Origin of the sequence: Thermodesulfovibrio yellowstonii DSM 11347 (genome assembly GCF_000020985.1) — a bacterium.
Taxonomy (GTDB): Bacteria; Nitrospirota; Thermodesulfovibrionia; order Thermodesulfovibrionales; family Thermodesulfovibrionaceae; genus Thermodesulfovibrio; species Thermodesulfovibrio yellowstonii.
In genome coordinates, this window is the sequence record NC_011296.1 from 57,672 (window position 1) to 288,357 (window position 230,686).

The window sequence follows — 230,686 nt, forward strand, 5'->3', positions numbered from 1 at the left end:
TATTCCTTTTCTTAAAAAAGAGTTTCCCAATTTACAAATTGAGCATATTCCGCATTTTGACCTTTTTTTTGCGGGAAAACGGCTTGGAATTCAGGGAGGACTTAAAAAACTTGAAACTATGTTTCTAATTGAAAGGCAAGAAGAACTTAAAGGACTTAATGGATATGATGCCATAAAACTATGGAAAGCTTATTTAAATGGAAGCACTGACAGTCTTGAACTTTTAATTTCTTATAACAGGGCAGATACAGAGAATCTATTTCATCTCGGAAGGATTTTTTATGAAATGTTGCGTTCACAGGTAGGAATTGAAGAGTTTACAGGTAATGGAACAAAAAGAGATTCTCAAAAAGTTTCTTAATTATCTTCTCACTGAAAAAGCTCTTTCTATAAATACAGTTAAATCCTATGAAAATGACTTAAAAAATTTTTTAAAATGGCTTACTGAACAAAATATTTTAGTTTTGAACTGTAAAAAAGATGATATTGTGCAGTATCTTTTAAATCTAAAAGAGAAAGCCTACAGTTCAACATCTATTGCAAGAATTCTTTCGTCTCTAAAGCAGTTTTTTAGATTTATGATTTTTGACAGCATAATAAACCATGACCCAACAGAAGGGCTCAAATCACCAAAACTCTGGCTCAGACTTCCAAAGGCTCTTGAGATTGATGAGGTAAAAAGGCTGCTTTCAGTGATGCTTGAAAGCAAGTATTACTTAAGAGATATTGCCATGCTTGAATTAATGTATGCTTCAGGATTAAGAGTTAGTGAGCTTGTAAGATTAAAATTAAGTGATATAAATTTTGAAGCAGGATTTATAAGGGTTAAAGGCAAAGGAGACAAAGAGAGAGTTGTTCCGATAGCTCAGCGTTCTATAGATAAAATTAAGAATTATTTAGTTAAGTTAAGACCTGTCCTTCTTAAAAAAAAGGCTTCAGAGTATGTTTTTTTAAACAATCGTGGACAACCAATGACCCGACAAAGATTCTGGCAGAACATAAAAGCAATTGGTAGAATCGCCGGAGTAAATGTGACACCTCACATGATAAGGCATAGTTTTGCAACTCATTTGCTTGAAGGTGGAGCAGATTTGAGGTCTTTGCAAAAAATGCTTGGTCACAGCGATATATCTACAACACAAATATATACAAAAGTTTCAATGGATAGACTTCGTAAAGAGTATCTTAAACATCATCCAAGAGCCAAATAAACCTGTTTTGTAGAACTTTTTCTTGCCAATATTTCCAAAATGTTTCCAAAATGTTTCCAAAATAGTCTTTCATGTTCAGATTAATGTTAATTTAGAAAATATAAAAAATAAAGGGATTGGAGAATATTTCTTGCCTGCTTGAGCAGGTTAAATAGGCTTGCAGTTTCTTGATTTTCAGGGAATTGCAAGTTTTTTAAAATTCATAATTTAAAAGGGAGGATTGCTTATGAGAGAATGGACAAATCCAAAAAAGAAAGTTTTTATTTTACTCATTCTTACTTTATTTCTTCTTCAAACCACAGGCTGCGGGCAGATGATTAACGCTATTGAACACAGTGACATGCAAGTAAAACTTAAAATGACAGACACAATATTTCTTGATCCTGTAGTAAAAGCCAAAAACAGAACAATCTACGTAGCAGTAAACAACACATCAGACATGCAGGAAGTAGATACAACGATGCTACAGAATCTTATTACAAGCAGACTTGCAGCAAAGGGATATCAAGTTGTAAATGACCCAACTCAGGCTGGCTACATTATTCAAACTAATATTTTGTATATGGATTATTATCGCCAAACAGGAACAAAAGAGGGGGCTCTGGAAGGAGCACTTGTTGGTGGCGGAAGCGGTGCTTTAATTGGACAGAGTAGAGATACTTCAATAGCCCTTGGATTAATTGGAGCTTTAGTTGGTGGAATTGGTGGAGCAATTCTTGGCAAAGCATTAAAAGTTGAAACCTATGCAGGAGTTGTTGATGTGCAGATACAGGAGAAAACTGATAAACCAGTTACAGGACAGATTGTAACCAATGCTCAGCAAGGGAGTTCAACTACGATACAGACAAAGCAGGAAATAAGCTCAAACTACCAGATTTACAGAACCAAAATTGCCTGCACTGCTCAGCAGACAAACATTGACAAAGTAGAAGCAGCAAGAGCAATTGCCGAAAAAATTGCCAATCAAATTGGCGGAATGTTTTAAGAAAGGAGGATATTCATATGAAAAAGTTACTTATTTTGATTTATGTGTTTTTGGGTGTAATATTGTTTGCTAATTCTTTTTGTTTAGCCAGTGAAGATAAAAAATCTTTTGAACTGGAAACAGAAAATTTATGGAATTATTATCAAAAAATAACTCAAACATATTCAGACTGGAAAACGAACAAGAAATTGAACTGGATGAGATTCATAAAAAATGGGTGCAAAGCGGAATAAATCAGATTACTTCATCCATAGAAAATTCAGACAAACAAGATTTTATGAAATTTCTTTTTCCAGAGAATGGTAAATATAGTTTAATGCTTATTACAAATCCTGTAGTTGACCCTATTAGAAATATTGTTGGACAAGCAACATTTACAGCGGTAGCAATAAAAAAGTTTTTTGATTCAAAGGTAGAGCTTGTTGACATGTATTCAGAGAGAATCAGTGGAGGATTATTCAATATGGATTCAAAGAGAATTGATTCACTAAAATCGTTTTTCAAAAAGAATTCAGAAAAGGAAAACACTTGTTCTTTTGCTACTTTTATCCTGTATGTAAAAAAACCTGATTTAGTCAAAAGGCAGGATGGCAGGTGGCAGATAAAACTAAGTAATAAATTAATTGGAAGTTGTCCTTTTATTCAAAGAGAAAAAACATTTGAAAAAACTATATATCTTATCATGCCATACAGTTTTCAGCCAGACCTTTCAAAAATAGATGATAATAAATACATTAATATAACGCCATCAATACAACCTACCAATGTAATACTTGATATACAACTTTTAAATGAATTTTTTGAATGGCTCAGAAAAGAAATGAAATTTCACAATATTCAAATATAGAAAAACGAACATGAAGCCAATATTAACAGTTTTAGCTAATCCTCCCTGACAATCTTTAATTTATCAAGAAAAATACCATACTTTTTACTGCCATGACTACCCACAGAATTAATTAAGAAAAAGTTTATATTGTCCTTTCCATAATAGGCAATGAGAGAGTTCTTTATTATAGAGTTTATTTTTGAGATTTTCATTCTTATATTTTCCTCTCTTTGATTGAATAAAGTTAATAGAGATGTATTGCCTTTCATTGGTAGGAAACAGTCTGTGCAGTTCATACAGAAAAGTTTCTGAGGGTGTTTGCAGGCTCTTTTTTTCTGAAGCGCTAATTTAGTATAAAATTCCCACAAATTGTAACTGAGTTTTATCTTCCTGTCGCCTATTTTTAGTATATTTTCAGCGGGGATGAAACCCAAATAAGGTATTTTTTTGAAATTATCAAATTTAATTTGGGTGCTATCAATTAGCTCTCTGAATGTTTTCCCACTAAAATCAATTAATTCTTTGAGCCTCAGAAAAGGCAATTCAGCTAATTCTATTTTTACCTCAGATGTAGATTTTTTCAAGAATTGTCCATCTTTTGTTTTTATTATAATCTCCTTTGATTTTGCAGGTGGATAAAAGAATTCGGGAAGATTTTCAAACTCTTCATTAACCAAAACATGATAGAGTTTGTCATCTTTTCTTCCGTACATCTGAAGAGCTGCTCCAAGATAAAAACCCATTGTTTTTCTACCACCTGCAAGGCTACAGTGAAGAATGGTGTTTTTTCTTGCAGTTAGTTTATGAACTACTTTGCAGATTATTTCTCCAGCGGATTCGTTATCAACGGGTGTCCTTATATCTGAAAGGGGCTTATTTTTAAAATTTTTAATTAAGTAAATTGATTTCTCAGAAAAATTTATAGATGGTAAGTTATACTCGTGTATAAGTTGTGAGAGAATGCCTTTATTGATAAGGGTTTCAGTTAATTTTCTTTTACCATCTAAGGTAGTAATTACATGAAGTTCTTCAATATTAATTTTTTTCTTAGCAAGTGCATAAATTGTTTCTGTTATTATCTGTGGAGTCATACCAATTACGCATAGAAGAATATGCTTTTTCATCTTGATTTTTCTATAATCCTAAGTATTTTTAAAAAAGGAGTTCAACATCAAAAAACATATAAAAATATAACACTTTTTAGGGAGAAATTAAAATATTCCTAATATCATTCCAAAAATTAAGTCCTGAAGTCTCAAATTTCTTGTTCTAACTTGGAAGGAGACTCTTTCTCATGATTCTGAAGGTATAAATGTCCCTTTTAAATGAGGTCTTGTTTTCCAACATAAAGAACCCTTTGAGCCGAAATGGCTCAGAGATCTCTCGCAATCCCTTTTAAATGAGGTCTTGTTTTCCAACAGAAAAAAAATTAGTAGTTCTATCTTAGAATCATTTAAGTCGCAATCCCTTTTAAATGAGGTCTTGTTTTCCAACTGATCTGGATAGAGAATTGGAGATAAAGGGAATAAAGGAAGTCGCAATCCCTTTTAAATGAGGTCTTGTTTTCCAACGGTAGCCTTTGTAACTTACTGATTTTTATGGCTTTTTAGTGCCTTTTTCCGTAACCTCTCTCAGAGAGGGCTAAAATGTAAGTGAATACTTTCAAATTTTTACCACTTTTTAAAGTCTAAAACTTGTCAAAGATCGTTGATACTGTAGCGAAAGCTAATTTAGCCTCTAACCTCTCACGAGATTGTAATTTTATACCACAATATATCCCTCTTCGTCAAGAGTAGAGAATAAGTATCTTACATTTTGTTTCGGATTTTTATCTGGCTGAATGTAAAATGCTTTAAAAACTCTTGTAATGAAATTAATAATTTATTAAAATTAATGGAAATATTTCTTAAACATTTTTTATGATTCCTGTTTAATTATTAAATTAAGTAAGTAGTATTTAGAGAGGAATTTCATGATTACAGAACTTGAGGTTGTCGCAAAAGGAGGACTTCTTTACAATATTGGTAGGGTTGCTTTGAGAGCAGAAGGTAATTTTAATGAAGAAAATTTTGTTGAAAAAGGAAGGGAATGGATAGAAAAACATCTTAAAAACGATGACTCTGCTCTCAAGATTGCGAAGTCTTTACAGGAAAAAGATGAATTGTTTTTCTTATGGAAGGAAGCCCACAGTCTTGCCTGCAAAAATGAGGATATTAAATATTTTACCCCCAATCCTATTATTTCGCCTTTTTATAAAATAAGAAACCCAAATAATTTAAATGAAACCCTGAATAAAATTCCTTATTATCAGCTACAATCTGAAAAACCTCAGATTGCTATATATAATAAACCTATTATAAATCATGAAAATTACAGGAGATTGATAGAGAAATTTAAAAAAGACTTACAATCAACAAAGCCACCGTATGGTATTAATCTTTTAACTATGCTTATGGAAAAACATTTAAGTAACATACCTCTGGGAAGTCCTTTTGATGACGTATCCATGTTTAGGCATTGTGTTCTTGTTTCCGCTATTTCAGGATGTTTGTATCTGTATCTAAAAGAAAAACGCAGAGATAAAGATTTTTCAGTAGCAAGTATTGTAGATTGTCTTTCGTCAGAGAAACCTTTTCTTCTTGTGGGGGGAGATTTATCAGGGATACAGAAGTTTATATATACTATAACTTCAAAGGGAGCTCTGAGAGCCTTAAAAGGACGCTCTTTTTATATTGAACTTTTAATAGAGCATATAGTTAATGAAATCATTGATAACTTAAACCTTACGAGATGTAATATTGTTTTTTCTGCCGGAGGTAATTTCTGTATAGTTTCACCAAATACAGATAATGCAGTAAGTGAGTTAGATAAACTAAAGAGCAGGATTGAAACTTTTTTATTTAATGAATTTAAAGGAGAACTTCAGCTTCATCTGGAATATATTGCTTTTGGAGAGGAGAGTTTTAAAAATTCAGCCTCTGTTTCTGATGGATTAGGAGAAAAACTTGAAAAATCAAAGAAAACAGGGTGGCAAAAGAGGCTTAAAGATATTTTAAAACCTGAGTCTCCTCATGAAAACTGCCTTACTACTCAATGCGATGTGTGTTTTAGAGAAGACGTTTCGCTTGTTAGTTTACAAAGAGGAGATGAAGCATTGCAGGTGTGTGAACCTTGTTATTTCCAATATAAGCTTGGTGAGGAATTACTTGAGATTTCAGAAGGTATTTCACCTGTTATATATAGGCTTAGTGAGCAACCTCAAGGAGATTATGTAAAAATTGAAAAATTCTATTACTGTTTTAGACGCAGTAGGGACGAAAAATTAGAAAATTTAGCTGATAAAATTTATCGCATCAATAATTTTAATGCTGAAAACTACAATAAACCCAACAATATCTTTCTGCCCTTAGGTATTTATAAAAAAAGGGGGTTAAAAGAACTAACAGATGCAGTGAGTGATTTTGGCATAAATAGACTTGCTGTATTGAGAATGGATGTAGATAACCTCGGAAAAATTTTTGGTTCAGCTATTGCGGAACAGGAAAGAACTTTTGCAAGAATATCTGAAATATCCAATCGTTTAAATCAATTTTTTAAGTATCATCTTAATTATATTGCAGAAGGCAAGGAGATTGACTCTTTGGATATTGCTGAAAGAGGAGTGAAAAATAAAGGTAGAAACCTTATGATTATTTATTCTGGTGGAGATGATGTTTTTATTTTAGGACATTGGCTTGATGTTATAGAAACAGCCTTTGACATAAGAAGATATTTTGAACTTTTTACAGGAAACCGTTTTCTTACAATCTCAGGGGGTATTGCCATAAATCAAGACAGTTATCCTGTCTATCAATATGCAAGAGATGCTGAAGAACTTGAAAGATTGGCAAAGAGAGATAATAAGAAAGATTCTCTGGCTTTGCTTGATGATAGAAAAGTCGGTTGGAACAGTTTTGATGAGGTGATTGAAAGGATAAGGCTTTTCAAAAAATTCCTTAAAACTGAATCCAATGGTTTTGTAATAGATGAGCAAAAACTTCCAAAAACATTTTTCTATGGGCTTTTTTCTCTTGCCAAAGTATTTCGCAAAGAAGGTATTTTGGTGCTTCCTAAGGCTGCCTATTTAATATCAAGGGCAAAATTTAATAATTGTGCTGATGAAGATGTTTTATCCATCAAGGAGGTTATTATGAATTCCAATGAAAAGGAATGGGAGATAACAGAGTTAGCAACCCTGGTAACTCTTATGCTTATGAGGAAAGGAGGAAGAGACCATGAATGATTTCAGAAAACAGCAGGGACAACAAAAATATCATGGACAGAACCAGCAGACTCAAATTAACTTGAGGGAACTAAAAAGAGATATTTCAGGATATTCAAAACTTGAAGATTTACCAGCAGAGAAAGTTATAGATATTTCCGAAAAATTAGGTGCCCATCTCAAGATTATAGGATTAAAAACTTCACAGATACGAAAATTTTTGGATGGAGTAAGAAAACTTGATAATCTTTTTGTAAGAGGAAAAAATTTTGATAAGGAACAGGTGATTCTCCTTAAACCAAAACTCGCTTATGCAGCAGGTAGGCAAAAAGAGATTAAACCTCTTATGGAGATTTTAGGACCTGCCATTGATTCAGGAGCAAAATCTTACAAGAGTTTTAAAAAGTTAATTGCCTTGATTGAGGGCATCATAGCCTATCACAGATATTATGGAGGTGAGTGATGAATAGAAATCTTATAGGTAAAATTCAGATGAAAGGCAAGATAAAATGTCTTACTGGTTTGCATATAGGAGCAGCAAAAGAAAATATTGAAATTGGAGCAATTGATGCCTCGGTAGTAAGAGATCCTGTAACACGTGAGCCATATATTCCTGGAAGTTCTCTTAAAGGTAAACTCAGGGCATTGCTTGAGAAATCTCTATCCATTAAGCTGGGCATTATAGGAACTGAAAATAGAATAAACATCGGAACAAAAACAAATCCAGTTTATATTCATGTATGCACAGATGCTGATAAAGCTTATAAATGTCCTATATGCAGAATATTTGGCTCTACAGGGCAAGGGGGTGGTAAAAACTATCCTTCAAGGCTTATTGTAAGGGATGCTTATTTAACAACCGAGAGCGTAGAAGAACTTTCTCAGATTGATACAGGACTACAGTTTACAGAGTGGAAGTTTGAGAATGCCATAGATCGTGTTACGTCTGCTGCTAATCCCCGTCAGCTTGAAAGAGTGCCAAGAGGAGCTGAGTTTGAATTTGAGTTCATTTATAATGTTGAAGATAAAGAAACAGTTTTAGAGGATTTAGAAAGTATAACGCTTGCAATTGAACTTCTTAAACTTGACTCCTTAGGAGGACATGGTTCAAGAGGATATGGAAAGATTCAGATAAACTTTGAAGACATAAAATGTTTCTCTTTAGAGTATTTAAAATCTGGGCAGGGAGAGGTAAAAAGCATTACAGACTTAAGTAAAAAAGAAGAGTTGCTTTCTGTTTTTAAATAAAGAGGCAGATAAATGGTGATATATTCATATAAACTTCATTTTAAAACACCTGTCCATTTTGGAGAGACGGGAATATATCTGGAAAATGTAGAAGAAAGATTTAGCTCTGACTCACTATTTTCTGCTTTAATAAACACAGTATCAAACTATTATGGAGAGAAAGAATCTGAAAAATGGATTGATAAATTTGAAAATAATCCGCCTTTTCTATTAAGTTCCCTTTTTATATACAACTCGGACAAATATTTCCTGCCAAAGCCTCTTGATGACTCTTTTATATCAAGAGAAATAAGAAAGAAAATAGGAAAGGAACTTAAAAAAATTAGATGGCTTGAAGCTAAGGATTTTCTCCTTTGGCAGAAAAGGCAGATAACAAAGGTAGAGGATATTGAAAAAATAAAAATAAATTCAGAGCGTTACAGTGATGCTTTTAAAAGAGAGATACGCCCCAGAGTTACAATTGATAGAATAACTTCTCAAAGCAGTATTTATTTTTGTGGTAGCATAAAGTTTCAAAGAGAGGCTGGACTTTATGGAATGGTGGCTTTCAGAGATACAGATTTTATTGAAAGATTCAGAATTGTTATGAAACTTCTTGGACAGACAGGAATTGGAGGAGAAAGAACATATGGTTACGGAATGTTTGAGCTTAAAGATTTTAAACCAATTGATGGAGTGTTGAAAAAGTTAATGGAGTCTGATACTGAAGGCTTTACTTTACTGTCCCTTTATACTCCTTCAAACACTGAGATAGATGATTTAGTCCAAAAAATAGTTGCTTATGAGATAAAAATAAAAAAGGGATGGATAACATCTGGCAGGACTGCTTTACCACTTAAAAGAAAATCTCTTGGATTTATTAAAGAAGGAAGTGTATTCAGTAAGCCATTGAGAGGTTGTTTAGTGGATGTTACACCAGAAAATGCTCCTCCAGATATACTGAAACATAAAGTTTACCGCTATGGTTATGCCTTTACAGTTCCCTTAAAGGAGTAAAACTATGGCTTTATTTGAAAAGGCAGAGGTTAAAATTGTTACAAAATCTCCTGTCCATATTGGTGGAGTAGAGCAGAAAAAAACAAGGTTTGAGTTTATAATACATGGCAATTATCTCTATCCCATTTCAGAAGATCGCCTTGCTGAGTTTCTAAGCAAAGAAAATCTCATATTTGATTACTGTGCACAGTTAGAAAATAAAGCTAATCTCTTTAATCTGGCAGATTTTTTAAGAAGTAAAGCTTTTATTCTCAATGAAAGTTTACTGCTCAAACTTTCCTCAGGTAAAAGAATTTACCTTAATCATAATGCTTCACTTATACAGGATTACAGACCTTATATCAGGGACGGCTTTGGCATGCCATATATTCCAGGCACATCTATAAAGGGAGTAATAAGAACAGCAATTTTATATAATCTGCTTAAGGAGTTAAAAGAAAGTTCCTATGAGGATTTTGAAGTCAATTTTGAAAGAAGAATCGTAGAAGATATTGAACAAAAAAAGAATAAGAGAGATTTTTCTGCTTGGCTAAATAAAGAATACTTTGAGGGTTTTAAACTTCTTGGAAAAGAGAAAAGTCCATATACAGACTGGCTTAAAATGCTTAAAATTTCTGATGCCTATCCAGATGGAGAAATACAGACTTCTATTATTCCCATAAATATACTTAAAAGAGAAGAAAACTGGAAATATAAAGAAGAATACTCTGGAAAGAAAACAACTATATGGACTGAATGTATTCCTGAAAATGTAACTTTTAGATTTGAAGTTTTATGGGAAAGAAGCTTTCTTTCTGAGTTTAAAAAGCAACATTACAGATTTAAAATGCCAGAAAATTTAAACGCTACTTTTGAGTGCATAAACAGATGGGCACAGGATTTAATTAATTTTGAAAAGGAATTTTTAGCTACAAATGCAATGAAAAAATGGTATGAAAACAATGTATGTAACTTCAGAATTGGTTTTGGTTCTGGTATGATTAGCACAACAATTCTGATGCTTCTAAGTGAGTCTTTAAGAAAGAAAATCAGGAACTATGCTGGATTAGACAGAGGAGAAACTATAGCGCCAAAATCAAGAAGAGTATTTCAGAGAGATTCCCTGTTAACTCCTCTTGGCTGGTGTCTGATTACTGTAGATGGGACAAGACATTAGAAAATGACATCACATTTTAAACCCACAAAGAAAAATATTTTAGCTTTCATGGGAATATTCATTTTAGTCTTTTCTATTTTGCTTTTTTTGTCAGAATGCTTCCATGATGTAATATATGGATTCAGCGAAAAAATTCACAGTCTAACAATATTAGTTGAATACTTAAAGACTTCCATTGAGTTAACATTTATATTTATTGCAGTAAAAAACTGGAAGCCTATTTATAGATGGATTTCAGGGAAAAGAGAGTTCAGAGGCACAGGAGATGAATTTACTTTTCCAAAGGATAAAGTAAAAGCCATAATAATACCTGTAAGTAGAACAGAACAGCCTGAGTGGATAATCAGACATCTTGAGCCTAAATATGTAGCTTTTCTCTATACAGGAGAAAGGAAAAATCATGTAATTGAGCTCATAAATCTTTTTTCTAAGAAGATTCACTTTGCTCATACTTTAAAAGAGATTGAACAGGGAAAAGATATGCTGTCAGACCCTGATAATCCAAATGAGGCTAAGGAAATAGTAAAAAAATTTATAGAAGGGTTTATTGCACAGGGAATTAAAGAAGAAAACATTTTTGTTGATACAACAGGTGGTAAAGTGCCTATGTCAATTGGAGCATTTCAGGCAGCAGAAGAAATGGGTGTGTCATCAATATACATTGTTGGGAAAGGAAATAATGGTAATATTAAAGAACCCACTCTAAGAGAACAGGGTTATCCTATTTTTTTAAGTAGAAAGAATGAATAAATCTGATAGTTAAAGCAAGGGGGAAAGAAATGAAGCATATACATGTTTGCTTAATTTCTGAACAAACAATTCCTAACATTCTTGGAATATTTTATTTTAAGCCTGAGGAAGTTCTTTTTATTACAACTGAGCAGATGCTGAAAAGGGAAAAAACAGAGGCAATAGTAAATACTTTGAAAAGACTTGGACTAAATATACCATTTTTTGAAATTGTTGTCAGAGAAGACTCTATATATGACTGTCACAGGAAAATTGCTCAATGGATGGAAAAACATGAAGAGGATAACTTTACAGTTAATCTTACCTGTGGAACAAAGATAATGTCCATAGCAACCTATGAAATTTTCAAAGACTATGGAAGTAAGATGATTTATATTCCAATCCCTAAAAATGAATTTTTTGAAGTTTATCCTCTTAAAAAGCTTTCAGAACCCCAACCTCTGCCTTTAAGGCTTGGTGTTATAGAGTATCTTACAGCTTATTCTCTCAGAGTAATAAATGAAGCAAAGCTGAATAGATACAAGGAAGAATCAGAAAAGAGAAAAGCACTTACAAACTGGATTGTAACAAATTATAACAGCATTGAGGGGCTGTTAAGTGAGTTTTATAAAGTTCTACAAAAAAGTAGAAATGTAAGTTCCTTTGATTTAACCATAGAGTTTCCTATATCCAATGAGTTGCAAAGAGATTTTCTCAAGGCAGTAGGCTTTAACATCAGTGGCAGAACTATATCAAAAAGACTTTCTCGTTCTGAAATAAGATATTTAACAGGAGGATGGCTTGAGGAGTATGTTTTTAACTCTTTAAATTCAATCAAGGGCAGAGGAATTGATGATGTTGTCATGAATGTAGAGATAGAAAATATTCAGGGCAATAAAAATGAGTTTGATGTTATGTTTACAAAGGATAATGCTCTTTATTTTGTTGAGTGTAAATCTTTAAGTCCTGAGGATGAGATCACAAAGAGTAGTTTATATAAAATTGGTGCTTTACAAAAGGAATTCGGCTTAAGGGTGCAGAGTTTCTTTGTAACAACATCGCCTCATATTATTAAAGATGGACAGATCAGGCAGTCTGTTCGTGCAAGAGCAGAACAGTTTAAGACAGAAATAATCAAGCCCGATGAAATTGTAAATTTTGAAACAATAATAAGAAAAAAACTTAAAATTATGGAGGAATAAGGATGTCTGAGATAGTAATTGACATGAGGCAGATTTATGAGGGGGACCAGGCAAAGATAAAGGATATCCCTGATTATATAAAAAAAGCCTTAGAATTAGCAGGTGAGGGAAATGAAATAATACTTACAGGACAGGGACCAATCTGGCTTTACTTAAAGATTGCCCATGCTTTGCATGGTAAAGCAGTAAAGCTTATTTATCGCAGTCCTGTAACAGGAGATATTGTTATTTTTGACCATTCTCCTTACTGAAGATGAAAATCCATTATCAGAAGTATATTTTTTACATAAAAGCCATTGAACCCCTGTATTTGCCTTACTACAAGGGATCAACTTTTAGAGGAGGTTTTGGTAATGCTTTCAGAAAAGTTGCCTGTCCTCTCAGAGTTATAAATTGTGATAAATGCTTACTAAAACAAAAATGTATTTATGCCTATGTTTTTGAGACACCACCCCCTGAAGGTTCAACTATACTGAATATGAACAAATATGAAAAAATTCCTCATCCCTTTGTAATTGAGCCTCCTGAATGGAGACAGCAGTATTTCCCTGAGGGACAAACTCTTTCTTTTAATCTCATTCTTATAGGTTCTGCAATTGATTATATTCCATACTTTATATATACTTTTGAACAACTCGGGGGAATTGGCATTGGTAAGGGAAGAGGTAAATATATTCTCAGTGAAGTTAAAATTGACGGGATTACAGTTTATAAAAAAGGGATACTAAAAAAGAGTATTTCAAAAATTATGGAAATTCCTTCAAAATTTGAGACTACAGATTCAGTAGAAAATTTGACTTTGAAAATAATCACGCCTTTGCGAATAAGGTATCAGAGAAAATTTGTAACAGAGCTTGATTTTCATATTTTAGTAAGGAATTTAATAAGAAGAATTAGTTTGCTTGGATATTTCCACTGCGGAGAACAGTTGCCTGATTTTACTGTTCAAGAAGTTATAAGACATGCAGAAACAATAAATACTGTCAATTCAAATCTTAGATGGCATGACTGGGAAAGATACTCATCAAGACAGGAAATAAAAATGAAACTTGGAGGAGTGGTTGGTGAGATAGTATATAGGGGTAATATTGCTCCCTTTATTCCATATTTGAAAGCAGGAGAAATTTTGCATGTAGGCAAAAACACAAGTTTTGGATTGGGTAAGTATGAAATTATTTTAGATGAAGCTTAACAAAAAGTTTAACCACCTTTATTGAGTAAAGGTCAGATAAGGATTAATTTTTATGCCATATATACTCTCTTCTGTTTTTGGGATTTTATCTGGAGTGATTTTCATTTATTTCCCTATACTTTCCATTTTTTTGGCTTCATTACCTATAGCAGTCTGCTTATTAAAGAAAAAATACTCTGTAGCTTTTGTATGCCTTATACTTTCCTTAGTTGGAGTTTTCTATGGGAATCTAAGGGAGGGGAAAAACTTTGATAACAAAGAGACAACCCTAAGTTTTAAAGGATATGTTGTTTCAACTAAAGATAATACTCATCTTGTTAAAACCATTGAAGGGAAAAGATTAAGAGTATACTCCAGAGAAAAACTTGAAGAAAATAGGCTTTACACAGTTGAATGTAAAAGTGTAAATGAACATAAAAATCCCTATGTTTTTAGCAAACAGGACTTTTGTTATGCCACTAAGCTATTTGATGAAGGAAAGCTAAATCAGGGCATATTTGAAAGAGTCCAAAATAATATTAATAAGAAACTCAAACAAAAACTTAATGAGCCTGCTGCCTCAGTCATGATTGCTATGACAACAGGGCAAAGGAATGAGATTCCAGAGGAAATAAAGGATGACTTCCAAAAAACAGGACTTATTCATCTGTTAAGTATTTCTGGAGCTCATTTTAGTCTGCTTTTTACTGTGTTCTTTATAGTTTTTAGAATTCTTACCCGATTTATACCCTATAAATGGCTTGTCCTAATGACTCTTTATATTAAGCCTTCTCAGTTAAGCATCATTCTCTGTTTTCCATTTCTTTTATTTTATTATCTCTTGATTGAACCAAACTATCCTTCAACAAGAGCATTTATAATGGCATTGTTTTTCATGCTTGGCGTTCTTACAGAGAGAAAATCTATATGGATAATCACAGTATCACTTGCCTGTCTTTTTATTCTTGTAATAGACCCTTCTTCAACAAAAGACCTTTCCTTTCAGCTGAGTTTTCTTGCAACTGTAGCCATAGGCTTTGCAACAGATATTTATAAAAACTTTAAAAACAAAATTCAAAACAAAGTTTTATCTTACTTATTGCTTAGTTTGCTTATCAGTTTCTCAGCCTCTTTAATTACCGCGCCTATTGTAATTTATAAGTTTCATTATTTGTCTCTAATCAGTCCTGTTGCTAACCTAACAGCAGGATTTGTTATTGGGATGTTTCTTTTTCCATTAAATGTAATATTTGTTTTTATCTATCTTATTACAGGAATTTATCCTCTGCCAGAGATTGTCAATACAATTGCTAATTTTTCCTTTAAATTGATGCATTTACTTGCTTCCTTTAGCTTCTCTTCTTTATCAATTCCACCTATTCCTTTAGGCTCTGTTATACTCTTTTATTTTGGGATTTTTTTATCAATTTTTGCTTGCTATGGGTTAAAGGGATGGTTTAAAAAATTATCTTTTATGGTCTCTTGTTTATTGATTTTTAGTTCAGTTTTAACCAGTTTGGTTTTAGATAATTTACAGAGAAACTTTATAAAAATAACCTTTCTTGATGTTGGACAGGCAGAATCTGCTGTTGTTGAAACACCAGAGGCTGTTTTCCTTGTTGATACAGGTAAAACAGGATTTGAAGCAGTGCAGTATCTTAAAGCTAAAGGATACAGACAGTTGCAGGCTCTTATTATTACTCATGAACAGAAAGACCATGCAGGAGGGTTTTTAAACATCATAGAAAAATTTAATGTAAAAGAGATATGGGATAATGGATATATAAAATACAAAATTCCAATGAATGTGAAACATCTTGAAAGAGGCGATATTCTTAAAGCTGGAAATTGCATTTTTACATTATTACATCCTTACAAGGGATTTTATACTTCTTCCCTTTCAAATGACAGTAATGAGTTAAGCCTTGTTTTTAGTTTAAAATGTAAAACTAAAACTTTTTTATTTACCTCTGATACAGGCATAGAAGTATTAAAAAGTATTCCTGCTACGTATCTCAAAGCAGATATATTAAAAATACCCCATCATGGTAGTAAACGCTCTTTTTATAAAGAATTTTATGAAACAGTTTTACCTCAAATTTGTATAATTTCTGTTGGTAAAAATAATACTTACGGACATCCACATACAGAGGTCTTGGAATACCTTAAGGATAAATGTAAAATTTACAGAACAGACATTCATGGAGCTATTCAAATAAGAGAAAAAGCCAACGGTGAAATTGAAGTAAAAACTTTTGAAGAGACAAAGTTTAAGCCTTACAGGGAATTGGAAAATTTAAAAAAACTCTTTATTTTATGGTAGAATTAACCCATGATTGCACTTGTTGATTATGGAATGGGAAACATACGCAGTGTTTCAAAGGCAATTGAAGCAGTAGGTGGTGAGGTTTCTATTACTCAAAGCCCTGAAGAAATAAGAAAGGCAAAGGCTATTGTTTTACCAGGTGTTGGTGCTTTTCGTGACTGTATGAGCAATCTCACAGAACTTGGACTTCTTGAGGCTGTTAGAGAAGAAATTCTTAAAGGAAAGCCATATCTTGGAATCTGTCTTGGTATGCAAATTTTATTTACAGAGTCTGAGGAATTTGGAATGTGCAAAGGTCTTGATCTAATTAAAGGAAAAGTGACACGATTCAAACTACCACAGGATTACAAAATTCCTCACATGGGTTGGAATACGGTAATTTTTAAGAAAAAAAGTAAACTTTTGTCAGAGATTTCTGATAATTCCTATTTCTATTTTGTCCATTCTTACTATGTAGTGCCTGAGGAAAGTAATTTTGTTGGTGGAGTTACAGAATATGGGATAGAATTTACTTCAATGATTATTTATGAAAATATTTTCGCAACTCAGTTTCATCCTGAAAAATCTCAAAAAATGGGGTTAAAACTTCTCAGTAATTTTATTCAGTTTATCCAATGAAAAAGGTAATATTGGGAACAGCAGGACATATTGACCATGGGAAAAGTTCTGTGGTAAAGGCACTTACTGGTATAGACCCTGACAGATTAAAGGAGGAAAAAGAAAGAGGCATAACAATAGACCTTGGTTTTGCTAATATTGTTTATCCTGATGTAGTTGTTGGTATTGTTGATGTTCCAGGACATGAGAGATTGATAAAAAACATGCTTGCCGGTGTAGGCGGAATGGACATGGTAATGCTTGTTGTTGCTGCTGATGAAGGTGTCATGCCTCAGACAAAGGAGCATCTTGCCATATGTAACCTTTTAAAAATAAAGTCTGGTATAATAGCTCTTAATAAAGCTGACCTTGTTGATGAAGAAACATTGGAACTTGCTAAGGAAGATGTGAAAGAAGCTGTAAAAGGAACTTTCCTTGAAAATGCTGAGATTGTTGCTGTGTCTGCAAAAACAGGCTTGAATATTGAGGTATTAAAGGGAAAAATTAGAGAACTTGCTCTAAAGGTCAGTGAAAAATCAACTGGTGGAATATTTAGAATGCCTATTGATAGAGTTTTTACTCTTAAGGGTTTTGGAACAGTTGTAACAGGAACAGTCCTTAGCGGTGCAATAACCATTGACTCTCCTGTTGAAATTCTTCCCGCAGGAATTACTTCAAAAGTGAGAGGACTTCAGAGTCATGGCCAGGCTTTAAAAGAGGTCTATGCAGGACAGAGAGTAGGAATAAATCTTCAGGGAGTATCAAAAGAAGACATTAAAAGAGGAGATATTGTTACGGTCCCTGGAAAACTGAAACCTTCTTCTTTTATTGAAGTAAAACTGGAACTTTTAAAAGATGTAAAACCTTTAAAACACGGAATACCTGTTCATTTTTACCTTACAACATCTGAAACAGTAGGTAAACTAAAACTTTTTAACAAAACTGAAGTTTTACCTGATGAAGAAGCATATGCTCATATAAAGTTGCAGGACCCTATAGTTGCAATGGCTGGAGATAGATTTATTCTGAGAAGATTTTCTCCCCTTGAAACTCTTGGAGGAGGGATTGTTATTGACCCTGAACCACCAAGAAAAAAGAAGGATATAACACCTGAGCATCTTGAAATTCTTTTTAGTGGAGCATTGTATGAGAAATTAGAGGTTAAAATTAAAAGAAGAGCATTTAACGGTATTTCTATTTCTGAACTTGAAGGATGGATAAATAGTGATATAATTCAAATTAAAACAGCTGTAGATGAGCTCATAAAAAAAAGAAGAATTATAAATGCGGAAAATCATCTTTTTCATATAGATATTTTCAACGAGTTTAAATCTTCTCTTTTAAATTTACTTAAAGAATTTCATGCGACCAATCCGTTTAAGGAAGGATTGCCAAAAGAAGAACTAAAGGTAAAACTTTCTCTTGACAGATTTCCAAAAGTTTTAATGTTATTGCCCTATATTGAAGATGTTTCAATACAAGGTAATACAGTAAAGTTAAAATCAGTAAGTAAAGAAAAAATTGATCCGCTATTGGAAGAAAAAATAATAAAAGAGCTTCAAAAAGAATTCCAGCCACCTTTTAAAGATGAACTTGCTCAAACTCTTTCAATTTCTGAGTCAAAATTAACTGACATTTTAAAAATAATTGCTAAACAGGGGAAGATAGTCAGAATCAATGATTCCTTATATCTTACGATTGAGAATTATAACAAAATGATTAATTTGCTTAAAGATTTCTTTTCAAAAAAGAATGAAATGACAGTTTCTGAATTCAGAACACTTCTTAATACAACAAGAAAATATGCTATAGCATATCTTGAGCATCTTGATTCCCAGAAAATAACTCTTCGTGTAGGAGAAATTAGAAAAATGGTCAAACGAGGATAAAATGAATAGGAAAAAACTCAGTTTAATTATTTTAATTTTTGCTATTGGATGTCTAACAGGAGCAATAATCTTTTATTTGATAACTGCACCAAGACAGTCTATTCCTATTTATAGAGATATTACAGAACCTGTCAAAAGCTTTGCTGAAATTGTAAAAGCGGTTTCTCCTTCAGTTGTAAATATCTCCACAACCAGAACTGTACAGACTCCTCCGACACTTGAAGATCTTTTTGAGTTTCTACCACCTTTTGGTAATTCTCATAGCAAGAAATGGAAAGAAATGAGCATGGGTTCTGGAGTGATTGTTTCAAATGATGGATACCTGCTAACTAACTATCATGTTGTTGAGCAAGCAGAAGACATAAAAGTAACTCTTTATGATAGAAGAACATTTAAGGCTACAATAATAGGTGCTGATCCCAAAACAGATTTAGCTGTAATTAAAATAAATGCAAAAGATTTACCTGTTGCACCATGGGGCGATTCTGATAAGCTTCAAGTTGGAGACTTTGTTCTTGCTATAGGTAATCCTTATGGATTAACTCATACTGTAACAATGGGGATAATAAGTGCAACTGGTAGAGCTGATGTGGGAATTGCTGACTATGAGGATTTTATTCAGACAGATGCAGCAATTAATCCAGGAAACTCAGGTGGACCTCTGGTAAACATAAAGGGAGAAATCATAGGAATAAATACAGCAATATTTTCAAGAACAGGAGGATATCAGGGAATTGGCTTTGCTGTTCCAAGCAACATGGCACGAGTTATAAAGGATAGTTTAATAAAGGAAGGGAAGGTTATAAGAGGATGGATAGGAATAATGGTTCAGGATTTAACAGCTGAACTGGCTGAAAAATTTGGACTAAAAGAACCTTACGGAGTTATTGTTACAGATGTGACCAAACAATCACCAGCTTACAGAGCTGGACTTCGTAGGGGTGATATTATTATTGAATATGATGGGAAACAGATAACAGAAAGTGCTATTTTAAAAAATCTTGTAGCTCAAAGTAAGGTCGGTTCAATTGTAAATTTGAAAATTTTCAGAGAAGGACAAAATTATACAACTTCAGTTACAATTGCTCAACTTCCTTCTGAACAGTTTCAAGAAACTAAAATTTTCAAAAAAACAACAGGAAAATTTGAAAATCCATTCAAAGGAATTTCAGTAATTGACCTTGAATCATCAATGGCAAAACAGATTGGAGCAGACCCTGAAGACAGAGGAGTGGTTGTTTATAAGATTGAACCAGGTTCACCTGCGGAGACAGCAGGACTTAGGAAAGGAGACCTGATAATGGAAATTGAAAGGCAAAAAATACTATCCGCTTCTGATTTTCAAAGAGCTATACAGAAAATTTCAAAGCCTGATGTTCTGGTTTTGATAAACAGAGGCGGTAAAAAATTTTATATGATTTTAGGCTCATGAGTTTTTTAATTTTTCTTTTTGCTATAACTCTGTTTGCTATTGTTTCGGTTAATTTACAGGCTCAAGGGTTTATCCTGCATCCCTTCGTGACAGGTTTAATTATTTTAGCAGGTAGTATTTTTTTAACTATTTTTATCTACTTAAAACTGAAAAAAATGACTAGTTCACAAATTTTATTTTGCTTTTTAGGACTTTTTTTAGGAATTTTCACAGGGATTCTTCTAAGTTTGCCTTTATTAATCTTATCCTCAAACCTTAATTCTGTCGCTTTCAGTTTTATAACAGCTTTTGGATATGCTGGTGCGATTTTTGGTTTTAAAAAGGCTGAAACAATCAAACTTGCTGATATTTTATGGATAATTAAAAAAGAAGCTATATGGGAAGAACCAAAAATTCTTGATACCAATGTTCTTATAGATGGTAGAATTGCAGACCTTATAGAACTCGGCTTTGTAAAGGGGACAATATTAATTCCAAGATTTGTTTTAAGAGAAATTCAATATATTGCAGATTCTCCAGACCCCCTAAGAAGAGCAAAAGGCAGAAGAGCTCTGGATATTCTACAGAGGATTAAAAGAGCAGAAAAAATAAGATTTGAGATTGTTGAAAAAGATATTCCAGAAATAAAAGAAGTTGATACAAAACTTATTGAACTTTCAAGAATTTTGAAAGGAACACTAATTACAAATGACCAGAATCTTATAAAAATTGCTCAATTAAGGGGAGTGCCTGTTTTAAATCTAAATGAGCTTGCTCAGGCAATGAGACCTCCTGTGCTTCCAGGTGAAGTTTTAAGGCTTTTCATAGTTAAAGAAGGCAAAGAACCTGATCAAGGAGTTGCTTACTTGGATGATGGAACAATGGTAGTTGTTGAAGAAGGAAGGTCAAGCATTGGTAGAACCATTGATGTTGTAATTCACAGTGTTTTACAGACAGGGACAGGAAGAATGATATTTGGAAAGCCGAAAACTGACGATCCTTTTGGTGAAAAAGAACAATAGAATGAAACGCAGTGTTATAGTAGTTGCAGCTGGTGCAGGAAAAAGGTTCGGTTCTCCAGATAAAGTACTTGTTGAAATCAATAATAAACCTCTTTTTATGTTCCCTCTTCAAACCTTTGAAAATACGCAATTTATTGATGATATATGGATTGTAACACGAAAAGAAGCGATTGAAAGAATAAAAGAAATCATTCAGAGCTTTAAAATTCAAAAGGTAAAAGGAATTATAGAAGGAGGAACTGAGAGACAGGATTCTGTTTATAATGCTTTAAAAGTATTACATAAAGATACTGATGTTGTATTGATTCATGATGCGGCAAGACCTTTAATTAGCAAAGAACTAATAGAAAGAATTATTGACGCTATGAATCCTGAGATTGATGGTGTAATCCCTGTAGTTGAATTAACTGATACGATTAAATGGATTAAACAGAAAAATATTATTGGTGGTACTCTTAATAGAAACATTTTGAGAGCAGTTCAAACACCTCAGGCATTCTGGTTTAAGAGACTTTTTCAAGCATATGAAAAGGCATATGAAGAAGGAATTTATGGAACAGATGATGCTTTTTTAGTAGAAAGATATGGTGGTAAAGTGATTGCTGTAAAAGGTGATGAAAAAAATATTAAAATAACAATAAAACAAGATTTAGAAAAAATGAAGTCATTTTTACAATATGATGAAATGAGTTCCTTAAGGATAGGGATAGGATATGATAGCCACAGACTTGTTTTTGGCAAGAAACTTATCATTGGTGGAGTTGAAATTCCTTATGAAAAAGGACTTGAAGGATATTCTGATGCAGATGTTCTTATACATGCAATAATTGACGCTATATTAGGTTCTGCAGGACTTGATGATATAGGTAGGCATTTCCCTGATACAGATTCTCAATATAAAGATATTTCAAGCTTTATTTTACTTAAAAGAACCCTTGAACTTGTAAAAAAGCAAAAAATTAAACCTGTATGGGTTGACTGCACGATTTTTGCTGAAAAGCCTAAGCTGTCTCCTTATATTTCAGCTATGAAAGAAAATTTGCACAAAATTGGGCTAAATGTAAATATTAAAGCAAAAACTAATGAAGGAATGGGTTTTATTGGAAGAGGTGAGGGGATTGCTGCTCAAGCAATATGCCTGAGCAGCATTACATTAGACCCTTAAGATATTTTGAGGTACATTTTTTACAGATGCAACTCCTGTAAGAAGCATTGCCTGTTTTAGTTCATTTTTTATATTTTCAAAATAAAGTTTAAGTCCTTCTTTCCCTCCACCAAAAACAGCGACCACAACAGGTCTTCCTATAAGCACAGCATCTGCCCCAAGTGCCAAAAGTTTGAGCACATCAACTCCTGAGCGGACTCCGCCATCTGCAATGATTGTTATTTTGCCTTTAAGTTTTTCTGTAATTTCAGGCAAAACTTCTGCAACCCCTGGTGTATGGTCAAGAATTCTTCCACCATGATTTGAGACAACAATGGCTGCTACTCCCATATTGTATGCTATTTCTGCTTCTCTTAGTGTCATTATTCCCTTTAAAATAAAAGGAAGTTTTGTTGCTTTAACAAGCTCTTCAATCTCTTTCGGAGATTTCGGACTTACTGGTTGTCCCTTAAGTGCCATTGTAATAAGTCCAGCTCCATCAATATCAACTCCCACGGCAATAGCTCCTGCCTCTTCAGCAATACGAATTCTTTTAATTATTTCGTCCTGAGTTCTTGGTTTAATTATCGGAATTCCTTTTCCATTATTTTGTTTGATTGCATTAATTCCACTTCCATACATTAATGGGTCTGCTCCGTCACCTATCCATCCAAGAGTGCCTGCCATAAGAGAGCCTGCAATTACTTCCTGTGTATAAACATCCTCAGTAACAGCTCCTCCCATGTTATATGTTGTACCAGTTATTGGTGCTGCCATAACAGGAAGGGAAAGCATTTGCCCGAAGATTTCAACTGATGTATTAGGTTCTTTTACATCATGAATAGTGGAAAGGTTGAGTTTAATCTTATTTAAAGCCTCAATATTAGCCTTAAAAGAAGAGCCTGTGCCAACACCTCCCATTCCTGGAACTTCTCCTGCACAGACAATCCCATTACATACAGGGCATACACGACAATATGGTTTAAGCTTTTCTTTAGCTGCTTTCTTTACTTCTTGCCAGTTCATCTTCCCTCCTAATAAAATTTTTATTTAATATGATATTATAAAACATAAAGGGCGGTTAGCTCAGCTGGGAGAGCGCCAGAATCGCACTCTGGAGGCCAGGGGTTCAAATCCCCTACCGTCCATTAGATTTTTCAAGGGGTTACATAGGGATACACTCCTAAAAGATACTGACTGTGCCAGTTTTTGTACCCTTTGATTTGTTAAGTGAGGGAGGAATTTATTTAGACAGGCACAGCTTTTATTTTGTGTTCTGGTAAAAAAAAGATGAGAATGTCCCAGAGTTATTTTAATGTTCTTATGCCTTTAAAATATTCATAACAAGGAAATTTGCAAAGGCGTATTTCAAGCCATGAAATCTGAGAGAAGTCAGAATCAAGATGAAAATTATGTAAATAGATTGTGCTATAATTTGAATCAAAAAATAACTATAAATTCGCTTTGAATGAATTGATTTTTAAGAAGAATTTAATGCCGAAGGCGGGACTCGAACCCGCACGGGTTTCCCCACACGCCCCTCAAACGTGCGTGTCTACCAGTTCCACCACTTCGGCTAATTATAATAATACCAAGAACTGTAAGTTTGTTTCAACCTTTTTACCTATCCTTAAATTTATCTTGCAATCTAAGATGACTTTTGTTCATGAGAGATTTTTGTTTTTTTAGATTTATCCCAAAGAAAAATATGAAATTATTAAAAAATCATGATAACATATGATATGTATAGAAAAAATCTTGAATTGAAGTTAATTGACTAAACTCTTTCAAATATATTAGAAAAAACTATGATGAATCGCTATTATTCATTTGGAGAATATTTAAAAGAAATATTCGGGAAAAAAGTCTATAAAGTAAACGTAGACGCAGGCTTTACATGTCCAAACAGGGATGGAACACTTGGAACAACTGGCTGTATTTACTGTAACAACGATTCCTTTAGGCCATCAAGTTGCGCACCTTCAAAGCCGCTTATTGACCAAATTAAAAATGGAATAGGATATTTAAAAGCAAGATATAAAGCAAAAGCATTTCTTGTTTATTTTCAACCTTATACAAATACTTATGCACCTATAGACCATCTTGAAAAACTTTATAAAGAAGCTCTTTCTCATCCAGAAGTAGTTGGACTTGCAATTGGAACACGTCCGGACTGTGTTGATGATGAAAAACTTGAGTTACTTCAAATGCTATCAAAAACTCATATGATAATTGTTGAATATGGAATGCAGTCAATTTATGAAAAATCTCTTGCGTATATTATGCGAGGGCATGATTATTCTACATTTCTTAAAGCTGTTTATAATACTCATGAAAGAGGTATTTTAGTCGGAGCACATATAATTGTTGGAATTCCCACAGAAACAAGAGAAGAATCGCTTGCCATGGCAGATGAAATAAATCTTCATCCAATAAAATTTCTAAAAATTCATCAACTTCAAGTTGTTAAGGATACTCTTCTGGCATATATCTATGAGAGAGATCCCTTTCCTGTTTTTGAGTATGAAAACTATCTTGATTTTATAGTTGATTTTATTGAAAGACTTCGTCAGGATATTGTTATACAGAGACTTTTTGCAACTTCACCAGAAGATATTTTAATTGCTCCTAAGTGGAATAAGACCAAACAAGAAATTTTAAATGATATAAATAGAAGATTTGAGGAGAGAAATGCTCGCCAAGGTTCAAAGTGCTCATTTGATAGGAATAGAGCCATATGCTGTTGATGTAGAAGTGGACATAGCACAGAGAGGACTTCCCCATTTCAACATTGTTGGTCTTCCTGATACAGCAGTCAAAGAATCTCGTGATAGAATCAAAGCTGCTTTTAAAAATACAGGATTTCCTTTTCCTATAAAACAGATTACAGTTAACTTAGCACCGGCAGACCTTAAAAAAGAAGGTTCATCTTTTGACCTTCCAATAGCCATAGGAATACTTTCTGCGGAAGGACACATTCCAAAGGATATTTTAAAGGACTTTTTAATTGTGGGAGAACTCTCTTTAGAAGGCAAAGTAAAGCCTATTAAGGGGAGTTTATGTATAGCTTCAAAAATGAAAAATGGCGCTATTAGAAAGATAATAATTCCTCCTGAGAATGCACAAGAAGCCTCAGTTGTAGAGGAAGTTGAGGTTTATCCTGTAAAAGATTTGGCAGAAACTGTCAATTTTTTAAGGGGTGAAAAACTTATTAAACCATTTAAATCAGAAGTTGCTTATTTAGAAGAGGTTGAACTTTATGAAGATCTTTCAGATGTTAAAGGGCAATTTCAGGCAAAAAGAGCACTTGAAATTGCGGCAGCAGGAGGACATAATATTTTGATGATAGGCCCACCAGGAAGTGGGAAAAGCATGCTTGCAAGAAGACTTCCAGGAATACTTCCACCAATGACCATTAATGAGGCAGTTGAGACAACAAAAATTCACAGTGTAGCTGGATTATTACCTGATGGAAAAGGTATTGTCAATTCACGTCCTTTCAGAGCACCCCATCATTCATCCAGTGACGTTGCTTTGATTGGCGGTGGGCAAATTCCAAAACCTGGCGAGGTTTCTCTTGCCCACAATGGAGTGCTTTTTCTTGATGAACTTCCAGAGTTTAAGAGGAATGTTTTAGAAGTACTTAGGCAACCTCTTGAAGATGGCTTTGTGACAGTTGCACGTAGCTACGCTACTGTTCAGTTTCCTTCAAGATTTTTATTGGTGGGATCTATGAATTCATGTCCTTGTGGTAACTACGGAGATAAATTTAAACCATGCACTTGCACTCCTCAAATGATAATTCGTTATCGTTCAAGGGTTTCAGGTCCTCTTCTTGATAGAATTGATATTCACATTGAAGTTCCAAGAGTAAACTATCAAGAACTGAAAGATGATACCCCTTCAGAAACTTCAAAAACTGTCAGAGAAAGAGTAATCAGAGCAAGACAGATTCAACTTAAAAGATTTACAAACGAAGGAATATATTGTAATGCGCATATGAAAGCAAAGCATTTAAAGAAATTTTGCCGACTTGATGAAGACTGTCATAAACTTCTTCAGTCTGCTATGGAAAAACTTGGGCTAAGTGCAAGAGCTCATTCAAAGATAATCAAAGTTGCAAGGACAATAGCTGATCTTGAAGGTTTAGAACATATAAAATCTCAACATATAGCAGAGGCAATACACTACCGCAGCCTTGAAAGGCAGAGTTTTTAAATGCTTGAACTGCTTTTTATTGGAGTATCCTCTTTCATAATAGCTCTATCTGGAGCAATGATGCCAGGTCCTCTTTTTGCAGTAACGGTTTCAGAGACACCACGCAGAGGTATACTCACAGGACCTATTTTGGTAACTGGACATGGTGTGCTTGAGTTAGTTCTTTTATTTTTAATTATCTCCGGTGTAGGGAATTTTTTACAGATGAAAGAGACATTTATTGCTGTTGCTTTTATAGGAGCTGTGTTTCTTTTTTTTACAGGATTATCAATGTTTCGTTCCATACCAAAACTTAGTTTAAACAACAACATAAACATGCAGACAAAGGGATCCCTCTTTTTATCAGGTATTTTACTGAGCCTTGCCAATCCATACTGGTCATTCTGGTGGGCAACAATAGGAATTGGCTATCTTGTTCAGGCAATGGAAATCGGAGCTTTTGGTATAGCTATATTTTTTTTAGGGCATATAATGGGAGACCTTGCTTGGTATTCAAGTGTATCCTTTGGCATTTATAAAGGGAAAAAATTTTTAAGTGACAGCCTCTACAAAAAAATGGTTTTTATTTGTTCTCTTATCCTTATAGGTTTTTCATTTTATTTCGTCTATACAGGGATTAGAAAGCTAAAAGATTTTTTGTAATACCATATTTCGTTAGATTTTAAGGCGTTTGTGGTTCAAGGAGGAATTGAAATGGTAAGATATGACATAACTTTTTTTAGTGATTTTGATATTTATCTTTTTAAAGAAGGAAATCACTTCAATGCTTACGAAAAGCTCGGTTCTCATATCATAGAGGTTGATGGGAAAAAAGGAACTTACTTTGCTGTATGGGCTCCTAATGCAGAAAGAGTCTATGTCATAGGTGATTTCAATGGATGGGAACTTTCGCATCCTCTTTCAGTAAGATGGGATAACTCTGGTATATGGGAAGGTTTTATTCCAGAAATTGATAAAGGAACAAAATATAAATATTACATAATATCAAAATATGGTTATCACTTGGAAAAAGGAGACCCCTATGCTTTCTTCTGGGAAATACCTCCTGCCACTGCCTCAATTGTTTGGGATTTAGAATATAAATGGAATGATGAAGAATGGATGAAAAACAGGGTTAAAAGAAATGGGCTTAACTGTCCAATATCAATTTATGAGGTTCATCTTGGTTCATGGAGAAGAGTTCCTGAACAGGGAAATAGGTTTTTAACATACAGAGAGCTTGCTGAATGGTTACCAAAATATGTAAAAGATATGGGATTTACACATGTTGAATTTTTACCAGTTATGGAGCATCCTTTTTATGGTTCATGGGGATATCAAACAATCGGATATTTTGCACCAACTTCAAGATATGGCACTCCTCAGGATTTTATGTATCTGATTGATAAGCTTCATCAAAATGAAATAGGAGTAATTCTGGATTGGGTTCCTTCACATTTTCCTGATGATGGGCACGGACTTAGTTTTTTTGACGGAACATATCTTTATGAACATCAGGATCCGAAAAAAGGATATCATCCTCACTGGCATAGTTATATTTTCAATCACGGAAGAAATGAGATTAGAAATTTTCTTATAAGTTCTGCTGTCTTCTGGCTGGATAAATATCATATTGATGGATTAAGAGTTGATGCTGTTGCTTCAATGCTTTATCTTGACTACGGAAGAGCAGAAGGAGAATGGATTCCAAATAAATACGGAGGTAAGGAGAATTTAGAAGCAATAGAATTTATAAAAAGACTTAATGAAACAGTGTATGAAAAATATCCTGATACACAAACTATTGCTGAAGAGTCTACTGCATGGCCTCTTGTTACGCATCCTACATATATTGGCGGACTTGGATTTGGTATGAAGTGGAATATGGGCTGGATGCATGATACACTTTATTATTTCTCAAAAGATCCTATATACAGAAAATATCATCATGGAGAGCTTACTTTTAGTATCTGGTATGCCTTTTCTGAAAACTTTGTGCTACCACTTTCCCATGATGAGGTTGTTTATGGAAAAAGTTCTCTTTTGAATAAAATGCCAGGAGATCAATGGCAAAAGTTTGCAAATCTGAGACTTCTTTTTGGTTATATGTATGCTCATCCCGGGAAAAAACTTCTTTTCATGGGAGGAGAGTTCGGGCAATGGGATGAATGGTATCATGAGGGAAGTTTACACTGGCATCTTCTTGATTATCCAGAACATCAGGGCATTCAAAAATTGGTAAGGGATTTAAATAATCTTTATAAAACTGAGCCAGCTCTTCATGAACTTGATTTTTCACCAGCAGGTTTTGAATGGATTGATTGTAGTGATGCAGACCAGAGTGTTGTAAGCTTTCTAAGAAAAGCAAAAGATCCGAAAAATGTTATTATAGTTGTGTGTAATTTTACTCCTGTTCCGAGATTTAATTACAGAATTGGAGTTCCCTTTAAAGGTTACTGGAGAGAGATTTTAAATAGTGATTCCTGGATTTATGGAGGAACTAATCATGGAAACACTGGAGGAGTTGAGGCAGACCAGATACCTTGTCATGGAAGACCTTATTCTTTGTGTCTGACCCTTCCTCCATTGGGAATTCTGTTTCTTAAATGTCAGGGCATAGTGTAATCAAGAAACTTTTAATTCCCTTTAGGTTTCCTCCTTTGGACATTCCGAGTGTCCTCAATGGGTAAGAGGAATCTCTCTTTGATGCAATAGAAAAAAGGAGGAGATTCCTCGGCTGCTTCCGCAGCCTCGGAATGGCAAAAAGAAGTAAGAGGTGATATATGAAAATAGATAGAGATTATATTCACGGATATACTGACAAAGAAACTATTCGTCTTGAAAATCAGGCTAATTGTTTGAATGATCTTCTTCACTATGATTCTGTTTTTCCAGAGAATTCGCTAATTCTTGAAGCTGGATGTGGCGTAGGTGCACAAACTAAGATTGTTGCTTCAAAAAATCCGAATTCAAAATTCATATCCATTGATATTTCTGAAGATTCATTAAATAAAGCAAGAGCATTAATTCAATCACTTAATATTGATAATGTTGAGTTTCAAGTCGGAGATATTTTTGATTTACAATTTCCAGATGAGTATTTTGATCACATTTTTATTTGTTTTGTTTTAGAACATCTTGCAACTCCCATTGAGGCTTTAAAGTCATTAAAAAGAGTATTAAAAAAGGGCGGAAGCATTACTATAATTGAAGGAGATCATGGTTCTGCCTATTTTTATCCTTATAGTCATTACGCGCAGTTAGCAATAAATGCTCAGATAACATTACAACTAAACATTGGAGGTAATGCTTTAATTGGGAGACAACTTTATCCTCTTTTGACAGAATCTGGTTACAAAAATTGTAAAGTGTCTCCAAGAATGGTTTATGTTGATTCAAGTAAACCAAAATTTGTTGAAGGCTTCATAAAAAACACTTTTATAGCTATGATTGAAGGAATCGGAGAAAAAGCTATAAATAGCTTAATTATTGATGAAGATTCTTTTGATAAAGGAGTTCAAGATTTATATAGAACAACCCAAGCAGATGGAACATTTTGCTATACGTTTTTTAAAGGCACTGGATATAATATTTGACACTACTGAGAAATTTTGATTTGAGTCTGTTTGGGTTATAATAGAATATAAAACAAAACTACCACGTAGAGATTTTGGGGATTATTCTGAGATAGAACAAAAAGCGGAAGCACTTTCAAGTGAAGATTCTAAGGAAATGGATTCAATGAAAAATAAAAAAGATATTTAATCATGGAAATTCATCTTATTTTCCTTTATCTTGCCATCTTGCTCTTTTTTGCAAGGCTAACAGGAGACATTTTTGCTAAATTTGGAATTCCTTCAGTAATTGGTGAAATATTTGTAGGAATCATGCTTGGGCAGAGTGTTTTAGGTATTATTCCTCTAAGTGACGTAATGAAGCTTCTTGCTGAACTTGGGATAATACTTCTTCTTTTTCATATAGGACTTGAAGCAGACCTTAAACAACTAAAAGAAGTGGGTTTCTCTGCCGCTACTGTGGCGATAACAGGGGCACTTGCTCCTATGGTTATTGGTTTTCTTGTATCTTACTATGTTTTTAATTTTCCCACTATCACTTCTTTGTTTATTGGTGGAACTCTCACTGCCACAAGCATTGGCATTACTGTAAGGGTTCTTGAAGATCTGGACAAGATGAAAGAACGTTTTGCTCAAGTTGTGCTTGGTGCAGCAGTGCTTGATGATATATTTGGAGTTGTGGTGCTTGCTGCATTATATGAATTTTCAAAAACTCAGGAAATAAATGTAAATGCAACCATTCTTTTGGTGTTTTATATCGGAACATTCTTTCTCTTTGCACCAATTATCGGCAAGATTTTTGCCTATTTTGTAAGCAGTCTTGCAAAAAGACTTAATACTCTTGATTTTGTTCCACCTGTGGTTGTGGCAATAATTCTGCTTTTTGCTTTTGCTGCCCATGAGATAGGCTTGCCTGAGATACTTGGTGCTTTCACTGCAGGAATTGCCTTTTCAAGAAGATTTACCATTCCCTTTGCAGCAGCCTTTCAAGCAGATAAAGCAATAATTCATAAGATTGAAGAGTCTTTGAAGCCACTTATCTGGCTTTTTACTCCTATATTTTTTGTCTACGTGGGACTACAACTTAATCTAAAGGCAATAGATTTCACTTCAGGACATTTCTGGCTCTTAAGTGCTGTTTTGTTCATAGTTGCCCTTATAACCAAGTTAGTTGCAGGATTATTTGTAAAAGGAACGATGAGAGAAAAATTAAGTGTAGGCTTTTCCATGCTTCCAAGAGGTGAAGTAGGGCTCATCTTTGCAGAATTTGGAAGATTAAGCGGCATTTATGATCATACCCTTTATGCTGTTATTATTTTTGTAGTTGCTCTTACAACTTTACTCGCTCCGATTGTGCTTAAAAGTTTATGGAAAACAGAACAAACTACAACTTAATCTCTGGCAATTGAGATAGAGATTCTTTTATTTTTTCATCAGGATATTCAAAATCAGTAAGCTTACCAGATAAATATGCTTCATAAGAGGGCAGGTCAAGAAAGCCTATGCCACTTAAATTAAAGAGTATTACTTTTCTTTTGCCCTCTTCTTTTGCTTTCAGAGCTTCATCTATTGCAACTTTTATGGCATGAGCACTTTCAGGTGCAGGAATTATTCCTTCGCTTCTTGCAAAAAGTATAGCAGATTCAAAAACAGCAGTTTGTCCTACTGCTACTGCTTCAATTAATCCATCATGGCAGAGTTGACTCACAAGAGGTGAGTCTCCATGATATCTCAATCCTCCTGCATGAATTCCCGGAGGTACAAAGTCATGCCCAAGTGTATACATCATAAGAAAAGGCGTAAGTCCAGCTGTGTCACCATAGTCATATCTGAACTCTCCCTTTGTAAGTGTTGGACAGCTTGAGGGTTCAACTGCTATAACTCTTACTTCCTTTCCATGAATTTTATCATAAAGAAATGGGAAACTGACTCCGCCAAGATTGCTTCCTCCTCCACAGCAACCGATTACAATATCAGGATAATCTCCTGCAATTTCAAGTTGTTTTTTGCATTCAAGCCCAATAATTGTCTGATGAAGTAAAACATGATTTAGCACCGAACCAAGTGCGTAATTTGTATCTTTATGGGTTGCTGCATCTTCAACCGCCTCAGATATTGCTATACCAAGTGTTCCAGGGTGGTCTGGATTTTCTCTGAGAATTCTTCTACCTGATTCAGTTTTATCAGAAGGAGATGGATAAACCTTTCCTCCCCATGTTTCCATCATTATTCTTCTGTAAGGCTTCTGGTCATAACTAACTCTTACCATATAAACTGTTATCTCTATGCCCATCAATGCTCCTGCCAAGGAAAGTGCTGAACCCCATTGTCCTGCACCTGTTTCTGTAGCAATTCTTTTTATTCCTTCAATCTTGTTGTAATAAGCCTGAGGTATAGAGGTATTTGTTTTATGGCTTCCTGCAGGACCAAGTCCTTCATGTTTGAAATAAATCTTTGCAGGAGTCTGAAGAGCTTTTTCAAGTCCAATAGCTCTGTAAAGAGGTGTTGGTCTAAAGCTTGCGTAAATATTTAAAACTTCTTCAGGAATGTTTATCCATCTTTGAGTGCTTATTTCTTGTTCAATAAGAGATATGGGAAATATTACTTTTAAATCATCTGCAGATATAGGCTTTTTAGTTTGAGGATTAAGGGGTGGTGGCGGTAACTTAGGCATATCAGCCTGTATATTATACCATTGCATTGGTAAATCTTTTTCTGAAAGTAAAATTCTTCTCATTCTGCCCTCCTGTTAAGATTAATTTTTAATTATGAAAGCAATCCCCAAATTTTTGCAACACTTACAGTTTGACATTTATTTATCAAAGTTTGTAGTATTTACAATATGCTAAAAATTGCAGTAATTGATGGACAGGGTGGAGGAATTGGTAGTTACATTATTAAATCTCTCAGAGAAGCATTTGGAGATAAAATAGAAATTTTGGCACTTGGAACAAATGCTGCAGCCACAGCAAATATGATGAAATGTAAGGCAAATAAAGGAGCTTCTGGAGAAAATGCAATTATCTGGAATGTTAAGAAAGTTGATCTCATACTGGGGCCATTAAGTATTCTTGTGTCAAATGGAATGATGGGAGAGTTGACTTCAAAAATGGCTGAGGCAATAGGAAGCAGTCCAGCAAGAAAAATTCTGTTACCAATTAATCAGGAAGGGATTGATATTATAGGTTTTATTAAAGAGCCTCTTCCACATCTTGTGGAAAAATTAATCCTTCATATAAAGGAGGAATTCAATGTGTGAAGCAAATGCATATGTAATTAAAAATGGTGAGGAGGAGATTTATTTAGAATCTGTGGATATATTAAAACCTGAAGGAAACCAAATATATCTTAGAAACATATTTGGAGAACAGAAGGTTTTTAAAGGTAAAATTAAAGAAATGTCACTGCTAAATCATAAAATTATTCTTGAAGAAGATCGGTAGTATATAAAATTCAACATAATCATGCTCATTCGTTTTATTGAGTTCCAGAAGTTTGATCCATATTTAAATATGGCAATTGACGAATCTATTAGTTTTTTTGTGCGACAGAGTAGAGTTTTACCAACTTTCAGGCTATATGGATGGAATAAAAAAGCGATAACTATCGGAGAGTTTCAGAAAATTGAAGAAATCAATCAGGATTTTTGCCTTAATCATGAAATTCCAATTGTAAGAAGACCAACAGGAGGCAAAGGTATTCTGCACTATGATGACTTCACATACAGTTTTTGTTGTAAAAAAGAAGGAAAGTTTCGTGGTAATCTTTTTAAAACTTATGAAATTATAAGTCGTATATTTTTAAAGGCATTTAGTTTAGTAGGAATCTCTGCTGAAATAAGAAAAGAAAAGAAAAGCTATAACAAAAGTTCTCTCTGTTTTGCTCGCTCATCATTTGGAGAAATTTCTTTTCAAAATATAAAAATTATCGGCTCTGCCCAGAAAAGATGGGTTGATGGTTTTTTACAGCAGGGGACAATTCCTGTGACAGTAGATAGAGATTTATTAAGAAGAGTTTTTTTATGTAACCCTGATGAAGCTGATAGAGTTTTTGGTATAAAAGAATTATTTAAGGATTTTGATATTGAAATTTTTCAGGAACAGATTAAGAAAGCTCTGAAGGAGGAGGGTTTTGAGATTGTTGTTGAGCCTCTTCAAGAGGAAGAGTTTGTTCTGGCTCAGTCCTTGCAACAGAAGCATCAAGTCTTATGTAGTAGGATAGAAATGCAGCAAATACAACCATACTGATATAAACATGGGCAAATTGAGTAATAAATTGATAGGCTGCTACCAGTATAGTTCCTATATGAGGAATTATTGCCAGCAGAGAACCAAATGAGAGAATTAACCCACCTGTTAAGATATATATTACAAATAACAGTGCTGCTCTTCCAATAGATTGAGGATACAAAATTATTAATTTTCTGGTTTCTCTTATTGTTTCTCCTACAGTTAAATTTTTTATAAAAATTCCGAAAAATCCAAATAGTGTATATGTTATCCATAGAATAAATGCGATAATACCTGTAAGAAGTATGCTTAAATAAATAAATACATTGAAAAATACTGATAAGGTATGGCTATAGTGGTTCAAAAAATTTACTATTTTAGAGCTTATTTCACTTATAAATCCAAAAATAAACGTTAAGCAAATGAAAATAAGAACTGAAAACAGTGCAAAAAAACCAGTTTTCCAGAAGAATCTTTTGCCATATTTATGGAAACTCTTTAAATTAAAAACCTTTCCTTCCTGTAAATATTGACACATTACACCTATTGTGCCTGAAAAGATATATATCCAAAGACTGACGATGAGAATAACATAAATAACAAGACTGATAATGAAAATAATAGCAAATATTAAAAACTTTTTCATGATATTTATAGACGACAATAATATTTCAATAAAACTGCCTTTTAGTATATCTGTCAGGTCAATTCCAAATATTACAAAAAGGATTCCAAGTGGAATGCTCAGGATAAAAAATAGTCCAAAAAAACTAATGAATAAAAATGAAAAATGTATAAATAATAACTGATAGTTTTTATGAACTGTTTTTAAACCATCATTTATGCACGTAAAAAAGTTCAAGGTTGTTTGACACCTACTACAATTATATTAATTTCATTAGCTTTTTCAATAAGTTTATCTCGTTCTATTAAAAAAGTTTTGCCTGCTTCAAGTGCTAAAATTTTAGCATTGGCTTTTCCCATAATTACTATTGTATCTACTCCAGCAGCAGGAGGGTCAAGCCTTAAATCCTGCTGAGGTTTGCTGACTTTTACTACAATGGAGTTTTTTACAAATCTTCCAGCTCTTAAAATTGTTTCATCTGTTCCTTCTATTGCTTCCACAGCAATTACTGACCTTTCTTTTACCACCACTGTCTGTCCTATATCAAGTTCTCCGATTTTTTTTGCAATTTTAAAACCATATTCAATATCTTTCCATTCCTCTTTTGTAGGTTTTTTTCTTGTAAGAACTCCTTCAGGAGTTATAAGTTCAGGACAAAATTCAGATATTTCTGCTATTTTTATTCCCTCTGTTAATAATTCTTTTTCAACAAGTTTAAGAAGTTCATTGTCTCCTCTAATTTTAGCTGAAAAAAGCATCTTTAATGCTCTCATGTCAGGCTTGATTGTTTTTCTTTCAAAAATAAGTTTTTTAGGTACCTTGCCTGTTAAAATCACCTCTTTAACATTATTATTTTTTAAAAAATCTATAATCTGTCCTGCTTTGCCAATATTTATTGATTCAAATACATCGCTATGATTTGATAGTGCATCATCGGCAAGTCCTTCTAATGCAACAGTTATGACTTTATAACCTCTTTTTTTGAGTTCATTTGTAACTATAAGAGGGAGACAACCTCCTCCTGCAATTACTCCTATCTGCATATTCCTCTTTTATTTGCTTCTATGAATTCTAATAGGTGTATAATTTCAGGAATCTGAGGAAGTTCTTTTTTGACTTTATCAATTGCTTCTTTTAACTGAAGTTTATCTCTGAATAAAATTTTATAAGCTTTTTTTAATATATTAATAGTTTCATCACTAAATCCTCTTCTTTTAAGTCCTACAGAGTTTAATCCATAAAGCTTGGCTCTTGGTCCAGAAGCCATGGTAAATGGAGGCACATCCTGTCCAACTCCACTAAAACCTCCTATCATAGCATAAGCACCTATTCTTGTAAACTGATGGATAGCTACTAATCCACCAATAAATGCAAAATCTTCAACCTGAACATGACCTGCCAGAGTTGCAAGATTTGCCATAATCACAGAGTTTCCTATTTTACAGTCATGTGCAATATGCACATAAGCCATTATAAAGTTACTATCTCCAATTACTGTCCAGCCATCTCCTGCAACTGATGCTCTATGAATTGTTACATATTCTCTGATTGTGTTGTTATTACCAATTTTAACTCCTGTTGGTTCTCCTTTATATTTAATATCTTGTGGGGGAAATCCAATTGTTGTAAATGGGAATATAGTGCAGTTCTGTCCTATTTCTGTTATACCTTCAATCTGCACATGATTTATGAGGCGTGTGCCTCTGCCTATCTTAACATTGTCTCCAATTATGCAGTAAGGGCCTATAACTACTTCTTTATCTATTTCTGCTTTTGGGCTAATAATTGCAGTTTTATGTATCTCATTCATTAACTTTTTACCTCACTTTGTAACCATTGCTGTGAATTCTGCCTCTGTTGCCACTTTTTCATCAATTTTTGCAATACCTGCAAACTTCCAGACTCCTCCTCTTCTGTGAATCACACTGACTTCAAAAATGATTCGGTCACCTGGTATAATTGGTTTACGAAATTTAACTTTTTCAATGCTTAAAAAGAGAACCCCTGTCCCTTCCATGCCTGATTTAAATGCAAGAACACCTGCTACCTGAGCCATTGCCTCTACTATTAGTACTCCAGGCATAACAGGATTTCCTGGAAAGTGTCCTTGAAAAAACGGTTCATTCATAGTAACGTTTTTTACTCCTACTGCTTTTTCATTGGGGATAAGTTCTAAAACTCTGTCTACTAAGAGGAATGGATATCTGTGAGGAAGAATATCCATTATTTCTTTGATATCAATCATTGACACCTCCTATCAATTTATTCAATAGTTTTTTGTTTTTCAAGTTGTTTAATTCTTTCTTCAAGTTCTCTTATCTTTTTATAAAGTTCTGGAAGTTTCTGAAAAATTGCATTTGTTCTAAGCCATTCCCTATGAGGCATGATAGGTGAGCCAGAAAATACACCTTTTTGAACTTTTCCAGGCATAACTCCTGATTGAGCTGTGATTATTGTTCCTGCTTCAATTTCTACATGATCCGAAATACCAACCTGTCCTGCAAGTATACATCCATCTCCTACTTGAGAACTTCCTGCAATTCCAACCTGAGCTACGATTATCACATTTTGACCAATTTTTACATTATGAGCAATCTGAACAAGATTATCAATCTTTGTTCCTTTTCCAATAAAAGTATTTCCAGTTGTAGCCCTATCTATGGTTACACAAGCTCCTATTTCAACATCATCCTCAATAATTACACCTCCCACCTGGGGAATCTTATGATGCTTACCTTCGTGAAAAATGTATCCAAAACCGTCAGAACCAATCTGAGTTCCTGCATGAATTATTACTCTATTGCCGATTTTAACTCTTTCTCTTACTGTTACATTGGGATAAATCACACAGTCAGAACCTATTAATGTTTCTTTGCCAATAAATGTGAAAGGGTAAATTATAGTATTGTCTCCTATTGTTACATTCTCATCAATATAAACAAAAGGATAGACTGTTACATTTTTACCTATCTGAGCAGTAGAAGCGACAATTGATTTTTCGCTTATTCCTTTACATGGCTGTGGTTTTACATAAAACATTTCAAGAAGTTTTGCAAAAACAAATTGAGGATTTTCAGTAATAAGCTGAGGTTTGTTCAGATTTGGAATTTTTTCTTTTACAATAAATGCAGAAGCTTTACTATTTTTGGCAAGCTCAGCATATTTTGAACTTGCTATATATGTAATATCGCCTTCTTGAGCATCTTCAAAGCCTTTTATCCCTGATATTTCAATTTCAGAATCTCCCTCAATTTTTGCATTAAAAAAATGTGCTATTTCAGAAAGCTTCATTTCTTTCCTTTTTGTTGCGAAGTTTTTTGATTAAAAAGTGAAATGATTTTATCTGTAATATCTACTTCAGGAGTTGCAAAAAGAATAATCTGCTCAGCTTTCTCAAATATTAGATTATAACCTTCTTTCTGAGCAAAATCATTTATTAATTGTCTTATTTCTTTAAGCATGCTTTGAGTAATTTCATTTTGTTTTTTCTGAAGTTCTACTTGATAATCTGCTGCAGTTCTTTGAAAATCTCTTCCTAAACGTTCAATCTCTTCTTCCTTTGCTTTTCTTGCATCCTCACTTAAAACAGAGCGTTTTTTTTCAAGTTCTTCTTTTAAACTCTGAATTTTTTTCTGTTTTTCTTCAAGAGTTTTTTGCCTTGACTCAAGCATACTCTGCAGTTCATTTACAGATTTCTTTCCTTCTTCTGATTCATTCAGAACTCTGTAAAGATCAACTACTCCAATTTTTAAGTCTGCATGGGCAAGTGAAACAAAGGATAGTGCAAAAACCATAATAAATACTACAAATAGAATTCTTTTCATTTCCTCCTCCTAATTTAGAAAAATGAACCAAATCCAAATTCAATCTTGGATTTGGACTCTCCTTCCTTTTTATTGAGATTTATTCCATAGTCTATTTTGACAGGTCCGAGCGGTGAAAACCATCTAAAACCGAATCCAGATGTATATTTTATATCAGAACCAAATTTTTCTGCCTCATTATATCCCTTACCCATATCAACAAATATAAGTCCTTTAAGCTTCATTTCAGCCACTATAGGAAAAAGATATTCAATATTGAATATCATTGCTCTTTTTGCTCCAATTGGTTCATTTTTGCTGTCTTTTGGTCCTGCCTCTCCATATCCCACACCTCTTATTGTATCAAGACCACCAATATAAAACCTTTCATAGAGCGGATATTTCTTGCCAAAAAGAGTATCAGACATTCCGAGTCTTCCTCTTAAATGTAAGGTTGATTCCTCAAATATTGGTATATACCAGCCAAGGTCAAGCAAGCTTTTCCAGAAACCCGTGTCTCCTCCCAGTCCTGCAGTAGTTAAGCTCAAAGAATACCTTCTTCCTTTGCTTGGGTCAATATAACTATCTCGGGTATCATTTATAATCTGAAACGTGACAGCACTTGTAAGAAGATTACCCTGCATATCTTTTATTACTGCATCAGCATCTTCATCAACATCTGTAACATTTGATTTTTCAATATCATAGGTGATTGAAGCAGACCAGTCCTCTCCATATCTTTTGCCAAATGTGAGAGAAAGCCCTGTTGCATCTCTTGTATAGTTAACGTACTCTCTTTTCTGCCTATAAAGATTTATTCCGAAAAGAAGAGGTTTATCCAAAAACCATGGGTCTCTAAAAGCAAGAGTATAGTAAGAACTTCTTCCTCCAAGCTCTCCTCTAAGAGTTAAAGAGTAACCCTTACCAAAAAGATTGTTTTGGGTTACATCAACCATACCTATAAGGTTATCAATTGAGCTATATCCACCACCTATTGTCAAAAATCCTGTTGCTTTTTCTTTTACATTCACATCAAGGTCAACAGTTTTTTTATCAGGATCAGGTTTCTGATTTATATCAACTGTCTCAAAGTACTGAAGGTCTTCAAGTCTTTTTTTGCTTTTTTGTATTTTTGATGCAGAATACTCATCACCTTCATCAACTCTGACTTCTCTTCTTATTACTTTGTCAATTGTTTTAACGTTTCCTGAAATATTTACTCTTCCAATAGTAAACTTATCACCTGGCTTAACATTATATGTCACATCAACTGTTAATTTTTCTTCATTTGGAATAACATCAGGAGAAACACTTACAAGAGCATATCCCTTGTCTGAATAAAACGAAGTTATTGCTTCAACATCTTTACGCATTTTTGCTTTACTGAATATTTCTCCTGCTTTTAGCTTTATGAGTTCCTTAAGCTCTGTTCCTTCTTTATTGTCTCTGTATCCTGTGATATTTACTGAAGAGATTTTAAATTGAGGTCCTTCAGAAATCGGAATCATTATTGTCATCCATTTTTTATCTTGGGAAAACTCTATTTTAGGTTCTCCAACTGAGATTTTAAGGTATCCATTGTCGTAGTATAGGTCCTTTATTTTTTCAAGATCCTGTAACATTTCGTACTTTTTATAAAAGCCACTTCCTGTAATAAATGAATAAAACTTTCTTTCAGATGTTGCCATTACTTTTTTAATTTTTCTTGACGAGATTGCTTTATTTCCTTCAAACTTTATCTCTTTTATTTTGACTTTGTTACCTTCATCTATTACATATGTAAGCTCAACTTCTTCCTCTGTTTTTTTCTTTAATACAGGAACAATCTTTGCGAAATAATAACCCTCAGATTCATAAAATGCTTTAAGTCTGAGAGCATTGTCATTTATAAGAGTTACATCTGCTATAGCACCTGCGGTAATTGTAACAACCTCTTTCAATTTATCTTCATCGTACTCTTTATTTCCTTCAAAGCTTACCTTTATAATTGTTGGTTTTTCTTTAACAGAATATATTACTTTTACTCCACCCTCAAAGGGTTCAATATCAACTTTGACATCTTCAAAATAGCCCATTTTATAAATTGATTTTATATCTTCAGAGATTTTTTCTTGAGAAATAACCTCTCCAAGTTTAAGAGAAATCTTATTTTTTACCGCAGCTTCTTCAATTCTTTTAAGTCCTTTTATATCAATGGCTGTAACTACAGGAAGTTCCTGTGCAAAAGATTGCAATGAAAATAAAAAAATGAAAAAAAATATAAGCACTGCTGGTCTTTTCATGAAAACCTCTTTGTCAAAAAGTTTTTAAGTATATCATAATATTTTAAAAAATTGAAACACTTCAAAAAGCTTCTGATGAACAATAGATTTAATCTCTTCAAGGTCATCTTCTGTTTCAGCTTCAAATCTTAAAACTAAGGCAGGCTGAGTATTAGACGCTCTTATTAATGCCCAGCCTTTTTTGAAATTTATTCTTACTCCATCTATAAAATTACATTCAAATTTCTGGAAATAATCCTTAATTTTTTCTACAATCATAAACTTTTTTTCATCTATACAATCAATTCTTATTTCTGGAGTGCTTTGCATTGTTTTTACTCCACATAGAAGTTTTTTTATGCCATATGGTTTACCAGCTTTTTTTACTATTTCTACTAATCTTAATGATGCATATATTGCGTCATCAAATCCAAAATACTTATCACTGAAAAATATATGCCCGCTCATCTCGCCTGCAAGGAGTGCTCCTTCTTCCTTCATTTTTTTCTTTATAAGAGAATGTCCTGTTTTCCACATAACTGGAATGCCACCTGCTTTAGCAATTTCTTCATACATTACTTTTGAGCATTTTACTTCGCCAATTATTTTTGCTCCTTTATTTTCTTCTAAAATATCTTTGGCAAATATAATCATTAACCTATCTCCCCATACAACATCACCTGATTCATCAATAACTCCTATACGGTCTGCATCACCATCAAATCCTATACCAAGATGGGCTTTTTTATTTATAACAGTTTGTATTAAATCTTCCATGTTTTCAAGAACCACAGGATCAGGATGATGATTTGGAAATCTGCCATCAGGCTCACTATAGAGTTCATATACTTCAGCGCCAAGTTTTTTTAGAATCACAGGAGCAACCAATCCAGCTGTGCCATTTCCTGAGTCAACAACAACTTTTATCCCCTCAAAAGAAGTAAAACCGCTTAACATGTAATTAATATAATCATCTGTTATGTTGTATTTTTCAATTTTTCCTGTTTTATTAAAATTAATAAAATCCTTTTTTTCTATAATTTTTTTTAATCTTCTGATTTTTTCACCATAAATGGTCTCTTTGCCTATACTGAGTTTAAATCCGTTAAATTCAGGTGGGTTGTGGCTTCCAGTTATCATTATTCCTGCATCCACAGGAAGTGTAAAAAGCGAAAAATACTGAAGTGGAGTAGGACATAACCCTATATCAATAACATCTACGCCGCATTCTGTAATTCCTTTGAGTAATTCTTTTTTGAGAGTTTCAGACGAAAATCTTGCATCCATTCCAACTGAGATTTTTCGGGGCATTCTTTTTAGTTCTTTGAATACCAGTGAAACAAAGGCTTTTCCAATTAGATAAGAAATTTCCTCTGTAAGGTCTTCTCCATAAATGCCTCTTATGTCATATTCTCTAAATATCCTGTCTTCCATAAACATCCTCAACTCTTTTTATATCATCTTCTTCCACATACTCTCCTACCTGAACTTCAATTATTTCAAGAGGAATTTTCCCTGGGTTTTCAAGCCTATGAAGCGTGCTTTTGGGAACATATACTGATTCATTTTCATGAACAAACTGTTCTCTGTCGCCAATTTTTACTTTTGCAGTTCCCTTTACAACAACCCAGTGTTCAGAACGATGATGATGCATTTGAAGAGATAGTGTTTCTCCTGGTTTTACTGATATTCTCTTTATTTTATATCTTAACCCTTTCTCAAGTAGAGTATAGCTTCCCCACGGCCTGTAAACTGTTACATGCTCTTCAACCTGTGGAAGCGCTTTTTCAGAAAGAATTTTTACGATATCTTTGACTTTCTGGCATTCTCCTTTTTTTGCAATTAGCAAAGCATCTTCTGTTTCAACAACTACCATATCCTGAATACCTAAGGTAGTAATAAATCTTTTGTTACCTATAATAAGGCTTCCATTTGTCTCTATATTTACGCAATCACCTACTATTGCATTACCAGTTGGGTCTTTATCTAAAACATCATATAAACTTTCCCATGAACCTATATCAGACCAGAATATATCAAGTGGAAGGAGCATTCCTTTTTCAGTTTTTTCCATAATTGCATAATCAATAGAGATGTCTGACAGATTTTGAAACTCTTTCAAAGCTTCATCATATGATTTTTCAAATAATTCTCCCAATTGGGGTGTATACTTCTTAAAATCCTCAATTATTGTATTAACTTTAAATGTAAACATTCCTGAATTCCAGTAGTAGTTTCCTTCTTTAATATATCTTTTTGCATTATCAAAATCGGGTTTTTCCACAAATTTTTCAACCTTATAGAAATTTCCGAATTCTGCAGGCTGACTTTTTACTTTTATGTATCCATAGCCTGTTTCAGGACGAGTTGGTTTTATGCCGAATGTTACAATAGTTTCTTTTTTAGCACATTCTTCCGAAGCTTTAATGAATTCAATAAATTTTTCATCTGGTTTAATTAAGTGGTCCGAGGGACAAACAAAGAATATCTCATCTTGAGAGATTCCTTTTTCTATTGCATATCTTATTGCAAGAGCAATTGCAGGTGCTGTATTTTTTGACACAGGTTCAATTACAATCTCAATTTTTGGCTTATTTGTTAGTTTATTTGCTAACTCTTCTAATTGATTAATAACATAAAACTTATGTTTCTCATTTGTTACAATGAAAATATCTGCATCTGGATAGCAACATATTCTTTTTATAGTCTTCTGAAAGAAACTTTCATGTTCATCATGTTTTGAAATTGAAAACTTTAGAAACTGTTTTGGAAAGTTTTTCCTTGACATAGGCCATAGCCTTGTTCCAGAGCCTCCTGCGAGAACTATAAATTTCATCTTTGCTCCTTAAATATATCCATAGTCCCTTAGTTTCCCAAGAAGTCGCTCTTCTTTAACATTAACTGACTGATTTACAAATTTTTCTACATATTTAGCAATTATATCAGATTCAAGGTTAACTTTGTCTCCAACTTTTTTAAGTCCTATTGTTGTCATATTAGCAGTATGAGGTATAACTACAACTGTAAATGAGTCTGATAAAATATCCACAATTGTAAGACTTATGCCATCTACAGTAATTGAACCTTTTTTAATGCAATATCTAAGAATTTCTTCTGGAGCTTCAATCTCTATTTTTAAATCATTACCTATTTTTTCAATTTTTCTTATTTTACCAATTCCCTCAACATGTCCGCTTACAAGATGTCCTCCAAGTCTTGTATTAAGAGTTAGTGCAGGCTCTAAATTAACATATTCGTCTTTTTTAAGTTCTCCAAGTGTGGTTTTTTGTAGTGTTTCATGTGATACATCAAAAGAAATTATATTTTTTGATGTATCCATCTCACAAATTGTAAGGCAGACTCCGTTTACAGATATGCTGTCACCTATATTTGAATTATCTATCAGTTTTTTTGAAAATACCTTCAGCCTTGCTCCCTGAGCAAGTTTTCGAACTTCATGAATTTTTCCAAGTTCAACAATAATTCCAGTAAACATTACTTTATAAGTTTACCAATCCTTTGAAGTCTTGGTTTATGATTATCATTGTCCCATGACCAGTATATAATAAATGCTTTGCCTTTTACATCTTTTAAATCAACAAAACCCCAAAAACGGCTATCATAGCTCTGATCCCTGTTGTCTCCCATTACAAAAAGTTTATGAGGAGGGACCTTAATTGGTCCAAAATTATCCCTCGGATCAAGCTCTCTTGGATGAATATATGAATCCGTATGTCTTGCATAGGGCTCTTTAAGTTCAATTCCATTAACGAAGACTTTTTTATTTTTTATCTCCACAGTGTCTCCTTCAACTCCTATTACTCTTTTTATAAAATCTCTACTCGGGTCTTCAGGATACTTGAACACTATTATATCTCCTCTCTTAGGAGTTTCAAAAACTAAAATTTTTTCATCTGATAGCGGCGGATTGACTCCATATATGAATTTATTTACAAGAAGATGATCCCCTATCAACAGCGTTGGAATCATTGACCCAGAAGGTATTTTAAAGGCTTGAACAATGTACGCTCTTATAAATAAAGCAATTAATATGGCAATTCCGATACTTTTTACATATTCAAGAATTTTTTTACCTGTCATTTTTTTCTCCTTATTCAACTTTTAGAACTGAAAGAAATGCTTCTTGTGGTATTTCAACTCGTCCAATTTGTTTCATTCTTTTTTTCCCTTCCTTCTGTTTTTCAAGAAGTTTTTTCTTTCTTGTCACGTCACCTCCATAACATTTTGCAAGAACATTTTTCTTAAGCGGTGCTATGCTCTCTCTTGCTATAATTTTGCCACCAATTGCAGCCTGAATTACAACTTCAAAAAGCTGTCTTGGAATTACAGTTCTCAGTTTTTGGGCTATTGCACGACCTTTATAATAAGCCTTATCTTTATGGACAATAATTGATAAGGCATCTACTTGTTCTCCATTAATAAGAATATCAAGCCTTACAAGTTCGGAAGGTCTATATCCAATAAATTCATAATCCATTGATGCATAACCTTTGGAAAGAGATTTAAGCTTATCATAAAAATCCCATAAAATTTCATTCAGTGGCATTTCATAAATAAGAAGAATTCTGTCCTTTGTTATATAGGAAAATTCTTTTTGAATTCCTCTTTTTTCTTGACAGAGTTTTAAAATCTCTCCTACAAATTGTTCTGGTACGATTATGGAGACTTTCATAAAAGGCTCTTCAATTTTTTCATATATTTTAGGCATTTTACTTGGATTGTCAATAAGATATTCTCCCTTTTTATCAACAATTTTATATCTTACAGTGGGTGCTGTACTTATAAGAGAAAGATTAAACTCTCTTTCAAGGCGTTCTTTTATGATTTCCATATGTAGTAAGCCCAAAAAACCGCATCTAAATCCAAATCCAAGTGCTGCTGATGTTTCGGGTTCAAAGAAAAAAGAAGAATCATTTAATCTGAGTTTTTCAAGAGCAGTTTTTAACTCTTCATATTGATGAGTTTCAGTTGGATAAAGTCCGCAAAATACCATTGGTTTAACTTCTCTGAAACCTGCAAGGGGGGTTTTTGCAGGATTTTCTGCAAGGGTAATTGTATCTCCTATTTTTGTGTCAGCAATGTTTTTAATTCCAGCTATAATAAATCCTACTTCACCTGCTTCAAGTTTTTCTATATCCTTAGGAAAAGGAGTGAGAATGCCAAGTCTCTGAACTTCATATTCTTTCCCTGTTGCAAATAGTTTTATTCTCATTCCTGGTTTTATTATTCCATCAAAAACCCTGACAAGAACAATAACACCTAAGTAGTTATCAAACCAGGAGTCAAATATCATTGCACGGAGTGGTGATTGAAGATCACCCTTTGGTGGAGGGATTCTTTTTACAACTGCTTCAAGAATTTCTTTGGTCCCTGTTCCTTCTTTTGCAGAAGCCAAGATTGCTTCAGAAGAACTAATACCTAAAATATCTTCTATTTGCTTTTTTACCTTGTCAGGATCAGCTTGGGGAAGGTCTATTTTGTTTATCACTGGAATTATTTCATGATTATGTTCAATTGCAAGATAAGCATTTGCAACAGTTTGAGCCTCTACTCCCTGCGTTGCATCAACTACAAGAAGGCTTCCTTCACAGCATGCCAAAGAACGAGATACTTCATAGGAAAAATCTACATGCCCAGGAGTATCAATAAGATTCAGGATATATGTTTGTCCATCCTCACTTTTATAGTTAAGTCTCACTGCATGAGCTTTGATTGTAATGCCCCTTTCCCTTTCAAGATCCATTGAATCAAGAATCTGTCCCATCTTGCCACCGAGATTAACAGCACCTGTAAACTCAAGGAGCCTGTCTGCAAGGGTAGATTTTCCATGATCTATATGAGCAATTATTGAGAAATTTCTGATTTTTTTCATAGAAACTTAGTTTTTTGGCTCTTTTAATTTTCTATCAGGAAACTGCTTCAGATTTTCATTTATTAAAATTGCGACAGCACCCAGAACTCCACCTTTATCTACCAGAGAAGATTGAGTTATGCTAACTGATTCCGCAATTCCTATCATTGCTCTTTTTTTGGCTTCCTGAATGGCTGTTTCAAGATAGATATTTATTGCTTTAGAAAGTCCACCCGTTAAAATAATTTTTTCAGGTCCGAAAATATTTATTAAATTTGCTATTCCTGCACCAAGAGCCTTACCTGCTTCCTTAAGAACACTTCTACACAAATGATCGCCTTCCATTGCTGCTTTATATATATCTTCTGAAGTTGCTCTATATATATTGCCTTCATAAAGTTTTTTAATATAACTTTCCTCACCATTTTCAACTCGTTCTATAAGATTATCTTTTATAGCCCGAGCTGAAGCATATACTTCAAGGCATCCTGTGTTACCACAATTACAGAATTTTCCCTGATAATTAATGCTCATGTGTCCAACCTCCAATGGAAACTGGGCTATTTCTCCATCAAACCAGAACCCACCACCGATTCCTGTTCCAAGAGTAAGAAGAATAAAACTAAATGAGCCCTTACCTTGTCCAAATAAGGCTTCCGCAACTGTTGCAACAGTTGCATCATTTTCTATTTTTACATTCATGTTATATCTATTTTCTAATTCCTTTTTTAAAGGGAATTTATTTAAAAAAGGTATGTTAGCGGCTTTAATTACGTTACCTTCCTTATCCACTAAACCAGCAATGCCGACTCCTATTCCTTTAATTTTAAATTCATTACAAATGCTGTCTATTTCTTCAATAATTTTTTCCATAGGATTGTTGCCTGTTGGGAATTTGCATATTTTGATGGTTTCCCAGTCTGTTGAAATTATACCGATTTTAATATAAGTGCCACCTATGTCTATTCCAATGTAATACATAAAAAAATATTATATCATAATATTTAAGTTCCTATCCTTTTAAATTCCAAATTTATTTATAACTATGGGGTGGAATTTTTAGATAGATTTTTTTTATAATTTGATTTTCAGATAATATTCAAGGAGGTTTTTTATGAAAGGACAAACAGCTGTAATAACTGGCTCTTCAAGAGGAATTGGAAGAACCGCAGCTGAAGAACTTGCTAAGAAAGGTGTGCAAATTGTAATTGTTGATATAAATGGGGGTAATGCTGAAAAAGTTGCTGAAGAGATTAAATCACAGTATGGTGTTGAAACCTTAGGAATTAAAGCTGATATCTCTAACTCAGAAGATGTAAAAAGGCTATTTGAGGAAGCAGTAAAAAAATTTTCTAAAATTGAAATTCTTGTAAACAATGCGGGTATAACAAGGGATAATCTTCTTATAAGAATGAAAGATGAAGAATGGGATGCTGTTTTAAATATAAATCTTAAAGGAGCATTTCTTTGTTCAAGAGAAGCTATTAAGATTATGTCAAAAAATAAATATGGAAGAATTATAAATATTGCTTCTGTTGTAGCTTTTATCGGAAATCCCGGTCAAGTTAATTATTCAGCATCAAAGGCAGGCTTGGTGGCTCTAACCAAGACATTAGCAAAAGAGTATGCTTCAAGAGGAATAACTGTTAACGCAGTTGCTCCAGGTTTTATCCAAACAGCTATGACAGAACAACTACCAGAAAAGGTTAAAGAGGAAATGTTGAGAATGATTCCTTTATCAAGATTTGGGACAACTCAGGACGTTGCAAATGCTATAACATTTCTGGCTTTGCCAGAATCTGGATATATAACCGGGCAGGTTATTCATGTAAATGGCGGAATGTACATGTAAAAAAGAAAAAAAGGAGGTAAATAATGGTAGAGGAAAAAGTAAAAGAAATCATAGCAAAGCAGCTTGGTGTTGAAGTATCACAGGTGACACCAGAGGCGTCTTTTGTTGAAGACCTTGGAGCAGACTCTCTTGATACTGTTGAGCTTGTTATGGCTTTTGAGGAAGCTTTTGGAATTGAGATTCCTGATGAAGATGCGGAAAAGATTGGTAAAGTAAAAGACGCTATAGAGTATATAAAAAACAAAATAAATCAGGCATAGTTATTTATGAGCAAAAGAAGAGTTGTTGTGACCGGGTTGGGAATGATTTCCCCTCTCGGTCTTGATGTTCAATCCTCTTGGCAGGCAATTATTCAAGGCAAATCAGGAGTTGGTTACATTACTCATTTTGATGCTAAGGACTATCCTGTAAGAATAGCCGCTGAAGTTAAAGGATTTGATCCGACAAAATATATTGAACTAAAAGAAGTAAAAAAAATGGACAGATTTATTCATTTTGCAATTGCTGCTACTGAGATGGCAATTGCAGATTCGGAGTTAGAAATCACTCCTGAAAACTCAGAAAGGATAGGAATTGTTATTGGCTCTGGAATGGGTGGACTCCCAGCAATTGAGTATTATCATCAGATATTACTTGAAAAAGGCTGGAAAAGAGTGAGCCCCTTCTTCATTCCTATGGTTATCATTAATCTTGCAGCAGGACAGATATCAATAAGATATGGAATAAAAGGTCCTAATCTTGCTGTAACAACTGCCTGTGCTACAGGAAACCATTCAATTGGCGAAGCTTTCAGAATGATTCAGTATGGTGACGCAGATGTAATGATTGCAGGTGGTGCAGAAGCTGTGATTACACCAATGGCTGTTGCAGGATTTGCAATAATGAGGGCTTTGTCAACAAGAAATGAGGAACCAGAAAAAGCAAGCAGACCTTTTGATGCTGATAGAGACGGATTTGTAATGGGAGAAGGTTCTGGAATCCTTATTCTTGAGGAGCTTGAACATGCCTTAAAAAGAGGTGCTAAAATTTATGCAGAACTTGTGGGATATGGGATGACTTCAGATGCTTATCATATTACAGCTCCTGCTCCTGAAGGTGAAGGAGGTGCAAGATGCATGAAAATGGCATTGAATGATGCAGGAATATCTCCAGAAGAGATAGATTACATAAATGCTCATGGAACAGCTACAAAACAAGGAGATGAACTTGAGACGCAGGCTATAAAAACAATATTTGGTGAACATGCCTATAAACTTTGTGTAAGTTCTACAAAATCAATGACAGGACATCTACTTGGTGCTGCTGGAGGTGTTGAGGCTATATTTACAATATTGAGTATATATGAAGATATTGTGCCTCCTACCATTAATCTTGATAATCCTGATCCAGAATGTGATCTTGACTATGTTCCTTATAATGCAAAGAAAAAAGAAATTAAATACGCTATGACAAACTCATTTGGTTTTGGCGGAACTAATGCCTCTCTCATCTTTAAGAAATTTACAGATAATTAAATTAATGTTCTAATAAAGCCTTTCTTCAGTGTTTGTCTTATTCTTTCTGCGGAAACATTTTTGTTTAATGCTTCTTTCATCATTCTCATAAATAGAGATAATAAAAAATAAACTACCAGATGATTTATTATACTTTTCTCTGTATAATATTTTGACAATTTTTGTTTCTCTAAGGAACTGAAGAATTTTGAAAAAGCTGATATTAAAGGTTATTCTGAAGAAACTGTAAAAAAGTGTTTACAATCATCTAAAATTTTCATTGATTTTTTCAAAGTTTCTTTTTCAAAATAGTTCCATGCTTTTGAAATTTTTCTGAGGAGGAGGTGAAGATTGAACAGAAAGCTATTTATTCTAAGTATTTTGTGCCTTTGTTTTAGTTTCAGCGCATTAGATATCAGTGCACAGCTCCCGTTAAGTGTGACACCACCAAAAGTTAATGAAAAAATTCAAAAACAAAAACAGCAAACATTGCAGCCACCAAAGGTTAATGAGAATATCCAGAAACAACAACCACTACCTACAGTAAAGAGTAGAGAATTCCGAAACATTGACTTTATCGCCATTCCTTATGTCCAAAGCAGAGAGTTTCCTAACATTGATTTTGAAGTAATCAAGCTTACAAAGAGTAGAGAGTTTGCTAATATTGATTTTACTGCTACGCCCCTAATGAAAAGCAGGGAGTTTTCTAACATTGACTTTGAAGCAATTAAGGTTACAAAGAGCAGAGAATTTACCAATATTGATTTTATTGGCGTAAAAATTCTTGACTCACAGAAAAAATAGTAAATTGTAAAAAAAGCTTAAGAGGAGGAAAAATGAAAGTAAATTTTAACAACGCTTTAGTAATCTCTTTAGTAATAACAGTTTTATTATCCTCAGCAAGTTTTGCCTTAGCCCATGACCCTTCAACTACAAATTATCCTCAACTTAGTCACATTCATGTTAAAGGAAAAATAACCGCCCCTGATGGTTCTGTTATTCGCCTTCCTGAAGGAGCAATGGTAAAAGCTATGTCAAGTGAAGCATTTCGTTTTATACCAAGTGAGTGTCACGCGAATCAAAGCCCTGTTACTTCACCTATAAATCCAAATACAGGTGAGTATGAGTTGATATTTTATTTCAAGGCTGATTCCGAGAAATGTAGGGACGAATTTCAAAGAAGACCCTTAGATACATCAAAAATACAAATTATTAACGCTCCTGGATATGAATTTAAAAGAAAAACAAATTAGGAGAATAAAATGAAAAAATTATTTACTTATCTCAGCATTTTAAGTTTAATTTTATTTGTCTTCTCTTTAGCCTATGCAGAAACTCCGCCTCAACCAAAAGACCAGCTTAAATCTCCTGTAGACAAAGATAAACTAAAACAGATTAAACCAATTCCTCCACCAAAATGTCCTGACCCAGCAGTTCAGAGAATTGATTTTACCGTTGTTTCAAAAACGAGTCAGTTCTCAGGAAAAGTTAGAATAACAGGTGTGGTAAAAAATATGGGAGTTGAGCCATACATTTCAGGACCAAATCAGCAGGCTGTTTATCTCTATGAAATTCCTATGGGTGGAAAAGCTAACCTTGTAGCTACAAAAAAATTCCAGAATTTAAATCCCGGGCAGGAAATAACAGTTAGCTATGAACGTAACTGGAATGCCTCCTCACCTTCTGAGGGCGAATTTCCACCATCTTACAGGGTAGTTATTGCCTATGACCCTGATATAAGAATGGATAGCAATCCTAAAAACGATGACTGCAACATGAATAACAATCAAAAAGAAAGAAGCGGGACAGAGATAAACGCCTTATTTAGATAGGAAAACTTGCCTGCAGGAAATGGTGCTAAGAAAATGAGCCTGCAGGCATTAATTTTCTAAAACTGCATTTTCCCTATTAGTTTGACTATTATTTTTTTCTTCAAACCTATCCGCCTGCGATAGGAGGGAAAAGACTTATTTCATCACCATCTTTTATTTGAATAGAAAGGTTGGTAAGAATAACTCCATTAAGAACAACTATGAAGGGTTTTTTATTTAGGCTTAAAAAATCAATTAATTCATAAATAGTTAGAGGTTTCTCAGTTTCCACAATAAGGTCTTTTTCTTCATTTCTGGGGAAGTCTTTTTCTGATTTTATACCACCAAAAAGTTTAACAACTACTTTCATTTTTAAAATTTGCTCAGGGATGGCAGTCACCAACCCTGAGCAGTAGAAATTTTACCAGTTAAATAGTTGGTCAAGCTCTTCATCTTTTACCTGAAATACTGTATTGTGTGGTGGAAGAGGCTCTTTATAGAAAAATCTTGGAAGTCTGTCATGCTCTTTTGTAAATCCTGCACGAAGATTGAAATCTCTTTCAAATTTGAGAACCTTTTTCCCGTATTCAACTACATCTTTATCAGTCATATTCCAACCATAAAAGGCATTGAGCATATCAAGCAAAGCCTGATTAGTTTCTGGCTGGTCAAGTAGTGCAAAAGCTATAAAAAGACACATGCCTGTTGAATCTACAAAAGCTGTTGCAATCTGAAGATTACGTGAGAGCTCAACTTGTCCTTCAGGCTTAAGAGGATCAACAAATCCACCTGTTTTTAAAACATTAAGCGCAATTGAATATCCTGCAGTGTGATCTGCGCCCATAGGGCTTGTTGCATATGTGACTCCGATTCCCTGAACTGCTCTTGGATCATAAGCTGGAAGTGCTTGCCCTTTCACAACAGGCACTCTTTCAACTCCGAAAGCTTTGCCAGTGAATGCTGCTCCATTTCCTATAATTCTTCCAAGATGTGTTCCTTTACCCACCTCATGTAGGAGATTTATTGCAGCATCAGCATCTCCCCACTTAAGCAATCCAGCTTCCATTGCAACTGCAATTGTTGCGCCCATCTCAATGGTGTCAACTCCATAGTTGTCACATAGAAAATCCATCATAGCTATTTTATCTATGTCATCAACCCCGCAGTTTCCACCCAATGCCCATACTGTTTCGTATTCAGGTTGTTTAGTGAGATAATGTCCATCTTTGTCATGATAAATTCCTGAACAACGTATAACACATCCCCTGTGGCATCCATGTGTAGGGTTTCCACCTCTTTGTTTTTCAAGCTCTGCTTCCACTTCACCACTGATTTTTCTTGCTCCAGCAAAACGTCCTTCTTTGAAGTTATAGGTAGGATATGCTCCAACTTCATTTATTATGTTTGTTAATACATTTGTTCCATAAGCAGGAAGTCCTTGTCCTGTTACAGGATGTTTCTGAAGTCCTGCAACAAATTTTTTATTTGCTTCTTTAAATGCTTCTACATTTTTTGGCTGTCTTGGTGTTGTTTCAGTATCATCAAGAACAATAACTTTTACTCCTTTTGAACCCATCACCGCACCAACCCCGCCTCTTCCTGCATGTCTTGTTGGTCTAAGTTCCATATCAGTCAATGCAACAGATGCACCTGACATTTTCATTTCACCTGCAGGACCAATACTTACACAGGCAATTTTTTCTCCGAACTCTTTTTTCATTTTTTCAATAAGATCATAGTTTGGAAGCATTTTAAGAGAATTGTCTTTTTCAACCTTAACACCATTTTTGTTAATATAAATTTTATATGTATCATCTCCCTTAGGCTTTCCTTCAAGGACAATTGCTGCAATTCCGAGTCTTCCAAGAACCTGTCCTGCCTGTCCTCCTGAATTTGCTTCTTTAATCCCTCCTGTAAGAGGACTTTTGCATCCTACAGAAGTTCTTCCAGACATTGCTGCAGCGCTTCCACCAAGAAGTCCGCAGGCTATTACAAGTTTATTGTCAGCACTCAATGGATGACAAAGGGGGTCAACTTCTTTTGATATTATTGCTGAAGTAAGTGCTCTTCCACCAAGTCCTTCATATTGACCTAAATCCTCAAATTTTACTTCAGGTGCATCTTCACTCATGTTAATTCTTAAAATTTTCATAAAGCACCTCCTTTGATTGGACTAATAATTATTTAGTCAATTATATCATACAGTAAAATAAACCGCCACACCATAGACATGCTCCACATGGAACATCATTGGTATAGCAGTCATAGAGAAAATCTTCAAGTTCCATAAGGTCACAAAGGGCAAAGTTACAGTCATAGCAATAAGGAAAGTCATACTTTAAAACTGAATTGATGAAATTTGTGTATTCAGATGAATTGAGTATATAACCAGGGTCTTTGTCCTTAATATTCCCAAATGTCCAGCGTTTAACTGATTTTTTAAGTCCAGCAATATAGCATGTAAAACTGTGCCATAAAAAATAACATGGTGAAACTTCTCCATCAACTCCAATAAATAAACATTTTTCTTCAAGAAAATCACATTTTCTACGAGGTGCAGGATTGGTTTTTGGAATTTGAATTGATATATCCAGTTTTTTTGATAGTCTTTTTACCTCTTTCAAAACTAAATTTACTTCTTTTATGAGTTTTTCATCTCTGTTTATTAAATTTTGCATATGAAGTGTAAGTCCTTTTTCAGTTGCTTCGTCATACATTCCCTTAAAAAGTCTCATAGCTTCATTTTCTTCAGGAAAAAACTCTGGTAGGGCTTTCTTTTTCATAAGCTCAAGCCATTCATTTATTGTATAGCCTGCTTTTTCAAGTAATGTAAGCCATTTCTTGAATATTTTTACTGATTCTTCATTGTTTGTTTCATATGCAACTTTATTTAAAACTAAAGGCGAATAGGGAATTAAATGAGAAAGAATTATAAAATCTATACCATATTTTGAAGCTTCTTTAATGGTGGGAACAATTTGATCAAGGTTATCCCTGGTTATAACAGTTTCTATGCCGCTTTGGAGTTTTCCATTGTTGTTTAGTTTTATACGATAGATAGTTTCAAGAGCCTTTTCACCATACTCAGGTTCATGAAGTCCATTTACAGGAGTAAGGCTATCAATTGAAACACAGATTTTATTTAAGCCAGCCTTTACAAGTTCTTTTAATTTTTCATCTGTTAGAAGCACGCCATTTGTTTGAAATCCGATTAAAGCTCCCTCAGGCATGTAAGCACTTGCTAAAGCAATGAAGTTTTCAATATTTGGATGCAGAAGTGGTTCACCAATTCCATTAAGAATCAGGCTTTTAATATAGGGGAAAAGAGGTTTAAGCCTGCTGAATGTTTCAAAATCCATCTCTGAATCAGGATGATGATAATTAGGACTCTGTTTAGGACAGATCTCGCAATGAAGATTGCATTTTGTAGTTATCTCTACAGAAAGTTTCTCAGGCAGTCCAATCATGTCCCCATCTGCCAGCTATGGAGATATTTATCCTGTTCTTTTGTTAGTTTGTCAATTTTTATTCCCATGCTTTCAAGTTTTAGTCGGGCAATTTCTCTGTCAATTTCTTCAGGTACAGAATACACCTTTTTTTCTAATTTTTTAGCATTTTTAAATATATATTCAGCAGAAAGTGCCTGATTGGCAAAACTCATATCCATAACTGCCGCAGGATGCCCTTCTGCTGCACTCAAATTTACAAGTCTGCCTTCTGCAAGCAGATAAATTCTTCTACCGTCCTTCAGGGTGTATTCTTCAACAAACTCTCTAATGACTCTCTTTGACTTTGAAAGTTTATTTAAACCTTCAATGTCTATTTCTACATTAAAATGTCCTGTATTTGCTACAATTGCACCATTTTTCATCTTTGAAAATACGTTTTCAGAGATTACATTTATGTTTCCTGTAACCGTGACAAAAATGTCACCAATCTTTGCAGCATCAATTATGGGCATTACATCAAATCCATCCATTACTGCTTCAAGAGCTTTTAAAGGGTCTACTTCTGTGACAACTACCCTTGCACCCATGCCTTTTGCTCTCATTGCAACTCCTCTTCCACACCATCCATAACCACAAACAACAAAAATAGAACCAGCAAGCAGTCTGTTGGTGGCTCTAAGAATTCCATCTATTGTGCTCTGTCCTGTTCCATAACGATTATCAAAAAGATGCTTTGTGTAAGCATCATTAACAGCTATTACAGGATACTTAAGTGCACCATCATCTGCCATTGCTCTTAGCCTTATTACACCTGTTGTTGTTTCTTCTGTCCCGCCAAGAACATGGGAAAGAAGTTTTCTTTTTTCTTTATGAAGTGTTGATACCAAATCAGCTCCGTCATCCATTGTTATATGCGGCTTTATTTCAAGAGCCTGATAGATATGTTTATAATATGTATCTCTATCTTCTCCTTTAATTGCAAACACAGGAATTTTGTAATATTTAACCAATGCAGATGCTACATCATCCTGAGTGCTTAAAGGATTTGATGCACAAAGCGCAAGCTCAGCTCCACCTTCTTTAAGGGTTATCATTAAATTAGCTGTTTCTGTTGTTACATGAAGGCAGGCAGCAAGCTTTACTCCCTTAAGAGGTTTTTCTTTTTTGAATCTATCCCGAATCATTCTTAAAACAGGCATATCCATCTCAGCCCATTCTATACGGAGTTTGCCTTTTTCAGCTAATTTAATGTCTTTGATGTCGTATTTTAGCAAAGTTCAGCCTCCTTTCTTAATGTTTCTGCCATGTCTGTTTGCTCCCATGTGAAATCAGGGTCAGGTCTTCCAAAATGACCATAGGCAGCGGTTTTCTTAAAAATTGGTCTTCTAAGTTGAAGTTTCTCAATTATGCCTTTCGGCGTTAAATTAAAGACTTTCTTAACAATTTCCTCCATCTTTCTATCTTCAATTTTACCTGTGCCAAAGCTGTTGATATAAACAGAAACTGGCTCTGGGACACCTATTACATAGGCAATCTGAATCTCTACTCTATCACAAAGTCCTGCTGCAACAAGATTTTTAGCAATATATCTTGCCATGTATGAGCCAGAACGGTCTACCTTTGTAGCATCCTTTCCTGAAAAACAGCCACCTCCATGTCTTGCTACGCCACCATAAGTATCAACAATGATTTTTCTTCCTGTAAGCCCTGTATCTCCCATAGGACCGCCAATCACAAATCTTCCTGTGGGATTTATAAAGTATTGGACAGTTTCTTCATCAAGAAGTTCTTTTGGAACAACAGGTTTTATTACCTTTTCAACAATATCCTCCCTCATTTCTCTTAAAGTGATGTCAGGTGCATGCTGCGCTGAAACAACTATACTTTTAACCTGATAGGGTTTTCCATCTCTATATTCTATAGTAACCTGAGTTTTTCCATCAGGTCTCAGATAAGTAAGAATGTCTTTTTTCCTTACCTCTGCAAGCTTCATTGCAAGTTTGTGAGCAAGCATTATAGGCATTGGCATAAGTTCTTCTGTTTCATTGCAGGCAAATCCAAACATAAGCCCTTGGTCCCCTGCACCTCCTGGATCAACTCCCATAGCAATATCAGGAGATTGTTCATGAATTGATGTAATAACTGCACAGGTCTCATAATCAAACCCATACTTTGCTCTTGTATATCCAATTTCTTTAACTGTCTCTCTTATAACAGAGGGAATATCTACGTAACAGTTGGTTGTAATCTCTCCTGCGACCATAACAAGTCCTGTAGTTACTAAAGTTTCACAGGCTACTCTTGAATAGGGGTCTTTTGAAATCATAGCATCAAGTATTGCATCAGAAATCTGATCAGCCACTTTATCTGGATGTCCCTCTGTAACTGATTCAGAGGTGAAAATATAGTCCTTTCTGTCTCCTAACATTATATTGCCTCCTTTGTTTTATGTCTGAATACAGCCTAAGCTGTCATTTTTATAAGTTCTTCTGCAATCTGGACAGCATTCAATGCTGCACCTTTACGAAGATTGTCTGAAACAACCCACATATTTATTCCATTTTCAATGGATTCATCTTCACGGATTCTACCTACAAAAACTTCATCTTTACCCGAAGCATAAATTGGAAGCGGATATTCATTCTTTTCAGGATTATCTATAACCACAATCCCTGGCGATTTGCTTAATAATTCTCTTACTTCCTGTGCAGTAATTTTCTTTTCAGTCTCAATATTCACACTTTCAGAATGGCCTCTGAATACAGGCACTCTTACTGTAGTGGCAGTTACTCTTATTGAAGGGTCACCCATTATCTTTTTTGTTTCATTTACCATTTTCATCTCTTCTTTTGTATAGCCGTTTTCAAGAAATTTGTCTATATGTGGTAAGACATTAAAAGCAATCTGATGGGGATAAACTTTTATCTCAATATCTTTGAAATTAAGTAAAGCCACTGTTTGCTGGAGAAGCTCATCCATTGCTTTTTTACCTGTTCCTGAGACTGCCTGAAAGGTTGTAACAACCACTCTTTTTATTTTTGCCACATCATGAATTGGCTTAAGCGCCACTACCATCTGAATAGTAGAACAGTTAGGATTGGCAATAATTCCCTTATGCCATTTTAGGTCATGAGGATTAACCTCAGGGACTACAAGGGGAACTTCTGGATCCATTCTCCACTGACTTGAGTTATCAACAACAACGCAACCAGACTTTGCTGCCACAGGCGCCCATATCTTAGACCTTTCTGCACCAGCGGAAAAAAGTGCTATATCTATGCCATTAAAACAGTCTTCTTTGAGGGTTTCAACTGGAATGTCTTGCCCTTTAAATTTTAGCAGTACGCCTTCGCTTCTTTCTGAAGCAAAAAGCCTGAGTGTTTCCACAGGAAAATCCCTTTCTTCTAAGACAGCAATCATTTCATTTCCCACTGCTCCTGTTGCACCAACTACAGCTACAACATATTTTTCTTTCTTTTTAAGCATCTTTATCCCTCCAGAGGTAAATCTGTCACATATTTTGCTACCAAATCACCTACTTCTGTAGTTGTATATCCCATTTTTCCTGCAGCAAGGCTTTTTAGATGTTTTCCTGTTACTTCTATTACAGCTCTTTCAATAAGTTTACCAGCTGTTTCCTCTCCGAGATTTTCAAGCATCATTCCGGCTGCACATATTGCTGCGAGGGGATTTATGACATTTTTACCTGTGTATTTTGGAGCAGAGCCTCCAATTGGTTCAAACATTGATACCCCTTGAGGATTTATATTTCCACCGGCAGCTATTCCCATTCCACCCTGAATCATTGCACCCAAGTCAGTAATTATATCTCCAAACATGTTATCTGTTACAATAACATCAAACCATTCAGGATTTTTTACAAACCACATTGTAGTTGCATCCACATGGGCATAATCAGTTGTAATATCAGGATAATCTTTTGCAACCTCGTAAAATGTTCTTTCCCAAAGGTCAAAGGCAAAGGTGAGAACATTTGTTTTTCCACATAAAGTAAGTTTTTTTCTTTTATTTCGTTTTTTGCAGTATTCAAAGGCGTATCTAATGCATCTTTCAACACCTTTACGGGTGTTAATTGAAACCTGTATTGCCACTTCATCAGGAGTTCCTTTTTTAAGAAATCCTCCTGAGCCTGTATATAAGCCTTCTGTGTTTTCCCTTACAACAACAAAGTCTATGTCTTCAGGACCTTTATTTTTAAGGGGACAGTCAACTCCAGGATAAAGCTTCACTGGGCGAAGATTAACATACTGGTCAAGTTCAAAACGAAGTCTAAGAAGTATGCCTTTTTCAAGTATTCCAGGTTTTACATCAGGGTGTCCAATAGCACCAAGATATATAGCATCAAACTTTTTAAGTTCTTCAATTGCACTGTCTGGAAGAGTTTCTCCTGTGCGAAGATATCTTTCTCCTCCAAAGTCAAAATAGGTGTAATCAAGTTTAAAGCCTATTCTGTTGCTTACTGCATTTAGAACTTTAACTCCCTCGCGGATAACCTCAGGACCTGTGCCATCTCCTGGAATTACAGCGATTTTGTAAGTTTTGCTCTGTGAACTGGCTTTTTTTGTTTTGCAAACTCTTTTATTCATTTTATGTCCTCCATGCTTAATCTCTTTTTTGTCCATTCAACAAGCCCGCCTGCTTTTATCAGTTCTTGCATAAAGGGTGGAATCGGCTTTGTGTTGTATTTTTTACCTTTAGTCAGGTTTATAATCTGCCCTGAGTTCATGTCTATTTCTACTTCATCACCCTCATTGGTTTCATCAATTAGTTCTGGAACTTCAAAAATCGGTAACCCTATGTTGAAAGCATTTCGGAAGAATATTCTTGCATAGCTTTTTGCTATAACTGCCCGTATTCCAGACGCTTTAATTGCAATTGGTGCATGTTCTCTGGATGAACCACATCCAAAGTTTCTTCCTGCAATTATTATATCTCCAGGTTTTACTTTTGAAGGGAAACTGCTATCTGCATCTTCCATAACATGCTTTGCGAGTTCCTTGGGGTCAGAAGTATTGAGATATCTGGCAGGAATTATAGCATCTGTGTCAATATTGTCACCAAATTTCCAAACTTTTCCCTTGATTTTCATCAAACTTCTCCTTATTAAAATAATTTATAATTTTACTGCATAAATGGAAAGGTAATCAACTACTATTTTTTCTGAAATTGGCAATAGGGCTATGTTCAGAAGTTTTTGCTTTAAGAAAAGAAAGAAATTTTTTGCTTACTAAGGTAGATTTAGAATTACAATTGTATTTTTATCTTTAAAATTCATCTCTTGACATTGTTTTTTTTTATGGTGTATGTTAGTAGTTACTACCATGACTGATACGAAAGAAAAAATCCTTAAATCAGCACTCAAGCTTTTTTCACAAAAAGGCTATCTGGGCACAACTACAAAAGAGATAGCAAAGGAAGCACAGGTAGCTGAGGTAACTCTTTTCAGATATTTTACTTCAAAGGAAAATCTTTTCATTGATGTTCTTAAAAGTCAATCATTTTTGCCAACTCTTAAAGATCTCATCCCGAAATTAAAAAAAAAGGATTATAAAGACTCTCTAAAAACTATCGCTAAATACTATTTTGATTTGCTGAAAAAAAAGAGGGATTTAATATGTATAATGCATACAGAAATTTTTCAATATCCTGCTGAGATAAGAGCAATCCACAGTAAAATGATTCATGAAGTTTATCTTGTTTTTGCTTCATATCTTGAAGAACTTAAAAAAGATGGGGTCTTAAAAAAAGATTTAGATTCTAATTACGCTTCTTTAGCATATTTTGGAATGCTTTTTAATCTCTTCATAAAGAAAGAACTCCTCAGAAGAAAGATAGATTTCAAGAAAGCTTTACAGACTTATATTGAGATATTTTATGAGGGAACCAGGAGGATTGAATGAAAATTAAGATATTATTTGTTTTATTGCTTTTTATTTTTACTGAGCAAGCAATTGCCCAGGAAAATTTAACAATTTCAGATGTTTTTTCGCTTGCTTTAAAAAAGGCTGAGAAAGTTAGAATTGCTGAGGAAAATATAGTAATATCAAAAGAAGGTCAATATAAAGCATTGGCAGGACTTCTTCCAACTATCACTGCCTCTGGTAAATATACTGACTACACCAAAGAAAAACTTGTAAATACATCTATTGTTCAGCCTGACAGAAGTATGCTCTGGGGACTGACCATTGAGGAAAAACTTTCTCTTGGTGGTAGAGAATTTACAAACTATGCAATATCAAGGGATACTCTTACAAAAACAGAGTTTGATGTTGCCTCATTTAAAGAGCAATATTTGATAAGAGTTGCTCAAGACCTTTATGGTTATCTAAAAGCAAAAAGAGCTGTAGAGATCGCTGAAAGTAATGTTCAAAGATTAAAGAAACATAGAGATGCAGCAAAAATAAGGCTTAAAGTCGGAGAGGTCACAAAAACAGACCTTTTAAGGGCAGAAGCTGAGCTAAGTGGTGCAGAAGCTGATTTAATATCTGCAAAAAATTCTTTGAAAGTTGCGAAGGTTATTTTAGCAAGAGATGCAGGAATTGAGGGAGATTTTGAAATATTAGAAACAAAATTAAATGATCCCTATTTTAGCCTTACTGTTGACCATGTTAAGGCTCTTGCAAAGGAACTAAGACCAGAGATTAAGGTTGCTCTGCTTTCAAAAGAAATAGCGAGGAAAAATGTAAACTACGCAATTGGTTCTTATTTCCCTACTCTGACCATGTCAGCAAACTATCAGAAGCTTGATCAAAATCCTTCAAACCAGTTAACAAATAAAGAATCAACATATGCTATTGCATCAATTAACTTTCCGATTTTTGAAGGTGGACTAAGAAGGGCAGAAGTCGGTGAAGCCAAAGCAAAGCTCAGACAAGCTGAACTTCAATATGAGGATACAGTTAAAGAAGTATTTATTGATGTAGAATCTGCGTATCATAACTATATAACTTTCAGAGACACAATCAAATCTCTTGAAGATGAAGTAGCCTATGCAAGAGATAATTTTAATTCTGTAATGAAACAGTATCAATACGGACTTGCTAACAGTATTGATGTTACAGATGCCAATACATTTCTTGTAACTGCTGAAAGGAAGCTTATGGAAGCTCAATACAACTATCAACTTGCAATACTCAGACTCAGGCAGGCAACAGGGACATTGCTTAAGGCATTTACAGGCAATGAAATTGTTGCTCAAGGAGCGAACAGGTGAGTCTTAAAAGCATAGGTGAAAGATTTAAAAACTCAAAGAAAATTAAGATTGCCATATTAATTGTTGTCGCAGTAGGAGCTTTAATCTTTATGTCTAAGGAGATTTATTATTACATTGTTTATGAAAGAACAGATGATGCTTACATTGAAGGAACAATAGTTCCTATATCTCCGCAAGTTTCAGGAAAAGTATCTAAAGTTTATGTTGATTATAACCAGAGAGTAAAAAAGGGTGAACCGCTTGTTGAGATAGAAACAGATGATTATCTTGCAGATGTAAAAGCAAAGAGAGAAAATGTAAATACATTGTATAATCAGCTTCAAGAAATATCATCATCATTAAATGAAGCAATGGCAAAGCTTAAAACCGCAGAAGCTAATCTTCAAGCTGCTCATGCTCAGAGAGTGCTTGCTGAAAAAGAGTATCAAAGGATAAAAGGGCTTTATGAAGAAGACCTTGTTTCAAAAAGCAGATTTGACTCTGCAGAAGCATCTCTTAAGGTAGCAATAGCCCAAGAAAGAGCTGCAGAAAGCCAAATAAAAGAAGTTAAATCAACGATAAATACCTTTACAGTGAAACTCAAAACTCAGCAACATCTGATAGGAAAAGCACAGGAAGAACTCAAGATTTCTGAGATAAATTTAAAAAGAACTTTGATTTTTTCTCCAAGAGATGGAAGAATTGCCAAAAAATCAGTTGAGGTTGGACAGTATGTTCGCCCTGGGCAGCTTATTATGGCTGTTGTGGATGAACAGGATATATGGGTAGGTGCTAATTTTAAGGAAACTCAGATAGAAAAAATGCGAGTTGGACAACCTGTCAGAATTAAGGTTGATGCCTATCCCGGCAAAATTTTCAAAGGTCATGTTGCAAGTTTTCAACCAGGGACAGGTGCTGTTTTCAGTCTCTTCCCGCCTGAAAATGCAACAGGAAATTTTGTTAAAGTTGTTCAGCGTATTCCTGTAAGAATAATAGTTGATTCTCCCTTTGAGCCTGATTATCCTCTCTGGCCAGGGATGTCTGTCATCCCCTATGTTGATGTAACAGTAAATACAGGAGCAAAGTTAAAGGATGTTATAGGCAAACAATGAAAAAAAGAATTGCTTTAATTTTCCTGATAATTTTTTCCTTTTTGAATCCTTTATATGCTCAGGAACTTAAAACATTGTCTCTTCAGGAATGCATTGACATAGCACTGAAGAAAAATCCAGATATCCTTGCTTCAAAGTCTACTGTTGAGAAAAGCTTTTTCAAAATCGGAGAGGCTCGTTCTGGTTATTTTCCTGAAATAGATTTGTCTTTAGGATATCAGAGAACATACCAGGAAAGTAAAACTGGCGAGGAATACTCAAAACAGTATTCAGGACAAATCAATCTTACACAGACTCTTTTTGATTTTGGAAAGACATCAAAACAGGTGCAGGTCCAAGAAGAACTTTACAAATCAACACAGTGGCAGGATAAAGACACGCTTTTACAAACAATTTACAATGTTAAAGAAGCATATTTCAGTGCTCTGAAAGCAAAGAAGCAAAAAGAAACCGCTCTGGAGGTTATTAGACAATCTAAGAGACATCTTGACCTTGCAAAAGGATTTTATGAAGTTGGGCTTAAACCAAAAATTGAGGTAACTAAGGCAGAGGTTGAGCTAAGCAATGCAACCCTCAATTTAATAACTGCTGAAAAACAACTTTCTCAGGCTCTTTTGAATTTAAAAGTGGCAATGGGAGCGGTTGATATGCAAGATTTTGATATAAGGCAAGAAGAATATGCTGTAAGAAAACTTGATGAAAAAGAGTTATTAGACATTGCTATTGAAAGAAATCCTCAACTTCAAGCAATAAAATTTAATAAACAGGCATCAATCTCTACTGAAGAACTGGTAAAAAAAGAGTATATGCCTAAATTTACAGGTTCAGCAAGCTATGGATATCTTAATGAAGATTTTCCTCTTGATAAGAAGTGGACACTGTTTTTGCAAATGAGCCTTCCTCTGTTTAGTGGATGGTCTACAACATATAAACTTAAACAGGCAAAGGCAGATACAACATATTATTCTTACAAGGAAGACTCTATTAGGCAACAGATAACATCTCAGATAAAAAATCTTTTTGTCCAGCTTAAAGAAGCTTCTCAAAAAATAGAAACACTCAAAATAGCTTTAAAACAGGCGAAGGAAAATCTTGACCTTGCAATGGGAAGATATGAAGTCGGAATAGGAAGTTCAATAGAGGTTGTAGATGCTATAGTTCTTTATGAACAAACAAATACTCAGTATTGGCAGGCAATTTATGACTATAATGTAACTTATGCACAAATACAGAAAACAGTAGGATGGGCAGAATGAAAAATAGGAAAAAAATAGTATTAATTTCAGGAGCACTATTAGTTACTGTTGTGCTACTTTTAATAATTATTTTTTCGGGCTCAAAGAAAATGGAGTTTAAAACTGTTAAAGTTCAAAGAGGAGATATTATTCAGACAGTTACTGCCACAGGAAATGTAAATCCTGTGACAACAATTCTTGTTGGAACCAGAGTTTCTGGAACAATTGTAGCTTTGTATGCGGACTATAACTCTTTGGTTAAAAAGGGACAGCTTATTGCTCAGATTGACCCAACTCCTTTTGAAAATGAACTTAAACAGTCTGAGGCAGACCTTTACAATGCAAAGTCAAACCTTTTCAAATCTGAAGTTAGTTTAAAAGATGCTGAAAGGACATTGAAAAGAAAACAGGAACTTTTCAACCGAGACTTTATTGCTCGTAGCGAACTTGATGATGCAGAGACAGCATACAATACTGCTAAGGCTCAATACGAGATAGCTATTGCGCAGTTAAAAAAAGCAGAAGCAGGACTTAGACAAGCAAAAACAAATCTTGGATACACGAGAATAGTGTCTCCTGTTAATGGTGTTGTTATCGCAAAAAATGTTGAAGTTGGACAGACTGTAGCAGCGAGTTTTCAAACTCCGACACTGTTTACAATAGCTCCTGACCTTACAAAAATGCAGGTTGACACAAATGTGGATGAAGCAGATATCTCCAAAATCAAAAATGGAATGGAGGCAACTTTTACAGTTGATGCCTATTCTGATAGGAAGTTTAAAGGAGTTGTGGCTCAGATAAGACTTTCTCCAACAGTTACTCAAAATGTAGTAACCTATGATGTTGTAATAGCAGTTGATAACACTCATTTACTTCTCAAACCAGGTATGACTGCAAATGTTACTTTTGTTGCACAGGAAAAGAAAAATGTTATCAAGATTCCAAATGCTGCTTTGAGATTCAGGATGCCCAATGCTGTACCTTCAAAAGAACAGGGAGTATGGATTTTAAGAGGAGGAAAACCTGTTAGAGTCAAGGTAAAAACAGGAGTAAGTGATGGTGAATGGATTGAGGTAGTTGAAGGAGATATAAAAGAAGGTGAAGATGTTATTGTTGAGATTCAGACTGGCAAAAAAACATCTGGCTCATCTACCAGTCATCCTCCACCAAGATTTTAAAAATGTTGATTATAAAACTTGAAAATGTAACAAAAATCTACAAGATTGGCGAACAGGAATTAGTGGTGCTTAATGGGGTTTCTGTTAGTATTGAAAAGGGAGAATTTGTCTGTATCATGGGTCCTTCAGGTTCAGGAAAATCAACATTTATGAATATTGTTGGATGTCTTGATACTCCAACAACAGGAAAATACTATCTTGAAGGCATAGATGTTTCAACAATGGATATAGATGAGCTTGCTGAGATAAGAAATAAAAAAATAGGGTTTGTTTTTCAACAATTTAATCTTCTTTCAAGAGCTACTGCTGTTGAGAATGTTGAACTTCCTCTTATTTATGCAGGAATTCCTTTACGACAGAGAAAAGAAAAAGCTCTTGAGACTCTTTCATGGGTTGGACTTAAAGAGAGAGCAAATCATTATCCAAGACAATTAAGTGGTGGGCAACAACAAAAAGTAGCAATTGCCCGTGCTTTGGTTAATGGACCATCAATAATACTTGCTGATGAACCAACTGGAAATCTTGATTCTAAGGCAAGTATGGAAATAATGGAAATTTTTAAAAAACTTAATGAACAACAGGGATTAACAACAATTATTGTTACCCATGAACCAGATATAGCAGCTTTTGGTAAAAGACAGATAAGATTTCTTGATGGTAAAATTATAAGCGATACAACATCATGATAGAGATTACATCCATAATTAATATTGCCTTGAGATCACTTATAGCTAATGCCATGAGGTCTTTTCTTGCTACACTTGGAATTATTATAGGAGTTGGTGCTGTAGTAACAATGGTTGCAATCGGAACAGGTGCAAGTGAAAAAATTTCTGCTCAGATATCAAGTATGGGAAGCAATTTAATTCTTATTCTTCCGGGAGCTACCACACAGGGTGGTATAAGAATGGGAGCAGGAACACAACAAACTCTTAAAATTGTAGATGCCGAGGCAATCTCAAAGGAGTGTTCTCAAGTTTCCGCAGTAGCTCCTGTAATATCAGGCACAGCACAGGTTGTTTTTGGGAATCAGAACTGGTCAACTGCTGTGCTTGGAACAACTCCTGATATGGCTATTGTTCGTGAGTGGGAAATTGTATCAGGAAGATTTTTAACAGAGCAGGATGTAAGAAGTGGAACAAAGGTTGCTGTAATTGGACAGACTGTTAGTGAAAAGCTTTTCGGAGACCTTGATCCTACCGGAAAATTGATAAGAATAAAGAAAATACCTTTTGAGGTTGTGGGCGTTCTTGGCAAAAAAGGACAGTCTCCTACAGGACAGGATCAGGATGATATAATATATGTTCCTATTACAACAGCTCAGAGAACACTTTTTGGCAATGTTTTGCCTGGTAGAGTAAGATTAATTTATGCTAAGGCTGTATCTCTTGAGGCAATTCCTTTGGCAACAGAGCAAATACGAACGCTTCTAAGACAGAGACATAGAATTGGACAGGGACAGGAAGATGATTTTACAGTCATGGACTTAACACAGATGTTAAAAACTGCTGAAGAGTCCACAAAAACCATGTCCGTCCTTCTTGGTGCAATTGCTTCTGTTTCTTTAATAGTAGGTGGAATAGGTATTATGAATATAATGCTTGTTTCGGTTACAGAAAGAACAAGAGAAATTGGAATAAGAATGGCAGTTGGAGCAAAACCAAAGGATATCAGAATGCAATTTCTTATAGAATCAGTTTTTTTAACCATGATAGGTGGAGTTGTCGGACTTCTTTTTGGAATTGGTGCTTCGTTAGTTGTATCTTCTATAATGCAATGGCCCGTAAGTATTTCATTGTTTTCAGCTTTGATAGCCTTTAGTTTTTCAGCTTTTGTAGGGATTTTTTTTGGTTTTTATCCTGCATATAAAGCATCTTCGCTTAATCCAATTGATGCATTAAGGTATGAATAATCTGGTATAATAAAAAAATTGGAGGGGTGGCCGAGTGGTTTAAGGCGGCGGTCTTGAAAACCGCTGTAGGGGTAACTCTACCGGGGGTTCGAATCCCTCCCCCTCCGTTTAAAAATAATTTGCCATAAATCTTCTGAAGCAGTAAATCTCCAATTGTTGTGGAAAAGGATATTTTCTATCAGGGGTTTGGTTCAATTCCGTAAAATTTAATTTTTTCCCACAAAGCCTTTCGGCTTATGCCAAGTTTTTTTGCAGCTTCTGTTTTTTTCCATCCGCATTCCTGAAGAGCTTTTATTATCAGATTTTTTTCAAAGTTTTCAATGCATTCTTTAAGTGAAAAGTTACTTATAAAACATTTTTTTTGAAATGATGAAAGCGGGGAAAATTCTTCAGGAAGATGTTTAATATCAATCACTCCATCTTTTGAAAGAAGTAACGCTCTTTCAATTGCATGTTTTAACTCTCTTACATTTCCAGGATAGTCGTAGGATAGCAATGCCTCATAAGCTGAAGGAGAAATAGTGATATTTTGTTTGCCATATTTTTCTGAAAAAATTTTTAAAAATTTTTCAATTAATACAGGAATATCTTCTTTTCTTTCTTTTAAAGGAGGAATTGCTATGGGCATTACATTTATTCTGTAAAAGAGGTCTTCTCTGAATTTTTCAGCTTTTATTAACTCTTTAAGATTTTTACTTGTAGCATAAATACATCTTACATTAATTTTAATAGGCTCTTTACCTCCAAGACGATACACAATTCCATCCTCAATAACTCTTAGAAGTTTTGCCTGAAGACTGAGTGGCATATCTCCGATCTCATCAAAAAATATAGTTCCTCCGTTTGCAAGCTCAAATTTACCCTTTTTGGTTTCAGTTGCACCTGTAAAAGCACCTTTTTCATATCCAAAAAGTTCAGATTCAAAAAGAGTCTCAGGTATTGCAGCACAGTTTATTTTGATATATGGCTTTTCTTTCCTTAAGCTCTGTTTCTGAATTGCATTTGCAATGAGTTCTTTGCCAGTGCCGCTTTCACCCTGAATTAAAACAGGCACATCTGTCTTAGCTACGGCATCAATTTTATCAAAAATTTCTTTCATAACAGAACTTGTAGAAACTATTCCCTCAAATTCATCTTTCTTCTTAACAAGCTCACTCAGATATTTTACTTCTTTTTCAAGAGTGCGGAATTTTAAGAATCTTTCTATTACCAAAAGAAGTTCCTCATTTGTAAATGGTTTGGCAATGTAGTCAAAAGCGCCATCTTTTATTGCCTGAACAGCAGTTTTTACTTCGGCAAATGCTGTTATAATTATTACTCCAGTTTGTGGAGATATTGTTTTTATATGTTTGAGTAAAGTAAGTCCATCAACTCCGGGAAGTTTAAGGTCAACAATTGCTATGTCAAATATTTCTGAATCAAGGATTGATAAAGCCTTTGCTCCATCATCGCAGGATGTTGCTTCATAGCCGTATGCTCTGAGAAAATGATTCATACCGAGTCTCATTGCAGGGTCATCTTCAACTATAATAATTTTTTCTTTCATTTTACTGGCAATTCCACAGTAAAAGTAGTACCTGATGAAGAAGTTTTAACAAGAATTCTTCCACTATGTTGTTCTATAATAGATTTACTCACAGATAGTCCAAGACCTGTTCCCTGTCCAACTGGTTTTGTTGTAAAAAATGGGTCAAAAATTTTTGGTAATATATCATCAGGAATACCATTGCCTGTGTCAGTAAATGCAATATAACATTTTCCATTTTTCAGAAAACTCTCTATAGTTAGAACTCCTTCTTTTCCATCCATTGCCTGGATAGCATTAAGCACGATATTTAAAAATACTTGTTCTATTTTATTTGAGTCAATCATGATTTCAGGAATCTCGTTAGATAGCTTTTTTATGACTTTAATCCCTTTTTTAGAGATAAGATAGTCAGTTAATTTTAAAACATTTTCTACAAGATTATTAACAGAGACAGCTGAAATTATAAGCTCTGTTTGTTTTGAAAAATCAAGAAGTTGTTTTATTATTTCCTGAATTTTTGTAAGTCCGTGATTTATAACCTCAACATGCATATTTTTTGTTTTTTCATCCATCTCAGTGTTAATCAAATTATTAAAACAAAGCCTTATTCCACCAAGCGGATTATTGATTTCGTGAGCTAAACCTGCTGAAAGCTGTCCGATTGCTGCAAGTTTTTCTGTAATCCGCATCTGTTCTTCAATTTTTCTTTTCTCTGTAATATCTTTGACATAGTGAACTACTTTTATTACATTTTCTCTGTCATCAAAAATTGGATAAAGATGAATAAAATAGTGTCTTTGGTCTTCACCTTCCCAGTATTCTGAAAACGGTTTTTTCGTGTCTATTACTTTCTTGAGAAAGTAGACAGGACATAGTTTGTCTGCATCAAGCTTTTCAATATCGCATTGTTCATTAAATACAGCAGCTCTGCCTTCTATCATCCATGTTCTATAGGCATGATTTGTCATCTCAACAGTACAATCAGGATTCACAAGTGCAAGAGGGTCTGTTATTCCTTCAAATATTGTCTGTAGAGTATCTGCATATTTTTTCGTAGCTTCCTGAGCATCATATAAATACTTTGCCATTTGATTAAATGAAAGAATTAAATCACCAATTTCATCTTTTGTTTTTACTTCAATGGTTTGATTTAGAGGTTCTGTTCCATTTACTATTCCTCTGAATAAAGAACTCAATCTTTTGAGTGGTTTAATGACAAAGCTCCAGAAAGCACCATGGAGAGTGACAAAAAGAAATAAAAGAGAGACAGCTCCAAAAAGAAATGTTGAAATAGCAACACCTTTTATCTCTCCTAAGGTAGAAGCAATTGGAAGAGAGACTGATTCAATTCCCATGATATCGCCTTCTTTCCATGTAAAGTCCTTGGAACGAGGAAACATTTTAAGTAAAGCCTTAGGAGCGTTGTTAATCTTTCCATGACATATTAAACATCCTTTTTCAACAATAACAGGTTTTGCCATCACGAGTATTTCTTGCCCATTATATGTAATAATTCCACTCCATGATTCTTGAGTTTTATTTCTCTTAAAATACTCTATTAATTTGACATATAATGCATCAGCTTTATGTTCTGGATTAATAGGGTCTAAAGAAACTCTTTTATACATGTAATTTCCTATTTTATTGTTGAATCTTTTCATTACACTTAGCCTTACATGAGTTGTTGACATCCCTTCAACGATAAATTCATCTTTTTTGCCAGTTTCATAAAGAAGTTTGAAAATCGCGGGTCTTAGTTCTTCTTTAACATAATTACCAAGTGCATCAATCTGTGTAATAATAATTCTTGTTTTTTCGTTTGCATCTTCTATTACTTTTTGTTTAAGGTGATAGTAAAGTAAAAAAGAAAACAATATACAGAAAGCCAAAATTATCAAAATGATTGAAAGCGTGAACTTTGTGCTTATTGAAAGATTTTTGGGTTTCATTATAATTTAAATTTTAAAAGAGTTTAAACATTATCTGCAAATTTTTATAAAAATTTTTTAGTTTTTTAAAAAAACAGAAATATACCTTCATATGTAGTCAAAATTTTTTATTACGAGTATAATTTAGTTAAGATGGCAAAATTTATATTGAGTATTAAATGGCTTTTTGTAATGGTAATATTTGTTCTTGTGACAGGCATATTAACAAGCAACTATCTATTTTCATACCACTTTTATAAAAAATTTTTTGACCACCATATTGATACAGTATCTGCTCTTTTTCAGAAGGGAACTGAAAATATAACAAAGCCTGTTGAAGTATTTTTATACAATGTTGAGGCTCTTGTATGTTGCAGAGTTTTAGATTTTAATGAAGTTGAAAAGACTAACAGATTTTTAATGGAGTTTATGAAAAAATATCCTTATGTTACTTCAATAAACTATGGAGACGGAAATGGGAATGGTTATCTTATCTTAAATGACAGGGGCAAATGGTTAAATAGAATTAAAAGAGTTGGAGATACAGAACATGTAGTTTGGAATACCTTGAATAATGACGGCAAAATAATAAAAAAAATAAGAGTCAAAGATAACTATGATCCGAGAAAAACAGTTTGGTATAACCAGGCATTACACTCTAAGGATATTCAGTGGAGTAAAGAATATATATTCAGGACAACAAAAGACCCAGGAGTAACAGCTTCTTTAAAACTCTGTAGAAACTCAAAGCAAATTGTCGGTATTGATATAATGATTAAAGATTTATCTGTTCTTCTTAATAAAATAAAAGAAAATGTTCATCCTGAGACAAAGCTTTATCTACTTTCAAACGGAGACCATGTAATAGCTTATACTGATGAAGTCCAGCCTGAACAAAGTAAAATTTATACTCTTGATGAGAAAAAATTTCCGTTACTTTTCAAAGCATTAAATTCAGGAGTAAACGCTTCCAATATCACTTTCAATAATCAAAAATGGTTTGTAAATATTAAAAAATGGGAAAACAAAAATAGACAATATTCCCTTGTAGTATTGATTCCCCATGTTGCTATAACAAAAAGTCTCAGGCTTCATCTTTTCTATCAGTCCTTTTTTTCTTTATTGCTTACATTTTTTGTATTCCTGTATATTTCCCGAAGATATATAGAGCCTTTAATAGATATCTCAAAACAAATGCCAGAAATTGGATTTAAGAAAATATATCTTGAAAAACATTCTCAAAGAACAGATGAGATAGGATATTTAAGTAGAGCAATTTCAGATGTTTCAGTGCAAATATTGAAAGCAAAGGAGATTGAAAGAAAAATTCAGGAATCCAATCATTTTGAATCTGTCAGGCGTTCTCTTGGTGAAGCAGTGCACAGATTTAAAGATATTATTAATATTATTCAAGGATTTGCAACTCTTGCTCAACCAAAAGTTTCAAACGAGTTTGCAAAAAATGCTTTAGACCAGATAATCAATGCATCAAAAAGAGCAATATATCTTACAAAAGAAATTTTAAATGTTACAGGTGAAAGAAAATATGAAATGAAAATTACTGATTTAAATTCAATTATTCTTTCCATGAAGACAAAAATAGAAGTGTCTACAGAAGATTCCATAAAAATAGTTTATGAAATATTAAACACACCACTTCCTGTGAAGCTTGATATTGAAGCTTTTGATGAAGTTTTAATGAACTTAGTACTGAATGCTAAAGATGCGATGCCAGAAGGTGGAACATTGACAATAAAAACAAAAATAGCTTCTTTTTTGGATAAACAATTTGCTGTTTTATCTGTATCAGACACAGGAGTTGGTATGGATGAAGAAACAATAAAAAGAATATTTGAGCCATTTTTTACAACAAAAGGAGCTAAAGGAACAGGTCTTGGGCTTTCAATTGTTTATAAAATTATCAAAGACCACTCTGGATTTATTGAAGTGCAGAGTGAGATAGGGAAAGGAACAACCTTTAAAATTTATTTGCCCTTGATTAAAGATGTTGCGATGCTTACTGCTTCCTCTACTGAGTGAGACTCTATTATACCAGGGATATTCCATGTTTTTAATCCAATTACTTTTTTACCAGTTTTTAATGCTAAAGCTATTTCACTGAGTGTTCCGTATCCTCCTCCTATGGCAATAAGAATATCAGATGCTCTAACTATCAAACTATTTCTCATCTCTCCCATACCTGTTGGGATAGGAATTTTTACATATGGATTAGCATCTTTTTTTCTATCTGTTGGTAGTATTCCTACTGTAATTCCTCCATTTATATAAGCTCCTCGGCACACAGCCTCCATTACTCCTCCTAACCCACCTGTAACAATAATAACGCCCTCTATCGCAAGAAGACGTCCTACCTCTTCTGCTGATTTTAAAAGTTCTTTATTTGCCTTACCTGCTCCGACAATACCAATGATTTTCATTTCATCTCAATCACTGTTACAGCATCTCCACCTTCATCAGGATTGCCTTTGCGGAAGCTTTTCACAGCAGGGTGGTCTTTTATATAGTCTCTTATAGCATCTCTCAAAATGCCCTTTCCTATGCCATGTAATATTATTCCTCTATTAGACTCACTAAATGACAGTTCATTTAAAAATCTTTCAACCAAGGGAAGAGCTTCATCAACTCTCATTCCTCTAATCTCAAGTTTTTTAGAAGGATATTCTTCTTTATAGTTTTCAATAGCTTTTTTATTTGTAACGCTGAAAATATCCAATCTTTTATTACTCTCTTGCTCCTCATGAAAAGACACTTTCTCAAGTTCTCTTAATTCTGCCTCAATCTGCGCGGTATCTGTCTGAATCTTTGCTCTACCATCTTCAATTATTAATATTTTACCTGAAAGATTTAAATTCCTGATTTTCACAATATCCCCAGGGTTTAATTCTTCCTGTTTTTTGGGTTCTTCAGAAATAAACTTTTTTGAGATATCAGATATTTTCTGGGATATCTCTCTAAGTTTTTTTCTGTCTGCTTTTTTGGCTTCTTCATAAAGAAAGTTAATCTCTTTTTTAAGTTTTGTTAGCATGGATTGAGCTTCTATTTTTGCCTGTTCAATGATTTTTTTCTTATTTTCAGATGCGAAAACTAATTCTTTTTCCAGTCTGTTTTTCTCTGAATCCATAATATTTTTAATTTTTTCAATCTCTGCAAGTTTCGTTTCATATTCCTGTTTGTTTTTTTCAAGTTCTTTAATAAGTTCGTATATTTCTCTATCCTGAGTTCCTTTGAGTTCATATGCTCGTCTGATAAGATTTTCAGGAAACCCATACTTCTGAGCAACTTCAAGGGCATAGGAAGGAGTGAGACTACCAATGCTTAATTTATATAGCGGTGTCATGGTTTTTTCATCAAAAAGCATTGAGGCTATTTCTATATTCTGCTGAGTGGCGGCAAAAATTTTAACTTTACTTAAATGAGTTGTTGCAAATGTAAGGGCTTCCCTATTTTTTAATTCTTCAAGTATTGCACAGGCTAAAGCAGAGCCTTCCTCAGGGTCTGTGTTTGTTCCTATTTCATCAAGTAGAATAAGGCTTTCTGAGTCAGCCTGCTCTATTATTTTTTTAAGAGTTATTATGTGTAATGCAAAGCTTGAAAGATGTTCTTCAATTGAGCCTTCATGATATAGGTCAACATATATGTTTTTTACAAAAGGAATTATAGAAGATGGACTTGCTGGAATTGGAAGTCCTGAAATCGCCATTGCTGTTAGAAGTCCTATGGTTTTTATTGTTACAGTTTTACCCCCTGCGTTTGGACCTGTGATAACAAGAACTTTTTTATTCTTGAGTTCAAGATTGAGAGGAACCACCTGTTTTGAAAGCAGAAGAAGAGGATGTTTTGCATTAATCAAACTTATATTGATTTCTCTTGTTAGTTGTGGTGCCTCTGCATTAAATTTTTGAGAAAACTTATATATAGAGAGCATTTTATCAAGATACACAAGCAAATTAAATTCCCTATGAAGTGTTTCACTGATTTGATGAATTTCAAAGGATAATTCTTTTAAAATTTTGATTTCTTCCAGTCTCTGTTCAATTAAAAGTTCCTCAAGTTTTTTAGAAAAAGCTGTTATTTCAGCAGGTTCAATAAATGCTGTTTCTCCTGAACGGGAAACATCATGAACAACTCCTGGAATCTGTCCTTTTGAGTCCATTCTGACAGGAATGACCCATCGGTTATTTCTTTTTGTAATAAATCTATCCTGAAGAAAAACCAGAACATTTGAACGATTAATTATTTCTTCAAGTTTTTGTTTTATTTTCTCTTCAGTTAATTTAATCTGCTTTCTGATATATTTTAGAGTTGAAGAAGCTGTATCAAGAATATTACCTTCTTCATCAACTGTATTTTCAAGTCTTTCAAGAATATAGGGCTGTCCAATTGATAGATTAGTTTTGAGAATATTTTTTATTTTCTGGCTTAAAAAAGGAAAATTGAAAAACTCATCAATATATGAAGAAATTTTATCTAAAACTCTTAAAACCTTTAAAAACTGAGTTAATTCCGAGGGTTCAAAAAATGCTCCTTCTTTTTTAGCTTTTTCAATTAAATTAGCAATATCAGGAAAAGAAGATATTTGAAGTTGTCCCCCTGTGTCAAAATATCTTTTTATTTCTTCAAATTCTTTAAGAGAATTCTCGGCCGATGTAAACTCATCAAAAGGAAAAATTTGTTGAATAGCCTTTTTAGTAGCTTCTGAACCTGCAAACTCCTCTATCAATCCTAATATTTTGTAAAAATCTAACTCCTGAAGAGCTTTTTTTTCAATCAATCAAACTTCTCCAGAAGTCTTTTCTTTTTTTCATCAATTGTTTTTGAAAGTTTTTCAATCTGATTTAAAATTTCTTTTTTAGCATCTGAGCTTAATTCCTGACCACGTTCTTTAATATCTTTAACTTTCTCTTTTAGCATTTCTGAAAGCTCTTCAATTTCTTCGTAAAGTTCTTCTGCAGCTTTTACTGTCTTTTTCTTAAGCTCCTTTGCTTTCTTTTTAATATCTTTTCTTGTTTCTTCTCCTGATTTTGGTGCATAAAGAAGTGATACTGCCGCGCCAATTATTCCACCTATAAGAAATGCTACTAAAATTTTTCCTTCTTCTCTCATTTTAAACCTCCTATTGATGAAATTTTTCGTTAAACTCTTTCTAATTTTACCACATTTTACTGGGACAGGTTTTTAAAAATTAGGTATAATTAAAGAAAAAAGAGGAGGTATTCTATGCTTTCCCAGATTCCTTTTTCTATGGACAAATTAGAACAAGAAGATATTAACAGACAGATTTTACGAATAGGACTTATTGCTGAGCTTGATGCTATTAATCTTTATGAGCAACTTGCTTCATTGACAAATGACGAAAAAATTAAAACAATTTTTCTTGATATTGCAAGAGAAGAAAAAACCCATGTTGGAGAGTTTCTCACCCTGCTTCTAATGAATGATGAAGAACAAGAAGATGAACTGGAAGAAGGAAAAGAAGAAGTAGAAGAATTATTAGAGGAAGAGGAGGAGTGATTAAAAAGGTTTAATTATCAAAATGGCATAGAGCAAATAAAAAGAGCCAGACAAAATTAAAGTAAGAGGGGAGATTCGCTTTCTAAAGTGGATCTCCCCTAAAATTATCAAACCTGCAAGAATTGCCAGGCAGGCACTCAATAAGGCATATCCTGTTATATTCCAGTCTGTAAAAATAATTCCCACAGAAACAGGGAAAGTTGACTGAAAGACCATTGCTCCTGTTACATTTCCCATTGCCAAGGTATCTCTTCCTTTAAATGTCCATGTTACTGAATTAAACTTTTCAGGAAGTTCAGTTGCAACAGGTGCTATTAATAGAGCAAAAAGAAGAGGGTCAAACCCAAGCATTAAAGAGACATGCTGAAGAGCAGAAACAAATCCATGAGCACCTTCTATCATTATAAAAAGAGCTAACAGAACCTGAACAAAGGAAAAGAAGCCTTTGAATCTTTCTACAGGAAGAATTTTCCCAAAAAATTTTTCAAGATAAAGTTTTTCTTCATGTATCAAAGCATCACTTTCACTTTTAAAGGTAAGATAAAGATATACAGTGTAGCCGATTACAAGTAAAAAGGCAACTATTATATGCGGGATTATTAACATTGGTAAAAAAATTCCGCAAGAATACATGCAGAGAAAAAATATTAAATCTCTTTTTACTGTTGGAATTTCTGCATCAAAAACAAAGGTTCTTTTTTTTGAGATATAGGCAATTAAAACAGTTAAGCCTATAAGCAAAAAAGCCAATGTTGCAAGCATAAATGGAGCACCCAAGATTGCACCGATTCCAATACTATGTCCTGCTTCTCCTTTATGTAAGAAAATAGCTACCAATGGAAGGATTGTTTCAGGAAGTGCGGTTCCCACAGCTGCAAGAATGCTTCCTACAACTGCCTGACTGAGTGAAAGTTTTTTCCCGAAGACTTCAATCCCATTTGTAAATACTTCTGCGCTAAGCAATATCAACAAAAGATTAAAAAGGAGTAGAAAAATATCTGCAGTCATGCTTAAAATTATAATCTAAAGTTTTATTTATTAACAACTAATTTACTCTAAAAGAGGGAGGGAAAATGGAAAAAATTAAACAAACATTTGAATTGACAGACAATGCTATAGAAGTTTTAAAAAGACGATATCTTAAAAAGAACGAAGACGGTATATTGATAGAAACCCCTGAAGAACTTTTTACAAGAGTTGCAACTGCAATTGCTCAAATAGATACAATATATGGTAAATCAGAAAAAGAAGTGTATAGAACAAAAGAAGAATTTTTTGAACTTATGACTTCTTTAAGATTTTTACCAAACTCACCAACTCTTATGAATGCTGGAACTCCACTTGGTCAGTTGAGTGCTTGTTTTGTTTTACCTGTTGAGGATTCTATGGAAGGAATCTTTGATGCAGTAAAATATGCAGCAATAATACATAAATCTGGAGGAGGAACAGGATTCAGTTTTTCCCGTCTTAGACCAAAAGGCGATGTTGTAGGTTCAACCAAAGGCATAAGCTCAGGTCCTGTATCTTTTATGAGTGTTTTTGATTCCGCTACAGAAGCTGTAAAGCAGGGTGGCAGGCGCAGAGGTGCAAATATGGGACTTTTAAGAGTAGACCATCCTGATATTTTAGAGTTTATAACCTGCAAGGATGACCTCACAAAATTCACAAATTTTAATATTTCAGTAGGACTGACAGAAGAATTTATGAAAGCTGTTATAAACGATGAAGAATATGAGCTTATTAATCCTCGTTCAGGAAAGATTGTAAAACGCCTTAAAGCTAAAGAAGTTTTTGACCTGATTGTTCATCAGGCATGGAAAAATGGTGAACCCGGGATTGTTTTTCTTGATAGAATAAATGCGGCTAACCCAACACCGTCACTTGGTGAGATTGAGGCAACTAATCCATGCGGAGAACAACCACTTTTACCCTATGAATCCTGTAATCTTGGCTCAATAAATCTTGCAAAAATGGTTAAAGATAACTCTGTTGACTGGGAACTTCTTAAAGATACAGTATGGAAGGCTGTCCATTTTCTTGATAATGTTATTGATGCAAACAAATATCCTTTGTCGCTTATTGAACAGAACACAAAGGCAAACAGAAAAATAGGACTTGGAGTAATGGGATGGGCTGATATGCTGATTCAATTGAAAATTCCTTATAATTCAAAGGAAGCATTAAATTTAGCAGAAGAATTAATGAAGTTCATACTTCATGAAGGACGACTTGCTTCTAAAGAACTTGCAAAGGAAAGAGGGACATTTCCAAACTATGCAAAGAGCATTTACTATGACAAAATGCCTTTAAGGAATGCGACGATAACAACAATTGCACCGACAGGAACTCTTTCAATTATTGCAGGTTGCTCATCTGGGATAGAACCTCTTTTTGCTCTATGTTTTGCAAGAAATGTAATGGATGGAACAAGGCTTGTAGAAGTTAATCCTTACTTTAAAAAAGAAATGGAAAAAATAGGGATATGGTCTGATAGTTTGGCAGATAAAATAGCTGAAACTGGTTCAATTCAGGGAATAAAAGAAATACCTGAGGAAATAAAGAAAATTTTTGTAACAGCTCATGAAGTTTCTCCATCTGAACATATAAGGATGCAGGCAGCATTTCAACAGTATGTTGACAATGCAGTCAGTAAAACTGTAAATCTTCCAAATCAGGCAACAGAAGAGGATGTAAGAGAAGTTTATCTCCTTGCATATCGTCTTGGATGTAAAGGTGTTACTGTTTATAGAGATGGTTCAAGACATGGACAGGTTATTCAAAAAGGTAAAACAGAATCCCCAGCTTTACAGATAAGCCTTAAACCAAGAAAGAGACCTGAAACTCTTAAAGGTGTTACAAGATTAATGAAGACAGGCTGCGGAAATCTTTATGTGACAATAAATAAAGATAAAGATGGAAAACCTTTTGAAGTTTTTACAAATATAGGAAAAGCAGGAGGATGTGCTGCTTCTCAGGCAGAAGCGATTGGAAGGCTAATTTCTCTTGCATTAAGAAGCGGAATTGAGCCACAAGAAATAGTAAAGCAACTTAAAGGTATTTCTTGTCATGCTCCTGTTTGGTCAGGTAATGGCAAGATTACAAGCTGTTCAGATGCTATTGCTAAGGCAATAGAGGCAGAATTAAGAGAAACAAAAGGAAATAGTCTGGAAAATAAAGAGGAGATAAAAAACAATTCAGAGGCAGCTCACTATGGAGCCTGTCCTGAATGTGGAAGTTCTCTTTCTTATGAAGAAGGTTGTGTGATATGTCATAGTTGTGGGTTTACCAGATGCAGCTAAGATAGAGTGAAGTTATGAAAACTAAAAGAGAGTTTATAATAGTTGGAGACAGAGTTCTTATTGAGCCAGATGAGCGAATGGATAAAACTTCAGCAGGTCTTTTTTTACCACCAACTGTTAAGGAAAAAGACAAGGTTCTTGGTGGTAGAATTGTTAAGGTTGGTCCTGGTTATCCAGTCAATGATCCTTCTGCTGTGCTTGAAGAGCCATGGAAACAGTCAAACACCGAATCAATAAGATATATTCCTCTGCAAGCAAAAGAAGGTGACTATGCACTTTTCCTTAAAGATGCAGGAATTGAAATAGAATTTGAAGAAAAAAAGTATTTAATTGTACCACATTCGGCGATACTTGCACTTATAAGAACAACAATAATAGAGGATGAAGATGATAGAGGATTTTAAATCTACTGATACATGGCGAGTCTTCAGAATACAATCTGAACTTGTTGAAGGATTTGAAACACTTCATGGAATAGGTCCTGCTGTTTCAATATTTGGCAGTTCAAGACTAACAGAGGAAAGTTTTTATTATCAAGAAGCCTTTAAAGTTGCAAGACTTCTAAGTCAGGCGGGTTTTTCAATTATCACAGGAGGCGGGCCTGGTATAATGGAAGCAGCAAATAAAGGTGCAAAAATAGGCAGGGGTAAATCTATTGGATTGAATATAGAAATTCCTCATGAGCAACGTCCCAATAAATATCTTGATATTTCATTAAATTTTAGATACTTTTTTGTAAGAAAACTTATGTTTATAAAATATTCCATAGGTTTTGTTATTTTCCCAGGCGGATTTGGAACTCTTGATGAACTTTTTGAAGCATTAACGCTTGTTCAAACAGGTAAAATTATTTCGTTTCCTGTTGTTCTTTACGGTTCTGAATACTGGAAAGGACTTCTTGATTGGTTTAAAAATTCTCCAAAGAATTTGGGCGCAATAAGCCTTGATGATTTTAAATATTTTGAAATAATTGACAATCCTGAAGCAGTTTGCGGTTATCTTAGAAATTATCTTACCCGTCTTGGAGTTCCCTTGCCTGATTTTTATTGCGAATAATGTATAAACAGAATCTGAAAGAGCTTACCACAAAACAGATAGAAAAAATAATATTAGATGAATCTCTTCCATTATATCGTAGTAAACAAATAGTTCAATGGATTTATAAGAAATTTGTAGACTCAATAAACGATATCACTGAATGGTCTAAATCATTGAGAGAGAGATTTTCAGAAAAATATTATATCGGGAGAATAAATCTTTTTGATAAAAGAATAAGCATTGATGGGACTATAAAATTTCTCTGGGAGCTTGAAGATGGTGAAAAAATAGAAAGTGTTTTAATCTCAGATAAAGATAGATTAACCCTATGTGTATCAAGTCAGGTTGGCTGTATGCTTAAATGTAAATTTTGTCTTACAGGGAAAATTGGATTAAAAAGAAATCTGAAAGCATGGGAAATAGTTGACCAGTATATTCAGGTAAGCAAAATAATACAAAAAGAAAATAGAAAGATTACTAATATTGTTTTTATGGGCATGGGGGAGCCTCTGTTAAATTTTGAAAATGTGGTTGAGGCATTATGGAGACTTAAAGACTTAATATTATTTTCTCCAAGCAGAATTACTCTTTCAACTGCTGGAATAATTCCTGCAATAAAGGAATTACCATACAAAGCTCCAGCCATTAAATTAGCTATCTCATTAAATGCAACAGACAATAAGACAAGAAGTTATTTAATGCCGATAAATAAAAAGTATCCTCTTCATGAACTTATTAAAACTTTAAGAGATTATCCATTAAAGCCAAGACATAGAATAACCTTTGAGTATATATTGATAAAGGGGATAAATTGTTCTGAAAAGGATGCTTATAGGCTTTCTGAACTACTTAAAGGCATTCCTTCAAAGATAAATTTAATTCCTTTTAATCCTTGGGAAGGATGCGAATTTGAAAGACCTGAGGATAATGAAATACTTAATTTTCAGGAAATATTGGCAGCAAGAGGTTATTCAGTCTTTATAAGAAAAAGCAAAGGCACAGATATACTTGCTGCCTGTGGGCAGTTGAAGGCTTTATACCCTTAGTTATTTCCTTTTCAGCTTCAGTGTTTCCTTTATCATAAGAAGAAACTTAACGTAATCAAAACCGAAATTCATAAGTTCTGTTTCGTCTTTTTTTATTTTATTTATTTTTTCTTCTGAGACATCAAAGACATCAAGAAACTTGCTTTCAAAGACAAATCTTTTAAATGCATCAATATCATAGCAGGCTGTATAAAATGCTTTTTGTTTTTTCTCATCAAGTTTTTCTGCTTTAAGATTTCTTATAAAGAAAAGTTCACGCCATCCTCTATTCATGTCATCATATACGTCAACTCCTTGGTCTTTTCTCCACTCTTGAACTGTCCACTCTTTTTCCTCTTCAAATCCCTTGCAGTGAGGCTCTTTAACAAAAAAGTAGTGTTCTTCTGTTATTCCATCTGTTAAGTCAAACTTTTTAAGGGATGCTTGTCCTATAGGATAATATCTACAGGTAGCTGGTCTGTCTTCATAAACAGAACATCCTGCTTCGCAAAGAAAAGGACATGTTTTCTCTTCATCATCATTTTTGTTCAAAAATACAAAGGGATATCCGCTCTTAGGTTCAACAAAAACATAGGTATATTTCATCAAAAACTCACCTGAAGATATACCAAATCTATTTCTAAGCCTCATTATGTCATAGGGAGTAAGCATTATATCAATATTTTTACAGCAGCTTTTGTAACAGGATATTCCTGGATAACAGCGAAACTTAAAATTTGATTCAAGTGTTAGCTCCTCTGGAGCTATTGCATTAATGTTTAACATTATTCCTCCTCTTTAAGTATTTTTAGATAAATTTTTCTTGTTCTTGGTCCGTCAAATTCGCAGAAAAATATGCTCTGCCATTGCCCCAAAATAAGATTTCCATTTTCAATAAAAATATTGACAGATGACCCTACAAGAGTTGTTTTTATATGACTGTCTGCATTCCCTTCCATATGAAGATACCCTGCCCCATAGGGTGCTATTTTTTTTAATGCATTGATTATATCCTTTTTTACTGAAGGGTCTGCTCCTTCATTTATTGTTATGCCTGCGGTTGTGTGAGGAACATAGAGATAACAAACTCCATTTTTAATTCCTGAATCTCTTACAGCTTTTTCTACCTCATCAGTGATATCAATTAGTTCCTCTCTTGAAGAAGTCTTTACTGTCAATGTTTTCATTACAGTTTAAGCCTCCTTATTCTTTCTACAGCTTCTTTTATTTTTTCCTTAGACTGCGTAAGAGCAAATCTGATATATCCTTCTCCATGTTCACCAAAACCTACTCCAGGTGTACATAAAACTTCAGCTTCTTTTAAAAGTTTAGCAACAAAATCAATGGATTTTCCATTAGGAACTTTTACCCATAGATAAAAAGTTGCTGCAGGTTTTTTAAGAGCAAATCCTGCATTTTTAAGTCCTTCATATAAAATATCTCTTCTTTCTCTGTATACATTTCTAATTTGTTTTAAAACAGTATCTTCAGTTTTCAGAGCTACAATACTTGCCTCCTGAATTGCTTGAAAAACTCCAGAATCAAGATTTGTTTTAACCTTGCCAAGTCCTGCAAGAATATCTTTATTACCAACAGCAAATCCTATTCTCCATCCTGTCATATTATATGTTTTTGAAAGAGAATGAAATTCTATTCCAACATCTTTTGCTCCATCTATTTGCATAAAGCTAATAGGTTTTTCTTCATAGTAAACCTCTGAGTAAGCAGCATCATGACATACGATTATATTGTATTTATTTGCAAATTCTATGATTTTTTTATAAAAATCCGTACCTGCACAGGCTGATGTAGGATTATTTGGATAATTTATGAACATAAGTTTTGCTTTTTTACATACATCTTCTGGAATTGAGTCAATATCAGGAAGGAATCCATTGTCTTCTTTAAGAGGCATAAAATAAGGAATACCTCCTGCAAACTTTGTTCCAACAGGATATACAGGGTAACCAGGAGATGGCACAAGAACAATGTCTCCAGGGTCAATAAATGCAAGAGGAATGTGCCCAATCCCTTCTTTTGAACCAATAAGACTGATAACTTCCTTTTCAGGATCAAGCTCAACATTGAATCTTTCTTTGTACCAATCAGCCACAGCCTTTCTGTATGAAAGCATTCCTTCATAGCTTGGATATCTGTGGTGCTCTGACTTTTCAACAGCTTTTTTCATTGCATCTACAATGTGAGAAAGAGTTGGAATATCAGGATCTCCAATGCTTAAATCAATTAAATCCGCTCCTTTTAAGAGAGCTTCTCTTTTCATTTGGTCAATTGCTGCAAAAAGATATGGTGGTAAAGTTCTAATTCTTTCAGCATACTGAATCTGCATTCTCGTCCTCCTCGTGGTGTTTGTTTATTTAGTTTACAAAAAAAATAGTAATATTTCAAAAAATTTGAATTATTTTCAGTTTTTAAGAATAAATCTTACTGGAAGGATTGCCCGACAGGCTACTGGTTTACCATCTTTAATTGCAGGTGAAAATTTTGATTTTTTTACTGCTTCTATGGCTGATTCAGTGAAACCATAAGGAGCTCCTTCTATTATTTCAATATGCATGAGTTCTCCTTTTTCATTAAGGGTAAGCCTTAGAGTAACTTTTCCCTCTTTTCCCAGTCTTCTTGCAATTTGTGGATATATAGGAATTTCTCTATGAATAAACTTAGGTCCATAAGCAGTACCAAACTCTGTGTCAATAATTCCATCTTTGTCTGATTTTAAGTTTGATGCAATTTTATTTGAAGATATTTTCTGTGAGGTTTCAACATTGGAAGAAGAATAATTTGTGATAGTTTCAGTTTTTTGATTCTCAATTTTTATATTCTCATCAGATTTAACAGTAAAAGGGATTTTTTCTACAGTTTTTTTTGTTAAAGGAACTGAAGTCTTAACATCTCCTTTAAATGATTTAGTTACGTCATTTATTATAAAAATTTCCAGCTTCTGGTAGTCTTTATTTAATTTTACAAAGCTTGAAACTGTCACAAAAATTAAAAGATGGAAAAAAACAGAAATTACTACAAAATACTGAATTTTATTTATATAAACTATTCTCATTTTTCCATAAAAAAGCCATGAAAGCTTCTTGAGCCTTCATGGCTTTGATTCACCCTTCAGGATGAGTTTGAAAAAATTTTAAAATATTTCATAATTCCCAGTCAACTTTTCGCTGTTCGTTTGTGGTTACAACAATAAAATGTCACATATTATGACTCAATAGCCATAAAAGCTTTCTATGATAACAAAACACTCAAAGGGATTGCCCATAGCTTATCACCAAGTCTTACTATATTTGTTCCATTGTATGCAACCACTCCTGCAATGCAGTTTTCTGTATTATTTACAAAAGCCTTAAGCCCTGAAAGCTCTCTGTCTTCCCATTTTTCTCCTGCCTTTACCTCAATAGCTATACATTTGTTTTGAGCTTCAACTACAAAGTCAACTTCATATCTTCCCTGTATATGCCAGAAATAAAGATTTGCCCCTTGCCATCTTGACTCTATTATTAACAGTAGATTTTGGGCAACATAGATTTCAAAAAGTGCTCTCATCAGGGGTTCTCTATCAAGTGAGTCAATGCCAGCGAGATAACAAGCAAGTCCTGAGTCACTCATGTATATCTTTGGTGATTTGATGAGTCTTGCTGCCTTGCTTTTTAAATAAGGATGAATTCTTCTTATGATAAAGGATGCTTCAAGCAAGGAAAGATATCTTGAGGTAGTTGAAACATTAAGCTTTGCATTTCTTGCAAGGTCGCTTAAACTTAAGATACTCCCTGTTCTTAAAGCAACAAGGCTCAGTAGATGCCTGAAGGAGATTAAATTTACTATTTGACTGAACTGTCTTATGTCTCTTTCAAGATAGGTTTGTTCATAACCTTTAAACCAGAGGGTTCTCTCTGATAGTCCAAGAGCAACAGGTGGTAGCCGTCCTTTAATTATGTCTTCATCTTTTATTTTTTCTGGGGTGGTTGAGCTTTCAATTTTCTGTGTTCTGAAAAATTTCATTAAAAATGGCTCTTCCTCTGTTTTAAAAAATAACTCTCTTCGGGACATGGGAGACATGTTCAGATAAATTGCTCTTCCTGCAAGGCTTTCGCTAAGATTTTTAAGTAGTGCAAAATTTGCAGAACCAGAAAGTAGAAATTTTCCAGGCACTCTTGCTTTATCCACAATCTTTTTTATTACTGTAAATATATAGGGAAAAATTGAAAAAGGTAGTTCAAGTCTTAATCTGGAAATTTCTTGTGTATGCTCATTGATATATTTTATCAAAAGTTTTTTTTATCCAAAGACAACTTAATTAAAAATCATTCTATAAGTAACCTCTGTCAATGATAAAATATGGATATGCTTAAATGGATATTTAGAGGTCTAATCATTGTATTTGTATCTTATATTATTTACATAGTTGGTTATCCATTTATGGTAGATGTTTCCTCTCTAAAAAAGAAAAATCCAGAGTTAACAGCAATGATGAAGTATCGCATTAAACAATGGGAGAGGGATGGTAAAAAAATAAAAATAAAAAAAATGTGGATACCTGTTAATAGAGTTTCCCCCTATCTTGTTAAGGCAGTTCTTATTGGAGAAGATGACAAATTTTATAGCCACTCAGGATTTGATATTGAAGGAATAAAAAAAGCAATTGAGAAAGACATAAAGGAGAAAAAATTAAAATATGGTGGCAGTACAATAACACAGCAATTGGCAAAAAATCTTTATCTTACTCCATCTAAAAATCCTGTAAGAAAGATTCAGGAAGCAATAATTACATGGAGACTTGAAAAAACTCTGTCTAAAAAGAGAATTCTTGAACTCTATCTCAATGTTGCTGAGTGGGGGGAGGGAATTTTTGGTGCAGAGGCGGCATCAAGGCATTATTTTGGAAAATCAGCTTCAGAGCTTAATGCAATAGAAGCTGCAAGGCTGGCTGCGTCTTTACCAAATCCTATAAAATACAGTCCTGTAGGAAATTCAAGATTCATTGAAAAGAGGACAAATCTTATATATTTCATAATGCAGAAAAGAGGCATAATTAAAGAAGAGTATACAGAACCAGAGGAAAAAGATTCCGTGCCTGTATTAGAGGAAAAACAAGAGGAGAAAGAACTTCCTTCTATCCAGAAGGATGAGTCCGTCCAGCCTCAGTTAAAATAGTTGTAATTTCTTTAAAAATAGGCAATTTCATAATTTCATCAAAAGACAAAGGAAGTTTTCTCTGCCAGTTAGGATATTCTGTGACTGTGCCAGGAAAGTTTGTTTGCTCTTCCATAAGCAGCATATCTTCAGGATATAGCAGTAGATATTTTGATTGAGTTTTTGCAAGGAATTTTATTATTGCAACAAGTAGCTTGTCAATTGGAGCTTCTTCTTCAAGCAGTCCTTCTTCTTTTAAAAGGGTAATAATTTTTCCCTTATCTTGCTGCCTCTCTGCAAATGCGTTTTCAAATTGTTGCTCATCAAAAATTGAAAACTGTTTTCGTAATTGTATATCCTTTCCTTCCCAGAATCCCTTGAGAGTGGGTAAATCATGGGTTGTTATACTGCATAAAGCATCTTCAGGATAAAAACTGGATGGTTTATATCCGTATGGACCTTTTTCAAAATAAAATACTTTCCATGAGCAGATTTTTCTTTTAATAAGTTCTTCTTTCATCCATTCCTCTGCGGTTCCAAGATCTTCTCCAATAACCCCTGTTTTGTTTATCTGACTTTCAAGGGTAATTATACCAAGCAAATCTTTCCAATGATATTTTATATATGCGCCTTCATAGGGAGTTGTTCCTTCAGGTATCCAGAAAGCTCTAAAAAGTCCAAGTGCATGGTCAATTCTGAGCAATTTTGTCTTCATATTGGCTTTTAAAAGTTTTATAAATGGCATATAGGCTTTTTCTCTTAATCTGAAAGGAATTAAAGGAGGAAATCCCCATTTTTGTCCCTTAGGATTAAAGTCATCTGGTGGTGCACCATATTCTGCCTTAATTGCATAAAGTTCCTGATTGACCCAAACATCAAAGCTTGACCTAATTGAACCAAAACCAAGATCAAGAGAGATTGGATAGGTTTTCATTTCTGCGATTTCATCTTCAATAAGCCATTGGAGATACTCATAAAAAACTACATCTTTATTGTATTCAGAATAAATCATGGAAAGATTATTTTTATCAGGCTTTCTAAATTTTTCTTCCCAATTTTGCCAGTTTTTCCCGAATTTTTCTCTTAGGAAACAAAAAACTGAAAAGTACTGTAAATCTTCTCTTACAGCAGGACATAGCTTATTTTTATAATCAAGGAATCTCTTTGCTTCATCTTCTTTGTTAATGTAAGCTTTATAAAACTTTGCAAACTCCATCCTGAGAGCTTCTATTTTTTCTTTCCAGACAGAAGCATAATCAAAAAACTCTTCATTTTTTTCTTTTACAGGACTTTTAGATAGATAAAGAGGCGTATTAAACTGTCTTGATATGGCAGAATAGGGGCTTATACCATACAAATCTTCAGGATCATTTAAATGAAGAGGATTTATACTTATAAAACCTCCAAGAGAATTTATATATTCGGCAATTTTTTTTAGATGTGAAAAATCTCCTTCTTTTTTATTTCCTCTTAAACTCCAGAGATTAAGATGTAAACCCCAGGTTTTCTTTTTAAAAGGAACAAAACAATTTTCAGGCACAACTATCAGAGTGCTTTTATGAATTGATTTTTCAAAAAAAACGGTTATGTTATAGTAGCCAATAGGAAGCGAAGGAACAGGGATATTGTATTTAAAATATATTCCGTCATCAAGAACTCTCTGCTCCTCTTTTTTCATAATATCAAAATTTAAAAATAAACTCAGAGTTTCACCTTCTTGTCCTAAATCTTTGAATGGAGAAATTTCAATGTGACTGGGCTTTTGATTTTCTTTTAGATAAATGAATATTGAATGGTCCTGTTTAACTACATAGACAGGTTCTAAGCAATTTTTCCAAGAATTGTTTTCAAAATAATTAATCCAGCTAATGATGTTTTTTCCATCAGGAGTAATTCCAATTGCTGAAATCAGTTTGATTTTTGTGTCATAAGAGATATCAATACGTTCGCCTTTGTAATTATAATAAAAAGGAAATATTCCGAGTAAATCTGAAAGCTTACATATCAATTGTTGAAGGTTCTTCAAGGTAGAGTTCTCCAGCGTCATAATCATAGGCAAACAGTTCTGCGTATCTTCCCCAGTCTATGGCTGTTTCAAGCTGATTCCATGCTTCTTCTGGTGTGAAATGATTTTTAAGAATATCAATAAAGAATTCCTCTGATACTCTGTGCTTTGAAATTGTTGATAAAACCTGCATAATTTGTTTAATAAGTTGAACATTCTGCAGAGCAGAGTCTTTGAATATTTCTTTTTTCTCAAGAGTATCCGCTTCTGCCCAGTTTTTCCCCTTTTCTGTGAGAATAAAATCACCTTCTCGCACTTCTCCGAAGTCAAGTATTACAGATGCTTCTATCAATGGAAAGATATCATCAACTTCCATGCTTAATTCAGAACTTAAAGCATAGATATCAACCCTTCCACCTTTATCATGAACAAGCTCAATAAGTCCTGCAATTGCACCAACTTTTGCATGGGGAAGAAACTGATATCTACCAGCCGCAAGAAGGAATGGAATTTCCTCAGGTGATTTTATAAGAATAGTGTATATTTTATCTAACAAAAATTTGAAATCCCTTGAATTTCTATCTCTTGGGTATGGAAGTTCAAGAGGAATCTCAGCTTTGATTTTTCCAGGATTATGAGTAAGAACAACAGCCCGAGATGACATACTTAAAGCTTCTTCAATATTATGAGTAACAAGAACAATGGCTTTTGCCGGCATTTTACCCTCTTTCCATAAATCAATAATATCTCCACGAAGATTGTCTGCTGTAAGAACATCCAGTGCTGAGAAAGGCTCATCCATAAGTAAAAGCTCAGGTTCCACAGCAAGTGCTCTCGCAATTCCTACTCTCTGTCGCATCCCGCCGCTTAATTCTCTTGGATAGGCATCTTCAAATCCATCAAGCCCTACAAGGTCAATTGCTTTAATTGCTTTTTCATGTATTTCTTCTTCATTCAATCCAATGCCTACAAGTCCAACTTTAACATTTTCCAAAACAGTAAACCATGGGAAAAGAGCAAAACTCTGAAAAACCACTGCTATTTTAGCATTTGCTTTTTTGAGAGGTACTCCTTTGTATAAAACCTGCCCTTCAGTTGGTTCAACAAGTCCTGCAATTATTCTTAAAAGTGTTGATTTACCTGCACCAGACTGTCCAAGAATTGAAACAAACTCATCAGAGTATATTTTCAGGTTAATATCTTCCAAAACAGTAATTTCTCTTCCCTTACCAACCATAAACGATTTTTTAATACCTATGGTTTCAAGAATAATCTCTTTTTCCATAACTACTCCAGAACATATTTTGTCTTAGCCAAAATAAAAAGTCTTTTCCATAGCAATCTATTTATTCCAACAACAGTTAGAGACATAAAACATGTTGAAAGCAATAAAAGTCCAAAATTTCCGGAAGCAGATGACTGACTTATTAAAGCACCAAGTCCTGCTGTATGCATTATTTCTCCTCCAAAAGAAACATACTCACTTACAATTGTAGCATTCCATGCTCCTCCGCTGGCAGTAATCAATCCAGTAACAAGATAGGGAAATATCCCAGGAAGTATTAGAGTTTTCCATTTTCTGATACCTTTTACACCATAAGCTCTGGAGATTTCAATTAAATCCTTAGGAATTGCACTTGCTCCAGCAATTATATTAAAAAGCAAATACCATTGTGTACCAAGAAGCATTAAAAATATGGCACCTATATCCAGTCCTCCTCCAAGTTTAATAAGAAAAAGAAGAATAACAGGAAACACCGCAGTAGCGGGAACACTTGCTGCTATCTGAACAATGCTTTGTAATATCTTGGCAGCTCTGGGATTTAGCCCAATATAAACTCCAACAGGAAGAGTCCAGACAAGTGCGATCAATAAAGCCACAAAGACTCTTAGTAGTGAATAAAAGGCAGCTTTTATTATTGTAATGATATCGTTGAAACTAATATTTGAAACCAGTCCAGCAGCTTTTAAAATAGCCCATATAATTACCAACAAAATAATTATTAGAGAAATAATTCCCATGATTTTACTCAGTCTATTTACAACAGGATTGCCTGACAATGAAAATTTTCTGTAACTGAGTTTTTCTACTTTGTTAATCGTATTGTTCAATAAATCTACTACTTTTTTAATGAAAATAGAACCTGAAAAAAGATTTAATACAAAAGATTCTCTTTCTTCTTCTGGTGGAATTGTTTCTATTCTGAATTTTTGTGACCACACAATAAGAGGTCTCCATATAAAAAGATCAAGAATAATTATTAAAAGAATCATAGTTCCCAGTCCGTAAATTACATATTCAATATTTCCCTCATTTGCAGCTGTTTGAATATAAGAACCAATCCCAGGAAGTCTAAAATCTTTATCTTCAAGAATAAACATCTCACATGCCATGAGAAAAAACCATCCTCCTGCTACGCTCATCATACTGTTCCAGATGAGTCCTATAGCACTGAAGGGAAGGTCAAGCCTTAAAAACTTAGAAAATTTATTGAATTTAAAAACTTTTACCACTTCTCTCATTTCTTTTGGAATTGTGCTTATGGAGTGGTAAAAGCTGAATGTCATATTCCATACCTGCCCTGTAAAAATCAGAAGAATACATGCAAGTTCAAGCCCTATTCTTTTTCCAGGGAAAAGAGCTATCATTGCTAAAACAACACCAGGCAAAAAGGAAAGTACAGGAATTGACTGAAGAATGTCAAGCAAAGGAATCATTATTTTCTCATGAATTTTGCTTCTTGAGGCAGTATATCCATACCATATGGAGAAAGTTAAAGACAATATATAGGCAAAAAAAATTCTTGCAAGAGACTGAATAGCATATTGTGGGATATTTGAAGGATTTAAATTTATTTCCACTGTTCTCTCATAAGGAGTACCCCATTCAGAAGCTATGTATATAATAAAAGAAAGAATCCCTAAAACAATAAAAAATACCGCTATATCAATTGCTCTTACTTTAAATGTTTCAGCAGGAATAGAGATGGGTATTTTCATTTTTACTCTCCCTTAGGAAAAATCTTAAAATTATAAAACAATTCAAATGACATTTGCCATAATTTCTTTAAAAGCAGGCAATGTTTTCATGTTATTTTTTCTATTACCACAATTTATCATTCCAAGCGAGGAGTTTAGAATCTGCTGAAAAATATTAAAAAAGTGTATGTAATATTGAAATAACAATTTTGAAATACAAGGAAGTTTTGATAAAATATGGCATGAGAAGTTTTTTAAAAATTTCTGTCATTATCTTTGCGTTTTTTATTCTCTTTGGATGCTCGGAACAAAAAACTGTAGTTATTCTTTCAAGTTATGATGCTAAAGATGTATGCGGTCAGCCCCAGGTTGAGGGAGTTACTGATGCGTTAAAAAAGAATATATCAGATTTAAAGATTGAACAGATTTATTTTGATTCAAGAAGAATCTCTAAACAGGAATTTGAAAAGAGATGTGATGGTTTCACAAAACGCTTTAAATCTCAAAAACCTTCTTTGATTCTTACTACTGATGATGCAGCATTTCAATGCGTAGCAAAGCATTTTATGGGAGATAAAATTCCTGTTGTATTTTCAGGCATAAATCTTACTCCAGAGCATTACAATACAAAATACCATTTTATAGAAGGAAGAAAGCCAATTAAAAATTTTACAGGTGTTTATGAAAGAATTTTTGTATTAAGGCAAATGGAAATGCTTGAAGTTTTTGTTGGCAAGATTGATAAAATTGCTATTCTTTATTCAACCGACTCTATGGGTAATATACTTAAAGAACAAATTATCTATGAACTTAAAAATAAGGATTTTAAAGATAGAATAGTTTTATACCCTGTAGGTTCAATTCAGGAACTTATAAAAGCTTCAGAGGAAATAAATAAAAGAAAGGATATCGTAGCTTATTTCCCTTTTGTGATGTCAATAAAAAATGAGAAAATATTAACTATATCAGATATTGCATCAATAATGACGGATAAAATTAAAAAAATTGACCTTGCAATTAACAGAGAGTTTGTTCAACTTGGATTTTTTGGTGGTATATCTGTTGATTTTTATCAGATGGGATACAGAGCAGGTGAGATGGCTTCTTATATTTTAAAAACAGGTAGAATATCAGATTTGGAAGTAGAAGATGCAGAAAAATTTTTAAGAATTATAAACTTAAAAAGAGCAAGAGATATAAATCTCAAAATTTCTGAAGAAAATCTTTCTTTATTTGACGAAGTGATAGGATGAATACTCAAATTTTTGATGATTTATTTAATTTTTTAAGAGTATCATTTCTCTTATTCCATTCTATTGTTTTTTATTATCTTATTTTCTGGCGTAAAATTATAGAGCCAAATTTTAATAAAAGAGTTGTTGGATATTTTTTTATTATCATTTTTTTACATACTATTCTTAATTCAATAATTTTATTCAAAAACTTTATTGGCGGATATTATTTATATTTAATTGCTGCAAATATTGCAGTAATTGCTGCAATTCTTTTTTATGCCTACAAAACTATTATCAATCTCAAACTATATTATCTTTTATTGGCGATTATTTTTGTTATTCTTTTTATATTCAAACAGGATAAGACTTTAATATTTTTAGGACTTTTTCTGATAGGTATTTCTTATTTTCATATTTGGTATAAGGAGGAGTTTTCCCAATACAAACCATCAAGAGTTATACCTTCTTTAATAAAAAAAGGAGCTCTTTTGCCTTTTATTTTTTTTGGCTTATATATTATTTGCCTTTCATGTTATATAGTTTCTCAGTCACTATTTCTTAATATTTTTGCTACCTTTTTAGTTTTTTTAAGTCTCTCATTCAGAACAATGTCCTTGTATGAAGAAAGATTTAAAGCCTATGTTCTGTATATTTTTATGTTTGTTTTAATCTTTTCTATTCTGATTTACTTATCTGGAAAATATATTGAAGATATGAAAGATATGGATGCATACCATAAAAAACTAAACATGCAGAGAATCTCTCTTGAAGTTAAAGATAAAATAGCCTTTTACAGCGATTTAGTTAAATTTGAAGCATCTTCAAATGAATTAAAAAAAAGAATAAAAAAGGGGCAAGAAGAGTTAAATAAATACCTTTCCTATTTAAATCAAATTTTTGATACGGATTTGGTTTGGCTTACTGATAAAAATGGAAATATAATAGCCTGCTCTACTGAGTATAGAAAAGAGATGATTAATCAAAATGTGAGTTTCAGGAAGTATTTTAAAGATTCAATTCAAGGAAAACTTTCAATTTTTATTGCAAGAGGAATTTATACAAAAAGGGATGATATAAGAATTTCTTACCCTGTTTATGATAGGGGTAATATAATCGGAGTGCTTGTTTTGCAGTTTGATATAAGCAAAAATTTTAAGAAAGAGATTGATATTGAAAATGCCTTTATGATGCATTCTTCTGGAGGTATTCTTATAGGTAAACAGGAACTCAAAAATAGGATGCTTTTTAGTGTTTCACCTGAAGAGCTTAAAAAGGTTTACGAAGAAAAAATATTCGGAAATGATAGACTCCTGCCTGCAGGTTTTAAAAAGATTGATAATGACATATTTGAAGATTTTAAGGGACGTAGATGGCAGATTGTTAAGTATGAGATTACTAATGATTGGTGGCTTGCAAGTTTTCTAAATCTTTCTTTGTATGAAAAATTTAAGGGTATTTCCTATATTGTTTTAATCATCTTTGCTTTTATTTCTCATTCTTTTGCCATAAGAAGCCTTGATAGATTAAGAACTATTTTTCTTAATCTCGCTGAGGAAGTGGAAGAAAAAAGAACAGCTTTTGATTCAGTTGATACAGGATTTATTTATACTGATTCTTCAGGAAATATCAAGTATATGAACAAAGAAGCAAGAAGGCTTCTTGATGTTTCAGACGACTCTTTTGGAAAACAGCTAAATGAGTTATTAACCTTTAAAGAACACAATGGCTCTGAATATAAGATTTTACAGATAAAAGAAAAAGAGGTTCCTGTGATTTATACAGAAAATCCGATATTGGTAAAGGGTATAAAATTTGGTGATGTAATAACCATTAAGGACGCTACAGAAATAATTCAAAGGCAGGAGCTTTCAAAAAGATTGGAAAGAATGGATATACTCACAAAGATATCAGCAGGAATTGTTCATGATTTTAGTAATTATTTAATGGTTCTTACTGGGAATCTTTCCTTGCTTAAGGAGCTTGAAAAATCAGAGGATAAAAAAGAAAATATAGAGATAATGCTTGAAGTTACAAAAATAATGAATACAATTATTGAACAAATGAAGGATTTAAGTCCTGATTTTATATTAAAGAAAGAAAAATTAAATGTTGAAGACATTGTTAAAAGTTCTACTGAATTTGTTTTAAATGGAACGGCAATAGAGTTTACTATTGAATCAGAACCTTCAATATTGCCTGTTTATGCCGATGCTGCGCAGCTTTATAGAGTATTTCAAAACATTATAATGAATTCAAGACAGGCTATGGAGGATAAAGGAAATATAAAAATAAAGATACAAAATTATATCAATGATGGCGAACTTAAAGATTTAAAGAAAGGAAACTATGTTTGCCTGACAATTACAGATTCAGGTCCGGGTATTCCTAAGGAATATATAGATAAAATTTTTGACCCATTTTTTACAATGAAAAAAGAAGGAAAAGGTCTTGGATTGAGCATTGTAAAAAACGTTATAGAAAAATCTGGGGGTAAAATAGAGGTTGAAAGCATATCAGAGATTGGAACAACTTTCAGAATATATATTCCAGCATCAGATAAGATTTAATTTCTTCAGAACTTCTTTAAGTTCTTCAAGTGTATAGGGTTTGTTAAGGACACCCTTAAAGCCTAATTTTTCATACTCAACAATTGATGAATCATTAAAGTATCCGCTTGATATTAAAGCATTTACATTAGGGTCATATTTCTTTAGTTCCTGTATGACTTCTTTACCTGACATCCCTGGCATAACAAGGTCAACTAATATAACATCAAAAAAATTGTTTGAATTAAGTTGAGAGACGAATTTTTCTAATGCTATTTCTCCATTCTCAGCAGTAATTACTTCAAAATTTAGAAATTCAAGCAGTGCCTTTAAAGTTTCTCTAACTAATTCATTATCTTCTATAACAAGCGCTCTTTTAGACATGAAAAATTATAACATAATTTGCGATTTTGTTGTTTTTTCTGGTATTTTTATTGAAATAAACGATACTTGGAGGTAAAAATGAAGACAACAAAATCCAAGAAACTTTATAAACAAGCTTTAAAGCTCATGCCAGGAGGAGTCAATAGTCCTGTAAGAGCTTTTAAGGCAGTAGGTGGAAATCCTTTATTTATAGCAAAAGCAAAGGGTTCAAAAATTTATGATGTTGATGGGAATGAATACATAGACTATGTTCTTTCATGGGGACCTCTGATTCTTGGACACGCTTATCCATCTGTTGTTAAAGCATTAAAGAAAGCCATAGAAAAAGGAACAAGCTATGGCGCACCAACTGAACTTGAGATAAAGCTTGCTACTCTTGTAAAAAAAGCATTTCCTTCTATAGAAAAGCTTCGTTTTGTTAATTCAGGCACAGAGGCAACAATGTCAGCAATAAGAGTAGCGAGAGGATTTACAAAAAGGAACAAAGTTATAAAGTTTGAAGGATGCTATCATGGTCATGTTGATGGACTTCTGGTTTCAGCAGGCTCGGGAGGTGCTACATTTAGTATTCCTGACAGTCTCGGCGTGCCTCAATCATATACTTCAGAAACAATTGTCCTACCCTTTAATGATATAAACACATTCAAAAATACATTAAAAGAACATTGGAAAGATATTGCCTGTGTGATAGTTGAACCAGTTGTGGGAAATATGGGATGTATTCTTCCTAAGGATGAGTTTTTGAAAGTTTTAAGGAATGAGACTCAAAAATATGGGATTGTTCTTATTTTTGATGAAGTAATGACAGGATTTAGAGTTTCTTTTGGTGGAGCACAACAATACTATGGAGTTAAGCCTGATCTTACATGTCTTGGTAAAGTTATTGGAGGAGGACTTCCTGTAGGTGCATATGGAGGCAAAAAGGAAATAATGGCACTTGTTGCACCAGATGGCGGAGTTTATCAGGCAGGTACACTTTCAGGGAATCCTATTGCAATGACTGCTGGAATTGAGACTTTAAAGGTGCTTTCAAAAGCTTCTGTATATAAAAGACTTGAAAAAACAATGCAATATCTTGAAGAGGGACTGAAAGATTCAGCCAAGCAAGCAGGAATAAATGTGAAATTTTATAGAGCAGGAACAATGTTCTGCACATATTTTACAGAAAATGAAGTTATAGATGCAAAAACAGCGAAGACTTCAGATACAGAAAAATTTAAACAGTTTTTCTTAGGGATGCTACAAAAAGGAGTTTATATTGCTCCATCTCAGTTTGAGGCAGGATTTATAAGTCTTGCACATAGTGAAAAGGATATAGAAAAAACTGTGCAGGCAGCTTACAAAATATTTAAAAAGCTATGAATTTTTTAGACTATATTGATGAAGAAAGAGCAGAAGCTTATAGGCTTTTTGCCTATCTTTTTATGAATATTCCCCATATTGAGCATATTGAGCAATTTGAAGAGTTTGCTCAAGTAGAAATTAAAGATACATATGAAGAAATATGCGAGGATTTTATACATTTATTTATCAATGATAATCTACCAAACTATGAAGCCTATTACAAAGCTGAACTTTATAAAGATATTCCAATAAATCGTAGTCTTGATGATGTCCAACATTTTTACTGGACAGCAGGAGTTGCAATAGATGAAGAAATAGACCTCCCCCCAGATCACATTTCAATGGAGTTGCTTTTTATGAGTTATTTAATTGAACAAAATTTAAAAGATTTACAAATAGAGTTTGCAAGAAGACTCTGTGAGTGGATACCTCTTTTCTGTGATGCTTTATATGAAAAGGCGAATACAGATTTTTACAAAGAAGTTGCATATTCTCTCAAAGAGTTTGTATTATCAGAATGTGAGGATGTCAGTGAGTGAAGAAAGTCCTAAAAAATCTATTTTTAAAGTAATTCTTGAGGCTTCGGCTTTAGGAATTAATTTTGTTCTCTGTGTAATTATAGGAGCAATACTTGGATATCTAATAGATAAATTTGTCTTTCATAAAACTTTTCCATTGTTTTCTCTTATTTTTTTAGCTGCTGGATTTGTAGCAGGTGTAAAAGAAATTTTTAGATTTATAAGGAAGGTGAACAGGGCAGATGGACAGGGAAGTAATAAAGAGGGTCAATAAGCAAACTTTCATTTTAGTGCCAGTTCTTGCCATAGCAGCTTATCTTCTATGGCAGAATGAGATAGTTGCTTTTAACGTCATTCTTGGAGGGTTTATTAGTTGGCTTAGCTTGAGAGAACTTGCATGGGCTGTAAAGAAATTTTTTGGAAAACCTATGTTTCAGCTTACTGTAATTGGGTTAAGCTACCTCAAACTGGGGGCTATTTTTTTATTTCTCTGGTTTATTGCAATTAAGGGCTGGTTCAACATTAAAGGATTATTGATAGGTTTTATAGCTATTTTGATTATTTCTACAAAAGAAGCTTACTTGTATATTCGGAGGCAAAGATCTTGAGCTGGAAGCTTTATCTTCTTCTTGCGCTTGCGCTCCTTGTAATGATGGCATTCAAGCTTACAAAGGTTTTAGCCATGATTGTTATTTTATCAGTGGTTATAGTCTTTGTTGTTGCCTATTTTTCAAAGAAAGGAGGCAAACGTGATAAGACTTGATTTTTCAAATATTCTAACAGAAGAAATAGGTCATAATGGTCTTTCTCTTATTGAAATAGAGAATGAAGCAAAAAAATCTATATCGCTTTTGTCTAAAAAACCATATAAAGAGCTTGATTTTATAAATTTACCATTTCAAGATACTTCCCAAATTAAAGAGCTTGCAAAAAAAGCAAGAGATTATGAATATTTTATTGTTCTTGGAATTGGTGGAAGTGCTCTTGGTCCCAGAGTCTTGCTTGAAGCATTAAGTCCTTTTAACAATCTTAGAAAAAAAAATAGAGTTTTTATTTATGATAATGTTGATCCTGCTACATTCAAATACATTATAGAGATTATTGATTTAAAGAAAACTCTCATAAATGTAATCTCAAAGTCTGGAAGCACTGCGGAAACATTGGCTTCATTTTTACTTTTCTGGAGAATGATAAGGGACAGGAAACTTGATGTAAGACAACATTTTATTTTTACCACAGACTCTGAAAAAGGGAATTTAAAAATGATTGCAGATGAGTATGAAATTCCTTCTTTGGAAATTCCAAAAAATGTTGTGGGCAGATACTCGGTTTTAACACCTGTTGGACTTCTTCTATCAGAGGTCATAGGAATAAAAAGTGAAGAATTATTAGAAGGAGCAAAGGAGATATCAGAAAGAGCTTATAGAGAAAATTTGAATGAAAATCCAATGGCATATCTTGCATCCTGTCTTTATCTTATGGATAAATTAAAAAACAGAAAAGTTTTAGTTTTTCTTCCTTACTCTGATAGACTTAAGACAATGTCTGAATGGTTCTGCCAGCTTTGGGCAGAAAGCCTTGGTAAAGAAGGAAAAGGAACTACTCCGTACCCATCTTTGGGAACAACTGACCAGCATTCTCAGCTTCAGTTGTGGATGGAAGGACCTGAAGATAAAGTTATTTTATTTGTTTCTATTGATAATCATGGATTTCAGGAAGAGATTCCTCAGGAATTTCATGATATTGAAGGATTAAGATATCTTGGCGGACATACTCTTGAAGAGTTGATTAATACAGAACAACTTGCTACAGAAATGGCTTTAAGGATGAACAAAAAACCTAACATGAAAATCATAATACCCAAAATTGATTCCTTTATAATTGGTCAACTTTTCCAATTTCTTCAGATAACAACTGCCATGGCTGGTTTACTTTATGGTGTAAATCCTTTCAATCAGCCAGGGGTGGAACTTGGCAAAAGACTTACCTATGGTGCAATGGGAAAGAGAGGATTTGAAACAGAAGGAGAGGAGGTTAAAAACTACCTTAAAAGACAGAGATATATGATTTAGTTTCTTGGATGCTGTTTTCTCCAATCTGAAGGCTTCTCAGTTAGTCCGTCTTTGCCCCAAATGCCTTTTTTCTCTTGTCTGGCAAGTCGCTGAGCCTCTACAAATAACTCTACATATTTTACATTCGGTGGAATAGTATACACCATAGCATATCCATTTCTTATCATCATATAGTTAATCATATTTCCATTTTTATCCCACAAATATGCCAGAATCCTTCCATATTTATCTCTGTGTTGGACATCAAGCTCAATTTTTACCCGCATGTCACTTTCTTTGACGAGTTTTTTTAAATAGTTTTTAGCTTTTCTGCCCCACGGCTCTTGAGCAAGTTCTGGCGCATCTATTCCAATTAACCTGACTTTTTCAGTTCTAACAAATATTCCTAAGACAGAGTTTGTAACAATAGTTAAAGTATCACCATCATTGACTTCTGTAACTATACAATAATCACTTTCCTTTTTTGCACAAGCAGAGGTAAAAATAAAGAACAGTAAAAATACCAAAAGCCCTGCAACTATAATATTTTTAGTATAATAATATTGCATAGTTTAATTTTAACATGAAAAACATAGTTCTTATAGGATTTATGGGTACAGGGAAAACCTCTGTTGGTAAACTCGTAGCAAAAAAGCTCGGCTTTGACTTTGTTGATGTTGATGAAGTTATTGAAAAAGCTACAGGAATGGAAATCTCTGAAATTTTTTCAAAATTTGGAGAGTCCCGTTTCAGAGACATAGAAGAAGAAATGATAAAACTGATAACCCCAAAAAAAAGGCAAGTTATTGCTACAGGAGGAGGTGTTGTTTTAAGAGATGAAAATATGAAGAGGCTTAAAAAAGATGGAGTAATTTTTTGCCTTAGAGCTTCGGAAAATGTTATTTTTGAAAGATTGAAACAGACAACAAATAGACCCCTTCTTCAGGTTGAAAATCCAGAAGAAAGAATAAAAGAACTTCTTCAGAAGAGAATGCCTCTTTATGAAAAAGCTGACTTTTGTATTGATACTGAAGGACTAACTCCTGAGGAAGTGGCTGAGAAAATAATTAAAGAATATGAGAGGTTAAGTAATGGAAAAACTTAGAGTTGAACTTGGGGAGCGTAGTTATGAAATTCTCATTGACAGAGGAAATCTCTCTCTTATTGGGGAAAGATTGCTCAGATTTTCAATAAGCAAGAAAATCGGTATCATAAGCAATCCTAAGGTTTCAGAGCTTTATGGGCAAAAAGTTATTTCTTCTTTACAAAAAGAAGGATTTGAACCTTTTGTAATTTTAATCCCTGATGGAGAGCATTACAAAGACTATTTCTGGGCGTATCATATTCTTACGCAACTTCTTGAATTTGGATTTGACAGGGGTTCTTTTCTTATTGCTCTTGGCGGAGGCGTAATTGGAGACATTACAGGCTTTGTTGCATCAATTTATATGCGCGGTATTTCATATATTCAGATTCCAACAACACTACTTGCTCAGGTTGACAGCTCTGTAGGCGGTAAAACAGCTGTTAATCATCCTCTCGGTAAAAACATGATTGGAACATTTTGGCAGCCATCCTTAGTATGGATTGATGTTGATACGTTGGAGAGTCTTCCTGAGAGAGAGTTTATTTCAGGACTCGCAGAAGTTATAAAATACGGAGTTATATGGGATAAAGAATTTTTTGAATTTCTTGAAATAAACAGGACAAAAATTTTAAAGAAAGATAAAGACATACTTATTTCAATAATTAAAAGAGCTTGTGAAATAAAGGCAGAGGTGGTCTCAAAAGATGAAAGGGAAAGCGCATTAAGAGCTATTCTGAATTATGGACATACAATTGGTCATGCAATTGAAACTTTGACAGGTTACAGTTCATATCTTCATGGAGAAGCAATATCAATTGGAATGGTTCATGAGGCGAAGTTATCCAGTATGCTTGGTTTTCTTGATAAGGAAGATTTTGAAAAAATTAGAAATATTTTGAAAGAGTTTGGACTTCCTGTAAATTTACCCATTAATATGGATTCATCAGCGATGTTGAAAACTATTTTGCTTGACAAAAAGAACATTGAAGGAAAAATCAGAATGGTTATCCCAGACAGTATTGGAAAAATGAAAATAAACTTTGAAATTTCAGGAGAAGATTTAAAAAAGGTTCTTAATGAGTAAGAAAATTCTAATTGTAGAAGATGAAAAGGAAATTGCAGAGTTAATAGCTTATAGCCTGAAAAAAGAAAAATATGATATCTCAATAGCATTAGACGGAGAAACAGCATTAAAAAAATTGAGAGAAACTGTTTATGACCTTGTTATTCTTGACCTGATGTTACCAGGAATTCAAGGGCTTGAGATATGTAAAATCATACGGAACAATTCAAATATGCAGAAGACAGGAATAATAATCGTGACTGCAAAGAGTGAAGAATTTGACAAAATCACAGGTCTTGAGACAGGAGCTGATGATTATATTACCAAGCCTTTCAGCCCAAGAGAGTTAATAGCAAGAGTTAAAGCTGTTATGAGAAGAACATTGCCGGCTGTTTCTAATAATCAGATTATCAAAATAAAAGATTTAATTATAGATAAGGAAAAATATTTAGTAACAGTAAAAGGACAACCCAAGAGACTTTCAGCAACTGAGTTTAAGCTTCTTTTGTATCTTGCAGAACGACCTAACAAAATTTTTAGCAGAGACCATCTTCTTGATGCTGTTTGGGGGCAGGATATTTATGTAGATCCAAGAACCGTGGATGTTCATATAAGAAGACTTCGTTTAAAAATTGAAGATTATCCAGATAATCCAGAGTATATAAAAACACTTCGCGGAATTGGATATTACATAGAGGGTTAATCTCAATGGAAATATCTATATTTATAATTCTTGTTTTAATTCTTGTAATTTTCATACTTATAGGCAAGATAAAAACTCTTTCCTTAAAAATACAGGATTTAAAAGCCCAGAAGCATTCTTATGATTTTTCAATAGTAAAGTCTCCTCAAAGTTTTGAAACAATTCTAAAATCAATAACAGAGGGACTTCTTATTATTGATCCCAAAGGATATATAATGCTTGCCAATCAAAGCTTTAAAGATATTTTAAAAATAGATGAACCTCCCGAAGGAAGACTGGTAATTGAGGTTATAAGGAACATAGATTTAATCAATCTTATAAGTTCATCTATAAGTAAAAAAGAGGATTTAGCAGAGGAGATTACACTCAAGAAAGCAGGAAAGGATATTTATCTTCTTGCTAAAGCAATGCCTGTAGTTGACTCAGAAGGAACAATTTCTTTTTTGATAATTCTTCTTCATGATATAACCCGTCTTAAACAACTTGAAAATGTAAGAAGAGATTTTGTTGCGAATGTTTCGCACGAACTTAAAACTCCTGTTACTGCTATAAAAGGTTATGCAGAAACTCTTCTTGATGGAGCTATTAATGACAAAGAAAATTCTAAAAAATTTATAGAAATTATTAAGAATCAAGCAGATAGGCTAAATGCGCTTGTAGAAGACCTTTTAACTCTTTCTCGGATAGAATTTGGCGATATAAAAATTGAAAAAGAAAATATTGTTCTGGATGAGCTTATAAGCTCTGTATTTCAAATACTAAAAGATAAAGCTCAAAAAAAAGGAGTTTTACTTCAAAAAGAGATTCCTCCAGAAACAGCTATCTATGCAGATCAATACAGAATGTCGCAGATAATGATAAATCTTGTAGATAACGCAATAAAGTTTACTGAGAAAGGTTTTGTAAAAGTCAGATTTTTCAAGGAAAACTCAAAAGGAGTTATTTCAGTTGAGGATACAGGAATTGGTATTCCAAAAGAGCATATTCATAGAATAGGAGAAAGATTTTACAGAGTTGATAAAGCTCGTTCAAGACAGCTTGGTGGAACAGGGCTTGGATTGGCTATAGTTAAACACCTTGTTTTAGCTCATGGCTGGCAACTTCAAATTGAGAGTGAAGTTGAGAAGGGAACAAAGGTAAAAATTGTCATTCCTGAAAAAGAGTTTGATTTGACAAATAAATAATTTTTTGTTTAAAATTATTCTAATGAAAATTAAATGGACACCTCAAAGACTTGCAATTTTGAAATATCTTGATGGAAATAAAGAACATCCATCAGCAGAAGATATTTATGCTGCTCTTTCTAAAGACTTTCCTACTATGTCTGTTGCAACAGTTTATAATGTTCTTGAATTTCTTAAGAAAACAGGAAAAATTAAAGAAATACATATTGATCCTGAAAAAAGAAGATTTGATCCAGACATTACTACCCATCATCATGCTATATGTGTAAAGTGTAAGAAAGTTTTTGATATTTTTTCTGATATTAAACTTCCAGAATTAAGCACCTATATACCAGATTTTCAAATTCTTGATGCTCGTTTAAAAATTTATGTTTTATGCCCTCAGTGCAAAAATAAGGAAGATTTAAGGCTTGGTTTTAAAGAATACAAATGCACAAATTGTGGCGCAATAAGAACAGCTAAACATAAACCCCAAAAATGTCCTTCCTGTGGAAGCAGAGGCTCCTTAGAAGAATTTAAACATTAAAAAATAGTAAACGTTTAAATAAACTAAAGCAGGAGGTGCCTCATGATAAGCAATGAGCTTATGAGTAAACTACAGAAAGCTGTAGCAAGAGAACTTCAGGTAAGCATTCAGTATATGTGGCAGCACGTTTTAGCAAAAGGAATTAAAGCAGAGCCAGTTGGTGCTTTATTGAAACAGTTTGCAATCAATGAGATGTTACATGCTGAAAAAATTGCTGAAAGAATATCCTTTTATGGAGGAATTCCCACTACACAGCCAGATCCAATCACTATTGGAAAAAATCTAACAGAAATGCTTAATCTTGATAAAAAAGCTGAGGAAGAAGCTGTTGCTCTTTATAAAGAAATTATAAAGCTTGCTGAGAAAGAGGAAGACTATGTAACAAGAAAGCTTTTTGAGCAGATTCTTGAAGAAGAGGAACTCCATCTTGATAAATTTAGTTCCCTTCTTGAGGAGTAACAATGAAGCCTGTAGAGTTAAAGAATGGAATTTACTGGGTAGGTGCTGTTGACTGGGCAATAAGGGATTTTCATGGTTATGAAACTCCTCGTGGTACAAGCTATAACAACTATCTTATAGTTGATGAAGAGCCAACTCTGCTTGATGCGGTCCATCTTGACTTTGTTCATATATCCATAGAAAACATTACAAGAATACTTGAGCCTCAAAAAATAAAAAATATTATCATAAACCACATTGAAAATGACCATGCCACAGGACTTGAAAAAATTCTTGAATATACTCCACAAGCCAATATTTATATAACAGAGAAAGGCAAAAAAGGACTGAGCAAGTTTATTGATCTTTCTAAATATAAAGTCAATACAGTCAAAACAGGAGACCATATAAAAATCGGTAAAAGAACCCTTCATTTTATTGAAACTCCGATGATGCACTGGCCAGATTCAATGTTTACCTATATCAAAGAAGAAAAAATTCTCATCAGTCAGGATGCTTTTGGACAGCACATTGCCTCTGTTGAGAGATTTGATGATGAATTTATAAATAATCGCTCAATGGATGAGCTTGAGGATTCGGTTATTGACTACTATGCCAATATCTTAATGCTCTATGGAAATGTTATTAAAGCAAAGATTGAAGAGATTAAAAAGTCCGGAGTTGAAATTGAAATGATTGCTCCTGACCATGGAGTTATTTGGCGCTCCCATATAGATAAAGTTATAAGTTTATATTCCGATATGGTGGAAGCAAAAGCAAAACTTGGCGCAGTAATTGTCTATGACACCATGTGGCACAGTACTGAACAGATGGTTTTCCCTATTGCAAAGGGACTTGAGGCTGAAGGTATCCCTGTTAAAATTATTAAACTTCGTAGTACTCCAAAAAGCGTAGCTATAAAAGAAATCTGGAAATACAGAGGAGTGATTGTAGGTTCACCTACTTTGAATAATAATATTTTCCCATCAGTAGCTGATTTTCTTACCTATCTTAAGGGGCTTAGACCAAAAAACAGACTCTTTTCTGCTTTTGGAAGCTATGGATGGTCAGGTGAGGCAGTAAAAGATATATTTGAATATGCAAAGGCAATGAAACTTGAGTTGTTTGAACCAGGCATAAGGGTTTTATACAAACCTTCAGAGGAGGAGCTAAATAAATGCTATGAATTTGGCATAGCCTTTGGCAAGGCTTTAAAGGAGTATCATGCAAAATTTTAAAAGGAGGCGCAATAATGGAAAAAACACTTAAAAATTTAATGGAAGCTTTTGCAGGAGAGTCTCAGGCAAACAGAAAATATCTTGCCTTTGCAAAGAAAGCTGAGGAAGAAGGTTATATAGGAATAGCAAAATTATTCAAAGCAGCTGCTGATGCAGAAACAGTTCACGCAATGAATCACTTTAAAGCAGCTGGTGGGATAAAGAGCACGAAGGAAAATCTTCAAGAAGCTATAAAAGGTGAGACATATGAATTTGAAAGCATGTATCCACCAATGCTTAAAGAAGCTGAAGCAGAAGGTCAGACACAGGCAAAAAGAAGCTTTTACTATGCCAATGAAGTGGAAAAGATACACGCCGAACTTTTTAAAAAAGCTCTTGAAAACATTGATAAAAAACTGGATACTGACTACTATGTCTGTCAGGTATGTGGGCATACAGTTGAAGGAGAACCTCCAGATAAGTGTCCTGTTTGCGGTTCTCCAAAGAAAATGTATAAAAAAATTGAATAAAAACCTTTACTCCCTCCTATTTGGAGGGAGCTTTTCCTAAAAAATGAAAATTCTTGCCATACTCGGCTCACCAAGAAAGGGAAATTCGGAAATTTTGCTTGAGGAAGCAATAAAACTCTGTAATGGAAAAAAACATGAACTGACCATTATAAAACCTTGCGAATTAAACATCTCTGGATGCACTGCCTGTGATGGATGCAGGGACACTGGACAATGTATACTCCGTGATGATATGGATAAAGTTTATCCTCTTTTGAGAGAAGCTCAAAGAATTATTATTGCCTCTCCCATATTTTTTTTTGGAGTCCCTGCCCAGCTTAAACTCCTTATTGATAGGTGTCAGAGCCTTTGGTATGAAAAATATATTTTAAAAAAAATCTTTCCGCAGCCTATTAAAAAAAAGGCACTTTTAATGCTTGTGGGAGGCATGAAAAAAGGAGAAATTGGTATAACCTGTGCTGAGGCAACTTTAAAGGCTTTTTTACGGACAATAGATGTTAGAGAGCATAAGACTCTGTCATATTTGGGTTATGATGAACCTGGAGCAATATTAAAGGATTTAGTAGCTTTAGAAAAAGTTAAATATGCTACAAAAGAACTTTTAAAAAATGATTGAATATGTCCAATTTTTCCCGACATTGAGATGTAATAAAAGTTGTGCATTCTGTTTTAGCCAGGGACTTTTCTATCATGATTTTCCTGAAGAAAGAATTGGAAGATTTATAGCTATTTTAAGGGAAAATAAAATAAATAGCCTTGATATTTTAGGTGGTGAACCCTTTCTATATAAATCTCTGAATAAGTTAGTAAAAAAGGCTATAGAAAAAGATATAGAGGTTACAATAAGCACAAACGGAACATTTATAAATGAGCTAAAAAATTTTCTCAAAACTTTTGACAAAGGAAGTGTCAAAGTAGGTGTATCAATCAATGAATCACCAGCGGAGGATTTACTGCAAATCATAAAAGATTGTAAACTTTGGATAAAGAGCGTAATAAGCAAAGAAAGCTTGCCTGATGTGAACCTTTTAGAATTTGCAAAAACATCTGGAATTAAATATTATTTTATCTACATGGATGCTCTGAAAGAAAGGGACTTAAAGAATTCCATGCCATTCTATGAATTCATGAATAAGATAAAGGAATATGAGAATTTATTTCCTCAAATTAAACCTGTATTTTGTAAAGGTTTTATTGGAGGTAACTCAAATTACCGATGTCCTGCAGGCACAGAGAAAATTACCATAATGTCTGATGGTTCTGTTTATCCCTGTTATCTTCTTGCAAGATTTGAAGAATATAAAATTGGAAACATCTTCAAAGATTCTCTTTCAGAGATTTTGTCATCACCCAAACTTGAAATTTTCAAAACTTACGATGGTAATATATGCCATAATAAAATATGTAATTATTATGAAGAATGCAGGAGTGGATGCATTGCCCATAGCATTATTCACTATGGAACACATAGAAAACCTGACCCAAGGTGTAATTTAAAAAAGGAGGAAAAAAGATGATACAAACCTTAAAAACCGATGGAGGAGTAAAAATGGGAGAGATGTTAAAAGTTAAAAACCTCCATGTATCTGTAGAAGGAAGAAAGGTTCTTGAGGATATTAATTTCTCTATGGATTATGGAGAGATAGCTGTGCTTTTTGGACCAAATGGAGCTGGAAAAACAACTTTTATAATGACTTTGATGGGTTTCCCAAAATATAAAATAGAAAAGGGTAAGATAATCTTTAAAGGTGTTGATGTAACACATATGGATGTATCTGAAAGAGCAAAACTCGGAATGGGCATATCCTTTCAAAGACCACCTGTGGTAAGAGGAGTGAGTCTGAAGAAACTTCTTAATATAGTTGGTAATGGTATAAAAGAAGAAGAAATTCTTCAGTATGCAGAAAAACTTAACCTTATCAGTCACTTAGACAGAGATGTAAATGATGGTTTTTCAGGTGGTGAGGTAAAAAGAGCAGAGTTGCTTCAACTTCTTATGCAAAAGCCTGAACTGGTTTTTATTGATGAACCTGAATCAGGCGTTGACCTTGAAAATATAGTATTAATCGGAGAGATAACAAATCAACTTCTTGGCAGAGGTCAGAGAATAAAGGACCCAAAGAAAAGTGCTATTATAATCACTCATACAGGCTATATACTTGATTATATAAATGCAGACAAAGGCTATATACTCTTAAATGGTAAACTTCAGTGTAGAGGTAATCCAAGAGATATTCTCTCAGAGATAAAGAAAAATGGTTACAGGAGGTGTTTCACATGCCAGTAAGCAAAAAATATATAAAACAAATTCAGGATAGAGCAAAAAAAGCATTAAATAAAACAGCTCTATATGGTGAAGATATTGATTTAAATCAGTTTCAAAAACATATTGAAAGAGGTAAAATTGAAAGCCTTGAACTTTTACCAGAACTTGCCAAAGAAGCAGCTTTAATGGCTGGAGTTGATGTAGAGGAAAAGGAACGCTCTGGAAGTTACGTGCAGATGGATCACTCAGTGGTTTATAAGAGATTAAGTAAGCTTTATGAAGGGAAAGTGGAACTTATGAGCACCAATGAAGCGGTAGAGGTCTATGATTGGCTTGAGGATTACTTCTGGAGGATTGTTCAGCCTGACACTGACAAATACACTGCTCAGGTAGCTCTAAATCCTACACATGGTTATTTTATAAGAATACTACCAGGGCAGAAGCTTGATTATCCTCTTCAGACTTGTTTAATGATTGCTGAAGGATATATAAGTCAGAATGTTCATAATATTGTAATAGTTGAAGAAGGAGCAGAGTTACACATAATCACAGGGTGTACGCTTTCAAAGGCAGATGCAGTAGGAATACATCTGGGCATATCAGAGTTTTATGTTAAAAAAGGTGGAAAGCTTTTCTTTACTATGATTCACAACTGGGCAGAAAACTTTTATGTCCGTCCAAGAACCTCAGTTATGGTTGAAGAAGATGGTGTATATGTAAATAACTATGCACTTCTTAAACCTGTTAAATCAATTCAATCTTTCCCCACTGTTTACCTTAAAGGTGATAGAGCCTCTGCAAGATTTAATACTGTTATTTATGGACTCAAAGATTCATACATAGACCTTGGTTCAAAAATAATTTTTGAGGGAAAGGACACAAAAGGTGAATCCTTAGCAAGAACCATAGCAGACCATAAAAGTGTAATTTATTCAAGGGGTGACTTAATAGCAAAAACACAGAATTACTGTATGGGAAGACTTGACTGTAGAGGAATTATATTTTCTAATGATGCTTCAATTTATGCAATTCCTCAACTTATTTCTCACGGAGCTGATAGAGCAGACCTTTCTCATGAAGCCTCTATTGGACCAATATCAGAAGAACAGGTTGAGTATCTTATGTCAAGGGGCATGACAAAGGATGAGGCAACAAGCCTTATTACAAGTGGATTTTTAAACCTTGACATACCTTTCTTGCCAGAAATCATAGATAAACATATTAAAGAGGTGGTGCAGATAACCTCAAAGGAGTCTCTGTAACTTTTTATGGAGGAAAAGAGTAGCCGAACGTCTTTTCCTCCATAAATCTTTACATATTCAATTATTGTCCGATATTAATCGTAATATATGATACTCTTCCCTGTCTATAAAACCAGACAATAGCCTCTGTTTTAGCTTTTTTGGCTACTCTTGCAAAATCTTTAGTATTATTAATTTTTTCATTGTTGATTTCTATAATTACATCGCCTCTTGTTAATAGTCCCTCAACAGGTGAACCTGGGTCAATGGATGTTATAACAACTCCATTAATTTTTTTAGGAATCTTTAACTGACTTCTTAGATTATTTGTTAAATTCTCAACATAAATACCTGACAGAACTGATTCTGACGCAGAAACCTTTTGTTCTGCTGGAAGTTCACCGATAGTAACAGGTATTGTATAATATTTGCCTGCTCTTATTATCTCAATATTTACTGTTTTTCCTGGAGGAGTGCTTACCACAAGATTTCTAAGATGAGCAGCGTCCTCAACTTCTTTTCCATCAAAGTTTATGATAATATCCTTCATCATAATTTTCGCTTTTTCTGCGGGGCTACCTTCCTGAACATCAGTTACAACCGCACCCTTTATTTCTTTAAGTTTTAATGCTTTTGCCATTTCAGTATCCAGGTCCTGAACTGTTACTCCAAGCCATCCGCGAATTACTTTCTTGTTTTTTATCAGGCTATCCATGACCACTTTTGCCATGTTACTTGGTATGGCAAATCCAATTCCTTGATATCCTCCAGTGGTGCTGAATATTGCAGTATTTATACCAACAAGCTCGCCCCTAACATTAACTAAGGGTCCACCAGAGTTTCCAGGATTAATTGCTGCATCTGTTTGAATAAAGTCTTCATAGTCGGATATTCCTACATTTGCTCTGCCTGTAGCACTTACAATTCCGCTTGTTACTGTAAGACTAAGTCCATAGGGATTTCCAATTGCTATTACTGTTTCACCAACTTTTAGCTTATCAGAGTCTCCCCATTTAATGGGACGTAATCCATTTGCTTTTATTTTTATTACTGCTATATCAGTTTTAGCATCATAACCAATTACTGTTCCATCAAAAACTTTTTTGTCATAAAGTTTTACTTTGATTTCATCCGCACCTTTTATCACATGATAGTTTGTGAGAATATAACCTGAAGAATCAACAATTACTCCTGAGCCAAGTGATGTTTGAGTATACTCTCTTTGTCTGTCAAATAGTTCGCCGAATTCATCATCAAAAAATCTTCTGAAAAAAGGGTCATTGAAAGGAAAAGGAATTCCGGGTCTTTTAATTTTTTTTGTAGTGTAAATATTCACTACAGATGGTCTCACAGCCTGAATAACTTCTGCCATAGCATTACCGATTTTTGATAAAATTTCCTGGGAGTCTTTAGAAATTTGATAATCCTCTGAAAATCCTTTGTTCTGAATATCAAACTTTGAGGCAATCACCAGTCCAATAGTAATACCTATAAGGAGAAAGAGAATAGCTGATAAAAAAACTTTTTTATTCTTTTTCATTTGCTTCTCCCTCCTGTTTGTTTGAATATATTATTTTTTCAATTTTTCCCAGTCTTTAAGAAATCTTTCAATGCCTATGTCTGTCAATGGATGTTTAATAAGCTGTTTTATTACAGAATAAGGAATGGTTGCAATGTCTGCACCGATTCTTGCTGCTTCAAGAACATGCAAAGGATTGCGGATACTTGCAACAATCACCTCTGTATCAAATCCATAGTTTTCAAAAATTATTTGAATATCCCTTACGAGTTCCATTCCAAAGTGGCTTATGTCATCAAGTCTACCAACAAAGGGACTTACATAGGTTGCACCTGCTTTTGCTGCAAGCAATGCCTGAGTTGGTGAAAATACAAGGGTTACATTTGTTTTTATTCCTTCCTGAGAAAGTTTTCTAACTGTTTTGAGTCCATCTTCAGTCATTGGAATTTTAATTACAATGTTTGAATGAATTTTGCTTAACTCAATAGACTCTTTTAACATATCTTCATATTTGAGAGATACTGCTTCAGCACTTACAGGACCATCAACTATCTGGCAGATTTCTTTAAGCAAGCTCACTGGCTCTTTACCTTCTTTTGCAAGCAAAGAAGGATTAGTTGTTACGCCATCAATTACTCCTACTTCCCATGCTTTCTTAATCTCATCAACATTGGCTGTGTCAATGAAAAATTTCATTCCTCTTCCTCCTGCATCACTTTGATTATAAAATTTTCGCCTTCTTTTTCAATTATTAATCCATAAAATGGAGTTATCTCAAATAGTGTCCTTCCAAAAAGCAAGGGTAAAACTTCCTCTGACAGGGATAATTTTTCTTTCATCCAATCTCTTAAAGATGAATCATATAAAATCATTTCTGCAATTTTATCAACGTTTTCTTCTTTTCCTTTTTTTAATTCATCAATTAAATCATTAAATTTGATGAGGGAGCAGTTTTCTTCATGTTTTTTTATTGCTTCCTTTATAAGCTCAATCCCGTCAAACAAATCAGTCCTTGTAAGTCTTCTTCTTTCAAGTCCAGTAATCGTAATATTCTGAGACCAGCATTCATATTGTCTACATACAGTAGGTCTATGCTCATAGATTGTGCATCCTTCTTGTGGGTCATAAAAAAGGCATGTAAAGCTTCCAAAAATTGGTCTTATCTTAATTAGTTCCATAGAAGAGTAATAAGTATCTCCGTCTATAGAAGAACGCATTTTTTCTCCTTCTCTTATTGTGTAGATCTCCTTTTCAGAAATAATTCCTTTTGTAAGAAGTCCAATATCATCTTTAAGAATTACTGGGGTGTCTCTTCTGCAACATTCTCCACATCGTTCGCATGCTGTTTTTGTTGAAAATTTCATTTTTTTAGGTTTTCCATCAGGTGTATAACCCTGAATGGTATGAGTATCTTTTGTTTCTGTTTTATTTGGTTTATAAACTGTTCCATCAGGTAAAACTATTTCAAAATTTGAAGAATTTTCTTCCATTTTTTTCTCCTTCCAATAAAATTTTATGGATTACTTCAGTATAATGGAGTATTTTTTTATCTCTCATTGCAATTTTAAACTGAATTATGCAATTTGGACAGGAACTAACTATCATGTCCGCTTTTTCATATTCTAAAACTTTTTTTTGTAGAATATCCATAGATTGTTTTTCAAATAAAAAAGAAAAAAGTCCTCCAAATCCGCAACATCCAGTTTTTTTCTGAATATCCGAGATGCCAAACTTCTGTAATAATTCCATTATTTTATCTGCATCTTTAGTATAGTTAGATGAGTGGCATGAAACATGAAAAAATATTTTATGTTCAAGAGAATTTTTAATAAACTCATTCAAGTTTCTTTGTGATTTATCAAATAAATCTGAAAGTTTTAAAAGAGAAATTCCTTCTCCTATAATTTCCTTGTAAACATCTTCAATAAAATGAGAGCAGGTAGGACATGGAGCGATTACTCCATCAATATTGAAGGATTTATAGATTTCAATGTTTTTTTGGGCGAGCTTTGCTGTTTCTTTTTTAAATCCTGCTGAAAGAAGAGGAGCTCCGCAACAGTGCTGTTTTGGAACAATAACTTCGTAGTTTAACCAATTTAGAATATAAATTAAAGAATTAGTTATTGATGGCAACAAATAGTTTGTTGAACACCCGGAGAAAATTGCTATTCTTCCTATGGGTTTTAATTTGCTATAAACCTGTAAACCTCCAGTCTGTTTTGGTTTAATATTTAAAGTTGAAAATTTATTTAAAAATGAAAATTTTTCATAATTTAAAAAAAGCTTTGAACGACTGAGATTCTGTAAGATTGAAAAGAATACTCCTGGATAAAATGAAAAATATTTGAATAAATACAGTGATAGGTTTTTCTTCATTTTCGCTCTTGTTTTATATATAAGAGTGCTTACATTTACATCCAGAGGGCATAAGCTTTCGCATGTTCCGCAGAGAAGGCAACTAAAAATCCTTTGTTTTAAAGGTTCTCCAGATATAATTTCCTTTTGTTTTTCAAGAGTTTTAATGAGCATTATTCTTCCTCTTGGAGAAAATGATTCATTAAGAAAAATCTGATAACTTGGACAAAGTTGTTTACATTTTCCACATTTATTGCATTCTGTAAAGAAATCCATTTCTATGAAATGTTTTTGTGAAGAGAGTAGTTTTCTTGATGTAGCATAGAATCTTTTTTTATTGTGATTCTTATTTTTTTTATATTTTCAATCTCTTCTATTGAGTCTCTTTCTTCATCTGTTAAAAGGTCAGCTACAGAAGGATTTGCAACTACAGTCAATTCTGCTCCCTGAGGAACTGTCATAAATTTAAGTTTTCTCAAAATTTCATAGGCTACACTTCTTATGCTTTTTACTCTTCCTTTACCTTCACAGTATGGACAGCTATCACATAAAATGTGTTCAAGACTTTCTCGGGTTCTTTTTCTTGTCATCTGAACTATTCCGAGTTCTGTGATATTATAAATTGTTGTTTTTGCTCGGTCTTTTTTCATTACCTCGGTCATGGCATTTATAATTTTTTGTTTGTTTTCTTCTTTTTCCATATCTATAAAATCAATTAATATAATTCCTCCAAGATTTCTGAGTCTGATTTGATAGGCTATTTCTTTAACTGCTTCAAGGTTTGTTCTCAAGATAGTATCTTCAAGATTTTCTTTGCCAACAAATTTGCCTGTATTTACATCTATAACAGTCATTGCTTCTGTTTGGTCAATTACAATATATCCTCCAGATTTTAACCATACTTTACGCTCCAGAGCTCTATCAAGGTCAACTTCTATACCGAAAGCATCAAAAATTGGCTCTTCACCTTCATAGAGTTCTATTTTATCAGCAATTCTGGGAAAATAAACCTGTGCAAATTCTTTGAGTCTTTGCCATTCAATGTAACTGTCAATTATCATCCTGTCTACATTTTGACTCATAAAATCTCTCAGGCTTCTTAAAACAAGGTCAAACTCACTATGAATAAGAGAAGGTGCGTGGGTTTTATCTTTCTTTTTTTGAATATTGTCCCATAAAAGAAAAAGGAAATCAATATCTTTCTGAATTTCCTCCTCTGTAGCATCCTCACTCACTGTTCTCATAATTAAACCAAATCCTGGTGGCTTAATTTTTGCTGCAAGTTCTTTTAATTCTTTTCTCTTTTCTTCATCTTCTATTTTTCTTGACACACCAATATGTTCCATGCCTGGCATAAGAACAACATATCTTCCAGGTAGAGTTATTCTTGATGTAACCCTTGCTCCTTTTGTTCCCATTGGATCTTTTGCAACCTGAACAAGTATTTCCTGCCCTTCCTGAACAAGCTCTTCTATAGAAATATCTTTAAAGTCAAGTTTAATTTCTTCAGGTTTGCGACTTTTTGAAAGTTCCTCAAATTTTGGGATAATCTCTGTTTCTTCGTCTCCTTCCAGAAATGGATAAAGTTCTTTAATTCCACCCTTTATATCATCTACATAAAGAAAAGCAGCTTTATCCAGTCCTATGTCAACAAAACAAGCCTGCATACCTTTTAAAACCTTAACGACTTTTCCTTTATAGATATTTCCTACATAGCTTGAATCTCCTTTTCTTTCAATATAAAATTCAACAACCTGTCCTCCCTCAAGTAGGGCAACACGGCACTCCTGTCTTGTTACATTAATTAAAAGTTCATTGCTCAAGGTTCTACTAAGCCTCCTTTATAGCCATACATTTGTATTCTTTTAATATTCAACTCCTTTGCTGAGATGCCTGTAAGAGCTTCAACAATCTCAGTTATTCTTGCCTTAGCTTCACTATCTTTAACTATTATACATAGTTCATCATCATAAATCTGAATTTCCTCAATGAAATCTTTAAGCATATAAGTCTTTTCATTTCTTCTTATTTCTTTATTTTCCATATCCTTAATTTCAATCTTTAATGTCTTTGGATAATTTATTAGATATTTATATCTTTGCACAAAGGCATTCAAAGAAGGAGTTTGAGGGTCTATTACCTTAGCAGATATTATTCTTAAGCCCTCAGGAAAAACTTTGTTTAATCTCTCTAAGTATTCAGATTTGAAGTCTCCATAAATTTTTAGATCAAAATATTCTGCCTCACTTTCAATTCCAACAGGCAGAGAAGGGCAGAAAGATATTTCTGGCTTTGGATGAAATCCTTTTGAAAGCACAAAAGGAATTTTTGCCATTCTTAAGGCTCTTGTAAGGAGATTGCTCAGTTCAAGCTGAGAAAGATATTTCATTGCTCCCAACTTAGTGTGGCAGAATCGGACTATCGTGATTTTGTTTTCAGGAGAAATTTTTTGCTCAGATTCTGAATAATTAAAACTCTTTTCATATTTAATCTGAGGTTTTCCTTCTTTTAATTGGCAACTTAGTCCACAGGCTTCGCATGTAATTGTGCATTCATTGCTTTTTTGAGTTTTAAAAGCCCTTTCAAACTCTCTTACAAGAAACTCTCTTTTAACTCCTGTATCTATAAAATCCCACGGAAGAGACTGAAAAATTGGGTAATTTTTTGTTGCATAAGAAAACAGGTCAACTCCTGTCTGCTCCATTGCAGAGAGCCATCTCTGAAAATCAAAAAGATCTGTCCATGATGATAAAGCTTCTCCCTTTTGCCATGCCTCATATATGACTTCACCAACCTTTTCATCTCCTCGTGCAATTGCAGCTTCAAGAAGGCTCATATTTGGATTGTGCCCTTTATAGTGAATTCTACTTTTATGAAAAGCATTTCTTATGAAGTCAAGCTTTTTCTTTATTTCATCAAAGGGAATCTGTGCAAGCCACTGAAATGGAGTATGAGGCTTTGGAATAAATGGAGAGACAGTAACATTTATATCAACGAATTTTTTAGTATAAACTCTGGCTAATTTTATGATTTTTCTTGCTAAGGTAACAATTTCCTCAATATCTTCATCAGTCTCGGTGGGCAGCCCTATCATAAAATATAGTTTTATACCAAGCCAGCCCTCTTCAAAAAGGAGTGCGCAGGCTTTTTCAATGTCTTCATTGGAGATATTTTTGTTTATTACACATCTAAGCCTTTCTGTTGCAGCTTCTGGAGCAATAGTAAAGCCTGTTTTTCTTGTAAGTTTTATTTTCTGAAGCAGTTCTTTACTAACTTTGTCTGCCCTTATTGAAGGGAGCGAAATTGCAACTCCCTGATTGGAAAAATTTTTATTTAGAATATCTATTAACTCCATAAGATAGGGATAATGTCCGATGCTAAAAGAAAGAAGAGAAATCTCTTCATAGCCTGTGCATTCAACTGATTTTTTTGCGATTTCTAAAATTTTTTCAGGAGTTCTTATACGAAGGGGTCTGTAAATCATGCCAGCTTGGCAGAACCTGCATCCAGAGGGACATCCGCGGGAGACTTCAATGGATACTCTGTCATGGACTATCTTCATATAGGGCAGTATGGGCGATGTTGGGAATTCAGCATTATTTATATTTTTTATAAATCTTCTCCTTACAGTTTTTTTACCCATGTAGGGGACATAAAAACCTTCAATCTGACTTATTCTGTTGAGCAACTCTTCTTTTCTACCCTGAGAAATCTTCCATTCCCGATATAGATTAATTAGTTCAATAACTGCTTCTTCTCCTTCCCCAATTAAAAAAGCATCTATGAATTTAGACATAGGAAGCGGATTGGAAACACATGGACCTCCTGCAATTATAAGTGGCTGTTTTTCATTTAATCTTTCCTGCCAAAGTAAAGGAATTTGGGCAAGGCTGAGCATATTAAGCACAGATGGATAGGAAAGCTCATACTGAAGGCTAAATCCAACTATATCAAAATCTTTAAGAGGAGTTTTTGTCTCAAGGGAATAGAGAGGCAATCTTTTATTTTTCATATATTCCTGTAAATCAATCCAAGGCGAAAATACTCTTTCTGCATAAACATCGTGAATTTTATTGAGAATATGATAAAGAATTTTAAGACCAAGATGGGACATTCCTATTTCATAAATATCAGGAAAGCAGAGGGCAAATTTTATAAGATTTTTGTCTTCTTTTATTACAGAATTAATTTCTTTGTTAATGTATCTTGTTGGTTTTTCAAAATAGAGAAGATTCATACCTTAATTAAAACAAAGGGAAACTCTTTTATGCAATCAAACTGCAATCTTTTTTTCTGGAAGAGGCTTTGAAAATAAAAATCCTTGAACAAAGTCGCAGTCCATTGTTTTTAAAATCGTAAACTCTTTTTCTGTTTCAACTCCCTCTGCTAAAGTCATTTTTTCAAGTTTTTTAGCAAGACCTATTATTGTTTCAACAATTGCAAGACTTTTTTTATCCTCAACCATATCTTTGATAAAACTTTTGTCTATTTTTACAATATCAATGGGTAAATCTCTAAGATAACTCATTGATGAATAACCTGTTCCAAAATCATCTATAGCAATTTTGGGTGGATTTTTCATTCGTTTTATATCAGAAAGAATTTGCATTGTATACTCGGGATTATTAATAAAAATTCTTTCTGTAATTTCTATTGTAAGTTTATTTCTTATTTCCGATGTAATTTCTGACAGAATAGGTATAAGAATTGGATTACTAAAAGTTTTTCCTGAAATATTAAGAGAAATATTTGTACCCCACTTTTTTATTTTTTCAGTGACTTCATTGATTGCCCAATTTTCAAAACTGCTTAGATATTGACTATTTTCTAAATAGTCAATAAAGAAATCAGGAGTATACAGTTTTCCATCTCTATCAATAATCCTCACAAGAGCTTCAAATCCTGCAATTTTTAAAGTTTTGGTATAAAAGTATGGTTGATAATAAAAGGTAAACAGTTTTTCTTCTGAGGCTTTTTTAATTAAATTAAAAACTTCCCATAGTTTTTCAGCTTCTTTTTCAATCGCAGCATCAAAAAACTGAATTATCCCAGACCCTGCTTTTTTAGTTTGCTGTAAGGTAATATCAGCTCTTTCATAAAGGGTTTTAAAACTTTTTCCATCCTTTGGGAAAATAGAGATCGCTGCATTAATATTTATGGAGATAATTTTAAGATCGCTGCATTAATATTTATGGAGATAATTTTATTATCTATATTAAAAACAGAGTTATTTAATTCATATAATTTAGAGTAAGCTTTGTATATATCATCAGTGGTTTCTGCAATTAGATAAATTCCAAAGCTATCAGCAGCTATCCTTGCTATAGAATCAGTATTTTCAAAAGATTTTTTTATTTTCTCTGCAAACTGTATTAAAATCTGGTCACCGGCATGAATGCCGTGAATTTTGTTTATATAAGTCATATCATAGATATCTATAAGAATAAGCAATCCAAAAACATCAGTTTCATTTAATTTTTGAGATACATTTACTGTAAATCCATTCATATTAAGAAGACCTGTAAGAGCATCATAGTTTTGAAGTCTTTGCACTCTTTCAGAAAGTCTGATTTTTTCAGTTACGTCTCTTGCAACAGCAACAAATCTAAGAATATTACCAGGAAGTTTTACTGGAATAATTTTTAAATCTACATGGAAAATTTCTCCATCTTTTTTTCTGTTCGGTGTAATTGCATTAAAAATTTTACCAGAAAGAATAGTATCCCACAGTTCTTTATAAAACTCTGGAGGATTAAGTCCTGATTTAAATATTCTCGGATTTTTTCCGATGAGTTCCTCTTTGCTGTATCCACTAATTCTTTCAACAGCTTCATTGACATAGATAATATTCCCATTTTCATCTGTAACAAGTATCCATGTATCAGAATTTTTAAGTGCTTCTGCAATGATGGTGTTATGTCTTATCCTTTCAACTCTTTCAAGAGCAAAAGCAATATCATGTTGAATCTCTTTCAGTATATCCAGGTTTATTTCATTAAAAAATTGTGGAAACTCTGAATAAATATTTAGAAATGAAACTACTTTGCCATATTTAAAGAAAGGAATTATACATGATGACCTGAAGCCTGTTTTAGTATATTCTTCTGATTCCGAGTTTATAACAATTTCACCTTTGACTGATGCACTATCAAGTAAACTATTTAGCATTCCGTAATCAAAATTATCTAAAATGCTTCTATCATCAGCATAAGAATATTCAGGAATAATTCTGTTGTTTTGCTTATCTAATATACCTATCCATGCAAGTTTTAAATTCAATTTTTCCACAAGAGTTTTACAGATTCTGCTATATATCTCTTCTTCAGTTAGTGATTGGGTGATTATTTTATTTATTTCCATCAGAATTTCTTTGAATTTTTCCGCATATTTTTTTGAAGTAATGTCATAAAAAACTAAGAACCCTGAGTAAAGACCTCTAAAAAGTATGGTATTGGCAAGACATTCAACAAATATTACAGAGCCATCTTTTTTCTGAAAACGGATATCATATATTCTTGAGAATTTTTCACCTTTCAGTCTTTTTTTGATACTATCAATAACTTTTTCTCTATCTTCGGAATAAACTATATCAGTAATGCTCATATTATAAAGTTCATTCTCTGAATATCCCAGCAAAGTTCTCATATAGTCATTGCAAAATGCTATTTTTTCATGATAAATAAGGACACCAATATTTGGTGAAGAGATTAAAGCTTCTGAAATATCATGATGAGCCCAATCCTGAAGCATTATATCAAGCTGATTATACAGACTTTTTAAATTTTCAATTTCTTCAGAAGACACTTTTTCAAAATCTTCAATAGAAAGCAGTTCATTTCTAAAATTTTCCATAGAAGAATTCATAAGTATAAAATGAGAAATAGGAAAGCAAAAATCATTTGAAAAAATTAATGCTCTGTCGTCCTTTAGTCTTTCTGAAATTTGAGTATAAATAAAACCTATGTCAGCTTGCTGTTGTCTGACAAGATTAATAACTTCATCATAGCTTTTTACAAAAAGAATATGAAATTTCTTATATTCTTTCTTATGGAACAATAGAGGAAGAAAAAAATATTTCTGATTTATTAAAGCTACCCTGATTATATCTTTTTCAGAAAAGTAAGATTGTGAAAATATACTACATAAACTTTCATTTTTATTTTTGAGTTTACTTAGTACTGCATAGCCTTTTTCAATAAGGGTAATGGTAGTATCTGGATTAGCATAGTAAAAATCATAACTTTGCTCATTAAAACATATTTCTGAAAAATCACTAAATCTTTTAAGTCTGATTTCTTTTTTTATAATCTTTGAGATTTTATTAGCAATTTCACCCCATTTAACTAATTCTTCTTCTGTACAGTGAGGACATAGAGCAAAATATAAAACATTTTCTGACATATTAAAACTTTGTCAGCTTGGAAATTTCATCATTAACTTTAATCACTGTAGAGAAAACCTTATAGGTTTCATTAAGCATAGATGCAGTATTTGTAATTCTTTTTGAAACGTCTGTTAAAACCTGACTTTGTTCTTCAATAGCAGTTGAAAGAGTGTTTACCGCATCACCAACTGTATCTGACATGGTTTTTGTTTTTTCAAAGGATTGTCTTATATTTTTTATGTCCTCCTCTATACTTGAAAAGAGTTCTCTTATTTTTTCAACCTCTCCTACTGCAGAGATAACACGGTCTTTAAGATCACCAAGAATTTTACCTATATCTTTTGTTAAGGCTTCTGTTTTCTGAGAAAGTTTTCTTATCTCATCAGCTACAACTGCAAAACCTCTTCCAGCTTCACCAACCCTTGCTGCTTCAATTGAGGCATTAAGAGCAAGAAGATTGGTTTGGTCTGCCACATCTGAAATAGCTGTTACAACATTACCAATATTCTCTGTAGCATGTCCCAGGTCTTTTATATTGGTGACAACCTCAATAATTTTGCTATTATGAGCTTCTATGTCCCTTACTCTCTTTTCTAATTCTTGATCCATTGCTTCATTCTGAATCACCATTTCCTTAACTTCTTCATTAATTGAAGCAACACTCTTAGACATGTCTCTTATAGTTGTGTCTATCTCTTCCATGGCAGTTGCTATTGAGGATACTTCATCTTTTATTCTTGTAAAGTTAGAGTCAATCAGTCCCATTGTATTTGAGATTGTTGAACCTACAAGATTTGATTTTATTATTCCCGAAGATAGAGTTTTAATGAGAGAAAGATTTATATCAACCATTTTTTTGCTGTCAGAACTAATTTTCTTTTTTCTAAAAAACATTATAGCCTCCTCCTATCTGTAAAATTCATCTGCAATGTCTACACCACATCTTAAACCACTTAGCCAATTAAAAAATTTCTGAATGTGTTCTTTTTTATAGATGATAGCTCCATGCTGTGGTGCAATTATATTGATGTCAAGCTTTGATACCCTTTCAAGATATTTTCTTACTACACTATTTGAAGCAAGGTATCTACGATGGAATCCTTTCATAAGTTTAAGATGACTGTCAAAGTCTTCAACATAAGTATATCTATGACCTTTAGGAAATATGGCTGCACCGAGGTCTCCTGTAAACAAAATTTTTGAACGAGGATCATAGACATGAAAGTTTGCTACAGAATGAAGGAAGTGGGCAGGAATTATCTCAAGATAGTCTCCAGTTGGAAGACTAATTCTGCCTCCGCCTTCTTCTATTGGAACAATTTTATTCATATCAAAAATCCCATAATGAGGAAGGAATCTTACCCACCATTTTGATATGTAAACTTTTGCATTTGTAACACTGAGCCAGAGGGCAACACCTGAAGACACATCAGGGTCCTGATGGGAGAAAAATAGATGCTCTATCCTTTCAAGGTCTACATATCTTGAAACATTGGCAACAACTCTTGGGAAAACATGAACTCCTCCAGGATCAAGAATGACACCAACTCCTTTATTTTCTATTAAATACTGATTAACCTGAACAAGCCCTTCTTCTTCATGCTCTTCCCATCCAAGCCATATAAATTTATGTGTTCCATCATCATATAGAGTATCACCTCTTACAATATCAACTTCCTTGTTTAAGATAGGCATAATTTATCCTCCAAATTAGAATAATTTTAATTTTCATTTTACCAAAAAATTATCTATTGTGGTAAAGCTTTTTTATTTCTGAAGGCTCTAATCATGTTTGCATGGTGATAGTTTCCTTGCATTTTAACTCTATGACATACCTCACATTTCATCTCAGAAGATATTGGCATAGGAGTTCTCTGATACTGTATAGGCTGAATATTATCTCTGTTTTTGCCATACTCATTGAATGATGGATAGGTTGCATGGGGAGAACTATGGCAGGCTATGCAAGGAATTTTTCCTGTGTTATCCTTTTTATTTCTATAAAGTTCTGACACATCAATAGTCCATTTATTGAAAGCTTTAACATTTTCTTTGGGTTTCTGGAATCCTACATGGCAGTTGAGACAATCTGGTTGTTGAATCCATGATTTCCTCTGCGTTATTTCGGATATTAGTGTTTCAGGCTTAAGGTTTCTAAGCAATAATTTAGATGTTCTTGTTCCCTGCTGGGAAAGAAGTATAGAGGAGGCATGTTCATCAAGTTTTCCATGACATTGGGTGCATCCGATTCCTAATTTTGCATGTATATCTCTGTTGCATCTTGTATTACCTTTTGCATCATTAGGATGGCATAGGTTGCAGGCTCTTTCGTCTTTCCATGGAATGTAGTTAGCATGCCAGCCATGCATAGATGCTGAAAAGCTGTTATGTCCCTTTACTCCCTCTGATTTCACAATAAAGTCCTCATGACATTTCTGGCACATCTGAGGTTTACCTTTAAGGGCAGATTCAAGAAGTTTTGTTCCATTATTTCTGTCATGAACCCTTAAAATATTTATTGCTGTTTCATCAGAGATTCCTGAAATACCTCTCCATCTTGGTTTTCCTCCGTGACACTCAAAACATTTTAATTCTGTTGAGACAGGTGCAACAAACTTTGTAGTCTGAAGAATTTTACCAGTTGCTTTTTCAACTGCCTTTATTTCAAATATAGGATAAGGATTAAATACCCCATCATCTCTGTAAGGCAGAACTGGTATGCCTTCAGCAGAGAATATTTTTTTGTCCTTATCATATTCAAAGACTCCTTTAAGAGCTTTGCCAGTAAGTCCAACATTTTCAGGTATCTTTTTACCTTTAAGAGATTGGGAATACTTCCAGAAATCTGAATGCATTGATGGGTTTTCGTATCCTTTCTGAACTTCATAGTGAATCTCTACTCCTTCAGAGATAATCTCTGGTTTTTTCCCTCTTTTTATAAGTATTGCTTGAAAAGAAGAGCCAGGATAAAGAAAGGAAAACCATTTGTCTGAATCAGTAACACATTTCTCACCAAGACTGCTCCATGCAAGAAGCACATATTCATCTTTTTGACTATCAAAAGGTGGTATGGCAATATCCTCTTTTTTGGGTTTAAACTCTGTTAATTTTGTCTCTTTATCTCCATGAAGGCTAACAATAAATGTTGCCAAAGCTTTCATTTCTGTTTCATTACCGATGAATTTGGGCATATAGTCAAGAATTTTACCCTGTCCATAAAGCTGTGAAATTACCCCTAAATATGTGAGACCCTTTGTTTTTTCAACTATATCATTTTTAACTCCTTTTATTGTGTGGCAACTAAGGCATTGAAGATTAAATAACTCTCTTCCTGCAATTAGTTTATTTTCCTCTGTGACTTCTCTGATAGTAGTCCATTTAGCATTTTTGAGGAATCCTTCCTTGTTTAGCTTTTTTTCATCAGCTACCATTATTGATGGCGAATACATATATCCATAGATTACATATGGTTTTCTTGCATACTCTCTCATGTATTCAAATCCTGCCATCCATAAAAGCCCCACCAAAAGAAGAATAAAAACAGCAATTCTATGTAGCAACTTTGATGCTCTAAAAACTAAAATTAAACTTAAAAGATAAAGTATCACTGAGGCTGTTATAAATACATTTACCGCATTAGCTGTCTGTTTGTTAAGCATGAAGTTTGTAAGTCTTGCATTTTCAGGAATGGAGTAGAAATACCAGAGTCCTGAAATAATAAGAAAAGGCAGAGGAATATAAAGCCATTTTACACAGTATCTAAGGAATTCCTGCCTCAGCTTATCTTCTTTTTCAAATACTGCAGTAACAAATCCGAATAGTCCTGCAAACATTATGCAAATTGCGGTTCTAAATACAAGTCCTGGGAGATTAGTTGGATTAAAAAATCCATCCCAGAAACTATGTGTTCTAAGCCATTGTCCAGGAGTAAGCATAAATGTAATGATACCATTGATTACAAAGAGACTTAGCCATGCTGAAGCAGCGTATATAAAGGCAATTCTTAAGCGATTTTTATCTGAGAGTGTTTCAAACTTGTAGTGATAAATAAGTAAAGAAACAATTTCTACAATAAAAAACACCCACTCAATTGCCCATGCAAATACAAAGGTATGAATAAGAAGAGAAGTAGCCCAGGGACTTGAAAGAGCTATTATAAACCATATCCCAACACCTGTTACACCACCAAAAACCATTGTAAGTAATAAGAAAAACCAAACATGTTTACGGACATACTGTCTTAGTGATATATTGCCTTCCCGAACACTTTTAAGGTCTGTAAGCCAAAGAAATATTCCACCGCCAACGGCAAAGTGAGAAATAAATACATGAAACACTGCAATTATTGCAACTAAAGTGCCTGAATTAAAGTAGTAAAGTTCCCATACAGGATAATTCATTTCTTAGCCTCTTTTGTTTTTGAGAAAGTAATTTTGAGCATATAGGAAATGACAGCTATCCCTAAAAGCAGTATAACTAAGAATATGGTAAATACATCCCACTGGGGTGAGAGCTTTAGCTGAGAGATATTAAAATTTTCACCTAAATGAAAGACTCTTAAGTTATATCTGTTTATAACCATAAAAACTAAAGTAAAGAACACAAGTAGCACACTGCCTTTAAGATTAGCCTTGAGGGCGATAAAAATAGACAAGAATGCAGTAATAATACTCAAAATAAACACAACTGTTGCAAATAAATCTCCTCCAATATATTTCTGCATAATGTTCTGTGGGAGGCTTAAAATAAACCAGAAACCAATAGCAATCTGAAACATTGTGGCATAGGCAAAGATTTTTAAGCCCTCTCTAACTTTATCTTCAGAGTTTTTCCTAAAGTAAAGGCTATATGCAATGCCACCTACTGCTATTGAAGCTATTAGGAAATGTAAAAATCTTGGATAGATGCTTGCCACATTCCAAAGTAGTATAGTTCCACTTCTATTTGAAAAATAAGTTTCCCACCTTTCAGGCATTTCCATCATGGACAGATTATTTACAAGTATGAAGGCAATATAAAAAATTATGATAATCATAATAATCAAAGCATACTTTGCAAAACCTGAAACTTCAAATTTTTTGTAATGAAAATAAGAACTATAGTAGGCAATAATTAAAAAAGGTATGATTAAAATCCAGAAAGTTCCCATGAGTATTGAACTCGTGTAGAAAAGATGCCCGAAGACAACCTGAAGAAAAAGCAGCGTAGGAATAGCCATATTTATTCCAAGAGCAAAAAGAATGGGTATTTTTTTAGCCAGAGGTTTGTTTATTATAAAAAAATCTTGTTTTTTATCCCATTGATAAAGAATTATCAGGCTTAGTCCAACAATTGAGTTAATGATAATAATATGTATGAGGAAAAAAAGTTGTTCAAGAATAATAAAAATTTCTGCAGGTGCAGGAATTGGTTCAGTGTAGGGTATTAAATATAATGGATTCATTTTTATGCAAATTTTATCATAGTTTTTTGACAAATTCAAGATGTTTTAGTTGTTATCATATTTGTATTATGAAATAAGTTTGAGGCTGGCAGTTAATATCTCCTAAGTTATAAACTGAGCCTCCAACTGTCATTCCTCTTTTTTCTTGTCATTCTGAGGAGCGTTAGCTACGAGGAATCTCCTCCTTTCTACGGTGACCCGTTCGGGTCAGATTCCTTGCACTCATTGCGGGTGTTTGAAATGACAGTTAGTAATTGAACAGTCTTATATAACTACTTGAAACTATAATCAATAAGTTTATAAAAAGGAATTGTTATCACCTCAGTGCCATTTATTTGGCTTTTTTCATAAAGAGAGAGATTGACAATCAGAGCCTGGGGGGGACTGTATCTTTCAATAAAGCTTCTTAGTGCACGGGTTATTTCGGGATTTTTTAAGTTCTTGTATTTTACTTCCAATGGTATCAACGAAACTCCTGTATCAATAATAAAATCTATCTCTGCTTTGTCCTTTGTTCTCCAGAAGTGAATCTGAAAAGCGGTATCCTTAACTTTTTCAAGCAAAGCTAAATAAACAAAGTTCTGAAAAAGAAAGCTATAATCTCTTACTTTGCCAAATTCTCCTATGGAGAAGTTTTTCAATCCAAGGTCATAAAAGTAGTAAACAGGAGATTTAGTTAATTCTTTTCTAAGGTTTCTAAAAAAGGGTGTAATTTTTGAAACTATAAAGGTTTTCTCAAGATACCAGAGATAATCTTTCAGCGTTTTTAATGAAACTCCTATGGTTGTTGATATTTCACTTAGATTTATTGTTTTGCCTACTGAGTCAGCGAGAATTTTAATAAGTTTGCTAAATTCAGGCAGTTTTTGAATTTTAAGTAAATAGTAAATATCCCTTTCAATGTAACTTTGATAAATTTCATTAATTAAATTTAGCTTTTCAGACAGTTCTTCTTCAAGAACAACTCTTGGATAGCCTCCGAAATTCAAGTATTCATCAAACAAGACAAAAGACTTTGATTTCTCTATTGCAAAATACTCTGGAAGTTTTTCTTCATATTTATAGCCTGTTTTATAGTTAATAAACTCTTCAAAACTCAATGTTAAAAGCTCAAAAACTCTTTTTCTGCCTGTCAAAGACTCATGAATCCTCTCTTTCAATTCAACACTTCCAGAACCTGAAACAATAAATTTATAAGGAAGTCCTATATCATATATGCCTTTAAGAAACAAACCTGCATTTTCCTTTTTCTGAATTTCATCAATAAAAACATATCCTTTGTTTTTCCCAAACTCAAGCTCAATACGTCTAAGAAGTGATAACTGAGAATGAAAATGCTCTTTGTCATACTCAATATCAAGATTAAGATAAAGAGTTTTCTCACCACTTTTTTTTAATTCCTCTTCAAGAGTTTTCATTATGGTTGTTTTTCCTGCCTGCCTTGGACCAATAATAAGAGTAATCTCTGGCTTTGTGAGATGTTTTCTTATATCTTCAAGAAGTTTTCTTTTTATCATATTTCTATTTTAGCACGAGAAAATTAAAATAGCAATATCAAAATTATCGGATTCCTCTTTGATGCTACTGCCTTAAATGATTTTGTGTAAGAACATGATATAATAATGAATGATAATAGAAATCATTGAAAAAACGCTTCTTTCAAAGGGAACGATTTATAAATTAAAAATAGACAATAAAATCATAGAGATATTTTTTCTTTCGCATGCTATGTAAAGAATTAAAAAATGGCAACTTAGTGAAAAAATGGTAATTGAAACTCTTTTATTTCCAGAAGAAGTTTTAATCGGACATAGAGGCAGATACATTGCTCATAAAAGATTTGGTAGTCATATTGTAAGAGCTATATATGAGTATGATGAAAAACTTCCTGTTTTAATTACAGTTTATTTCCCGTATATAGATAGATATTTTAAAGGGGGTGATATTTATGAAGATAAAATACTCAAGTGATGCAGACATACTTTTAATTGAACTTAGGGATGGAAAACCCATTGACTCAATTGATTTAAAAGAAGGAGTTATCCTTCATCTTGATGATAAGGGATTGCCAATAGAGATAGAGATACTTGATGCATCAAAAATAGTATCACTTAAAGAAATTAGCGTTATGACGCCATTAGAAGCGTCTGCTTAGAAAAATTAAAAACCTATTTATTTTTCTCATAAATTTCCTCTATTTTTGATGCCACTGTCTTAAATGCCTGAAGAACCTGCGGGTCAAAGTGTTGAGGCATGCTTCTTCCGTCTCCCTCTGTGATTATTCTAAAGGCTTTTTCATGGTCAAAGGCTGGTTTATAAGGTCTCTGACTTCGCAAAGCATCATATATATCAGCTATTGTTACAATTCTTGCCTCAAGAGGAATGCTCTCTTCCTTTAAACCATAGGGATAGCCTGAGCCATCCCATTTTTCATGATGATGAAGGGCAATTGATGATGCCATCTTAAGTCTTGGATGTTTCCCTATTATCTCTGCTCCTAAGACAGTATGCTTTTTCATCTGCTCAAACTCCTCAGCAGTCAATTTACCGGGCTTTCTAAGGATGTCTGGATGCACATGCACCTTGCCAACATCATGTAAAAGTGCCTGAGTTTTTATTTTTTCTATAAAAAGCTGTGGCAGTCTTAACTCCTCTGCTATGGTAGCTGCATACTCTCCAATTCTTAATATATGATTTCCAGTGTCTTCATCATTTGCCTCTGCTGACCTTGCAAGAGCATATACTGTATAAACAAAAGCCTCCTCTGTTTCTTTAATCTGCTGAGACAAAGAATTCATAAAAAGAATGTGAAGGAAAATATTATGCATCACTGATGCATCATAACCAGTAACCTGTCTTCCATAGTTTAGGGCAATTAAGGAGAGTTTGTCACTTAAATAATAAACCATGTTTTCTACGGGAATATTCTCTTTAGAAAGAAATCTTAATATGGTCTCCACATCTGCATTAAGCTCTTGTCCTTCATTAAAAAAGCCTCCTCTCACAGAGTCTTTTAAAGGTTCTATCTTAAGGGATAATCCATATATGGCATTTCTTTCCATTTTACTGTCTAAAAATCTATAAATAATCCAGTCCTTGTTTTCATTTATACCTGCTATAACTATCTCTGGTTTGTCAACTTCCTCCTTCTGTCTTAGCATCTGATAGACCACAACATCTATGGTGGAGACAAAATCAAATTTCATGGGCTCAAAGGATAAAATAAGTTTTTCAGAAAAGCCTGTTAAGTTGTCAATCTGAGAGTATGCCTTTCTTAATTTATCATTAAGAGCTTTAACCCGAAGAAGCATGTTTATCCTTGCTAAAACTTCTCCTACATCAAACGGTTTACTGAGAAACTCTTCTGTTCCTGCCTCAATTCCACGGATTCTATCTTCCTTTGCTGTAAGTGCTGTAATCATTATTACAGGGATATGTCTTAATGTTTCATCCTCCTTTATTTTTCTGCATACCTCATATCCATCCATCCCGGGCATCATAACATCAAGTAAAACTATGTCTACATTCTGATTTTTAAGTATCTCCAATGCTAAAAATCCATTTTGTGCTACTAAAACTTCATATCCTCTGGGAGATAAAATTGCCTGAAGAAGCTTTAAATTCTGAGGCTCGTCATCTACACAAAGTATTACAGGTTTTAATTCTTTCATGGCTTTTCTCCTTCAATAATCTTTTTAATTATCTCAGGTAAAGCTCTTGTATCAATGGGTTTTGCAATATAGTAGTCAGCACCTGCCTGTAAAACTCTTTCTTTATCACCTGACATGGCATAAGATGTCACTGCTATTATTTTTATGTGTTTTATCTCACTATCCTGCCTTATCTTTTTTATTGCCTCAAAGCCGTCTAAAACAGGCATCTGCATATCCATAAGTATAAGGTCTGGTTTAATTCTTTTTGCCATCTCAATGCCTTCTTTTCCATTTGCAGCTAAATAAACTTCATAGCCGTGATACTTAAAAATGTCTTCCATAAGTTTTCTATTTTTTTCATTATCCTCACATATAAGAATTTTATAGGGCATTTTATTTCTCCTTTTTTGTTTTTACAGGGAAACTAAAACCAAATCTGCTTCCTTTGCCATACTCACTTTCACACCAGATTTTACCACCATGAAGCTCAACAAGACTTTTTGAAAGGGCAAGTCCGAGTCCTGTTCCTTGGTATTTCTTTGTATAGGTTGTCTCAAGCTGACTGAAAGGCTGAAAAAGTTTATCCCTGTCCTCCTTTTTTATTCCAATGCCTGTGTCTTCAACAACTATCTCTATCATATCTTCTTTTCTTTCTGCTGTTATCTTTACAGAACCTCCATCTGGGGTAAATTTAACAGCATTGCTTACAAGATTAAAAAGCACCTGCTTTATTTTTCTTTCATCTGCTGTAACTGTTATGTCTGCTTCTTTAGAAATCTCTGCATCAAGTTTTATTCCGTGCTTACTTGCTTTTTCCTTAAACATTATAAGAGAGACATTGACTACATCAGAAACTCTAAACTCACTGAGTTCAAGCTCTGTTTTTCCTTCCTCAATCTTTGAAAGGTCAAGGATATCATTAATTAGATTTAAAAGATGTTTTGCACTGTCATGAATATCTTTAAGATATTCAAGCTGTTTTTCATTGAGAGTGCCAAAAAGCTGGTCTTGTAAAACTTCTGTAAAACCAATTATTGAATTTAGCGGTGTTCTAAGCTCATGGCTCATATTAGCAAGAAACTCTGATTTTGCCCTGTTTGCTGCCTCTGCATGAATCTTTGCAATCTCAAGCTCTGCGGTTCTTTCCTTCACCTTTTGTTCAAGACTCTGGTAAAGCTCTTTTAGTCTGTTAGCTGATTCAATAAGTGCATCATTTAAAGATTCCATCTCTATTATTCTTGTATCTATAGGAGTTCCTATATCAAAATCACCCTTTGAAAGCTTTTGAGAAATTTCTCTGATAGCAGTTATAGGCTTTGATATTTTAATACTTAAAATATATCCCACCACAAAGGCAAGAAAAAGAGCAAGCAAAGCCCAGAAAGAAGCCCAGGAAAGAGATGAAAGAACTGTTGCTGTTACATCTTTCATGCTTTTTGAAATCCATATTCTAAATCCAAAGTCAAGAACATAAAAAGCACCTATTCTTTTATCCTTTGTGATAGGAGATAAAAACTCTGCAGTTCCTTCTTTTTTTTCAAGAGAAGCCTTAAAAATTTCTGTATTTGACTGGTCAGTAAGAATAAAATCTTCAATTTTGATATGTGGCAAAGTTGAAAAAGCTATAAGTTTTCCTGTTTTGTCAGTTATGGTTACTGTTGCTTCACTGTGTTTTAAAGAATCAGCAACTTCCTGGAGCATGTTTAAAGGATATCCAGCACAAATTGCACCCCTAAATTCTCCTTTTCTGTCTAAAATAGGAACAGAAATAGGAATAGTATATTTTGAAGTTATTGCTCCTTTAATAAGATTGCCTATATAAGATTTCTTAATTTTCTTTATCTCTGTAAACCATTCCCTTGAAGATAAATCTTTACCAATATTTGAATTTCCTTGCTCGTCCTTGTCTGGAGAGGCAAATAAAACAATTCCTCTCTCATCAACCACAAATATAGAGGTATAATAAGGATTTCTGTAATGAACACTCTCTATTATTTTTTGAGTTTTTTTTGTATATAAACCTTGCTCATATATTTCTTTTCCTATCTGCTCAAGACGTGTAAAAGTTTCTTTCATTCTCTGTTCCAAAAGTTTTCCAATTGTCTGAGCCATAACAAGATGATGCTCATTTGTGTGTTCTATTTCATGTTTACATATCCAGAAAGTTCTCTGAACTAAAAGAAATAGTATGCTTATTAAGGCAACAGACAAAAAAGAAAAAATAAGAAGTTTTTTAATTGAAACTTTCATTGATTAATTATATATTAAATTGCTAAGAATTGTTACGAATGTGAACTTTAAGAAGTCTCTTGAATCCATCAACTGAGGTATTTTATATCAAGGCATAAATAAATTTATTTCATAATTACCTATACTTACTTTTTCAGCAATGCCTTCCTTCCATAGAATTTCCATTATTTTAAGCTTCTCATCCTTGGGAATAAGAATTATTAGTTTATCACCCTGTGATATCAACTGCTTCCACTTATCAATTCTTTCTGACACAATTTCTTTTTCTGTCACTATGTCAATATATCCTATAACAATGCCATAGCTTAATATCTTCAAATCTGGTGGAGGGTTTTCAAGTTGTTGTATTTCCTGTTGAATTCTGCTTAGTTTTTGTTTAATTTGATGAATTAAAAATTCTTTCAAATGTTTTTCCGCATTCATTTCTTTTTCCTCAATTTTGTAATATCTATTACATTATCTTTTTTCTCCTTCTGTTTTTCATTTTCTTTATCATTTTGAGTTGCGGTAGAAGAATCTCCTTCATCTTTTATTTTAGATTTAAAAACAGGCACTGCAAGCTGAACCCGTAGGTCTGGTGAAAAAACACCAGCAATTGCATTAATAGGGATATAACATTTTTCAGGTGTGTTTCCGAAGACAAGGGTTGCAGTAATTGCATCTTCATCCCAGTTAAATTTCATTCTGTTGTTAAACACCAGAACAAGTCCTCTCTCCTTTTCCTCTGGTAGAAAGCCTCTTTTGCCTATTACAACACTTTCATCATAATCAACAATTATAAAAACTCTTCCTGCAAACTCAAGAATTTCAAAGAAAGTATATTTTTTTAGAGCATTAACTCTGTTGATTAATTCATTTGTAAACTCAATCACTTTCTACTCCTGTAAAAGAATAAACCCAAACCAGCTAATATCATAATACTACATAAAATCTGCCCCATTGTAAAGATTCCTAAGATATAACCAATTTGAGGGTCAGGCTCGCGGAAAAACTCAACAACAAAGCGGAAAATGCCATAAAGAATTAAAAATAGAGAAGAGATGAGTCCAGACTTGTTAAATTTATCTTTTAAAAACCATAAAATTACAAAGAGCAATGCTCCCTCCAGTCCTGCTTCATAAAGCTGGCTGGGATGTCTTGGAAGAGGACCACCTTCTGGGAAAATCATAGCCCAAGGAACATCTGTAACTCTGCCGTAAAGCTCTCCATTAATAAAATTACCAATTCTTCCAAGTCCGAGTCCGATTGGTGCAGTAAGAACAAGCATATCTGTAAGAGTGAAGAAATCAAACTTTTTTATCTTAGTGAAAATCCATGCTGAAAATATTACACCCAGAAGTCCACCATGAAAGGACATACCTCCATGCCAGATAGCAAGAACTTCTAAGGGATTGTGAATATAGTAAGACAGATTATAGAAAAGCACATAACCAATTCTTGCACCAATGAGAAGTCCTAAAATTAAATAAAAATATAGATTTTCAAGGAAATCCTTTTCAACCTTTAGCCCCTTTCTTTTTATTTCACTTTTTACTATTAAATAAGAACAGAGGAAACCAATAAGATACATTAATCCATACCATCGAATTGAAAGAGGACCTATTTTTAAAATTTCTGGATTTATGTTCGGATATGGAAGCATGAATTGTTTGGCACTCCCTCACTTTCTATGTTTCTGAAAAACCCTGTTTGATAGGCTTTTTCTTTCTCAAAAGTTTTCATAGATTTAACTATAGGAGAAAAGGGAATATTTGTTTTCAGTTCAAATTCTTGGAAGATATTAATTATTTTGTTTAAAATATCGGCGTTTCTTTCTCTAACAACAATGAGTACATCAAAATCAGATTCACCAGTAAAATCTCCTCTAACCCTTGAACCAAAGGCTACAACAGCAATTAATCCATTCCCAAGAGCCTTTTTAAGTTTTCCAATAATTTTTTTAAGTATCTGTTTTTCAGCTTTAAACATAATCTATTTTATCATAAACTTATTTTGATATAATTAAACAATGAAATTTCTTGAAAAATATGAAGATTTTGTCCTCTTATTTACGACGATTTTAATTATTTCTTTAAGCATAATTTATAGCTATTTGCTTTTTCACACCCTTGCTGAGATTTACAGCATTATCATCGGAACAACGATTTTTATAATCTACCTAAATCTCAGAGATAAAATTGACCAAGGATACGTAAGTCTTTTAGGGATTGCCTATCTATTTGTTTCAATTATTGACCTTATTCATACCCTTGCTTATAAAGGCATGAATATCTTTCAAGGTTTTGACGCTAATCTACCTACTCAACTATGGATATCAGCAAGATATTTAGAAAGCCTAAGTTTTCTATGTGCAACATTATTGATAAATAAAAAAATCAATGTCTATCCTGCAATTTGGATTTATTCTGCTATTACAGTAGCGAATTTTATATCTATTTTGGTCTTTAAAAATTTTCCTGATTGTTACATTGAAGGGCAAGGACTTACAGCTTTTAAAATTTATAGTGAATATGTAATATGTCTGATTTTGGCAGCATCCCTCATAATTCTTAGAAAAAACAAATCTGCTTTTCCAAAAGCCACACTTCTTTATTTGCAACTGGCTCTGATTACGACAATCCTTGCAGAACTTTCATTTACTAAATATGTAAGCGTCTATGGTGTTTTCAATTTTATCGGACATATTTTTAAAATAATTTCATTTTTCTTTATTTACAAAGCATTAGTAAAAACAGCACTTACAGACCCTTTTAATTTACTTTGGAAAAAATTAAAGGAAAACGAGGAAAGACTTAAGGAGGCTTACCTTAAATTAAATACTTATATAGAAGTTCTTGACCTTGTTTTTGTTGTTGTTGATAGAAATAAAAATGTTATACGAATTAATCAAAAAGGTGCAGAAAAATTAGGCTATACAAAAGAAGAATTAATTGGTAAGAACTGGTTTGATACAGTGATTCCTCAAGAAGAAAGGGAAAAAATGAAAATTGTATTTGATAGCATAATATCCGGTGAAACTGAACTTGTTGGATATTTTGAAAATAAGATATTAAGAAAAGATGGATTGGAACGAATTTTTGCATGGCATAATACTGTTTTAAAAGATACAAATGGGAAAATAATAGCTGTTGTTAGTGCTGGTGAGGATATAACAGATAAAAAAGTTTATGATGAAAATAGAGAAAAACTTGTAAATGAACTTCAAAAAGCACTTGAAGATATAAGAGTTTTAAAAGGACTTATCCCAATTTGTGCATGGTGCAAAAAAATAAGAAATGACGAAGGTTACTGGATGCAGTTAGAGAAGTATCTTCAAGAACATACTGAAGCAGAATTCACACATAGCATATGTCCAGAGTGTTATGAGAAAATCAAAAAGGATATTAAAAAGATGAATAGTTTTTAAATCTTCTCTCCTACATATAGATAAACTACTCCGAAACTTAATGAATGAGTTTTGATATTTTTAAATCCGCAATTCTGTAAAAGTTCAGTAAAATCCTCAGGTTTATAAAATCCCTCTATTGATGAGCCAAGGTATTCGTAAGCAGTCTTAACAGAAAATAGAGAAGCAATAGAAGGAACAATTTTTTTTAAATAAAACAGATAAGGTTTCCTAACAAAACCAGAGGGAAGAGAAAATTCAAGTATGATAATTTTGCCATTATCTTTAATTACTCTATGGATTTCTCTCAAAGCAACTTCTGTTTCATGCATATTTCTGATGCCAAAGGCACAGGTAACTGCATCAAAGATTTTGTCCCTAAATGGAAGCTCATATGCCGAGGCAGATACTGGAGTAAAGTCATTTTGAATTTTTCCCCTTGCAATCCTGAGCATTTCAAAACTTATATCAACTCCTATAACTTTTGCACCTTTTTTTAGGAGTTCTTTAGCAGAGTCTCCAGTTCCTACTGCAAGGTCTAAAACAAGTTGAGTTTCTTTATTTACAGCTTCTGTTGCCATTTTTTTTCTCCATAGAATATCCTGCCAAAAAGAAAGCAATCTGTTGAGAAAATCATATCGCGAAACTATTTTGTCAAACATAGATTTGATTTCTTGGGTTTCTTTCATATCCAAGAATTATATCATATTGTGACATAATAAACTATGTATATTCGCCAATTTGACCCATGGAAAAGTGAACTATGCACATGTCCACCAAAGTATTCACTGAATCCATATACTGGATGTGTTCATGGTTGTCTTTACTGTTATGCTTCTTCGTATATCAAAAATTTCTTTAATTTGAGGGAAAAACCTAAGCTTATAGAGAGTTTAAAAAGAGAGATAAAAAAAATTCCTAAAAATTCGCTAATTTCATTATGTAATACTTCTGACCCTTATCCTCCAGTAGAATTTAATAAAAAAATTACAAGAAAATGTTTGGAGATTTTCAAAGACAATGATATGAAAGTTCTCATCATAACCAAAAGTGATATTGTTTTAAGAGACATTGATTTGTTTAAAGAAATGCCTTCTTGCGTAACGATTACAATAACAACATTTAAACATTATAAGAAACTTGAGCCTTATGCTCCTGCACCAATACAAAGATTTAAAGCTCTTGAAGAGTTAGGTAAAAAAGGTATTCCTATAGGTATAAGACTTGATCCAATCATACCAATGCTGAATGAAGAAGAAATTGAAGCGATCTTAAAGGCAGCTAAAGATAGTGGTGTAAAGCATGTGATTGCAAGCACATTTAAACCAAGATGGGATAGTTGGCAAAGAATATCTCAGGCTTTTCCTGACATTGCTGGAAAAATTCAAAAACTTTATTTCAAAGATGGAGCAAAAATCTCAAACTCATGGTATTTAGCAAAGCCTTTAAGAAAAGATTTAATCCTTAAAGTAAAACAGACATGTGCTGCCCTCTCTTTAACATTTTCCTCATGTAGGGAAGGCTTTCCAGAGCTTAATAATTCTCCAAGCTGTGATGGAAGTCATTTGATTCCTGATAAAAGTTTTTCTCAAGAACAGGCAGCCATTCTTTTTTGAACTCTTGAAATCTTCTTTCAGCTATAGCCTGTCTCATTTTTTCAAAGAATCTGCAATAAAAGTAAAGATTATGTATTGTGTTAAGCCTCATTGATAGGATTTCTCTACACGTATAAAGATGTCTTAAAAAGGCGCGGCTATAGTTTTTGCATGTATAACAATCACAATCTGGATCAAGAGGAGATAAATCTTCTTTAAACTCGCTTCTTTTGATACTTATGCGTCCCTGTGATGTAAAAAGCGTTCCGTTCCTTGCATTTCTTGTTGGTATAACACAATCAAACATATCTATACCGTGTTCTACTGCATGTAGAACATCTATCAAGTCGCCGACTCCCATTAGATAATGAGGTTTATCTTCTGGCATTAGTGGAGATATGTCTTTTACAATTTTATACATATCAGTTTTTGGTTCTCCAACGCTCAAGCCTCCAATTGCATATCCGTGAAAATCAATTTTTAGTAACTCTTCAAGAGCTCTAATTCTTAAATCTGAAAAAACCCCACCTTGAATTATTCCAAAAAGAGCCTGATAGGTATCCTGTTTTTCAAAATGTTCTTTGCATCTTTTTGCCCATTCAGTGGTAAGTTTTATAGATTTTTCAACATATTCTTCGTCTGCTGGATAAGGAATACATTCATCCAAAACCATCATTATATCTGAACCTAAGGCAAGCTGAATATCTATTGCTTTTTCAGGATTTATAAAATGAAGTGAACCATCAATATGTGACCGGAACTCAACTCCCTCTAAGGTTATTTTTCGTAAAGAGGCTAAACTATATATTTGAAATCCTCCGCTATCAGTAAGAATTGGACAATGCCAGTTAATGAATTTATGAATTCCTCCAATCATTTTAATTGTTTCATGTCCTGGTCTTAAATAAAGATGATATGTATTTGAAAGAATGATTTCATATCCAATTTGTCTTACTTCTTCTGGAGTCATTGCTTTGACTGTTCCATTTGTTCCCACAGGCATAAATGCTGGAGTATGGATAATTCCTCTTTGAGTTTCAATTATTCCGGTTCGTGCAAGTCCGTCTTTCTGCAGGATTTTAAATCGCATTTAAATATTTTAACAGGTTGTTGAATGAAAATTCCCGAATTACCAGATATAGAAATGCTGGGTTAAATGAGTTTGCCGCCCTCTGAGACGAGTCAGAGAGCGGTATTATTTTTTTATCTCAAAATATCCTTTAAATCTTCCTCTGCGGTTTTTATTGGTTTAATTCCGAAATTATCAACAAGTACCTTAAGCACATTGGGACTTACAAAGGCTGGTAGCGTTGGTCCAAGACGAATATTTTTTATACCAAGATAAAGCAAAGTTGTTAAAATAGCCACTGCCTTTTGCTCAAACCATGAAAGGATAAGGGAAAGGGGTAGTTCATTAATACTTACATTAAACGCCTTTGAAAGAGCAAGAGCAATTTGAATTGCTGAATAGGCATCATTGCATTGACCAACATCAAGAAGTCTGGGAATTCCGTTAATTGAACCGAGTTCTTTGTCAAAGAATCTGAATTTACCACAGGCTAAGGTTAACACTATCGTATCTTTAGGTGTTTTCTCAACAAACTCAGTATAATAACTTCTTCCAGGCTTTGCGCCATCGCAACCACCAACAAGAAAGAAGTGGCGAATTTTTCCTGCTTTGACAAGCTCAATTACCTTGTCAGCAACACTAAGTACACTGTTTCTTGCAAAACCAACCATTACTGTTTTATCTTCCTTATCTTCTGTAAATCCGGGCAGTTCAAGTGCTTTTTCAATAACAGGAGTAAAATCTTTGTCTTTAATATGTTTAACCCCTGGCCAACCTACTACACCAGTTGTAAAAATTCTGTCCTTATAGCTTTCCTGAGGCTTAATTATACAGTTTGTTGTCATAAGTATAGCACCCGGGAATTGAGCAAACTCTCTCTGTTGATTCTGCCATGCTGTGCCATAATGCCCATAAAAATGTTTGTATTTTTTGAGTTCTGGATAGCCATGACAGGGAAGCATCTCCCCATGAGTATAAACATATATTCCCTTGCCTTCTGTTTGTTGCAAAAGAAGTTCAAGGTCTCTAAGGTCATGACCTGACACAACTATTGCCTTGCCTTTTTTATGTCCAAGAGGAACAGGAGTTGGAACAGGATGTCCGTATCTACCAGTGTTTGCTGCATCAAGAAGTTCCATTGCTCTCAGATTAATTTCACCAGCCCGAAGTACCATATTTAACCAGAAGTCAAGGTCTCCATTTCTTTGCATTGCATCAAGAGCTTCATAAATAAAGGCATAAACCTTTTCATCTTCTTGCCCAAGAATCTGAGCATGGTCAGTATATGCAGCAATTCCCCTTAAGGAGTAAAGAGTTATTTCTTTTAATGACTGAACATCTTCATTTGATGAACTATGGAAAATTTTCTGATTTGCCTCCTCGCCTTGTTTTACAAGTTCTTGTAAATTGTCAGCTGGTTGAAACTTACAGGATTCAGTTTCCTGAACTTTAAAGCCCATTTGTTTAAGCTCATCTCTTAGTTTTACTGCCTCATAAATAAAGTTTTTGATTGCTTCTGAGTCAAAATTCACATTTGTGAGGGTTGCAAAAAGCGCTTCAACAGTAAATTTGTTAATCCTTTTCATCACATTCTGTGTCTGTGAGGATTCTTTCAGAGCTTCCTTTGCATAGGTTGCAAGTCCCTGAAGTGCATATGTAAGTAAATCCTGAAGATAGGCAGTATCAGGCTGTTTTCCACATACACCTAATTTTGTGCATGGATTTGCTGTTTGTTCACATTGTCTACAAAACATGGTTAAACCTCCTAAAAGTTTTTCTTTATGATTAATTTTATCTAAAAAAAACGATAAAAAGTATGATTTAAATCATAGTAAACCAAATAAAAATCATATATCCTTGAAAAGAGGATTTTTTTCTGATAAAATTTAGACAAAAGAAAGGGGGTGAACTATGAGGAGGAGTTGGATAGTTATAATCGTAATTGTTTTCTTATTTGTTATTGCAATTGTCTCTCCCAAACTCCTTGCCAAGACTAACTCTCCAGAGTTTTGTGCTAAATGTCATGTTATGCAAGACGAATATGTAACCTTAATGAAGGGAGGGATTCACAACTCCTTAAGATGCGTAGACTGCCATCTTCCAAATGATTCAAAGGCAAATTTTTATCTATGGAAAGGCATTGATGGAACAAAAGATGTAGTGCATTTTTACTCTGGAAGCGTGCCTGAAAGAATTATTATCTCTGCTCATGGTAAAAAAATAGTTCAGGAAAACTGCGTAAGATGTCATGAAGGAATAGTCTCAAAGATTAACGTATCAGATAGAAAATGCTGGGACTGCCATAAAAGAATATCCCACAGGCAAGCAGGTTTAAGAGAAACTATTTAAGGGGGTGTTTTGATGAAAAGATTGAGCTTTATATGTATTTTGTGTTTTATGGCTTTTGTTTTATTTTCCTGTGCACCTGAAAAGCCTAAGGAATTTAAAGCTACGGCTATTTCAGAAAATGAAGTTGATCCAGAAGTCTGGGGAAAGGTTTATCCAATTCATTATGAGATGTATAAACAGTCTCAGGAACCAACACCTGCTGGAAAGAGTAAGTATAAAAAAGGATGGGATACTGATAAAGTTATCTATGATAAACTTTCGGAGTATCCTTTTATGGCATTGCTATACAATGGGTGGGGTTTTGGAATTGAATATAATGAACCGAGGTCTCATTTTTATAGATTAATTGATCAGCTTGAAATAGACCCATCAAGACTTAAACCAGGTGGTGTGTGTCTAACCTGTAAAACTTCCTATGCACCTGAGCTTGAAGCAAAATATGGTATTAACTACTACAACAAACCCTACAAGGAAGTATGGAGTTGGATACCAGAAAAACATAGAAAGCTCGGAGACTCATGTATTGATTGTCATAATCCAAAAGATGCCTCACTTCAGATAAGAAGAGGATTCACACTTGTTAAAGCCCTTCAAACAATGGGTGTTGATACCAACAATATTCCTCATCAGCAGATGCGTAGCATTATTTGTGCCCAATGTCATGTTACATACGTTGTTCCAAGAGACAAAGATATGAAACCTACAGGACTGTTTTTCCCTTGGCAGGGAAGTAAACTTGGTGGAATTACTATTGAAAATATTATTAAAGTTCTAAAAAGTGATCCCGCCTACGGTGAGTGGAAGCAGGCTGTTACAGGCTTTAAGCTTGGCTATATAAGACACCCAGAATTTGAATTTTTCTCAAACAACTCAACCCACTGGAATGCAGGAGTATCTTGTGCAGACTGTCACATGCCTTACAAAAAAATGGGTGGCTTCAAAGTATCTGAACACAGGATAATGAGTCCTCTTAAGTCTGTTATGAAAGCGTGTCTCCAGTGTCACAGTGAGACTCCAGAGTGGCTTAAACAGAGAGTATTAACCATACAGGACAGAACAATGAGTCTACTGCTTAGGGCAGGATATCAGACAGCAGTTACGGCAAAGCTTTTTGAGATTGCAAACAAAGCACAGGAGCAGGGCAAAAAACTTGACCAAAACCTTTACAACAAAGCAAAAGACCTTTATCTTGAAGCACTTTACAGAGTAATATTCATAGGTGCTGAAAACTCAATTGGATTTCATAATCCTACAGAGGCTGGAAGAATTCTTGGTGATGCCACAGCCTACGCATCAAAATCAGAGGCGGTTTTAAGGACAATGCTTGCACAGGCAGGAGTAAGCGTTCCTGTAAATATAGACCTTGAACTTAAAAAATATCTTAATGGCCGTGGAGAGAAGAAGCTTAACTTTAAACCGGAGCAGGAATTTAAAGACCCTTACGGAACTCAGCAAAACATAGAGGCTTTACTTAAATAAAAATTATTAAAGCTTCTGCAGTCTGGAGAGCATTCAGATGCAGAAGCTTTTTTATTTTAAATAATTTAATCTGTTAAAATTATATTTATGCTGGAGAAATTAGCCATTTTTCAAATTCTCAATGAAAATGATATAAAGACTCTTGAGAAAAATCTTAAAGTCTACAAATTTAAAAAGAGAGAGACGATTTTTAATGAAGGTGATATCCCGCAATGGTTTCATGTTTTGATTAAAGGCAAGATTAAGATATCTAAATTTTCAAACAATGGCAAAGAGATTATTCTTGAGCTTTTAGATGCACCAGATTTTTTCGGAACTTTGGCTTTGCTTAAAAATATTCCCTATCCAGCCAGTGCTATTGCAATTGATGACTGTGATATTGGGAATATTCCTTCCAAGACTTTCCTTCAGATAGTTAATAAATATCCTGAATTACAGTCTGAAATACTACATCATGTTACCATGAGACTAAAATCAGGCATTGAAAGTCTTAAAAATATTGCTTTAGTTGATGTTTTATCAAGAATTGTTTATCAGATTCTTAAACTTGCTAATAAATATGGCAAAAAAGTATCCGAAGGTATTCTGATAGATTTAAAACTTACAAAACAGGAAATTGCAGAAATGTCAGGAACAACTACTGAGACAGCAATAAGGATAATGAGTAAATTAAAAAAAGAAGGTTATATAACTGAACAGAATCGCAAAATTATTATCAAAGATATAGAAATGCTTTTAAATTTACTTAAAGATTAATTTTATGCCCAAAGGAGGACAACCATGGAATGTAAGATTGAAAGAAACAAAAAAATCTGTAACTGTAGTTACGAACCTTGCGAGAAAAAAGGAATTTGTTGTGAATGTTTGCATTATCACAGAAAAAGAGGAGAACTTCCAGCATGTTATTTTACTCCAGAAATAGAAGCTACCTATGACAGGAGCATTAAAAGGTTTATCTCTATGCATCAAGGTAAAAAGTAAGGTTTTCTAAAACAACATCTCTTGCATCATTAATTTTTTTTGATAAATCAACTTTTACAACTGTTATACCTGCAATTGAAGCATATCTACGGCAGGTAAATACTGTAATGCATTTATTGGAGTAAATTGCTTTACCTGCTATATGATAATCATGTCCTCTGATAAAGCAAGAAGCATTGATACTATTTAAAAAACTGATAAGTTGCTCTTCTGTAAATTTAGGGATTCCGAATCCTCTGAACATTGGTGATATTGCTGCATCAATCCACAATATTTCTAAAATTAAATCTTGTTTTGATTTGTCATCTATTTGTTGTCCATGAAAAGGAAATCCTGCATGGGATGCCACAATTCCATTTATTGTTTGTATCATTAAAGGCATTTCTCTGAAAAGAGATATAGCGGCATCATGAATTTTTATTCCTGTTTTGCCGAATATATCTATAAGTTCTTTATCAAATTCATAGGGATAACAAAAAACTGAATAGTGTGCTTCATGATTGCCTTTTAGAAGAAAGATTCTGTCTGGAAAATTTAGTTTAAGCAAGCATAGATAAAGGAGGTTATAAAGAGAACCTTCAGGTTCGGGTTCTCTATCTATATAGTCGCCAAGAAATATCAGACAATTTTTAGTTTCCTGTAGAAAAAATCTTTTTACAATGTATTTTGTAGTTGAAAAATCTCCATGAGTGTCTCCAACAAAAACTGCTTCTCCTTCTACAAAATTTAGTTTTATGTATGGAGGTTCTTGTTTTAAAATCTCAGTTGTGGTTTTGAAAACTTGAATAATGCTGTCTGGCTCTAAATTTTCAATTAACTCAGGATTATAAAGAACCTCCAACTGCATCTAATAACTCCTTATGATTTCCATCAGAGGCTATTTCTTTTATAAATTTTGTTGCCTCTGGTGTCCCTATTGATTTTAAAGCATTAACAATTGCTATCCTGACTGCCAGACTTTTTTCAGAATAAAAGGCTTCTTTAAGATATTTAATAGATTCCACCATCTTAAGCCTTCCCAATGATTTTGCAGTAGCTTCTCTTATGAGAATTTCAGGGTCTTTTAAGCCTTCTTTTAAAATATCAAGAAGCCTCATGTTCGGCTTGAAGTTTCCAAGAGCATCTGCAACATAGGATTTTAGAGAAGGACACTCGTGATGGAAAAAATGATCTTGAAACATATTTAATAAACTTTCCTGTGCCTGAGAAGTACCGATATTTCCGAGAAGGCTTATAGCTCGTATTCTGTACCTCCAATCATATCCTCTTGCATCAGCCAGCTTTATAACCACGGAAAGCATATCAGGGTTTTTAAATCTTTCTACAAATGCAGGCTCTGAAATTTTTTCTCTCCATTTAGGAGTATCAAGTTCTTTAAGAAGTTCATCAATTGTTAGTGCATAAGAAGTGAGCGGGAAAAGAATAACTCCCAGAATTAAAAATTTAAAAAATTTTTTCATAAAATACCTCCAACGAATTCTTATATTGTTATAATAAAACTATGCAATGGGAAAAAGAAAGAAAAGAAATTGTCAGAGTTGCAAAAAAGATTTATAAAAAAGGACTTGTTACCGCAAATAGTGGAAATTTCAGTGTAAGGACAGCAAATGAAACCATACTGATTACTCCACGCTCTAAGTCATATGAAAGGCTCAAATTTTCTGATATCATTGAACTCAATTTTGACGGCAAAGTTATAGAAGGAAGTAGAGAGCCTTCTTCTGAATATAGACTTCACATTGAAATTTATAAAAGAAGAAAAGATATTAATGCGGTCATTCATACGCATTCAACTTTTGCATGTGCTCTGGCATCTTTAAATCAATCTCTCCCTGTAATTCTTGATGAACAAAGAACTGTTTTTGGAGGAGAGGTCAGAGTGGCAAAATACGCGGTTTCTGGCTCAGAAGAGCTTGCAAAAGAGGCTGTTAAAGCATTAAAAAATAGAAAAGCTGTTTTTTTATCAAAACACGGTGCTGTAGCAGTTGGCAAAAATATTAGTGAAGCCGATACTATCTGCGAACTTCTTGAGAAGTTCTGCCAGATTTATGTTTTTATGCGATTACTTCAAAAGTAGGCTTAATATTTTTCAAGATAGTTTAAGACATAGTCTTTTATAGCTTCTTCAAGAGACAAAGTGGGTTTATTATAGCCTGTTTCTATCATTTTTCTCATATCAGCTTTTGTGAAATATTGATATTTTCCTTTGATTTCTTCTGGCATATCAATGTATTCAATCTGCGGCTTTATTCCAAGAGATTCAAAAACAGCTTTTGCAAGATCATTCCATGAACGTGGTATTCCTGTTCCTATATTAAAAATCCCGTTTATCTCAGTTTTTTCAATGAAAAATAAAGTCATCTCTACAGCATCTTTAACATAGATAAAATCTCTCAATTGTTCTCCATCTTTGTAATCATTATGGTAGGATTTGAAAAGTCTTATTTTTCCATCTTTTTTAATCTGTTCATAGGCTTTTAAGACCATGCTTCTCATTTCACCTTTATGCCATTCTTTCGGTCCATAAACATTAAAGTATTTCAACCCGACTATTTTATCAAGAATTCCATTTTTTAATGCCCAGAGATCAAATATATGTTTGGAATAGCCATAGGCATTTAAGGGCTTTAGAATAGGAAGTAAAGAGTGTTCATCAGAAAATCCATTAGAACCATCTCCATATGTAGCAGCACTGGATGCATAAATAAATCTCACATTATTTCTTAGAGACCATTTTGCCAGTTCTTTTGTGTATTCATAGTTGTTAATCATTAAAAAGTCAACATCTTTTTCAGTAGTGCTACTTCTTGCACCGAGATGAATTATTGTTTTTACTGAATTATTGAAATTGTTATTTTTTATTTCTTCAATAAATTTATCTTTATGAATATAGTCTTCAAAATGTAGATCAACAAGATTTTTCCATTTTTCTGATTTATTTAGATTATCTACTACGAGAATTTTTTCCTCTCCAAGTTCATTAAGCCTTTTTATAACATTTGCTCCAATAAATCCAGCTCCTCCTGTAACAACTATGTAATTCACATTTACCCTCCAGATATTGTTTAATTTTTTATTTTACCATAGGATAATAAATACGATGATACAAACTCCTTCAATATTACATAATGCAAAGCATTTTTCTGAGTCTCTAAAGTTATTCCATCAATCTGCCTTTTTCCTGCCAGTCTTAGGGATAATTTACCAGTTGACATATATATAAAAAATTTTTTATACTTTGTTGTGCAAAAATTAATTAAATTTTTTCATGCTCTATCTGATGAAACCAGATTAAAAATCATCAAACTTCTTGAGAAAAGTGAACTTTGTGTATGTGAAATAGTTGCTGCTTTAGACATGGTTCAGCCAAAGGTTTCGTTTCATCTCGGAGTTTTAAAAGAAGCTGGACTGGTAAAGATAAAAAGAAAGGGTAAATGGATTCTTTATAGCCTGGATGATTCAGAATTATTTAAAAGATTTTTAATTTTTACTGTGCTTGAAAAGATTTCAGATGAAGATATAAAAAAAGAAATAGAAAGATTGAGAGATTTTAAACAAAATCAAGATCCACGTTATTGTCCAAGATAAGAAAGATAAAACAGCATGAAAGAACGATATAAATTAGGATTAATTATTTTAATTTTTCTTATTTTTTATTATCTTCCAATTGAAAATCAGAGATTTACAAATGCCATTTTTGAATCATTAGCTTTAGCAAAATGGTATGCCCAGGAGCATGTTCTTTTATGTCTAATTCCAGCTTTTTTTATAGCAGGAGCGATAGCTGTTTTTGTAAATAAAGCTTCGGTTATGAAGTACTTTGGTGCAAGGGCTAACAAGGTGCTTTCCTATGGTGTTGCTTCTGTCTCTGGTTCAATTCTTGCAGTGTGTTCCTGCACAATTCTTCCTCTTTTTATGAGCATCTATCAAAGAGGTGCTGGACTTGGTCCTGCAGTTGCTTTTTTATATTCAGGACCCGCCATAAATGTGCTTGCCATAATTTTAACTGCAAGAGTTCTTGGCTGGGATATAGGAATAGCAAGAGCAGTCGGTGCTGTGCTCTTTAGTATAATAATCGGGCTGATGATGCATTTTATCTTTATAAAAGAAGAAAAAAGAAGGCAAGCAGATGAGGATTTTGAAGTAACAGGAATTCAAACTAAACCTCTTTATCAGACCGTGCTTCATCTTTTTTTTATGATCGGTTTTCTCATATTTGCAAACTGGGGAAAGCCACAGGAAGGTGCTATTAGTTTCTGGTGGATTCTGTATAATTTGAAATGGATATTAGCCGTTGTGTTTTTAAGTTTCGTGATGCTATCAAGTATTAGATGGTTTAGTAAAGATGAGCTAACTCAATGGGTTTATCAGACATGGTATTATGCCTATTTAATTATTCCCTTGCTTTTTATTGGCGTTTTAATAGCAGGCTTCTTTTTCGGAAGAGTTGGGTATGAAGGAATTATTCCCTCGGAGTGGGTTTACTCAGTTGTGGGGGGAAATTCTTTACAGGCAAACTTTATTGCAAGTGTGGTAGGTGCATTTATGTATTTTGCCACCTTAACAGAAGTTCCTATAATTCAAGGATTACTTGGCGCAGGCATGGGTAAAGGTCCTGCTTTAGCACTTTTACTTGCGGGACCGGCTTTGAGTCTACCAAGCATGATAGTCATTATGAGAACAATAGGATTTAAAAAAACCTTTGTTTATGTTAGCCTTGTCATAATCATGGCAACAATTTCAGGTATAATTTTTGGTGCTATTACTGATTAGTTTTAAGCTATCATTGTGAATGAAGCAGGAGATCCTTCGCTAACGCTCAGGATGACAAATAAAAATCTCAGGATAATGAGGAGGTCTTGGCATATATCAAATACTCAATATTTCCCTTTTGACCCTTGATTGGTGACTCTATAACTCCGATGACTTTTAGCCCGAGGGACGCAAAAAAATTTTTTATCTCTTCAACTACCCTTTTTCTCTTTTCAAAGGATTTTACCACCCCTCCACTTTCAACCTCTCCTTTGCCCACTTCAAACTGTGGCTTAATTAATGCTATAATCTTTCCCTGAGGTTTCAGGAATTCTAAGACTTTTGGAATAACAAGTTTTAAAGATATAAAAGATACATCAACTGTGACAATATCAATATCCTCAGGAATTTTATCTTTACCCATATATCTTATATTTGTTCTCTCAATAGGAATAACTCTTGGATCAGTTCTAAGTTTCCATGCAAGCTGTCCATAACCAACATCTATAGCATAAACTTTTTTTGCTCCATGTTGAAGCAGACAGTCTGTAAAACCACCAGTGCTTGCACCTACATCCATTACGACTTTATCTTTTACATCAATGGAAAATTCTTTTATTGCATGCTCAAGTTTAAATCCACCTCTACTTACATAAGGAAGAGTTTCACCACATATTGTTATCTCGGAATTTTCATCCACCATGGTGCCAGGCTTTTCAATTTTATGTCCGTTTACAATGACTTTCCCTTCAATAATAAGTGCACGGGCTTTTTCTCTGCTTTCAGTTATGCCTTTTTTAAAGAGAAGTTGATCAAGCCGGAGTTTCACTTTTAAGAGGTTCTTTTTATGATATAATGAGCTATTTCTCTGAGAGGTTCTGCTTTATGATTAAACATTGTTAAACTTTCAAGAGCTTTGTCAATTAATTCTTTAGCCTTCTGTTTTGATTTTTCAATTCCAAAAACACGAGGATATGTCATTTTACCTTTTTCAATGTCAGAGCCTTTTGGCTTTCCCATTGCTTCAGTAGTTCCCTCTATATCAAGAATATCATCAACAATCTGAAAAGCAAGCCCTATTGACTGTCCATATATTTCAAGGTTTTTTATTTTTTCTTCCGATGCTTCTGCTAATATAGCACCAACTTTGACGGATGCCTTTATCATTGCTGCTGTTTTATAAAGATGAATAAATTCAACAACTCTCTCATCAGGCTCTTTGCCCTCTGAAATCAAATCATAAGCCTGACCAGCAACCATACCTCTAAGTCCTGCAGCCTTTGATATTTCAGAGATAACTTTCAATAATGTATTTGAACTTATGTTTGCATAGTCTTTATTTGACAAGATAGTGAAAGCCTCTGTTAATAATCCATCTCCCGCAAGAATTGCTATGCCTTCACCAAATACTTTATGATTTGTAGGCTTACCACGCCTTAAATCATCATTATCCATTGCAGGCAAATCATCGTGTATGAGGGAGTAGGTATGAATAAACTCTATTGCTGTAGCGTAAGGAACTATATTCTCCATACCATCGCAGGCTTCATAAGAAGCAATGCATAGAATGGGACGGAGTCTTTTACCTCCTGCGGTAAGGGAGTATAAAACAGAGTCATGGAGAATGGGAGGAGTAGGAAAGGTTTGAAAATAAGATTTTATGAATTCTTCAATTTTAGCTTTTTTATCTTTTAGATATTTTTTTAGTTCAAAATTCATATAACTATGCTACCGCATAGACTTTTTCTTCAAGTTTTTGAACCCTTGTTAAGACATCATTGATAATTTCTTTTTGTGATAGAGCTTTATTTAGTTGCCCTTTTATTTCTGAAACTTCAAGATATAGATTATCAATTCTTTTATTAGTCTCATCTATTCTAAGAGTATTTTGCATTATCTCATTTTTTAGTTCAACTCTTAATTCATCAATTCTTTTGTTTGTTTCGTCAATTCTTTTATTCGTTTCATCAATTCTTTTATTGGTCTCATCAATTCTTTTGTTTATATCGTCAATTCTTTTATTTATCTCATCAACCCTGGTATTGTTGCCTTCAATAGATTTTCTTAAGTCTCTTATATCGCTTTCTATGTTTCCCATCCTTGCATTAATAGATTCAATTGCCAAAGCAAAACCCTGAAGCTGACCTGTTACAGTTGCCTTGAATTCTCTAAGTTCTTCTTTAATTTCTCCAACTATTAATTCTCTGAGTTTTTCATACATTTTTTCAAAATCCATTTGCTATTTCTCCTCTGTAGAGAATTTTATATTTAAATTATACACTTATAAAATGGTAAAATGACAACGATGCAAATTTTCATTCCCATTCAATTGTTCCTGGAGGCTTTGATGTTATGTCATATACAACCCTGTTTACACCCTTTACTTCATTGATTATCCGATTTGATAGTCTTTCAAGCAATTCATGTGGAAGTTTTACCCAGTCTGCTGTCATTCCGTCTACGCTGTGAACTGCTCTGATAGCTATAACATGTTCATAAGTTCTCTCATCTCCCATTACCCCAACTGTTCTTATGGGAAGTAAAACAGCAAAGGACTGCCATACTTTTTTATACCATCCAGATTTTTTAATCTCTTCAAGCACTATTTTGTCAGCCTGTCTTAGAATTTCAAGCCTTTCACGGGTAACTTCGCCAACACATCTTATGGCAAGCCCAGGTCCAGGAAACGGATGACGATAAAGAATCTCTTCAGGAATTCCAAGTTCTTTACCGAGCTCTCTTACTTCGTCTTTAAAAAGCTCACGCAAAGGCTCAATGAGTTTTAACTTCATTCTTTTAAGAAGTCCGCCAACATTGTGATGACTCTTTATTGTTGCAGAAGGTCCTTTAAAAGAAATACTTTCAATTACATCAGGATAAAGAGTTCCCTGTGCAAGAAATTTTACTCCTTCAATCTTTTTTGCTTCTTCTTCAAAAATTTTTATAAATTCTCCACCTATAATTTTTCTTTTTCTTTCAGGGTCATGAACTCCTTTGAGCCTTTTTAAAAATCTCTCTGAGGCATCCACTACTTTAAGATTTATATGAAAATTATTTCTTAACATCTCTTCTACTTTTTCCCGCTCTCCTGCTCTTAAAAGTCCATTATCCACGAATATACATGTAAGGGCATCTCCTATTGCTTTATGAACCAAAACTGCTGTAACAGTTGAGTCAACTCCACCACTTAAAGCACATACAACTTTATATTTACCCACTTTTTTTCTTATTTCTTCTGTTTCTCTTTCTACAAAGGAATGCATATTCCATGTTGGTTTGCAACCACATATCTTGAACACAAAATTTTTAAGTATCTTTTTCCCTTCCTCAGTGTGTACAACCTCAGGATGAAACTGTAAAGCATATATTTTTCTCACTTTGTCTGCCATCGCAGCATAGGGAGAATTCTCTGTATGAGCAAGTCGTATAAAACCTTCAGGCATCTCATTGATTTTATCCGCATGGCTCATCCACACAACAGTTTCATTTTTGATTTCTGCAAAGAGGTCTGAAAAATCATCTATTTTAAGAATGGCTTTGCCATACTCTCTTTTTTCAGCTCGGGAGACTTTGCCTCCAAGTAAATGAGTAATAAGCTGCATACCATAACATATTCCAAGAATAGGAATCTCTAAATTGAAAATCTTCCTATCAATGCTTGGTGAATCTTTTTCAAATACACTGGCAGGACCACCTGAAAGTATTATTCCTGAAGGATTTCTCTTTTCTATTTCAGAAAAAGGTGCATTACATGGAATTATTTCAGAGTAAACCTTTAATTCTCTTACTCTTCTCGCAATAAGCTGCGTGTACTGTGAACCAAAATCTATTACAAGTATTTCCTGCATATTAGTCCTCAACCCAATAATTAGGAGACTCTCTTGTTATTGTTACATCATGAACATGACTTTCCCTTAATCCTGCATTAGTTATCTTGATGAATTTTGCCTTTGCACGGAGTTCCTCTAAGGTTCTACAACCACAATAGCCCATACCTGATTTTAAGCCTCCCACCAACTGATGAACACTTTTAGCAAGTGGTCCTCTATAGGGAACTCTTCCTTCAACACCTTCAGGAACAAGTTTTTCAGGAGAAACCATCTCCTGCCTGTATCTGTCACGAGAGCCTCCCTGCATAGCACCAATAGAACCCATGCCTCTGTATGTTTTATAACTTCTTCCTTGATAAAGTATTATTTCGCCCGGGGCTTCATCTGTTCCTGCAAAAAGGCTTCCTATCATAACACAATGAGCTCCTGCAGCAAGTGCTTTGGTAATATCGCCTGAATATTTTATTCCTCCATCAGCAATTAAAGGTATGTTGTATTTTGAAGTCACAGAATAACAGTTCATGATTGCTGTAAGTTGTGGAACTCCTGCTCCTGCTACTATTCTTGTTGTGCATATTGAACCAGGTCCTATTCCAACTTTTACAGCATCTGCTCCTGCCTCAATAAGCTCCTCAGCGGCTTCTTGGGTTGCTATATTTCCTGCTACTATGTCAATATCAAATCTTCTTTTAAGTTCTTTTAGTGTTTCAATTACTCCTTTACTGTGTCCGTGTGCTGTATCAATCACAATTGCATCAACTCCAGCTTTTACAAGCAGTTCTGCTCTGTAAATTGCGGGCTCACCAACTCCAACTGCTGCTGCAACCCTTAGTCTTCCGAGATGGTCTTTGCAGGCATTTGGATACTTTCTTCTTTTTTCAATGTCTTTTATTGTTATCAAACCTTTGAGATTAAAATCTTCATCTACAATTGGCAGCTTTTCAATTTTATATCTATGTAAAATTTCCTGTGCTTCTTCAAGAGTAATTCCAACATGAGCAGTTATAAGTCTTTCCTTTGTCATAACTTCTTCAACTTTTCTTGTAAAGTCCCTTTCAAATTTAAGGTCTCTGTTTGTAATTATTCCAACAAGTTTTCCATTAACAGTTACGGGAACTCCAGAAATTCTATATCTTTCCATCAATGCAAGTGCTTCTGAAAGAGGAGCATCAGGAGATATGGTAATTGGGTCTACTATCATACCACTTTCAGATTTCTTTACCTTATCTACTTCCAGAGCCTGTTTTTCAGGAAGCATGTTCCTATGAATTACGCCAATTCCTCCCTCTCTTGCGATTGCAATTGCAAGATTCGCATCTGTAACTGTATCCATTGCAGCACTGACTATAGGAATATTTAGTTGTATGTTGGGAGTAAAGTAAGTTGTTACATCAACTTCTGCGGGAATGATATCTGATTTTGAGGGCACAAGTAAAACATCATCAAAGGTTAATCCTAATGGAATTTCATTTTCTTTCATTTATTGCTCCTTTATGGAAATTTTTTAAAATTATACTGCCTTTGCTATAATTTATTTTAGAAGCGCCTGTAGCTCAGTGGAGAGAGCATCGGCCTCCGGAGCCGATGGTCGGAGGTTCAAATCCTCTCAGGCGCGCTATACTTTTGTCAATAGATGTCCGAGTTTTTCCTTTTTTGTTTTTAAGTAGCATTTATTATTTTCATTTGGTTTAACTTCAATTGGCACTCTTTCAACAACTTTGAGCCCATAACCTTCTAATCCTACAATCTTACGGGGATTATTGGTCATAAGTCGCATTTTTCTTACGCCAAGGTCTACCAGTATCTGAGCACCAACTCCATAGTCTCTGAGGTCAGGTTTAAATCCAAGTTTTATATTAGCTTCTACTGTATCATATCCTTTTTCCTGTAATTCATAAGCTTTAAGCTTATTTAAAAGCCCGATTCCTCTGCCTTCCTGCCTCATATATAGCAATACGCCTTTACCTGCTTCATCAATCATTTCCAGTGCTCTGTGAAGCTGAGAACCACAATCACATCTCTTAGAAAGAAACACATCGCCTGTTAAACATTCCGAGTGAACCCTTACAAGAACCTCGTCATTTGGCCTAATATCACCTTTTACAAGGGCAAGATGGACTTTATCATCAATAAGTGTTGTGTAAGCAATTGCTTTAAATTCTCCATAATCTGTTGGAAGCTGGACTGTTGCAACTTTTCTAACAAGGGTCTCGTTTCTCATTCTGTATCTAATTAAATCTTTAATAGTGGTGATCTTTAGTCCATGTTTTTTGGCAAACTCCATCAGTTGAGGCACTCTTGCCATTGTTCCATCTTCATTCATGATTTCACAGATAACTCCTGCTGGATAAAGCCCAGCAAGACGTGCAAGGTCAACCGCTGCTTCAGTATGTCCTGCTCTTTTAAGAACTCCACCCTTTTGAGCTCTTAATGGGAAGACATGCCCAGGTCTTACAAGGTCTTCTGGCTTAGTTTTTGGGTCTATTGCAGTAAGAATTGTCAATGCCCTGTCATGAGCAGAAATACCGGTGGTAACCCCTTTCCTTGCTTCAATTGATACTGTAAATGCGGTCTGATGGGGTGTTTCATTTACATCAACCATCATGGGGAGTTTAAGTTCATCAACTCTTTCAGGAGTTAGGGGTAGACAAATCAATCCTCTGGCATATTTTGCCATGAAATTTATTACTTCGGGTGTGACTTTTTCAGCTGCAATAAAAAGGTCTCCTTCATTTTCTCTATCTTCATCATCAACAATTATGATCATCTTGCCCTGAATAACATCTTCCAGCACTTCCTCTATGGAGTTAAACTTAAATCCCTCTTTTTTTACGCTCAATTTTAACCTCCGATGGTTTAATAGTTTAATTTTTAATATATCAAAATTCAAAGAATTTTTTCGAGGGTATAAATTCAAAAAAATCAAAATCTATGATAAATCTTATGTTATAATTTTGAAGTAGTAATTCCTCTGAGGGGAAATTAAATGCTGAATAAAGCTTACTTAAGCATAGAAGGAAAATATGTAAAAGCTGTTATAACTAAAAAAAATATTGAAAATGCTCAATTTTTAGAGTTCCATGTTGATGAACTTCTTGATTTTATTAAAGAAAATTCAATAAAGGAAGTTTATATGTCTGTTTCTTTCTCGGAACTATATACATTCAAACTTTCTTTCCCATTTCAGATTTCTGAGAAGAAAAAAATTCTTGAGAAGTTGGTATTTAATGAAATAAGAAAAATATATCCAAATATTCAGCGTTTTTCATTTATGTATGAGACATATATGGCTGATTCAAGAACCTGGATTCGCTGCTACATGATACCAGAATCTTCTTATCAGTTTATTGAAGAATTTATTGAAGCAAGAGTCAATATAAAAGCCCTTTATCCCTTGCATATTCCTTTGATTTTTTTAGTAAACTCTGTTTCAGAACTTATAGAAAAAAATAAAATAGTTTGCTTTTTTTCAGGAAAATCAAGATTTCTTTTTGTTTTTGAAAAAACTGAGATGATTCTTATGAGAGAGTTTGAAGGAAGTGAAGATTTAACGGATGAAGATATAATCAATATAAATATGACAATGAACTATTCAATCCAAAATTTAAGAGTTATTCCTAATGAGGTTATTCTCATAGGAGTAAAAAAAAGAGAGCTTTCAGGTCTCAGTCTTCCTTACAGATTTCTATCAATCTTACCAGAATATGAGAAATATACAGTGCCTCTTATTATGGTATTGTCAGGAGAAGATTTAAAACGCAAAAGTATTTTACCAGAACAATACAGAAGATTTAAAAAAACAATTAAGTACTTAAACTATGCCAGTTTTGTTTTTATCATAACTATGATAGCTTTATTTGGTTACAATCTGGAATCTTTTTATAAAATAAAATCCATATACAGTTCAATGATTTCTCAAAGACAATACGTATTAGAGCATGAGCAGGAATTTTTTGATATTGACAAAAAAATAAAAAAATTTGAAACCGAAATGAAACCCTTCATTGAATTGCAGAACAAAAGAAATTCCATGGTTGATATGAGATATCTTCTTAAGAGTATCGGTCAAGCTAAAACAGAATTCATTCAGATAATTTCAGTAGAAATATTGAATGCAGAAAAACCTGAACTAAAAATAAAAGGTAAAAGCATAGGAAAGAGTTTTTCGGAAAGGCAAATGTCTTATTTAAATTTTAAAGCTTCTCTTGAACAAGGGGGTTTTAAGATTATCAATGAAAGCTGGGATATTACAAAAGGAGAGCTAAGTATAGATGCAATTTATGAACATACAAGAGTTTTACAATAAAAAAATCGGGAAAAAAGTTCTCTTTGTAACAATACTTTATGCTATTTGCATGTTGTGTTTTTCTCTTTTAATTTATCTTAATAAAACAGAGAAATCTTTAAAAGGAGATTTAGCTTTAATCAGCAAAGTAGAGCAAAAAATAAATCAAAGCATTAAAATAAATAAAAAAATTGATGCAATAAAAATTCCTGTAAATTCAGAGAATTTTTCCAATGATACAGTTCCTAAAAAATCAAAAAGGAATTCTGAAATTTTCGCTGCTCAATATATAGATATTTTAAGAACAAGATTTCCCGAGTTTACTATAGAAATATCAAATCTTAAAAAAGACCAAAAGCAGTTGAGTTTTGATGTGAGTTTGAAGTCTGAAACTTTATGGAATAGATTTATAGATATTTTGAGTTTTCTTGAAGAAACTGACTATCCTTTTGTTTTTATTAAATCAATAACGCTATCTTCTAAAGATAATACAATAGGGATTGATATCAAAGCTGAATTAAGGTTATTTTATCAAGAAGATGACAAGAGAGTTTAAAATTTCGCTTATTATTTTTCTACTTTCTACTTTAATATTTATAGTATCTTTAAAGCTTAAACCCCCTTCATTTATTACACAGACTGAAAAAACTATTGCAGAGTATCCTCTGCCTGAAATTACAATCAGAGAGAAATCGTTATTTGCTCATAATAGTTTGAATAATCCTTTTGGAATTTTAAAAACAGTGAAAATAGAAGAAGGACTTAAAGAACCTTTGAAACTAAAAGAATCTCCTTTGCCAATCCTGTCATTTATCTATGAAGGCAGATATAAATATGCTGTAATAGGAAATTCTATTGTCAGAGAGGGAGACTCTATTAATGGATACCAGATAAAAGGTATATTTAAAGACAAAGTTTTAATTCAAGATAAAAAGGGAGAAACAAAATGGTTAAAGCTGGAAAATTATTGATATTGCTTCTTTTGTTTCTTCATGCATGTAGTGGCATGGAGATGAAAGGAGAGATAAAGATTCCGCATATTGAGTTTCCCAAAAAAGAAGAAGTAGCAAAAAAAGAAGTTCCACCAGACTACAGAATAGAAACTGAAGACATAACACCACTTAAGATGAAAAGGGTTTCTGTAAATGCAAGGCAGACTCCGATGAGGGATATTTTGCTTGTCTTATGTAAAGATGCTGGTTTAAATCTTGTTATTGAAAAAGATGTTGACCCCAATGTTCCGATAACACTTTTTTTAAGTAATGTAACACTCAAAGATGCTCTTGATGCTGTTTTTTCTTCAACTGATTATTTTTATAAAGTTGAAAGAAATATGCTTTTGGTAAAAGATACAGATACAAAAATATTTCATCTGAGCACGATTCCAATTCAACAAAACTACTCAACAGATGTGGGGGGAGATATTCTTGGCGGAGTAACAGGTCAGCTTCCTGGTAGCACAACTACAGGTAGCACAAGCACCTCAGGCACCACAGGAACCACAGTCCTTAAAGGGAATATATCAAAATCTGAAAAAACAGATGATACAGCATATAAATTCTGGGATTCAATAGAAAGAGCTCTTTCTACAATTTTTGGAACATCTGCTGCACCCAAAGCTGTTACTCAACCAGCAACCGCGGGACAGCCGGCGCAGACAGCTATTGGTCAATCCCGTGAAAGTTATGTAATAAATAGAATGACAGGAACTATAATGGTTACCGCAACAAAGAAAAATATGAACAGAGTTCAAGAATATCTTGAAACTGTAAAAAAGGTTATGTCAAGGCAAGTTCTTATAGAAGCCAAAGTAATAGAAGTTGCCCTTTCAAAATCTTTAAAATACGGGATTGACTGGTCATTTTTAAGAGAGTGGACACATGGAACACATACATGGAGTATTGGAGGAGCAACTTCCGGATTTACAAATGTAATAGGTTCTGGGGATCCTTATTCCAAGATTCAATTTTCATTAACAACAACAGCTATAAAGGAATTTTCATCTTTAATAAAAGCTCTTGGAGAGTTTGGAGATGTAAGAACCCTTTCAAATCCTCGTGTTAGTATAATGAATGGGCAGACATCACTTTTTACAGTAGGAAGAAATTACTCATTTATATCAAAAGCTCAGAGCAATGTTACAACATCAGGGACAGGTTCACCAATAATAACTTATACAGTTGAAACAAGTAATCTTCTTTCAGGTCTTATTATTGGTATAGTGCCTTATATTGATGAAAAAGGTGAAATTTCTCTAACAATTACACCAATAGTGTCAAATTTGATAGAAATGCGATCAGCAACTTTTGGCTCTTCAGGTGCTGAAACAACAATTCAGCTGCCGAGAGTGGATTTGAGAGAACTCAGCACAACAGTTAAGGTGAAAGATGGAGAAATTATAATAATTGGTGGAATGATTAAAAAGGAAGAGAGTTTTTCGGAAAATAAAATGCCTCTTTTAGGAGATATTCCTGTGGTTGGAGAACTTTTTAAAAGCAAAGATAAAGAAGAAACAAATACAGAGCTTGTAATACTTTTACAACCAAGGATTATTCCGCAATGAGACTTGGAGACATTTTATTAGAAAAAAAGTTATTAACAGAGCAGGAACTTAATATAGCTTTAAATGTTCAGAAAATAACAGGTCAGGTTCTTGGAAAGTGTTTAACATCACTTGGATTTATTACATCCTCAGAACTTGCAGAAGTTCTTGCAATTCAGCATGGTCTTGAATATATAAATATAAGAGAGCATCCAATTGAAATGGGACTTCTTAAAGTTTTTCCAAAAAATGTTACAGAATCAGCAAGATTCCTTCCAATTGAAGAAACAGACGGAATCATTAAAATAGCAGTTACTGAGCCAAGTAATATTGTTGCTCTTGATAAAGTAAGAACAATAACAGGAAAGAAGGCAAAGCCTTATCTTACAGATGAAGAAGGTTTTATAGATATACTTGAGAAAGCTTACTATTTTTTAGAAAATCCAACAGAAAAAATTATAGAAGATGCGATAAATTTGAGCTTAACAACGGGTGTAATCCCTCCTGATAGTTTTCCTCGTATTGTTGATGCTGTTTTAGCAGAAGGGATAAGAAGAGGAGCAACAGATATCCATATAAATTTAAATGCTGGTGTTGTAAGTATATTCTATAGAGTTAATGGTATTTTAGAGCCAGGTTATTTCCTCCCAAAATCAATACATACAGGATTGATATCAAGGATAAAGATTCTTTCAAGGCTTGATATAGCTGAACAGAGGCTTCCTCAGGATGGGTCATTCATCTTTACATTTATAGGTAAAAAATATGAAGTAAGAGTATCAACTATTCCAACAGTAGAAGGAGAAAGTGTTGTATTAAGAATACTTTTTGGAGGTTCAGAGGAATTTTATAGTCTTAATAAACTTGGTTTTAATCAAACTCTTTCTTCAAGCCTTAAAACGCTTATAAAAAAACCCAATGGCATAATGCTTGTAGTTGGACCAACAGGTTCTGGAAAAAGTACAACTCTTTATGCATTGATAAGGGAAATCAACAGACTTCAGAGAAGTGTTATAACAATTGAAGATCCTGTGGAATATAGAATAAGTTTTGCAAAACAAAGTGAAGTTAATGAAAAAATCGGCTATGACTTTGCACTTGCAGGAAGAAATTTTATGAGGCATGACCCTGATATAATTCTTCTTGGCGAAATTCGTGATGAAGAAACAGCTAAGATTGCTATAAGAGCCTCAATTACAGGACATCTTGTTTTAAGTACCCTTCACACTTCTGATGCAGTAAGCTCCATTCCAAGACTTTTTGATCTTGGTGCTGATAGATTTCTTCTTAGTTCATCTTTGCTTGCAGTGCTTAGTCAGAGACTTCTGAGAGAAATATGCCCATTCTGTAAAACTTCAAGGGATTTAAATGAAAGGGAAAAAGAAATTTTTGTTTCAGCAGGACTGCATTGTGAAAAAATCTATTATGGCACAGGCTGTAAAATGTGCAGAAACACAGGTTTTCTTGGTAGGGTAGCAATAGGAGAGCTTATGATAATAAATGAAAAAATAAGGGACATGATTTATGAAGGAGCTTCATTTAATGCACTCACAGAGGCTGCAAAAGAACAGGGGATGGTTCCTTTAATGATTGATGGATTAAAGAAAGTTGCAGAGGGAGTTTCAACACTTGATGAAGTTGAAAGGATTGTAGGATGAGTGTTTTTATATACAAAGCAGTTAATGAACAAGGGAAAGTCTTTAAGGGCTTCATTAAAGCAGAAAACTATGGTGAGGCTGTAAATCTTCTTGGAATGAAAAACATTTATGTGTTATCTCTTTCAAAAATCCCAGCTATTTTTACCCCCCTCATAAGTTTTTTCTCAGGCAGGATAAAAAATGTTAATTTAATTGAGTTTGCAAGAAATCTATCTATAATGCTTAAAGCAGGTATTCCTCTCACTACAGCCCTTACAGATATAGCTGAAAATATAACAAGAGAGAGGTTTAAAAGAGTCATCTCAGATATTAAAACTATGGTTGAAAAAGGAATGCCATTTAATGAGGCAATATCAATGCATAAGGAAGTTTTCCCTTCAGTGGTTCAATATCTTATAAAAATTGGTGAGGAAACAGGACGTCTTGATAAAAGTCTTGATGAAATAGCAAACTATTTTCAAAGAATTGAGGACTTAAGAGCAGCTATAAAAAGAGCACTTATTTATCCCATATTCGCTGCAGTTGTTTCATTTGGCGCTGTTTGTTTTTGGCTTATATATGTTCTTCCGCAGATTGTAAATGCAATGAAAGGTATGGGAATAGCAATTCCATTTATTACTCAACTTTTGATTCAGATAGGAAGCTTTTTGAAAAAATTTTTTTATCTTTTACCTCTTTTGCCTTTGATTTTTTTTCTTTCCATGCCATTAATCAAAAAAAATGAGAAACTAAAATGGATAAAAGATTTTCTTTTATTTAAATTGCCAGTAATGAAACAGATATTTTACAATAGAGCAGTTGCTTTATTTTCAGAGCAGATGAGAATACTTACAGTAACAGGAGTGCCAATTGATGTAGCGTTAGATATGACAGCAGAAGTTGTGAACAATGAAATAATGAAAAAGGCAATAAATAATGCAAAGGAAAAGATTGTTACAGGTGAGAGAATTTCTCAGTCTCTCAAAGAACAAAGGATTTTTCCTTCAATGGTAATAAGGCTTATAGATATTGGTGAGACTTCGGGTAATCTTGATGAACAACTTGGATTCCTAAATAATTATTACACCTCAAAGCTTCAGGAATACTCTGTAAGACTTGGTAAAATTATAGAACCTGTAATGATTTTATTTATTGGGCTTTTTTTTGCAGTAATTTTTATAAGCCTTTTAAGCCCGCTTTATGATTTAATATCAAGACTGGGGAGATAAAATGGAGTATTTTGATTTCTATAAATTCAAAGAAGACCCATTCGGTATAACACCTGACCCGGATTTTTTCTATCCTTCAAAAAGTCATATTGAAGCTATTGAGTCTATCAAATATCTTATTCAGAAGGGTGAGGGATTTATGCTTATTACAGGAAATCCTGGCACAGGGAAAACTACGCTGATAAGAAAAGTTCTAACAAATTTTAAAGAAGAAAAAATATTTCCAATTGTGATATATAACTCTTCACTCACTCCTGATGAATTACTCAGAGGAATAATTTATAAATTGAGTAATCAGGATAAAGAGATTGATTTGAATAAGTTTCAAAATAAACTATCAATAGTTGAATTTCTTACAGAGTATTTTAAAAACAGAAAACTTTCAGGTTATAAAAATCTTCTCATAATTGATGAAGCACAGGATATGCCTGAGGAAACTCTGACAGAAATAAAACATCTTTCAAATATTGAAACAGAAAAAGAAAAACTGCTTCAGATTATTTTATTTGCTCAGCCCTATTTTGAAGATCTTCTTTTAAAATCTAAATATTCACAGATAAACCAAAGAATAAGCCTTAAGGTTAGACTATATCCTCTTGCTAAGGAAGAAGTTGATGATTATATAAAATTTAGACTTCAAAAGGCTGCTGAAACACCTGTATATTTTAAACGAGGAGCAATCAGACGTATATACAAAGCATCAAAAGGTATTCCAAGAGTTATAAATCTCATATGTTCAAGGGCTTTGATGGTTGGATATATTAAAAACTCTTATAAGATTAAAAAATCTTATGTAAAGTCAGCTCTAAAACATCTTCATCTATAAGATTTGTTTTATAATATTTCAAATGGAAAAATTTTCTTTGATTAACAAAGGAGAAATACTTCTCTGGAATAATATTGAGGAACTAAAAAAACTTGTAGATAAAGTTGATTCATTTTTTAAAAATTTTCCTGAAGTTTTTGAGGATTCCATATCCTTATCAAGAGAGATTAAAAACATTATTTTAAAGCTTGATCCATTTATTGAGCTTTATGCAAGAAAAACTTGCCCAAAATGCTCAAATATCTGTTGTCTTAATAAAAATAGCAGATATGAATATGATGACCTTATCTACATTTTAGCCTTAAGAGAAGAATTTCCTGTACCAGATAGAAATCTTAAAGAAAAAGAGCCATGTTATCTGCTAACTGAGAAGGGGTGTAAAATTCCAAGATATCTCAGGCCACTTAGATGTAACTGGTATTTTTGCTCTGATATTTTAAAGGAAATGGAGGCATCACCTGCCCGTGCTTTCAGAGAATTTTCAAATGCATTTAATAGAATGCTTTATTTAAGACAACATATGCTGAATTCTTTTTTCCAATCACTATCCAATTTAAAGGGATTAGAAAACTAAAAAAGTCCATTCTGTTTAGGAACATCTTTCTTAATTCTGACTTCTTTTATCGCTATACACTCTGATGGTATCTCTTTTATAAAAGAGGAAATAGGTAGGGATAACTTTTTACCATTGATCAATCTGTTTTTTGCATGGATTATTATTAAGTCATTCATCGCACGGGTCATTCCAACATAAAAAAGTCTTCTTTCTTCTTCTAAGTCATAATCCGAACTAAGAGTGTAGGGAACAAGTCCTTCTTCAAAGCCTGTTATAAAAACAACAGGGAATTCAAGTCCTTTTGAAGCATGAAAAGTAAGAAGACTTACTGCATTTAGGTTTTCAGGGAAAAGGTCAAAAGATGTAAGTCCTGAGAGTTCATCAATAAATGCGTGAATTTGTTCTAAGAGTTTGCCTGTATCGTATGATTTTGAAATATTTTTTAACATTGAAACCTCTAAGTCATTAAGTCCTTCCAGTATTCCTGAAGATTCAAGAAATTCAGATAGACGTATGTCTTTTAAAATTTTTTTTGATGTATATCCCCCTGATATAAGTTCAGTAAGTTTTTTTACAATTGAAGCTATCCATGTTTCAGTATCTCTTCTGATTGTTTTTACAGGGATTCCTGCTTTAGCCAAAAAATCTTTAATAATTTTCAGTTGCCTGTTTGTTCTTGCCAGCACAGCAAAATTTGAAAATGTACATTGAGTTTCTTCTCTGTTTCCATAGGTTTCTGTGAAGTCTGATGCGCCAAGTCTTGATTTTATTTCTTTAACAATGGTTTTCCCCTCATCATATTCATCCTCAACCTCAATCAAAGTTAATTTAGAGCCTTTTTGTCTTAAGGGTTCAATTTTCTTTGAAAATCTTTTTATGTTAGCTGTAATAAATTTATTTGAAGCATATATGATATTTGCCTGTGAACGATAGTTTAAAGATAAGTTTATCAGAGTTAAATTTTTGAAATCTTTAGGTAAATTTAGAAAAAGATCAATTTCCGAACCTCTAAATGAGTAGATGGCTTGGTCAGGATCGCCAAAAACTGATAAAGAACCTTCTTTTTTAAGAAGTTTTTTAATAATTTCATACTGGATTTTATTGATATCCTGAAACTCATCAATAATTATATGAGAAAAAAGAGGAGGAATTATTTTTTTATTGAGTAAATGCAAGGTTTTAATCAATAGATCATCAAAGTCAAGAAGATTTAATTCTATTTTTTTCTGTTCGTATTTTTCATAAAATTCTGTAGTTTTTTCATCAAGATTTAACCCTGTATTTTTAAATTTTGTTATTTTTTCAATAATTTTGTCTGGATTTTTATTGCTAAGAACAGAAATAATTTCTTTTTGCATTGCTCTGGTACAGATTTTAAAATATTTTTCTTTTTCAGGAAGGAACTCTCTTAAAAGTTTTATGCATAAAAGATGAAAAGTGCCTATAAAAGGCAAATCTTCTTTTTTATGCAAATTGTTTAAAACTCTCTCTCTCATTTCAATAGCAGCTTTCTGAGTGAATGTAAGAGCAGCTATTTCTTCTGGATTTATACCACTATTTAAAAGATGGATAATTTTTGCTGTAATTGTAAGAGTTTTGCCTGTTCCAGGTCCTGCTAAAATGCATAAATATCTGTCTGAAGTTTCAACAGCTATTTTCTGATTTTTATTCAGATTCATCTAAAAAAGAATTGTCTGTCCTTTTATTTCTGTTTCCATGTTTTCACCAAATACTCTTATTCTGCCATATTCTCCATCATATCCTGGCTCTAAAAGCACCTTTCCTAATCGCATTCTTTCAATTGCCTCAGATAGCTTTGAGTCAAATTTATCAATTTCAGATAAATTTTTATTCAGTAATATTTCATATTCACTGCCAAGTTTGATGATTGCTTTCATGTAACTATTAAATACTCCTTTGCTCTGGACTGAACAGTTATTTATTTCTGCAATAATTTCTTGCAAAGGAATTATTGACTTATATGGAACTGCCTGTGGTGGTTTAAATCCTTCTTCACGATCAGATAAAACTTCAACTCTGTGCATAACGCCTACTGTAACTTTTTTACCACAGACAGGGCAGAGGTAGTTTCTTTTGATTGTTTCCTTAGGTGAAAGCCTAATGCCACAGACTCTGTGTCCATCATAGTGATATTTACCTTCTTCAGGGAAGAACTCTACAGTACCAAGGAAGCCTTTACCTGTTTTGATAGCATTTATAATGGATTTGTAACTTAATTCTGTATCTAATATATTTGCTTCTCTTCCTATTTTTGCTGGTGAATGGGCATCAGAGTTTGAAATGAGAATAACCTTATCAAGCTTGCTTAATCGCCAGTTCATTGGAGGGTCTGAACTGAGTCCTGTTTCTATTGCATAGATATGAGGTGTTAGTTCTTCAAAACATTCTTCAAGACTGTCAAAGCCTGACTGAGAACCAAAGACTGAAAAATGAGGAGTCCATGCATGAGCAGGAATAATCATGGATTCAGGAGAAACCTCTAAGATAATCTGCATAAGCACTTTTGCATCTATTCCAAGAATTGGTCTTCCATCGGAAGTAAGGCTGCCTATTTGAGAAAGAGCATAGTTTATCTTTAAAACATCCTTTAGTGAAGGGGACAGTATCACAAGATGAATTTTCCTTAATTTGCCATTTTTTTGATAAATACAGCTTATCTCAGAAGAAAGGATAAAATATACCTCATCTTTACATGACTCTGGTACTTCAATTCTAAATTGCTTTTTTAGAGTAAAGAGTCCATTTCCTTCTTCATTAAGTTTATTTTCAATTTCTTTGAGCCATTCAGGATGTGTAAAATCACCTGTGCCGATTAATTTAATTCCCTTAATCTGAGCCCATTGTTCAATTGTTTCAAGATTCATATCCTTGCTGGTTGCACGAGAGAATTTTGAGTGAATATGAAGGTCTGCATAAAACATAGTTAATTATAACATTTTCTCAATGAATGCTCTATGAACTCAATAATTTGAAGGTGTTCTTTAATCCCTTTATTTTCAATATATAAAGGCTTTCCTATAAAAAAGCAAATAGGCTTTGTTGGGTCAATTTTGCCAAAATCTTTAATTATTTTACCAACACCCCATGCATCTGTTCTTAAAGCTATTGGAACAGCTGGAACATTTGCTTTTTTTGCCAGCTTTATCCCCAATGTATTGAATCTGGAAGGTTCAAAGACAATCTCTCTTGTTGCCTGAGGAAAGACTATTACAGATATGCCTTCCTGTAACCTTTTAAATCCATCTTGAATTACTATTCTATAATCTTCTTTTGGGTTTTTTCTTGTAACAGGAATTGGCTTTAGAGCTGCTAAGATTTTTCCGAAAAATGGATATTTAAGTAAGGATTTTTTTACAACAAAAGTTACTTTAAATTCCTTGCCAATAACTGCAGGGAGCACAAGTGTTTCAAGAGTGCTCATATGGTTTGCTATAAAAACACATGGTGGTTTTAAATCTTTTAAATTTTCTTTCCCTTCAATTGTAACTTTACAGCCTACATCTCTCATCATATCAAGAATTTTTAATCCATCAATAACAAGTTCTTCATAAGTATATTTTCCTCTGTTAGCCTTGAAAGCACTTAATATAATTTTTTTAATTACATTTGTATGCAGTCTGAGAGTTATCATTTAACGAGAGGGTCTATTATTCCAGCTTCTTTAAAGCCCTTTAGTCTATAAATACAGCTTGGACATTTAAGACAAGGTGAAGGATTTTCAGGATCACCCTGAGGATCATAACAACTCCATGTAAGAGAGTAATCTAATCCAAGTTCTATACCTTTTTTGATTATTTCTGATTTTGTTAAATAAAGAAGCGGTGCATTTATTTTGAATTTGAGGGTTCCTTCAACAGAAATTTTTGTTGCAAGATTTGCCATTCTTTCAAATGCTTGAAGATATTCAGGTCGGCAATCAGGATAACCTGAATAGTCAACAATATTTGCTCCTATAAAAATATTGGGACATTGAAGTACTTCTGCCCAGGCTAATCCAAAGCTCAGAAATATAGTATTTCTTGCAGGAACATAGGTGATAGGTATTCCTTCAATTTCTTCTTTAGGAATTTCCATCTTGGATGTGAGAGCAGAACCTCCGATTTTTCTTAAATCAAAAGAAACAATAAGGTGCTCTTTTACTCCAATGTGTTTTGCTACTTTTTTTGCTGCTTCAATTTCTATTTTATGTCTCTGACCGTAGTCAAAGGAAAGGGCATAACATTCAAATCCTTCTGATTTTGCTATAATAAGTGTAGTTGATGAATCAATACCTCCACTAAGTAGTATCACAGCTTTTTTCATTTTTTATCTCCAATTTTGAGTTCAGTTCCTTTTAATAATCTTTTTATGTTTTGTATATGTCTCAGGTATATAACAGTAGTAAATAAAAAGGCAAAAAATTTAATTTCTTCAGGATAGTCTAAAAGAAAAACATTCATAGGCAGTAAAGCAAAAGAGATAAGCGCACTGAGAGAGGAGATTTTACTTATTTTAAATGTTATTATCCATATGAGAATTGTGATTAAACCTGCTAATGGCATATAGGCTAAAAGCACTCCAATTGAAGTTGCAACACCTTTCCCTCCTTTAAATTTTAGAAAAGGCGTATAACAGTGTCCAAGAATAGAAAAAATTCCTACTAATCCTATTAAAAATAGATTGTCTCCGTAAGAAGGTATTATTTTTACAACTAAAACAGGGATAGCTCCTTTTGAAATATCAAGTAAAAGTGTAATTAATGCTTCTTTTTTCCCTATAGCTCTTAAAACATTGGTTGTTCCTATATTTCCACTTCCAACGTGCCTTAGGTCAATTCCTTTTAATTTACCAATTATGTATCCCCATGGAATAGAACCAAAAAAGAATGCGAATAAAAATAAAATAAGACTCATTTAATATTCCTCCAGAAATAGAAAAGATACTTAATTGCTGAATATACTGCTACAAATGTGGCAATGTAAATTAAAATAAGTCCTACATCATAAAGGTCTAATCCATATATTTCTTCTGCTATAAAAAGAAATAAAATAGCTATCATCTGTAAAACAGTTTTTGCCTTACCTGCTTTTTCAGCAGGAATAATCACTCCTCTTGAAAGTGCATAAAAACGTAGAGTTGTAATAATAAACTCTCTCAGAATTATTATAGTAGCAATCCATGCAGGAACTCTTACCAGATCAACAAGGATAATCAAAGCAGTGATTACAAGGAGTTTGTCTGCGATAGGGTCTAAAATTATGCCTAATTTTGTAATTTGCTTGAATTTTCTTGCTAAATAGCCATCAAGAAAATCAGTGATTGATGCAATAAGAAATAGAAAAGCTCCTAACTGAGGATTTGCAGGAGCCTCAATTATAAAAATAGGAACTATCAATATTCTTATGATTGTTAATGTTGTGGGAAGATTAAAGGTTTTTATATTCATCTACAAATTTATCCCATAATCCTTTTGCTTTCAATATAATATCACATAACTCTCTTACAGCACCCTGTCCAGCTTTTTGTTCAGTCACATAGTTTACTCTTTTTTTAACTTCTTCATGAGCATCCTGAGGACATACTGAAAGACCTACTCTGTCCAAAATTGATAAATCAATTATATCATCTCCCATAGCTGCGATTTCTTCTTTTTTGAGATTGTATTTTTCAACTATTTCATTGAAAATTTTAAGTTTTTCCCTCGTGCCCTGATAAACTTCAGCTATTCCCAGTTCTTTCATTCTTCTTTCAAGAGCTTTTGAGTGTCTTCCTGTTATTACAGCTAAATTTATTCCTGATTTATGAAGCATAACCAGCCCGTGCCCGTCTCTTACATTAAAAATTTTCAGCTCATTATTTTCATTGTCAAGAATGATGCCTCCAGAAGTTAAAACTCCATCCACATCAAGAATTAAAAATTTTATATTCTTTGCCTTTTTAATTATTTCATCAGAAAGATTTTTAGTTGTGTAGTTTTTTAAAATTCTTTCAATTATTCCAGTTGTTGAAATGCCTTCAATATATGGAAGGCTGTGGACTTCCTTTACTAATTCAGCACCAACAATGTTTTCAACTTTCCAGTCACCACCTTTAACCAAAACATCAGGTTCAAGAAATTTAATAAGATTATAAGGTGTTTCCTCATCAAAAAATGTAACAAAATCAACCATTTCAAGTGATGAAAGAACTTCTGCTCTTTCATTCTCTGGATTTATAGGTCTTAATGGTTTGATTTTTTTGACTGATTTGTCGGAGTTTAATCCTATCACAAGAATATCGCCTAACTTTTTTGCTTCTTTAAGATATCTGACATGTCCTACATGAATAATATCAAAACATCCGTTAGTGAAAACAATCTTATTGCCCTGTTTTTTTAGGTTATCTATTTCATTTTTTAGTTTCATTGCATGGACAATCTTACCCATTAATTTTCTCCATAGCTTTCTTTAAAATTTCTTTATCACTTTTGTATGTAAGTTTTTTCAGAGCTTCTTGGATGGTAAACCATTGAGCAGAACTAACTTCCCAGTCAGGATTTACCTGGCCTCCTGTATATTCAGCAAGAAAATATTTTACAGTTTTAAAATATCTTTCACCTTCCATTATGAACCAATAGGATACTTCACCCAATTCATCTACAATTTTCACATCAACCCCTGTTTCTTCTTTTATTTCTCTTAAGGCAGTTTCTTTTGGGTCTTCTTTTTTTTCAACAAGTCCCTTAGGAAGAGCCCATACTTTTCCATCCTTTGTTGAAATTAATAGAATTTTTACATTACCATCTTCAATTTTATAGACTATTCCGCCTGCTGAAAATGCTCTTTTCATTATGGCATCTTTGAGGGATTTAAAAGTCTTATAATATCATTATAAAATGCAAGCATCATAAGCGCAATAAGGAAGGCTATGCCTATTTTTTGAGCAACTGCAACAAATTTTTCACTTAAAGGTTTTCTCCTAATCCCTTCTATCATGAAAAACAGAATATGTCCACCGTCAAGCACAGGAATTGGTAGTAAATTAAGCACACCGAGATTAATGCTTATTATGGCTGCAAAACTCAAAAAACTTACCAACCCCTGTTCAGCAGTTTTTCCTGCTGCTTGAAATATAAGTATAGGTCCTCCAATAACATCTGTGGATACAACTCTTTGAAATATTTTTACGATTGTTAGGTAAGTAAGCTCTACAATTTCATAACACTTTTGAAATGATTTAGTTACGGCTGTTATTGGGTCTTCTTTTTTAATATAAAACTCATCAGCTGGCTTTATTCCAATCTGCCCTACAACAACTTTTTCTCCAAAAAGATTTTTAGCTTCCTTTGCTTGCGGAGTTATTTTAAGATTTAATATTTCGCCCTTTCTTTCTATTTTAAAGATGAGCTCTTTGTTGGGATTTTGCTGTATGAATTGAGCCATATCAAACCAGTTATTAATTTTTTGACTATCTAATTCAATAATTCTATCTCCCTTTTCTAATCCAGCTATTTTTGCTGGAGAGTTTTCTATTATTTCTCCTATGATTGGTTTAAGAACAGGAACACCATGAACAAAAATAACCCAGAATAGCAATACAGCGCCAAATATATTAAAAAGCGGACCGGCAAGCACAATGAATATTTTTTTATAAACAGGCTGATGTTTAAATGATCTTTTTTCATCAATTATTTCATCTCCTACTTCTTCACCATACATTTTTACATATCCACCAAGAGGCACAGCACTTAAAAGATATTCTGTTTCCCCTATTTTTTTGCCGAGAATTTTAGGTCCAAAACCGATAGAAAACTTAAGCACTCTAACACCGCTTAGTTTAGCAGCTAAGAAATGACCAAGCTCATGAATGAATATTAAAAATCCAAAAAGAATAACTGCATAGATAAGACTCATTCTCCAATCTCCTTTTTTGCCATTTTTCTTGCCCAGCTATCAGCTTCAAGAACTTCTTCTATACTGCTGACAGAAACAATTTTGTGGGCATCCATGACTTTTTTTATTATTTTATATATCTCTTTAAATTTTAACCTTCCAGACAGAAAAGCTTCAACAGCTACTTCATCTGCTGCATTTAAAACTGCTGGCATGCTCCCTCCTGCATTCAATGCTTCATAGGCAAGTTTAAGGCAAGGGAAAACTTCTGTATCTGGAATTTCAAATTGTAGCTTAGTTGTGATACTCCAGTCTATTGGTGGAACAATCTCTGGAAGTCTTTCAGGAAAGGAAAGCGCAAGTGCAATAGGTGCTTTCATATCAGGATTACTCATCTGAGCAAGATATGTTCCGTCAATAAATTCAACAAGACAGTGAATAATACTCTGTGGATGAATCAAAACACCAATATTTTCTGCGGGCATATCAAAAAGATAGTGCGCTTCAATTACTTCAAAACCTTTATTCATAAGAGTCGCTGAATCAATTGTTATTCTTTTCCCCATTTTCCACTTTGGATGATTTAAAGCCTCTTGAGGAGTAACATTTTCTATTTCATAGCTTTTTTTGCCTCTAAACGGACCACCTGATGCTGTAAGCCAAATTTTCTTTATATAGGGTTTATTACAACCATTGATGCATTGGAAAACTGCACTATGTTCACTGTCAACAGGAATAATTTTTGCTCCACTTATTTTCCCTTGTTTTTTTATTAACTCACCTGCCATTACAAAGCTTTCTTTATTGGCAACTCCTATTGTTTTTCCTTCTTTTACTGCTTCAAAAGTAGGGATAAGACCTGCAGCACCTACTATAGCTGAAAGAATTATATCTGCTTCTTTTAGTTTTGCAAGTTTACAAATTCCTTCATTTCCTTTAAGTATTTCTAAATTTTTGACTTTTTTCCTTAATTCGTCACAGGCTTTTTTATCAAATACTGCTACATATTGAGGGTTAAATTCTTTAATCTGTTCTTCCAGAATATTAACACTGCTTTTTGCAGCAAGTCCTAATACTTTAAATTTATCTGGGAATTTTCTTATTACTTCAAGAGCGTTTTTTCCTATTGAACCTGTACTGCCAAGTATAACAACCTTTTTCAAACTCCCCTCCTAAATAAATCTCATTCCAAAATAAAGTATCGCTCCTGCAAAAAGTATGGCATCTATTTTATCAAGAATTCCACCGTGTTCTGGGAAAATAAAGCTTGAATCCTTAACTCCAGCATCTCTTTTAAACATGGACTCTACAAGGTCACCAAATATTGAGATAAAACCAATCAGTAATCCAGCTACAGCAAGACTTAAAAAAGTTTTGTTAATTAAGATATAGCCTAAAATTATAGATGCCAGACTGCCTCCAAGTAGTGAACCATAAGCTCCAGCCCATGTTTTTTTGGGACTTACCTCAGGATAGAGTTTACGATTTCCCAGACCTTTGCCTATATAATAAGCAAAAGAGTCCGCTGCCCAGACCACACCATAAAGATAGATTATCCACTGCCATCCATGTTCTCTTAAAAACCACTGAAAAGAAATCAGAGTTGGAATATATAGAAGTCCTATAATTAAAGGAGAGATTTCCTGTAGGGCACTATGAGGATCTTTTTTTGACAGTAGTCGGATAACTGTAATTACTATAAAAGTTAAGGCGTAATAGTGTAATGCATATTGAAAATTGAAGCAGTTTAACAGAAAAATAATCAATGAAATAATAACACCTAAAGCAATCCAGAAAGAGGAAGTTCTATACATTTTTAGAAACTCCCACATTCCAATAATATTTACAACTGCTAAAAGACCAAGAAAGCAATATGATGGAAGTTTAATGATAAATAAAACTAAAATTGGTAAAGCAACAACTGCAACAAGAATTCTTTTTTTATGGCCTTGTAAACTCACTTACTTTTCCAAATCTCCTTTGTCTTTTTTGAAAATCAAGAATTGCTTCTGTAAACTCTTCTTCAGTAAAATCTGGCCATAGAGTTTGACTGAAATAAAATTCTGAGTATGCAGACTGCCATACAAGAAAATTACTGATTCTTTGTTCACCTGAAGTTCTAATTATAAGGTCAGGTTCAGGAATTCCTGCTGTATCAAGCATGGAAGAAAAAAAATCTTCATCAACTTTTTCAGGGACTGTATTGTTTATAATAATTTTTTTAACAGCTCTTATAATCTCATCCCTGCCTCCGTAGCTAATTGCAAACTGCGCAATCAGTTCTTTACATTCACTGGTTGCTGATTCTGTCTCTTCTATTACATTGAGAATATTTTTTGGAATCATGTCACGATTTCCTATCATTTTAAATCTAACTCCTTGGGATATAAATGTTTGAGTTTCTTTCCTTAAATGATTTTGAAGTAAATCCATTATAATTTCAACTTCTTTTTTGGGCCTTTGCCAGTTTTCAATTGAAAATGCATAGAAAGTAAGAACATCTATATTTAATCTAATAGCAGAGCGGATAATTTCTTTTACTTTTTCTACTCCTCTTTTATGCCCTTCATATCTTGGTAGTCCTCGCAACTGCGCCCATCTTCCATTTCCATCCATTATTATTCCAACATGTTTTATAAATCTGCTCATTTTTAATACTTAAAAGAAAGGATATGCAGAATTGTTTCAAAGGGACTTTCTCCCTGAAGAATTCTTTTAGGATTAAAGCCAAAAGGAGGCTTCACCAGAACAAATAGTTTATCTGATGATACAGCATAGTCAAGTATCTCGCCTGACATCTCGTCTGTTATATCTGTTTGTTCTATTCCTATTCCTGTCCACTGAAGTAACTGAAGTTTAGAACTTCTATATCCGAAAGTTGAGGCATTTACAAAACCTAAAAGAGGTTTCTTCTCAATAACAATTACTCCATTGCTTAATGGCTTAATTCTACTTTGAACCTTCCATTTTCCAAGACTTAACATGGCTATTCCCGTTTGTTTTTCATACTGAAGTCCGAATCCCATTGGTTCTTGTGAACGCCAAAGCGGGATTCCTTTGTTGTTGTATACTGCAAGTGAGCCATCATCTTCCCATTTAAAAGTAGTATCTCCAAATATGTAAAAATCATAAATATTTGCCTTTACAGGCAGTTTAAGAATGCTATTTTTTTGATATGTTGATTTTTGTGGCAGTATATAAAAAATTTCACCATTAAATCCCTCAGAGGGAGAATAAGCCTGTGCAATAAGACTACCATCATAAATTCTTAAAAATATATCATTTATTCTTGAGATTTCAACAAATCCATCTCCAACCCATTTAATTATTGATGAGACAACTCTATCATCTTTTTTGATTGTTACTATTATTTCATCTTTACCATCTTTATCAATATCCCCTGTATCAAACCATAATATATCTCCACCTATGGGTATTAGGTAGTTGCTTTTGAGTTTTAGATCTACATCTATAAGATATAGACTTATTTCATTATCAGATGCTATTAAAATTTGATTTTGACTGATACCATCAAAATTTCCTGTTGCAACTCTATTAACTCCTCTTGATAATCTAAATGAAAGAAGAGTATGACCTTCAGGAACTATCAATGAAGCATATTTTTTCCTTAATTCATTGATGGCTACAGCAGAAAGTTCGGTTTCTGATCTGGACAGAAGTTTTTTATCCTTTATCCAGTAAAGTTCTTGAGTAAGTTTGATATTTCCATTTTGTTTTGATTGTTTAAGCAGCAGAACAACATCAGCATTTTGCGGTTCTTTTAAAAGATTGTCTACTTCATTTATATTTACAGGAGCATTTATAAGTTCAAATCTTTCTGTATTTTTTAGTTCTCTGTAATAACCTTCACCAACTGCCCATTCTGTATTTCCTTGAGCATATAAAATTTTGATTTTTGATTTAGGTATTTTAAATAAAAGAGAGTTTTCTTTTGGTAAATTAATATTTCCTTCTATGATTATAGCTTTGGAAGAGTTTTCTTCAACGCTTACAACCTCTGCAGAGCCAATTATTTTTTCAGATTTACCTATAATCTGCCTTGTAACAGGATGAATTAAAGGCATGGTTTCTTCAAAAAGAACTACCCTTTGTCCCTTTTTTATTCCATCTTTAGCTCCTTTATCAAAAGTTAATTCATTATTTTCTAATTTAATAACCTTGCCAGTAATTATAGGGAAATATGATAAAAGACTTTCTTTAAAGTTTTGAAAATAATCAACCTGAGCATAACCTTGTTTTGTTAGCAAGATGAAAAGAAAAAGAAATAAAAATATTGAACACTTTTTAAAGTAATGCATTTTAAAGTTTATACTAAATACCTTTTTGAAGTCAAAAATTTTAATGATTAGTAAAGAATGCTATATTTCATCTACTGCCCCTTCAATCCAGTTTCTTTATCCAGAGTATTATCTAAGAGGTTTTTTATGGTATATTTAAACAGAGATGAAAAAATTCATATTAATTTTTGCTGCTATAGTTGTTATCGCAATTTTACTTATAACTCTTGATTATATGGATAAAGAATCTCAAATAAAAGTAAGGGTCTCAATGGAAGGCTCTTTTTTTAAAGATGCAGAATTTATTCAAAAAAAGGATGGGCAGGTGAAGCTACAACTTTCCTCAAAAGAAGCTTTTATGAGCGATGATGGAAAATTAATGGATATGAAATATCTCACTATGTTTTTTCCTGAAAAGGAATTTACTGTAAAGTCTCAAAGAGGATTTTACTATCCTGAATCAGGTGATCTCATTTTGACTGATGGAATTGAAGGGCTTTCAAAGGATTATAGAGTTTATGGCACAGAAGCATACTGGAGTGCAAAGGACAAGACCCTTTATTCAGAGAAACCCCTTAAAGTTGTAAGTAGTAAATTTTCTATAGAAGGAAGTTCTGGTAAAGCCAGTGCAGATTTGATAGAATTAAAGAAAGGGGTGGTAGCAATTGTCTATTCCAAGAAGTAGTCTTATAGCTATATTAATTTTTCTTCTTTTTATTAATCCAGTTCTTGCTGAAGAGAAAAAGGAAATGCCTCAACCTATAATAATAACTTCAAAAACTCTTATTAATGACAGCAAAGCAAAGACAGCGACATTTGAAGGAGATGTTGTGGCTAAAAGAGGAGAAGTTACTTTATATGCTGCCAAAATGATTGTATATTATGAAGATGAACAAAAAGGCGGTAATATAAAAATGATAGAAGCAATAGGAAATGTAAAGCTTGTAAAAGGAGATAGAGTTATAACATCCCATAAAGCAACATACTATCCTGAACCAGAGGAACGAGTAATTTTCACAGGAGAACCCAGGGCAACAGAAGGGAAAAATCTTGTTACAGGAGAAAAAATAACATATTTTATGAAAGATGACAGGTCATTGGTAGAAAAAAGTAAAGTTTACTTGAAAGAGAAAAAATCAGAAAAATGAGCAATACTCTGAAAGTTGAAAAATTAAAAAAGAGCTTTGGTAAAAAGGAAGCGGTTAAAGGTGTCAGCTTTAAAGTAGAAAGTGGAGAAGTTGTTGGTTTATTAGGACCTAATGGTGCAGGAAAAACAACAACATTTTACATGATAACAGGAATAATAAAGCCTGATAATGGAAACATTTTTCTTGATGATAAAAATATTTCATCAATGCCAATTTATGAGAGAGCAAAACTCGGATTAGGCTATCTTCCACAGGAACCCTCTATATTTAGAAAACTAACAGTTAGGGATAATTTAAAAGCTGTTCTTGAAATCAAATATGAAAATGATAAAGATGCTTTAGCTAAGATTGATGAAGAAGTTAATGATATTCTTAAAGAATTTAATCTGTTAGAGTTTGCGGACAGAGAAGGTTACAAGCTTTCAGGTGGAGAAAGAAGAAGAGCTGAGATTGCAAGGGCGATATCATTAAAACCGATTTTTATGCTTTTTGATGAGCCTTTTGCAGGCATAGACCCTTTGGCTGTGGTTGAATTAAAAAAAACAATAAAGCACCTTAAAGACAAAGGAATTGGAGTAATAATAACAGATCATAATGTAAGAGAAACTCTTTCCATAACAGATAGAGCTTTTATAATCCACAATGGTAAGCTGCTTGCTGAAGGCTCTCCAGATACTCTTGTTAATGATCCTGTTGTAAGAGAAGCTTATCTTGGAGAGGAGTTTAAACTATAATGGGACTTGAACAAAGAACTGATTTAAGACTTACTCAAAAACTGGCACTTACACCCCAGCTTCAACTTCAACTCAAGCTTCTTCAGTTACCACAGCTTGAGCTGAGTCAATATATTCAGCTTGAGTTAATGGAAAATCCAATACTTGAACTGGATGAAGAAACTGAAAATATTCAGGAAAATGAAGTTTCTTCTGAAGAATATGAAGAACCTGTAGCTGTTGATAAGCTGGAAAAAATAATGATAGATGAGTATTTTGCTGAAAGGGCAGATGATGGCAGAGATCTTGGCTATTTTAATCCTGGCGTAGAAGAAAAGCCATCTTTTGAACTTTTTTACTCCACAACTACTGACTTATGGGAACATCTATTGTGGCAATTAAGATTAAGTAAAGCTCCAGATAAAATAAGAGCAGTTGCTGAAGTGGTTATAGGAAATATTGATGAGGATGGGTATCTTAAGGCTACAGAAGAAGAAATAGCAAAAATGTCAGATACAGACAATGAAACTGTTAAACAGGCAATTGCTCTTGTTCAGGAATTTGATCCGGCGGGAGTTGCAGCAAGGGATATTAAAGAATGTTTAATCCTACAGATTAAAGCACTGGGACTGGGAGATACTCTGGTTCAATCTTTTATTGAAGAACATCTTGAAGATATAAAAAAGAAAAAATATGAAAATATCGCAAAAAGATTTGGCATTTCAATTGATGAAGTTATTAAGTCTGTAAAAATTATAGAGAAACTTGAACCAAGACCAGGGAGAAACTTTTCTAAAACACAGGTTAATATTCCGGTTCCCGATGTGTATGTAACTAAAGTTGAAGGTGAATATCAGATTATATTGAATGACGAAGGCATTCCAAAGCTGAGATTGAGCAAAATTTATAGAGAGCTTTTTACAGAAAAAAATCTGCCTGTTCAGGAAAAAAAGTATTTAAGAGAAAAGTTTAAAAATGCTGTGGAACTATTAAGGAGCATAGAACAGAGAAATAAAACAATTTACAGAGTAACCGAAAGTTTGGTTAAATTCCAAAAAGAGTTTTTTGATAAAGGAGTGAGTTATGTAAAACCTCTTAACTTAAAAGATATAGCACAGGACCTTGGGCTTCATGAAAGCACAATAAGTAGAGTAACTTCCAACAAGTATCTTGCTTGTGAACATGGCTTATTCAACTTTAGATTTTTTTTCAGTAATGCTCTATCATCTAATCATGGCGGTATTTCTACTACACTTGTAAAAGATTTAATTCAAAAGATTATAAATGAAGAAAACCATACAAATCCTTTGTCTGACAAGGAAATTTCAGATATGCTTAAAAAACAAGGTATAGATATTGCACGACGAACTGTTGCAAAATATAGAGAAGAACTCAAAATACCACCCAAGCCTTTAAGAAAACTAAAAAATTATTAAGGAGGAAAGATATGAAAATAACCATCAGAGGAAAGAACATTGACGTTACAGAAGCATTGAAGCAGTATATTGAAAAGAGAGTAACTAAATTTGAAAGATTTTTAACTGACACATCAGAGGCTATTGTAACAATAAGTACTGAAAAGTTTACGCATAAAATAGATGTTCTTCTAAAGGTAGATGGACATTTAATTCAAGCTGAAGGGAAGACTGAAGACCTTTATTCAGCAGTTGACCAAGTTGTAGAGAAACTTGAAAAGCAGGTATTAAAATATAAAGAAAAAGTCCAGAATAAGAATAAAAAAGAAACAATTAAATATCCATCCGCATTGTCCGAAGAAGTAGAGACTGCTAAGAGAATTGTTAAATATAAAAAATTTGATTTAAGACCAATGTCTCCTGAGGAAGCAGTAGACCAATTAGAACTTCTGGATAAAGATTTCTTTATCTTTATTAATTCATTCAGCGGAGATGTTAATGTTATATATAAAAGAAAAGATGGCAATTTTGGTTTAATTGAACCTGCCAGATAACCTTTAATTGCTTTGAATTTTGACAAATTCATAGTAATAGTAACAGGACTTTCAGGAGGAGGCAAGACAGTTACGCTCCGAACCTTAGAGGATATTGGTTTTTTCTGTGTTGATAACTTACCGCCTCCTATTGTATTAGAATTTCTGGGGATGTTGAATGAATATAGTAGTTTTAAAAATATTGCAATTGGAATTGATATCAGAGTCCAGCAATTCTTGGAAAAAGCAACAGAACTTATCAAAAGAATAAAAGATATTTATAAAATAGAAGTTTTATTTCTTGAGGCTGATGATGATACGATTCTCTTGAGATATAAAGAAACAAGAAGACCTCATCCCCTTTCAACTCATTATAACGATTTACATAAGGCAATCAAACAGGAAAGGGAGTTGTTGTATCCTTTGAGATGTTTGTCAGACAGAATAATTGATACATCAAATTTAAATCCTCATGAACTAAAATTTTTAATTCGCTCAATGTATGGAGCAGAAAAGATATCACCTTCAATAACTATTATTTCTTTTGGCTACAAAAAAGGTATTCCTGCCAATGCTGACTTAATATTTGACGCAAGATTTTTACCCAATCCATATTTTATCCCTTCTTTAACAGACCTTAATGGCAAAGATAAGCCAGTAAAAGATTTTGTATTAAAACAAAATGAAACAATTGAGTTTTTGACATATATCAAGAATTTTTTGAGTTTTGCGGTTTCAGGTTATAAAAGAGAAGGAAGAGCTTATGTAACAATAGCTATTGGATGCACTGGAGGAAGACACAGATCAGTGGTCTTAGTAGAAGAAATAGCAGATTACTTGAGAAGCCTTTCTCTTAATCCAGTTGTTATTCATAGGGATTTATAAGTAAATTTTAAGAAAACCATAAAAATTTAAAATCGCAAAATTTCTTGACAAAATAGACTCTGTATGGTATTCTTTTTTGCAGTTGTTTTTTAATCTCATAAAAATCTAACAGAAAGAAGGTGGGGTATGTTAGAGTTCAACAATTGGTTTTTTGTATTAATGGTTCAATTTTTTATTTTAATGTTTATTCTTAATGCTATTCTGTTTAAACCCATGATGGAGCTTTTCAGGCAGAGAGAACAAACAATTAAAGGCGCTCTTGAAGAAGCTCAACTTATGAACGAGAAGAAAGAAAAAGCGATTGCTCAGATGAATGCAGATTTAGCTCAAGCAAAAGCTCAGGCAAAGCAGATTATTAATGCCTTAAGGGAGGAAGGGCTTGCTTATCAGAGAGAGGTTGTTTCTAATGCTGAAAAAGAAGCTGTTCAGATGATTGAAAAAGCCAGGGCAGAAGTTAAAGCAGAAACAGACAAAATCAGAAATATGCTTAGACAAGAAGTTGAAAGGCTCTCTGAAGAAATTGTTAATAAACTGGTAAAGGCTTAAATGGAGGGGACATGAAAGGGAAAATGCTTTTAATATTCATGATGATAGTAATGATTGCATCTTCAGCAATGGCAGCAGAAGCAGAACATGCAGGAGGCGACTTAAAAGATTGGGCATTTAAGGTAATCAACTTTGCTATACTGGTTTTTATAATTGTTAAATTTTTAGGCAAACCTATCAAAAATTATTTTGCACAGAGAAAAGAGTTAATTGAAAAGAGCATTCGTGAGTCACAGGAAGCTAAGGAACTTGCTCAAAAAGCACTTCAAGAGGTAGAAGAAAAGCTTAAATTAAAAGATAAAGAAGTGCAAGATATTTTAGATACAGCTAAGAAGATTGGTGAGCAGGAAAAAATACAGATTGTTCAAGAGAGTGAAAAATTAAAAGAGAAAATTCTTGAGCAGGCAAAGACAAACATAGAGTTTGAAGTGAAGATGGCTAAGGATGCTTTGAGGCTTGAGGCTGCTGAGCTTGCAATTCAGTTAAGTGAGCAGAAATTAAAGGAGAAAATAACTCCTGAAGAGCAGGAAAAGCTTCTTCAGGAATCAATAAAAATAATAGAGGGGCGGAAAAATTGAGAAAGGTAAGAGGTGCAAAGGCAAAAAAATATGCTAAACAATTTTTAAGCCTGGTGAATATTGACCAGGTACCAGAAATTGTCTCTAAGTTGGAAACAGTTGTAATGCTTATGCAGAAGGAAAAGCAGTTCAGGAATATGCTTACTTCACCTTCTTTTAAGGACGAAGAGAGAGTTGGAGTCATTGGTTATCTTTGTGAAAAATTAGGGCTTCCAGAAGAAACAAAGAAATTCCTAAACTTTCTTAGTATTGAAGGGGTGCTGATAGGTTTGGGTGAGATTGTAAGATACATTAATGCGCTCTATCTGGAAGCTAAGAAGAAGGTTAAGGGAATTGTAACCTCAGCAGTAGAACTTCCCGAAAATATCAAGCAAAAGATTGTTGAATCACTTAAGGCAATTACAGGCAGAGATGTGGAATTGCAATATGAGATTGATCCTTCATTAATAGGTGGAGTAAGAGTTAAAGTTGGAAGCACAATGTATGATTTGAGTATAAAAGGCCAGTTGGGTCTTTTAAGAGATAAGCTTATAAAGGGGTGAAAAACTATGGAACTTAAGATGGAAGAAATTAGCGAGTACCTTAAAAAGCAGATTGCTGACTTCGAGAAGAAAGCTGATGTCAGCGAAGTGGGAATAGTTACCTCTATCGGTGACGGAGTTGCGAGAATCTATGGATTAGATAACTGCATGGCCTCTGAAATGTTAGAGCTTCCAAATGGTGTTTATGGAATGGCTCTTAACCTTGAAGAGGACAATGTAGGTGCTATTCTTTTTGGTGATGATAGGCTTGTTAAAGAGGGAGACCTTGTTAAGAGAACTGGAAGAGTTATGGAAACACCTGTTGGAGAGGAACTCATTGGAAGAGTAGTTAATGCAATCGGTATTCCAATTGATGGTAAAGGTCCAATTAATGCAAAGACTTCAAGAAAGGTTGACGTTATTGCTCCAGGAATTATTAAACGTCAGCCTGTTAAAGAACCTCTTCAAACAGGTCTTAAGGCAATAGATGCAATGATTCCTATAGGTAGAGGACAGAGAGAGCTTGTTATTGGTGACCGTCAAACAGGTAAAACAGCTATTTTGCTTGACACGATAATAAATCAAAAAGGTCAGAACTGTATATGTATATATGTTGCCTGCGGTCAGAGACGTCAGAGCGTAGTTCAGGTTGTTGAAACTCTGAAAAAATATGGTGCAATGGACCACACAATAGTTGTTGCAGCAACCGCTTCTGAGCCTGCATCCATGCAGTATCTTGCTCCTTATGTTGGCTGCGCAATGGGTGAATATTTCAGAGATAAAGGAATGCATGCATTGGTATGTTATGATGACCTTACAAAACAGGCTTATGCTTATAGACAGGTTTCATTGATTTTAAGAAGACCACCAGGAAGAGAAGCTTATCCTGGTGACGTTTTCTATCTCCACTCAAGATTGCTTGAAAGAGCAGCAAAACTCTCAGATGCAGAGGGCGGAGGTTCACTTACTGCATTGCCTGTTATTGAAACCCAGGCAGGTGACGTTTCTGGATATATTCCAACAAACGTTATTTCCATTACAGATGGTCAGATATATCTTGAGCCAGAGCTTTTCTATGCAGGTGTTCGTCCTGCTATTAACGTCGGTCTTTCAGTTAGCCGTGTCGGTGGAGCAGCACAGATCAAAGCAATGAAACAAGTTGCGGGTATGCTAAGACTTGACCTTGCACAATACAGAGAGCTTGCAGCATTTGCTCAGTTTGCTGCAGACCTTGATAAAGCAACAAGAGCACTTCTTGAAAGAGGACAGAGAATGGTTGAACTGCTTAAGCAGGATCAATATGTTCCAATGCCTGTAGAAGACCAGATAATGCTTATATTTGCTGGAACTCAAGGACATCTTGATGATTTACCAGTTTCTGCTATTAAAGCTTTTGAACAGGGATTCTTAAGCTTCATTAGAAGCCAGAAAGAAGACATCAGAAAGGAAATCAGGGAAAAGAAAGAACTTGATGATACATTGAAACAGAAAATTACTGATGCTATCTTAGAGTTTAAGAAGACTTTTCAGCCTTAATAATAAAATCTGAAGGTAGAGGAGCAGTTAAATGCCAACATTAAGAGATATAAGGAAAAAAATAAAAGCAATACAGGGAACAAAAAAGATTACCTCTGCCATGAAGATGGTGGCAGCAGCCAAGCTCCGTAAAGTTCAGGATAGCATGCTTAGGTATAGACCTTATGCTACCAAAATGCAACAGGTTTTATCTGATCTGGCTGGAGCAGTTGAGACAAGAGGTGATGTTCCGCCATTGCTTTTAAGAAGACCTATAAAGAATGTAGAAGTACTGGTTATTACATCTGACAAAGGACTTTGTGGAGCTTTTAATACAAATATATTGAGAGTTGCAGCAAAAGAAATAGACCGCCTAAAAAAAGAAGGCTTGAATGTTACAATTTCAGTTGTTGGCAGAAAAGCAAGAGATTATTTTAAAAGAAGAGAAATTCCGTTAAAAAATATATGGACAGGAATTTCAGGAAAACTTCAATATGCTCATGCTCAGATGATAACACAGGAAATGATTAACTCATATGTAAGTGAAGCTGTGGATGAGGTAGTAGTTATCTATAACGAATTTAAGTCTGTAATAGCTCAAAGGGTTGTAATTAATAGAATTCTACCAGTGGGAAGAATAGCTTCTGAGCCTTCGGAACAGCCAGTATTTATTCCATTTACATATGAGCCGAGAGCACCTGAATTGTTTGCAATGCTTCTTCCAATTTATATAGAAATCCAGATTTATAGAGCACTCTTGGAATCGCAAGCAGCGGAAGAAGCAGCAAGAATGACTGCAATGGACAATGCAACAAAGAACTGTGACGAGTTGATAAAAAAGACCACTTTAATAGCCAACAAGGTCAGACAGGCATCAATTACAAAAGAGCTTATGGATATAGTTGGTGGCGTAGAAGCTTTAAAACAAAGTGAAGGATAAAAATTTTAAAAAAGAATAAAAGGAGGTTTAAAAATTATGAACGTAGGTAAAGTAGTACAGGTTATCGGAACAGTTGTTGACTGCGAGTTTGAAGGGCAGCTACCGGAAGTTTTGAATGCTCTGAAAATAGAGGAACCTGGCGATCCTGCTAAGGGTATTCCAGAGCTTCATTTAACACTGGAAGTTGCAATGCATCTTGGAGAAAATAGAGTTAGAACAATTGCTATGGGTTCAACAGATGGACTTGTCAGAGGAATGAAAGTAGTTGATACAGGTGCGCCAATTACAGTTCCTGTTGGTAAACCTGTTCTTGGAAGGATTATAAATGTTATTGGTGAACCTGTTGATGAGATGGGACCAATTCAGGCACAGGATAAATATCCAATTCATATATCAGCTCCTGAATTTACCGAACAATCTCCAACTACCCAGCAGTTTGAGACAGGCGTTAAAGTTTTTGACCTTCTTGTCCCCTTTGTTAGAGGTGGAAAAATGGGAATGTTCGGTGGAGCAGGCGTTGGTAAGACGGTTATTATTATGGAAATGATTCACAACATCGCTATGAAGCATGGTGGTGTTTCTGTTTTTGCAGGTGTTGGAGAAAGAACCCGTGAAGGAAATGACCTTTATCTTGAAATGAAGCATTCTGGAGTTTTGCCACAGGTTGCGCTTGTTTATGGACAGATGAATGAGCCACCTGGTGTTAGGGCAAGAATTGCTCTTACAGCTTTGACAGTTGCAGAATACTTCAGAGATCAAGGACAGGACGTTCTCATATTCATAGATAACATCTTTAGATACACCCTTGCTGGTAGCGAAGTTTCCGCACTTCTTGGAAGAATGCCATCCGCAGTTGGTTATCAGCCAACGCTTTCAACAGAAATGGGTGCTTTGCAGGAAAGAATAACCACAACAGCAAAAGGCTCTATTACATCCATGCAGGCAATTTACGTTCCTGCAGATGACTTAACAGACCCTGCAGTTGCAGCAGTTTTTGCTCACCTTGACGGTACAGTCGTTCTTTCCCGTCAGATTGCAGAGCTTGGTATTTATCCTGCTGTTGACCCGCTTGATTCTACAAGCCGAATTCTTGATCCAAGAGTAGTTGGTGACGAGCATTATCAGGTTGCAAGAGGTGTTCAGTCAGTACTCCAGAGATACAAAGAGTTGCAAGACATTATAGCAATTCTCGGTATAGAAGAGCTTTCAGAAGATGATAAGCTCACTGTTGCAAGAGCAAGAAAGCTTCAGAGATTTCTAAGCCAGCCATTCCATGTTGCAGAAACATTTACAGGAACTCCCGGAAAATATGTAAAACTTGAAGATACAATAAAAGGATTCAAAGCAATTCTTGATGGAAAATATGATGACCTGCCAGAGCAGGCATTCTACATGGTTGGACCAATTGAGGAAGTTGAGGAGAAAGCTAAGAAGATGGGATACACAAGACAGGTTTAATTAAAAGGAGTGGAGAATGGAAAACAAATTGAAGTTAGAAGTTATAACTCCCTATGGAGAAGTAATAAACGAAGAAGTTGATGAGGTTTATACTACAGGCGCGGAAGGAGATTTTGGAGTATTTCCAGGGCATTGTGCCTTTATGACAGCTATAAGAATTGGCTCTCTTTCATATAAAAAAGATGGGCAGATGCATTATCTTTTTGTTAATAGAGGATACTGCGAAGTGCTAAATGATAGAGTTCTGGTATTGGTTGGAAGTGCTGAGAGAGTTGAAGAGATTGATGTAGAAAGAGCAAAAGCAGCTTTAGCACGTGCAGAGGAAAGACTTCGTAAGGCTCAGGCTGGTGAGACAGATATTGATCTTGCCAGGGCACAAGCAGCTTTGGAAAGAGCAACAATAAGAATTCAGCTTGCTACAAAACTTATACCAAGATAACAGCATATACTAAATAAGTAAAAGGGAGAGCAACAACCTCTCCCTTTTACTTATAGACCATTCAAAAATTCAAAAACCTAAATTTAGAAAATCAATAGATTATAGAATCGATACGCTTCAATCACTAAAGGTTATTCCGATGGGTCTCAATAACCCTGACGAATTTGATCCGAAAGGGTCATCCTGTAAGCCGAGGTTTCCTTTTTCTTTTGTTACTCCGAGCACTTTCAATGGGTATGAAGAATCTCTCTTTGGTTCAATAAAAAAATGGAGTAGATTCCTTGTCGCTCGTGCTCCTCGGAATGTTGCCTACGTCGTCACTCTGAGGGACAATGTCCCGAAGAGTCTCCGTGAAAAATGGGGAGAGTTTCACTTCGTAAAGTTTTACTGAATTTTATAAAAGGTATAAAAAAACGGGAGGGACTGCCCTCCCGTTTTTTTATTATCAGTGTGATGCAGGGAAGAAAGTGTAGCTTACCCAGACAAGGACAAAAAGTAAACCTATACCAAGTCCTATGCTCCAGATTATAAGCTTCTTTTCAATAGGAAGCAAAGGCTCATACTCTGCCTCCATTTTTTCAAGTTCTTCTTTGAGTTTTGCTTCATCTACCATAGCATACCTCCTTTATCCTGTTATTATCGGAGGTTTTACTCCGTGGAAGAATATGTAAGAAATTACCAAACCAATCCAGAGTATGAATCCGAATAGACATATCAGATAAACAAGAGCAAGTCTGCCAATTCCCTCTTCCCAAAGTTTTCTGAAGTCAGACATTACACCGATTGTGAAGAATGTTATTAAGAAGAAAAGCACTCTCAGAGCATTTGTTCCTGCTGTTGCAACATTTGTATCTGAAATAACTTTTTTAGAATCCTTGATTGAAGCTTCAAGTTCTTTAATTTTATTTTTCTTTTCATCTATCTTTGCTGTTAGCGTTGCCTGCTGAGCAGGGTCTGTTACTGTGGTAAGCTGTTTCTCTGTTGCTGTAATTTCTTTCTTTATTTTATTGATCTGAGCTTCTACAGGTTGAATCTTTGGTGCATGAGGAGCAGAGATAAGCAGTATTACTATGAAAGTAACAGCATATGCCATTACAAATTTTGGAAATCTTCTCCATATTTCTGTAGCACTTACTCTTTCACCAGGTTTGCACTCAATCTTTGCACACCAGATGTAGGCAAGAATAAATGCCCATATACTGATAAAGATATCTATGAAGAGCTTTGTTGTTGATGCTGCCATGAGCATCCATCCTGGTTCGTACTTAATTCCAGCTGCTGTCTCAGCCTTTGCCCTCACAAGTGCATCAACAACCGCACCTGATGCAAAAGCTGCACCATCTGTTTTAACAGCAAGTCCCATCCATGCACCAGCAACCATTGGTTCTTTCCAGAGGAATGCCTGTGCAAAGAATGGGAGAATTATGAGCTCAACAACAGCAAATATAACAACAAGAGAGGAAACCATAATTGGAACTACAGGCCTTGCCTTAATTGCTCCACCTGTTGCTATTGCAGCAGAAACACCGCAAATTGAAATTCCTGATGCAAGCGGAGCTGCCCATTCTTTACTAAACTTAAACCATTTTCTTGCTATGAAATAGACAAGTGCCCAGTAAATAAGATATGCCTCCACTATAGCGCAAAGACCTCTGAATAAAACCGCTGAGGCAAGTCCGAATGCCTGTGCTGATTTTAATCCAAGAAGAGCTCCCATTAAACCAATTGCTGTTTTAATGTAAAACTCTGGTTTAAGGGCTTCACCTATGAATTTAGCAAAGGGTCTAAAGAAGTTTCCGACAATAAGTCCAAGTAGGAGAGCAAATATAAAACCACCTTCTCCTGTTAGTTTCAGAGACCATGGAATTCCTGCTTTCTTGGCATCTGTTGCTGCAAAATAGGCATAGTGACCTATAAACCAACACAGATAGCTAAGCCAGAAAACAAAGAAGAAACCGATATTGAACTTCACTAAATTTGCTCGCATCAAAGCAGCACCAATTGTGAAAACAACCGCCATAAAGATGTAGGTTAACACTAAAGAAGCAAACCCTGAAAGTCCTTTCTTTTCATAAGTATCACCTACTTTATAAGGTGTAGGGTCTTTAACTGTGACAGTTTCCTCTTTACCATCAGCCTTTTTAATTGTGAGTTTGTTGCCATCAATCTTTGTAATTTCTCCTTTAACAGATTGATAAATCTTTCCAGTTGGAGCTATTGCTTTACTTGAGTCAGTCCATTCCTTTGTGCTTACAACCCAGCCAAGCGGGTCAGTGCCTGTATAAGCCAAGAGAGAAATGAGAAATATAACGATCGCTAACCAAAACGCCAACCAATCTTCGCTAACACCTTTTTTTTGCTCTGCCATACTTCAACCTCCTTTCTAAAAATTTTTAAGGAAAGAAAAAAATAAAACTAAAATAAAACTAATTTCTCACCTCCTTTCATTTAAAAAATTTAAAGACTGTCAGCCTCTTGCAATCTCCTTAAAATCAATATATTGTGAGATAACGCAATTTCCAATTTATCACTCCTTTGCTACTAAGAAGATTGCAAGAACATCATATACCATTATTGGCATTATAGACATGTTAATAAAAAACAACAGCAAAATACATACCAAACAAAAAATGAACAAAAATCAAAGGCAAAATTTTACTATTGTTACCAAGTAGTAACATTATTTTATTTAATACGTTACCAAGCAGTAACATTATCTAAATATCCTTTTCCTATGCTTGAGATGGCTTTAATTGACAATATTCAGATAATTTAAAAATCTCTGGCAATATTAAATCTCTAAAAATTGCTCAATTCAGCTTATCGTAATTGATAATTTTAGAGAGTAAAAATTTGTTTGACAAAAAAATTTTTTTTACAGTAATATATAAAGTTTGCAGGGGCTTTGTCCCTGTTTTCATCTCTGTGGGAGGAGGTCGAAAATTGTATGCTTTAGGGACCCATCTTTTAATTGAATTAAAAAATTGCAATCCTGAGATCCTCAAAGATCTCGAAAGTGTCAAAAACATTCTGGTAGATGCCGCAAAAAAAGCAAATGCAACAATCATTAGTGTTAATTTCCATGAATTTAATCCATTTGGTATCAGTGGGGTTGTTGTTATTGCGGAGTCTCATCTGACCATTCATACATGGCCAGAATATGGTTTTGCTGCAGTGGATGTATTTACCTGCGGAGAAACCATAAAGCCAGAGATTGCAGCTCAATATATTATAGAAGCATTTGAGTGCAAAGTTCCCTCAATAGTTGAGATGAAAAGAGGTATAATTTCTCATAGAAACGAGAAACTACCTCATAAGGTATGTCATGAAGAATTGCAAGTGGTATATTGAGCAAACATCTGAGGATGAGATTATATTTCATTCTCTTAAGGAGATAATATATAGTGAGAACTCTCCTTATCAGAGGATTGAAATAGTCCATTTTGGTAATCTTGGCAGATGTCTTCTTCTTGATGGTAAAATGCAGTCTTCTGAGGTTGATGAATTTATTTATCATGAAGCATTGGTTCATCCTGTTATGCTTCTAAGTGAATCTGTAGACAAGGTGCTCATAGCAGGCGGTGGAGAGGGAGCTACTTTGAGAGAGGTATTGAAACATCCTGTTAATGAAGTCGTCATGGTAGAGCTTGATGAATCAGTTATTACAATTGCTAAACAATATCTTCCAGAATGGAATAGCGGTGCTTTTGACGATCCGAGGGTCAGGTTGGTTATAGATGATGCAAGGTCTTATATTGAAAAAACAAAAAACTATTTTGATGTAATAATAATAGATTTACCTGAACCAGCAGAAGGAGGACCTGCTTATCTGCTCTATACTAAGGAGTTCTATGAAAAAGTAAAAGAAGCTCTCACAGAAAAAGGCATGATGGTTACGCAATCTGCTTCTGCTTCTGTAAATAACTTAAGGGTTTTTGTTTCAATTGTTTCTACTCTTAAACAGGTATTTCCATATGTTAGACCCTATATTACCTATGTGCCTTCTTTTTTTGCTCCATGGGGATTTGTTCTTGTTTCTAAAAAAATTAATCCTGATGAGTATGTAAATAGAATAAATGAGAAACTCAATTCTGTGGGAGAAAGTTTAAAATTTTACGATATGGATAGTCATACATCTATGTTTTATCTTCCAAAGCATATCAAAAAAGCTTTTGAAAAAGAGGGGATAGTCATACACGATGACTCCCCTCTTTCTTTTTATTAATCTTTCTTTTTAGAAGGTAACACTGCAAGTCCTGGTAATTCTTTCCCTTCAAGTAATTGTAAAGCAGCACCACCACCCGTTGATATAAATGAAATGGAATCACTCACTCCTGCTTTATGCACTGCATAGTCTGTATCTCCACCACCTACTATTGTAAATGCATAAGAATCAGCAACTGCATGGGCAATCGCGAATGTACCTCTTGAAAATGCGTCTATTTCAAAAACTCCCATTGGTCCATTCCATAAAATAGTTTTTGCATCATGTAAAGCCTCTGTAAAAAGCTTTACTGAAGCAGGTCCTATATCAAGCCCTCGCCAGCCCTGAGGTATTTCCTGTACAGGAACTATCTTAGTTTCTGCTCCTGTGTCTATGCTTTGAGCAATCACAACATCTACAGGAAGATAAAATTTAACCCTGTTTGCGCGAAGTTTTTCCATTATTTTTATAGCAAAATCTATCATATCGGACTCAACAAGGGAGTTACCAACCTCGTATCCCATAGCTTTTATAAATGTAAAAGCCATTCCTCCACCAACTATTACTTTATCTGCTTTGTCTGCAAGATTTTCCAATACTCCAATCTTCCCTCCAACCTTAGCACCTCCCAGTATTACCACAAAAGGTCTTATAGGAGATTCTACAGCTCCTTTTAGATATTCAATTTCTTTTTTAAGTAAAAATCCAGCGGCTGAAGGAATAAATTTCGGTATGCCAACAATTGAAGCATGTGCCCTATGCGATGCTCCAAAAGCATCGTTTACATAAAAATCTGCTAAAGATGCAAGAGCTTTTGCAAACTTTTCATCATTTTTTTCTTCTTCCATGTGAAACCTTAGATTTTCAAGGAGAATGACATCTCCCTCTTTCATTTTTGAAACAAGCTGTTCAACCTGAGGTCCAATACAGTCAGGGGCGAAAATTACTTCTTTGTTAAGAAGCCTTTGAAGTCTTCTTGCAACAGGAGATAGTGAAAACTTGGGATCAACCTTTCCTTTCGGTCTTCCAAGATGTGAAGCAAGAATTATTTTTGCTCCTTCGTCAATGGCGTAGTTTATAGTTGGTAGTGTGGAACGAATACGTCTGTCATCAGTTATTACTAAATTTGCATCAAGGGGCACATTAAAATCAGCTCTTATAAAGACCCTTTTTGATTTTATAGGTAAGTCTTCAATTGTCATTTTGTCAAAAGAATTATTAAAAGGTGTCATTTTGACCTCCTTAAATTTTTTCCATTAAATAAAGAACAAGGTCCCTAACCCTGCAGCTGTATCCATATTCATTGTCATACCATGATATTACTTTTACCAGTCTGCCTTCTATGACTTTTGTAAGAAGTCCGTCAACAATTGAAGAGTAAGGAGAGCCGTTAAAATCAATTGAAACCAGAGGTTCTTCAATATAATAGAGAATGCCCTTAAGGAGTTCTTCAGAACTTTTTTTCAATGCTTCATTGATATCTATTTCATTTACATTTTGACTTAGTTGAACTACAAAATCAACCATAGATACATTAGGAGTTGGTACCCTTATTGCCAATCCATCAAGTTTTCCTTTAAGTTCTGGGAGTACTTTTGCAACAGCTTTTGCAGCACCAGTTGTAGTGGGAATCATTGACATGGCAGCAGCTCTTGCCCTTCGTAAGTCTTTATGAGGAAGGTCAAGAATTCTCTGATCATTTGTATAGGAATGAATAGTTGTTGCGAAACCTCTTTCAATTCCAAAATTTTCGTGTAGCACCTTAGCTACAGGAGCAAGACAGTTTGTGGTGCATGAAGCATTGGAAATTATTCTGTGCTGAGAAGGGTCAATCATATGATGATTAACTCCCATAACAACAGTGATATCTTCTTCTTTAGCAGGTGCTGTAATTATTACCCATTTTGCTCCAGCCTGCAAATGACGCGAAGCACCGGCTCTATCTGTAAATCTTCCTGTTGATTCAATTACAATGTCAATTTCTAAATCTTCCCAAGGAAGTCTTTCAGGAGAAGTTTCAGCAAAGATCTGAATTTCTTTGTCATCAACCATAATATAATTATCTTGAGCTTTTACAGCACCTCTGAACTTTCCATGAACAGAGTCATATTTAAGCAAATGCGAAAGGGTGTATGCATCGGTAAGGTCATTGATTGCAATAACTTCAATATCTGGATAACCATAACAAGCACGGAAAAAAAGTCTCCCAATCCTTCCAAATCCATTGATTGCAACTCTTAAGGACATACTTACCTCCTACTTAAAATTTTCTTTAAAACTGTTTATAACCATTCCTGTAAGAAGTTTTGGGTAGAAATATGTTGATTTAGGAGGCATTCTTAGACCTGCAAGTGCAACTCGTTCTATTTCCTCTACTTTTGTTGCTCTGAGAATAAAAATTGCATCACATTTACCTTCTTGAACCATTTTTATGCCTTTTTCAATGTCTATATCATAACAGACTTCTCTTTGAGGAAACATTTTTTTTAGAATTACTTCTTCCAAGATGTTAACATCAAAATATCTTAACTCCTCAGGTAAATAATCAAGGCATGGTCCTTTGTATTGAAGAATATAAAATTTGTTATCTTTTAAATATACTCCAATATTTTTGGGTCCCATTTTTTCAATTACTTCCTGTATATCCTCATCTTTATTGAATTCAAATAAATGAAAAAGATCATTTTGGTTCTCAAGTTGCTCTTTGACTGGTAAAGAAGTGCTTAAAAGTCTATGAGTTGGTAAAATAAGATAACCATCATCTTCAATATTGGTTAAAAACATAAGCACATAATTCCAGGGAGAATCTTTTTGTTCTGGATAAAGTTCATTCATCTGTTTTTTAAACTCAAGAGCAACTTCATATCTATGATGCCCATCAGCAATAAAGATGGGTTTATTTTTAAACTCTTCCACTATTTTATTAATCTGAGCGGGTTCTTTGATTTTGAATAATCTATGAATATTTCCATTTAAATCTCTTGCTTGAAGATAAGGAGTTTTTAATTTTTCCAATATTTGAGATGTTATTCTTTCTTTTGAGCGATATATGGAAAATATCAGAGAAGTATTTGCCATACAGGCTTTCATAAGATTTAGCCTATCTGTCTTAGGTTTTGAATAAGTCTGTTCATGGGGATAAATTCCTTTGCCAAACTCTTCAATTTTTACAGTACCTATGATACCTCTTAATATTTTCTTTTTATTTTTATATGAATAATGAATTTCATAACCGTAAAAACAGGGTTCTTTTTCCTGAATAAGGATACCCTCTTCCAGCCATTTATTTAAATACTGTTTTGCAAGAGAGTATTTATCTACATCAGGTGAATTTTTTCCATAATCAATTCTTACTATGTTATAAGGGCTTTTATTATAGAGAGTCTCTTTGAGTTCATCAGAAATGATATCATAAGGAGGACACATAACATCGTCCTCATTTATTTTTTCAGGATTGTAAACAATTCCTTTAAAAGGCTTGATAATAGTCATATGAGTTTTATGATAACATTTACATTTATTGTAGCTCAACCTTAGCTAAATATGTTATATTTCATTTCATGAATTTAATTACAAAAATTGTTATTCTTCCAAAGGTTGGAAAAACAAGAATAACATTTTATCGTGATAAAAGAAAAGTCACAAAGGATAAAACAACATTTTCCTTGCCATTTGATATGCAATTAAATGAAAAGATAGCATCAGGAGAAATAATTTACAGTCCTATGTTCAGGTCATGCAGAATTATGTGGAATGAAGCTCCTGAAGATATTCAGGTAAAGGAAGAGGCAGAAAATTTTATAAAGGAATTTTTATTTGGTACCCTGTTAACTACAACTGAGCCTATAGAGCCTCAAGAGGCTGAAGAAATTTTTGATGGTTTTATAAAATTTTTGAGTTCTTCAATTCAATATAGGATAACTGGTGAAGGTGCCTGTGTTTTAAATATTCCAATAGCTGCAAAACAGTCAAAAATGTTAAAAATAATATTAAGGAAAAAAGATACAGGTGATTATTTTCTAAGTGATGATGGATTTATATTAAGAAGTTTTCGTCCCCATGAAAGAGGACAGAGAGAAAGAGTTGTTTTCGCTACAAAAAAATTAGGGATAGAGATTAAAGAAGATGAATTATTTCTTGACTCATCACCTGAGGAGCTTTCAGAAAATCTTTATAAATTTATTCAGTTTGTTTCTGCTGTATATTTATTTTATCTCACATAAAACAAAGACTGCCTCATTTTAAACAAGTTAAATTTCAACCAATATCTCTTTCTATTACACAATGACCGAAGAATTTTTCAGAGTAAAGTAAAGGAATTGACATAGAGCAAACAAACAAATTAATATTGATTTAGAAGCAAAAATACTTAAAGGAGCTTTAAAATGTTTGAGAAGTTTACAGAAAAAGGCCGCAAAATCATTCTCTATGCCAGAGAAGAAGCAGAAAAAAGAAATAGCGAGTTTCTTGATACAGAACATTTACTTCTTGCAATTTTAAGAGAAGAAGAATCAATCCCTGTAGCTATAATGCGAAAAATTGGTATCGCTCCTGAGAATGTAAGATATGAAATTGAGAAAAGAGTGACAAATGAAGGTAATCTTTTAACCTATGGAGAGATACCCTTTTCACCAAGAGCAAAAAAAGTTCTTGAAAATGCTATTGAAGAAGCGAGACTTTTGGGGCATCCCTATATTGGAAGCGAACATCTCTTTCTCGGTTTAATTAAAGAAGAAGAAGGAATAGCTGGTAAGGTTTTAAGAACTCTTGGGATTAATCTCCTTGCTGCAAGGCAGTTAACGATTAATTTTTCTATAAGACCTCATTTTCAGGGCACACCTCAGAGAGAAAAGAGAAAAACAAATACGCCAGCGCTTGATGAATTTGGAAGAGATTTAACCTTACTTGCTCTTGAAGGTAAGCTTGATCCTGTGATTGGAAGAGAGGATGAAATAGAGAGGGTTATTCAGATTCTTGGAAGAAGAATAAAGAATAATCCTGTTATAATTGGCGAACCCGGAGTTGGTAAAACAGCAATTGTAGAAGGGCTTGCTCAGAAAATTATTGAGGGAGATGTTCCTGATATTTTACTGGGCAAGAGAATTATTGCTCTTGATCTTGGGGCATTGATTGCAGGTACGAAATACAGAGGACAGTTTGAAGAAAGACTTAAGGCAGTAATCAGAGAGGCAACTCAATCTGAAAATATTATTCTATTTATAGATGAGCTTCATACAATAATTGGAGCAGGTGCTGCAGAAGGTTCTGTTGATGCGTCAAATATGTTAAAACCAGCTTTGGCACGTGGAGAAATGCAATGTATTGGTGCCACAACTCCTCAAGAATACAGAAAATATATAGAAAAGGACGGAGCACTTGAAAGAAGATTTCAACCAGTGTATATTCAGCCAACCACAGTTGAGACAACAATAGAAATATTACGGGGAATTAGAGAAAAATATGAATCTCATCACAAGGTAAAAATTACAGATGAGGCAGTAGAAGCAGCTGTTAAACTTTCTGATAGATATATTACAGATAGATATCTACCTGATAAAGCAATAGATGTAGTAGATGAGACTGCCTCAAGAATTAAGCTTAGAAGGTCTATAATGCCTCAGGAGTTGAAATCTCTTGAGTTTGAGCTTGCTAAAATTTCAAAAGAAAAGTCTTTATATATAAAACTCCATGATTTGTCTTCAGCACAGAAGGCAAAATATGAAGAAGACAAATTAAAAAGGATATATGAAACAAATTACAAAAAATGGAAAGACTCAATGTATAAAGAAGTTCCTCTTGTTACAGCCGATGACATCTCATATACCGTATCTAAGATGACAGGAATTCCACTTTATAAACTTGAACAAACAGAGTCTGAAAAACTGCTTCAAATGGAAGAAATTTTGCATCAAAGGATTGTTGGACAGGATGAAGCAATAAAAAGTGTTTGTAAAGCAATAAGACGTTCTCGTGCAGGATTAAAGACAAAAAATAGACCAATAGGTTCGTTCTTCTTTCTTGGACCTACAGGAGTTGGAAAGACCGAACTTGCAAAGGTTCTTGCAGAATTCATGTTTAATGATGAGAATGCTTTAATCAAGTTTGATATGTCAGAGTATATGGAAAAATTTAATGTATCCAAGCTCATTGGAGCACCTCCTGGTTATGTTGGTTATGAAGAAGGTGGTCAACTTACAGAAAAAATTCGTAAAAGACCTTATTCTGTTGTTCTATTTGACGAAATTGAAAAAGCTCATCCAGATGTGTTTAATTTGCTTTTGCAGATACTTGATGAAGGTGTACTTACAGACAGTTTTGGAAGGAAGGTAGATTTCAGAAACACGATTATAATAATGACATCAAACATTGGAGCAAGATTGATTGAAAAATCAACACCTCTTGGCTTTCGTAAATCTGATTCTGTAGATGTATATTCAAAGATTAAAGACAATGTTTTTGATGAACTCAAAAAGACATTTAATCCTGAATTTCTCAATAGAGTTGATGATATTGTTGTATTTCATCCTCTTGAAGAATCCCATTTGCTTGCTATTATTGACCTTTTAATTGCTGAAACAAATAAAAAACTCGCAGAATATGGATTTGTAATTGCTGTCTCAGATGAGGTTAAACACTGGATTTTGAATAAATATTATCAGCCAGCTTATGGTGCAAGACCTATGAGAAGGGCTATTGCCAGAGAGATAGAAGATCCTCTTTCAGAGGAAATTCTTAAGGGCAATTTTAAGGGTGCAGACTTTATAAAAGTTGAGTTAAATAACAATAATATAGAATTTAAAGAAGTCCAGGAAGAAGTAACAACTTCTGTGAATTAAGAGGAAAGATGAAAAAAAATGTATTTTTGATTTTATTTATTCTACTTGCTTTGATTATTACAGGGAGCATTCTCATAAAAAAGAATAGCTCATATACTAAAGAAAATGCTAAGGTCGGATTTCCTGCTCCAGATTTTGAGCTTAAAGATATTAACGGGAAAAAATGGAAGCTTGAGGATTTAAAAGGGAAGATTGTTATTCTCAATTTTTGGGCATCATGGTGTAATGATTGTAGAGAAGAAAAAAAGTCAATACAGTCTTATTTGAGCAAAAATGGAACACCAGATGACTTAGTATTTATTACAGTTCTTTATAAGGACAATCCTCTCACAGTTACTGAAATGGTAAAAAAAGAAGGTTATACTTTTCCTGTATTGATTGATGATGGAGTTGTTTCAACAATCTACGGAATAAAAGGGGTTCCAGAAACATTTCTTATAGATAAAAAGGGAATTTTAAGACACAAAATTTTAGGACCTGTGCAGTGGGATAATCCGCATATAATTCCACATTTAAGGCAAGTACTGATGTAATGGGTAAGCCTGGAAAGCCCAAAAAGGTTTTACTATTTATTGCGACACTTTTCAGTGATAAAGAAGCATACTACAAAGCTTTAAAAATTTTAGAAGAAAAATTTGGAGAAATATTCTTAGAGTCTTCTCCTACACCATGGAATTATTCAGATTATTATACCAAAGAACTTGGTAGTCCAATATGGAGAAGATTTATATTTTTTAAAAATTTGATTTCTGAAGGTGATATTGCTCGGATAAAAATTAAAACAAATGAGATTGAACAGAATCTTTCTAAAGACGGGAATCGCACAATTAATCTTGATCCAGGTTATATAGGGCTTGCAAAGCTTGTCCTTGCAACCACGAAAGATTACTCACACAGAATTTATCTCAAATATGGAATTTATGGAGAAGTTACCTTGATTTTCAAAAACAACTCTTTTAGCCCGAATATAAATACTTATAGAGACTATGCTCAGGAAGAATATATAAAACTGTTTAACCTTGTAAGAGCCATTTATAAGGATTTGTTACTGCCAGTTAATTGACAAAAATTCTCTTTGACTTTTAAACTTAAATTAAAACCATGCTTAGGGAGGGAAAGTGTTAAAAGGAATTGAAGAAATCTCAGCAACTAAAAAAAGACTGAAAATTGAAATACCAGCAGATATAGTTGAAGGAGAAATTCAGAAAGCTTTAAAAGAAATTCAAAAAAAGGCAAAAATTCCAGGATTTAGACCTGGCAAAGCTCCGATTTCAATTATTGAAAAAAAATTCGGTAAAGAGGCTGAAGCTGATGTTCTTGAAAAACTTGTTTCAGAATCTTACCAAAAAGCAGTAAAAGAGACAAAAATAAAACCTTTGCTTCCTCCTATGGCTGAGGATGCTATTGATATAAAGAGAAATGAGCCTCTTTCTTTTGAATTAGTTGTTGAGGTAAGACCAGATATTGAAAATCTTAACTACGACAATATAGAAGTAGAAGAGATATCAACAGAAGTAAAAGAGGAAGAGATTGAAGAAGTGCTTCAGAGGCTCTCTAAGGAAAGAGGTACCTATGAACCTACAGAAGAGCCTGCCATGTCTGAAGACCTTGTTGTAATTGACTATACCACAGATATTGGTAAAGAAGCAAAGGATTATATATATAAACTTGGTGCAGGACCTTTTCCAGAAGATTTTTCAAAGGCGATAGAAGGAAAGAAAAAAGATGAAACTTTCAGTGTAACAATAGATTTTCCGGAAGACTCTATTGCTGATTTTGCTGGCAAAAAGGTTAATTTTGAAATTACGATAAAAGAAGTAAAGAGAAGACAGAACATTCCTTTGGAGGAACTACATAAAGAGCTTGGTTTTGAAGATAGTGACAGTCTTAAAAAATACATAAGACAAAGTCTTGAAAATGCTAAAAAAGAGCAGGCTTTGGAAAAGCAGAAATTTGATATACTTAAAAAACTTCTTGAAACCTATGATTTTGAACTTCCTGAAGGACTTGTAGAGATGGAGATGAAAAGAATAACAGAGGAATATGAATCCTTAGGTCTTGATATAACACAACACATGGATAAAATATCAGAAAGAGCAAAAAGAAATGTTAAAGCATACATTCTTATTGATCTTATAGGTGAAAAAGAAGGAGTTTCTGTTTCTGAAGAAGAGCTTAAACAGGAAATCATGAATATTGCAAGAAGATATAGCATAACTCCACAGGGAGTTGTTCAATACTATATGTCAAGAGATGGTTCCTTAGAAGCACTTCAAAACAGTGTCTTTGAGAGAAAAGTTTTTGACATACTTTTACAGAAGTCAAACAGAATTAAAAAAGAGGAGGCAGTATGAGTATTGTTCCAATAGTAATAGAGCAGACAGGAAGAACAGAGAGAGTCTATGACATATATTCAAGACTGCTTAAAGACAGAATTATTTTTATTGGCACAGAGATAAATGACCATGTTGCCAATGTTGTAATAGCTCAGTTACTTTTTCTTCAGACAGAAGATCCTGAAAAAGACATTCATATTTATATAAACTCACCCGGAGGAATGGTATCAAGCGGACTTGCAATATATGACACAATGCAGTATGTAAAGCCTGATATTGCCACATACTGCATCGGTCAGGCATCTTCAATGGCATGTGTATTACTTGCAGCAGGAACAAAGGGCAAAAGATTTGCTCTTCCTCATTCAAGAGTGATGATTCATCAGCCAATAGGTGGATTTTATGGACAGGCAACTGATGTAGAGATTCATGCAAAAGAAATTTTAAAGATGAAGGATTTGCTCAATAATATTCTTGCAAAACACACAGGACAACCAATTGAAAAAATCCAAAAAGATACAGAAAGAGACTTTTTTATGTCAGCTGAGGAAGCAAAACTTTACGGAATTGTTGATGAAGTTATTAGTTCAATAAAAAAATAAGGTGTTAGCATGGCAAAGAAAAATGAAGAAACATTAAGATGCTCTTTTTGTGGAAAATCACAGAAAGAAGTAAAAAAACTTATTGCAGGAAATGGTGTTTATATCTGTGATGAATGTGTTTCTCTCTGTAATGAAATTCTTGAAGAAGAAAGATTTGAGCATCTTGAAGGAATAAAACAGGACCTTCCAACTCCACAGGAGATTCATAAGTTTTTAAATGATTATGTTATAGGACAGGAAAGAGCTAAAAAAATTCTTTCTGTTGCTGTTTACAACCACTACAAAAGAATTTTTAAAGGAACTTCATCTGATGAAATTCAAAAAAGTAATATAATGCTCATAGGACCTACAGGAACTGGTAAAACTCTTTTAGCTCAAACACTTGCAAAATTTCTTGATGTTCCATTTGCAATTGCTGATGCAACAACTCTAACAGAAGCAGGTTATGTTGGAGAGGATGTTGAAAATATTCTTCTTAAACTTCTTCAGAATGCAAATTTTGATATACAGCGTGCGCAGATTGGAATAATCTATATTGATGAAATAGATAAAATAAGCAGAAAATCTGATAGCCCATCAATAACCAGAGATGTCTCTGGTGAAGGGGTACAACAGGCGCTTTTAAAAATAGTAGAAGGCACATTAGCAAACATACCTCCTCAAGGTGGAAGAAAACATCCTCAGCAGGAATACATTCAGCTTGATACAACAAATATACTTTTTATTTGTGGTGGTGCTTTTGTAGGACTTGAGGAGATTATAAAAAAGAGAATCGGCAAAAGAACTATTGGATTTTTATCTGAGACAAAGAAAATAGATGAAGAAAATGTGCTTTCTCAAGCTGAACCAGAAGATTTAATAAAGTATGGCATGATTCCAGAGTTTGTTGGAAGATTTCCTGTTGTAGCAACTTTAAATCAGCTTGATGAAGACGCGCTTATAGAAATACTCACAAAACCTAAAAATGCCCTTGTAAAACAGTATCAAAAATTATTTAGCATAGATGGGGTAAAACTTACTTTTACCGATGATGCTTTGAGAGCAATTGCAAAGAAAGCAATTGAAAGAAAAACGGGTGCAAGAGCATTGAGAAGCATACTTGAAGATATAATGCTTGATGTTATGTATCTTATTCCTTCTGAACGGGGTATAAATGAATGCATTATAAATGAAGATGTGGTGAACAAGAAGGCTTCACCAATTTTGATATATAAAGAAAAAAAAGTAAAGCATGCCTGAGCAGATAAAAATAATCATTGATGGAAAAGAATTAAAAGCAGAGCTTTTTGACACAGAATGTAGCCGAAAAATTGCTGATGTTTTGCCAATTGAAAGCGAAATAAACGAATGGGGTGATGAGTTCTATTTTTCAATTGGGATAAAGATGTCTCTTGACAGTACAGCAACAAGAAAAGTAAAAGCAGGAGATATTGGCTACTGGCCGCCCGGTGAAGCTTTGGCAATATTTTTTGGGAAAACACCTTTAAGCACAGGACAGGATCCTGTGCCTGCCAGTGAAGTAAATATTGTTGGCAGACTCATTGATAGTCCTTCAATATTTAAAAGCCTAAAAGGAGCAAAAAAAATTAGAATTGAAAAAGAATAATTACAGGCTTTCTTTCCCTGAAGATGAAAAACGTCATAGCTGGCTACCAATGCTTTTAAAAGCTTATGCAATAATGGATGAAGGAGTTAAAAAGGATATTGAAAAATATGAAAAGTCAGGGAAAAAACTTGCCTGCAGACGCGGATGTAGTTGTTGCTGTAAAACTCATCGTGATATTCCTGTTTATCCAATTGAGATTGTGGGAATTTACTGGTATGTTATTGAAAAAACTAAGGAGCCTATCAGAACAAAAATTAAAAGTTCTCTTATATTGCACAAAAAAGATGAACCCTGCCCATTTTTAATTGATAATGTATGTTCAATCTATCCCATGAGGCCTCTTGCATGTAGACAATTTAATGTATTCGGTAAGCCTTGTGCGGAAGGAGAAGATGCTTTTTATACAAGACCTCATGATGTTTTAAACCCTACAGAGCACTATCTTGCCAGAGCCCTTTATGAAACTGTTCCTTTTTACAATATTTATGATGAGGATGAAAAAATTGAGTTTATAAACTCAGGTAAGCTCAACTCTCTTGTGAGAATTCTTCAGAGATATCCATGGATTGAACTTGCAAGAAGAATTTCTTCCTTAAATATTTATTGAAATTTTAATTCTCTATATGTCATATTTATGACATGAAGGATGAAATTTTGATTATCGGGCAATCTATTCAAATTCAGAGAATTCTGACATTCATAGATAAACTTTCAAAAACTGATACTACTGCTTTAATAATGGGTGAAAGCGGAACAGGCAAAGAACTTGTGGCAAAAATGATTCATCAAAAAAGTTCAAGAGCAGAAAAACCTTTTATTCCTGTAAACTGTGCTGCCATACCTTCTGAACTTCTTGAATCTGAACTCTTTGGACATGAAAAAGGAGCATTCACAGGAGCACAGAATTGTCGTTATGGCAGATTTGAGCTTGCAAATGAAGGCACAATTTTTCTTGATGAGATAGGTGATATGCCCCTTCATCTTCAGGTAAAAATATTAAGGGTCATTCAGGAAAAAACATTTGAAAGAATAGGAGGAACACGTCCTATTCAAGTTAATGTTAGAATTATTGCAGCAACAAATAAAGATTTAGAAAATGAAGTAAAAGAAGGAAGATTCAGAGAGGACCTTTTCTGGAGGCTGAATGTTGTTCCTGTGGTAATCCCTCCATTAAGGGAAAGAAAGGAAGACATCCCGCTTTTATGTGAATATTTTATCAATAAATTTTCGCATAAATTTGGATATTCATTACAGATTAAGCCTGAAGTTATGCAAATATTTTTAAACTACACATGGCCAGGTAATGTTAGAGAACTTGAAAACTTAATTGAAAGACTTTATGTTTTGAATGAAGGTGGTAATATTAATATTAAAGACATTCCCGAACGAATAAGATTTGGAGAAAATTCATTTCAAAAGGAGCTTATTCCAGATGATTTAAATCCTTTTAGTTCAGGAATAGACCTCAATGAGGTTTTAAAGGAGTATGAGAAAAAACTAATTTTACATGCATTGAATTTGCATGGATGGATTAAAAGCAGAGCAGCAAAGTATTTAAATATAAACAGAACAACGCTTATTGAAAAAATGAAAAGACTTAATATTAAAGACAATGAAAATGAGGATTAACAAGTTTATTCTTATTGCTTCAATTTTGATATTCAGCATTGCCTATGCAGAAGACACTCTTAAAAAAGGAGAGGATTTTTTAAAAATAGAAGATTATATTAATGCAAGAGAATTTTTTAAAAGATACACTGAAGACCCGAAACTTGCAGATAAAGCACTTTTAGGACTTGCTAAGGCAGAATATTTTCTTGGGAATTACTATGAAGCAACTATTCCTCTTAAAAGACTTCTAAGAGATTTTAAAAACTCTTCTGCCATCAATGAAGCTAATCTTTATATGGGCTTAAGTTATTTAAAAGCTGGCAGATTCAGGGAAGCAGAAGACTACTTAAAAAAAGTAGAATCGCCATTTGATAAAAAGGCAATGATTGGATATGGCTGGCTTGCACTTCATAAAGGTGATTTAAAATCAGTAGAGGCAGTTTTACATAAGCTTGACAAAAAAGATTTTAATGAACCAGATACTGCTTTGTTACGGATAAAGTATCTTGCAATGACAGGTAAGGCTGAAGAGGCTTTAAAGGAGTTTAATAAAAATTTAAAACTAAGAAAAACCCTGTATGATATTGATAAAGCTGATATTTTAATCAGAGCTAATAAATTTGCAGATGCAGAAACTCTCTTAAAAAAATTTATAGAAAGATCAAAAAAACTGTCTGATACTATCAAGGCAAAAAAAATGCTTTTTGAAATGTATCTTGCGCAAAATAAAACCAGTGAAGCTTTGAAAGTTGGAAAAGAGATATACTTTTACATTCCTACAGATGATGTAAGACTAAAGCTTTACTCTATTTATATGAACAGCAAGAGCTATGATGAAGCATTGAGAATGCTTTTTGTATTGAGAGATAAAGAACTTAAAAATAAAAAAATTGAAGAGTTTATAAAAGCTGTCATGCATGAAAATCCTGAAAAGGCAACAGCTTATATTGTTAAAATATATCCATTTTTACCCTCAGACTCATTACTACTGCTTCAGTCAGCTCAATTTCTTATTTCTCATGGAAAATACAATGAAGCTAAAAATCTATTGAGAAAAATACAAACAGGTCCGAGAAAGGCTGAAGCGGTGCTGCCCTATTCCAAAATTTTGATAAATGAGGGAAAATACAATGAAGCTAAAAAACTTTTGGAACCTCTTAAAGATAAAAATGATATGGCAAAGGCTCTATATGCTCAAATTCTTGATAAAGAAGGAGATAAACTAACAGCACTTTCTTATTTAAGAAAGATATCAAAATCAATCAAAGACCCTGATATTTTAACATCAATAGGCAATCTTGAGTATTCTAATGGAGACAGAAAAAAAGCTATTCATTACTGGATTGAAGCATCAAAGTCTGGAAATGCGGAAGCAACACTTAAAGCTGCTGACTATTTTTATCTTTTAAAAAAAACAAAAGAGGCTATTCAATATTATAAAAGAGCTATAGATATCGGAATAAAAGACAATGACTCTCTGATGTGGGCATATTATCAGTATGGAAAGCTTGCAAATGATAAAACATATCTTGAAAAGGTTGCCAATTCAAAAGGAGAACTGGCTGAAGCAGCAAAAGCACTTCTTGAGAAATTATGAAACATGAAGAACTATTAAGCGAAGCAATATTAAAGATTAATACAGCCTCAGAAGCTTTAATTAAATATTATAGAGTTCTTGAGGATAGAATCAGCCGTCTTACAGAAGAAGTTGACCAGAAAAAAAGGCTTCTAAGCAGTATAATTGACAGTATTGATATAGCTGTTGTATTTTTTGACAGAGATGGTGTCATTAAATTAATCAATCGTGCAGGTGAAAATCTTTTTAATGTAAAGGCTGAAGATATTATAGGTCAAAAAAAATTACCCATAAAAATTAAAGATGATCTTATTTATCCAGCAAACTCAACAAAACCATTTTATTCAATAGTTTCTCAATCAGATGTTCTTGATTCAGAAGGAGACAAAATTGGATATGTTTTTTTGTGTAAAGATATTACAAGAATAAAAGAACTTGAAGCAGAAAATGAAAGAAATCGGAGACTTACAGCAATGGGCTCTCTTGTAATGAAAATAGCTCATGAGATAAGAAATCCTCTTGGAAGTATTGAACTTTTTGCGAATATGATATCAGAAGACCTTAAAGAAAGCATTCACGGAGATTATGCAAGAAGAATCTCAAGTTCTGTAAGAATGTTGCGAAATACTCTTGAAAACATGCTCAGTTTTACAAGAGGGATAAATCCAAAGAAGACCTCTGTATGTATTAATGAACTAATTGAAGAAATAATAAAAGAGTTTCAGGAATTATTCAGCAGAGTAGGAATAGAAGTCTGTAACAAAATAAAAGATAGATTCGTGATATATCTTGATTCTTCCCTCATAAGACAGGCACTTATTAATCTTATTGTTAATGCTTATCAAGCCATGCCTGATGGAGGAACTATTACTATTGATGCATACAAGGATGGAGAGTTTGTAAAACTTATAATCAAAGACACAGGTCAAGGGATTGACAGTGAAATAGTTGAAAAAATCTTTGACCCTTTTTTCTCTACAAAAGATAGAGGCACAGGACTTGGTTTAAGTATCACAAATAGTATAATTTCTGCTCATGGTGGAAGAATTGAAGTAAAAAGTAAAATTAGCAAAGGCACAGAATTTGCAATTTATCTACCAGTAAGATGAAATCTGTATTGATAATAGATGATGAACCAGACATGGGTTTTGCTCTTAAGGAGGGTATGTCAAGGCTTGGATTTGATGCCCATTATTACAGGGACCCTTCGCAATTGCTTTCTAACATCAATTTCAGCGATTTTTCCCTTATTATTACAGATGTAAAAATGCCGAAAATGGACGGCTTACAACTTCTTGAAGAAATAAGAAAGAGAGGTATTTTTACGCCTGTAATTGTCATAACAGGCTATGGAAATGTAGAGGATGCTGTAAGAGCAATGAAACTTGGTGCTGTTGATTACATTATGAAACCATTTTCAATGGAAACTTTAAAATCTCTTGTTTCAAGGTTAATTCCAGAGCAGGATGAAATTGTTGCAGAATCAAGGGAGATGCGAAGAATTCTTGAAATTGTCAAAGAAATAGCAAGAACAGATATTACGGTGTTGCTTACTGGAGAAAGCGGTGTTGGTAAAGAAGTTATTGCAAGATATATTCATAAACATAGCCCAAGGTCAAATCAGCCCTTTGTTGCTATAAATTGTGCAGCTATTACAGAAACACTCCTTGAAGCCGAACTTTTTGGACATGAAAAAGGAGCATTCACAGGAGCAACTGAAAGAAAACCTGGTAAGTTTGAGCTTGCCAACAAAGGAACAATTCTCCTTGATGAGATAAGTGAGATGGCTTACAGACTTCAGGCAAAGCTTTTAAGAGTAATTCAGGAAAAAGAAATTGATAGAGTTGGAGGCACAAAGCCTATTCCAATAGATGTTAGAATAATTGCAACAACCAATAAAGACCTTGCAGAGGAAGTCAAAAAAGGCAATTTCAGAGAAGACCTTTTTTATAGAATAAATGTTTTTCCAATAAGAATTCCACCACTTAGAGAAAGAAGTGATGATATAATTCCTCTTGCTGAGTTTTTTCTTAAAAGACTTTCTAATAAGATGTCAAAAAATTTTACAATTACAGAGGATATGAAAAAATTTTTATTGAAAAAATCATGGCAGGGAAATGTGAGAGAACTTGAGAATTTTATTTACAGGTCTGCTGTTTTAAGTCAAGATGGAATACTGAGACTCCATGAAGATGAAATAAATCTATTTGAAGAAGAAAAACCTGTCAAAGCTGGCAAATTGAAAGATGCTGAAAGAGAATTGATTGTAGATGCTTTAAAAAAAACAGAGGGAAATCGCACAAAGGCTGCAAAAATTCTTGGAATTAGTGTGAGAACATTGAGAAACAAAATAAATGAGTATGGACTTAAAGATGTATAGTTTACGGCATAAAAATTGCATCTATTTTTTAGAGGTTGTTCAATTACTAACGGTCATTCCGACGGGATTGTCTGAGGGGTCTCCTTCTCTAAAAAGAGGGATTCCTCACTTCATTCGGAATGACAGGTGGAGGTAAAATATGGATAAATCAATAAAAATTCTTGAAAAAGTAATGGATATTTGTACCTATAGGCAAAAAATTCTTGCTTCAAATATAGCAAATGCAGACACTCCTAACTACAAAGCAAAGGATATAAATTTTCAGGAAGAATTAAAAAAAGCAGCAGAAAGCCATAATGCAGAGTATAAAGTTATTGAAGCACCGACAACAATGCCAAACAGAGACGGAAATACTGTTAACATAGAAGTGGAAATGACAAAACTTGCAGAAACTATGCTTATGTATAATGGTGCAACACAACTATTTTCAACGAGAATTCGTATGTTAAAAGATGCAATAAAAGGAGGTAGATAGTGAAGGACATATTTTTGCCTCTCAAAGTATCAGCAACAGGACTTGAAGCACAGAAAATAAGGCTTAATGTAATTGCATCAAATCTTGCTAATATAAATTCAACAAAAACCCCAGAGGGCGGTCCTTACAGAAGAAAGGATGTTCTTTTTACAACATATATGTATGACCAGATTTCTCAAGGTGTAGATGTGCAGAGAATTGTTGAAGACCAGCGACCTTTCAGAATTGTCTATGAACCATCACATCCTGATGCAGATAAAAATGGATATGTAAAATATCCGAATGTAAATCCAATGGAAGAGATGATTAATCTTATCTCTGCCTCACGTGCTTATGAAGCAAATCTTACGATGATAAACTCTTATAAGGATATGTTTATGAGAACACTGGATTTATTAAAAGTTTAGGAGGTTTTAAAAAATGACAGAGATAAAAAACATAAGTGAACTTTTGGGGAAAAGCTTACAGGACCTGAAAGAACTTCAGGGAACACAGAAGGAGTCCTTTGAGCAGGCTTTAAAAGACGCTATAAAAGAGGCTTCTCAGGTTGAACAAGAGGCTCAAAATGCAATTGAGGCATTCTCAAAAGGAGAACTGAGTATTCATCAGGTTGTGCTGGCTATGGAAAAGGCTGATATGACACTTCAAACACTCATTCAGGTTAGAAACAAAGTATTAACAGCTTATGAGGAAATCTCACGTATGCAGGTTTAATAAAAAATGGCAATTACAGATAGAGTTAAAACAGTATTAGAAAACATCAAAAACATGCCCTTAAACAGAAAATTAGCTCTTGCAGGGCTTACTCTTATTGTTTTTGCTATAATTTTAACTTTATTCCTATGGTTGCCCAAACAGGATTATCAGGTTTTATACAGTAATCTTTCTGCTGAAGATGCTGGGAATGTTATAAATAAGCTTAAAGAGAAAAAAGTTCCCTATCAAGTAAAAGACAATGCAATATATGTTCCTTCTCAGAAAGTTCATGAGCTGAGACTTGAGCTTGCTTCACAGGGAATTCCATCAGGAGGCGGAGTTGGTTTTGAGATATTTGATAAAACTCAAATAGGGCTTACTGAGTTTTCTCAGCGTGTAAATTATATAAGAGCTCTACAGGGTGAACTTCAAAGGACAATAAAACAGCTTCAGGAAGTTGATCAAGTGAGAGTTCATATAGCCATTCCAGAAAAATCAATTTTTACAGAAAAAGAAGATCATCCAACAGCATCTGTGGTTTTAAAGCTTAAGCCAGGCAGAGCTCTTTCAAAAGAACAGGTGTCAAGCATAGTTCATCTTGTCTCAAGCAGTGTTGAAGGTCTTTCTCCCCAATATGTAACAGTAGTTGACCAATATGGGAATCTTCTTTCTGCACCAAAAGACTCAACTCAACTTGCAGAGGCTACGCATATTGAATATAAAAGAAATATTGAAAAAACATATGAGAAAAACATTCAGAGCATGCTTGAAAATATAGTAGGCAAGGGGAAAGCAATAGTCAGAGTTTCTGCAGATATAGATTTTTCAAAGGTTGAAAAAGTTGAAGAAAAGTATGATCCTGATACAATTGCGATAAGAAATGAACAGCGTACACAGGAAAAGACAATGTCACCTCAGCAAGGAGGAATCCCCGGGGTGCTATCAAATCAGCCGGGACAACCTCAGACAGGCGCTACCCAGCAGAACATACAGTCTCAAAAACAACAGGAAAGTATAAATTATGAAGTAAGTAAAAGTATAAGCAAAATTTTGCAGTCCACAGGTCAAATAAAAAAGATATCTGTTGCTGTTCTGATAGATGGAATTTATAAGGAAGAAAAGGGTAAAAAAGTTTATGTTCCAAGAAGTGATGAAGAAATTAAAAAATATCAAGAGCTTGTTCAGGCATCAATAGGATATAATAAAGAAAGAGGAGATTATGTGATAGTTGAGAGCATTCCATTTGAGATTGTGCCCGAAGAAAAACCAGGTATTGATTATTGGGGGATAGCAACAACAATTCTTAAATATCTGATACCTCTTGTTATTATTGCGCTTATAATTCTTTTTGTTGTCAAACCCATTATTGAACTCCTTAAAAAACCTGTGGAAGAAAAAATTAAGAAAAAAGAGATTGTTATATCAGAAGAAGCTGTGCCTCCTGTAATGAAAGAAAGAGACATCAGAGAAGAGATAAGACACATAGCAAGAACCAATCCTAAGAAAGTTATTGCAATACTGAGAGAGTGGATAACTGAATAATGCAAAGCAAATTCCCGAAAAGATAGTGGAGATTACAGATGAGGAAATTTTCAGGGGTAGAAAAAGTTGCTGCTCTTCTTTCTTTAATTGGCGAAGATGCAGCAACAGAACTTTTTAAACATTTTGACCCTATTGAGCTTGCCAGAATTATTCCTATGATGTCAAGAATAAAGCTTACTCAAGAAGAAGCTGAGGCAATTCTAAATGAGTTTGCCGAAAAAGTTGGCACTGCTCCGGTCATGGTTGATGAAGAGTATATAAAAACAATACTTACAAAAGCATTTGGAGAAGAACAGGCAGCAAAGCTTATAAGCAAGATAGAAAGTGGTGCTTCTGCTTTTGATATTTTGAGGTGGCTTGATTCATCTGCGATAGCAACAATGCTTCAGAGAGAGCATCCTCAAACTATAGCAATTATACTTGCTCATTTAGAACCTACACAGGCAGCAGAAGTTTTAAGCAAGTTTCCTGAACAGTTTAAAATAGAAATTTCTCAAAGAATTGCAAATCTTGAACAGATTTCTCCTACAATTTTGACTGAACTTGAAGACGTACTTCAGAGCCAGCTGCGTTCATATACGCAATCAAGAAGAATAGGAGGAGTAAAGACAGTTGCTGAAATACTTAATCAGATGGACAGAACAAGTGAGGAACTGATTCTTAAAAATATTGAAGAGAAAGACCCAATTTTAGCTGATGAAATTAGAAAACTTATGTTTACCTTTGAAGACCTTATCTATGTTGATGATAGAGGTATCCAGACAATTCTTAAAGAGATCTCAACTGATGACCTTGCACTTGCACTGAAAATGGCATCAGAGGAATTAAAAGAAAAGATATTTAAGAACATGTCAAGTAGAGCAGTTGAGATTCTTAAAGAGGAAATGGAAGCAAAAGGACCTGTGAGAGTCTCAGATGTTGAGAAGGCTCAGATGAACATTGTGAGAGTCGCAAGAAAACTTGAGGAAGAGGGTAAAATTGTAGTTGGTAAAAGAGGAGGTGAAGCAATTGTTACCTGAGGATATTAAGCCTTATGTTCCTTTATCCTTTGATGAAAATAAGAAGATAGCAATTGACAAACACGAAAATAACTTTGATGAAGACCTTATAAAAAAAGGTTATGAACAGGGGTTTAACAAGGGATATGAAGTTGGATATAATGAAGGTCTTAGTAAGGGTTATGAAGAAGGATTTAATAAGAGTCAGAAGGAGATAAAAGAAAAATCAGATGAATTTCTCAGAGCAACTCAATTTTTTAAAAACATAATAAAAGAATTATCTCTTTTTAAAGAAAAACAAATAGAATTTTTTCTTCCACAGATTTTAAAATTTGCTTTTAAAATAGCAGAAAAAATTGTAGCCACAAAGATTTCCCTTGACAGAGAAGTAACTTTTTCAATTGTCAAGGAAACTTTAAAATCTGTTCCTTTTAATGAAGACAGGATTATTATAAAGCTTAATCCAGAGGATTATGATTTCATTGCAAACAAAATTAATGAACTTGACATTGACAAAGCAAAACTTCAAATAGAGTCTTCTCCTGATATAACAAAAGGAGGATGCTGGATTGAAACTCAATCTCAGCACATTGTATCAACAATTGAGCAGAGGCTCAAGGAGATAGAGAATGCTCTCAATTCAGTCATTTCTCAGCAAAGCTGAAGAAGTTTTGGAAGAAATAAGTCCGATTAAAATTTATGGTAAAGTAACAAAGGCTGTCGGACTTATTGTTGAGAGTGTTGGAATAGATGCAAGCATTGGAGATATTTGTGAGATTATCACTGATGAAAACAGTGTTGAAGCAGAGGTTGTTGGATTTAAAAATGGAACTATTTTGCTTTCTCCTCTTGGTGAAGTTTACGGGATAAAAGCAGGAGCAACAATTGCTGTAAAGGGAAAACAAAGTTACATCCCCTTAAATAATGATATTCTTGGAAGAATAATTGATGGAACAGGAAATCCTATTGATGGTGGAGTTTCATTAAAAGGAAAGCCCTTTCCAATATATAAGGAAGTTATAAATCCTCTTGAAAGAGAAATAATTAAAGAACCTCTTGACCTTGGCATTAGAGCAATAAATGCACTCATAACATGTGGTAAGGGACAGAAAATTGGGATTATGGCAGGAAGCGGGGTTGGTAAAAGTGTTTTACTTGGAATGATTGCGAGATATACTTCAGCTGATATAAATGTAATAGCACTGATTGGTGAGCGAGGCAGAGAAGTAAGAGAGTTTATTGAAAATGATCTTGCTGATGGATTAAAAAAATCAGTTGTTGTTGTTTCAACATCTGATGCTCCAGCCCTTGCACGCATTAGAGGCGCATTTTTAGCAACTGCCATAGCAGAGTATTTCAGAGAGCAAGGTAAACATGTGCTTTTACTTATGGATTCTCTCACTCGTTTTGCAATGGCTCAGAGAGAAATAGGACTTGCAGCGGGTGAACCTCCTACAATGAAAGGATATCCTCCGAGTGTTTTTAATTTAATGCCTAAGCTTCTTGAAAGAGTCGGCGTTATAAAAAATGGTGGGTCAATAACAGGAATATACACTGTTCTTGTTGAAGGAGATGATCTTACAGACCCTGTTGCTGATGCATCAAGAGCAATCCTTGATGGTCACATAGTTCTAAGCAGAGAACTTGCAAATAGAAACCACTATCCAGCAATTGATCCATTAAAAAGTATAAGCAGGTTGATGAAAGACATAGTAGATGATAAACATCTTAAATATGCTGGTAGACTCCTTGATATTATTGCAACTTATGCCAGATATGAAGATATTATAAATATCGGGGCATACAAAGAAGGAACAAATGCACAAGTTGATTTTGCAATTAAGATGATGGATAAAATAAACAGCTTCTTAAAACAGGATATAAGCGAAAAGGCTGATTTTAAGGAAAGCCTTCAAAAACTTTATAGTTTGTTTGAAGATTAATGAATACAAGAACATTAAATATGATATTTAAATTAAAAGAATGGGAAGAAGAGCTTGAAAAACAGAAGTTTGCAAAAATTATGTCAGATAGGCGAAAAATAGAGATGTATATGAGAGAATTGGAAGAAAGATTTAGTTCAGGATTTTCCTCTTGTTCTTTTTTTACCTCAGAGGAACTCACTTCAATCTATAATGAGATACAGTATCTTATTGCACAGTTAATGGAAACTGAAAAAATACTTCAGAAAATAGATGAAGAACTTGAAAAGCAGAGACAGGCATATGAGGAAGCATTTAAAGAGAAAAAGAAAATTGAACAACTTAATGATAAGCTAATTGGCAAAATTAAAAACGAAAGAGAAAAACTTGAAGAAAAAATAGCCGCTGATATTTTTACAAGTCGGATAAGGAGTGGATGATGCTTAAAAGGGCAATTATTTTTTCAGTATTAATTCTTGTTTTAGGTCTGGCTGCTGGTACTTTAATTGGACAGCAGACATCAACTAAGCAGGCAACAAGTATAGAAGAAGACAGGTTAAAAATTCTTCAGGAAGACCTATCTAAAAAGACAGAAGAATTGAAAAAACTTAAAAATGAAATTGATGCAAAAATAAAACAGCAGGAGGAACTTAAAGCACAGCTTGAAAAAGCTCAGGCAGAAAACTATCAGAGACTTGCAAAAATATATGAACAAATGCCTCCTGAAGAAGCTGCAACAAGGCTTGAAAAGCTTGATGAAGATACAGCAACTATTCTTCTGCTTGCCATAAAACCCCGTCAGGCAGCAAAAATTCTTGCTAATGTTAATCCTGAAAAAGCAGCAATTCTTTCCAAAAAAATCGTTGCTATAAAGGAAAAATCGTCCAAGTAGGAATTTTTTTCTCTTTAGTATCTATTTTTTCTCAATAAAAAATCGTGAAAAATCAACATATCAAAACTGGCATAAAGATTGAATTACTCTTTTGCATGATATTAGTAGGAAACATTAATTTGGATGAATTAAACATAATCAAAAACCAAGTAACATCAACAAATCAGTCTACAGGGTCTGATGATATTTTTAATGAACTTCTAAAACTTCTCTTTGAAAACAAAGATATCTCAACTGATGGCTCAACTGATAATAACTTTTTTATTTTTCCTTTTGCATCTTTCCAGAATTTCTTATTGCAGGACATTAAAAATTTTCAAGAAATTTCTCAGTCTGTAGAATTTTCTCCTGCTCTAAAAACAACTCTTTTCAATCTTCTTAAGGAAGGACAGATAGATATCAAGGATTTGAATAATTTTTTACAAAATCTGAAGTCTAATAATGATAAATATGACATTCAAAGCTTTTTTGAGAGTGTTGATGCAAAAAGCTTTTTAAATACAGAAAACTCAAAAGAATTAGTTAATATTTTAAATTCCCAGCAAACTAAAAATGATCAAGCCACAGAGCTATTTAAATTAAATATACAACCTGACAACTCTAATCAAAATAAATCATTTCTTTTAAACATTGTTAATGAGAGCTATTCAGAGAATCAAGATATTAAGTCTAAATTTTTTAATACTGATAAAGTAGAAAAAATCCTTAATAATGACAAGCTATCATTGCAATTAAATATATTTAACAATGTTCAGTCCAAAAACAGTGAGATTAATGATGTTCAACAAAAAGTTGAACTTCCCTTTACTCAGCTTAAAGAAGTTTCAGATATAGTTTTTAAAGCTCTATCCAGTTCTCAGAAAACAATTATAGTGCAACTTGAACCACCTGAACTTGGTAAAATACTGATTAAGCTTTCTATGGATAATGCAGGTGTCAGGGCTGATATGAAGGTTGATTATCCTCATGTAAAAGAAGCTCTTACAGGACTTATTCCAGAAATTAAAAGCAATCTTCAGTCATCAGGAGTAAAAGTTTCTGATTTTTTACTTGATTTAACAAAAGAGCACAGAGGTTATTCTGATTCTTACAATGGACAGGGGCAAAAAAGATATAGGGGTAATGAAAAATTTATTGAATACTTTGCATAGGAGGTTAAAATGTCAGACGTAACAACTATATTTAATAATCCACTTTATACGGTGCAAGAGAAAACAACTGCTACAGGTAACAGCCAGATAGACAAAGAAGCTTTTCTCAAACTTCTTACTGCTCAGCTAAAATATCAAGACCCATTAAATCCTATGGATAACACAGAGTTTGTTGGACAGCTTGCCATGTTTTCAGCTCTTGAACAAGTTATAAACATAAACAATACTCTGGAACAATTGGCGAATTCTCAAGTATACTCAAATGCACTGATGATTGGTTCAACAATAATCGGTAAAACTATTGTTACTACAGATGGTACTGAATACAAAGCACAGGGAATTGCAGTAGAGGATGGGGTGCTGAAAATAAATACAGGTGAGCAATATATAAGCATGAATCAAATCAAGGAAATAAAGGCTTAGGAGGTGATACTGTGTTAACATCACTTTTTACTGGAATAAGTGGACTGAATGCAAATGGACTGGCACTTTCTGTCATAGGTGATAATATTGCCAATGCAAATACAGTAGGATTTAAGGCAAGCAGGGCAAATTTTGCTGATATTCTCAGTCAGACTCTCGGTGGAGCTTCTGCAATGCAGGTAGGTAGAGGAACTATGATTATAGACATTCAGAAACTTTTTACACAGGGAACTCTTGAGACAACTTCAAATCCTCTTGACCTCGCCATAGAGGGAGATGGATTTTTTGTTGTTCAGCAACCTAATGGACCAACCTATTATACCCGCGCCGGACAGTTTAGAGTAAACAAAGATGGTTATATAGTTGACCCAAATGGATACCTCCTTCAGGCATACCAGATGGACGTTAATGGTAATGTAACTGGCGCAATAGGGAATGTTTATCTTGCTGGCTTAATGAGTGACCCATCAGCAACAGATCTTATAACCACCCAGGTAAATTTGGATTCAAGAGAAGATACAACAACTTGGAGCTTTACATCTGGGTCAACATTACCGGTTGCTGGAACTTATAATTATTCTACAGCTATCACCATATATGATAGTCAGGGCAATCCCCATCTGGTTTATACCTATTTTTGTAAAACAGCTGCAAATACATGGGAAGCTCATGTAGTGTATAATAATAGTGCTACAGGCACCAATTATGTTGAGGTTGATTTTGATAGTGGTACAACACAGCCTGTAACCATAGCATTTGACAGCAATGGTGCGCTTTCTGATGTTTATGTAACAACTCCTCATACTCCTCCTGATCCAACTTTTAGGCCAACAGCAGCATTAGATTTTTCAAGTTGGGGAGTCACATCGCCTCAGAATGTTGATATAGATTTGAACAACTCAACCCAGTATGGTTCTTCAAATGCAGTTGTCTTTCAGAATCAGAATGGTTATTCTGCAGGTAATCTCATAGCTGTTACTGTTGACCAAGATGGAGTAATTTCTGGAGTATTTACAAATGGACAGGTTAAAAAAGTTGCTCAGGTTGTGCTTGCAAAGTTTGTTGCAGCACACAATCTTACAAAGGTAGGAAATAATCTTTATCTTGAATCCTATGCATCAGGTGGTCCAACCTACGGTGCACCAGGAACTGTTGGTGTTGGCAAAGTCTATGCAAACTCTCTTGAAGCAAGTAATGTAGACCTTGCAGAGGAATTTATCCGAATGATTGCAGCACAGAGAGCTTATCAGGCAAATGTGAGAGTCATTACAACAACAGATAATATGCTCAATGAATTGATGAATATTGTGAGATAATTGTATTGCTATATTTTAAGGACCCATTATACTTCTCTAATCTCTATTGTGGCGTCCTGATGCGGTTCTTTTGTTGTAATTCCGAGTTTTTTATGTCATCCTGAGTTTTCCACTGTGTCATTCTGAACCGAAGGTGAAGAATCTCATCCTCAACAAAAGTAGACCCATTGCTATTGCTCTGGGTGACAGAAAAGTATCTATCTGGGAAGATAAAATTACAAAGTAATCAGGTATGAACCTTTATCTTAATAAATCTTCTTTTGCCAATTCTTACAATATATTCTCCGGCTGTAAGCTTAATATCTGGATTTGTTATCTGCTCATCATTCACCCTTATTCCACCTTGCTTGATGAGCCTTACAGCCTCTGAAGTGCTTTTTATGATACCACTTTCTTTAAGAATTTTTGGTAGCCATACACCTTGTTTTTCTTCTTTTATTTCTACAGTTTCAATTTCCTCGGGAATCTCCCTTTTCCTGAAAAGCCTGATAAAATTCTCCCTTGCTTTTTCTGCATATTCTCTGCCATGATATCTGTTTACAATTTCAAAGGCTAAGGATTCTTTCGCATCTCTTGGATTTATTCTGCCTTCCTTTATCCCTGTTTTAAGCTCATTAAGTTCCTCAATTGATATATGGCTTAAAAGTTCATAATATTTGAGCATTAACTCATCATTTATTGACATTAACTTCCCAAACATTTCATCAGGTGGTTCATTTATCCCAATGTAGTTTCCAAGACTTTTTGACATCTTCTGTACTCCATCAAGTCCTTCTAAAAGAGGCATAGTTATTATTACTTGCTCTTCCATTCCATACATCTTCATAAGCTGTCTTCCCATAAGAAGATTAAATTTCTGATCAGTTCCGCCGAGTTCTATGTCAGCTTTGAGATATACTGAGTCATAGGCTTGAAGAAGTGGATATAGAAATTCAAGGATTGTAATTGGTCTTCCTTCAGTAAACCTCTTTTTGAAGTCTTCTCTTTCCAGCATCCGTGCCACTGTCTCTGCACCTGCAAGTCTACACATATCAAGTGCTGTCATAGAAGCAAACCATTCACTATTGAATCTTATATCTGTTTTTTCAGGATGAAGTATTTTAAAAACTTGTTCTTTATATGTTTCTGCATTTTTTAAAACTTCTTCTCTTGTAAGAGGTTTTCTTGTTTCTGTTTTTCCTGAAGGGTCTCCAATCATTCCTGTAAAATCCCCAATTAGAAAAATTACTTCATGCCCGAGTTCCTGAAACTGTCTCATTTTTTCAAGTAAAACTGTATGTCCAAGATGAATATCAGGAGCAGTTGGATCAAAGCCGACTTTTATTCTTAATGGTTTTTTATCTTTGTATGCTTTTTCAAGCTTCTTTTTAAGGTCTTCTTCAAGAATTATTTCAACAGTGCCTCTTTTAATTATTTCAAACTGTTTTTCAGGTGGTAACACAGCTTCCTCCTTTAAAAAGAATGCTCTTTATCAGGAAACTCTCCTTTTTCAACTTCTTCTTTGTATTTTATTATTGCCTTTAAAACATCTTCTCTCAGATTGGCATATTTTTTTACAAATTTAGGTGTAAATTTTTCAAAAAGTCCAAGAAGGTCATGAATTACAAGAACTTGTCCATCGCAGTGCACACCTGCACCAATTCCTATTGTAGGAATTTCAAGGCTTTCTGTAATCTCTTTTGCAAGTTCTGAAGGAATTACCTCAAGAACAATTGCTACTGCACCTTTATCCTGTAATCTCAAGGCGTCCTCTATTATTCTTTTTGCCTGTTCTTCTGTTTTGCCTTGAAGCCTGTATCCACCCATTCTGAGAAATGCCTGAGGAGTAAGTCCAAGATGACCTATAACTGGAATCTCAGCTTCGGTTATTGCTTTTACATGAGATAGTATTTCTCTGCCCCCCTCAAGTTTAACAGCATGAGCACCAGCTTCTTTAATTAATCTGCCTGCATTTCTTACAGCCTCTTCAATACTTACCTGATAGGACATAAAAGGCATATCAGCTACAACCATAGCTCTTTTTGTTGATTTGACAACTATTTTTGTATGATAGAGCATATCATCCATTGTTACCGGTAAAGTAGTTTCATTTCCTTGAACAACCATTGAAAGAGAATCTCCTACTAAAATCATGTCTATTCCAGCTTCGTCAACAAGATGGGCAAAGGGATAGTCATAGGCAGTTAACATTGTAATTTTCTGTTTTTCTTTTTTCTTCATTAGCAAATCTGTAACTGTAAATCTCATTTTTGTGTCCTTCTTAATGCTTTAAGCTGTAGTTGAAGACTTTTCATTCCTTCCCACTCATTAATTGATGGTGTAAATGCTGCATCAATCAGTGAGCCTTCTAAAATTTGTGCATCTCCCATATCAAATCCTATTGCTCCGATGGTATTTCCATTTTGTCTTAAAAACATTTTAAGATGATTATTTCCTACTTTTCTTAAATTTAACACAGTAAGTTCCTTTGCTCCAAAAAGAGGTTCCCGATTGCCCTCGCCAAAGGGTTCAAGAAGAGATATTTCTTCTGCTACCTTTTCTGTAACCTCATTCAGATTTACAGCAGCGTCAAGAAGAAGTATATTTTTATCATCCCTTACTATCTCTTGAGCAATAAGACAGAGTTTTTCTTTAAAGGCATAGAGATTATCTTTTAAAAGAGTCATTCCTGCTGCCTGCTTATGTCCCCCAAATCTTATAAGTAAATCCTTAGAAGCATTTAAAAATTCCTGTAGGTCTATCCCTGCTGGACTTCTTGCAGAACCCTTTGCCTTTTCTCCTTGAATAGATAATATGAAGGCAGGTCTATTGAATTTATCCATAAGCTTACTTGCTACTGTACCAACTACTCCAGGATGCCAATCTCCCCATAGAACTATAACAGGCTCATCATCAAACTCCTTAGAAAGCTTCTCTTCAACTTCTGCCATTATTTTTTCTTCAGTTTTTTGCCTCATAGAATTAATCTGATTTAACCATTTGCTCAGGCTATCAAGCTCAGATTCATCTTCAGAAATTAAAAATCTAACTACATCTCCTGCTTGGTCTATTCTGCCAGGTGCATTTATTCTTGGGATAAGACAGAAGCTTAAATGAAAACCTCTGATGGAGTTTGAATTTATTCCTGCAATATTCTTAAGCATTTTTATAGAATTTCTTACAGGAGAGTCAATCATCTCCCATCCGTGTTTAATAAGTGTTCTATTAGCATGGATAAGTGGAACCATGTCAGCATAAGTTCCCAAAGTTACAAGGTCTAAATATCCGAGTGCTTCTTCACGACTTAAAGCCATAGCAAGCATAAAGGCAACCCCAACTCCAGCAAGATAGTTGTAATAGGGCTTGCCATCAATTTTTGGATTTATTACTGCTAAAGCATGAGGAGTAACAACTTCTTCATTTAATCTCAAAGGTTCGTGGTGGTCTGTAATTATAACACCAATGCCTTCTTTATTAGCATATTCCACTGCTTCAAAATCTCTTATCCCGCAGTCAACTGTTATTATGAGTTTTGCCCCGATTTTTTTTGCTTCTTCTATGCTTCTTATACTTAATCCGTATCCATGTTGTATTCTATGTGGAATATGGTAAAAAACTTTTGCTCCCTTTTTTATGAGAATATCGTAAAGTATGGCTGTTGAGGTTAAACCATCTGCATCATAATCACCGTTAATTAAAATTTTAGTTTCTGATTTTATTGCTGCATCTATTATTTTTGTGGCTTCATAAATTCCTGTAATTTCAAAAGGATCAATATTATCTATGTTGGGATTAAGAAAGGAATATATCTCATCAATATCTTTAAGTCCTTTTGATAGTAAAACCTGTGCAGTTGGAATAGTTATATTCAGAGACTTTGATATATATTGAAGATACTCCTGATTTGTTTTTACAACAACCCATTCTGAATACTGCATTTTATCTCTTGATTAGAGAGTTTTTACCAAGAAGAAGGACAACAGGACTTGCCACAAAAATGGAAGAGTATGTCCCCACTAAAATTCCCAGTATCATGGCAAGGGCGAAATCATGCAAAACTTCTCCACCGAAAAAGAATAATGCCACTGCTGCCATTAAAGTTGTAAGTGATGTCACTATAGTTCTTGATAAAACTTCATTTATGCTTTTATTCATCAAAGCTTCAAGAGTCATTGTGCCTTTTGCAACTTTCCCAAGATTTTCACGAATTCTATCAAATACTACCACCGTATCTGTAAGAGAATAACCGGCGATCGTAAGAAGAGCACTAATAAAAATTAAGTTTATTTCCTTATCAAGAATATAAAAAATTCCAAGTACCGCCATTACATCATGAAAAGTTGCTACAGTTGCACCAATGGAAAAATGAAATTTAAATCTGATTGCAATATAAATAAGAATGCCTGCTGTAGCTGCTAAAATTGCAAAAAGAGCATCCCTTTTTGTTCTTTCACCTATTTTAGGTCCTATCTCAGTAACTGATTCAATAATAGGCTCTTTAGCAGTGAGATTTTCTTTTAATGCTTTTTCAATGGTATCCTGTATGCCTTCCTGCTGTTTTTTAAGTTTTATAAGAATCTTTTTTTCTGTTGGCAGTTCCTGTATATCTGCATCCTTTATCCCTGCCTTATCTAAAACAGTTCTTACTTCAGCAAGGGTTACAGGTTGGGAAAATCTTATCTGAAGACTTAAACCTCCTGCAAAATCTACTCCAAGATTTGCTTTACCTGCATGAATCTGAAATATAGCAAATATACCAAGAATTATCATTATGCATGAAAGCGCCAGGGCAATATATTTTTTCCCAAGAAAATCAATATTTGTCTTGCCAAGAATCTGTATCATATGCTCAGGCTCTTACGCTCCTTTCCTATGTATATGAAGTCAAAAACTGTTTTCGTTCCAATTAAAGCAGTAAAAAGATTTATAGCAACGCCCAAGGACAGAGTAACAGCAAAACCTTTTATAGGTCCAGAACCAAAATGGAAAAGCACTGCTGCTGTAATAAGCGTTGTCACATGAGAGTCAAAGATGGTCCAGAATGCCTTTTTATAACCTGTTTCTATAGCTGCCTTAGGAGTTTTGCCCAGTCTCAATTCTTCTCTTATTCTTTCAAACATGAGCACGTTTGAATCTACAGCCATGCCAACTGCAAGAGCAATGCCTGCAATGCCTGGTAATGTTAGTGTAGCATTCAAAGCAGCTAATGCACCAATAAGAAGAATAATATTAAGTATCAGAGCAAAATCAGCGATAACTCCACTTAGACGATAATAGATAATCATAAACAGAGAAACAAAAATTGATGCTATGATTACAGCCATTTTCCCTGCTTCAATTGAGTCTTTACCCAATGTTGGACCAACTGTCACATTTTGAATAAGCTTTACAGGTGCTGGAAGCGCACCTGCTCTTAAGACTATTGCCAAATCTTTAGCTTCTTCAAGAGTGAAACTACCTGAAATCTGGGCATTACCACCTTCAATTTTTTCTTGAATTACAGGAGCTGAATAGAGATTCCCATCAAGTATTATTGCAAGTCTTCTCTTTACATATTTACCTGTGATATCTTCAAAAATTTTTGCTCCTGCGTCATTGAATCTTAAAGATACATAGGGTTCATTAAATCTCTGGTCAATACTTACATGAGCCTCTGCAAGAAGGTCACCTGTAAGAAGCACATCTTTTTTGACAATATATGGTCTTTTATAAACCTCTCCTGTTTCTTTGTTTACAATCTTCTGGAAAACTATTTCATCGCTTTCTGGAAGCTTAGACTTCCATTGATTTAAAAAAGTATCTTCCTCTCCAGCCTTTATTAATGAAGGAAGTTGTTTCCAGAGAGTTGTTTCCTCATCAAGAAGTTTAAACTCAAGCTGGGCTGTTTTTCCTATTATTTCAAGAGCTTTTTTGGGGTCCTTTACCCCTGGCAGTTGCACAACAATCTCATTTTCTCCCTGTTTGTGAATTGCAGGCTCTGCAACCCCGAGTTGGTCAATTCTATTACGAATTACTTCTATTGCCTGCTCAACTGATGTTGTTTCAACTCTTTTAAAGGCAGTTTCTGGAAGTTCGCAGATAATATTGCCACCATGTTCAGAAATTGAAAGGTCTGCATAGTTTTCTTTAATAATTTTTTTAACATCTTCATTCACAGGCTGAATAAATATCTTTTCTCCTTGAACTTTTACAGAAGGTTTTAGCCCCTTTTTTTCAAGAAGGCTCTGAAGATGCATGCCAATTCTCTCAACTGTTATTTCTCTTGCTCTTTTGAGGTCAACCTCAAAAATCAGATGAGAACCACCTCTAAGGTCAAGTCCGAGAACAATTCCTTTGTGTGGAAGATTCTTTTTCCACCACCCAGGCATATAGCTAAACAAAGGTGTATTCGGTAAAAAGAAAATAATTGCAAGAATAACAGTAAAGGCAATAAGAGCTATTCTAAGGTATATGCCTTTTCTCATGAAAACTTATTAATCCTCGTCTGTTGCAGGTCTTAGTGCAGCGATTGACTGCTTTGAAAATTTTAATTTCACATTTTCAGCAACCTTAAGAATCACTGTATTTGGATTTACACTATCTACTACACCGTAAAGTCCACCCACTGTTATTACCTTATCGCCTCTTTTAAGATTTTCAAGCATCTGCCTATGTTCTTTTGCTCTTTTTTGCTGTGGTCTAATTAGAAGAAAATAGAAGACAACAATAATTAATACCAGGGGTAAAAGGCTTGCAACGAGACTCATTATTGGATCTCCTTGACCGCCACCTTGAGGTGCAGGTCCCATTGCAAAAGCATCTGTTATTAAATTCAATAAATACATAATTCACCTCCGAAAATTTTTAAATCTTTTTATAGTAGCAATCTTGAACAAAAAATGGCAAGTTATATAAGCTTTTTCTTATTTACCGATAAAATTTATTCTATTTTGACAGTTTCTCCTATTTTTATTTTTAAAATTTTTGTTTGAATTTTTTGCTCTGCGATTTCTTTTTCAAACTCTTCAACAGTTCCGTTAAGCATAGGAAAAGTGCCAAAGTGCATGGGGATTACCATCTTTGGATTAACAAATTTTGTTGCAATAGCTGCTCTTTTTGGTCCCATGGTGAATTTATCTCCAATACATACCATCATAATGTCAACTTTGTACATTAAGCCAAGTAGTTTCATGTCCTCAAATAAATCAGTATCTCCTGTATGATAGAGTGTTGGTCCATTTTTTATTGAAATTAAGAAACCACCAGGATTTCCTCCATAAATAAGACTTTTGGGTGAATCTGGAATTTCTAAAGCAGAACTATGAACTGCTGGCACAAATAGAATTTTAACTTCTCCGTTAAGCAGAGTTATTTCTCCACCAAAATTACCTGTAGTTTCATAGCCAAACTGTTTTTCAGGATATCCTGCATATTTAACTATAGCTTTCCCTAAATCATATGTAGCAACAAGTTTAGCCCCTGTTTCCTTAGCTATTTCTATAGAATTTCCAATGTGGTCTCCGTGAGCATGGGTTAATAGAATAAGATCAACTTTAGGGAGTTCTTTTAGATGTCTTTTACCTTCTTTATTTGCAGGGTTAGTAAGCCATGGGTCTATTAGTAATACTTTGCCATTTGGAGTCTGGATTTTGAAACTTGAATGTCCATACCATGTTATTTCCGTAGCTCCAAAGGAGGCTACAGGTAAAAGAATAATCAACAATAGAAAAATTAATTTTTTCATGATATTCCTCCTATACAAGAGAATATAGTTTTTAATTATATCAAAAATAATTTAGAAACAATCCAATACTTTCAAAATAAAGTGTGGTCAAAAAAATTATAACCCTTAGTTTGTAACAACTTAAATGCTGTGTAACATGTAAATTATTAAAAAAACAGCTATTGCAAGGAGAGAAATCACAAGGAGGATATCAAGCAAAACTGAATGCTGATAGGTGTCTTCATCAATCTGTTTTTCAACTTTTTTATATCTGATAAAAGCAAGAAAACCCATAATAGCTCCAAGAGCAACCAAGAATATACCAAAGAATGAAGAGTATCCTGAATGAGGCATTGTGGAGATTTCTTTGCCAATAAAAATAGAAAACTGTTTTACAAAAAGAGCAAACTTTTCAACAACAAATCCAAATGCCATTATCCCAATACTTGTTCTTATCCATGCAAGAAAGGTTCTTTCATTTGCAAGATGAACTCTTCTGTTACGGATTTTTGGATGAATGTTTTCCTGTTCATTCATTTTTTAATTCTAAAATAAATATTAAAAAAACCACAATGAAATATTAATCAGCCGTAGTGTAAAATATCATCATAGTATCATTGTATATAGTCATTTTAGAACTTGTTGAGCAACTATTCGTAACTATTATGTATCTCTAATATCAAAAACTAAATTCCTGAATTAAAATTTTTTAGGAGTGTGTCACTTGGTGCAAACCCTTGAGAAATAAAATGGAGCTGATGGGAGTCGAACCCACGACCTCTTGAATGCCATAAAACAACAAAACTCAGAACTTGGCTTATTTGCTTGATTTTTGATTGTGAAAAATCACAGTTTTTGGATAAGTTTATCACAGTTTTATCACACTATCTTACCTAAATAATTGAGCATGTGAACCAATATCTATAAGCCTTATTTCGTCTTCAAAAGCCTGATATATCAGCAACAAATCATTTTTTAAGTGACATTCCCTAAATTCTCTTAAATCTCCACTTAATTGATGATCTCTGAATTTTCTCTCAAGTTTTCCACCCTTAAGTAATTTATCTACAACATACTTGAAAATCTCATCATCCTTGTCAGATACTCTCTTTTTGTAATGTTTAAGGAATCTCTTTGTAGTGGTGAGTTTTTTCAAGGAGTGCTATTTTCTGATTTCTTTCAAGAGTTCTTCAGTGTTTTTAAAGGCAACAACCTTACCTTTTCTGGATTCCTCAATAGCTTTTTTAAGCTCTTTACCAGCTTCTAAAGGAAGTTTTTTCTCCTTCACAATCTGCCTTAACAGCATATTAATCCCTTCATTTAAAGAAAGATTATACTTTTTAAATACTTTCTTTGCTTTTTCCTGTAAATCCTTATCTATCATCAAGCTTTCCATACTTTATTTTACCCCGCCAGAGAGAGAAAATCAATCGGTGGAAAAATTTTCCACCACTACATAAACCCATACTTTTCGATGTAACACATTTGCAACCACTGCCAGAGTTTTGTGTTTTCTTTAATCTTTTTAAAGCACTCTCGTAAACATTCGAATTCCTTAAGTGACAAAGACAATGTGATATCTTTTTGTTTTATATTAGCCAGCTTCTCATACTCAGTATAAAAAATTTCATAGTCAAGCATTTTCTTTTTTTCATCGTTTTTGATATTGAGAACAGTAGATATAAATCCAAACAACTTCTCTTTCTCAAACTCAATAAATCCCTTGCCAGCAAAATCAAGCACAAAATGACCATCAAAACTGAGTTTTATTCTTTCAGCTTCAAACACACCCCTTGGGATTTGTTTCTCATATTCTACCAAAGCATTTTTGTTTTGTTTGAAATTTTTTAAAACTTCCAAATCAATGTAAATACTCTCTAGGGGAACTAACTTTTTCTCATGCATAGTAGCCGCAATAAAAACATACATACCCCAATCCTGAATTAGTTTTTGAAGTTCACTTTTAAGCTCTTCAGTTATATCAAAATCTCTTTCAACAATATAATTTGTGATGTAAGCAATCATCTTATCCATAAGCCTACCCCATGCAACACTCTCATTTTTGATTGCTTTTTTGTATTTTTCTAATTCATTTTCAGAAACAAGAGAAAATTTAGACAAAATTTCAAAAACATAAATAGCTATATCTTTTGATACAGAAAAATCTTTAAAAAAAGAGTACACGTTCTGAACTTGTGATAAAATGTAGAAAATTTCTTCTATACTGTATTTGTCTTTGCTTTTTAAAACACTTAAAGCTTTTTCAGAATCTGCAAAAATTAAACCCTCGCCAGTTTCTAACCATTTTTTTGATATACCCACCTCTTTCTCTAATACCATTAAAGTTTGTGGAGACGGTTTTCTAATTCCTGCCTCAATTTGAGCTAAAAAGCTTCTGTTAAGCGATAGAAACCCCGCCAATCTTTCTTGTGTTACCCCCAATATGTTTCTCAACTTTAAAAGCCTCTCAGCTATTGTCATCTTCATCACCTCCTACTATACATAATGCAATCAAGTATAACACATCTGTTACATTGTAACAAAATTTTATACCCCTATAAAAATTTTAAATCAAAAAAATAGCAAATCCTCTTGACATGTTACTTTGTAACATGATAGATTAAAGACATGAAGTTACAAAGTAACATAAATGAGTATATAAGACAAATACAAGAGCAGTGTAAAAAATATGCCTCCAAACACTACTACCCTGTCAGGGCAGGCAGGGATGATATCACATATGAGGATGTGACACAGGAAATGCTCAAGATAGCATGGCAGTCATACAGGAATGGCAATGGGCTTTCTAAAGTAATCTTGGAGAAAAAACTTATACCAAGATGGCAGCTGGATTTGATTTTTCAAAATGCTTTGAGAAACTTAAAAATTACAGATATTCCAGATACAGAATCAGCCCCCGAACCAGCCAAAGTGGTTTTAGACGAAAATGGAGAAGTCATAGATTTCTACTATCCCAATATTCCTGACCCCCTGAGACAAGATGAGGAGGAGTCAATTATAAATAGTATGTCTTTAGCCGAAAAACAAAAGTGGTTAGAAGAGATTCAAAGGCTCAAAAAGTTAGGCTACTCTGATACGGAAATTATTAGCATGCTTACTCCTGCAGCTCAAGCTCAGAAAAGGAATCAGAAAGAAAATCTTATTTCAAATATTTCAAAGCAGGAGGTTTTGTTTTGAATTGCATTATTACATATAGCATACATTGAAATAAGAGGAGGTAAAAATGAGGAGAGAAGTAACAACGATTAGGCTTTCAAAAGAGATCAGAAACATTCTCACCCACACTGCTAAAAAATCTGGCAGAACTCTATCTGAACTGGTCAGAGAGGCAGTCCACGACTGGATTGAAAAACGTGAAAAAGAAAAGGCAGCCTCTAAGAGGACTGCCTAAAAACTGAGAAAGGAGTTGCTACATGTCTCAAACCCAAAAAAAGATTATCAATTTTAGGACCGAAAAGTCAAGTCAGGACATTATTGACGATGCAATAAGAAAAAGATATTCAAAAAAACCCCTCACTATTGAAAGAGTTGCTTCAATTATTTCTGGTATCACCATGGCGCATGAAAAGCCAAATTATGACGAATTTCACGTGAAATTTTTCTGGGGAGAAAGAGTGCATGACGAAGAAATTGAGATTACAATGCATGCCAAAGCAGAGGAATCAATTGGAGGAAAAAGAATCCCCATTGAGGTATTCAGAGAAGCCATATCATATCTTGCATATCAAAGGAAAAGAGATAGACTTAAAGAGTATCTTCTTAAATGCAAAGAGAAGTGGGAAAAAGACAGAATTAACAGACTGGAACATTTTTTTGCAGATGTGTTTGGAGTGCCAAGAGACAAGTATTCTATGACAGTTGCCAAAAATTTTTTTCTATCAGCTGTTGCAAGAGCTCTAAATCCAGGTTGCTTTCAAAAATATGTTCTGGTGATACAGGGTCCGCAAAACTGGAGTAAATCCAGAGTCATAGCAACGCTTGGGGGAGAATTCTACCGGGAACTGAACGTATCTGTTACTACTGAAAAAGATTTTTACATGGCCATCCAGGGAGTTTGGATCATTGAGATACCCGAAAATGATGCTTTCAGAAAAGCTCACAACAGCCGAACCAAAGCTGTTATATCTTCTACCACTGATAGATTCCGACCACCATATTCCCGTGTTGTCCGTGACTTTCCAAGAAGATGTATCTTTGTGATCAGCACTAACGAGGAGACTGTATACGAAGATCCCTCAGGAGGCAGCAGATTCTGGCCTGTGAAAATATGCCACCCCGGAAATGTTGAATATGTCCAGAACACCAGAGACCTGCTCTGGGGAGAGGCTACATACAGGTACTTACAGGGAGAGTCATACTGGGAAATGCCTGAACAAGTAGAAAAAGAGCAAGAACGGGTGAGGAGACATGATGAGTGGGAATCTATTATTTCTGATTATATCGCTTTAAATAATATACATGAAATAACAATAACTAAAATAGCTAAACTTGCTTTAGGAATAGAAGCCAAAGACTTGCACAGACACCAGCAGGATAGAATTTCCAACTGTTTGTCTGTTTTAGGCTTCGAAAAAAGGGTTGTATGGAGAGACAACAAAACAAAAAAGATATGGATAAAAAAATCATGACATTCTCCCCCAGACCTTACCCATCCTTACCCATCTTTCAGGGGATGGGTAAGGGAAAAGTTATTGAAAAATAAGAACTCTTACCCACCTTACCCATCTTACCCATCTTTTTCTATAAACTTCCCAATTTTTGCAACCAATGCTAACTTATTGTTTTTTAAAGCAAAAATCCTTCTATCTTTAGTAAGCACAACTCAATACTTGACTGTAACTAACTGATTTATATACACTTTTTACCACTTCTGATTTTCTGGTATTTTTTACCCTCTAAAAAACATAAAAGATGGGTAAGAATCCAGTATTATCAATGGTCTTACCCATCCTTACCCATGTATATATACAATGTATATAGGGTAAGGATTTAGAATTATCAAGCATTTACGGCCTTACCCATCCTTACCCATCCTTGAAATCCTTAATTTATCTGGAAATTCATTTTTTGTGCCCTGTGAAGATTTGATTTTTCTTATAAAAGGAGAATTGTTTTATTCTTTTTCAATAAAATCGCTCTTTTCCGAATAGGGTAACTTTTCATTTCTGGATTTCTTCATATCACAATCGCTCAGAAAAGCTCACAAAAGCTCAGTATCGCTCAGAAAAGCTCTTTCCTCTTTTTTGCTGGTCCATATATTTTATGCTTTTCGTGACTTTTCTAAGCTTTTCATGTCTTTTCCTGACTTTTCTAAGCTTTTTTATGACAGAGAAAACCCCCTTGTGGAACTGGTTCCACAAAGGGGTATGCAAGCGAAACCGTTTCGTTTGCAAACCCCCTTCTGGAAAATTTTCCAGAAGGGGGTTTTTTCTTTCGGTGCATTAATAGATATAGATACAAAAAAAAGGAGGATTTATGGGCAAAGAGGTGGCAGGAGACATGATAACGATACAGACTAAACTTGCTTTTTCAAATATAGAAGATAAGCAAGCTGTAGTAGATTTAATGAGAAGATGGTCATCCTGTATGAGATTTGCGTACAACAGGCTTTTAGAAGATAAAAG

The 230,686-nt window shown here is 33.8% G+C and carries 231 protein-coding genes and 4 tRNA genes (2 of these 235 only partly in view); 134 read left to right on the top strand and 101 right to left on the bottom strand.

From position 1 onward, the window contains the following. The 4 genes from THEYE_RS00265 to THEYE_RS00280 form a co-directional block, all read left to right on the top strand. Window positions 1-361: the end of a ribonuclease H-like domain-containing protein gene (locus tag THEYE_RS00265; protein ID WP_012545335.1), read on the top strand. 446 nt of this gene lie to the left of the window's left edge; the window shows 361 of its 807 coding nt (coding positions 447-807); the start codon falls outside the window, past its left edge; the stop codon is at window positions 359-361. Next, a complete protein-coding gene (gene xerD, locus THEYE_RS00270; RefSeq protein ID WP_012546237.1) occupies window positions 327-1,211 on the top strand; it encodes a site-specific tyrosine recombinase XerD in 885 nt (294 codons plus the stop codon). Before THEYE_RS00265 ends, xerD begins: the two co-directional genes overlap by 35 nt. Before the next feature lie 226 nt (window positions 1,212-1,437). Continuing rightward, window positions 1,438-2,196 carry a complement resistance protein TraT gene (locus THEYE_RS00275; protein WP_012546045.1) on the top strand — a complete coding sequence of 253 codons (759 nt, stop codon included), beginning with the start codon at window positions 1,438-1,440 and terminating at the stop codon, window positions 2,194-2,196. A 130-nt stretch (window positions 2,197-2,326) separates the two neighbouring features. Then, complete coding sequence (locus THEYE_RS00280; RefSeq protein ID WP_012545107.1) at window positions 2,327-3,043, top strand: hypothetical protein; 717 nt, start codon at window positions 2,327-2,329, stop codon at window positions 3,041-3,043. A gap of 35 nt (window positions 3,044-3,078) precedes the next feature. Here the strand turns inward: THEYE_RS00280 and csm6 are convergent, their stop codons facing one another. After that, on the bottom strand, window positions 3,079-4,149 hold the full coding sequence (gene csm6 / locus THEYE_RS00285; protein ID WP_012545465.1) for a CRISPR-associated ring nuclease Csm6: 1,071 nt from the start codon (window positions 4,147-4,149) through the stop codon (window positions 3,079-3,081). Between the two features lie 848 nt (window positions 4,150-4,997). On the opposite strand from csm6, the gene cas10 reads away from it, so the two are divergent. From cas10 to ispD, 15 genes are all read left to right on the top strand, one after another. Further along, window positions 4,998-7,307: a type III-A CRISPR-associated protein Cas10/Csm1 gene (gene cas10, locus THEYE_RS00290; protein WP_012545181.1), complete on the top strand. Its 2,310-nt coding sequence runs from the start codon at window positions 4,998-5,000 to the stop codon at window positions 7,305-7,307. Then, window positions 7,300-7,749: a type III-A CRISPR-associated protein Csm2 gene (gene csm2, locus THEYE_RS00295; protein ID WP_012546625.1), complete on the top strand. Its 450-nt coding sequence runs from the start codon at window positions 7,300-7,302 to the stop codon at window positions 7,747-7,749. Before cas10 ends, csm2 begins: the two co-directional genes overlap by 8 nt. After that, window positions 7,749-8,534 carry a type III-A CRISPR-associated RAMP protein Csm3 gene (gene csm3, locus THEYE_RS00300; RefSeq protein WP_012545354.1) on the top strand — a complete coding sequence of 262 codons (786 nt, stop codon included), beginning with the start codon at window positions 7,749-7,751 and terminating at the stop codon, window positions 8,532-8,534. The genes csm2 and csm3 overlap by 1 nt, the downstream gene beginning before the upstream one ends. A 12-nt stretch (window positions 8,535-8,546) precedes the next feature. Beyond that, window positions 8,547-9,530 (top strand): type III-A CRISPR-associated RAMP protein Csm4, encoded by a 984-nt coding sequence (gene csm4, locus THEYE_RS00305; protein WP_012546537.1) that lies wholly within the window; start codon window positions 8,547-8,549, stop codon window positions 9,528-9,530. Between the two features lie 4 nt (window positions 9,531-9,534). Continuing rightward, window positions 9,535-10,686, top strand: coding sequence for a type III-A CRISPR-associated RAMP protein Csm5 (csm5, locus tag THEYE_RS00310; protein ID WP_012546824.1), 1,152 nt, complete (start codon window positions 9,535-9,537; stop codon window positions 10,684-10,686). A 3-nt stretch (window positions 10,687-10,689) separates the two neighbouring features. Further along, a complete protein-coding gene (locus THEYE_RS00315; RefSeq protein WP_012545325.1) occupies window positions 10,690-11,436 on the top strand; it encodes a hypothetical protein in 747 nt (248 codons plus the stop codon). Window positions 11,437-11,465: 29 nt separating this feature from the next. Continuing rightward, window positions 11,466-12,617, top strand: a complete 1,152-nt coding sequence (locus tag THEYE_RS00320; RefSeq protein ID WP_012545976.1) for a Card1-like endonuclease domain-containing protein — start codon at window positions 11,466-11,468, stop codon at window positions 12,615-12,617. Between the two features lie 2 nt (window positions 12,618-12,619). Continuing rightward, entirely contained in the window at window positions 12,620-12,868 is a 249-nt protein-coding gene (locus THEYE_RS00325; protein ID WP_012546514.1) for a CRISPR-associated protein Csx3, read from the top strand. A gap of 2 nt (window positions 12,869-12,870) precedes the next feature. Beyond that, on the top strand, window positions 12,871-13,809 hold the full coding sequence (gene cas6, locus THEYE_RS00330) for a CRISPR system precrRNA processing endoribonuclease RAMP protein Cas6 (protein ID WP_012545643.1): 939 nt from the start codon (window positions 12,871-12,873) through the stop codon (window positions 13,807-13,809). 52 nt (window positions 13,810-13,861) lie between these two features. Beyond that, window positions 13,862-16,111: a DNA internalization-related competence protein ComEC/Rec2 gene (locus THEYE_RS00335; RefSeq protein ID WP_012546735.1), complete on the top strand. Its 2,250-nt coding sequence runs from the start codon at window positions 13,862-13,864 to the stop codon at window positions 16,109-16,111. A gap of 9 nt (window positions 16,112-16,120) precedes the next feature. Beyond that, entirely contained in the window at window positions 16,121-16,732 is a 612-nt protein-coding gene (gene hisH / locus THEYE_RS00340; protein ID WP_012545834.1) for an imidazole glycerol phosphate synthase subunit HisH, read from the top strand. Next, window positions 16,729-18,600: a selenocysteine-specific translation elongation factor gene (gene selB, locus THEYE_RS00345; protein WP_012546044.1), complete on the top strand. Its 1,872-nt coding sequence runs from the start codon at window positions 16,729-16,731 to the stop codon at window positions 18,598-18,600. The genes hisH and selB overlap by 4 nt, the downstream gene beginning before the upstream one ends. A 1-nt stretch (window position 18,601) precedes the next feature. Continuing rightward, window positions 18,602-20,032, top strand: coding sequence for a DegQ family serine endoprotease (locus tag THEYE_RS00350; RefSeq protein ID WP_012545143.1), 1,431 nt, complete (start codon window positions 18,602-18,604; stop codon window positions 20,030-20,032). Window positions 20,033-20,259: 227 nt separating this feature from the next. Then, window positions 20,260-21,033, top strand: coding sequence for a PIN/TRAM domain-containing protein (locus THEYE_RS00355; protein WP_169720686.1), 774 nt, complete (start codon window positions 20,260-20,262; stop codon window positions 21,031-21,033). Between the two features lies 1 nt (window position 21,034). Beyond that, window positions 21,035-22,198 carry a 2-C-methyl-D-erythritol 4-phosphate cytidylyltransferase gene (gene ispD / locus THEYE_RS00360; RefSeq protein ID WP_012546162.1) on the top strand — a complete coding sequence of 388 codons (1,164 nt, stop codon included), beginning with the start codon at window positions 21,035-21,037 and terminating at the stop codon, window positions 22,196-22,198. Here ispD and THEYE_RS00365 read toward each other — a convergent pair. Then, window positions 22,187-23,203, bottom strand: a complete 1,017-nt coding sequence (locus THEYE_RS00365) for an alpha-hydroxy-acid oxidizing protein (protein WP_012546010.1) — start codon at window positions 23,201-23,203, stop codon at window positions 22,187-22,189. The genes ispD and THEYE_RS00365 overlap by 12 nt on opposite strands. A gap of 49 nt (window positions 23,204-23,252) precedes the next feature. On the opposite strand from THEYE_RS00365, the gene THEYE_RS00370 reads away from it, so the two are divergent. Next, window positions 23,253-23,325, top strand: a tRNA-Ala gene (locus THEYE_RS00370). A 347-nt stretch (window positions 23,326-23,672) separates the two neighbouring features. Here THEYE_RS00370 and THEYE_RS00375 read toward each other — a convergent pair. Continuing rightward, window positions 23,673-23,754, bottom strand: a tRNA-Leu gene (locus tag THEYE_RS00375). A 231-nt stretch (window positions 23,755-23,985) separates the two neighbouring features. Here THEYE_RS00375 and mnmL point away from each other — a divergent pair. The 6 genes from mnmL to THEYE_RS00405 all read left to right on the top strand — a co-directional run bounded on the left by mnmL (window position 23,986) and on the right by THEYE_RS00405 (window position 31,344). After that, window positions 23,986-24,924, top strand: coding sequence for a tRNA modification radical SAM protein MnmL/YtqA (mnmL, locus tag THEYE_RS00380; protein WP_012544990.1), 939 nt, complete (start codon window positions 23,986-23,988; stop codon window positions 24,922-24,924). Continuing rightward, on the top strand, window positions 24,869-26,395 hold the full coding sequence (locus THEYE_RS00385; protein ID WP_012546463.1) for a YifB family Mg chelatase-like AAA ATPase: 1,527 nt from the start codon (window positions 24,869-24,871) through the stop codon (window positions 26,393-26,395). The genes mnmL and THEYE_RS00385 overlap by 56 nt, the downstream gene beginning before the upstream one ends. After that, on the top strand, window positions 26,396-27,037 hold the full coding sequence (locus THEYE_RS00390; protein ID WP_012545227.1) for a LysE family transporter: 642 nt from the start codon (window positions 26,396-26,398) through the stop codon (window positions 27,035-27,037). 51 nt (window positions 27,038-27,088) lie between these two features. After that, window positions 27,089-28,999, top strand: coding sequence for a 1,4-alpha-glucan branching protein GlgB (gene glgB, locus THEYE_RS00395; protein WP_012545591.1), 1,911 nt, complete (start codon window positions 27,089-27,091; stop codon window positions 28,997-28,999). A 158-nt stretch (window positions 29,000-29,157) separates the two neighbouring features. Further along, window positions 29,158-29,970 (top strand): class I SAM-dependent methyltransferase, encoded by an 813-nt coding sequence (locus tag THEYE_RS00400; protein WP_012546523.1) that lies wholly within the window; start codon window positions 29,158-29,160, stop codon window positions 29,968-29,970. Between the two features lie 171 nt (window positions 29,971-30,141). Next, window positions 30,142-31,344 (top strand): cation:proton antiporter, encoded by a 1,203-nt coding sequence (locus tag THEYE_RS00405; RefSeq protein WP_012546769.1) that lies wholly within the window; start codon window positions 30,142-30,144, stop codon window positions 31,342-31,344. Here THEYE_RS00405 and THEYE_RS00410 read toward each other — a convergent pair. Next, the gene (locus THEYE_RS00410; protein WP_012545858.1) at window positions 31,334-32,686 is read right to left on the bottom strand and encodes a TrpB-like pyridoxal phosphate-dependent enzyme; all 1,353 of its coding nucleotides are present in this window, start codon (window positions 32,684-32,686) and stop codon (window positions 31,334-31,336) included. The two genes, THEYE_RS00405 and THEYE_RS00410, sit on opposite strands and share 11 nt — an antisense overlap. A gap of 105 nt (window positions 32,687-32,791) precedes the next feature. Between THEYE_RS00410 and THEYE_RS00415 the strand changes: the two genes are divergently transcribed. From THEYE_RS00415 to THEYE_RS00425, 3 genes are all read left to right on the top strand, one after another. Continuing rightward, entirely contained in the window at window positions 32,792-33,208 is a 417-nt protein-coding gene (locus THEYE_RS00415; RefSeq protein WP_012545623.1) for a DUF3842 family protein, read from the top strand. After that, window positions 33,201-33,392, top strand: coding sequence for a CooT family nickel-binding protein (locus tag THEYE_RS00420; protein ID WP_012545767.1), 192 nt, complete (start codon window positions 33,201-33,203; stop codon window positions 33,390-33,392). Before THEYE_RS00415 ends, THEYE_RS00420 begins: the two co-directional genes overlap by 8 nt. Window positions 33,393-33,461: 69 nt before the next feature. Further along, window positions 33,462-34,196: a lipoate--protein ligase family protein gene (locus THEYE_RS00425; protein WP_164924789.1), complete on the top strand. Its 735-nt coding sequence runs from the start codon at window positions 33,462-33,464 to the stop codon at window positions 34,194-34,196. A gap of 840 nt (window positions 34,197-35,036) precedes the next feature. On the opposite strand, the gene THEYE_RS00430 is transcribed toward THEYE_RS00425, so the two are convergent. From THEYE_RS00430 to THEYE_RS00485, 12 genes are read right to left on the bottom strand one after another with little or no spacing between them, the layout of a single operon-like run. Beyond that, window positions 35,037-35,846 (bottom strand): LpxI family protein, encoded by an 810-nt coding sequence (locus tag THEYE_RS00430; protein ID WP_012546653.1) that lies wholly within the window; start codon window positions 35,844-35,846, stop codon window positions 35,037-35,039. After that, window positions 35,837-36,613, bottom strand: coding sequence for an acyl-ACP--UDP-N-acetylglucosamine O-acyltransferase (gene lpxA, locus THEYE_RS00435; RefSeq protein ID WP_012546244.1), 777 nt, complete (start codon window positions 36,611-36,613; stop codon window positions 35,837-35,839). Before lpxA ends, THEYE_RS00430 begins: the two co-directional genes overlap by 10 nt. A gap of 12 nt (window positions 36,614-36,625) precedes the next feature. Beyond that, a complete protein-coding gene (gene fabZ / locus THEYE_RS00440; RefSeq protein WP_012545346.1) occupies window positions 36,626-37,048 on the bottom strand; it encodes a 3-hydroxyacyl-ACP dehydratase FabZ in 423 nt (140 codons plus the stop codon). A 17-nt stretch (window positions 37,049-37,065) separates the two neighbouring features. Then, complete coding sequence (gene lpxD, locus THEYE_RS00445; RefSeq protein ID WP_012546116.1) at window positions 37,066-38,094, bottom strand: UDP-3-O-(3-hydroxymyristoyl)glucosamine N-acyltransferase; 1,029 nt, start codon at window positions 38,092-38,094, stop codon at window positions 37,066-37,068. Further along, window positions 38,091-38,627 carry an OmpH/Skp family outer membrane protein gene (locus THEYE_RS00450; RefSeq protein ID WP_012545058.1) on the bottom strand — a complete coding sequence of 179 codons (537 nt, stop codon included), beginning with the start codon at window positions 38,625-38,627 and terminating at the stop codon, window positions 38,091-38,093. The genes lpxD and THEYE_RS00450 overlap by 4 nt, the downstream gene beginning before the upstream one ends. Before the next feature lie 14 nt (window positions 38,628-38,641). Next, entirely contained in the window at window positions 38,642-40,888 is a 2,247-nt protein-coding gene (gene bamA, locus THEYE_RS00455; protein ID WP_012546857.1) for an outer membrane protein assembly factor BamA, read from the bottom strand. A 33-nt stretch (window positions 40,889-40,921) separates the two neighbouring features. Beyond that, the gene (locus THEYE_RS00460; RefSeq protein WP_012544969.1) at window positions 40,922-42,301 is read right to left on the bottom strand and encodes a phosphomannomutase/phosphoglucomutase; all 1,380 of its coding nucleotides are present in this window, start codon (window positions 42,299-42,301) and stop codon (window positions 40,922-40,924) included. Next, a complete protein-coding gene (locus THEYE_RS00465; RefSeq protein ID WP_012546227.1) occupies window positions 42,282-43,703 on the bottom strand; it encodes a mannose-1-phosphate guanylyltransferase/mannose-6-phosphate isomerase in 1,422 nt (473 codons plus the stop codon). The genes THEYE_RS00460 and THEYE_RS00465 overlap by 20 nt, the downstream gene beginning before the upstream one ends. A 9-nt stretch (window positions 43,704-43,712) precedes the next feature. Next, window positions 43,713-44,363, bottom strand: a complete 651-nt coding sequence (locus THEYE_RS00470) for a riboflavin synthase (RefSeq protein ID WP_012544953.1) — start codon at window positions 44,361-44,363, stop codon at window positions 43,713-43,715. Next, on the bottom strand, window positions 44,363-44,968 hold the full coding sequence (gene lepB, locus THEYE_RS00475; RefSeq protein ID WP_012545806.1) for a signal peptidase I: 606 nt from the start codon (window positions 44,966-44,968) through the stop codon (window positions 44,363-44,365). The genes THEYE_RS00470 and lepB overlap by 1 nt, the downstream gene beginning before the upstream one ends. A 10-nt stretch (window positions 44,969-44,978) precedes the next feature. Next, window positions 44,979-46,760 (bottom strand): translation elongation factor 4, encoded by a 1,782-nt coding sequence (gene lepA / locus THEYE_RS00480; protein ID WP_012546674.1) that lies wholly within the window; start codon window positions 46,758-46,760, stop codon window positions 44,979-44,981. A gap of 6 nt (window positions 46,761-46,766) precedes the next feature. Next, window positions 46,767-47,720 (bottom strand): ROK family protein, encoded by a 954-nt coding sequence (locus THEYE_RS00485; protein ID WP_012545468.1) that lies wholly within the window; start codon window positions 47,718-47,720, stop codon window positions 46,767-46,769. Window positions 47,721-47,853: 133 nt separating this feature from the next. Between THEYE_RS00485 and fabG the strand changes: the two genes are divergently transcribed. The 6 genes from fabG (at window position 47,854) to THEYE_RS00515 (ending at window position 51,916) form a co-directional block, all read left to right on the top strand. Further along, window positions 47,854-48,591, top strand: a complete 738-nt coding sequence (fabG, locus tag THEYE_RS00490; RefSeq protein ID WP_012546317.1) for a 3-oxoacyl-[acyl-carrier-protein] reductase — start codon at window positions 47,854-47,856, stop codon at window positions 48,589-48,591. Between the two features lie 23 nt (window positions 48,592-48,614). Then, entirely contained in the window at window positions 48,615-48,851 is a 237-nt protein-coding gene (gene acpP, locus THEYE_RS00495) for an acyl carrier protein (protein ID WP_012545237.1), read from the top strand. Between the two features lie 6 nt (window positions 48,852-48,857). Further along, a complete protein-coding gene (fabF, locus tag THEYE_RS00500; RefSeq protein ID WP_012544941.1) occupies window positions 48,858-50,105 on the top strand; it encodes a beta-ketoacyl-ACP synthase II in 1,248 nt (415 codons plus the stop codon). A gap of 330 nt (window positions 50,106-50,435) precedes the next feature. Continuing rightward, window positions 50,436-50,888, top strand: coding sequence for a hypothetical protein (locus tag THEYE_RS00505; RefSeq protein WP_164924791.1), 453 nt, complete (start codon window positions 50,436-50,438; stop codon window positions 50,886-50,888). 32 nt (window positions 50,889-50,920) lie between these two features. After that, window positions 50,921-51,337: a hypothetical protein gene (locus THEYE_RS00510; RefSeq protein ID WP_012545298.1), complete on the top strand. Its 417-nt coding sequence runs from the start codon at window positions 50,921-50,923 to the stop codon at window positions 51,335-51,337. Between the two features lie 9 nt (window positions 51,338-51,346). Beyond that, window positions 51,347-51,916 carry a hypothetical protein gene (locus THEYE_RS00515; protein ID WP_012545954.1) on the top strand — a complete coding sequence of 190 codons (570 nt, stop codon included), beginning with the start codon at window positions 51,347-51,349 and terminating at the stop codon, window positions 51,914-51,916. 106 nt (window positions 51,917-52,022) lie between these two features. Here THEYE_RS00515 and THEYE_RS00520 read toward each other — a convergent pair whose 3' ends face one another. Genes THEYE_RS00520 through leuD form a run of 8 tightly spaced genes read right to left on the bottom strand, consistent with a single transcriptional unit; the run spans window position 52,023 to window position 60,454 of the window. Continuing rightward, entirely contained in the window at window positions 52,023-52,265 is a 243-nt protein-coding gene (locus THEYE_RS00520) for a MoaD/ThiS family protein (protein WP_012545073.1), read from the bottom strand. A gap of 51 nt (window positions 52,266-52,316) precedes the next feature. After that, entirely contained in the window at window positions 52,317-54,047 is a 1,731-nt protein-coding gene (locus THEYE_RS00525) for an aldehyde ferredoxin oxidoreductase family protein (protein WP_012546166.1), read from the bottom strand. Window positions 54,048-54,087: 40 nt separating this feature from the next. After that, window positions 54,088-55,362 carry a radical SAM/SPASM family putative metalloenzyme maturase gene (locus THEYE_RS00530; RefSeq protein WP_012545285.1) on the bottom strand — a complete coding sequence of 425 codons (1,275 nt, stop codon included), beginning with the start codon at window positions 55,360-55,362 and terminating at the stop codon, window positions 54,088-54,090. Then, a complete protein-coding gene (ahcY, locus tag THEYE_RS00535) occupies window positions 55,359-56,618 on the bottom strand; it encodes an adenosylhomocysteinase (protein WP_012545526.1) in 1,260 nt (419 codons plus the stop codon). Before ahcY ends, THEYE_RS00530 begins: the two co-directional genes overlap by 4 nt. Next, window positions 56,612-57,772 carry a methionine adenosyltransferase gene (gene metK, locus THEYE_RS00540; protein WP_012546806.1) on the bottom strand — a complete coding sequence of 387 codons (1,161 nt, stop codon included), beginning with the start codon at window positions 57,770-57,772 and terminating at the stop codon, window positions 56,612-56,614. The genes ahcY and metK overlap by 7 nt, the downstream gene beginning before the upstream one ends. Before the next feature lie 35 nt (window positions 57,773-57,807). Next, window positions 57,808-58,830: an aspartate-semialdehyde dehydrogenase gene (locus THEYE_RS00545; RefSeq protein WP_012545714.1), complete on the bottom strand. Its 1,023-nt coding sequence runs from the start codon at window positions 58,828-58,830 to the stop codon at window positions 57,808-57,810. Window positions 58,831-58,832: 2 nt separating this feature from the next. Beyond that, complete coding sequence (locus tag THEYE_RS00550; protein WP_012546078.1) at window positions 58,833-59,951, bottom strand: 3-isopropylmalate dehydrogenase; 1,119 nt, start codon at window positions 59,949-59,951, stop codon at window positions 58,833-58,835. Next, on the bottom strand, window positions 59,948-60,454 hold the full coding sequence (gene leuD, locus THEYE_RS00555; protein ID WP_012544917.1) for a 3-isopropylmalate dehydratase small subunit: 507 nt from the start codon (window positions 60,452-60,454) through the stop codon (window positions 59,948-59,950). Before leuD ends, THEYE_RS00550 begins: the two co-directional genes overlap by 4 nt. 214 nt (window positions 60,455-60,668) lie before the next feature. Between leuD and THEYE_RS00560 the strand changes: the two genes are divergently transcribed. The 8 genes from THEYE_RS00560 to THEYE_RS00595 all read left to right on the top strand — a co-directional run bounded on the left by THEYE_RS00560 (window position 60,669) and on the right by THEYE_RS00595 (window position 68,101). Next, the gene (locus tag THEYE_RS00560) at window positions 60,669-61,265 is read left to right on the top strand and encodes a TetR/AcrR family transcriptional regulator (protein WP_164924792.1); all 597 of its coding nucleotides are present in this window, start codon (window positions 60,669-60,671) and stop codon (window positions 61,263-61,265) included. Then, window positions 61,262-62,578 (top strand): TolC family protein, encoded by a 1,317-nt coding sequence (locus THEYE_RS00565; protein WP_012545993.1) that lies wholly within the window; start codon window positions 61,262-61,264, stop codon window positions 62,576-62,578. Before THEYE_RS00560 ends, THEYE_RS00565 begins: the two co-directional genes overlap by 4 nt. After that, entirely contained in the window at window positions 62,575-63,669 is a 1,095-nt protein-coding gene (locus THEYE_RS00570) for an HlyD family secretion protein (protein ID WP_012545031.1), read from the top strand. The genes THEYE_RS00565 and THEYE_RS00570 overlap by 4 nt, the downstream gene beginning before the upstream one ends. Next, complete coding sequence (locus THEYE_RS00575; protein ID WP_012545697.1) at window positions 63,666-64,925, top strand: TolC family protein; 1,260 nt, start codon at window positions 63,666-63,668, stop codon at window positions 64,923-64,925. Before THEYE_RS00570 ends, THEYE_RS00575 begins: the two co-directional genes overlap by 4 nt. After that, the gene (locus THEYE_RS00580) at window positions 64,922-66,082 is read left to right on the top strand and encodes an efflux RND transporter periplasmic adaptor subunit (RefSeq protein WP_012546795.1); all 1,161 of its coding nucleotides are present in this window, start codon (window positions 64,922-64,924) and stop codon (window positions 66,080-66,082) included. Before THEYE_RS00575 ends, THEYE_RS00580 begins: the two co-directional genes overlap by 4 nt. A gap of 2 nt (window positions 66,083-66,084) precedes the next feature. Further along, window positions 66,085-66,768, top strand: a complete 684-nt coding sequence (locus tag THEYE_RS00585) for an ABC transporter ATP-binding protein (protein WP_012546598.1) — start codon at window positions 66,085-66,087, stop codon at window positions 66,766-66,768. Then, window positions 66,765-67,994 (top strand): ABC transporter permease, encoded by a 1,230-nt coding sequence (locus tag THEYE_RS00590; RefSeq protein WP_012545399.1) that lies wholly within the window; start codon window positions 66,765-66,767, stop codon window positions 67,992-67,994. The genes THEYE_RS00585 and THEYE_RS00590 overlap by 4 nt, the downstream gene beginning before the upstream one ends. A gap of 20 nt (window positions 67,995-68,014) precedes the next feature. Then, window positions 68,015-68,101, top strand: a tRNA-Ser gene (locus THEYE_RS00595). A 71-nt stretch (window positions 68,102-68,172) separates the two neighbouring features. Here the strand turns inward: THEYE_RS00595 and THEYE_RS00600 are convergent. Together THEYE_RS00600 and THEYE_RS00605 are read right to left on the bottom strand one after the other, a co-directional pair. Next, window positions 68,173-69,540 carry a sigma-54-dependent transcriptional regulator gene (locus tag THEYE_RS00600; RefSeq protein ID WP_012546691.1) on the bottom strand — a complete coding sequence of 456 codons (1,368 nt, stop codon included), beginning with the start codon at window positions 69,538-69,540 and terminating at the stop codon, window positions 68,173-68,175. Continuing rightward, window positions 69,537-71,471 carry a c-type heme family protein gene (locus tag THEYE_RS00605; RefSeq protein ID WP_012545582.1) on the bottom strand — a complete coding sequence of 645 codons (1,935 nt, stop codon included), beginning with the start codon at window positions 71,469-71,471 and terminating at the stop codon, window positions 69,537-69,539. The genes THEYE_RS00600 and THEYE_RS00605 overlap by 4 nt, the downstream gene beginning before the upstream one ends. A 132-nt stretch (window positions 71,472-71,603) precedes the next feature. On the opposite strand from THEYE_RS00605, the gene THEYE_RS00610 reads away from it, so the two are divergent. Beyond that, window positions 71,604-73,490, top strand: coding sequence for a sensor histidine kinase (locus THEYE_RS00610; protein WP_012545110.1), 1,887 nt, complete (start codon window positions 71,604-71,606; stop codon window positions 73,488-73,490). Here THEYE_RS00610 and THEYE_RS00615 read toward each other — a convergent pair. The 3 genes from THEYE_RS00615 to THEYE_RS00625 are packed head-to-tail and all read right to left on the bottom strand — an operon-like array spanning window position 73,436 to window position 76,574. After that, entirely contained in the window at window positions 73,436-73,888 is a 453-nt protein-coding gene (locus tag THEYE_RS00615; RefSeq protein ID WP_164924793.1) for a TIGR00725 family protein, read from the bottom strand. The genes THEYE_RS00610 and THEYE_RS00615 overlap by 55 nt on opposite strands. Continuing rightward, window positions 73,885-76,242, bottom strand: a complete 2,358-nt coding sequence (locus tag THEYE_RS00620) for an endonuclease MutS2 (protein ID WP_012546511.1) — start codon at window positions 76,240-76,242, stop codon at window positions 73,885-73,887. Before THEYE_RS00620 ends, THEYE_RS00615 begins: the two co-directional genes overlap by 4 nt. After that, window positions 76,239-76,574 carry a YtxH domain-containing protein gene (locus tag THEYE_RS00625; RefSeq protein ID WP_012546034.1) on the bottom strand — a complete coding sequence of 112 codons (336 nt, stop codon included), beginning with the start codon at window positions 76,572-76,574 and terminating at the stop codon, window positions 76,239-76,241. Before THEYE_RS00625 ends, THEYE_RS00620 begins: the two co-directional genes overlap by 4 nt. Before the next feature lie 114 nt (window positions 76,575-76,688). On the opposite strand from THEYE_RS00625, the gene THEYE_RS00630 reads away from it, so the two are divergent. Then, window positions 76,689-76,982, top strand: a complete 294-nt coding sequence (locus tag THEYE_RS00630; protein ID WP_012545162.1) for a methyltransferase — start codon at window positions 76,689-76,691, stop codon at window positions 76,980-76,982. Here THEYE_RS00630 and THEYE_RS00635 read toward each other — a convergent pair whose 3' ends face one another. Then, window positions 76,983-77,990, bottom strand: coding sequence for a sodium:calcium antiporter (locus tag THEYE_RS00635; RefSeq protein WP_012546217.1), 1,008 nt, complete (start codon window positions 77,988-77,990; stop codon window positions 76,983-76,985). It lies immediately after the preceding gene. A 65-nt stretch (window positions 77,991-78,055) separates the two neighbouring features. On the opposite strand from THEYE_RS00635, the gene THEYE_RS00640 reads away from it, so the two are divergent. The 4 genes from THEYE_RS00640 to rlmN are packed head-to-tail and all read left to right on the top strand — an operon-like array spanning window position 78,056 to window position 82,365. After that, window positions 78,056-80,281 carry a vitamin B12-dependent ribonucleotide reductase gene (locus THEYE_RS00640; RefSeq protein WP_012545329.1) on the top strand — a complete coding sequence of 742 codons (2,226 nt, stop codon included), beginning with the start codon at window positions 78,056-78,058 and terminating at the stop codon, window positions 80,279-80,281. Window positions 80,282-80,295: 14 nt separating this feature from the next. Beyond that, window positions 80,296-80,685, top strand: coding sequence for a co-chaperone GroES (locus THEYE_RS00645; protein WP_012545317.1), 390 nt, complete (start codon window positions 80,296-80,298; stop codon window positions 80,683-80,685). After that, window positions 80,669-81,337, top strand: coding sequence for an LOG family protein (locus THEYE_RS00650; protein WP_012545458.1), 669 nt, complete (start codon window positions 80,669-80,671; stop codon window positions 81,335-81,337). The genes THEYE_RS00645 and THEYE_RS00650 overlap by 17 nt, the downstream gene beginning before the upstream one ends. After that, entirely contained in the window at window positions 81,337-82,365 is a 1,029-nt protein-coding gene (rlmN, locus tag THEYE_RS00655) for a dual-specificity RNA methyltransferase RlmN (protein WP_012546659.1), read from the top strand. Before THEYE_RS00650 ends, rlmN begins: the two co-directional genes overlap by 1 nt. Here rlmN and THEYE_RS00660 read toward each other — a convergent pair whose 3' ends face one another. The 5 genes from THEYE_RS00660 to THEYE_RS00680 form a co-directional block, all read right to left on the bottom strand. Then, complete coding sequence (locus tag THEYE_RS00660; RefSeq protein WP_012545667.1) at window positions 82,366-83,130, bottom strand: YkgJ family cysteine cluster protein; 765 nt, start codon at window positions 83,128-83,130, stop codon at window positions 82,366-82,368. It lies immediately after the preceding gene. Then, window positions 83,130-83,531 (bottom strand): secondary thiamine-phosphate synthase enzyme YjbQ, encoded by a 402-nt coding sequence (locus tag THEYE_RS00665; RefSeq protein ID WP_012545896.1) that lies wholly within the window; start codon window positions 83,529-83,531, stop codon window positions 83,130-83,132. Before THEYE_RS00665 ends, THEYE_RS00660 begins: the two co-directional genes overlap by 1 nt. Then, window positions 83,531-84,691: an LL-diaminopimelate aminotransferase gene (locus THEYE_RS00670; RefSeq protein ID WP_012546563.1), complete on the bottom strand. Its 1,161-nt coding sequence runs from the start codon at window positions 84,689-84,691 to the stop codon at window positions 83,531-83,533. Before THEYE_RS00670 ends, THEYE_RS00665 begins: the two co-directional genes overlap by 1 nt. A 75-nt stretch (window positions 84,692-84,766) precedes the next feature. Continuing rightward, window positions 84,767-85,417 (bottom strand): energy transducer TonB, encoded by a 651-nt coding sequence (locus THEYE_RS00675; RefSeq protein WP_012545165.1) that lies wholly within the window; start codon window positions 85,415-85,417, stop codon window positions 84,767-84,769. 176 nt (window positions 85,418-85,593) lie between these two features. Continuing rightward, entirely contained in the window at window positions 85,594-86,634 is a 1,041-nt protein-coding gene (locus THEYE_RS00680; protein ID WP_012545533.1) for an ATP-binding protein, read from the bottom strand. 75 nt (window positions 86,635-86,709) lie between these two features. On the opposite strand from THEYE_RS00680, the gene mtgA reads away from it, so the two are divergent. Beyond that, window positions 86,710-87,519, top strand: a complete 810-nt coding sequence (mtgA, locus tag THEYE_RS00685; RefSeq protein WP_200855668.1) for a monofunctional biosynthetic peptidoglycan transglycosylase — start codon at window positions 86,710-86,712, stop codon at window positions 87,517-87,519. Here mtgA and malQ read toward each other — a convergent pair. From malQ to THEYE_RS00700, 3 genes are read right to left on the bottom strand one after another with little or no spacing between them, the layout of a single operon-like run. Then, complete coding sequence (gene malQ / locus THEYE_RS00690; RefSeq protein ID WP_164924794.1) at window positions 87,479-89,524, bottom strand: 4-alpha-glucanotransferase; 2,046 nt, start codon at window positions 89,522-89,524, stop codon at window positions 87,479-87,481. The two genes, mtgA and malQ, sit on opposite strands and share 41 nt — an antisense overlap. After that, on the bottom strand, window positions 89,496-90,788 hold the full coding sequence (locus THEYE_RS00695; RefSeq protein ID WP_012545780.1) for an ABC transporter ATP-binding protein: 1,293 nt from the start codon (window positions 90,786-90,788) through the stop codon (window positions 89,496-89,498). The genes malQ and THEYE_RS00695 overlap by 29 nt, the downstream gene beginning before the upstream one ends. 2 nt (window positions 90,789-90,790) lie before the next feature. Next, complete coding sequence (locus THEYE_RS00700; protein WP_012546850.1) at window positions 90,791-92,503, bottom strand: ABC transporter permease; 1,713 nt, start codon at window positions 92,501-92,503, stop codon at window positions 90,791-90,793. Window positions 92,504-92,724: 221 nt separating this feature from the next. Here THEYE_RS00700 and THEYE_RS00705 point away from each other — a divergent pair, with 221 nt between their 5' ends. Beyond that, window positions 92,725-93,735 (top strand): ABC transporter substrate-binding protein, encoded by a 1,011-nt coding sequence (locus tag THEYE_RS00705; RefSeq protein WP_164924795.1) that lies wholly within the window; start codon window positions 92,725-92,727, stop codon window positions 93,733-93,735. After that, entirely contained in the window at window positions 93,732-96,284 is a 2,553-nt protein-coding gene (locus tag THEYE_RS00710) for an ATP-binding protein (RefSeq protein ID WP_012546219.1), read from the top strand. The genes THEYE_RS00705 and THEYE_RS00710 overlap by 4 nt, the downstream gene beginning before the upstream one ends. Here the strand turns inward: THEYE_RS00710 and THEYE_RS00715 are convergent. Continuing rightward, the gene (locus THEYE_RS00715) at window positions 96,270-96,647 is read right to left on the bottom strand and encodes a response regulator (protein ID WP_012546203.1); all 378 of its coding nucleotides are present in this window, start codon (window positions 96,645-96,647) and stop codon (window positions 96,270-96,272) included. The genes THEYE_RS00710 and THEYE_RS00715 overlap by 15 nt on opposite strands. 78 nt (window positions 96,648-96,725) lie before the next feature. On the opposite strand from THEYE_RS00715, the gene hemL reads away from it, so the two are divergent. From hemL to THEYE_RS00745, 6 genes are read left to right on the top strand one after another with little or no spacing between them, the layout of a single operon-like run. Continuing rightward, complete coding sequence (gene hemL / locus THEYE_RS00720; protein WP_012545461.1) at window positions 96,726-98,009, top strand: glutamate-1-semialdehyde 2,1-aminomutase; 1,284 nt, start codon at window positions 96,726-96,728, stop codon at window positions 98,007-98,009. Then, window positions 98,006-98,530, top strand: a complete 525-nt coding sequence (locus THEYE_RS00725) for a TorD/DmsD family molecular chaperone (RefSeq protein ID WP_012545951.1) — start codon at window positions 98,006-98,008, stop codon at window positions 98,528-98,530. The genes hemL and THEYE_RS00725 overlap by 4 nt, the downstream gene beginning before the upstream one ends. Next, complete coding sequence (locus THEYE_RS00730; RefSeq protein ID WP_012545122.1) at window positions 98,523-98,783, top strand: AtpZ/AtpI family protein; 261 nt, start codon at window positions 98,523-98,525, stop codon at window positions 98,781-98,783. Before THEYE_RS00725 ends, THEYE_RS00730 begins: the two co-directional genes overlap by 8 nt. Continuing rightward, a complete protein-coding gene (locus THEYE_RS00735) occupies window positions 98,752-99,117 on the top strand; it encodes an ATP synthase subunit I (RefSeq protein WP_012546716.1) in 366 nt (121 codons plus the stop codon). Before THEYE_RS00730 ends, THEYE_RS00735 begins: the two co-directional genes overlap by 32 nt. Next, a complete protein-coding gene (locus tag THEYE_RS00740) occupies window positions 99,114-99,272 on the top strand; it encodes a hypothetical protein (protein ID WP_012545885.1) in 159 nt (52 codons plus the stop codon). The genes THEYE_RS00735 and THEYE_RS00740 overlap by 4 nt, the downstream gene beginning before the upstream one ends. Next, window positions 99,259-100,581: a glucose-6-phosphate isomerase gene (locus THEYE_RS00745; RefSeq protein ID WP_012546494.1), complete on the top strand. Its 1,323-nt coding sequence runs from the start codon at window positions 99,259-99,261 to the stop codon at window positions 100,579-100,581. The genes THEYE_RS00740 and THEYE_RS00745 overlap by 14 nt, the downstream gene beginning before the upstream one ends. Here THEYE_RS00745 and THEYE_RS00750 read toward each other — a convergent pair. After that, on the bottom strand, window positions 100,578-101,129 hold the full coding sequence (locus THEYE_RS00750; RefSeq protein WP_012545903.1) for a thermonuclease family protein: 552 nt from the start codon (window positions 101,127-101,129) through the stop codon (window positions 100,578-100,580). The two genes, THEYE_RS00745 and THEYE_RS00750, sit on opposite strands and share 4 nt — an antisense overlap. Window positions 101,130-101,143: 14 nt before the next feature. Between THEYE_RS00750 and THEYE_RS00755 the strand changes: the two genes are divergently transcribed. From THEYE_RS00755 to THEYE_RS00810, 12 genes are read left to right on the top strand one after another with little or no spacing between them, the layout of a single operon-like run. Further along, window positions 101,144-101,665: a shikimate kinase gene (locus THEYE_RS00755; RefSeq protein ID WP_012546210.1), complete on the top strand. Its 522-nt coding sequence runs from the start codon at window positions 101,144-101,146 to the stop codon at window positions 101,663-101,665. Continuing rightward, window positions 101,652-102,731: a 3-dehydroquinate synthase gene (gene aroB / locus THEYE_RS00760; protein WP_012545319.1), complete on the top strand. Its 1,080-nt coding sequence runs from the start codon at window positions 101,652-101,654 to the stop codon at window positions 102,729-102,731. The genes THEYE_RS00755 and aroB overlap by 14 nt, the downstream gene beginning before the upstream one ends. Further along, window positions 102,724-103,413: a response regulator gene (locus tag THEYE_RS00765; RefSeq protein WP_012546731.1), complete on the top strand. Its 690-nt coding sequence runs from the start codon at window positions 102,724-102,726 to the stop codon at window positions 103,411-103,413. Before aroB ends, THEYE_RS00765 begins: the two co-directional genes overlap by 8 nt. 5 nt (window positions 103,414-103,418) lie before the next feature. After that, complete coding sequence (locus THEYE_RS00770) at window positions 103,419-104,597, top strand: sensor histidine kinase (protein ID WP_012545208.1); 1,179 nt, start codon at window positions 103,419-103,421, stop codon at window positions 104,595-104,597. Window positions 104,598-104,619: 22 nt separating this feature from the next. After that, window positions 104,620-105,123 carry a Fur family transcriptional regulator gene (locus THEYE_RS00775; protein WP_012546031.1) on the top strand — a complete coding sequence of 168 codons (504 nt, stop codon included), beginning with the start codon at window positions 104,620-104,622 and terminating at the stop codon, window positions 105,121-105,123. 42 nt (window positions 105,124-105,165) lie between these two features. Then, a complete protein-coding gene (locus THEYE_RS00780) occupies window positions 105,166-105,582 on the top strand; it encodes a ferritin-like domain-containing protein (RefSeq protein ID WP_012545069.1) in 417 nt (138 codons plus the stop codon). A gap of 2 nt (window positions 105,583-105,584) precedes the next feature. Beyond that, window positions 105,585-106,799, top strand: coding sequence for an FprA family A-type flavoprotein (locus THEYE_RS00785; protein WP_012546277.1), 1,215 nt, complete (start codon window positions 105,585-105,587; stop codon window positions 106,797-106,799). Between the two features lie 14 nt (window positions 106,800-106,813). After that, on the top strand, window positions 106,814-107,308 hold the full coding sequence (locus THEYE_RS00790) for a rubrerythrin family protein (RefSeq protein ID WP_012545398.1): 495 nt from the start codon (window positions 106,814-106,816) through the stop codon (window positions 107,306-107,308). A 43-nt stretch (window positions 107,309-107,351) separates the two neighbouring features. Beyond that, entirely contained in the window at window positions 107,352-107,924 is a 573-nt protein-coding gene (locus THEYE_RS00795; protein WP_012546460.1) for a flavodoxin family protein, read from the top strand. Then, entirely contained in the window at window positions 107,917-108,825 is a 909-nt protein-coding gene (locus tag THEYE_RS00800) for a radical SAM/SPASM domain-containing protein (protein WP_012546276.1), read from the top strand. The genes THEYE_RS00795 and THEYE_RS00800 overlap by 8 nt, the downstream gene beginning before the upstream one ends. A gap of 41 nt (window positions 108,826-108,866) precedes the next feature. Next, window positions 108,867-109,595 carry an ATP-binding cassette domain-containing protein gene (locus THEYE_RS00805; protein ID WP_164924879.1) on the top strand — a complete coding sequence of 243 codons (729 nt, stop codon included), beginning with the start codon at window positions 108,867-108,869 and terminating at the stop codon, window positions 109,593-109,595. Further along, complete coding sequence (locus THEYE_RS00810; RefSeq protein WP_012545826.1) at window positions 109,586-110,836, top strand: SufB/SufD family protein; 1,251 nt, start codon at window positions 109,586-109,588, stop codon at window positions 110,834-110,836. The genes THEYE_RS00805 and THEYE_RS00810 overlap by 10 nt, the downstream gene beginning before the upstream one ends. 61 nt (window positions 110,837-110,897) lie before the next feature. Here THEYE_RS00810 and THEYE_RS00815 read toward each other — a convergent pair whose 3' ends face one another. The 13 genes from THEYE_RS00815 to THEYE_RS00875 all read right to left on the bottom strand — a co-directional run bounded on the left by THEYE_RS00815 (window position 110,898) and on the right by THEYE_RS00875 (window position 129,033). Further along, window positions 110,898-112,355: a DegQ family serine endoprotease gene (locus THEYE_RS00815; protein WP_012545685.1), complete on the bottom strand. Its 1,458-nt coding sequence runs from the start codon at window positions 112,353-112,355 to the stop codon at window positions 110,898-110,900. A gap of 30 nt (window positions 112,356-112,385) precedes the next feature. After that, window positions 112,386-113,030, bottom strand: a complete 645-nt coding sequence (fsa, locus tag THEYE_RS00820; RefSeq protein WP_012544952.1) for a fructose-6-phosphate aldolase — start codon at window positions 113,028-113,030, stop codon at window positions 112,386-112,388. Next, window positions 113,027-113,824: a YkgJ family cysteine cluster protein gene (locus tag THEYE_RS00825; protein ID WP_012546743.1), complete on the bottom strand. Its 798-nt coding sequence runs from the start codon at window positions 113,822-113,824 to the stop codon at window positions 113,027-113,029. The genes fsa and THEYE_RS00825 overlap by 4 nt, the downstream gene beginning before the upstream one ends. Next, complete coding sequence (locus THEYE_RS00830; RefSeq protein ID WP_012546512.1) at window positions 113,799-114,965, bottom strand: (Fe-S)-binding protein; 1,167 nt, start codon at window positions 114,963-114,965, stop codon at window positions 113,799-113,801. The genes THEYE_RS00825 and THEYE_RS00830 overlap by 26 nt, the downstream gene beginning before the upstream one ends. Window positions 114,966-114,967: 2 nt before the next feature. Then, window positions 114,968-116,512, bottom strand: a complete 1,545-nt coding sequence (locus THEYE_RS00835) for an Rne/Rng family ribonuclease (protein ID WP_012546353.1) — start codon at window positions 116,510-116,512, stop codon at window positions 114,968-114,970. Further along, window positions 116,509-118,926, bottom strand: a complete 2,418-nt coding sequence (locus THEYE_RS00840) for a TIGR03960 family B12-binding radical SAM protein (RefSeq protein WP_012545608.1) — start codon at window positions 118,924-118,926, stop codon at window positions 116,509-116,511. Before THEYE_RS00840 ends, THEYE_RS00835 begins: the two co-directional genes overlap by 4 nt. Before the next feature lie 36 nt (window positions 118,927-118,962). Then, window positions 118,963-119,856 (bottom strand): EAL domain-containing protein, encoded by an 894-nt coding sequence (locus tag THEYE_RS00845; RefSeq protein WP_164924880.1) that lies wholly within the window; start codon window positions 119,854-119,856, stop codon window positions 118,963-118,965. Beyond that, the gene (locus tag THEYE_RS00850; protein WP_164924796.1) at window positions 119,844-122,090 is read right to left on the bottom strand and encodes a PAS domain S-box protein; all 2,247 of its coding nucleotides are present in this window, start codon (window positions 122,088-122,090) and stop codon (window positions 119,844-119,846) included. Before THEYE_RS00850 ends, THEYE_RS00845 begins: the two co-directional genes overlap by 13 nt. A gap of 1 nt (window position 122,091) precedes the next feature. Next, window positions 122,092-122,967, bottom strand: a complete 876-nt coding sequence (locus THEYE_RS00855) for a methyl-accepting chemotaxis protein (RefSeq protein WP_012545130.1) — start codon at window positions 122,965-122,967, stop codon at window positions 122,092-122,094. A 12-nt stretch (window positions 122,968-122,979) separates the two neighbouring features. Then, window positions 122,980-123,768: an oxygen-binding di-iron domain-containing protein gene (locus THEYE_RS00860; protein WP_012546717.1), complete on the bottom strand. Its 789-nt coding sequence runs from the start codon at window positions 123,766-123,768 to the stop codon at window positions 122,980-122,982. A gap of 53 nt (window positions 123,769-123,821) precedes the next feature. Continuing rightward, window positions 123,822-126,473, bottom strand: a complete 2,652-nt coding sequence (locus tag THEYE_RS00865) for a cytochrome c family protein (protein ID WP_012545860.1) — start codon at window positions 126,471-126,473, stop codon at window positions 123,822-123,824. Then, on the bottom strand, window positions 126,470-127,516 hold the full coding sequence (locus tag THEYE_RS00870; RefSeq protein WP_012546213.1) for a hypothetical protein: 1,047 nt from the start codon (window positions 127,514-127,516) through the stop codon (window positions 126,470-126,472). The genes THEYE_RS00865 and THEYE_RS00870 overlap by 4 nt, the downstream gene beginning before the upstream one ends. A gap of 272 nt (window positions 127,517-127,788) precedes the next feature. Beyond that, window positions 127,789-129,033 (bottom strand): ATP-binding protein, encoded by a 1,245-nt coding sequence (locus THEYE_RS00875; protein WP_012545078.1) that lies wholly within the window; start codon window positions 129,031-129,033, stop codon window positions 127,789-127,791. A 247-nt stretch (window positions 129,034-129,280) separates the two neighbouring features. Here THEYE_RS00875 and THEYE_RS00880 point away from each other — a divergent pair, with 247 nt between their 5' ends. Together THEYE_RS00880 and THEYE_RS00885 are read left to right on the top strand one after the other, a co-directional pair. Continuing rightward, the gene (locus THEYE_RS00880; RefSeq protein WP_012545941.1) at window positions 129,281-129,487 is read left to right on the top strand and encodes a hypothetical protein; all 207 of its coding nucleotides are present in this window, start codon (window positions 129,281-129,283) and stop codon (window positions 129,485-129,487) included. Then, the gene (locus tag THEYE_RS00885) at window positions 129,465-129,671 is read left to right on the top strand and encodes a DUF2283 domain-containing protein (protein ID WP_012545030.1); all 207 of its coding nucleotides are present in this window, start codon (window positions 129,465-129,467) and stop codon (window positions 129,669-129,671) included. Before THEYE_RS00880 ends, THEYE_RS00885 begins: the two co-directional genes overlap by 23 nt. 13 nt (window positions 129,672-129,684) lie before the next feature. Here the strand turns inward: THEYE_RS00885 and THEYE_RS00890 are convergent, their stop codons facing one another. The 7 genes from THEYE_RS00890 to THEYE_RS00920 all read right to left on the bottom strand — a co-directional run bounded on the left by THEYE_RS00890 (window position 129,685) and on the right by THEYE_RS00920 (window position 135,387). After that, a complete protein-coding gene (locus THEYE_RS00890) occupies window positions 129,685-131,187 on the bottom strand; it encodes an HD domain-containing phosphohydrolase (protein WP_012546185.1) in 1,503 nt (500 codons plus the stop codon). Further along, window positions 131,184-131,561 (bottom strand): response regulator, encoded by a 378-nt coding sequence (locus THEYE_RS00895; RefSeq protein ID WP_012545378.1) that lies wholly within the window; start codon window positions 131,559-131,561, stop codon window positions 131,184-131,186. Before THEYE_RS00895 ends, THEYE_RS00890 begins: the two co-directional genes overlap by 4 nt. Window position 131,562: 1 nt before the next feature. Continuing rightward, window positions 131,563-133,419 carry a sensor histidine kinase gene (locus THEYE_RS00900; RefSeq protein ID WP_012545601.1) on the bottom strand — a complete coding sequence of 619 codons (1,857 nt, stop codon included), beginning with the start codon at window positions 133,417-133,419 and terminating at the stop codon, window positions 131,563-131,565. Window positions 133,420-133,506: 87 nt separating this feature from the next. Then, on the bottom strand, window positions 133,507-133,842 hold the full coding sequence (locus tag THEYE_RS00905) for a hypothetical protein (RefSeq protein ID WP_012546706.1): 336 nt from the start codon (window positions 133,840-133,842) through the stop codon (window positions 133,507-133,509). Continuing rightward, the gene (locus THEYE_RS00910) at window positions 133,839-134,291 is read right to left on the bottom strand and encodes a ClpXP protease specificity-enhancing factor SspB (protein WP_012545983.1); all 453 of its coding nucleotides are present in this window, start codon (window positions 134,289-134,291) and stop codon (window positions 133,839-133,841) included. The genes THEYE_RS00905 and THEYE_RS00910 overlap by 4 nt, the downstream gene beginning before the upstream one ends. Further along, window positions 134,288-135,061, bottom strand: coding sequence for a prolipoprotein diacylglyceryl transferase (gene lgt / locus THEYE_RS00915; RefSeq protein WP_012545160.1), 774 nt, complete (start codon window positions 135,059-135,061; stop codon window positions 134,288-134,290). Before lgt ends, THEYE_RS00910 begins: the two co-directional genes overlap by 4 nt. After that, on the bottom strand, window positions 135,040-135,387 hold the full coding sequence (locus THEYE_RS00920) for a nucleotidyltransferase domain-containing protein (RefSeq protein ID WP_012546786.1): 348 nt from the start codon (window positions 135,385-135,387) through the stop codon (window positions 135,040-135,042). Before THEYE_RS00920 ends, lgt begins: the two co-directional genes overlap by 22 nt. A gap of 40 nt (window positions 135,388-135,427) precedes the next feature. Between THEYE_RS00920 and THEYE_RS00925 the strand changes: the two genes are divergently transcribed. After that, complete coding sequence (locus THEYE_RS00925; protein ID WP_012545922.1) at window positions 135,428-136,825, top strand: MASE3 domain-containing protein; 1,398 nt, start codon at window positions 135,428-135,430, stop codon at window positions 136,823-136,825. On the opposite strand, the gene ubiE is transcribed toward THEYE_RS00925, so the two are convergent. Next, the gene (ubiE, locus tag THEYE_RS00930; RefSeq protein WP_012545681.1) at window positions 136,822-137,493 is read right to left on the bottom strand and encodes a bifunctional demethylmenaquinone methyltransferase/2-methoxy-6-polyprenyl-1,4-benzoquinol methylase UbiE; all 672 of its coding nucleotides are present in this window, start codon (window positions 137,491-137,493) and stop codon (window positions 136,822-136,824) included. The genes THEYE_RS00925 and ubiE overlap by 4 nt on opposite strands. 36 nt (window positions 137,494-137,529) lie before the next feature. Between ubiE and THEYE_RS00935 the strand changes: the two genes are divergently transcribed. Further along, window positions 137,530-138,420: an SPL family radical SAM protein gene (locus THEYE_RS00935; RefSeq protein WP_021013188.1), complete on the top strand. Its 891-nt coding sequence runs from the start codon at window positions 137,530-137,532 to the stop codon at window positions 138,418-138,420. Here the strand turns inward: THEYE_RS00935 and tgt are convergent. Continuing rightward, window positions 138,338-139,489, bottom strand: a complete 1,152-nt coding sequence (gene tgt, locus THEYE_RS00940) for a tRNA guanosine(34) transglycosylase Tgt (protein WP_012546567.1) — start codon at window positions 139,487-139,489, stop codon at window positions 138,338-138,340. The genes THEYE_RS00935 and tgt overlap by 83 nt on opposite strands. A 113-nt stretch (window positions 139,490-139,602) precedes the next feature. Next, window positions 139,603-141,222, bottom strand: a complete 1,620-nt coding sequence (gene hcp, locus THEYE_RS00945; RefSeq protein WP_012545464.1) for a hydroxylamine reductase — start codon at window positions 141,220-141,222, stop codon at window positions 139,603-139,605. A 157-nt stretch (window positions 141,223-141,379) separates the two neighbouring features. Between hcp and nrfH the strand changes: the two genes are divergently transcribed. The 4 genes from nrfH to THEYE_RS00965 all read left to right on the top strand — a co-directional run bounded on the left by nrfH (window position 141,380) and on the right by THEYE_RS00965 (window position 144,277). Beyond that, window positions 141,380-141,817 (top strand): cytochrome c nitrite reductase small subunit, encoded by a 438-nt coding sequence (gene nrfH / locus THEYE_RS00950; RefSeq protein WP_012546298.1) that lies wholly within the window; start codon window positions 141,380-141,382, stop codon window positions 141,815-141,817. 12 nt (window positions 141,818-141,829) lie between these two features. After that, window positions 141,830-143,296, top strand: a complete 1,467-nt coding sequence (locus THEYE_RS00955) for an ammonia-forming cytochrome c nitrite reductase subunit c552 (RefSeq protein ID WP_012545985.1) — start codon at window positions 141,830-141,832, stop codon at window positions 143,294-143,296. Window positions 143,297-143,383: 87 nt separating this feature from the next. Next, the gene (locus THEYE_RS00960; RefSeq protein ID WP_012545137.1) at window positions 143,384-144,052 is read left to right on the top strand and encodes a Crp/Fnr family transcriptional regulator; all 669 of its coding nucleotides are present in this window, start codon (window positions 143,384-143,386) and stop codon (window positions 144,050-144,052) included. Between the two features lie 24 nt (window positions 144,053-144,076). Next, window positions 144,077-144,277, top strand: a complete 201-nt coding sequence (locus THEYE_RS00965; RefSeq protein WP_012546887.1) for a DUF6485 family protein — start codon at window positions 144,077-144,079, stop codon at window positions 144,275-144,277. Here THEYE_RS00965 and THEYE_RS00970 read toward each other — a convergent pair. Further along, window positions 144,255-145,124, bottom strand: coding sequence for a metallophosphoesterase family protein (locus tag THEYE_RS00970; RefSeq protein WP_028842212.1), 870 nt, complete (start codon window positions 145,122-145,124; stop codon window positions 144,255-144,257). The genes THEYE_RS00965 and THEYE_RS00970 overlap by 23 nt on opposite strands. Then, on the bottom strand, window positions 145,102-145,737 hold the full coding sequence (locus tag THEYE_RS00975) for a HEAT repeat domain-containing protein (protein ID WP_012546692.1): 636 nt from the start codon (window positions 145,735-145,737) through the stop codon (window positions 145,102-145,104). Before THEYE_RS00975 ends, THEYE_RS00970 begins: the two co-directional genes overlap by 23 nt. 41 nt (window positions 145,738-145,778) lie before the next feature. On the opposite strand from THEYE_RS00975, the gene THEYE_RS00980 reads away from it, so the two are divergent. Further along, window positions 145,779-146,354, top strand: a complete 576-nt coding sequence (locus THEYE_RS00980) for a class II aldolase/adducin family protein (protein ID WP_012545581.1) — start codon at window positions 145,779-145,781, stop codon at window positions 146,352-146,354. Between the two features lie 2 nt (window positions 146,355-146,356). Here THEYE_RS00980 and rfaD read toward each other — a convergent pair whose 3' ends face one another. Then, on the bottom strand, window positions 146,357-147,322 hold the full coding sequence (gene rfaD, locus THEYE_RS00985) for an ADP-glyceromanno-heptose 6-epimerase (RefSeq protein WP_012546025.1): 966 nt from the start codon (window positions 147,320-147,322) through the stop codon (window positions 146,357-146,359). A gap of 198 nt (window positions 147,323-147,520) precedes the next feature. Between rfaD and THEYE_RS00990 the strand changes: the two genes are divergently transcribed. Together THEYE_RS00990 and THEYE_RS00995 are read left to right on the top strand one after the other, a co-directional pair. After that, on the top strand, window positions 147,521-147,865 hold the full coding sequence (locus tag THEYE_RS00990) for an ArsR/SmtB family transcription factor (RefSeq protein ID WP_012545390.1): 345 nt from the start codon (window positions 147,521-147,523) through the stop codon (window positions 147,863-147,865). 15 nt (window positions 147,866-147,880) lie between these two features. After that, window positions 147,881-149,050 (top strand): permease, encoded by a 1,170-nt coding sequence (locus THEYE_RS00995; RefSeq protein ID WP_012546326.1) that lies wholly within the window; start codon window positions 147,881-147,883, stop codon window positions 149,048-149,050. Between the two features lie 67 nt (window positions 149,051-149,117). Here the strand turns inward: THEYE_RS00995 and THEYE_RS01000 are convergent, their stop codons facing one another. The 5 genes from THEYE_RS01000 to guaB form a co-directional block, all read right to left on the bottom strand. After that, a complete protein-coding gene (locus THEYE_RS01000; RefSeq protein ID WP_012544951.1) occupies window positions 149,118-149,858 on the bottom strand; it encodes a TlyA family rRNA (cytidine-2'-O)-methyltransferase in 741 nt (246 codons plus the stop codon). Between the two features lie 2 nt (window positions 149,859-149,860). Further along, the gene (locus THEYE_RS01005) at window positions 149,861-150,748 is read right to left on the bottom strand and encodes a polyprenyl synthetase family protein (RefSeq protein ID WP_012545645.1); all 888 of its coding nucleotides are present in this window, start codon (window positions 150,746-150,748) and stop codon (window positions 149,861-149,863) included. A gap of 4 nt (window positions 150,749-150,752) precedes the next feature. Continuing rightward, a complete protein-coding gene (locus THEYE_RS01010; protein WP_012546267.1) occupies window positions 150,753-151,265 on the bottom strand; it encodes a coiled-coil domain-containing protein in 513 nt (170 codons plus the stop codon). A gap of 79 nt (window positions 151,266-151,344) precedes the next feature. Next, window positions 151,345-152,877 carry a glutamine-hydrolyzing GMP synthase gene (gene guaA / locus THEYE_RS01015; protein ID WP_012545424.1) on the bottom strand — a complete coding sequence of 511 codons (1,533 nt, stop codon included), beginning with the start codon at window positions 152,875-152,877 and terminating at the stop codon, window positions 151,345-151,347. 1 nt (window position 152,878) lies between these two features. Beyond that, window positions 152,879-154,339: an IMP dehydrogenase gene (guaB, locus tag THEYE_RS01020; protein ID WP_012546759.1), complete on the bottom strand. Its 1,461-nt coding sequence runs from the start codon at window positions 154,337-154,339 to the stop codon at window positions 152,879-152,881. A gap of 62 nt (window positions 154,340-154,401) precedes the next feature. Between guaB and THEYE_RS01025 the strand changes: the two genes are divergently transcribed. Further along, window positions 154,402-154,474 (top strand) — tRNA-Arg (locus tag THEYE_RS01025). On the opposite strand, the gene THEYE_RS01030 is transcribed toward THEYE_RS01025, so the two are convergent. Then, window positions 154,475-155,698, bottom strand: coding sequence for a bifunctional 3,4-dihydroxy-2-butanone-4-phosphate synthase/GTP cyclohydrolase II (locus THEYE_RS01030; RefSeq protein ID WP_012546813.1), 1,224 nt, complete (start codon window positions 155,696-155,698; stop codon window positions 154,475-154,477). A 147-nt stretch (window positions 155,699-155,845) separates the two neighbouring features. On the opposite strand from THEYE_RS01030, the gene THEYE_RS01035 reads away from it, so the two are divergent. The 8 genes from THEYE_RS01035 to THEYE_RS01070 are packed head-to-tail and all read left to right on the top strand — an operon-like array spanning window position 155,846 to window position 163,952. Next, a complete protein-coding gene (locus THEYE_RS01035) occupies window positions 155,846-157,165 on the top strand; it encodes a hypothetical protein (protein WP_012545942.1) in 1,320 nt (439 codons plus the stop codon). Beyond that, entirely contained in the window at window positions 157,140-157,700 is a 561-nt protein-coding gene (locus tag THEYE_RS01040) for a hypothetical protein (protein ID WP_028842218.1), read from the top strand. The genes THEYE_RS01035 and THEYE_RS01040 overlap by 26 nt, the downstream gene beginning before the upstream one ends. After that, a complete protein-coding gene (locus tag THEYE_RS01045; RefSeq protein ID WP_012546181.1) occupies window positions 157,684-158,115 on the top strand; it encodes a hypothetical protein in 432 nt (143 codons plus the stop codon). The genes THEYE_RS01040 and THEYE_RS01045 overlap by 17 nt, the downstream gene beginning before the upstream one ends. Beyond that, window positions 158,091-159,707, top strand: coding sequence for a pilus (MSHA type) biogenesis protein MshL (gene mshL / locus THEYE_RS01050; protein ID WP_012545709.1), 1,617 nt, complete (start codon window positions 158,091-158,093; stop codon window positions 159,705-159,707). Before THEYE_RS01045 ends, mshL begins: the two co-directional genes overlap by 25 nt. Further along, window positions 159,704-161,344: a GspE/PulE family protein gene (locus tag THEYE_RS01055; RefSeq protein ID WP_012546442.1), complete on the top strand. Its 1,641-nt coding sequence runs from the start codon at window positions 159,704-159,706 to the stop codon at window positions 161,342-161,344. The genes mshL and THEYE_RS01055 overlap by 4 nt, the downstream gene beginning before the upstream one ends. Continuing rightward, on the top strand, window positions 161,341-162,552 hold the full coding sequence (locus THEYE_RS01060; protein ID WP_012545964.1) for a type II secretion system F family protein: 1,212 nt from the start codon (window positions 161,341-161,343) through the stop codon (window positions 162,550-162,552). The genes THEYE_RS01055 and THEYE_RS01060 overlap by 4 nt, the downstream gene beginning before the upstream one ends. A gap of 1 nt (window position 162,553) precedes the next feature. After that, window positions 162,554-163,378 (top strand): ExeA family protein, encoded by an 825-nt coding sequence (locus THEYE_RS01065; protein WP_012546779.1) that lies wholly within the window; start codon window positions 162,554-162,556, stop codon window positions 163,376-163,378. A 22-nt stretch (window positions 163,379-163,400) separates the two neighbouring features. Beyond that, window positions 163,401-163,952: a hypothetical protein gene (locus THEYE_RS01070; RefSeq protein ID WP_012545263.1), complete on the top strand. Its 552-nt coding sequence runs from the start codon at window positions 163,401-163,403 to the stop codon at window positions 163,950-163,952. On the opposite strand, the gene THEYE_RS01075 is transcribed toward THEYE_RS01070, so the two are convergent. Genes THEYE_RS01075 through THEYE_RS01140 form a run of 13 tightly spaced genes read right to left on the bottom strand, consistent with a single transcriptional unit; the run spans window position 163,949 to window position 176,124 of the window. Continuing rightward, complete coding sequence (locus tag THEYE_RS01075; RefSeq protein ID WP_012546358.1) at window positions 163,949-165,613, bottom strand: ATP-dependent helicase; 1,665 nt, start codon at window positions 165,611-165,613, stop codon at window positions 163,949-163,951. The two genes, THEYE_RS01070 and THEYE_RS01075, sit on opposite strands and share 4 nt — an antisense overlap. Next, window positions 165,614-166,876, bottom strand: a complete 1,263-nt coding sequence (locus THEYE_RS01080) for an endonuclease Q family protein (protein WP_012545257.1) — start codon at window positions 166,874-166,876, stop codon at window positions 165,614-165,616. Window positions 166,877-166,878: 2 nt separating this feature from the next. Next, the gene (locus THEYE_RS01085; RefSeq protein WP_012546198.1) at window positions 166,879-167,586 is read right to left on the bottom strand and encodes a lysophospholipid acyltransferase family protein; all 708 of its coding nucleotides are present in this window, start codon (window positions 167,584-167,586) and stop codon (window positions 166,879-166,881) included. Further along, the gene (queC, locus tag THEYE_RS01090; protein ID WP_012545080.1) at window positions 167,583-168,257 is read right to left on the bottom strand and encodes a 7-cyano-7-deazaguanine synthase QueC; all 675 of its coding nucleotides are present in this window, start codon (window positions 168,255-168,257) and stop codon (window positions 167,583-167,585) included. The genes THEYE_RS01085 and queC overlap by 4 nt, the downstream gene beginning before the upstream one ends. Next, window positions 168,254-168,847, bottom strand: a complete 594-nt coding sequence (gene plsY, locus THEYE_RS01095; protein WP_012545962.1) for a glycerol-3-phosphate 1-O-acyltransferase PlsY — start codon at window positions 168,845-168,847, stop codon at window positions 168,254-168,256. The genes queC and plsY overlap by 4 nt, the downstream gene beginning before the upstream one ends. Continuing rightward, window positions 168,844-169,380, bottom strand: coding sequence for a CDP-diacylglycerol--glycerol-3-phosphate 3-phosphatidyltransferase (gene pgsA, locus THEYE_RS01100; protein WP_012546842.1), 537 nt, complete (start codon window positions 169,378-169,380; stop codon window positions 168,844-168,846). Before pgsA ends, plsY begins: the two co-directional genes overlap by 4 nt. Beyond that, window positions 169,361-170,359 (bottom strand): D-glycero-beta-D-manno-heptose 1-phosphate adenylyltransferase, encoded by a 999-nt coding sequence (rfaE2, locus tag THEYE_RS10375; protein ID WP_012545750.1) that lies wholly within the window; start codon window positions 170,357-170,359, stop codon window positions 169,361-169,363. Before rfaE2 ends, pgsA begins: the two co-directional genes overlap by 20 nt. After that, window positions 170,352-170,762: an NUDIX hydrolase gene (locus THEYE_RS01115; RefSeq protein WP_012546746.1), complete on the bottom strand. Its 411-nt coding sequence runs from the start codon at window positions 170,760-170,762 to the stop codon at window positions 170,352-170,354. The genes rfaE2 and THEYE_RS01115 overlap by 8 nt, the downstream gene beginning before the upstream one ends. Next, a complete protein-coding gene (gene rseP, locus THEYE_RS01120) occupies window positions 170,762-171,826 on the bottom strand; it encodes an RIP metalloprotease RseP (protein ID WP_012545838.1) in 1,065 nt (354 codons plus the stop codon). Before rseP ends, THEYE_RS01115 begins: the two co-directional genes overlap by 1 nt. Then, window positions 171,823-172,968: a 1-deoxy-D-xylulose-5-phosphate reductoisomerase gene (locus THEYE_RS01125; protein ID WP_012546435.1), complete on the bottom strand. Its 1,146-nt coding sequence runs from the start codon at window positions 172,966-172,968 to the stop codon at window positions 171,823-171,825. The genes rseP and THEYE_RS01125 overlap by 4 nt, the downstream gene beginning before the upstream one ends. 9 nt (window positions 172,969-172,977) lie before the next feature. Further along, a complete protein-coding gene (locus THEYE_RS01130) occupies window positions 172,978-173,766 on the bottom strand; it encodes a phosphatidate cytidylyltransferase (RefSeq protein WP_012545594.1) in 789 nt (262 codons plus the stop codon). Then, a complete protein-coding gene (locus tag THEYE_RS01135) occupies window positions 173,747-174,454 on the bottom strand; it encodes an undecaprenyl pyrophosphate synthase (RefSeq protein WP_012545912.1) in 708 nt (235 codons plus the stop codon). Before THEYE_RS01135 ends, THEYE_RS01130 begins: the two co-directional genes overlap by 20 nt. 2 nt (window positions 174,455-174,456) lie before the next feature. Beyond that, window positions 174,457-176,124 (bottom strand): FG-GAP repeat domain-containing protein, encoded by a 1,668-nt coding sequence (locus THEYE_RS01140; RefSeq protein ID WP_012545024.1) that lies wholly within the window; start codon window positions 176,122-176,124, stop codon window positions 174,457-174,459. Window positions 176,125-176,269: 145 nt separating this feature from the next. On the opposite strand from THEYE_RS01140, the gene lptC reads away from it, so the two are divergent. From lptC to THEYE_RS01205, 13 genes are all read left to right on the top strand, one after another. Next, window positions 176,270-176,788 (top strand): LPS export ABC transporter periplasmic protein LptC, encoded by a 519-nt coding sequence (gene lptC, locus THEYE_RS01145; protein WP_012546228.1) that lies wholly within the window; start codon window positions 176,270-176,272, stop codon window positions 176,786-176,788. Continuing rightward, window positions 176,769-177,251 (top strand): lipopolysaccharide transport periplasmic protein LptA, encoded by a 483-nt coding sequence (lptA, locus tag THEYE_RS01150; RefSeq protein ID WP_012545095.1) that lies wholly within the window; start codon window positions 176,769-176,771, stop codon window positions 177,249-177,251. The genes lptC and lptA overlap by 20 nt, the downstream gene beginning before the upstream one ends. Continuing rightward, entirely contained in the window at window positions 177,248-177,985 is a 738-nt protein-coding gene (lptB, locus tag THEYE_RS01155; protein ID WP_012546539.1) for an LPS export ABC transporter ATP-binding protein, read from the top strand. The genes lptA and lptB overlap by 4 nt, the downstream gene beginning before the upstream one ends. Beyond that, complete coding sequence (gene rpoN / locus THEYE_RS01160) at window positions 177,985-179,400, top strand: RNA polymerase factor sigma-54 (protein WP_012546561.1); 1,416 nt, start codon at window positions 177,985-177,987, stop codon at window positions 179,398-179,400. The genes lptB and rpoN overlap by 1 nt, the downstream gene beginning before the upstream one ends. A gap of 11 nt (window positions 179,401-179,411) precedes the next feature. After that, window positions 179,412-179,933, top strand: coding sequence for a ribosome hibernation-promoting factor, HPF/YfiA family (gene hpf, locus THEYE_RS01165; RefSeq protein ID WP_012546709.1), 522 nt, complete (start codon window positions 179,412-179,414; stop codon window positions 179,931-179,933). A gap of 12 nt (window positions 179,934-179,945) precedes the next feature. Continuing rightward, window positions 179,946-180,797 carry an RNase adapter RapZ gene (rapZ, locus tag THEYE_RS01170; RefSeq protein WP_012545545.1) on the top strand — a complete coding sequence of 284 codons (852 nt, stop codon included), beginning with the start codon at window positions 179,946-179,948 and terminating at the stop codon, window positions 180,795-180,797. 126 nt (window positions 180,798-180,923) lie between these two features. Beyond that, on the top strand, window positions 180,924-181,343 hold the full coding sequence (locus THEYE_RS01175) for a F0F1 ATP synthase subunit B (RefSeq protein ID WP_012544957.1): 420 nt from the start codon (window positions 180,924-180,926) through the stop codon (window positions 181,341-181,343). 11 nt (window positions 181,344-181,354) lie between these two features. Next, the gene (gene atpF / locus THEYE_RS01180; RefSeq protein ID WP_012545851.1) at window positions 181,355-181,921 is read left to right on the top strand and encodes a F0F1 ATP synthase subunit B; all 567 of its coding nucleotides are present in this window, start codon (window positions 181,355-181,357) and stop codon (window positions 181,919-181,921) included. Continuing rightward, on the top strand, window positions 181,918-182,463 hold the full coding sequence (gene atpH, locus THEYE_RS01185; RefSeq protein WP_012546284.1) for an ATP synthase F1 subunit delta: 546 nt from the start codon (window positions 181,918-181,920) through the stop codon (window positions 182,461-182,463). Before atpF ends, atpH begins: the two co-directional genes overlap by 4 nt. 6 nt (window positions 182,464-182,469) lie before the next feature. Continuing rightward, window positions 182,470-183,978 carry a F0F1 ATP synthase subunit alpha gene (gene atpA, locus THEYE_RS01190; protein ID WP_012545369.1) on the top strand — a complete coding sequence of 503 codons (1,509 nt, stop codon included), beginning with the start codon at window positions 182,470-182,472 and terminating at the stop codon, window positions 183,976-183,978. Window positions 183,979-184,009: 31 nt separating this feature from the next. Next, complete coding sequence (gene atpG / locus THEYE_RS01195) at window positions 184,010-184,897, top strand: ATP synthase F1 subunit gamma (protein WP_012544924.1); 888 nt, start codon at window positions 184,010-184,012, stop codon at window positions 184,895-184,897. 36 nt (window positions 184,898-184,933) lie between these two features. Further along, window positions 184,934-186,355 (top strand): F0F1 ATP synthase subunit beta, encoded by a 1,422-nt coding sequence (gene atpD, locus THEYE_RS01200; protein ID WP_012546293.1) that lies wholly within the window; start codon window positions 184,934-184,936, stop codon window positions 186,353-186,355. 16 nt (window positions 186,356-186,371) lie between these two features. Then, complete coding sequence (locus tag THEYE_RS01205) at window positions 186,372-186,794, top strand: F0F1 ATP synthase subunit epsilon (RefSeq protein WP_012545870.1); 423 nt, start codon at window positions 186,372-186,374, stop codon at window positions 186,792-186,794. Window positions 186,795-187,239: 445 nt separating this feature from the next. Here the strand turns inward: THEYE_RS01205 and THEYE_RS10365 are convergent, their stop codons facing one another. Then, entirely contained in the window at window positions 187,240-187,407 is a 168-nt protein-coding gene (locus tag THEYE_RS10365; RefSeq protein ID WP_012546079.1) for a hypothetical protein, read from the bottom strand. Between the two features lie 12 nt (window positions 187,408-187,419). Next, entirely contained in the window at window positions 187,420-189,162 is a 1,743-nt protein-coding gene (locus tag THEYE_RS01210) for a putative sulfate exporter family transporter (RefSeq protein WP_012546525.1), read from the bottom strand. 575 nt (window positions 189,163-189,737) lie between these two features. Between THEYE_RS01210 and speD the strand changes: the two genes are divergently transcribed. Further along, window positions 189,738-190,145 carry an adenosylmethionine decarboxylase gene (gene speD / locus THEYE_RS01215; protein ID WP_012545906.1) on the top strand — a complete coding sequence of 136 codons (408 nt, stop codon included), beginning with the start codon at window positions 189,738-189,740 and terminating at the stop codon, window positions 190,143-190,145. Continuing rightward, a complete protein-coding gene (gene speE / locus THEYE_RS01220) occupies window positions 190,120-191,019 on the top strand; it encodes a polyamine aminopropyltransferase (RefSeq protein ID WP_012546275.1) in 900 nt (299 codons plus the stop codon). Before speD ends, speE begins: the two co-directional genes overlap by 26 nt. Here speE and THEYE_RS01225 read toward each other — a convergent pair. From THEYE_RS01225 to THEYE_RS01235, 3 genes are read right to left on the bottom strand one after another with little or no spacing between them, the layout of a single operon-like run. Then, on the bottom strand, window positions 191,016-192,230 hold the full coding sequence (locus THEYE_RS01225) for a phosphoglycerate kinase (RefSeq protein ID WP_012545367.1): 1,215 nt from the start codon (window positions 192,228-192,230) through the stop codon (window positions 191,016-191,018). The genes speE and THEYE_RS01225 overlap by 4 nt on opposite strands. 10 nt (window positions 192,231-192,240) lie before the next feature. Next, window positions 192,241-193,245: a type I glyceraldehyde-3-phosphate dehydrogenase gene (gene gap / locus THEYE_RS01230; RefSeq protein WP_012546818.1), complete on the bottom strand. Its 1,005-nt coding sequence runs from the start codon at window positions 193,243-193,245 to the stop codon at window positions 192,241-192,243. 9 nt (window positions 193,246-193,254) lie between these two features. Then, entirely contained in the window at window positions 193,255-194,490 is a 1,236-nt protein-coding gene (locus tag THEYE_RS01235) for a DUF1015 domain-containing protein (RefSeq protein WP_012545699.1), read from the bottom strand. A 68-nt stretch (window positions 194,491-194,558) separates the two neighbouring features. On the opposite strand from THEYE_RS01235, the gene THEYE_RS01240 reads away from it, so the two are divergent. From THEYE_RS01240 to THEYE_RS01360, 25 genes are all read left to right on the top strand, one after another. After that, entirely contained in the window at window positions 194,559-195,221 is a 663-nt protein-coding gene (locus THEYE_RS01240; protein WP_012546545.1) for a DUF1828 domain-containing protein, read from the top strand. Window positions 195,222-195,383: 162 nt separating this feature from the next. Further along, window positions 195,384-197,834 (top strand): ATP-dependent Clp protease ATP-binding subunit, encoded by a 2,451-nt coding sequence (locus THEYE_RS01245; RefSeq protein ID WP_012545172.1) that lies wholly within the window; start codon window positions 195,384-195,386, stop codon window positions 197,832-197,834. Between the two features lie 8 nt (window positions 197,835-197,842). After that, entirely contained in the window at window positions 197,843-198,367 is a 525-nt protein-coding gene (locus THEYE_RS01250; protein WP_012546342.1) for a TlpA family protein disulfide reductase, read from the top strand. Next, window positions 198,367-198,897: a DUF4416 family protein gene (locus THEYE_RS01255; RefSeq protein WP_012544933.1), complete on the top strand. Its 531-nt coding sequence runs from the start codon at window positions 198,367-198,369 to the stop codon at window positions 198,895-198,897. Before THEYE_RS01250 ends, THEYE_RS01255 begins: the two co-directional genes overlap by 1 nt. Before the next feature lie 55 nt (window positions 198,898-198,952). Then, window positions 198,953-200,188: a trigger factor gene (gene tig, locus THEYE_RS01260; RefSeq protein ID WP_012545152.1), complete on the top strand. Its 1,236-nt coding sequence runs from the start codon at window positions 198,953-198,955 to the stop codon at window positions 200,186-200,188. Next, entirely contained in the window at window positions 200,185-200,772 is a 588-nt protein-coding gene (clpP, locus tag THEYE_RS01265) for an ATP-dependent Clp endopeptidase proteolytic subunit ClpP (protein WP_012545892.1), read from the top strand. The genes tig and clpP overlap by 4 nt, the downstream gene beginning before the upstream one ends. Before the next feature lie 9 nt (window positions 200,773-200,781). Further along, window positions 200,782-202,011 carry an ATP-dependent Clp protease ATP-binding subunit ClpX gene (gene clpX / locus THEYE_RS01270; protein WP_012546526.1) on the top strand — a complete coding sequence of 410 codons (1,230 nt, stop codon included), beginning with the start codon at window positions 200,782-200,784 and terminating at the stop codon, window positions 202,009-202,011. After that, entirely contained in the window at window positions 202,004-202,378 is a 375-nt protein-coding gene (locus tag THEYE_RS01275; RefSeq protein ID WP_012545617.1) for a cyclophilin-like fold protein, read from the top strand. The genes clpX and THEYE_RS01275 overlap by 8 nt, the downstream gene beginning before the upstream one ends. Beyond that, entirely contained in the window at window positions 202,365-202,985 is a 621-nt protein-coding gene (locus THEYE_RS01280) for a YkgJ family cysteine cluster protein (RefSeq protein ID WP_200855670.1), read from the top strand. Before THEYE_RS01275 ends, THEYE_RS01280 begins: the two co-directional genes overlap by 14 nt. Before the next feature lie 32 nt (window positions 202,986-203,017). Next, window positions 203,018-204,007, top strand: a complete 990-nt coding sequence (locus THEYE_RS01285; RefSeq protein WP_164924797.1) for a sigma-54 interaction domain-containing protein — start codon at window positions 203,018-203,020, stop codon at window positions 204,005-204,007. After that, window positions 203,997-205,586 carry a tetratricopeptide repeat protein gene (locus THEYE_RS01290; protein WP_164924798.1) on the top strand — a complete coding sequence of 530 codons (1,590 nt, stop codon included), beginning with the start codon at window positions 203,997-203,999 and terminating at the stop codon, window positions 205,584-205,586. The genes THEYE_RS01285 and THEYE_RS01290 overlap by 11 nt, the downstream gene beginning before the upstream one ends. Then, window positions 205,583-206,674, top strand: a complete 1,092-nt coding sequence (locus THEYE_RS01295; protein WP_012545659.1) for a two-component system sensor histidine kinase NtrB — start codon at window positions 205,583-205,585, stop codon at window positions 206,672-206,674. Before THEYE_RS01290 ends, THEYE_RS01295 begins: the two co-directional genes overlap by 4 nt. Window positions 206,675-206,682: 8 nt before the next feature. Then, entirely contained in the window at window positions 206,683-207,945 is a 1,263-nt protein-coding gene (locus THEYE_RS01300) for a sigma-54-dependent transcriptional regulator (protein WP_200855671.1), read from the top strand. A gap of 139 nt (window positions 207,946-208,084) precedes the next feature. Beyond that, a complete protein-coding gene (gene flgB / locus THEYE_RS01305) occupies window positions 208,085-208,420 on the top strand; it encodes a flagellar basal body rod protein FlgB (protein WP_012546345.1) in 336 nt (111 codons plus the stop codon). Further along, complete coding sequence (gene flgC / locus THEYE_RS01310) at window positions 208,420-208,827, top strand: flagellar basal body rod protein FlgC (protein ID WP_012546004.1); 408 nt, start codon at window positions 208,420-208,422, stop codon at window positions 208,825-208,827. Before flgB ends, flgC begins: the two co-directional genes overlap by 1 nt. A 13-nt stretch (window positions 208,828-208,840) precedes the next feature. Continuing rightward, window positions 208,841-209,134, top strand: coding sequence for a flagellar hook-basal body complex protein FliE (fliE, locus tag THEYE_RS01315; protein ID WP_012545881.1), 294 nt, complete (start codon window positions 208,841-208,843; stop codon window positions 209,132-209,134). Between the two features lie 6 nt (window positions 209,135-209,140). Further along, a complete protein-coding gene (gene fliF, locus THEYE_RS01320) occupies window positions 209,141-210,658 on the top strand; it encodes a flagellar basal-body MS-ring/collar protein FliF (protein WP_012546552.1) in 1,518 nt (505 codons plus the stop codon). 38 nt (window positions 210,659-210,696) lie between these two features. Then, window positions 210,697-211,677 (top strand): flagellar motor switch protein FliG, encoded by a 981-nt coding sequence (gene fliG / locus THEYE_RS01325; RefSeq protein ID WP_012545416.1) that lies wholly within the window; start codon window positions 210,697-210,699, stop codon window positions 211,675-211,677. Then, window positions 211,658-212,320: a FliH/SctL family protein gene (locus tag THEYE_RS01330; RefSeq protein WP_164924799.1), complete on the top strand. Its 663-nt coding sequence runs from the start codon at window positions 211,658-211,660 to the stop codon at window positions 212,318-212,320. Before fliG ends, THEYE_RS01330 begins: the two co-directional genes overlap by 20 nt. After that, complete coding sequence (locus tag THEYE_RS01335; RefSeq protein WP_012545917.1) at window positions 212,286-213,599, top strand: FliI/YscN family ATPase; 1,314 nt, start codon at window positions 212,286-212,288, stop codon at window positions 213,597-213,599. Before THEYE_RS01330 ends, THEYE_RS01335 begins: the two co-directional genes overlap by 35 nt. Further along, complete coding sequence (locus THEYE_RS01340) at window positions 213,599-214,018, top strand: hypothetical protein (RefSeq protein ID WP_012546714.1); 420 nt, start codon at window positions 213,599-213,601, stop codon at window positions 214,016-214,018. Before THEYE_RS01335 ends, THEYE_RS01340 begins: the two co-directional genes overlap by 1 nt. After that, complete coding sequence (locus THEYE_RS01345) at window positions 214,018-214,470, top strand: MotE family protein (protein WP_012545029.1); 453 nt, start codon at window positions 214,018-214,020, stop codon at window positions 214,468-214,470. Before THEYE_RS01340 ends, THEYE_RS01345 begins: the two co-directional genes overlap by 1 nt. 95 nt (window positions 214,471-214,565) lie before the next feature. Then, window positions 214,566-215,621: a flagellar hook-length control protein FliK gene (locus tag THEYE_RS01350; protein WP_164924801.1), complete on the top strand. Its 1,056-nt coding sequence runs from the start codon at window positions 214,566-214,568 to the stop codon at window positions 215,619-215,621. 9 nt (window positions 215,622-215,630) lie between these two features. Then, window positions 215,631-216,044 (top strand): flagellar hook assembly protein FlgD, encoded by a 414-nt coding sequence (locus THEYE_RS01355; RefSeq protein WP_012545323.1) that lies wholly within the window; start codon window positions 215,631-215,633, stop codon window positions 216,042-216,044. Between the two features lie 11 nt (window positions 216,045-216,055). Then, window positions 216,056-217,360 (top strand): flagellar hook protein FlgE, encoded by a 1,305-nt coding sequence (locus THEYE_RS01360; protein ID WP_012545614.1) that lies wholly within the window; start codon window positions 216,056-216,058, stop codon window positions 217,358-217,360. 226 nt (window positions 217,361-217,586) lie between these two features. Here the strand turns inward: THEYE_RS01360 and tyrS are convergent, their stop codons facing one another. The 11 genes from tyrS to THEYE_RS01415 form a co-directional block, all read right to left on the bottom strand. Further along, window positions 217,587-218,801: a tyrosine--tRNA ligase gene (gene tyrS, locus THEYE_RS01365; RefSeq protein WP_012546544.1), complete on the bottom strand. Its 1,215-nt coding sequence runs from the start codon at window positions 218,799-218,801 to the stop codon at window positions 217,587-217,589. A gap of 11 nt (window positions 218,802-218,812) precedes the next feature. After that, window positions 218,813-219,607 (bottom strand): 3-methyl-2-oxobutanoate hydroxymethyltransferase, encoded by a 795-nt coding sequence (panB, locus tag THEYE_RS01370; protein WP_012545863.1) that lies wholly within the window; start codon window positions 219,605-219,607, stop codon window positions 218,813-218,815. Next, window positions 219,604-221,277 (bottom strand): single-stranded-DNA-specific exonuclease RecJ, encoded by a 1,674-nt coding sequence (recJ, locus tag THEYE_RS01375; protein WP_012546723.1) that lies wholly within the window; start codon window positions 221,275-221,277, stop codon window positions 219,604-219,606. Before recJ ends, panB begins: the two co-directional genes overlap by 4 nt. 1 nt (window position 221,278) lies before the next feature. Then, window positions 221,279-222,184, bottom strand: coding sequence for a protein translocase subunit SecF (secF, locus tag THEYE_RS01380; protein ID WP_012545001.1), 906 nt, complete (start codon window positions 222,182-222,184; stop codon window positions 221,279-221,281). Then, window positions 222,181-223,803, bottom strand: a complete 1,623-nt coding sequence (gene secD / locus THEYE_RS01385) for a protein translocase subunit SecD (protein ID WP_012546364.1) — start codon at window positions 223,801-223,803, stop codon at window positions 222,181-222,183. Before secD ends, secF begins: the two co-directional genes overlap by 4 nt. 9 nt (window positions 223,804-223,812) lie before the next feature. Beyond that, window positions 223,813-224,163, bottom strand: a complete 351-nt coding sequence (gene yajC / locus THEYE_RS01390) for a preprotein translocase subunit YajC (RefSeq protein WP_012545404.1) — start codon at window positions 224,161-224,163, stop codon at window positions 223,813-223,815. A 95-nt stretch (window positions 224,164-224,258) separates the two neighbouring features. Next, complete coding sequence (locus THEYE_RS01395; protein WP_012546070.1) at window positions 224,259-225,062, bottom strand: metal-dependent hydrolase; 804 nt, start codon at window positions 225,060-225,062, stop codon at window positions 224,259-224,261. Between the two features lie 120 nt (window positions 225,063-225,182). Beyond that, the gene (locus THEYE_RS01400) at window positions 225,183-225,578 is read right to left on the bottom strand and encodes a YidH family protein (protein WP_012545148.1); all 396 of its coding nucleotides are present in this window, start codon (window positions 225,576-225,578) and stop codon (window positions 225,183-225,185) included. Window positions 225,579-225,930: 352 nt separating this feature from the next. Further along, the gene (locus tag THEYE_RS01405; protein WP_012545790.1) at window positions 225,931-226,197 is read right to left on the bottom strand and encodes a type II toxin-antitoxin system YafQ family toxin; all 267 of its coding nucleotides are present in this window, start codon (window positions 226,195-226,197) and stop codon (window positions 225,931-225,933) included. A 6-nt stretch (window positions 226,198-226,203) separates the two neighbouring features. Then, a complete protein-coding gene (locus THEYE_RS01410; protein WP_164924802.1) occupies window positions 226,204-226,437 on the bottom strand; it encodes a type II toxin-antitoxin system RelB/DinJ family antitoxin in 234 nt (77 codons plus the stop codon). 56 nt (window positions 226,438-226,493) lie between these two features. Further along, entirely contained in the window at window positions 226,494-227,528 is a 1,035-nt protein-coding gene (locus tag THEYE_RS01415) for a helix-turn-helix domain-containing protein (RefSeq protein ID WP_339156126.1), read from the bottom strand. A 141-nt stretch (window positions 227,529-227,669) separates the two neighbouring features. Here THEYE_RS01415 and THEYE_RS01420 point away from each other — a divergent pair, with 141 nt between their 5' ends. The 4 genes from THEYE_RS01420 to THEYE_RS01435 all read left to right on the top strand — a co-directional run. Beyond that, window positions 227,670-228,239: a hypothetical protein gene (locus THEYE_RS01420; protein WP_012546299.1), complete on the top strand. Its 570-nt coding sequence runs from the start codon at window positions 227,670-227,672 to the stop codon at window positions 228,237-228,239. 46 nt (window positions 228,240-228,285) lie between these two features. Continuing rightward, window positions 228,286-228,453: a ribbon-helix-helix protein, CopG family gene (locus THEYE_RS01425; RefSeq protein WP_012545219.1), complete on the top strand. Its 168-nt coding sequence runs from the start codon at window positions 228,286-228,288 to the stop codon at window positions 228,451-228,453. A 22-nt stretch (window positions 228,454-228,475) separates the two neighbouring features. Continuing rightward, the gene (locus tag THEYE_RS01430) at window positions 228,476-229,690 is read left to right on the top strand and encodes a virulence-associated E family protein (protein ID WP_012545068.1); all 1,215 of its coding nucleotides are present in this window, start codon (window positions 228,476-228,478) and stop codon (window positions 229,688-229,690) included. 871 nt (window positions 229,691-230,561) lie between these two features. Further along, window positions 230,562-230,686, top strand: partial view of an SSO2105 N-terminal domain-containing protein gene (locus THEYE_RS01435; RefSeq protein ID WP_164924887.1) — the 5' portion only. It continues 1,462 nt past the right edge of the window; only the first 125 of its 1,587 coding nucleotides appear in the window; its start codon is at window positions 230,562-230,564; the stop codon falls past the right edge of the window.

What these genes read in the sequence shown, in the direction of transcription:
- fabF (WP_012544941.1), top strand. Translation starts at nt 48,858, where the DNA reads ATGAGCAAAAGAAGAGTTGTTGTGACCGGGTTGGGAATGATTTCCCCT.
- hisH (WP_012545834.1), top strand. Translation starts at nt 16,121, where the DNA reads ATGATTGCACTTGTTGATTATGGAATGGGAAACATACGCAGTGTTTCA.
- THEYE_RS01225 (WP_012545367.1), bottom strand. Translation starts at nt 192,230, where the DNA reads ATGACACCTTTTAATAATTCTTTTGACAAAATGACAATTGAAGACTTA.
- csm4 (WP_012546537.1), top strand. Translation starts at nt 8,547, where the DNA reads ATGGTGATATATTCATATAAACTTCATTTTAAAACACCTGTCCATTTT.
- THEYE_RS00970 (WP_028842212.1), bottom strand. Translation starts at nt 145,124, where the DNA reads ATGCAGTTGGAGGTTCTTTATAATCCTGAGTTAATTGAAAATTTAGAG.
- THEYE_RS00405 (WP_012546769.1), top strand. Translation starts at nt 30,142, where the DNA reads ATGGAAATTCATCTTATTTTCCTTTATCTTGCCATCTTGCTCTTTTTT.
- THEYE_RS01295 (WP_012545659.1), top strand. Translation starts at nt 205,583, where the DNA reads ATGAAACATGAAGAACTATTAAGCGAAGCAATATTAAAGATTAATACA.
- THEYE_RS00770 (WP_012545208.1), top strand. Translation starts at nt 103,419, where the DNA reads ATGGAAATATCTATATTTATAATTCTTGTTTTAATTCTTGTAATTTTC.
- THEYE_RS01065 (WP_012546779.1), top strand. Translation starts at nt 162,554, where the DNA reads ATGGAGTATTTTGATTTCTATAAATTCAAAGAAGACCCATTCGGTATA.
- THEYE_RS00645 (WP_012545317.1), top strand. Translation starts at nt 80,296, where the DNA reads ATGAAAACTAAAAGAGAGTTTATAATAGTTGGAGACAGAGTTCTTATT.
- clpX (WP_012546526.1), top strand. Translation starts at nt 200,782, where the DNA reads ATGGCAAAGAAAAATGAAGAAACATTAAGATGCTCTTTTTGTGGAAAA.
- secD (WP_012546364.1), bottom strand. Translation starts at nt 223,803, where the DNA reads ATGAGAAAAGGCATATACCTTAGAATAGCTCTTATTGCCTTTACTGTT.
- THEYE_RS01345 (WP_012545029.1), top strand. Translation starts at nt 214,018, where the DNA reads ATGCTTAAAAGGGCAATTATTTTTTCAGTATTAATTCTTGTTTTAGGT.
- THEYE_RS01085 (WP_012546198.1), bottom strand. Translation starts at nt 167,586, where the DNA reads ATGATAACTCTCAGACTGCATACAAATGTAATTAAAAAAATTATATTA.
- fabZ (WP_012545346.1), bottom strand. Translation starts at nt 37,048, where the DNA reads ATGATTGATATCAAAGAAATAATGGATATTCTTCCTCACAGATATCCA.
- csm3 (WP_012545354.1), top strand. Translation starts at nt 7,749, where the DNA reads ATGAATAGAAATCTTATAGGTAAAATTCAGATGAAAGGCAAGATAAAA.
- THEYE_RS00510 (WP_012545298.1), top strand. Translation starts at nt 50,921, where the DNA reads ATGAAAGTAAATTTTAACAACGCTTTAGTAATCTCTTTAGTAATAACA.
- THEYE_RS00995 (WP_012546326.1), top strand. Translation starts at nt 147,881, where the DNA reads ATGAAAGAACGATATAAATTAGGATTAATTATTTTAATTTTTCTTATT.
- THEYE_RS00965 (WP_012546887.1), top strand. Translation starts at nt 144,077, where the DNA reads ATGGAATGTAAGATTGAAAGAAACAAAAAAATCTGTAACTGTAGTTAC.
- THEYE_RS01205 (WP_012545870.1), top strand. Translation starts at nt 186,372, where the DNA reads ATGGAAAACAAATTGAAGTTAGAAGTTATAACTCCCTATGGAGAAGTA.
- THEYE_RS00605 (WP_012545582.1), bottom strand. Translation starts at nt 71,471, where the DNA reads ATGAAACCCAAAAATCTTTCAATAAGCACAAAGTTCACGCTTTCAATC.
- THEYE_RS00670 (WP_012546563.1), bottom strand. Translation starts at nt 84,691, where the DNA reads ATGCAGATTCAGTATGCTGAAAGAATTAGAACTTTACCACCATATCTT.
- lgt (WP_012545160.1), bottom strand. Translation starts at nt 135,061, where the DNA reads ATGCTTCCATATCCGAACATAAATCCAGAAATTTTAAAAATAGGTCCT.
- THEYE_RS01070 (WP_012545263.1), top strand. Translation starts at nt 163,401, where the DNA reads ATGGAAAAATTTTCTTTGATTAACAAAGGAGAAATACTTCTCTGGAAT.
- mshL (WP_012545709.1), top strand. Translation starts at nt 158,091, where the DNA reads ATGGTTAAAGCTGGAAAATTATTGATATTGCTTCTTTTGTTTCTTCAT.
- THEYE_RS01075 (WP_012546358.1), bottom strand. Translation starts at nt 165,613, where the DNA reads ATGAATCTGAATAAAAATCAGAAAATAGCTGTTGAAACTTCAGACAGA.
- THEYE_RS01040 (WP_028842218.1), top strand. Translation starts at nt 157,140, where the DNA reads ATGAACATACAAGAGTTTTACAATAAAAAAATCGGGAAAAAAGTTCTC.
- lepB (WP_012545806.1), bottom strand. Translation starts at nt 44,968, where the DNA reads ATGACAGGTAAAAAAATTCTTGAATATGTAAAAAGTATCGGAATTGCC.
- atpF (WP_012545851.1), top strand. Translation starts at nt 181,355, where the DNA reads ATGAAAGGGAAAATGCTTTTAATATTCATGATGATAGTAATGATTGCA.
- THEYE_RS01250 (WP_012546342.1), top strand. Translation starts at nt 197,843, where the DNA reads ATGAAAAAAAATGTATTTTTGATTTTATTTATTCTACTTGCTTTGATT.
- THEYE_RS00755 (WP_012546210.1), top strand. Translation starts at nt 101,144, where the DNA reads ATGAAAAACATAGTTCTTATAGGATTTATGGGTACAGGGAAAACCTCT.
- THEYE_RS00530 (WP_012545285.1), bottom strand. Translation starts at nt 55,362, where the DNA reads ATGATTGGACTGCCTGAGAAACTTTCTGTAGAGATAACTACAAAATGC.
- THEYE_RS00895 (WP_012545378.1), bottom strand. Translation starts at nt 131,561, where the DNA reads ATGCCCTATAAAATTCTTATATGTGAGGATAATGAAAAAAATAGAAAA.
- THEYE_RS00815 (WP_012545685.1), bottom strand. Translation starts at nt 112,355, where the DNA reads ATGAAAAAGAATAAAAAAGTTTTTTTATCAGCTATTCTCTTTCTCCTT.
- cas6 (WP_012545643.1), top strand. Translation starts at nt 12,871, where the DNA reads ATGAAAATCCATTATCAGAAGTATATTTTTTACATAAAAGCCATTGAA.
- THEYE_RS00420 (WP_012545767.1), top strand. Translation starts at nt 33,201, where the DNA reads ATGTGTGAAGCAAATGCATATGTAATTAAAAATGGTGAGGAGGAGATT.
- mtgA (WP_200855668.1), top strand. Translation starts at nt 86,710, where the DNA reads ATGCTTAAATGGATATTTAGAGGTCTAATCATTGTATTTGTATCTTAT.
- THEYE_RS00550 (WP_012546078.1), bottom strand. Translation starts at nt 59,951, where the DNA reads ATGAATAAAAGAGTTTGCAAAACAAAAAAAGCCAGTTCACAGAGCAAA.
- recJ (WP_012546723.1), bottom strand. Translation starts at nt 221,277, where the DNA reads ATGCAGTATTCAGAATGGGTTGTTGTAAAAACAAATCAGGAGTATCTT.
- THEYE_RS00885 (WP_012545030.1), top strand. Translation starts at nt 129,465, where the DNA reads ATGAAGATAAAATACTCAAGTGATGCAGACATACTTTTAATTGAACTT.
- pgsA (WP_012546842.1), bottom strand. Translation starts at nt 169,380, where the DNA reads ATGAATATAAAAACCTTTAATCTTCCCACAACATTAACAATCATAAGA.
- THEYE_RS00960 (WP_012545137.1), top strand. Translation starts at nt 143,384, where the DNA reads ATGCTGGAGAAATTAGCCATTTTTCAAATTCTCAATGAAAATGATATA.
- THEYE_RS00565 (WP_012545993.1), top strand. Translation starts at nt 61,262, where the DNA reads ATGAAAATTAAGATATTATTTGTTTTATTGCTTTTTATTTTTACTGAG.
- secF (WP_012545001.1), bottom strand. Translation starts at nt 222,184, where the DNA reads ATGATACAGATTCTTGGCAAGACAAATATTGATTTTCTTGGGAAAAAA.
- bamA (WP_012546857.1), bottom strand. Translation starts at nt 40,888, where the DNA reads ATGAAAAGACCAGCAGTGCTTATATTTTTTTTCATTTTTTTATTTTCA.
- THEYE_RS01425 (WP_012545219.1), top strand. Translation starts at nt 228,286, where the DNA reads ATGAGGAGAGAAGTAACAACGATTAGGCTTTCAAAAGAGATCAGAAAC.
- THEYE_RS00315 (WP_012545325.1), top strand. Translation starts at nt 10,690, where the DNA reads ATGACATCACATTTTAAACCCACAAAGAAAAATATTTTAGCTTTCATG.
- THEYE_RS00450 (WP_012545058.1), bottom strand. Translation starts at nt 38,627, where the DNA reads ATGAAAAGAATTCTATTTGTAGTATTTATTATGGTTTTTGCACTATCC.
- selB (WP_012546044.1), top strand. Translation starts at nt 16,729, where the DNA reads ATGAAAAAGGTAATATTGGGAACAGCAGGACATATTGACCATGGGAAA.
- THEYE_RS00600 (WP_012546691.1), bottom strand. Translation starts at nt 69,540, where the DNA reads ATGAAAGAAAAAATTATTATAGTTGAAGATGACCCTGCAATGAGACTC.
- THEYE_RS00545 (WP_012545714.1), bottom strand. Translation starts at nt 58,830, where the DNA reads ATGCTTAAAAAGAAAGAAAAATATGTTGTAGCTGTAGTTGGTGCAACA.
- hemL (WP_012545461.1), top strand. Translation starts at nt 96,726, where the DNA reads ATGAAGACAACAAAATCCAAGAAACTTTATAAACAAGCTTTAAAGCTC.
- speE (WP_012546275.1), top strand. Translation starts at nt 190,120, where the DNA reads ATGAAGAATTGCAAGTGGTATATTGAGCAAACATCTGAGGATGAGATT.
- THEYE_RS00695 (WP_012545780.1), bottom strand. Translation starts at nt 90,788, where the DNA reads ATGGAAAAAGAGATTATTCTTGAAACCATAGGTATTAAAAAATCGTTT.
- fabG (WP_012546317.1), top strand. Translation starts at nt 47,854, where the DNA reads ATGAAAGGACAAACAGCTGTAATAACTGGCTCTTCAAGAGGAATTGGA.
- THEYE_RS01275 (WP_012545617.1), top strand. Translation starts at nt 202,004, where the DNA reads ATGCCTGAGCAGATAAAAATAATCATTGATGGAAAAGAATTAAAAGCA.
- fsa (WP_012544952.1), bottom strand. Translation starts at nt 113,030, where the DNA reads ATGAAATTTTTCATTGACACAGCCAATGTTGATGAGATTAAGAAAGCA.
- THEYE_RS00350 (WP_012545143.1), top strand. Translation starts at nt 18,602, where the DNA reads ATGAATAGGAAAAAACTCAGTTTAATTATTTTAATTTTTGCTATTGGA.
- THEYE_RS01175 (WP_012544957.1), top strand. Translation starts at nt 180,924, where the DNA reads ATGTTAGAGTTCAACAATTGGTTTTTTGTATTAATGGTTCAATTTTTT.
- THEYE_RS00425 (WP_164924789.1), top strand. Translation starts at nt 33,462, where the DNA reads ATGGCAATTGACGAATCTATTAGTTTTTTTGTGCGACAGAGTAGAGTT.
- THEYE_RS01055 (WP_012546442.1), top strand. Translation starts at nt 159,704, where the DNA reads ATGAGACTTGGAGACATTTTATTAGAAAAAAAGTTATTAACAGAGCAG.
- THEYE_RS00765 (WP_012546731.1), top strand. Translation starts at nt 102,724, where the DNA reads ATGAGTAAGAAAATTCTAATTGTAGAAGATGAAAAGGAAATTGCAGAG.
- lpxA (WP_012546244.1), bottom strand. Translation starts at nt 36,613, where the DNA reads ATGAATGAGATACATAAAACTGCAATTATTAGCCCAAAAGCAGAAATA.
- THEYE_RS01335 (WP_012545917.1), top strand. Translation starts at nt 212,286, where the DNA reads ATGCTCTCAATTCAGTCATTTCTCAGCAAAGCTGAAGAAGTTTTGGAA.
- THEYE_RS00665 (WP_012545896.1), bottom strand. Translation starts at nt 83,531, where the DNA reads ATGAAAACATTGACAGTAAAGACTTCTTCAAGAGAGGAACTAATTGAT.
- THEYE_RS01355 (WP_012545323.1), top strand. Translation starts at nt 215,631, where the DNA reads ATGTCAGACGTAACAACTATATTTAATAATCCACTTTATACGGTGCAA.
- queC (WP_012545080.1), bottom strand. Translation starts at nt 168,257, where the DNA reads ATGAAAAAAGCTGTGATACTACTTAGTGGAGGTATTGATTCATCAACT.
- THEYE_RS00710 (WP_012546219.1), top strand. Translation starts at nt 93,732, where the DNA reads ATGAATACTCAAATTTTTGATGATTTATTTAATTTTTTAAGAGTATCA.
- THEYE_RS01140 (WP_012545024.1), bottom strand. Translation starts at nt 176,124, where the DNA reads ATGCATTACTTTAAAAAGTGTTCAATATTTTTATTTCTTTTTCTTTTC.
- THEYE_RS00415 (WP_012545623.1), top strand. Translation starts at nt 32,792, where the DNA reads ATGCTAAAAATTGCAGTAATTGATGGACAGGGTGGAGGAATTGGTAGT.
- THEYE_RS00560 (WP_164924792.1), top strand. Translation starts at nt 60,669, where the DNA reads ATGTTAGTAGTTACTACCATGACTGATACGAAAGAAAAAATCCTTAAA.
- THEYE_RS00875 (WP_012545078.1), bottom strand. Translation starts at nt 129,033, where the DNA reads ATGATAAAAAGAAAACTTCTTGAAGATATAAGAAAACATCTCACAAAG.
- THEYE_RS00865 (WP_012545860.1), bottom strand. Translation starts at nt 126,473, where the DNA reads ATGAATTATCCTGTATGGGAACTTTACTACTTTAATTCAGGCACTTTA.
- guaA (WP_012545424.1), bottom strand. Translation starts at nt 152,877, where the DNA reads ATGCAGGAAATACTTGTAATAGATTTTGGTTCACAGTACACGCAGCTT.
- THEYE_RS01210 (WP_012546525.1), bottom strand. Translation starts at nt 189,162, where the DNA reads ATGGCAGAGCAAAAAAAAGGTGTTAGCGAAGATTGGTTGGCGTTTTGG.
- THEYE_RS00700 (WP_012546850.1), bottom strand. Translation starts at nt 92,503, where the DNA reads ATGAAAATACCCATCTCTATTCCTGCTGAAACATTTAAAGTAAGAGCA.
- THEYE_RS00675 (WP_012545165.1), bottom strand. Translation starts at nt 85,417, where the DNA reads ATGAGAATAGTTTATATAAATAAAATTCAGTATTTTGTAGTAATTTCT.
- THEYE_RS00860 (WP_012546717.1), bottom strand. Translation starts at nt 123,768, where the DNA reads ATGCCTATCTTAAACAAGGAAGTTGATATTGTAAGAGGTGATACTCTA.
- THEYE_RS00905 (WP_012546706.1), bottom strand. Translation starts at nt 133,842, where the DNA reads ATGAATGCGGAAAAACATTTGAAAGAATTTTTAATTCATCAAATTAAA.
- atpG (WP_012544924.1), top strand. Translation starts at nt 184,010, where the DNA reads ATGCCAACATTAAGAGATATAAGGAAAAAAATAAAAGCAATACAGGGA.
- fliE (WP_012545881.1), top strand. Translation starts at nt 208,841, where the DNA reads ATGACAGAGATAAAAAACATAAGTGAACTTTTGGGGAAAAGCTTACAG.
- THEYE_RS00935 (WP_021013188.1), top strand. Translation starts at nt 137,530, where the DNA reads ATGTATATTCGCCAATTTGACCCATGGAAAAGTGAACTATGCACATGT.
- THEYE_RS00400 (WP_012546523.1), top strand. Translation starts at nt 29,158, where the DNA reads ATGAAAATAGATAGAGATTATATTCACGGATATACTGACAAAGAAACT.
- csm2 (WP_012546625.1), top strand. Translation starts at nt 7,300, where the DNA reads ATGAATGATTTCAGAAAACAGCAGGGACAACAAAAATATCATGGACAG.
- THEYE_RS01415 (WP_339156126.1), bottom strand. Translation starts at nt 227,528, where the DNA reads ATGAAGATGACAATAGCTGAGAGGCTTTTAAAGTTGAGAAACATATTG.
- THEYE_RS00900 (WP_012545601.1), bottom strand. Translation starts at nt 133,419, where the DNA reads ATGAAAGTTTCAATTAAAAAACTTCTTATTTTTTCTTTTTTGTCTGTT.
- THEYE_RS01010 (WP_012546267.1), bottom strand. Translation starts at nt 151,265, where the DNA reads ATGGATTTTGAAAAAATGTATGAAAAACTCAGAGAATTAATAGTTGGA.
- THEYE_RS00580 (WP_012546795.1), top strand. Translation starts at nt 64,922, where the DNA reads ATGAAAAATAGGAAAAAAATAGTATTAATTTCAGGAGCACTATTAGTT.
- THEYE_RS00790 (WP_012545398.1), top strand. Translation starts at nt 106,814, where the DNA reads ATGGAAAAAACACTTAAAAATTTAATGGAAGCTTTTGCAGGAGAGTCT.
- guaB (WP_012546759.1), bottom strand. Translation starts at nt 154,339, where the DNA reads ATGAAAGAAAATGAAATTCCATTAGGATTAACCTTTGATGATGTTTTA.
- THEYE_RS00585 (WP_012546598.1), top strand. Translation starts at nt 66,085, where the DNA reads ATGTTGATTATAAAACTTGAAAATGTAACAAAAATCTACAAGATTGGC.
- THEYE_RS00830 (WP_012546512.1), bottom strand. Translation starts at nt 114,965, where the DNA reads ATGGATTTCTTTACAGAATGCAATAAATGTGGAAAATGTAAACAACTT.
- lepA (WP_012546674.1), bottom strand. Translation starts at nt 46,760, where the DNA reads ATGAAAAAAATCAGAAATTTCTCAATAATTGCTCATATAGATCATGGA.
- THEYE_RS00430 (WP_012546653.1), bottom strand. Translation starts at nt 35,846, where the DNA reads ATGCAGATAGGAGTAATTGCAGGAGGAGGTTGTCTCCCTCTTATAGTT.
- THEYE_RS01420 (WP_012546299.1), top strand. Translation starts at nt 227,670, where the DNA reads ATGAAGTTACAAAGTAACATAAATGAGTATATAAGACAAATACAAGAG.
- hpf (WP_012546709.1), top strand. Translation starts at nt 179,412, where the DNA reads ATGAAAATAACCATCAGAGGAAAGAACATTGACGTTACAGAAGCATTG.
- THEYE_RS00980 (WP_012545581.1), top strand. Translation starts at nt 145,779, where the DNA reads ATGCAATGGGAAAAAGAAAGAAAAGAAATTGTCAGAGTTGCAAAAAAG.
- fliF (WP_012546552.1), top strand. Translation starts at nt 209,141, where the DNA reads ATGGCAATTACAGATAGAGTTAAAACAGTATTAGAAAACATCAAAAAC.
- panB (WP_012545863.1), bottom strand. Translation starts at nt 219,607, where the DNA reads ATGAGATTTACAGTTACAGATTTGCTAATGAAGAAAAAAGAAAAACAG.
- THEYE_RS00320 (WP_012545976.1), top strand. Translation starts at nt 11,466, where the DNA reads ATGAAGCATATACATGTTTGCTTAATTTCTGAACAAACAATTCCTAAC.
- gap (WP_012546818.1), bottom strand. Translation starts at nt 193,245, where the DNA reads ATGTCCTTAAGAGTTGCAATCAATGGATTTGGAAGGATTGGGAGACTT.
- THEYE_RS00855 (WP_012545130.1), bottom strand. Translation starts at nt 122,967, where the DNA reads ATGTTTTTTAGAAAAAAGAAAATTAGTTCTGACAGCAAAAAAATGGTT.
- xerD (WP_012546237.1), top strand. Translation starts at nt 327, where the DNA reads ATGGAACAAAAAGAGATTCTCAAAAAGTTTCTTAATTATCTTCTCACT.
- THEYE_RS00750 (WP_012545903.1), bottom strand. Translation starts at nt 101,129, where the DNA reads ATGCAATATTATTATACTAAAAATATTATAGTTGCAGGGCTTTTGGTA.
- THEYE_RS01400 (WP_012545148.1), bottom strand. Translation starts at nt 225,578, where the DNA reads ATGAATGAACAGGAAAACATTCATCCAAAAATCCGTAACAGAAGAGTT.
- THEYE_RS00615 (WP_164924793.1), bottom strand. Translation starts at nt 73,888, where the DNA reads ATGAAAATCATTGGTATTGTCGGAGCAGGTAAGGCAAATAAAGAACTT.
- THEYE_RS00520 (WP_012545073.1), bottom strand. Translation starts at nt 52,265, where the DNA reads ATGAAAGTAGTTGTTAAACTTTTTGGTGGTATAAAATCAGAAAAAGAC.
- THEYE_RS01035 (WP_012545942.1), top strand. Translation starts at nt 155,846, where the DNA reads ATGCTGAATAAAGCTTACTTAAGCATAGAAGGAAAATATGTAAAAGCT.
- THEYE_RS10365 (WP_012546079.1), bottom strand. Translation starts at nt 187,407, where the DNA reads ATGGTAGATGAAGCAAAACTCAAAGAAGAACTTGAAAAAATGGAGGCA.
- mnmL (WP_012544990.1), top strand. Translation starts at nt 23,986, where the DNA reads ATGATGAATCGCTATTATTCATTTGGAGAATATTTAAAAGAAATATTC.
- THEYE_RS01340 (WP_012546714.1), top strand. Translation starts at nt 213,599, where the DNA reads ATGAATACAAGAACATTAAATATGATATTTAAATTAAAAGAATGGGAA.
- rfaE2 (WP_012545750.1), bottom strand. Translation starts at nt 170,359, where the DNA reads ATGGGTAAGATTGTCCATGCAATGAAACTAAAAAATGAAATAGATAAC.
- THEYE_RS01080 (WP_012545257.1), bottom strand. Translation starts at nt 166,876, where the DNA reads ATGTTTTATGCAGACCTTCATATTCACTCAAAATTCTCTCGTGCAACC.
- THEYE_RS00610 (WP_012545110.1), top strand. Translation starts at nt 71,604, where the DNA reads ATGGCAAAATTTATATTGAGTATTAAATGGCTTTTTGTAATGGTAATA.
- THEYE_RS00780 (WP_012545069.1), top strand. Translation starts at nt 105,166, where the DNA reads ATGATAAGCAATGAGCTTATGAGTAAACTACAGAAAGCTGTAGCAAGA.
- THEYE_RS01005 (WP_012545645.1), bottom strand. Translation starts at nt 150,748, where the DNA reads ATGAATTTTGAACTAAAAAAATATCTAAAAGATAAAAAAGCTAAAATT.
- THEYE_RS01060 (WP_012545964.1), top strand. Translation starts at nt 161,341, where the DNA reads ATGAGTGTTTTTATATACAAAGCAGTTAATGAACAAGGGAAAGTCTTT.
- yajC (WP_012545404.1), bottom strand. Translation starts at nt 224,163, where the DNA reads ATGTATTTATTGAATTTAATAACAGATGCTTTTGCAATGGGACCTGCA.
- THEYE_RS00590 (WP_012545399.1), top strand. Translation starts at nt 66,765, where the DNA reads ATGATAGAGATTACATCCATAATTAATATTGCCTTGAGATCACTTATA.
- glgB (WP_012545591.1), top strand. Translation starts at nt 27,089, where the DNA reads ATGGTAAGATATGACATAACTTTTTTTAGTGATTTTGATATTTATCTT.
- rpoN (WP_012546561.1), top strand. Translation starts at nt 177,985, where the DNA reads ATGGGACTTGAACAAAGAACTGATTTAAGACTTACTCAAAAACTGGCA.
- THEYE_RS00870 (WP_012546213.1), bottom strand. Translation starts at nt 127,516, where the DNA reads ATGAATCCATTATATTTAATACCCTACACTGAACCAATTCCTGCACCT.
- atpA (WP_012545369.1), top strand. Translation starts at nt 182,470, where the DNA reads ATGGAACTTAAGATGGAAGAAATTAGCGAGTACCTTAAAAAGCAGATT.
- leuD (WP_012544917.1), bottom strand. Translation starts at nt 60,454, where the DNA reads ATGAAAATCAAGGGAAAAGTTTGGAAATTTGGTGACAATATTGACACA.
- THEYE_RS00275 (WP_012546045.1), top strand. Translation starts at nt 1,438, where the DNA reads ATGAGAGAATGGACAAATCCAAAAAAGAAAGTTTTTATTTTACTCATT.
- cas10 (WP_012545181.1), top strand. Translation starts at nt 4,998, where the DNA reads ATGATTACAGAACTTGAGGTTGTCGCAAAAGGAGGACTTCTTTACAAT.
- THEYE_RS00810 (WP_012545826.1), top strand. Translation starts at nt 109,586, where the DNA reads ATGCCAGTAAGCAAAAAATATATAAAACAAATTCAGGATAGAGCAAAA.
- THEYE_RS00725 (WP_012545951.1), top strand. Translation starts at nt 98,006, where the DNA reads ATGAATTTTTTAGACTATATTGATGAAGAAAGAGCAGAAGCTTATAGG.
- rseP (WP_012545838.1), bottom strand. Translation starts at nt 171,826, where the DNA reads ATGAGTCTTATCTATGCAGTTATTCTTTTTGGATTTTTAATATTCATT.
- THEYE_RS00410 (WP_012545858.1), bottom strand. Translation starts at nt 32,686, where the DNA reads ATGAGAAGAATTTTACTTTCAGAAAAAGATTTACCAATGCAATGGTAT.
- nrfH (WP_012546298.1), top strand. Translation starts at nt 141,380, where the DNA reads ATGAGGAGGAGTTGGATAGTTATAATCGTAATTGTTTTCTTATTTGTT.
- csm6 (WP_012545465.1), bottom strand. Translation starts at nt 4,149, where the DNA reads ATGAAAAAGCATATTCTTCTATGCGTAATTGGTATGACTCCACAGATA.
- THEYE_RS00470 (WP_012544953.1), bottom strand. Translation starts at nt 44,363, where the DNA reads ATGTTTACTGGAATTATTGTTGAACTTGGAAAAATTCATGAAGTTCGA.
- THEYE_RS01115 (WP_012546746.1), bottom strand. Translation starts at nt 170,762, where the DNA reads ATGAAAAGAGCATTTTCAGCAGGCGGAATAGTCTATAAAATTGAAGAT.
- THEYE_RS01395 (WP_012546070.1), bottom strand. Translation starts at nt 225,062, where the DNA reads ATGAAAAAATTAATTTTTCTATTGTTGATTATTCTTTTACCTGTAGCC.
- THEYE_RS00955 (WP_012545985.1), top strand. Translation starts at nt 141,830, where the DNA reads ATGAAAAGATTGAGCTTTATATGTATTTTGTGTTTTATGGCTTTTGTT.
- THEYE_RS01350 (WP_164924801.1), top strand. Translation starts at nt 214,566, where the DNA reads ATGATATTAGTAGGAAACATTAATTTGGATGAATTAAACATAATCAAA.
- THEYE_RS00920 (WP_012546786.1), bottom strand. Translation starts at nt 135,387, where the DNA reads ATGTTTAAAGCTGAAAAACAGATACTTAAAAAAATTATTGGAAAACTT.
- lptB (WP_012546539.1), top strand. Translation starts at nt 177,248, where the DNA reads ATGAGCAATACTCTGAAAGTTGAAAAATTAAAAAAGAGCTTTGGTAAA.
- THEYE_RS00650 (WP_012545458.1), top strand. Translation starts at nt 80,669, where the DNA reads ATGATAGAGGATTTTAAATCTACTGATACATGGCGAGTCTTCAGAATA.
- flgB (WP_012546345.1), top strand. Translation starts at nt 208,085, where the DNA reads ATGGATAAATCAATAAAAATTCTTGAAAAAGTAATGGATATTTGTACC.
- THEYE_RS00630 (WP_012545162.1), top strand. Translation starts at nt 76,689, where the DNA reads ATGCTTTCCCAGATTCCTTTTTCTATGGACAAATTAGAACAAGAAGAT.
- THEYE_RS00795 (WP_012546460.1), top strand. Translation starts at nt 107,352, where the DNA reads ATGAAAATTCTTGCCATACTCGGCTCACCAAGAAAGGGAAATTCGGAA.
- lpxD (WP_012546116.1), bottom strand. Translation starts at nt 38,094, where the DNA reads ATGAAGCTTTCTGAAATAGCACATTTTTTTAATGCAAAAATTGAGGGA.
- THEYE_RS01430 (WP_012545068.1), top strand. Translation starts at nt 228,476, where the DNA reads ATGTCTCAAACCCAAAAAAAGATTATCAATTTTAGGACCGAAAAGTCA.
- THEYE_RS00625 (WP_012546034.1), bottom strand. Translation starts at nt 76,574, where the DNA reads ATGAGAGAAGAAGGAAAAATTTTAGTAGCATTTCTTATAGGTGGAATA.
- THEYE_RS00925 (WP_012545922.1), top strand. Translation starts at nt 135,428, where the DNA reads ATGAAATTTCTTGAAAAATATGAAGATTTTGTCCTCTTATTTACGACG.
- fliG (WP_012545416.1), top strand. Translation starts at nt 210,697, where the DNA reads ATGAGGAAATTTTCAGGGGTAGAAAAAGTTGCTGCTCTTCTTTCTTTA.
- THEYE_RS00460 (WP_012544969.1), bottom strand. Translation starts at nt 42,301, where the DNA reads ATGGAAGACAGGATATTTAGAGAATATGACATAAGAGGCATTTATGGA.
- metK (WP_012546806.1), bottom strand. Translation starts at nt 57,772, where the DNA reads ATGTTAGGAGACAGAAAGGACTATATTTTCACCTCTGAATCAGTTACA.
- THEYE_RS00705 (WP_164924795.1), top strand. Translation starts at nt 92,725, where the DNA reads ATGAGAAGTTTTTTAAAAATTTCTGTCATTATCTTTGCGTTTTTTATT.
- THEYE_RS00800 (WP_012546276.1), top strand. Translation starts at nt 107,917, where the DNA reads ATGATTGAATATGTCCAATTTTTCCCGACATTGAGATGTAATAAAAGT.
- THEYE_RS01245 (WP_012545172.1), top strand. Translation starts at nt 195,384, where the DNA reads ATGTTTGAGAAGTTTACAGAAAAAGGCCGCAAAATCATTCTCTATGCC.
- csm5 (WP_012546824.1), top strand. Translation starts at nt 9,535, where the DNA reads ATGGCTTTATTTGAAAAGGCAGAGGTTAAAATTGTTACAAAATCTCCT.
- plsY (WP_012545962.1), bottom strand. Translation starts at nt 168,847, where the DNA reads ATGAGTCTTATTTTATTTTTATTCGCATTCTTTTTTGGTTCTATTCCA.
- THEYE_RS00880 (WP_012545941.1), top strand. Translation starts at nt 129,281, where the DNA reads ATGGTAATTGAAACTCTTTTATTTCCAGAAGAAGTTTTAATCGGACAT.
- THEYE_RS00775 (WP_012546031.1), top strand. Translation starts at nt 104,620, where the DNA reads ATGAAAATTAAATGGACACCTCAAAGACTTGCAATTTTGAAATATCTT.
- THEYE_RS00660 (WP_012545667.1), bottom strand. Translation starts at nt 83,130, where the DNA reads ATGTTAAACATTAATGCAATAGCTCCAGAGGAGCTAACACTTGAATCA.
- lptC (WP_012546228.1), top strand. Translation starts at nt 176,270, where the DNA reads ATGAAAAAATTCATATTAATTTTTGCTGCTATAGTTGTTATCGCAATT.
- THEYE_RS00335 (WP_012546735.1), top strand. Translation starts at nt 13,862, where the DNA reads ATGCCATATATACTCTCTTCTGTTTTTGGGATTTTATCTGGAGTGATT.
- THEYE_RS00825 (WP_012546743.1), bottom strand. Translation starts at nt 113,824, where the DNA reads ATGGAAGAAAATTCTTCAAATTTTGAAATAGTTTTACCTGATGGAACA.
- THEYE_RS01255 (WP_012544933.1), top strand. Translation starts at nt 198,367, where the DNA reads ATGGGTAAGCCTGGAAAGCCCAAAAAGGTTTTACTATTTATTGCGACA.
- THEYE_RS00890 (WP_012546185.1), bottom strand. Translation starts at nt 131,187, where the DNA reads ATGAAAGAATTAAAACCTGTAATACTTTGTGTAGATGACGAGCCTCAG.
- THEYE_RS01410 (WP_164924802.1), bottom strand. Translation starts at nt 226,437, where the DNA reads ATGGAAAGCTTGATGATAGATAAGGATTTACAGGAAAAAGCAAAGAAA.
- THEYE_RS01240 (WP_012546545.1), top strand. Translation starts at nt 194,559, where the DNA reads ATGAATTTAATTACAAAAATTGTTATTCTTCCAAAGGTTGGAAAAACA.
- THEYE_RS00525 (WP_012546166.1), bottom strand. Translation starts at nt 54,047, where the DNA reads ATGAAAATTTTAAGAATTAACATGAGTGAAGATGCACCTGAAGTAAAA.
- THEYE_RS01045 (WP_012546181.1), top strand. Translation starts at nt 157,684, where the DNA reads ATGACAAGAGAGTTTAAAATTTCGCTTATTATTTTTCTACTTTCTACT.
- clpP (WP_012545892.1), top strand. Translation starts at nt 200,185, where the DNA reads ATGAGTATTGTTCCAATAGTAATAGAGCAGACAGGAAGAACAGAGAGA.
- acpP (WP_012545237.1), top strand. Translation starts at nt 48,615, where the DNA reads ATGGTAGAGGAAAAAGTAAAAGAAATCATAGCAAAGCAGCTTGGTGTT.
- aroB (WP_012545319.1), top strand. Translation starts at nt 101,652, where the DNA reads ATGGAAAAACTTAGAGTTGAACTTGGGGAGCGTAGTTATGAAATTCTC.
- THEYE_RS00840 (WP_012545608.1), bottom strand. Translation starts at nt 118,926, where the DNA reads ATGAATCTTCTCTATTTTGAAAAACCAACAAGATACATTAACAAAGAA.
- THEYE_RS01135 (WP_012545912.1), bottom strand. Translation starts at nt 174,454, where the DNA reads ATGAGCAGATTTATAAAACATGTTGGAATAATAATGGATGGAAATGGA.
- THEYE_RS00850 (WP_164924796.1), bottom strand. Translation starts at nt 122,090, where the DNA reads ATGTCAGAAAATGTTTTATATTTTGCTCTATGTCCTCACTGTACAGAA.
- THEYE_RS00325 (WP_012546514.1), top strand. Translation starts at nt 12,620, where the DNA reads ATGTCTGAGATAGTAATTGACATGAGGCAGATTTATGAGGGGGACCAG.
- atpD (WP_012546293.1), top strand. Translation starts at nt 184,934, where the DNA reads ATGAACGTAGGTAAAGTAGTACAGGTTATCGGAACAGTTGTTGACTGC.
- tgt (WP_012546567.1), bottom strand. Translation starts at nt 139,489, where the DNA reads ATGCGATTTAAAATCCTGCAGAAAGACGGACTTGCACGAACCGGAATA.
- hcp (WP_012545464.1), bottom strand. Translation starts at nt 141,222, where the DNA reads ATGTTTTGTAGACAATGTGAACAAACAGCAAATCCATGCACAAAATTA.
- THEYE_RS01285 (WP_164924797.1), top strand. Translation starts at nt 203,018, where the DNA reads ATGAAGGATGAAATTTTGATTATCGGGCAATCTATTCAAATTCAGAGA.
- THEYE_RS00465 (WP_012546227.1), bottom strand. Translation starts at nt 43,703, where the DNA reads ATGAAATTTATAGTTCTCGCAGGAGGCTCTGGAACAAGGCTATGGCCT.
- THEYE_RS00805 (WP_164924879.1), top strand. Translation starts at nt 108,867, where the DNA reads ATGTTAAAAGTTAAAAACCTCCATGTATCTGTAGAAGGAAGAAAGGTT.
- ubiE (WP_012545681.1), bottom strand. Translation starts at nt 137,493, where the DNA reads ATGAAAGAAACCCAAGAAATCAAATCTATGTTTGACAAAATAGTTTCG.
- THEYE_RS00975 (WP_012546692.1), bottom strand. Translation starts at nt 145,737, where the DNA reads ATGAAAAAATTTTTTAAATTTTTAATTCTGGGAGTTATTCTTTTCCCG.
- THEYE_RS00385 (WP_012546463.1), top strand. Translation starts at nt 24,869, where the DNA reads ATGCTCGCCAAGGTTCAAAGTGCTCATTTGATAGGAATAGAGCCATAT.
- THEYE_RS00280 (WP_012545107.1), top strand. Translation starts at nt 2,327, where the DNA reads ATGGAATTATTATCAAAAAATAACTCAAACATATTCAGACTGGAAAAC.
- ispD (WP_012546162.1), top strand. Translation starts at nt 21,035, where the DNA reads ATGAAACGCAGTGTTATAGTAGTTGCAGCTGGTGCAGGAAAAAGGTTC.
- THEYE_RS00365 (WP_012546010.1), bottom strand. Translation starts at nt 23,203, where the DNA reads ATGAACTGGCAAGAAGTAAAGAAAGCAGCTAAAGAAAAGCTTAAACCA.
- THEYE_RS00640 (WP_012545329.1), top strand. Translation starts at nt 78,056, where the DNA reads ATGGAAAAAATTAAACAAACATTTGAATTGACAGACAATGCTATAGAA.
- THEYE_RS00515 (WP_012545954.1), top strand. Translation starts at nt 51,347, where the DNA reads ATGAAAAAATTATTTACTTATCTCAGCATTTTAAGTTTAATTTTATTT.
- THEYE_RS01290 (WP_164924798.1), top strand. Translation starts at nt 203,997, where the DNA reads ATGAGGATTAACAAGTTTATTCTTATTGCTTCAATTTTGATATTCAGC.
- rlmN (WP_012546659.1), top strand. Translation starts at nt 81,337, where the DNA reads ATGTATAAACAGAATCTGAAAGAGCTTACCACAAAACAGATAGAAAAA.
- THEYE_RS00735 (WP_012546716.1), top strand. Translation starts at nt 98,752, where the DNA reads ATGGACAGGGAAGTAATAAAGAGGGTCAATAAGCAAACTTTCATTTTA.
- THEYE_RS00575 (WP_012545697.1), top strand. Translation starts at nt 63,666, where the DNA reads ATGAAAAAAAGAATTGCTTTAATTTTCCTGATAATTTTTTCCTTTTTG.
- THEYE_RS00785 (WP_012546277.1), top strand. Translation starts at nt 105,585, where the DNA reads ATGAAGCCTGTAGAGTTAAAGAATGGAATTTACTGGGTAGGTGCTGTT.
- THEYE_RS00390 (WP_012545227.1), top strand. Translation starts at nt 26,396, where the DNA reads ATGCTTGAACTGCTTTTTATTGGAGTATCCTCTTTCATAATAGCTCTA.
- THEYE_RS00635 (WP_012546217.1), bottom strand. Translation starts at nt 77,990, where the DNA reads ATGACTGCAGATATTTTTCTACTCCTTTTTAATCTTTTGTTGATATTG.
- THEYE_RS01235 (WP_012545699.1), bottom strand. Translation starts at nt 194,490, where the DNA reads ATGACTATTATCAAGCCTTTTAAAGGAATTGTTTACAATCCTGAAAAA.
- THEYE_RS00485 (WP_012545468.1), bottom strand. Translation starts at nt 47,720, where the DNA reads ATGTATTACATTGGAATAGACATAGGTGGCACTTATATTAAAATCGGT.
- THEYE_RS00715 (WP_012546203.1), bottom strand. Translation starts at nt 96,647, where the DNA reads ATGTCTAAAAGAGCGCTTGTTATAGAAGATAATGAATTAGTTAGAGAA.